179 protein-coding genes, 6 pseudogenes and 1 riboswitch (1 of these 186 cut by a window edge) are annotated in these 230,686 nt (G+C 71.2%); of the genes and pseudogenes, 71 read left to right on the forward strand and 114 right to left on the reverse strand.

The genetic code is table 11. The features are described from left to right. The first annotated feature begins 396 nt into the window (after positions 1-396). Positions 397-1,131: a 4'-phosphopantetheinyl transferase family protein gene (locus ACIBK6_RS19520; RefSeq protein ID WP_399052517.1), complete on the forward strand. Its 735-nt coding sequence runs from the start codon at positions 397-399 to the stop codon at positions 1,129-1,131. Positions 1,132-1,228: 97 nt separating this feature from the next. Here ACIBK6_RS19520 and ACIBK6_RS19525 read toward each other — a convergent pair whose 3' ends face one another. The 6 genes from ACIBK6_RS19525 to ACIBK6_RS19550 form a co-directional block, all read right to left on the reverse strand. Further along, positions 1,229-1,672 carry a GNAT family N-acetyltransferase gene (locus ACIBK6_RS19525; RefSeq protein ID WP_399052767.1) on the reverse strand — a complete coding sequence of 148 codons (444 nt, stop codon included), beginning with the start codon at positions 1,670-1,672 and terminating at the stop codon, positions 1,229-1,231. Positions 1,673-1,916: 244 nt separating this feature from the next. Continuing rightward, a complete protein-coding gene (locus tag ACIBK6_RS19530) occupies positions 1,917-5,243 on the reverse strand; it encodes a DEAD/DEAH box helicase (RefSeq protein ID WP_399052518.1) in 3,327 nt (1,108 codons plus the stop codon). Between the two features lie 202 nt (positions 5,244-5,445). After that, entirely contained in the window at positions 5,446-5,853 is a 408-nt protein-coding gene (msrB, locus tag ACIBK6_RS19535; RefSeq protein WP_399052519.1) for a peptide-methionine (R)-S-oxide reductase MsrB, read from the reverse strand. A gap of 26 nt (positions 5,854-5,879) precedes the next feature. Next, positions 5,880-7,274, reverse strand: coding sequence for a UDP-N-acetylmuramate--L-alanine ligase (murC, locus tag ACIBK6_RS19540; protein ID WP_399052520.1), 1,395 nt, complete (start codon positions 7,272-7,274; stop codon positions 5,880-5,882). A gap of 203 nt (positions 7,275-7,477) precedes the next feature. Continuing rightward, entirely contained in the window at positions 7,478-7,945 is a 468-nt protein-coding gene (locus ACIBK6_RS19545; protein WP_399052521.1) for an indole-3-glycerol phosphate synthase, read from the reverse strand. A 155-nt stretch (positions 7,946-8,100) separates the two neighbouring features. Continuing rightward, on the reverse strand, positions 8,101-8,874 hold the full coding sequence (locus ACIBK6_RS19550; RefSeq protein ID WP_399052522.1) for a pyrimidine reductase family protein: 774 nt from the start codon (positions 8,872-8,874) through the stop codon (positions 8,101-8,103). On the opposite strand from ACIBK6_RS19550, the gene zapE reads away from it, so the two are divergent. Together zapE and ACIBK6_RS19560 are read left to right on the forward strand one after the other, a co-directional pair. Further along, complete coding sequence (zapE, locus tag ACIBK6_RS19555; protein ID WP_399052523.1) at positions 8,873-9,979, forward strand: cell division protein ZapE; 1,107 nt, start codon at positions 8,873-8,875, stop codon at positions 9,977-9,979. The two genes, ACIBK6_RS19550 and zapE, sit on opposite strands and share 2 nt — an antisense overlap. A 63-nt stretch (positions 9,980-10,042) precedes the next feature. Continuing rightward, entirely contained in the window at positions 10,043-10,468 is a 426-nt protein-coding gene (locus ACIBK6_RS19560; RefSeq protein WP_399052524.1) for an OsmC family protein, read from the forward strand. A 116-nt stretch (positions 10,469-10,584) separates the two neighbouring features. On the opposite strand, the gene ACIBK6_RS19565 is transcribed toward ACIBK6_RS19560, so the two are convergent. Next, entirely contained in the window at positions 10,585-11,346 is a 762-nt protein-coding gene (locus ACIBK6_RS19565; protein WP_399052525.1) for a hypothetical protein, read from the reverse strand. A 257-nt stretch (positions 11,347-11,603) separates the two neighbouring features. Here ACIBK6_RS19565 and ACIBK6_RS19570 point away from each other — a divergent pair, with 257 nt between their 5' ends. Further along, positions 11,604-12,521, forward strand: coding sequence for a polysaccharide deacetylase family protein (locus ACIBK6_RS19570; protein ID WP_399052526.1), 918 nt, complete (start codon positions 11,604-11,606; stop codon positions 12,519-12,521). Between the two features lie 18 nt (positions 12,522-12,539). Here the strand turns inward: ACIBK6_RS19570 and ACIBK6_RS19575 are convergent. The 4 genes and pseudogenes from ACIBK6_RS19575 to ACIBK6_RS19590 form a co-directional block, all read right to left on the reverse strand. Then, positions 12,540-12,722, reverse strand: a pseudogene (locus ACIBK6_RS19575) (hypothetical protein); the annotation flags it as partial. A 185-nt stretch (positions 12,723-12,907) separates the two neighbouring features. After that, positions 12,908-13,585 carry an ABC transporter gene (locus ACIBK6_RS19580; protein ID WP_399052527.1) on the reverse strand — a complete coding sequence of 226 codons (678 nt, stop codon included), beginning with the start codon at positions 13,583-13,585 and terminating at the stop codon, positions 12,908-12,910. Further along, complete coding sequence (locus ACIBK6_RS19585) at positions 13,582-14,469, reverse strand: ATP-binding cassette domain-containing protein (protein WP_399052768.1); 888 nt, start codon at positions 14,467-14,469, stop codon at positions 13,582-13,584. The genes ACIBK6_RS19580 and ACIBK6_RS19585 overlap by 4 nt, the downstream gene beginning before the upstream one ends. Further along, positions 14,466-15,143, reverse strand: coding sequence for an AIM24 family protein (locus ACIBK6_RS19590; RefSeq protein WP_399052528.1), 678 nt, complete (start codon positions 15,141-15,143; stop codon positions 14,466-14,468). Before ACIBK6_RS19590 ends, ACIBK6_RS19585 begins: the two co-directional genes overlap by 4 nt. 70 nt (positions 15,144-15,213) lie before the next feature. On the opposite strand from ACIBK6_RS19590, the gene ACIBK6_RS19595 reads away from it, so the two are divergent. Then, complete coding sequence (locus tag ACIBK6_RS19595) at positions 15,214-15,942, forward strand: peptidyl-tRNA hydrolase (protein WP_399052529.1); 729 nt, start codon at positions 15,214-15,216, stop codon at positions 15,940-15,942. 290 nt (positions 15,943-16,232) lie between these two features. Here ACIBK6_RS19595 and ACIBK6_RS19600 read toward each other — a convergent pair whose 3' ends face one another. Then, on the reverse strand, positions 16,233-17,015 hold the full coding sequence (locus ACIBK6_RS19600) for a phosphotransferase (RefSeq protein ID WP_399052530.1): 783 nt from the start codon (positions 17,013-17,015) through the stop codon (positions 16,233-16,235). 167 nt (positions 17,016-17,182) lie between these two features. Continuing rightward, a pseudogene (locus tag ACIBK6_RS19605) lies at positions 17,183-17,487 on the reverse strand (transcriptional regulator); the annotation flags it as partial. Here ACIBK6_RS19605 and ACIBK6_RS19610 point away from each other — a divergent pair. The 5 genes from ACIBK6_RS19610 to ACIBK6_RS19630 all read left to right on the forward strand — a co-directional run bounded on the left by ACIBK6_RS19610 (position 17,392) and on the right by ACIBK6_RS19630 (position 22,724). After that, positions 17,392-17,763 (forward strand): hypothetical protein, encoded by a 372-nt coding sequence (locus tag ACIBK6_RS19610; RefSeq protein WP_399052778.1) that lies wholly within the window; start codon positions 17,392-17,394, stop codon positions 17,761-17,763. The pseudogene ACIBK6_RS19605 and the gene ACIBK6_RS19610 sit on opposite strands and share 96 nt — an antisense overlap. 97 nt (positions 17,764-17,860) lie before the next feature. Next, a complete protein-coding gene (locus tag ACIBK6_RS19615; RefSeq protein ID WP_399052531.1) occupies positions 17,861-19,198 on the forward strand; it encodes a DUF692 domain-containing protein in 1,338 nt (445 codons plus the stop codon). Between the two features lie 155 nt (positions 19,199-19,353). Further along, the gene (locus tag ACIBK6_RS19620) at positions 19,354-20,187 is read left to right on the forward strand and encodes a DUF4142 domain-containing protein (protein ID WP_399052532.1); all 834 of its coding nucleotides are present in this window, start codon (positions 19,354-19,356) and stop codon (positions 20,185-20,187) included. Between the two features lie 74 nt (positions 20,188-20,261). After that, positions 20,262-21,020: a TIGR04222 domain-containing membrane protein gene (locus tag ACIBK6_RS19625; protein WP_399052533.1), complete on the forward strand. Its 759-nt coding sequence runs from the start codon at positions 20,262-20,264 to the stop codon at positions 21,018-21,020. A gap of 105 nt (positions 21,021-21,125) precedes the next feature. Beyond that, complete coding sequence (locus ACIBK6_RS19630; RefSeq protein WP_399052534.1) at positions 21,126-22,724, forward strand: alpha/beta hydrolase; 1,599 nt, start codon at positions 21,126-21,128, stop codon at positions 22,722-22,724. A gap of 64 nt (positions 22,725-22,788) precedes the next feature. Here the strand turns inward: ACIBK6_RS19630 and hemQ are convergent, their stop codons facing one another. Continuing rightward, a complete protein-coding gene (gene hemQ / locus ACIBK6_RS19635; protein WP_399052535.1) occupies positions 22,789-23,505 on the reverse strand; it encodes a hydrogen peroxide-dependent heme synthase in 717 nt (238 codons plus the stop codon). A gap of 4 nt (positions 23,506-23,509) precedes the next feature. Further along, complete coding sequence (hemG, locus tag ACIBK6_RS19640) at positions 23,510-24,940, reverse strand: protoporphyrinogen oxidase (RefSeq protein ID WP_399052536.1); 1,431 nt, start codon at positions 24,938-24,940, stop codon at positions 23,510-23,512. Positions 24,941-25,091: 151 nt separating this feature from the next. Here hemG and ACIBK6_RS19645 point away from each other — a divergent pair, with 151 nt between their 5' ends. Next, positions 25,092-26,462 (forward strand): FAD-dependent oxidoreductase, encoded by a 1,371-nt coding sequence (locus ACIBK6_RS19645; protein ID WP_399052537.1) that lies wholly within the window; start codon positions 25,092-25,094, stop codon positions 26,460-26,462. A gap of 19 nt (positions 26,463-26,481) precedes the next feature. Here the strand turns inward: ACIBK6_RS19645 and hemE are convergent, their stop codons facing one another. After that, positions 26,482-27,549 carry a uroporphyrinogen decarboxylase gene (gene hemE, locus ACIBK6_RS19650; protein WP_399052538.1) on the reverse strand — a complete coding sequence of 356 codons (1,068 nt, stop codon included), beginning with the start codon at positions 27,547-27,549 and terminating at the stop codon, positions 26,482-26,484. Positions 27,550-27,640: 91 nt separating this feature from the next. Here hemE and ACIBK6_RS19655 point away from each other — a divergent pair, with 91 nt between their 5' ends. The 6 genes from ACIBK6_RS19655 (at position 27,641) to ACIBK6_RS19680 (ending at position 37,889) form a co-directional block, all read left to right on the forward strand. Then, positions 27,641-28,294 (forward strand): DUF3000 domain-containing protein, encoded by a 654-nt coding sequence (locus ACIBK6_RS19655; protein WP_399052539.1) that lies wholly within the window; start codon positions 27,641-27,643, stop codon positions 28,292-28,294. Between the two features lie 270 nt (positions 28,295-28,564). Then, positions 28,565-29,227 (forward strand): response regulator transcription factor, encoded by a 663-nt coding sequence (locus ACIBK6_RS19660; protein ID WP_329462527.1) that lies wholly within the window; start codon positions 28,565-28,567, stop codon positions 29,225-29,227. A 78-nt stretch (positions 29,228-29,305) separates the two neighbouring features. Further along, on the forward strand, positions 29,306-30,589 hold the full coding sequence (locus tag ACIBK6_RS19665; protein ID WP_399052540.1) for an HRDC domain-containing protein: 1,284 nt from the start codon (positions 29,306-29,308) through the stop codon (positions 30,587-30,589). 149 nt (positions 30,590-30,738) lie between these two features. Continuing rightward, on the forward strand, positions 30,739-34,350 hold the full coding sequence (locus ACIBK6_RS19670) for a beta-galactosidase (RefSeq protein WP_399052541.1): 3,612 nt from the start codon (positions 30,739-30,741) through the stop codon (positions 34,348-34,350). Positions 34,351-34,524: 174 nt separating this feature from the next. Then, positions 34,525-35,751: a thiolase family protein gene (locus tag ACIBK6_RS19675; protein WP_399052542.1), complete on the forward strand. Its 1,227-nt coding sequence runs from the start codon at positions 34,525-34,527 to the stop codon at positions 35,749-35,751. After that, positions 35,748-37,889, forward strand: a complete 2,142-nt coding sequence (locus ACIBK6_RS19680; RefSeq protein WP_399052543.1) for a 3-hydroxyacyl-CoA dehydrogenase NAD-binding domain-containing protein — start codon at positions 35,748-35,750, stop codon at positions 37,887-37,889. The genes ACIBK6_RS19675 and ACIBK6_RS19680 overlap by 4 nt, the downstream gene beginning before the upstream one ends. Before the next feature lie 174 nt (positions 37,890-38,063). On the opposite strand, the gene ACIBK6_RS19685 is transcribed toward ACIBK6_RS19680, so the two are convergent. From ACIBK6_RS19685 to ngcE, 11 genes are all read right to left on the reverse strand, one after another. Then, positions 38,064-39,215 carry a hypothetical protein gene (locus ACIBK6_RS19685; RefSeq protein ID WP_399052544.1) on the reverse strand — a complete coding sequence of 384 codons (1,152 nt, stop codon included), beginning with the start codon at positions 39,213-39,215 and terminating at the stop codon, positions 38,064-38,066. Positions 39,216-39,413: 198 nt separating this feature from the next. Then, complete coding sequence (locus tag ACIBK6_RS19690) at positions 39,414-40,910, reverse strand: glycosyltransferase family 39 protein (protein WP_399052545.1); 1,497 nt, start codon at positions 40,908-40,910, stop codon at positions 39,414-39,416. A 74-nt stretch (positions 40,911-40,984) separates the two neighbouring features. After that, positions 40,985-42,478, reverse strand: coding sequence for an amino acid permease (locus ACIBK6_RS19695; protein WP_399052546.1), 1,494 nt, complete (start codon positions 42,476-42,478; stop codon positions 40,985-40,987). A 150-nt stretch (positions 42,479-42,628) separates the two neighbouring features. Continuing rightward, positions 42,629-44,554 carry a 1-deoxy-D-xylulose-5-phosphate synthase gene (gene dxs / locus ACIBK6_RS19700; RefSeq protein WP_399052547.1) on the reverse strand — a complete coding sequence of 642 codons (1,926 nt, stop codon included), beginning with the start codon at positions 44,552-44,554 and terminating at the stop codon, positions 42,629-42,631. Positions 44,555-44,731: 177 nt separating this feature from the next. Further along, on the reverse strand, positions 44,732-46,036 hold the full coding sequence (locus tag ACIBK6_RS19705) for a sugar ABC transporter permease (protein ID WP_399052548.1): 1,305 nt from the start codon (positions 46,034-46,036) through the stop codon (positions 44,732-44,734). Continuing rightward, positions 46,033-46,821 (reverse strand): ATP-binding cassette domain-containing protein, encoded by a 789-nt coding sequence (locus tag ACIBK6_RS19710; protein WP_399052549.1) that lies wholly within the window; start codon positions 46,819-46,821, stop codon positions 46,033-46,035. Before ACIBK6_RS19710 ends, ACIBK6_RS19705 begins: the two co-directional genes overlap by 4 nt. Before the next feature lie 257 nt (positions 46,822-47,078). Next, positions 47,079-48,188, reverse strand: coding sequence for a sugar ABC transporter substrate-binding protein (locus ACIBK6_RS19715; protein ID WP_399052769.1), 1,110 nt, complete (start codon positions 48,186-48,188; stop codon positions 47,079-47,081). A 133-nt stretch (positions 48,189-48,321) separates the two neighbouring features. After that, positions 48,322-49,521 (reverse strand): ROK family transcriptional regulator, encoded by a 1,200-nt coding sequence (locus tag ACIBK6_RS19720; protein ID WP_399052550.1) that lies wholly within the window; start codon positions 49,519-49,521, stop codon positions 48,322-48,324. Positions 49,522-49,781: 260 nt separating this feature from the next. Further along, positions 49,782-50,693 (reverse strand): carbohydrate ABC transporter permease, encoded by a 912-nt coding sequence (locus ACIBK6_RS19725; RefSeq protein WP_399052551.1) that lies wholly within the window; start codon positions 50,691-50,693, stop codon positions 49,782-49,784. A 10-nt stretch (positions 50,694-50,703) separates the two neighbouring features. Beyond that, the gene (locus ACIBK6_RS19730) at positions 50,704-51,630 is read right to left on the reverse strand and encodes a carbohydrate ABC transporter permease (RefSeq protein WP_399052552.1); all 927 of its coding nucleotides are present in this window, start codon (positions 51,628-51,630) and stop codon (positions 50,704-50,706) included. 45 nt (positions 51,631-51,675) lie between these two features. Continuing rightward, positions 51,676-53,100, reverse strand: coding sequence for an N-acetylglucosamine/diacetylchitobiose ABC transporter substrate-binding protein (gene ngcE, locus ACIBK6_RS19735; protein WP_399052553.1), 1,425 nt, complete (start codon positions 53,098-53,100; stop codon positions 51,676-51,678). Positions 53,101-53,587: 487 nt separating this feature from the next. On the opposite strand from ngcE, the gene ACIBK6_RS19740 reads away from it, so the two are divergent. After that, complete coding sequence (locus tag ACIBK6_RS19740; protein WP_399052554.1) at positions 53,588-57,415, forward strand: GH92 family glycosyl hydrolase; 3,828 nt, start codon at positions 53,588-53,590, stop codon at positions 57,413-57,415. A 213-nt stretch (positions 57,416-57,628) separates the two neighbouring features. Beyond that, positions 57,629-58,576: an FG-GAP repeat domain-containing protein gene (locus ACIBK6_RS19745; protein WP_399052555.1), complete on the forward strand. Its 948-nt coding sequence runs from the start codon at positions 57,629-57,631 to the stop codon at positions 58,574-58,576. 73 nt (positions 58,577-58,649) lie between these two features. Here the strand turns inward: ACIBK6_RS19745 and acnA are convergent, their stop codons facing one another. Next, a complete protein-coding gene (acnA, locus tag ACIBK6_RS19750) occupies positions 58,650-61,364 on the reverse strand; it encodes an aconitate hydratase AcnA (protein ID WP_399052556.1) in 2,715 nt (904 codons plus the stop codon). A gap of 367 nt (positions 61,365-61,731) precedes the next feature. Here acnA and ACIBK6_RS19755 point away from each other — a divergent pair, with 367 nt between their 5' ends. Then, positions 61,732-62,592, forward strand: a complete 861-nt coding sequence (locus ACIBK6_RS19755; RefSeq protein WP_399052557.1) for a helix-turn-helix domain-containing protein — start codon at positions 61,732-61,734, stop codon at positions 62,590-62,592. Continuing rightward, positions 62,579-63,439, forward strand: coding sequence for an oxidoreductase (locus tag ACIBK6_RS19760; protein ID WP_399052558.1), 861 nt, complete (start codon positions 62,579-62,581; stop codon positions 63,437-63,439). Before ACIBK6_RS19755 ends, ACIBK6_RS19760 begins: the two co-directional genes overlap by 14 nt. A gap of 58 nt (positions 63,440-63,497) precedes the next feature. On the opposite strand, the gene ACIBK6_RS19765 is transcribed toward ACIBK6_RS19760, so the two are convergent. Next, complete coding sequence (locus ACIBK6_RS19765; protein ID WP_399052770.1) at positions 63,498-64,157, reverse strand: SDR family oxidoreductase; 660 nt, start codon at positions 64,155-64,157, stop codon at positions 63,498-63,500. Here ACIBK6_RS19765 and ACIBK6_RS19770 point away from each other — a divergent pair. Beyond that, positions 64,041-64,562 (forward strand): zinc-binding dehydrogenase, encoded by a 522-nt coding sequence (locus tag ACIBK6_RS19770; RefSeq protein WP_399052559.1) that lies wholly within the window; start codon positions 64,041-64,043, stop codon positions 64,560-64,562. The genes ACIBK6_RS19765 and ACIBK6_RS19770 overlap by 117 nt on opposite strands. A gap of 188 nt (positions 64,563-64,750) precedes the next feature. Next, positions 64,751-66,277, forward strand: a complete 1,527-nt coding sequence (locus ACIBK6_RS19775; protein ID WP_399052560.1) for a helix-turn-helix domain-containing protein — start codon at positions 64,751-64,753, stop codon at positions 66,275-66,277. Positions 66,278-66,382: 105 nt separating this feature from the next. Here ACIBK6_RS19775 and ACIBK6_RS19780 read toward each other — a convergent pair whose 3' ends face one another. The 4 genes from ACIBK6_RS19780 to ACIBK6_RS19795 form a co-directional block, all read right to left on the reverse strand. Then, on the reverse strand, positions 66,383-67,000 hold the full coding sequence (locus ACIBK6_RS19780) for a TOPRIM nucleotidyl transferase/hydrolase domain-containing protein (RefSeq protein WP_399052561.1): 618 nt from the start codon (positions 66,998-67,000) through the stop codon (positions 66,383-66,385). 88 nt (positions 67,001-67,088) lie between these two features. Continuing rightward, positions 67,089-67,802 (reverse strand): GntR family transcriptional regulator, encoded by a 714-nt coding sequence (locus ACIBK6_RS19785; protein ID WP_399052562.1) that lies wholly within the window; start codon positions 67,800-67,802, stop codon positions 67,089-67,091. Positions 67,803-67,830: 28 nt separating this feature from the next. After that, positions 67,831-68,808 carry an ornithine cyclodeaminase family protein gene (locus tag ACIBK6_RS19790; RefSeq protein WP_399052563.1) on the reverse strand — a complete coding sequence of 326 codons (978 nt, stop codon included), beginning with the start codon at positions 68,806-68,808 and terminating at the stop codon, positions 67,831-67,833. Between the two features lie 316 nt (positions 68,809-69,124). After that, positions 69,125-70,156 (reverse strand): proline racemase family protein, encoded by a 1,032-nt coding sequence (locus ACIBK6_RS19795; RefSeq protein ID WP_399052564.1) that lies wholly within the window; start codon positions 70,154-70,156, stop codon positions 69,125-69,127. A 179-nt stretch (positions 70,157-70,335) separates the two neighbouring features. Between ACIBK6_RS19795 and ACIBK6_RS19800 the strand changes: the two genes are divergently transcribed. Next, a complete protein-coding gene (locus tag ACIBK6_RS19800; RefSeq protein ID WP_399052565.1) occupies positions 70,336-71,496 on the forward strand; it encodes an RNA-guided endonuclease InsQ/TnpB family protein in 1,161 nt (386 codons plus the stop codon). A 76-nt stretch (positions 71,497-71,572) separates the two neighbouring features. Here ACIBK6_RS19800 and ACIBK6_RS19805 read toward each other — a convergent pair whose 3' ends face one another. Both ACIBK6_RS19805 and ACIBK6_RS19810 read right to left on the reverse strand, forming a co-directional pair. After that, complete coding sequence (locus tag ACIBK6_RS19805; RefSeq protein WP_399052566.1) at positions 71,573-72,574, reverse strand: proline racemase family protein; 1,002 nt, start codon at positions 72,572-72,574, stop codon at positions 71,573-71,575. 19 nt (positions 72,575-72,593) lie between these two features. Then, a complete protein-coding gene (locus ACIBK6_RS19810) occupies positions 72,594-73,502 on the reverse strand; it encodes a dihydrodipicolinate synthase family protein (RefSeq protein ID WP_399052567.1) in 909 nt (302 codons plus the stop codon). Between the two features lie 273 nt (positions 73,503-73,775). Between ACIBK6_RS19810 and ACIBK6_RS19815 the strand changes: the two genes are divergently transcribed. Next, positions 73,776-75,146: an aminopeptidase P family protein gene (locus tag ACIBK6_RS19815; RefSeq protein ID WP_399052568.1), complete on the forward strand. Its 1,371-nt coding sequence runs from the start codon at positions 73,776-73,778 to the stop codon at positions 75,144-75,146. A gap of 131 nt (positions 75,147-75,277) precedes the next feature. Here ACIBK6_RS19815 and ACIBK6_RS19820 read toward each other — a convergent pair whose 3' ends face one another. Further along, complete coding sequence (locus ACIBK6_RS19820) at positions 75,278-75,676, reverse strand: RidA family protein (RefSeq protein ID WP_399052569.1); 399 nt, start codon at positions 75,674-75,676, stop codon at positions 75,278-75,280. Next, a complete protein-coding gene (locus tag ACIBK6_RS19825; protein WP_399052570.1) occupies positions 75,673-76,782 on the reverse strand; it encodes an acyl-CoA dehydrogenase family protein in 1,110 nt (369 codons plus the stop codon). The genes ACIBK6_RS19820 and ACIBK6_RS19825 overlap by 4 nt, the downstream gene beginning before the upstream one ends. Positions 76,783-76,893: 111 nt before the next feature. Here ACIBK6_RS19825 and ACIBK6_RS19830 point away from each other — a divergent pair, with 111 nt between their 5' ends. After that, positions 76,894-78,510 carry an AMP-binding protein gene (locus tag ACIBK6_RS19830; RefSeq protein WP_399052571.1) on the forward strand — a complete coding sequence of 539 codons (1,617 nt, stop codon included), beginning with the start codon at positions 76,894-76,896 and terminating at the stop codon, positions 78,508-78,510. 4 nt (positions 78,511-78,514) lie between these two features. Then, positions 78,515-79,348 (forward strand): PaaX family transcriptional regulator C-terminal domain-containing protein, encoded by an 834-nt coding sequence (locus tag ACIBK6_RS19835; RefSeq protein ID WP_399052572.1) that lies wholly within the window; start codon positions 78,515-78,517, stop codon positions 79,346-79,348. Between the two features lie 141 nt (positions 79,349-79,489). Here ACIBK6_RS19835 and ACIBK6_RS19840 read toward each other — a convergent pair whose 3' ends face one another. Beyond that, positions 79,490-81,808, reverse strand: a complete 2,319-nt coding sequence (locus tag ACIBK6_RS19840; RefSeq protein WP_399052573.1) for a bifunctional salicylyl-CoA 5-hydroxylase/oxidoreductase — start codon at positions 81,806-81,808, stop codon at positions 79,490-79,492. Between the two features lie 2 nt (positions 81,809-81,810). After that, a complete protein-coding gene (locus ACIBK6_RS19845) occupies positions 81,811-82,638 on the reverse strand; it encodes an enoyl-CoA hydratase family protein (RefSeq protein WP_399052574.1) in 828 nt (275 codons plus the stop codon). 284 nt (positions 82,639-82,922) lie between these two features. On the opposite strand from ACIBK6_RS19845, the gene ACIBK6_RS19850 reads away from it, so the two are divergent. After that, entirely contained in the window at positions 82,923-83,366 is a 444-nt protein-coding gene (locus ACIBK6_RS19850; protein WP_399052575.1) for an ATP-binding protein, read from the forward strand. A gap of 33 nt (positions 83,367-83,399) precedes the next feature. On the opposite strand, the gene argF is transcribed toward ACIBK6_RS19850, so the two are convergent. From argF to ACIBK6_RS19870, 4 genes are all read right to left on the reverse strand, one after another. Next, entirely contained in the window at positions 83,400-84,410 is a 1,011-nt protein-coding gene (gene argF / locus ACIBK6_RS19855) for an ornithine carbamoyltransferase (protein ID WP_399052576.1), read from the reverse strand. A 72-nt stretch (positions 84,411-84,482) separates the two neighbouring features. Continuing rightward, positions 84,483-85,715 carry an arginine deiminase gene (locus ACIBK6_RS19860; RefSeq protein WP_399052577.1) on the reverse strand — a complete coding sequence of 411 codons (1,233 nt, stop codon included), beginning with the start codon at positions 85,713-85,715 and terminating at the stop codon, positions 84,483-84,485. Positions 85,716-85,816: 101 nt separating this feature from the next. After that, the gene (gene mmuM, locus ACIBK6_RS19865) at positions 85,817-86,803 is read right to left on the reverse strand and encodes a homocysteine S-methyltransferase (RefSeq protein WP_399052579.1); all 987 of its coding nucleotides are present in this window, start codon (positions 86,801-86,803) and stop codon (positions 85,817-85,819) included. A gap of 2 nt (positions 86,804-86,805) precedes the next feature. After that, on the reverse strand, positions 86,806-87,735 hold the full coding sequence (locus ACIBK6_RS19870; RefSeq protein WP_399052580.1) for an LLM class F420-dependent oxidoreductase: 930 nt from the start codon (positions 87,733-87,735) through the stop codon (positions 86,806-86,808). Between the two features lie 249 nt (positions 87,736-87,984). Here ACIBK6_RS19870 and ACIBK6_RS19875 point away from each other — a divergent pair, with 249 nt between their 5' ends. Continuing rightward, a complete protein-coding gene (locus ACIBK6_RS19875) occupies positions 87,985-88,197 on the forward strand; it encodes a hypothetical protein (protein ID WP_399052581.1) in 213 nt (70 codons plus the stop codon). An 83-nt stretch (positions 88,198-88,280) separates the two neighbouring features. After that, entirely contained in the window at positions 88,281-88,925 is a 645-nt protein-coding gene (locus ACIBK6_RS19880) for a dihydrofolate reductase family protein (protein WP_399052582.1), read from the forward strand. An 86-nt stretch (positions 88,926-89,011) separates the two neighbouring features. Here ACIBK6_RS19880 and ACIBK6_RS19885 read toward each other — a convergent pair whose 3' ends face one another. The 5 genes and pseudogenes from ACIBK6_RS19885 to ACIBK6_RS19905 all read right to left on the reverse strand — a co-directional run. Then, a complete protein-coding gene (locus tag ACIBK6_RS19885) occupies positions 89,012-89,479 on the reverse strand; it encodes a DUF6099 family protein (RefSeq protein WP_399052583.1) in 468 nt (155 codons plus the stop codon). A gap of 126 nt (positions 89,480-89,605) precedes the next feature. After that, entirely contained in the window at positions 89,606-89,986 is a 381-nt protein-coding gene (locus tag ACIBK6_RS19890) for a nucleotide pyrophosphohydrolase (protein ID WP_399052584.1), read from the reverse strand. Further along, complete coding sequence (locus ACIBK6_RS19895) at positions 89,983-91,140, reverse strand: AAA family ATPase (protein WP_399052585.1); 1,158 nt, start codon at positions 91,138-91,140, stop codon at positions 89,983-89,985. Before ACIBK6_RS19895 ends, ACIBK6_RS19890 begins: the two co-directional genes overlap by 4 nt. 134 nt (positions 91,141-91,274) lie before the next feature. After that, a complete protein-coding gene (locus ACIBK6_RS19900) occupies positions 91,275-91,664 on the reverse strand; it encodes a cell division protein SepF (protein WP_399052586.1) in 390 nt (129 codons plus the stop codon). Between the two features lie 107 nt (positions 91,665-91,771). Further along, positions 91,772-91,960: pseudogene (locus ACIBK6_RS19905) on the reverse strand (cysteine hydrolase); the annotation flags it as partial. A gap of 187 nt (positions 91,961-92,147) precedes the next feature. On the opposite strand from ACIBK6_RS19905, the gene ACIBK6_RS19910 reads away from it, so the two are divergent. Then, entirely contained in the window at positions 92,148-93,140 is a 993-nt protein-coding gene (locus ACIBK6_RS19910) for a GlxA family transcriptional regulator (protein WP_399052587.1), read from the forward strand. Positions 93,141-93,147: 7 nt separating this feature from the next. On the opposite strand, the gene ACIBK6_RS19915 is transcribed toward ACIBK6_RS19910, so the two are convergent. The 16 genes and pseudogenes from ACIBK6_RS19915 to ACIBK6_RS19990 form a co-directional block, all read right to left on the reverse strand. Next, positions 93,148-93,828, reverse strand: coding sequence for a response regulator (locus ACIBK6_RS19915; RefSeq protein ID WP_399052588.1), 681 nt, complete (start codon positions 93,826-93,828; stop codon positions 93,148-93,150). A gap of 156 nt (positions 93,829-93,984) precedes the next feature. Then, a complete protein-coding gene (locus tag ACIBK6_RS19920) occupies positions 93,985-95,970 on the reverse strand; it encodes an FtsX-like permease family protein (protein ID WP_399052589.1) in 1,986 nt (661 codons plus the stop codon). Continuing rightward, on the reverse strand, positions 95,970-96,716 hold the full coding sequence (locus ACIBK6_RS19925) for an ABC transporter ATP-binding protein (RefSeq protein ID WP_399052590.1): 747 nt from the start codon (positions 96,714-96,716) through the stop codon (positions 95,970-95,972). The genes ACIBK6_RS19920 and ACIBK6_RS19925 overlap by 1 nt, the downstream gene beginning before the upstream one ends. Positions 96,717-96,877: 161 nt before the next feature. Further along, positions 96,878-98,050 carry a glycosyltransferase family 4 protein gene (locus ACIBK6_RS19930; RefSeq protein WP_399052591.1) on the reverse strand — a complete coding sequence of 391 codons (1,173 nt, stop codon included), beginning with the start codon at positions 98,048-98,050 and terminating at the stop codon, positions 96,878-96,880. Between the two features lie 166 nt (positions 98,051-98,216). Next, positions 98,217-98,999, reverse strand: coding sequence for an FkbM family methyltransferase (locus ACIBK6_RS19935; RefSeq protein ID WP_399052592.1), 783 nt, complete (start codon positions 98,997-98,999; stop codon positions 98,217-98,219). After that, the gene (locus tag ACIBK6_RS19940) at positions 98,996-100,339 is read right to left on the reverse strand and encodes a glycosyltransferase 87 family protein (RefSeq protein WP_399052593.1); all 1,344 of its coding nucleotides are present in this window, start codon (positions 100,337-100,339) and stop codon (positions 98,996-98,998) included. Before ACIBK6_RS19940 ends, ACIBK6_RS19935 begins: the two co-directional genes overlap by 4 nt. A gap of 130 nt (positions 100,340-100,469) precedes the next feature. Then, entirely contained in the window at positions 100,470-101,234 is a 765-nt protein-coding gene (locus ACIBK6_RS19945) for a thioesterase II family protein (RefSeq protein WP_399052594.1), read from the reverse strand. Positions 101,235-101,326: 92 nt separating this feature from the next. Next, complete coding sequence (locus ACIBK6_RS19950) at positions 101,327-102,142, reverse strand: ArsR/SmtB family transcription factor (RefSeq protein ID WP_399052595.1); 816 nt, start codon at positions 102,140-102,142, stop codon at positions 101,327-101,329. A 46-nt stretch (positions 102,143-102,188) separates the two neighbouring features. After that, on the reverse strand, positions 102,189-103,361 hold the full coding sequence (locus ACIBK6_RS19955) for a cytochrome P450 (RefSeq protein WP_399052596.1): 1,173 nt from the start codon (positions 103,359-103,361) through the stop codon (positions 102,189-102,191). Positions 103,362-103,406: 45 nt separating this feature from the next. Continuing rightward, positions 103,407-104,666: an MFS transporter gene (locus tag ACIBK6_RS19960; RefSeq protein WP_399052597.1), complete on the reverse strand. Its 1,260-nt coding sequence runs from the start codon at positions 104,664-104,666 to the stop codon at positions 103,407-103,409. Between the two features lie 57 nt (positions 104,667-104,723). After that, positions 104,724-105,704 carry a TauD/TfdA family dioxygenase gene (locus ACIBK6_RS19965; protein WP_399052598.1) on the reverse strand — a complete coding sequence of 327 codons (981 nt, stop codon included), beginning with the start codon at positions 105,702-105,704 and terminating at the stop codon, positions 104,724-104,726. Between the two features lie 95 nt (positions 105,705-105,799). After that, positions 105,800-118,138 carry an amino acid adenylation domain-containing protein gene (locus ACIBK6_RS19970; RefSeq protein ID WP_399052599.1) on the reverse strand — a complete coding sequence of 4,113 codons (12,339 nt, stop codon included), beginning with the start codon at positions 118,136-118,138 and terminating at the stop codon, positions 105,800-105,802. Between the two features lie 161 nt (positions 118,139-118,299). After that, the gene (locus tag ACIBK6_RS19975) at positions 118,300-118,500 is read right to left on the reverse strand and encodes an MbtH family protein (protein WP_399052600.1); all 201 of its coding nucleotides are present in this window, start codon (positions 118,498-118,500) and stop codon (positions 118,300-118,302) included. An 81-nt stretch (positions 118,501-118,581) separates the two neighbouring features. Next, positions 118,582-126,540 carry an amino acid adenylation domain-containing protein gene (locus ACIBK6_RS19980; RefSeq protein ID WP_399052601.1) on the reverse strand — a complete coding sequence of 2,653 codons (7,959 nt, stop codon included), beginning with the start codon at positions 126,538-126,540 and terminating at the stop codon, positions 118,582-118,584. Between the two features lie 325 nt (positions 126,541-126,865). After that, positions 126,866-129,139: pseudogene (locus ACIBK6_RS19985) on the reverse strand (amino acid adenylation domain-containing protein); the annotation flags it as partial. Further along, positions 129,111-130,460, reverse strand: a complete 1,350-nt coding sequence (locus ACIBK6_RS19990; protein ID WP_399052602.1) for a serine hydrolase domain-containing protein — start codon at positions 130,458-130,460, stop codon at positions 129,111-129,113. The pseudogene ACIBK6_RS19985 and the gene ACIBK6_RS19990, both read right to left, overlap by 29 nt. A 210-nt stretch (positions 130,461-130,670) precedes the next feature. On the opposite strand from ACIBK6_RS19990, the gene pheA reads away from it, so the two are divergent. Beyond that, complete coding sequence (gene pheA / locus ACIBK6_RS19995) at positions 130,671-131,606, forward strand: prephenate dehydratase (RefSeq protein WP_399052603.1); 936 nt, start codon at positions 130,671-130,673, stop codon at positions 131,604-131,606. Positions 131,607-131,715: 109 nt separating this feature from the next. Here pheA and ACIBK6_RS20000 read toward each other — a convergent pair whose 3' ends face one another. Together ACIBK6_RS20000 and ACIBK6_RS20005 are read right to left on the reverse strand one after the other, a co-directional pair. After that, positions 131,716-132,378, reverse strand: coding sequence for a LuxR C-terminal-related transcriptional regulator (locus ACIBK6_RS20000; RefSeq protein WP_399052604.1), 663 nt, complete (start codon positions 132,376-132,378; stop codon positions 131,716-131,718). Continuing rightward, entirely contained in the window at positions 132,366-133,619 is a 1,254-nt protein-coding gene (locus ACIBK6_RS20005) for a sensor histidine kinase (protein ID WP_399052605.1), read from the reverse strand. The genes ACIBK6_RS20000 and ACIBK6_RS20005 overlap by 13 nt, the downstream gene beginning before the upstream one ends. Before the next feature lie 491 nt (positions 133,620-134,110). Between ACIBK6_RS20005 and ACIBK6_RS20010 the strand changes: the two genes are divergently transcribed. From ACIBK6_RS20010 to ACIBK6_RS20030, 5 genes are all read left to right on the forward strand, one after another. After that, positions 134,111-135,541: a sensor histidine kinase gene (locus tag ACIBK6_RS20010; protein WP_399052606.1), complete on the forward strand. Its 1,431-nt coding sequence runs from the start codon at positions 134,111-134,113 to the stop codon at positions 135,539-135,541. 229 nt (positions 135,542-135,770) lie between these two features. Next, positions 135,771-137,039, forward strand: a complete 1,269-nt coding sequence (locus ACIBK6_RS20015) for a LeuA family protein (RefSeq protein WP_399052607.1) — start codon at positions 135,771-135,773, stop codon at positions 137,037-137,039. 52 nt (positions 137,040-137,091) lie between these two features. Then, the gene (locus ACIBK6_RS20020) at positions 137,092-139,038 is read left to right on the forward strand and encodes an aconitase family protein (protein ID WP_399052608.1); all 1,947 of its coding nucleotides are present in this window, start codon (positions 137,092-137,094) and stop codon (positions 139,036-139,038) included. Continuing rightward, entirely contained in the window at positions 139,035-140,069 is a 1,035-nt protein-coding gene (locus tag ACIBK6_RS20025) for an isocitrate/isopropylmalate dehydrogenase family protein (protein WP_399052609.1), read from the forward strand. The genes ACIBK6_RS20020 and ACIBK6_RS20025 overlap by 4 nt, the downstream gene beginning before the upstream one ends. Continuing rightward, positions 140,066-141,253, forward strand: coding sequence for a PLP-dependent aminotransferase family protein (locus tag ACIBK6_RS20030; RefSeq protein WP_399052610.1), 1,188 nt, complete (start codon positions 140,066-140,068; stop codon positions 141,251-141,253). The genes ACIBK6_RS20025 and ACIBK6_RS20030 overlap by 4 nt, the downstream gene beginning before the upstream one ends. Positions 141,254-141,260: 7 nt before the next feature. Here ACIBK6_RS20030 and ACIBK6_RS20035 read toward each other — a convergent pair whose 3' ends face one another. Both ACIBK6_RS20035 and ACIBK6_RS20040 read right to left on the reverse strand, forming a co-directional pair. Continuing rightward, complete coding sequence (locus ACIBK6_RS20035; protein ID WP_399052611.1) at positions 141,261-142,586, reverse strand: erythromycin esterase family protein; 1,326 nt, start codon at positions 142,584-142,586, stop codon at positions 141,261-141,263. Between the two features lie 145 nt (positions 142,587-142,731). Then, on the reverse strand, positions 142,732-143,142 hold the full coding sequence (locus ACIBK6_RS20040) for a Fur family transcriptional regulator (protein ID WP_399052612.1): 411 nt from the start codon (positions 143,140-143,142) through the stop codon (positions 142,732-142,734). 553 nt (positions 143,143-143,695) lie between these two features. Between ACIBK6_RS20040 and katG the strand changes: the two genes are divergently transcribed. From katG to ACIBK6_RS20055, 3 genes are all read left to right on the forward strand, one after another. Next, complete coding sequence (gene katG / locus ACIBK6_RS20045; protein WP_399052613.1) at positions 143,696-145,927, forward strand: catalase/peroxidase HPI; 2,232 nt, start codon at positions 143,696-143,698, stop codon at positions 145,925-145,927. Positions 145,928-146,119: 192 nt separating this feature from the next. Then, positions 146,120-147,991: a DNA/RNA helicase domain-containing protein gene (locus tag ACIBK6_RS20050; protein ID WP_399052614.1), complete on the forward strand. Its 1,872-nt coding sequence runs from the start codon at positions 146,120-146,122 to the stop codon at positions 147,989-147,991. Between the two features lie 264 nt (positions 147,992-148,255). Then, complete coding sequence (locus ACIBK6_RS20055; RefSeq protein WP_399052615.1) at positions 148,256-148,384, forward strand: DUF6408 family protein; 129 nt, start codon at positions 148,256-148,258, stop codon at positions 148,382-148,384. Between the two features lie 56 nt (positions 148,385-148,440). On the opposite strand, the gene ACIBK6_RS20060 is transcribed toward ACIBK6_RS20055, so the two are convergent. Next, positions 148,441-150,414 (reverse strand): DNA/RNA helicase domain-containing protein, encoded by a 1,974-nt coding sequence (locus ACIBK6_RS20060; protein WP_399052616.1) that lies wholly within the window; start codon positions 150,412-150,414, stop codon positions 148,441-148,443. 476 nt (positions 150,415-150,890) lie between these two features. On the opposite strand from ACIBK6_RS20060, the gene ACIBK6_RS20065 reads away from it, so the two are divergent. The 5 genes and pseudogenes from ACIBK6_RS20065 to ACIBK6_RS20085 form a co-directional block, all read left to right on the forward strand. Further along, on the forward strand, positions 150,891-152,021 hold the full coding sequence (locus ACIBK6_RS20065; protein WP_399052617.1) for a sensor histidine kinase: 1,131 nt from the start codon (positions 150,891-150,893) through the stop codon (positions 152,019-152,021). A 102-nt stretch (positions 152,022-152,123) separates the two neighbouring features. Next, a complete protein-coding gene (locus tag ACIBK6_RS20070) occupies positions 152,124-153,026 on the forward strand; it encodes an ABC transporter ATP-binding protein (protein WP_399052618.1) in 903 nt (300 codons plus the stop codon). Next, entirely contained in the window at positions 153,019-153,771 is a 753-nt protein-coding gene (locus ACIBK6_RS20075) for an ABC transporter permease (RefSeq protein ID WP_399052619.1), read from the forward strand. Before ACIBK6_RS20070 ends, ACIBK6_RS20075 begins: the two co-directional genes overlap by 8 nt. A gap of 167 nt (positions 153,772-153,938) precedes the next feature. After that, on the forward strand, positions 153,939-154,613 hold the full coding sequence (locus tag ACIBK6_RS20080) for a response regulator (RefSeq protein WP_399052620.1): 675 nt from the start codon (positions 153,939-153,941) through the stop codon (positions 154,611-154,613). A gap of 126 nt (positions 154,614-154,739) precedes the next feature. Continuing rightward, positions 154,740-155,171, forward strand: a pseudogene (locus ACIBK6_RS20085) (short-chain fatty acyl-CoA regulator family protein); the annotation flags it as partial. A gap of 19 nt (positions 155,172-155,190) precedes the next feature. On the opposite strand, the gene ACIBK6_RS20090 reads toward ACIBK6_RS20085, so the two are convergent. Genes ACIBK6_RS20090 through ACIBK6_RS20105 form a run of 4 tightly spaced genes read right to left on the reverse strand, consistent with a single transcriptional unit; the run spans position 155,191 to position 160,107 of the window. After that, positions 155,191-156,708 (reverse strand): ABC transporter ATP-binding protein, encoded by a 1,518-nt coding sequence (locus tag ACIBK6_RS20090; RefSeq protein ID WP_399052621.1) that lies wholly within the window; start codon positions 156,706-156,708, stop codon positions 155,191-155,193. After that, positions 156,705-157,553 carry an ABC transporter permease gene (locus tag ACIBK6_RS20095; protein WP_399052622.1) on the reverse strand — a complete coding sequence of 283 codons (849 nt, stop codon included), beginning with the start codon at positions 157,551-157,553 and terminating at the stop codon, positions 156,705-156,707. The genes ACIBK6_RS20090 and ACIBK6_RS20095 overlap by 4 nt, the downstream gene beginning before the upstream one ends. After that, the gene (locus tag ACIBK6_RS20100) at positions 157,550-158,536 is read right to left on the reverse strand and encodes an ABC transporter permease (RefSeq protein ID WP_399052623.1); all 987 of its coding nucleotides are present in this window, start codon (positions 158,534-158,536) and stop codon (positions 157,550-157,552) included. The genes ACIBK6_RS20095 and ACIBK6_RS20100 overlap by 4 nt, the downstream gene beginning before the upstream one ends. 20 nt (positions 158,537-158,556) lie before the next feature. Beyond that, a complete protein-coding gene (locus ACIBK6_RS20105) occupies positions 158,557-160,107 on the reverse strand; it encodes an ABC transporter substrate-binding protein (protein WP_399052624.1) in 1,551 nt (516 codons plus the stop codon). Positions 160,108-160,441: 334 nt separating this feature from the next. Here ACIBK6_RS20105 and ACIBK6_RS20110 point away from each other — a divergent pair, with 334 nt between their 5' ends. The 5 genes from ACIBK6_RS20110 to ACIBK6_RS20130 are packed head-to-tail and all read left to right on the forward strand — an operon-like array spanning position 160,442 to position 166,330. After that, positions 160,442-161,437: a TauD/TfdA family dioxygenase gene (locus tag ACIBK6_RS20110; protein ID WP_399052625.1), complete on the forward strand. Its 996-nt coding sequence runs from the start codon at positions 160,442-160,444 to the stop codon at positions 161,435-161,437. 29 nt (positions 161,438-161,466) lie between these two features. Continuing rightward, the gene (locus ACIBK6_RS20115; RefSeq protein WP_399052626.1) at positions 161,467-162,492 is read left to right on the forward strand and encodes an ornithine cyclodeaminase family protein; all 1,026 of its coding nucleotides are present in this window, start codon (positions 161,467-161,469) and stop codon (positions 162,490-162,492) included. Then, complete coding sequence (locus tag ACIBK6_RS20120) at positions 162,489-163,865, forward strand: Y4yA family PLP-dependent enzyme (RefSeq protein WP_399052627.1); 1,377 nt, start codon at positions 162,489-162,491, stop codon at positions 163,863-163,865. Before ACIBK6_RS20115 ends, ACIBK6_RS20120 begins: the two co-directional genes overlap by 4 nt. Before the next feature lie 29 nt (positions 163,866-163,894). After that, complete coding sequence (locus tag ACIBK6_RS20125) at positions 163,895-164,923, forward strand: cysteine synthase family protein (RefSeq protein ID WP_399052628.1); 1,029 nt, start codon at positions 163,895-163,897, stop codon at positions 164,921-164,923. A 3-nt stretch (positions 164,924-164,926) separates the two neighbouring features. Then, positions 164,927-166,330: an MATE family efflux transporter gene (locus ACIBK6_RS20130; RefSeq protein WP_399052629.1), complete on the forward strand. Its 1,404-nt coding sequence runs from the start codon at positions 164,927-164,929 to the stop codon at positions 166,328-166,330. A 92-nt stretch (positions 166,331-166,422) separates the two neighbouring features. Here the strand turns inward: ACIBK6_RS20130 and ACIBK6_RS20135 are convergent, their stop codons facing one another. From ACIBK6_RS20135 to ACIBK6_RS20155, 5 genes are all read right to left on the reverse strand, one after another. Beyond that, complete coding sequence (locus ACIBK6_RS20135) at positions 166,423-167,085, reverse strand: hypothetical protein (RefSeq protein WP_399052630.1); 663 nt, start codon at positions 167,083-167,085, stop codon at positions 166,423-166,425. Then, on the reverse strand, positions 167,082-167,576 hold the full coding sequence (locus tag ACIBK6_RS20140) for a sigma-70 family RNA polymerase sigma factor (protein ID WP_399052631.1): 495 nt from the start codon (positions 167,574-167,576) through the stop codon (positions 167,082-167,084). Before ACIBK6_RS20140 ends, ACIBK6_RS20135 begins: the two co-directional genes overlap by 4 nt. Positions 167,577-167,785: 209 nt before the next feature. Continuing rightward, positions 167,786-168,922, reverse strand: coding sequence for a bile acid:sodium symporter family protein (locus ACIBK6_RS20145; RefSeq protein WP_399052632.1), 1,137 nt, complete (start codon positions 168,920-168,922; stop codon positions 167,786-167,788). A 132-nt stretch (positions 168,923-169,054) separates the two neighbouring features. Continuing rightward, positions 169,055-169,267 carry a hypothetical protein gene (locus tag ACIBK6_RS20150; RefSeq protein ID WP_399052633.1) on the reverse strand — a complete coding sequence of 71 codons (213 nt, stop codon included), beginning with the start codon at positions 169,265-169,267 and terminating at the stop codon, positions 169,055-169,057. 294 nt (positions 169,268-169,561) lie between these two features. Beyond that, positions 169,562-170,797, reverse strand: coding sequence for an alpha/beta hydrolase family protein (locus tag ACIBK6_RS20155; protein WP_399052634.1), 1,236 nt, complete (start codon positions 170,795-170,797; stop codon positions 169,562-169,564). Here ACIBK6_RS20155 and ACIBK6_RS20160 point away from each other — a divergent pair. Then, a complete protein-coding gene (locus ACIBK6_RS20160) occupies positions 170,774-171,037 on the forward strand; it encodes a hypothetical protein (RefSeq protein WP_399052635.1) in 264 nt (87 codons plus the stop codon). The genes ACIBK6_RS20155 and ACIBK6_RS20160 overlap by 24 nt on opposite strands. A gap of 219 nt (positions 171,038-171,256) precedes the next feature. On the opposite strand, the pseudogene ACIBK6_RS20165 reads toward ACIBK6_RS20160, so the two are convergent. Further along, positions 171,257-171,705, reverse strand: a pseudogene (locus ACIBK6_RS20165) (hypothetical protein). After that, positions 171,612-172,073 (reverse strand): helix-turn-helix domain-containing protein, encoded by a 462-nt coding sequence (locus tag ACIBK6_RS20170; RefSeq protein ID WP_399052636.1) that lies wholly within the window; start codon positions 172,071-172,073, stop codon positions 171,612-171,614. Before ACIBK6_RS20170 ends, ACIBK6_RS20165 begins: the two are co-directional and overlap by 94 nt. Positions 172,074-172,361: 288 nt before the next feature. On the opposite strand from ACIBK6_RS20170, the gene aac(6') reads away from it, so the two are divergent. Next, positions 172,362-172,835 carry an aminoglycoside 6'-N-acetyltransferase gene (aac(6'), locus tag ACIBK6_RS20175; protein ID WP_399052637.1) on the forward strand — a complete coding sequence of 158 codons (474 nt, stop codon included), beginning with the start codon at positions 172,362-172,364 and terminating at the stop codon, positions 172,833-172,835. A 209-nt stretch (positions 172,836-173,044) separates the two neighbouring features. Here aac(6') and ACIBK6_RS20180 read toward each other — a convergent pair whose 3' ends face one another. Further along, positions 173,045-173,899, reverse strand: a complete 855-nt coding sequence (locus ACIBK6_RS20180) for an NAD-dependent epimerase/dehydratase family protein (protein ID WP_399052638.1) — start codon at positions 173,897-173,899, stop codon at positions 173,045-173,047. Between the two features lie 138 nt (positions 173,900-174,037). Between ACIBK6_RS20180 and ACIBK6_RS20185 the strand changes: the two genes are divergently transcribed. Further along, the gene (locus ACIBK6_RS20185) at positions 174,038-174,868 is read left to right on the forward strand and encodes a helix-turn-helix transcriptional regulator (protein WP_399052639.1); all 831 of its coding nucleotides are present in this window, start codon (positions 174,038-174,040) and stop codon (positions 174,866-174,868) included. Between the two features lie 104 nt (positions 174,869-174,972). Here the strand turns inward: ACIBK6_RS20185 and ACIBK6_RS20190 are convergent, their stop codons facing one another. Genes ACIBK6_RS20190 through ACIBK6_RS20210 form a run of 5 tightly spaced genes read right to left on the reverse strand, consistent with a single transcriptional unit; the run spans position 174,973 to position 180,454 of the window. Then, entirely contained in the window at positions 174,973-175,710 is a 738-nt protein-coding gene (locus ACIBK6_RS20190) for a response regulator transcription factor (protein WP_399052640.1), read from the reverse strand. A gap of 38 nt (positions 175,711-175,748) precedes the next feature. Beyond that, a complete protein-coding gene (locus ACIBK6_RS20195) occupies positions 175,749-178,394 on the reverse strand; it encodes an FtsX-like permease family protein (RefSeq protein ID WP_399052641.1) in 2,646 nt (881 codons plus the stop codon). Continuing rightward, complete coding sequence (locus ACIBK6_RS20200; protein WP_399052642.1) at positions 178,391-179,092, reverse strand: ABC transporter ATP-binding protein; 702 nt, start codon at positions 179,090-179,092, stop codon at positions 178,391-178,393. Before ACIBK6_RS20200 ends, ACIBK6_RS20195 begins: the two co-directional genes overlap by 4 nt. After that, on the reverse strand, positions 179,079-179,819 hold the full coding sequence (locus tag ACIBK6_RS20205; protein WP_399052643.1) for an ABC transporter ATP-binding protein: 741 nt from the start codon (positions 179,817-179,819) through the stop codon (positions 179,079-179,081). Before ACIBK6_RS20205 ends, ACIBK6_RS20200 begins: the two co-directional genes overlap by 14 nt. Positions 179,820-179,824: 5 nt before the next feature. After that, on the reverse strand, positions 179,825-180,454 hold the full coding sequence (locus ACIBK6_RS20210; protein WP_399052644.1) for a hypothetical protein: 630 nt from the start codon (positions 180,452-180,454) through the stop codon (positions 179,825-179,827). Between the two features lie 154 nt (positions 180,455-180,608). Between ACIBK6_RS20210 and ACIBK6_RS20215 the strand changes: the two genes are divergently transcribed. Together ACIBK6_RS20215 and ACIBK6_RS20220 are read left to right on the forward strand one after the other, a co-directional pair. Further along, the gene (locus ACIBK6_RS20215; protein WP_399052645.1) at positions 180,609-181,934 is read left to right on the forward strand and encodes a histidine kinase dimerization/phospho-acceptor domain-containing protein; all 1,326 of its coding nucleotides are present in this window, start codon (positions 180,609-180,611) and stop codon (positions 181,932-181,934) included. A gap of 214 nt (positions 181,935-182,148) precedes the next feature. Next, complete coding sequence (locus ACIBK6_RS20220; protein WP_399052646.1) at positions 182,149-182,829, forward strand: class I SAM-dependent methyltransferase; 681 nt, start codon at positions 182,149-182,151, stop codon at positions 182,827-182,829. A gap of 35 nt (positions 182,830-182,864) precedes the next feature. Here the strand turns inward: ACIBK6_RS20220 and ACIBK6_RS20225 are convergent, their stop codons facing one another. Further along, entirely contained in the window at positions 182,865-184,286 is a 1,422-nt protein-coding gene (locus ACIBK6_RS20225; protein ID WP_399052771.1) for an MFS transporter, read from the reverse strand. 89 nt (positions 184,287-184,375) lie between these two features. Here ACIBK6_RS20225 and ACIBK6_RS20230 point away from each other — a divergent pair, with 89 nt between their 5' ends. Continuing rightward, positions 184,376-184,846 carry a winged helix-turn-helix transcriptional regulator gene (locus tag ACIBK6_RS20230; RefSeq protein ID WP_399052647.1) on the forward strand — a complete coding sequence of 157 codons (471 nt, stop codon included), beginning with the start codon at positions 184,376-184,378 and terminating at the stop codon, positions 184,844-184,846. A gap of 121 nt (positions 184,847-184,967) precedes the next feature. On the opposite strand, the gene ACIBK6_RS20235 is transcribed toward ACIBK6_RS20230, so the two are convergent. Beyond that, positions 184,968-185,669: an NAD(P)-dependent oxidoreductase gene (locus tag ACIBK6_RS20235; RefSeq protein WP_399052648.1), complete on the reverse strand. Its 702-nt coding sequence runs from the start codon at positions 185,667-185,669 to the stop codon at positions 184,968-184,970. A gap of 111 nt (positions 185,670-185,780) precedes the next feature. Between ACIBK6_RS20235 and ACIBK6_RS20240 the strand changes: the two genes are divergently transcribed. From ACIBK6_RS20240 to ACIBK6_RS20250, 3 genes are all read left to right on the forward strand, one after another. Then, positions 185,781-186,494 (forward strand): TetR/AcrR family transcriptional regulator, encoded by a 714-nt coding sequence (locus ACIBK6_RS20240; protein WP_399052649.1) that lies wholly within the window; start codon positions 185,781-185,783, stop codon positions 186,492-186,494. A gap of 264 nt (positions 186,495-186,758) precedes the next feature. Then, positions 186,759-187,466 carry a M24 family metallopeptidase gene (locus ACIBK6_RS20245; RefSeq protein WP_399052650.1) on the forward strand — a complete coding sequence of 236 codons (708 nt, stop codon included), beginning with the start codon at positions 186,759-186,761 and terminating at the stop codon, positions 187,464-187,466. Positions 187,467-187,598: 132 nt separating this feature from the next. After that, the gene (locus ACIBK6_RS20250) at positions 187,599-187,997 is read left to right on the forward strand and encodes a molybdopterin-binding protein (protein ID WP_399052651.1); all 399 of its coding nucleotides are present in this window, start codon (positions 187,599-187,601) and stop codon (positions 187,995-187,997) included. A gap of 25 nt (positions 187,998-188,022) precedes the next feature. Here ACIBK6_RS20250 and ACIBK6_RS20255 read toward each other — a convergent pair whose 3' ends face one another. Further along, positions 188,023-189,540 carry a PucR family transcriptional regulator gene (locus ACIBK6_RS20255; RefSeq protein ID WP_399052652.1) on the reverse strand — a complete coding sequence of 506 codons (1,518 nt, stop codon included), beginning with the start codon at positions 189,538-189,540 and terminating at the stop codon, positions 188,023-188,025. Between the two features lie 230 nt (positions 189,541-189,770). On the opposite strand from ACIBK6_RS20255, the gene ACIBK6_RS20260 reads away from it, so the two are divergent. Both ACIBK6_RS20260 and ACIBK6_RS20265 read left to right on the forward strand, forming a co-directional pair. Continuing rightward, a complete protein-coding gene (locus ACIBK6_RS20260) occupies positions 189,771-190,595 on the forward strand; it encodes an FAD binding domain-containing protein (protein ID WP_399052653.1) in 825 nt (274 codons plus the stop codon). Continuing rightward, positions 190,592-193,384 (forward strand): molybdopterin-dependent oxidoreductase, encoded by a 2,793-nt coding sequence (locus tag ACIBK6_RS20265; protein WP_399052654.1) that lies wholly within the window; start codon positions 190,592-190,594, stop codon positions 193,382-193,384. The genes ACIBK6_RS20260 and ACIBK6_RS20265 overlap by 4 nt, the downstream gene beginning before the upstream one ends. Positions 193,385-193,555: 171 nt before the next feature. On the opposite strand, the gene ACIBK6_RS20270 is transcribed toward ACIBK6_RS20265, so the two are convergent. Continuing rightward, positions 193,556-194,896: a class I SAM-dependent RNA methyltransferase gene (locus ACIBK6_RS20270; RefSeq protein WP_399052655.1), complete on the reverse strand. Its 1,341-nt coding sequence runs from the start codon at positions 194,894-194,896 to the stop codon at positions 193,556-193,558. A 147-nt stretch (positions 194,897-195,043) separates the two neighbouring features. Further along, positions 195,044-197,089 (reverse strand): APC family permease, encoded by a 2,046-nt coding sequence (locus tag ACIBK6_RS20275; RefSeq protein ID WP_399052656.1) that lies wholly within the window; start codon positions 197,087-197,089, stop codon positions 195,044-195,046. A 228-nt stretch (positions 197,090-197,317) separates the two neighbouring features. Between ACIBK6_RS20275 and ACIBK6_RS20280 the strand changes: the two genes are divergently transcribed. Continuing rightward, on the forward strand, positions 197,318-197,986 hold the full coding sequence (locus ACIBK6_RS20280) for a potassium channel family protein (protein ID WP_399052657.1): 669 nt from the start codon (positions 197,318-197,320) through the stop codon (positions 197,984-197,986). After that, positions 197,986-198,654 carry a potassium channel family protein gene (locus tag ACIBK6_RS20285; protein WP_399052658.1) on the forward strand — a complete coding sequence of 223 codons (669 nt, stop codon included), beginning with the start codon at positions 197,986-197,988 and terminating at the stop codon, positions 198,652-198,654. Before ACIBK6_RS20280 ends, ACIBK6_RS20285 begins: the two co-directional genes overlap by 1 nt. Before the next feature lie 62 nt (positions 198,655-198,716). On the opposite strand, the gene ACIBK6_RS20290 is transcribed toward ACIBK6_RS20285, so the two are convergent. The 7 genes from ACIBK6_RS20290 to ACIBK6_RS20320 form a co-directional block, all read right to left on the reverse strand. Continuing rightward, positions 198,717-199,457, reverse strand: a complete 741-nt coding sequence (locus ACIBK6_RS20290; protein WP_399052659.1) for a DUF3159 domain-containing protein — start codon at positions 199,455-199,457, stop codon at positions 198,717-198,719. A gap of 3 nt (positions 199,458-199,460) precedes the next feature. Then, positions 199,461-199,859, reverse strand: coding sequence for an OB-fold nucleic acid binding domain-containing protein (locus ACIBK6_RS20295; protein WP_078966308.1), 399 nt, complete (start codon positions 199,857-199,859; stop codon positions 199,461-199,463). A gap of 85 nt (positions 199,860-199,944) precedes the next feature. After that, positions 199,945-200,637, reverse strand: a complete 693-nt coding sequence (locus tag ACIBK6_RS20300) for a response regulator (RefSeq protein ID WP_399052660.1) — start codon at positions 200,635-200,637, stop codon at positions 199,945-199,947. A gap of 43 nt (positions 200,638-200,680) precedes the next feature. Further along, the gene (locus tag ACIBK6_RS20305) at positions 200,681-203,224 is read right to left on the reverse strand and encodes an ATP-binding protein (RefSeq protein WP_399052661.1); all 2,544 of its coding nucleotides are present in this window, start codon (positions 203,222-203,224) and stop codon (positions 200,681-200,683) included. A 250-nt stretch (positions 203,225-203,474) separates the two neighbouring features. Beyond that, a complete protein-coding gene (locus ACIBK6_RS20310) occupies positions 203,475-204,248 on the reverse strand; it encodes a DUF3710 domain-containing protein (protein ID WP_399052662.1) in 774 nt (257 codons plus the stop codon). A gap of 1 nt (position 204,249) precedes the next feature. Further along, positions 204,250-204,783, reverse strand: a complete 534-nt coding sequence (dut, locus tag ACIBK6_RS20315; protein ID WP_399052663.1) for a dUTP diphosphatase — start codon at positions 204,781-204,783, stop codon at positions 204,250-204,252. Next, a complete protein-coding gene (locus ACIBK6_RS20320) occupies positions 204,780-205,364 on the reverse strand; it encodes a PaaI family thioesterase (RefSeq protein WP_399052664.1) in 585 nt (194 codons plus the stop codon). Before ACIBK6_RS20320 ends, dut begins: the two co-directional genes overlap by 4 nt. Positions 205,365-205,422: 58 nt before the next feature. Between ACIBK6_RS20320 and ACIBK6_RS20325 the strand changes: the two genes are divergently transcribed. After that, positions 205,423-205,881, forward strand: coding sequence for a DUF3093 domain-containing protein (locus tag ACIBK6_RS20325; protein ID WP_399052665.1), 459 nt, complete (start codon positions 205,423-205,425; stop codon positions 205,879-205,881). Positions 205,882-205,908: 27 nt separating this feature from the next. On the opposite strand, the gene ACIBK6_RS20330 is transcribed toward ACIBK6_RS20325, so the two are convergent. The 4 genes from ACIBK6_RS20330 to ACIBK6_RS20345 all read right to left on the reverse strand — a co-directional run bounded on the left by ACIBK6_RS20330 (position 205,909) and on the right by ACIBK6_RS20345 (position 209,520). Then, positions 205,909-206,922: a hypothetical protein gene (locus ACIBK6_RS20330; RefSeq protein ID WP_399052666.1), complete on the reverse strand. Its 1,014-nt coding sequence runs from the start codon at positions 206,920-206,922 to the stop codon at positions 205,909-205,911. 10 nt (positions 206,923-206,932) lie between these two features. Continuing rightward, a complete protein-coding gene (locus tag ACIBK6_RS20335) occupies positions 206,933-207,229 on the reverse strand; it encodes a DUF4193 domain-containing protein (RefSeq protein ID WP_053725482.1) in 297 nt (98 codons plus the stop codon). A 393-nt stretch (positions 207,230-207,622) separates the two neighbouring features. After that, positions 207,623-208,861 carry a sensor histidine kinase gene (locus tag ACIBK6_RS20340; protein ID WP_399052667.1) on the reverse strand — a complete coding sequence of 413 codons (1,239 nt, stop codon included), beginning with the start codon at positions 208,859-208,861 and terminating at the stop codon, positions 207,623-207,625. A 5-nt stretch (positions 208,862-208,866) separates the two neighbouring features. Further along, a complete protein-coding gene (locus tag ACIBK6_RS20345; protein ID WP_399052669.1) occupies positions 208,867-209,520 on the reverse strand; it encodes a response regulator transcription factor in 654 nt (217 codons plus the stop codon). Between the two features lie 346 nt (positions 209,521-209,866). Between ACIBK6_RS20345 and ACIBK6_RS20350 the strand changes: the two genes are divergently transcribed. Beyond that, positions 209,867-210,040: a hypothetical protein gene (locus ACIBK6_RS20350; protein WP_399052670.1), complete on the forward strand. Its 174-nt coding sequence runs from the start codon at positions 209,867-209,869 to the stop codon at positions 210,038-210,040. A 71-nt stretch (positions 210,041-210,111) separates the two neighbouring features. Here the strand turns inward: ACIBK6_RS20350 and ACIBK6_RS20355 are convergent, their stop codons facing one another. Further along, positions 210,112-210,912 carry an inositol monophosphatase family protein gene (locus tag ACIBK6_RS20355; protein WP_399052671.1) on the reverse strand — a complete coding sequence of 267 codons (801 nt, stop codon included), beginning with the start codon at positions 210,910-210,912 and terminating at the stop codon, positions 210,112-210,114. A 30-nt stretch (positions 210,913-210,942) separates the two neighbouring features. Further along, entirely contained in the window at positions 210,943-212,100 is a 1,158-nt protein-coding gene (locus ACIBK6_RS20360) for a ferrochelatase (protein WP_399052672.1), read from the reverse strand. A 168-nt stretch (positions 212,101-212,268) separates the two neighbouring features. Between ACIBK6_RS20360 and ACIBK6_RS20365 the strand changes: the two genes are divergently transcribed. After that, positions 212,269-213,510: an MFS transporter gene (locus ACIBK6_RS20365; protein ID WP_399052673.1), complete on the forward strand. Its 1,242-nt coding sequence runs from the start codon at positions 212,269-212,271 to the stop codon at positions 213,508-213,510. Next, the gene (locus ACIBK6_RS20370) at positions 213,476-214,789 is read left to right on the forward strand and encodes a D-arabinono-1,4-lactone oxidase (RefSeq protein ID WP_399052674.1); all 1,314 of its coding nucleotides are present in this window, start codon (positions 213,476-213,478) and stop codon (positions 214,787-214,789) included. Before ACIBK6_RS20365 ends, ACIBK6_RS20370 begins: the two co-directional genes overlap by 35 nt. A gap of 10 nt (positions 214,790-214,799) precedes the next feature. Here ACIBK6_RS20370 and ACIBK6_RS20375 read toward each other — a convergent pair whose 3' ends face one another. Further along, positions 214,800-215,768: a hypothetical protein gene (locus tag ACIBK6_RS20375; protein ID WP_399052675.1), complete on the reverse strand. Its 969-nt coding sequence runs from the start codon at positions 215,766-215,768 to the stop codon at positions 214,800-214,802. A gap of 498 nt (positions 215,769-216,266) precedes the next feature. Between ACIBK6_RS20375 and sepH the strand changes: the two genes are divergently transcribed. Beyond that, entirely contained in the window at positions 216,267-217,310 is a 1,044-nt protein-coding gene (gene sepH, locus ACIBK6_RS20380; RefSeq protein ID WP_399052676.1) for a septation protein SepH, read from the forward strand. A gap of 61 nt (positions 217,311-217,371) precedes the next feature. On the opposite strand, the gene ACIBK6_RS20385 is transcribed toward sepH, so the two are convergent. Beyond that, positions 217,372-218,220, reverse strand: coding sequence for a sulfurtransferase (locus ACIBK6_RS20385; RefSeq protein WP_399052677.1), 849 nt, complete (start codon positions 218,218-218,220; stop codon positions 217,372-217,374). A gap of 214 nt (positions 218,221-218,434) precedes the next feature. Here ACIBK6_RS20385 and ACIBK6_RS20390 point away from each other — a divergent pair, with 214 nt between their 5' ends. Beyond that, on the forward strand, positions 218,435-219,208 hold the full coding sequence (locus ACIBK6_RS20390; RefSeq protein WP_399052678.1) for a VOC family protein: 774 nt from the start codon (positions 218,435-218,437) through the stop codon (positions 219,206-219,208). A 50-nt stretch (positions 219,209-219,258) separates the two neighbouring features. On the opposite strand, the gene ACIBK6_RS20395 is transcribed toward ACIBK6_RS20390, so the two are convergent. The 4 genes from ACIBK6_RS20395 to ACIBK6_RS20410 form a co-directional block, all read right to left on the reverse strand. After that, positions 219,259-219,921 (reverse strand): thymidine kinase, encoded by a 663-nt coding sequence (locus ACIBK6_RS20395; RefSeq protein ID WP_399052679.1) that lies wholly within the window; start codon positions 219,919-219,921, stop codon positions 219,259-219,261. A 40-nt stretch (positions 219,922-219,961) separates the two neighbouring features. Beyond that, positions 219,962-221,149 carry an alkaline phosphatase family protein gene (locus ACIBK6_RS20400; RefSeq protein ID WP_399052680.1) on the reverse strand — a complete coding sequence of 396 codons (1,188 nt, stop codon included), beginning with the start codon at positions 221,147-221,149 and terminating at the stop codon, positions 219,962-219,964. Further along, complete coding sequence (locus tag ACIBK6_RS20405; RefSeq protein ID WP_399052681.1) at positions 221,149-221,736, reverse strand: DUF5998 family protein; 588 nt, start codon at positions 221,734-221,736, stop codon at positions 221,149-221,151. Before ACIBK6_RS20405 ends, ACIBK6_RS20400 begins: the two co-directional genes overlap by 1 nt. 203 nt (positions 221,737-221,939) lie before the next feature. After that, positions 221,940-224,873 (reverse strand): GNAT family N-acetyltransferase, encoded by a 2,934-nt coding sequence (locus ACIBK6_RS20410; protein WP_399052682.1) that lies wholly within the window; start codon positions 224,871-224,873, stop codon positions 221,940-221,942. A gap of 152 nt (positions 224,874-225,025) precedes the next feature. On the opposite strand from ACIBK6_RS20410, the gene ACIBK6_RS20415 reads away from it, so the two are divergent. After that, positions 225,026-225,307 carry an HPr family phosphocarrier protein gene (locus tag ACIBK6_RS20415; protein WP_399052683.1) on the forward strand — a complete coding sequence of 94 codons (282 nt, stop codon included), beginning with the start codon at positions 225,026-225,028 and terminating at the stop codon, positions 225,305-225,307. 221 nt (positions 225,308-225,528) lie between these two features. Here the strand turns inward: ACIBK6_RS20415 and ACIBK6_RS20420 are convergent, their stop codons facing one another. From ACIBK6_RS20420 to ACIBK6_RS20435, 4 genes are all read right to left on the reverse strand, one after another. Beyond that, a complete protein-coding gene (locus tag ACIBK6_RS20420; protein WP_399052684.1) occupies positions 225,529-226,206 on the reverse strand; it encodes a GntR family transcriptional regulator in 678 nt (225 codons plus the stop codon). A gap of 205 nt (positions 226,207-226,411) precedes the next feature. Then, positions 226,412-227,173, reverse strand: a complete 762-nt coding sequence (locus ACIBK6_RS20425; protein WP_399052685.1) for a M23 family metallopeptidase — start codon at positions 227,171-227,173, stop codon at positions 226,412-226,414. Between the two features lie 13 nt (positions 227,174-227,186). Beyond that, positions 227,187-227,347, reverse strand: a riboswitch (cyclic di-AMP (ydaO/yuaA leader). 214 nt (positions 227,348-227,561) lie between these two features. Beyond that, positions 227,562-228,926, reverse strand: coding sequence for a M16 family metallopeptidase (locus ACIBK6_RS20430; protein ID WP_399052772.1), 1,365 nt, complete (start codon positions 228,924-228,926; stop codon positions 227,562-227,564). A 17-nt stretch (positions 228,927-228,943) separates the two neighbouring features. Continuing rightward, on the reverse strand, positions 228,944-230,284 hold the full coding sequence (locus tag ACIBK6_RS20435) for a M16 family metallopeptidase (protein ID WP_399052686.1): 1,341 nt from the start codon (positions 230,282-230,284) through the stop codon (positions 228,944-228,946). A 206-nt stretch (positions 230,285-230,490) separates the two neighbouring features. On the opposite strand from ACIBK6_RS20435, the gene ACIBK6_RS20440 reads away from it, so the two are divergent. Next, on the forward strand, positions 230,491-230,686 hold the 5' end (the start) of the coding sequence (locus ACIBK6_RS20440; protein WP_399052687.1) for a DNA topoisomerase (ATP-hydrolyzing) subunit A. The gene runs 2,267 nt beyond the window's last position; 196 of the gene's 2,463 nt are visible here — the first part of the coding sequence; it begins with the start codon at positions 230,491-230,493; the stop codon falls past the right edge of the window.

The following is a 230,686-nucleotide window of genomic DNA, read 5'->3' on the forward strand; positions in this document are numbered from 1 at the left end:
GACGCTTCCTTCGTACTCACCCTCTCGGGCTTTCCTCCGGGCGCTTCCCTTCGGTATTTCGTGTTCCCGACTCTATCAGACTCTTTCGTGTCCGATTCCCCGTCGGAAGGGGGTTTGTCTTCCCGGCCGTTGAGCCGTTCCGACGTCCCAAACTCTAGCGGATTTTCCCGGCCGATTCATAATCGAGTCTTCCGGTCCGACCGGAAAAGGAATTCGGCATGCCAAATTCGTCCCCGGGCGGGAGATCGTGCTGAGTTGGGTGCCGCAGAACCTGCGGCGGGCGGCTGTCGCAGAACCGTTCCGGCTCCGTGACAGCTCGAAGGACCTTACGGGCCCGCTCATCTCACGTCAACTTGGGCGTCAACTCCCTGCCGTGCGGGGCTGTAGCGTTCCCCCGTGACCTTGATCCTCGAACCCGACACCGCAGTTGCGCACGCCTGGTGGTGGCGTACTGGAGACGGCCCGATAGATCCGGCCGACCTGGCCCTGCTCAGCAAGGAGGAGCGCGACCGGACCGAAAGGTTCGTGCATATGGGGGCGGCGGTCGGTTACGTCGCCGGACGTGCCGCGAGCCGGCGGATCCTCTCGGAGCTCCTCGATGTGCCGCCTGCGGAGATAGGCCTCGGGCGCAGGCCCTGCCCGGGGTGCGGTGATCCGCTGCACGGGCCGCCCGCCGTGCTGCACCCCGACTCTCCCCTCTACATCAGCATTTCGCACACCGACGGCTGCGGCATGCTCGCGGTGGCCCGCGTTCCGGTGGGGGTGGACGTCGAGGTCGTACGGGAGTTCCCCATTGACGAGCTCGCGCCGACCGCCCTGACCGAATCAGAGCGCCGGGTCGTGCTCGGCACGGCCGAGGGAGATCCCCGCACCCGGGCGTTTCTTCGCTGCTGGACGCGTAAGGAAGCCGTGCTGAAGGCGGTCGGCGTCGGCATCACCACCGACCTCTCCGCTGTCGAGACCCGGCCAGAGCTTTCCGGCCCGGCCGTCGTGGCCGCCGGGGTGCCCGGCACGCCCGCGTCCTGGACCGTGACGGACCTCGCCGTGCCCGGCACCTGGGCCGCCGCCATCTCCGTACCCGCCGACACCGACGGCAGCCGGCCCGAGGTCCGCCTCCACGAGTACGTATAAGAAGCCGTGGCAGGCGGCCCTCCGTCCGCCCTTCGTGCTGGTGAGCTCCTGGCGTCAGCAGGTGTTACGCGCCCGGATCGCCTGCCCGCTGTCCTCTTCACGTTCCGCTAGAGCCCGCACCCGGCAGTCGCACCATGTAGATGTCGATCGGGTCCTGAGCCTCCACGGTGAACCCGTGGCGCTCGTACAGCCGCCGGGCCGCGCTGCCCTGCAGGGCGATCAGGCGGACGGGCACTCCGTGGGCATCCGTCCGGTCCAGCAGGGTTCGCAGAACAGCCGAACCGAGCCCTCGGCCCTGGTGGCCCGGGGCGAGATAGAAGTGTTCCAGCCACTGCCCGTCCTCGGTCGGACGCAAAGTGACAGAGCCCGCGAAGGCGCCATCGGCCACAATGACCGACGTGTGCCGCGGGGAGAAGACATCCCGCAGCCGCTGCCGGACCCGATGTTCGTCGAACCGGCCCAACCGCTCCAGATCCGGGCGCATCACCACGGCCCGCAGCTCCGCGATCGCCTCGACATCTGCCGACTCCGCGGGGCGCATGCCCCATTCCACGGGCCGGTCCGAAGGATGGCCGGGCACCGCCTGGCCTGCCCGTATCCCGTCCGCCCGTATCTCGTCCGCCTGTGTCCTCGCATCCACGGCTGGAGTATGTCAGCGGGCCCCTGAGGCGACGTGCGCGGCCGCATCGGTCACCGGCCCGGCGGTCCATCGCCGCCGCTGACAGACCAGCCGGCCGGCTCGCGGCTCTGTCCGGAGTCTCGCTGTCGTCGCCCCGGGCTCACTCTCACCGGGCGAAGCGCGGAAGTTGGCGGGCGAGGACGGAGAAGTGACGCTGTCCGCACCATGATTCGTGATTGCCGATCACGATCAGGCGCCGCTTGGCTCGGCTGACGGCGACGTTGAGGAGGTTGGGCTTGGCCGCGGCCCAGCGTCGGGACCCGGCCGCGTCGGGGTGGGTCCCCAGGACGATGATCACCACGTCCGCCTCCTTGCCCTGCGCGGTGTGGACCGTGCCGACCCGGTTGTGCGGTACCAGGTCGCGGAGGCTCTCCGCGGCGCGCGCCGCGACATCTCGGAAGGGGCTGATGACGTACAGCTTTTCCTGCGCCAGCCCCTTGCTGAACAGCCGGTTCACCGCGTCGACGAGCGCCTGCCCTTCGGCCGGTACCCACTTCCCGGTCGCCTCCTGGGACCGCACGTCCCACCAGAAGCTGCTGTCCGGGGGGCCGAAGGGGCCGCGATCCCCCACTCCATGCACCATCAGCCCGTCGTAGGCGATCTCGTTGCTGACGGTGAACATCGGGTCGTCGCAGCGCCGGTGGACGCGCAGCGGCGAACCGACCCACACCTGCGTGGAACCGTCGGGCAGCGCCGCGGGCAGTGTTGTACCCCAGCGGCCCAGCCGGTCCGCCACCTGCTGGGCGGATGTCCATGAGGGCGCCCACTCCTGTGCCACGTGATGGTGTTCGCGCAGCCGCTGCTGGGCCGTCCAGGGCAACACGACCACGGGTTCGAGCTGCAGCGGATCACCGACGAGCAGCGCACGGCGGCTGCGCCACAGTGCCCCCACCGGCATCTGCGGGGCGGCCTGGCCCGCCTCGTCGACGAACAGCCAGCCGAGGTCCTCCCGGCCGAGACCGGCGAACAGCCGGTCGTAGGAAGCGAAGGTGGTGGAGACGACAGGCACGGCGAGGAACAGGTTCTGCCAGGCGGCGCGTACGGCCGCGGGTTCGAGATCCTTCGGTGCGTCGCCGCCGACGACCTCCATGGCCGCGGAGAGGCTCTTGAGCATGGCGTCCCCCGCAGCCCCCAGGAAGGCCCGGTGCAGACGGAGCGCTTCAAGGAACAGCCGGGTCCGGGCGGCCGCGAACTCCTCGTCGGCCCAGGGGGCGGACTGCTCCCGACGCTCGACGGTCTCCCGGTCGGCGTCGGGGGTGAAGTCCGCGGGATCGGGAACATGCGTGCCCCAGCGTTCGCGTGCCTCCCGCACCGCCTGTTCCAGCAGGTCCACCAGGCTCTGCCGAGCCTGCACCGTCTCGATCAGGCGCTGGGCCGCCGCCACCTCTCTGCCCACCGCCTCCATCTGGGCGCGGGCCGCCGCGGCCGCCGCGGCGGCCTGATCGACGAGGACGGTGAGGCGTTCGTACTCGTCCTGCCAGGTGCGATTCGTGCGGCCCCCGGTGAACAGGCTTTGCAACATGCCCGGTTGGGTGGCCTGGTGGTCGTAACGGCGTTCGCGATGCCCACGCTCGGCCTCTTCCAGCCGTCCGAGCTCGCTCATGGCGGTGGCGGCTCGCTGCCGCAGGGCGGGCAGCGTGTCTGCGACCGACGCTGCACGCCGGACAGCTTCGGCCAGGTCCCGTTGCGCCCCGCCGAGGTCGTTGAGTGCCTGCGCCGCCTGCTGGCGTTCGTCCCGCATGCGCTCCACCAGTTGCCGCGCGGCCTTGAACCGACGCACGGCAGCCGCCCAGTCGACCGGCTCGGCGGGTGGCTCACTCCTGCCGCTGAGAACATGCCACAGGCCCTGGTCCGTGCGGGTGCGCCGGGTTCCCCCTCGTGCTGTCTTCTCCCGCAGGTTGCCCCACCAGAAGCTCTCGGTGAACTCTCCCCGGTTCTTGCGGTTGCCGAGCCGGGCCGCGACAGCGCCCCACGCCTCCGCTCCGTTCAGCATCAGGCTCGCCTGCTCGGGCAGGTACGCGGCCTCGTCCCGCCATTGCTCCGCGATGGCGCCGAGCGAGGGGATCTCGTCGGTGATGTTCTGGACCGCTCCGTTGTTGGCCGAGGCCACCACCATTTCGTAGCCCGCCAGTTGCGGCTTGAGTTCCCGTACGGTCCGGGAGTACTGCTCACTGCGCCAGCTGTGGCTCTTGCCGAACGCCTGCTGGGGACTGCTCAGTTCGGCGAGGGCGCAGGCGCGCTGGGTGACCAGTGCGGCGATCACGTCGCGCAGCATGGTCGTCTTGCCGGTGCCCGGCGGCCCGTTCACGGAGAAGACGCCCTGGCCGCCGCCGAGGTCGGCGAGCAGATTGTTCACCGCGAACTGCTGGCTGAGCACCAGCGACCGATCGGTGGCCGACGGCCATCTGCCGAGCGGGGTGCGCTGCGGGGCGACGGCCTCCAGTACCTTCCCGGGCTGCTCGCGTACGTCCTGACGACGTCCGGTGTCGATGCGGGCCGTATCGGTCAGATACGTCTCCAGGGCGCTCCCGGCCCGGCCCTCCGTCAGCTCGTCCGCGACCCGTTCGAGGTCGTCCGCGATGAAGCTGTTGAGGAAGTCCTGGCCCGTGGCCTCGTCATCCCGGTCCTCACGCACCTGAACGCTCTTCACTCGGGCGGCATCGGGTATCAGGTCCGCGGTCACCCCGAACCGCTCGGCGAGCCACGCCGTGAAGGCGGCGACGCCCTCGAAGGTCACGGGCTGGGTGCCGATGTTGTCCGGCAGACGCCCCTCGGGCTCCGCCGCACCGTCGGCACCCGTGCCGTCGAGTCCACTGCGGGCGGCGTCGATCGCGCCCTGCGTCAGAGCCTCCGTGGCCTTGCCGGCCGCCGTCTGCGCAGCCTTGCCGACGACGCCGTGAACGGCCTCGCCCACCACGCCGCGCACGAGCTCACCGAGGCCGGAGACCATCCCACCGGTCGCCGCGTCGACGACCAGACTCCCCGCCACCGCGAGCAGCCCGCCGGGACCCGAGCGGCCACCCTGCACACTGAGCTTTCCGTCGGCCAAGTCGAGCATCAGCTGCTCGCACGCCTCGGCCTCTTCGGCGAATCCGTTCAGCCAGTGCGCGTCGGACGGTCCCGGGGACCGGGTTCGCCCGACCGCCCACGCACAGGCCGAGAAGAAGACCGAATCCTTCAGGAGGAGACCGTCCTGGTTGACGGTGAAGGACATGAGGGCGCTGTCGCCGCCGATCCGCCCGTCGCGGTCCTCGTCCGCCGAGTCGGGAAAGACCTCGGCGAGCACGTCCCGTACGCGCTCGATCGCGAACACCCCGCAGTAGACCGTGTGCTGCCAGGTGTGCTTGGGCCGAAGCTGCGGCAGCCGCGTCCCGTCCTCCCACGGCAGCGGTCTGCCGGATGCCACGGCGAACACCTGCTCAGCCGGTCTCACCGCAGGTACCTTCTGCGGGCTGAACAGCTCCACCGCTCGCCAGAACCGCACCACGTCGGCCCTGCGCCGCCGATCACCGGACTTCGCCGCCACCAGGATCATCCCCCGTCCGCCGCCACCACCCCGAAGTGATCAGCGTAGCCACGGTCGGGCGGCGCCCACCGCCAGAACAACCAGTTCCGGCATCGGGAGGCGGAACGGCTCAGCCCTCGTCCGGCACCAGCCGCAGCGAGATCGAGTTGATGCAGTACCGCTGATCCGTCGGCGTCGGATATCCCTCGCCCGCGAAGACGTGGCCGAGGTGCGAACCGCAGCGGGCGCAGCGCACCTCGGTGCGGAGCATGCCGTGCGAGCGGTCCTCGATGAGTTCGACCGCGTCGCTGTCCTTCGGGTCGAAGAAGCTCGGCCAGCCGCAGTGTGACGCGAACTTCTCGGTGGAGGTGAAGAGTTCGGCTCCGCAGGCGCGGCAGGAGTACACGCCTTCCGTCTTGGTGTCGGTGTACTCACCGACGAAGGCGGGCTCGGTGCCGGCCTGGCGGAGCACCGCGTACTCGGCGGGCGTCAGTTCGGCGCGCCACTGCTCGTCGGGCTTTTCGACGTCGTACGACATGGGGTGCTCCTCGCTGCGGGACCGGTTTAGTTCGACAGGCGGGCCAGGATGGCTGGGCCGAGGTCCGTCACGTCGCCCGCGCCCATGGTGAGAACGAGATCGCCGGGGGCTGCCATTCCCGCGATGACGTCCGGGACGGAATCCTTGTCGTGCACCGCCGTCACGGTGGCGCCCGCCGCCTTCGCCGCGTCGATGATCAGCGCGCTGGTGACACCGGGCAACGGGTCCTCGCGGGCCGGGTAGATGTCCAGGACGACGGAGGAGTCGGCCAGTGCCAGGGCCTCGCCCATCTCCTTGCCCAGTTCCTGGGTGCGGGAGAAGAGGTGGGGCTGGAAGACCACGAGGAGGCGGGCGTCGCTGGCGGCGCCCCGCATCGCTTCGAGGTCCGCGGTCATCTCGGTGGGGTGGTGCGCGTAGGAGTCGATGACCTGGACGCCCTTCGCCTCGCCCTTGAGCTGGAGGCGGCGCTTGACGCCGGTGTACTTGCCGAGCGCTGAAGCCAGGTTGTGCGCCGGGATGCCGAGCGCGACACCGGCCGCGAGGGCGGCGACGGCGTTGTGGGCGTAGTGGCGGCCGGGGACCGAGACCGTGAAGGTCAGGAACTTGCCGTTGAGGAGGACTGTCACCTCGGAGGTGAGACCGCGCGGGGTCACCTTGTGGACGCGTACGTCCGCCGTCTCGGACTCCCCGTACGTCACGACCTTCAGCGACGACAGGTCGCGGACCCGCTTGGTCAGTTCGACCGCGCCGGGCTGGTCGGCGGCGATCACCAGGGTGCCGCCCGGGACGACCTTGCCGACGAAGGTCTCGAAGGAGTCGTAGATCTCGTCCATCGAGGCGTAGTTGGCGTGGTGGTCGAGCTCGACGTTGAGGACGATGGCGACCTCGGGGTCGTACTTCTGGAAGCTGCGGTCGCTCTCGTCGGCCTCGGCCACGAAGATGTCGCCCTCGCCGTGCCGGGCGTTGGTGCCAGGGCCTTCGAGGTCGCCGCCGATCGCGTACGAGGGGTCCAGGCCCAGCTCGGTCAGGGCGACGGCCAGCATCGAGGTGGTGGTCGTCTTGCCGTGGGTGCCCGCCACCGCGATCGCGCGCAGGCCGCCCATGAGCGAGGCGAGTGCGTCGGAGCGGTGCACGACGGGCACGGACAGCTCGGCGGCGCGGGCCAGTTCGGGGTTGTCGGCGCGGATCGCGCTGGAGACGACCACGCAGCTGGCGTCGTCGGCGAGGTGGCCGGCGGCGTGGCCGATGTGCACGGTGGCGCCGAGCGCCCGCAGCGACTCGACGGTGGCGGACTCCTTCGCGTCGCTGCCCGCGACCTTCGCCCCGCGCTGGGCCAGGATCTTCGCGATGCCCGACATGCCGGCACCGCCGATGCCGATGAAGTGCGGCCGTTCCATGGCGGTGGGAATGGCGGATGCCATGCGGTTCTCTCCCGGGGTGCGACGTACAGAAGGAGCCCCCAGCCTAAGCGCTCCGCGGTAAGTGGCGTTCCGTTCGTCGGCTCCGGGCCGATGGGGGTCCCCGCGCCCTTTCAGGGCGCGGTACCGCACCGGACTTCCACAAGACCGCTTGGTTCCTGCGGGGGCTCCGACCGTTACCCGGCTCCCGGCGGAGCCTGCTGCGGCTACTCGCTGTGCGCGAACAGCTTCAGGACGGGTACGCCGACCTTGTGGCGGGCCCGCGAGGCCCAGTCGCGGTGGAAGAACTCCTCCACGTAGTGCGGGGCGGTCAGGACGATCACCTCGTCGGCGTTCACCTCGTCCACCACGCTCTTCAGATGGTCCAGGGGGTGGTCGTCGACGATCTGGCCCACGGCGGCGCTGCCCGCGTCCCGCAGCGAGCGGAGCGAGTGCTCAAGGGCAAGCTCGGCGGGGCCCTGCGCGGCCGAGCCCTCCGGCTCCTCGCGCTCGTGGACGGCTTCTTCCAGTTCACCCAGTGCCACGTCGTCGATCGCACGGAGCAGCCGGTCCTGGTCGCCTCTGGGCTGCATGAGCACGAGGAAGGAGACCGGCTCTTCCCCGTGCAGGGTGGTGACGAATTCCACGTCGACGGAGGTCAGGGGCTTCTCGATCATCAATACGCTCGTGAACACGACAGGCGCCCTTCTCTTCTCTCCATGGCCGCCGCCACCGCGAGGTGACGGATTGTGGCCCCTGCGGAAACCATCCTTCCCCGTGCCCGCACGGGGTCTGCGTGAGTTAAGTGTGCCCAGCGGGAAGTAACCGGAACGGCAAATTCCGCCGATTGTCAGATCCGACGGTAACGCGTGTAGAGGAACCCGGCTTCTTCGAGCAGCGCCGTCAGCGCGAACCGCTGGGGCACCTGCACCGAGGGCCCCCCGGCGATCCGCTGCGCATCGCCCGCCGTCAGCGTCGGGGAGACCGTCAGGCAGAGCTCGTCCAGGACCCCGGCGGCCACGAACTGGCCGAGCAGCCGCGGCCCGCCCTCCGTAAGGAGGCGCCGCAGACCGCGGTCGGCCAGCGCCCGCACCGCCCGCTCGGGCTCGACGCCGGGGCCGTCGCCCGCGACCACCACCTCGGCGCCCGCCCGCTCGGCCGCTCGGATCCGGTCCGGGTCCGCGGCGGCGCCGGTCAGGATCAGGGTGGGAACGAGCGGCGAGGTGAACAGGGGCAGCGAGAAGTCGAGGTCCAGACTGGCCGAGACGACGGCGATCGCGGCGGCGGGGCCCTGCCCGGCCGCCGCCCGGCGCGCCGCGAACTCGGCCCGCGCCCTGGCTGGCCGGTAGCCCTCCAGGCGTACCGTTTCCGCGCCCACCACGACCACATCGGCGAGCGCCCGCAGGGTGCCGAAGACCCGCATGTCCGTCGGCGAGGACAGCGGCTGCGAGCGGCCTTCGTGCTGGCCGGCCCCGTCGAGCGAGGACACCATGTTGGCCCGCAGCCAGCTGCCGTCCGTCCGGGGATAGGCGTAGGCGTCGGCCAGCTCGTCGAGCGACCACTCCGTGTCCTTCGCGGCCTCGGCGTCCGGTGTCTGGTCGGTCACAGGGAACAGTTGTCGCATGCCGTGCAGTCTGGCACGCCCCTTACAGTGGAGAACTGTGTCGACCAGCCCCATAACCGAAGCGGCCCCCGTGTCGCTCTGCGCCCGCGCGCCGCATGTCCCCGCCGACCGTCTGGTCGCCGAGATGGTGCCGCCGCCGCGGTTCGACTCGGTCCGCTTCGAGACGTACGTACCGGATCCGAACCAGCCGAGCCAGACCGAGGCGGTCACCGTCCTCTCCTCGTTCGCGGCGGGGCTCGGCGGGGCGCACGCCGTCGGCGGGAAGCGCCGGTGGTTCGCGAAGAAGCCGGCCGCGGTCAGCGGGCCGCGCGGGGTGTACCTCGACGGCGGTTACGGCGTCGGCAAGACCCATCTGCTCGCCTCGCTGTGGCACGCCACCCCGGCCGAGCCCGCGCTGAAGGCCTTCGGCACGTTCGTGGAGCTGACGAACCTGGTCGGCGCGCTCGGCTTCCAGCAGACCGTGCAGACCCTGAGCGGCCACCGGCTGCTCTGCATCGACGAGTTCGAGCTGGACGACCCGGGCGACACCGTGCTCGTGTCCTCGCTGCTCGCCCGGCTGGTCGAGCAGGGCGTGGCGCTCGCCGCGACCTCCAACACGCTGCCCGGCAAGCTCGGCGAGGGCCGGTTCGCGGCCGTCGACTTCCTGCGCGAGATCCAGGGCCTGTCGGCACACTTCCGCCCGCTCAGGATCGACGGCGAGGACTACCGCCACCGGGGTCTGCCCGAGGCCCCGGCCCCGTACTCCGACGAGCAGGTCACCAAGGCGGCGTACGCCACCGAGGGCGCGGCCCTGGACGACTTCCCGCAGCTGCTCGACCACCTCTCGCGCGTCCACCCCAGCCGGTACGGGGCACTGACGGACGGGCTCCGCGCGGTCTGCCTGACCGATGTGCGTCCGGTGCCGGACCAGTCCACGGCGCTGCGCCTGGTGGTGCTCGCCGACCGGCTGTACGACCGCGAGGTGCCGGTGCTCGCCTCGGGCGTGCCCTTCGACCGGCTGTTCAGTGACGAGATGCTGAACGGCGGATACCGCAAGAAGTACTTCCGGGCGATCTCCCGGCTGACCGCGCTGGCCCGGGACGCGAAGGGGCTTGTGGCGCAGTAGGTTTGGGGCCCGAGGGGGCTGTAGCCGTACCCGTACCCCCTCTGCCTCCAGAAGGGAAACATCATGGCCACCACGCGCACGGCGCACACGGTCTGGGAAGGCGAGCTCCTCAAGGGCTCCGGCACCGTCACGTTCGACTCCTCGGGCATCGCGTCCCAGGCGGTCTCCTGGCCGTCCCGCGCCGAGCAGGCCAACGGCAAGACCAGCCCGGAGGAGCTCATCGCGGGCGCCCACTCCAGCTGCTTCTCGATGGCCCTCTCGCACGGTCTGACGGGCGCGGGCACCCCGCCCACCCGCCTGGAGACCAAGGCCGACGTCACCTTCCAGCCCGGCGAGGGCATCACCGGCATCCACCTCACCGTGCGCGGCGAGGTCCCCGGCCTCGACGCGGACGGCTTCCAGGCGGCCGCCGAGGACGCCAAGAAGAACTGCCCGGTGAGCCAGGCCCTTTCGGGGACCACGATCACGCTCACCGCCGAGCTCGCCTGACCCTGGTGCCGGAGTCGTTCCTTCGCCCGATCGAGGGAACGTATCCGTAGGCCGCCGGCGCCATCCCCGCCTCCCTGGCACGGACGCCCCTGAACGAGGCCTGACCGTATGCAGGTTCAGGCGGGGCGGCTGACCAAGCCCGAGATGTCCACCGACTGGTCGGCGGCGGGGGTGGCGGTGGGCACCGGCTGGTCGAAGCCGTCGAAGCGCACGGTCGCGTCGGGGGCCGCGCCGCCCGTGGCGGCCGTGATCCGTACCGGGTAGGGCTTGCCGGTCGCCGCGACGTCGAGCGTGAGGGTGCGGCCCTGCTGGGTGGCGGTGACCGGGATGACGGCGGTTCCGTCGACCGTGGCCGGCTTGCCCTTGGTGAGCCCGGTGGAGGGCAGCTTGGCCGCGCTGTCGAAGTACTTCTGGAGGCTGTCGAGGTCGCACACCCCGGCCGTGCCGCGCAGCACCGGGTCGTTGGTGGTGCCCTTCAGATACCGGTTGCCGACGAGCGAGGCCAGCCCGCTGCCGCCGCCCGGCACCTGGTTCTTCCAGAACGCCGCGTCCGGTTTCATCCAGACGTCGGCACCCCGCTTCACGATTTCGACGGACCCCTGCGGCCCGAGGCTCACCGAACCCCGGCAGTTCCCGGACCGGTCGAGCGTCAGGTCGAAGGAGGTCGGGGCGCCGGGCGCGGCCAGATCGCCCTTGGCGGTCACATGCAGGGAGCTCGCGCCGTGCAGGGCGTCGTGCGAGCGCTGGGCGATCTGCTCGGCGGTGAGCGAGCCGGTGTCGTCCGCGTGAGCGGTGGCCGCACCCGCGAGGGCGAGTACGGCGGCTGCCGAGCAGACCGCGGAGACCGCCGAACACACAGCCGTACGGGATCCGGACACATCGCCTCCCTGGGGCCTTGAACCCCGCCCGGCCCGCGAAGGGGCTGGTGCGGGCGGGTGCTCCCCATGCAACGAGCCTAGACCGCGAGGGCCGATCGGGCGCGTTGCGGCCCGGACGCCCAGGCGGCGCGGGGGTCCGGGCGGCGCGGGCGTCCAAGTGACGCGCACGTACGAGACCCGGGCTGTCGAGACCCGGGCTGTGCGGCATTGGCCGGAATCTCCCGAGGCCCGGGAGTGCCGCAAACAGCTGTCCGCAGATGATCGGATACGTTCCGTTCGTGACCACTTCTGCACGAAAACTGCTCGCAGTTGCCGTACTCGGGGTCCTCGGGGTGACCCTCGCGGGCTGCGGCTCCGACCCCGCCCCGGCCCCGCCCAAGTCGGCGGACAAGCCCGCTCCGTCCGCGTCGGCGCCCCCGTCGGGTGCGGCCGCCCCGTCGCCGGCGGACTCGGCCAAGAACGCCCCGACGATGCCGCCAGGTCCCGGCGGAATCACCCCGGTCTTCGAGCGTGCCCCCAAGAACCCCAAGGGCGAGAAGGTCGTCGCGCTCACCTTCGACGCCGACATGACGGCCGACCAGGGGCCGCGCGCGGCGGGCGGCGAGCACTTCGACAACCCCGCGCTCATCGCCGATCTGCGGCGGCTGAAGGTGCCGGCCACGGTCTTCATGACCGGGCGCTGGGCCGAGGAGTACCCGGCCGAGGCCCGCTCCATCGGGACCGACCCCAACTTCGAGATCGGCAACCACTCCTACAGCCACTACGCGTTCAAGTCCCCCTGCTACGGGCTGCCCGTGGTCGACAAGGACGAGATGCGGGCCGACGTGGAGAAGGCGACGGCCATGTTCACCAAGGCCGGGGTGCGCAACGCCGTACCGTACTTCCGCTTCCCCGGCGGCTGCTACAACAATGAGGTGCTGCGCGCGCTGGCCCCGTTGAAGATGACCGCCGTGCAGTGGGACGTGGTGAGCGGGGACGCCTTCGCCAAGGACGCGAACGCGGTCGCCGAACAGGTCCTGACGGGGGTGCGGCCGGGTTCGCTGGTGGTCATGCACTGCACGCGCAGCGCTGCGCCGGTCACCGACACCGTGATCCAGCGCATCGTGCCCGAGCTGCGCAAGCGCGGCTACCGCTTCGTGAAGGTCTCCGACCTGATCCGCAGCGCGCAGCACTGAGCGGCGACGGCCCTTTGGTCAGCCGGAGCAGGCCGTGCGCTGGGCCTCCTGCCACTCGCAGACCGGGCAGAGCGTGCTGCCCTTGGTCGACTCGGGGTACTCGGTGGGCTTGCGGCACAGCACGCACTCGGCGAAGGGGCCGTCCGCCGGGGCCGGCGCGGCGGCCGGAGCGGCGGGCGCGCTCGCGCAGTACGCCGTGTCTTCGACAGCCGTGTCCTGGCCCGCCGGGTCGTCGCGTGTCTCGTCGCAGTGCGACGCGTGCCCGTACGTCGTGTGCTCGCGCGACGCGCCCTCGTACGACGCGTGCTCGAACGTCGTGTCCTCGCGCCTCGCGTGCTCGTGCTTCTCGTCCATGCGGACGAGCCTAATCGGGTACGGGGACCCGCTCAGCGGCGTCGCGAGCTGAGCGCGCAGACCGCGGCCGCCGCGGCCCCCGCGAGCACCGCCGCGACGACGAGCGGCACCACCGCCACGTGCACGGTTCCGCTCCGTGAGCCGGTGACCAGGCCGTGGACGGCGTACTGCGCGGGTGACGGCGCCAGCACCAGGGTGAGCAGCGCGGCCAGTGCGGTGAGCGCGAGGGACCAGCCGCGGCCGTGCAGCACCGGACGGCTGCCCAGCGCGCCGACCGCCGCGCCGATCAGCACGCAGACCCCGGCGGCCACCAGTCCCGCCACGGTCGCGGAACCCAGCGGCACCGCGACCTTGTGGTCCCCGCTCGCGGGATCGCTGACGGCGGCCACGTACGCCGTACCCGCGAGGCCGAGCACGCCCGCGCCGCCCGTCGCGGCCAGCAGCGACGCGAGGTGCACCCGGGCCGGGCCCGCCGCCGCGGCGGCGCAGGTGCGGGCGGCGGCCGGTTCCTGGGTGACGCAGATGCGGACGAGCCAGGCCGCGACCGGGAGCAGGCCCGCCGCCGCGTACCCCATCGAGTCGAGCACCGGCTCCCCCGCCTGCACCCCGATGCCCAGGAAGGCGACGTACCCCAGGACGGGAGCCAGCCAGCGCTGGGAGCGCAGCAGCAGCGCGCTCTGGTAGCGGACCAGCGCGACGAGAGGGGTCATGGGCGCCGCACTCCTCGGATGTGCCAGGGCGGACGGGCGGTGAGCAGGGCGCGCAGCAGGTCGTCGGAGTGGGCGGCCGCCACGGTCAGCGTGTGCGATCCGGCCGGGCCGGACCGGAGTTCGGGGGCGCCGGGCAGTCCGGCGGGGAGAAGGGCGGTGCCGGCGACGTCGATGTGGACGAGTTCGCCGCGCGGGCGCCCGCCGTCGGTGCCGAGTGGCTCCTCGGTGCCGAACGGCTTCTCGGTGCCGAGCGGCTTCTCGGTGCCGAGCGGCTTCAGGGATCCGCCGTGCAGCGCGTACCGGGCGTCCTCGCTCCCCGCGAGCCGCTTCGGGTCGTGGTCGACGAAGACGACCGTTCCGCCCCCTGCCACCCGCTCCCGCACCGCGCCGTCCAGTTCGGCGCGGGCCGCGCTGTCGAGCCCGGTCCACGCCTCGTCCAGGACGAGGAGTTCGGGGTCGGCGAGTAGCGCCTGGGCCACGGCGACCTTCTGGCTGGTGCCTTTGGAGAGTTCGGCGAGCGGGGTACCGGCGTGCCCGGTCGCGCCGAACCGATCGAGCAACTCCCCCGCCCGTTCCTTCGCCGTCCGGCGCGGCAGGCCGTGGATGCGGCCGAGCTGCACCAGATAGCCCGCCGCGGTGAACGGCAGCGCGGCCGGGAAGCGTTCCGGGACGTATGCGGTGCGCGGGCGGCCGGTGACGCGGCCCTCGCTCGGCGCGTCGATCCCGGCGAGCAGCCCCAACAGGGTTGATTTTCCTGTGCCGTTGGAGCCTTCGATCCGGACCAGGGTGCCGGTGGGAAGCTCCAGGTCGATGCCGCGCAGGATCCACGGGCCGCCGATGGTGTAGCGGCGGCCCGCTCCCCACAGTGCGCGTGCGGTACTCAGTGCTGCTGCACCTTCTGCGGCGTCGCCTCGCTGGGCCGGACGATGACGTACCCCTCGCCCTGGAGCATCAGCTGGACGGCCTCGCCGGAGCCGCCGCGCAGCATCGAGCCGATGGACTGCGAGCGGTGCAGGGAGGTGTTGAGGTTCGCGGTCCAGCCGACCACCGCGTCGGTGTCGACGTACACCGGCAGTTGCGGGGAGACCGGGATGACCAGCGGGTTGCCCTCGCAGACCAGGCCGAGTCGGCCGTGGCCGGTGAAGACGCTGTTGAAGAGGCCGCCACCGGCGATGCCGGAGCCCTTCACGGTCTTGATCTCGTACGACAGCGAGGAGTCGAAGCAGAGCACGTTGCGGCCGTTGATCGTGAGGGCGTCGCCCTGCTCGATGTCGACGATGAAGCAGTTCTGCGCCTCGTGCGCGAACCAGGCCTCGCCCTGGCCGCTGACCGACATCAGGGGCAGGCCCTCGCCGGTCACCGCCCGCTTGAGCATGCCTCCTATGCCCTGGCCGCGCCGCTCGAACTGCAGGGTCCCGCGGTAGGCGATCATCGCCCCCTGGCGCGCGAGCATCTCGCCGTTGACGGCGTACTTGATCGACTTGGGGTTCTGCAGGGTCATTCCGGCGGCGTCGGCCGACCGCGCCATGTTCTCGGTGGCAAAAAGGTCGCTCTTCATGGGCGCATCCTGTCCCGGAAGGATTCATTCCGCCAAGAATCACTCCTTCGGCGGCTGGCAGACTGGTGGGGTGAGCACTCAGGACACCTCTTCCGACAGCCCGTTCCACCACGAATCCCCGCGCGACGAGGCACCGCAGTACGTACTGCCGCTCGTCGTACGCATCGAGAAGGCCGAACCCCCGGCCCGTACCGACGCGCTGGAGACGGCGGCCCGTGCGGTGCTCGTGATGCTGTCCGACGAGCGTTCGCTCGGCGAGGGAGCGGACGCGGGCGAGTGGGCGCGGGCCATGCGCGACTGGCAGGACGCGCGGATCCGCAAGGTGGTGCGGCGGGCCCGCGGCGCGGAGTGGCGCAAGGCCTCGGCGCTGCCCGGCATCACGGTGACCGGGAAGTCCGCCGAGGTACGCGTCTTCCCGCCGGTCCCCCTGGACGGCTGGCCCAAGGAACTGGCCAAGCTCCAGGTGTCGGGGACGGATCTGGACGACCCGGCGGATCCGGGCGCCCCCGATCCGCTCACGCCGGTGCTCTGGCTCAGCCCGGAGCTCGACATGTCGGCGGGCAAGGCCATGGCGCAGGCCGGGCACGGCGCCCAACTCGCCTGGTGGGAGCTGTCGGACGCGGACCGCAAGGCCTGGCGCGAGGCGGACTTCCCCCTCTCGGTACGCACCGCGGACCCGGCCGCATGGCGCGAACTGACGCTCAGCGGCCTCCCGTTGGTCCGCGACGCGGGCTTCACCGAGATCCGGCCGGGTTCGACGACGGTCGTGGCGGACCATCCCGCTCTTCGCGCACGGTGACCGGCAACGCCCACCACCTGAGTGCATGAGTCTTCCCCAGCTTCACCGAGATCGCCCCCGGCTCCTGCACGGTCGTAGCCGACCACCCGGCGCTGCGCGGCTGAGGGGGGCTCTTCTGCCCTCTCCGGCGCGAACGAAGGCCGTGACCCTCTGCCCCACCAGCCGGACACGGTCGCGCAGCCCTTTGCTCTCAGGGGTCACCGCCACACCCTGTCGCGGTGCGCGGGTGAAGGCGATCGCCGTCGGTGCCGAGATCGAGCGTGGTGAGTCCTGCCGAGGTGTTCGATCGCCTAGTCGCCGACCGGCCTGCGCCAGAAGCCTGTGGGCAGGTCTTCGACTTCGACGGCTGCCTGGCGAAGATCAGCGGCGACCGGCAGCAAGGCGGCGTAGACCGGGTCGCCACCGGCGGCCATACGGTCGATGACCTGGGCATTGGTTCGGGCCCGCTGGGCGACGACGGCCCCGAACGCGGCCCGGTCGCCGTCGTACCCATAGGCATCGAGCAGCAGGTGCAGGCGCCGGGACCGGTCCTCGAATGCCGTGAATCCGGTCCTCTCGGCGAACCGGCGGGCGTGCAACGGCACCCAGGTCAACGCCATGAAGGCCAGGTCGAACTCGCGCGACGAAGGCCCGACGGTGTCCCAGTCGAAGAACCCCGTCAAACCACCGTCATGCCACACCGCATTCCACGGGGCCGCGTCATGGTGACCAATGATCAGACCGGGCCGCCAGGTCTGCCCGGCGAGCCATCGCACGCCCTCCGGTGGGACGAACTCCGCTGTCGCGTCGTGCAATCGTCGGGCCCACCGGCCGACGCTTTCCAACGCGGTGTCCGAGTACACCCACGCAGGCCAGGGCAGGTCCTCTCCGGCCGTCTCACCCACAAGATGGGTCAAGATCTCGCGCTGCTGGTCGTCCACCCCCAGCACTCGGGGCGCACCGTCAAACCGCACGGCTTCCAGGTGGCGCAGCACCGCGTGCACGCCGGGCGTCCACGGCTGCAGGGGCCGGTGCACCGCATCGCCGATCCGCACTGCGCCCACAGTCCTACCGCCCGGCAGTCGCTGCTCCATGCGCCGGTTGTATCGCATTCCGACCGGCTGCACATCTCCATTTCCCGGCCGCGAACCACCGGACCCGATGCACTTGAACCGGCTGAGGGGCCGGACCACGCGCTCCTCTGGCCGTCCGTGTGGAAGATCGCCATGACCTCGAAGGAGAGGCACATCGAGCCGACCTCCGGGTGCTGGAAGTGCTTCTGGCCGCCGCCTCGCGCCCGTACGTCGTACCGCTCCCACGTCGGGCGAACTCCGGGCTCTTCACGACGAGTTCGCCGACGAGCTGGGCCAGCTCCGGCATGTCCGGGTCGGCGCCCGCCATCGCCCGCAGATGGGCCGCGCTGTGCGCCGCCATCTTCTCCCAGTCCCGGTACAGGCTGCGGCCCATGGGGTGCAGGAACATGTAGCGGGTGACGTTGCGGCGCTCTGGCGGCCAGTCCGTGATTCCGGGGAAGAGGCGCAGGCCGGGCCGGTTGGCGGCGAGCAAGTCGTTGGCGCGGGTGACGACGTACGCCGGCGAGGGGCGCAGCGTCTCCAGCGGGATGCGAGCGTCGCCGCCGAGCGGGCCGGCACGGCAGCGGCACTTCTCAACACCAGCCGCCAGACAGCCGGAGCGCTCAGCATCGCCGTGTTCGGCGCGCTCCTCGCAGGGGACTTCGCGCCAGGCATGCGGGAGAGCCTGCTGCTCGCCGCCTGCCTCCTGGCGGCCACGGCGCTGGGCGCGGCGGCACTGCTGCCTCGACACCCGGCGCCGCACGGCTGAGGGGGCCGGCCGGCCGGCGCGGCACGGCAACCTCAAATCGAGCTCTGAACGTGCCCCGCGGGGGTTCGGCGCCAAGGCCCCGGGCCATGACCTGTCCATGAAGAATTTGGGCATCGGCATCGGCTGGCGGCCTGAGATCGCGGACGCGGTGGAGGGGCTGCCCGGCATCGACTGGGTCGAGGCGGTCGCGGAGAATCTCTGCCCCGGTCACCTCCCCGACTCGCTGGTACGCCTGCGCGAGCGCGACGTCACCGTCGTACCGCACGGCGTCTCGCTGGGTCTCGGCGGCGCCGACCGCCCGGACGCTGGGCGCCTCGCCGACCTCGCGGCCCGCGTCGAGGCGCTGGGCGCCCCGCTCGTCACGGAGCACATCGCGTTCGTGCGGGCGGGCGGCCCGCTGACCGCGTCCCCGCGCCTCGAAGCGGGCCACCTCCTGCCGGTACCGCGTACCCGGGACGCCCTGCGGATCCTGTGCGAGAACGTCCGCATCGCCCAGGACGCGCTGCCGGTACCGCTCGCCCTGGAGAACATCGCCGCCCTGATCAACTGGCCCGACGAAGAGTTGACGGAGGGTCAGTTCCTGGCCGAGCTGGTCGAGCGTACGGGGGTGCGGCTGCTCATCGACGTGGCCAATCTGCACACGAACCGGGTCAACCGGGGTGAGGATCCCGCGAAAGCCCTCGGCGAGCTGCCTCTTGAGGCGATCGCGTACGTCCATGTCGCGGGCGGGGTCGAGCGGGACGGGGTGTGGCACGACACGCATGCGCATCCCGTGCCGGGGGTGGTGCTCGACATCCTGGCCGATCTGGTGTCGCGGGTGTCGCCACCCGGGGTGCTTCTGGAGCGGGACGACGCGTTTCCGCCTGCGGCGGAGCTGGCCGGTGAGCTCGGCGCCATTCGAGCCACGCTGGGGGCTGCAAAGTTCCCCACCCCGCCCCTTCCCGCCGCGTGGGGGGCCCTGCCCCCAGACCCCCGCTCCTCAAGCGCCGGAGGGGCTGGTTTTGGCCGCCCGGAGCCCGAAGGCGCCCAGACCGAAGGCGCCCGCACTCGCCTCGCCCTCTCTCAGGCCGCTCTGCTCTCCTCCCTCACCGCCGGTACGCCTGTGCCTGCCGGGTTCGACGGGCGGCGGGTGCGGGTGCAGGCCCGGATGCTCGCCGGGAAGCGGGCCGATGTGGTGGCCAAGGTGGCGCCAGAGTTGCCGCGGATTCTCGGGGGCGGTTATCGGGAGGCATTCCTCGCGTACGCCAAGTCCCGTCCCATGCACGGCGGTTACCGCCAGGACGCGCTCGACTTCGCGCGGTTCCTGCTCGACGCCGGACGGATCGAGGATGCCGACGCTGGCCGTCGGCTGGGCCGCTGGTGGAAGGAGCGGGCCGGCGCCAGGCCGCCGGGCCGGGCCGCGCGGCTCCTTCGCACCCTGGTCCGGGCGGCCTGAGCCCAACCGGTCAACGTACCGTCTGCGCAAGTAGGTTGAGCGGCACTCCGCCATCACGTGACGACTCCCACACCACCCCGTCACCCATTTCACGGAACCGCCTTCGGGATCAGCGGCATCCGCACTACCGTGCGGCACCGCACCAGGAGGCATCCATGCGTCACTTGTTGTCCGGTACGGGACTGGTCGTCACCGCGTTGGCGGCGACCTTCGCCGCGCTGCTCTTTCCGGTCTGGTCGTACGCCGACCGCTCCGGCACCCCGCTCGCCGATCTCAACGCCGGTACCGTGGCGACCCGTTGGGGGCCGCTCTCCGCTGCCGACCGGGACTTCGTGGTCCGGGTGCGACTCGCGGGTCTCTGGGAGGGACCGGCGGGACAGCAGGCCGTCGAACGGGATCCCAGCGCGGCGGTCAGGGCGGCGGGGCAGCACCTCGTGGACGGGCACGCCTTCCTCGACGCCCGGGTCCGCGAGGTCGCGGCCCAGCTCGGGATGGAGCTGCCCGACCAGCCCAACGCCCAGCAGCAGTCCTGGCTGCGCACGCTGACGGCCGGGCGCGGCATCGCGTACGAGCGGGACTTCGCGAACATCCTGCGGTCCGCGCACGGGAAGGTGTTCGCACTCGTCGCGCAGATCCGGGCGGGCACCCGCAACTCGCTGGTGCGGGGGCTCGCCGACGATGCGAACACGACCGTTCTGGACCACATCAAGATGCTGGAGGCGACCGGTCTTGTCGACTTCGACGCGCTCGCGCGCGACGGCGCCGCGACGGCGACGGCGAGCCCGACGGGACCGCCGCCGCCCACCCCGGGAGCCACCGTGGCGAGCCCGGCCCCGGTCACGCCGCAGCCGGACGACAGCCCTTCGCCGTCCACCCCGGTCACACCCGGGCCGGACGACAGCCCTTCGACGTCGTTCCCGCTGCCGCCGGCCGCGTCCCGCCCGAAGTCCGAGGCGTCGCCCGCCCCGGACGACACCCACACTCCGTAAGGAATAGATAACCCGAGGTCCAAATTGTGGACAGGTCATGGCGGCGAAGCATCAACTTCGCATAGAAATCGGCCATGTTCTGGGTCCTCTTCCTTCTGCCTGCGATCGTCGCGGCCGGTCTCTCCTGCGGCCGCCTGTGCCTCGCTGCCGTCGCCGCGGCGCGGCCCGCACCGTTGGCGGACCGGGAGCGGGGCCTGTCCTGCTACGAGGCCGCGTTCCTGGCCGGCGGCCCCGACCGGGTCACCGACCTCACCCTCGTCTCCATGCACCGCGCCCGCCGGCTGCTGCTCGCGCACACCGGCTGGGCCACCGTCGTCGACCCCGAGGGCCGCGACGACCTGGAGCGGTCCGTCCTGACGGCGATCGGCCCCGGCGGCCAGCAGCGGATAGCGGCGATACGGTCCGCCGCGGCCGCCGCCGACGCGGTGCACGCGCTGGCCGAACGGCTCGCCGCGGCCGGACTCGCCGTCCCCGACGCCGTGCGGTCCGGGGTCGGCACCTCGGTACGGGTGGTCCGCGCGGCCACCCTGTTCATCGCCGCGCTCGCCGTCACCGCACTGCTCATGCCGGGCGAGACCGGCACCGGGCGGGGCGCGATCGCCGCCTGGTTCGCCCTCCCCCTCGTCCTCACCCTGGGCTGCCTGGCCATCGCCCGGGTGGAGATCCATCCGTACACCCGCTGGGCCTCGCCCGACGGACAGCGGCTGCTCGGCGGGCTCGACCCGGCGGGCGATCCGCTCACCGCGGTGGCCGTGCGCGGGATCAGGGCGGTGGACGATCCCCAGCTGCGCACCGCCCTGACAAGGGGCCGCTTCGCTCATCGGGGTCAATGACCGCGCCGTCGCGGCCCCGCTGCTTTACTTCACCCCTTTTCGAAGTTTCCCTTTTGATCTGTATGTACTTCTGTAGTACCGCAGCACGAAAGGGATGTACCGGCGATGAGAGCAGTAGCGCTGTACGGAACCCTCGGTTCCCTCGTCCTGACCGCCCTCACCGCCGCCCCCGCTGGCGGCGCGGATCCGCCGACCGCAGAGGCCAGGGGCGTGACGGTCGCCGCCGAACGCGCCGCCGCCGTCCCGATCGCCTTCGGGCGCTGCCCCCAGGCGGAGATGCTGCCCGCGACGGTCCGGTGCGGCACCGTCGAGGTGCCGCTCGACTACGCCCAGCCCACCGGCCGCCAGATCTCCCTCACCGTCAGCCGGACCAAGGCGCACGGCAAGCACGCCGAGCGGCAGGGCGCCCTGGTGTTCAACCCGGGCGGCCCCGGCGCCTCCAGCATGTACTTCCCGATGGTCGCCGGGCTCCCCGACTGGAAGCGGATCGCGGGGGCGTACGACCTCGTCGGCTACGCCCCGCGCGGAGTGGCCCGCTCGGCGCCGCTCTCCTGCCAGGACCCGCGCGACTTCGCCAAGGCCCCCACCCAGTCACCCCCGGACCCCTCACCCGCGTACAAGAAGGAGCGGATCGCGCAGGCGCAGGCGTACGCCGAGGGCTGTGCGCGCAACGCGGGGGACGCGCTGCGGCACTACACCAGCATCAACAACGCCCGTGACCTGGATGTGCTGCGGGCCGCGCTCGGTGAGGAGAAGCTGACCTTCATGGGCGCCTCGTACGGCACCTACTTCGGGGCGGTGTACGCGACGCTGTTCCCCTCGCACATCCGCCGGATGGTCTTCGACTCGGTGGTCGACCCGGACCCGGGCCAGATCTGGTACCGCAACAACCTCGACCAGTCGCTGGCCTTCGAGAGCCGCTGGAAGGACTTCCGCACCTGGGTCGCCAAGCACGACGACGTGTACCACCTGGGCCACACGGCCGATGAGGTGCTGCAGAGCTACGAGAAGGTGCGGGCCAAACTGACCCGCGAACCGGCCGGCGGCACGGTGGGCCCCGCCCAGTTGCAGGCCGCGTTCCTCAAGGCCGGGTACTACGACGACTACTGGACGAGCCGGGCCAGCGCGCTGTCCGAGTACCTGAAGGGCAATGAGCGGCCGCTGGTCCAACAGGCCGCGCCCAAGGCGGAGTCGGCGCGGGGCGACGAGAACGGCAATGCCGTGTACACGGCGGTCGAGTGCAATGACGCAGCCTGGCCACGGGACTTCACGACGTGGGACCGCGACAACAGCGCGCTCGCGAAGGTCGCGCCGTTCGAGACGTGGGACAACGCGTGGATGAACCTGCCGTGCGCCTACTGGCCGGCCCCGCAGCAGAAGCCGGTGGACGTACGGGCCGCGGAAGGGGCGCTGCCGCCGACGCTGATCCTGGCGGCCGAGCGGGACGCGGCGACGCCATACCCGGGGGCGCTGGAACTCCAGCGGCGGCTGCCGGGCTCCGTGGTCATCACGGAGAAGGACGCCGGTACGCACGGCATCGCGGGCGGCGCCAACAAATGCGTCAACGGCTATCTGGAGGACTACCTGTTGAACGGTCGGACGCCGGTGCGGCGCGCTGCGTGCGCGCCGCACCCGGAGCCGAACCCGGTGTCGCTGGACGAGCGGACGGCCGACAGGCCGGGGCGTGTGCCGCGCGCTCTCTGATCTTCCGGGTCAGGGGTGACCGGGGTTCCGCTCGCGTGGCGCGGACCCCGGTCACCTGGTCTTTCTAAGCCAGTCCCGCGACGAGGTCGGCGACGCTCTTGCGGCGGCCCGTGTAGAACGGGACCTCCTCGCGGACGTGCATACGGGCCTCGGAGGCGCGCAGATGGCGCATGAGGTCGACGATGCGGTGCAGTTCGTCGGCCTCGAAGGCGAGCAGCCACTCGTAGTCGCCGAGCGAGAACGAGGCGACCGTGTTGGCCCGCACGTCTGGGTAGCCGCGGGCCATCTTGCCGTGGTCGGCGAGCATCCGGCGGCGGTCCTCGTCCGGCAGCAGGTACCAGTCGTAGGAGCGCACGAACGGGTACACCGACACGTAGTCGCGCGGGTTCTCATCCGCGAGGAACGCCGGGATGTGCGCCTTGTTGAACTCGGCGGGCCGGTGCAGCGCCATGTTCGACCAGACCGGTTCGAGCGCGCGGCCCAGCTTGGTGCGGCGGAACAGGTTGTAGGCGGTCTGGAGCTCGTCGGAGGTCTCCGCGTGCCACCAGATCATAATGTCGGCGTCGGCGCGCAGACCCGACAGGTCGTAGGTGCCGCGGACGGTGATGTCCTTGGCGGCGAGCTGGTCGAACAGCTCCTGGACCTCGTCGGCGTAACCGGCGCGGTCCTCAGGGAGTACGTCGCGCAGCTTGAAGACAGACCACAGGGTGTAGCGGATGACCTCGTTGAGGTCCTTCGCCTTCTTCCCCGCGTTGGGAATCTTTTCCGGAGCAGCACTCATGTGGCTATTGTCCCGCGTCACTCCGGGTGTTCTGCGCCAGGGTCGACGTGGCGATGATCTCGTCCGCGGCTCGCTGGGCGCTCGCGATGCACGCGGGGATGCCCACACCGTCGTACGCCGCGCCGCAGACCCGCAGTCCAGGGAGCTTGGCGACCTCCGCGCGGACCCGGGCGACCTTGGCCGGATGGCCCACCGGATACTGCGGAAGTCCGCCGATCCAGCGGGTCACTTCGGTCGCGACGGGCTTCGCCGACAGGCCGACGGCCTCGCCGAGGTCACCCAGCGACACATCCACGAGGTCGGCGTCGTCCCAGCCGAGGTGCTCCTCCTCGCCGTAGCGGCCGATCGAGGTGCGCAGCACGAAGAGGTCCGAGGCGCGGTCGGTGACCCACTTCCACTTGTACGAGGAGAACGTGGAGGCCTTGATGGTGCGGCCGTCGACCGGCGGCACCAGGAACCCGGACCGCTCGTCGAGCCCGGCCAGATCACCGCGCCGGAAGGCGAGGGTGACCAGCGCCATCGAGGCGTACTCGACCGCGGACAGCTCGGCGGCGGCGACCGGCGACTCGGCGGCGAGCAGCGCGGAGGCGGCCCAGGCGGGGGTGGACAGGATCACGCCGTCGGCCGCGATCAGCTCGGTGTCGGTACGGATCTGCCAGCCATCGGCGGTGCATGTCAGGTCCAGCACCGGGGTGTCCATGCGGATCTCGCCGCCCGCGGCCCGTACGGCGTCGGCGACCGCGCCGGGCAGGGTGCCGATGCCGCCGTCGAGGCCCGCGAAGACCGGCCCGGTCAGCTGCTTGGCGGCGGCCTTCGCCTGGATGTCCTGGACGCCGTCGAGGAGCGAGCCGTGGCTGCGGGCCGCCTCGAAGAGCTGGGGGACGGCGGCCCGCATCGAGATCTTGTAGGCGTCGCCCGCGTACACGCCGCCGAGCAGCGGCTCGACCAGGCGGTCGACGACCTCGCGGCCGACCCGCTTGGCGACGAACTCGCCGACGCCGATGTCCTCGCCGACCTCGGTAGGGGCGAGTTCGCGGTCCCGCGCGATGCGGGCCAGGCCCTCGGCGGACAGGATGCCGTGCAGCGCCTCGGGGTGTGCCGGGACGCCCATCACATGGCCCTTGGGCATCGGGCGCAGCGCGCCCCGGGTCCAGATGGCGGCGGTGGCGGTCGCGGGCGCCTGGAGCCGGTCGCCGAGGCCGACGGCGCGGGCCAGTGCCACGCCCTCGGGGCGGCGGGCCAGCATCGACTCGGCGCCGAGGTCGACGGGCGCGCCCGCGATCTGTCCGGCGAGCAGCTTGCCGCCGAGCGTCGTAGTGGCTTCGAGCAGGGTCACGCGGGCGCCGGCCCCGAGCAGCCGGTGGGCGGCGGCGAGTCCCGAGATCCCGCCTCCGACGACGACGATGTGCGGGGCGCTGGTGACGGCGTTGTCCATGCCCCCACTGTCTCAGACCCCCCTCGACGCGCCGGTCCGCCCCCACCCCCAGGTGTCCGCACGGGAATTCCCCGCTCCTCCGGTACGTATCTTCCCCAGAGAAGGCGGAACCCGGGCAGCACTCAGCGGACTTCAGAAATGGAGGCACCCCATGGCGGCGGAGCGACTGGTGGTCATCGGCGGAGATGCGGCGGGCATGTCCGCCGCATCGCAGGCCCGCAGGCTCAAGGGCCCCGAGGAACTGGAGATCGTCGCCTTCGAGCGCTCCTGCTTCACCTCCTACTCGGCCTGCGGAATCCCGTACTGGGTGGGCGGCGACGTACCGGAACACGAGGACCTGATCGCCCGCACCCCCGAGGAGCACCGGGCGCGCGGGATCGATCTGCGGATGCGTACGGAGGTGACGGAGCTGGATGTCGCGGGCCGCCGGGTGCGGGCCCGCGATCTCGAATCCGGTGCCGACGCGTGGACTTCGTACGACAAGCTCGTCATCACGACCGGGGCGCGTCCGGTGCGGCCCGCGCTGCCGGGGATCGACGCGCCGGGCGTGCACGGGGTGCACACCATCGACGACGGCGGGGCGCTGCTCGACAGTCTGGCGGCCGCCGGGGGCCGCAGCGCGGTGGTGGTGGGCGGCGGCTACATCGGCATCGAGATGGCGGAGGCGCTGCTGAGCCTGAACTTCGAGGTGACGCTGCTGACCCGCGGCGCCGAGCCCATGCACTCGCTCGACCCGGACATGGGCCGCCTGGTCACGCGGGCGATGCAGGAGTCCGGGATCCGGGTGGTCACCGGCGCCGAGGTCACCAAGGTGCTCACCGCGGAGTCGGGCCGGGTGCGGGCGGTGGCAACGGATTCCGCCGAGTACCCGGCCGACGTGGTGGTGCTCGGTCTGGGCGTGGCCCCCAACACCGAACTCGCCCGCGCGGCCGGACTGCCGCTCGGGGAGTCGGGCGGTCTGCTCACGGACACCTCGATGCGGGTGCGCGGCCACCAGGACATCTGGGCGGGCGGCGACTGCGTGGAGGTCCTCGACCTGGTGTCGGGCCGCAGGCGCCACATCGCGCTCGGTACGCACGCGAACAAGCACGGCCAGGTCATCGGCTCCAACGCGGGTGGCGGCTATGCCACGTTCCCGGGCGCCGTCGGCACGGCGGTCACCAAGGTCTGCGAGACGGAGATCGCACGCACCGGGCTCCTGGAGCGGGAGGCGCGCGAGGAGGGCCTCCAGTACGTCACGGCGACCATCGAGTCGACCAACACCGCCGGCTACTACCCGGGGGCGGCCTCGATGACGGTGAAGATGCTGGCCGAGCGGCGCAGCGGGCGGCTGCTCGGCGTGCAGATCGTGGGCCGCGAGGGCGCGGCGAAGCGCATCGACGTGGCGGCGGTGGCGCTGACGGCCCGTATGACGGTGGACCAGCTCGTCGCCCTGGACCTCGGGTACGCCCCGCCCTTCTCGCCGGTGTGGGACCCGATCCTGGTGGCGGCGCGCAGGGCGGTGGCGGCGGTGCGGGGTTAGGGCCCGCACCGCCCGGGGGTCAGCGGGCGGTCTGCTCGTGGACGTACGCGACGAGCCGGGTCAGCGCGTCCGGGTCCATCGACGGCAGCACCCCGTGGCCCAGGTTGAAGATGTGGCCTTCGAGGCCGGCGGCCGCGTCCAGCACCTCGCGGGTCTTCGCCTCGACGGCGGCGGTCGGGGCGAACAGGACCGCCGGGTCGAGGTTGCCCTGGAGCGCCTTGCCGGGGCCGACCCGGCGGGCCGCCTCGTCCAGCGGGACGCGCCAGTCGACGCCGACCACGTCCGCGCCGGCCTCGCCCATCAGGCCGAGCAGTTCGCCGGTGCCGACGCCGAAGTGGATGCGCGGCACGTTGTAGGAGGCGACCGCGTCGAAGACCTTCGCCGAGGCGGGCAGCACCGAGCGCCGGTAGTCGGCGGGGGCGAGCGCGCCCACCCAGGAGTCGAAGAGCTGGACGGCCGAGGCGCCGGCCTCGATCTGGACCTTGAGGAAGGCGGCGGTGATCTCGGCGAGGCGGTCGAGCAGGTCGGCCCAGAGCTCGGGGTCGCCGTACATCATGGCCTTGGTGTTCTCGTGGTTGCGGGACGGGCCGCCCTCCACGAGGTAGCTCGCGAGCGTGAACGGCGCGCCCGCGAAGCCGATCAGCGGCGTGGCGCCGAGCTCGCCGGTCAGCATGCCGATCGCCTCGGTGACGTAGTGGACGTCCTCGGGGGTCAGATCGCGCAGCCGCGCCAGGTCCGCCCGGGTGCGGATCGGGTCGGCGACGACCGGGCCGACGCCCGGCTTGATGTCCAGGTCGAGGCCGATCGCCTTGAGCGGGACCACGATGTCGCTGAAGTAGATGGCCGCGTCGACCTTGTGGCGGCGCACCGGCTGGAGCGTGATCTCCGTGACGAGCTCCGGCCGCATGCACGATTCCAGCATCGGGATGCCTTCGCGCACCTTCAGGTACTCCGGCAGCGAACGCCCGGCCTGGCGCATGAACCAGACCGGCGTGTGCGGGACGGCTTCCCGCCTGCACGCCTTGAGGAACGCGGAATCGTGCGTCGTGCTGTTCGGCTGGCCCACAGGGCGGTCGTTGGCGCTCACGCCCAGAATCTTCGCATGTACCGGCAAGCGGCCGCCCCGGGCCGGGTGTCCCTACCGGCGCCGGGCGCCCGTTCCGCCTAGTCTTCCCCGCATGGCTGCCGCTCAGGGACGAACTACGGATGGCGCTGACGGCAGGGACGCCGCGGACGGGACCACCGTTCCGTACGCCTTCCGTCAGGCCGTCGACGCACTGCGGACGGCGCGGCTGCGCCCCGAGATCGAGGTGGACGAGACACGTCCGCCGCAGCGCCTGGCTCCGCACGCGTACGCGGTGGAGGCGGCGGTGGTCGAGGGCGAGGAGGACCTGGCCGACGGCCGGCTCGTGCTGCTGCACGACCCCGCCGGGCACGACGCCTGGCAGGGCACCTTCCGCCTGGTGACGCTCGTACGGGCCGAGCTGGAGCCGGAGATGGCGGCCGATCCACTGCTGCCCGAGGTCTGCTGGTCGTGGCTGACCGGCGCCTTGGAGGCACGCGGCCTTTCGTACGGGGAGGCGAGCGGCACGGTCACCCGGGCCGGCTCGCACTACTTCGGCGGGCTCGCGGAACGCCGTCCGGCCACCCAGATCGAGATCCGGGCGTCCTGGACGCCGCGCGAGGGTCTGGGCGGGGTGCCGGACACCGCGGGCCACCTCGCGGCCTGGTGCGATCTGCTGTGCCAGATCGCCGGTCTGCCCCCGGCTTCGGGGCCGACCGAGGCGGGCAGCGGTGTGGTCACGCTGCCGCAGCGCCGCGACCCCCGCTGACGGTCCGTCCGTCCCCTTCTGGCCGGTCCGCGCCCCGCCTGTGGTGGGGCGCGGACCGTTTCCACGGGCCCGCGCACGGCTCCGGGCGCCCCGCCGGGCACTCGACCATCGATCACTAGTCCGATTTGCCCTAAATGTTTCTCACCAAATCGTGATCATTCTCTAAAGGCCGAGGGGTTTGATGCCGAAGAGGTTTGTGACCCTAACTGCACGGTTCGCCCCGGCTTCATCCCCGAGCCGGCTCCGTCCCGCACCTTCCCAGGAGGCCTGGTGTCCGTTCTTCTTGAGCAGCCCGCAAGCCTGGTCGCCTACCGCCCGAACAAGCCGACGGCCATGGTCGTCGTTGCCGACCCCCGAGTCCGCTCCACCGTGACCCGTCACCTGTGGGCACTCGGAGTACGTGACGTCATCGAGGCGTCGTCCATCGCGGAGGCCCGTCCCCGCGTCGGCAATCCGCGCGACATCTGCGTTGCCGACGTCCACCTGCCCGACGGTTCCGGGCTGACCCTGCTGTCCGAGACCCGCGCGGCGGGCTGGCCCAACGGCCTGGCCCTGTCCGCGGCCGATGACATCGGCGCCGTGCGCAACGCCCTGGCGGGCGGCGTGAAGGGCTACGTCGTCACCGGTACCCGCACCAACGTCGGGCACCCCAGCCGCCCCGGCGCCGCCCCCATCGGCGCCGCGGCCGCCCGTATGCACCGCCGCCCCCCGGGTGCCCCGAGCCACCCGGGCGGCTACCGCGAGCTCTCCGGCCGCGAGGTCGAGGTGCTCCGACTGGTTGCGGAGGGCCAGTCGAACAAGGCCATCGGCGTCTCGATGGGCCTGTCCGCACTGACCGTCAAGTCCCATCTCGCCCGGATCGCACGCAAGCTCGGCACGGGTGACCGCGCCGGGATGGTGGCCGTGGCGCTGCGTACCGGAATCATCCACTGACTGGTTTACGACCCTCGTGCGCCCGTCGACGGAACGTTCCGTCGACGGGCGCCGTGCATACACAGATACCCTTGACCGGTGACCGACGCCCATAAGACCGCAGCAGAGACAGCACTGCGAACCACCGGGGGCGCTCCCCCGGACGACGTCGACAAGGCGCCGATTCCCTTGCTGGAGCCCCGAGAGGGCATTCCCCCTGTCGTTGCCACCGACGAAGCGCTGGCCGAAGTGGTCGCCGCCTTCGCGGCCGGCACCGGCCCCGTCGCCGTCGACGCCGAGCGCGCGTCCGGCTACCGCTACGGGCAGCGCGCGTATCTGGTGCAGCTGCGCCGCGAGGGCGCGGGCAGCGCGCTCATCGACCCGGTCGGCTGTCCTGATCTCTCCGCTCTGGGGGAGGCGCTTTCGGACACCGAGTGGATCCTGCACGCCGCGACCCAGGACCTTCCCTGCCTGCGCGAAATAGGCATGGTTCCCTCCCGGCTCTTCGACACCGAGCTCGCCGGGCGGCTCGCGGGCTTCCCGCGCGTCGGCCTCGGCGCGATGGTCGAGAGCGTGCTCGGGTACGCGCTGGAGAAGGGCCACTCCGCGGTCGACTGGTCGACCCGGCCGCTCCCCGAGCCCTGGCTGCGCTATGCGGCCCTCGACGTGGAGCTCCTGGTCGATCTGCGCGACGCGCTGGAGAAGGAGCTCGACAGGCAGGGCAAGCTGGAGTGGGCCCGCGAGGAGTTCGACGCGATCGCCGCCGCGCCGCCCGCGCCGCCCCGCAAGGACCCCTGGCGCCGCACCTCCGGCATGCACAAGGTGCGCAGGCGCCGCCAGATGGCCGCCGTACGGGAACTGTGGACGGCCCGGGACCGGATCGCGCAGCGGCGTGACGTCTCGCCGGGCAAGGTGCTGAGCGACTCCGCGATCATCGAGGCCTCGCTCGCGCTGCCGGTCACCGTGAACGCGCTGACGGCTCTGCCCGGCTTCGGGCACCGGATGGGCCGGCGTCAGCTGGAGCAGTGGCAGGCGGCCATCGACCGGGCGAGGGCGCTGTCGGACGCCGAACTGCCGCAGCCCGGCCAGCCGTTGCAGGGCCCGCCGCCGCCGCGTTCCTGGGCGGACAAGGACCCGGCCGCCGCGGCCCGGCTCTCGGCGGCCCGCGCCGCGGTCTCCGAGCTCGCCGAGCGGCTGAACATGCCGCAGGAGAACCTGATCACCCCGGACACCGTGCGCCGGGTCTGCTGGGAGCCGCCCGGCGACCGCTCGGAGGCCGCCGTGGCCGGGGCCCTCGCCTCGCACGGGGCCAGGGCCTGGCAGATCGAGCAGGTGACGCCGCTCCTTGCGGCGGCGCTCACGGACGCCCCGGCGAAGTCCTGACCGGCTGAGCGGGTCGGGCCCGCGGCACACGATTTACCGCCGCGGGCCCGAATTCCCCAAGACCGGACCATATCCAACAGCCTCAAACAGCTTTAGGCTGTGCGCCGCATCAGATTCTTTCAGTGCCTCCGCACCACGGAAGGAATGACATGCGCACGCCATTCAGACGCGCGGCTCTCGCGGCGGTCACCACCGCGCTCGCCCTGGGCGCCGCCGGCCTCACCGCCGCCGCGCCCGCCGCACAGGCCCGCCCGCACCCTCCGGCCGCGTCCCACACCGTCGGCCACGACGACCACGCCTTCACCATCGACGGCAAGCCGCTGTCCATCTGGTCGGGCGAGTTCCACTACTGGCGGCTGCCCAGCCCCGACGCCTGGCGGGACGTCCTGCAGAAGATGAAGGCGGGCGGCTTCAACGCGGCCTCCGTCTACTTCGACTGGGACTTCCACTCCCCCAAGCCGGGCGTGTACGACTTCACCGGCATCCGTGACGTCGACCGGCTGCTCGACATCGCGCAGGAGGTGGGGATCTACGTCATCGCCCGCCCCGGCCCGTACATCAACGCCGAGACCGACGGCGGCGGCTTCCCCGGCTGGCTGGTCACCCAGCAGGGCAAGGCCCGCACCACCGCGCCCGACTATCTGGCGGCCGCCGACGAATGGCTCTCGAAGATCGACCCCATCCTCGCCCGCCACCAGCTCACCAACGGCACGGGCACGGTCATCGCCTACCAGGTCGAGAACGAGTACTACCAGGACACCGCCGACGGCCACGCCTACATCAAGCACCTGGTCGACAAGGCGCACGCCGACGGCATCACGGTCCCGCTGACCGGCAACCACGACGGCGTGTTCGCCAAGGAACTCGACATCGACGGGAGCGACTCCTACCCGCAGGGCTTCAACTGCTCAAGCCCCGACGCCTGGCACGGGCTGCCCGATCTGTCCGGTGCGAAGAAGTCCGGCCAACCGCTGTTTCTGGCCGAATTCCAGGGCGGCTCCTTCGACCCGTGGGGCGGCCCCGGCTTCGACAAGTGCCGGCAGCTCACGAACGGCGACTTCGAGAAGGCCGCGTACGAGAACAACATCGCCTCGGGCGCCACCATGCAGAACTTCTACATGGCCTACGGCGGCACCTCCTGGGGCTGGCTGCCCTCGCCCGGCGCGGTCTACAGCTCCTACGACTACGGCGCCCCGATCCGCGAGGACCGGCAGCTCAGCGAGAAGTACCTGGTCGACAAGCGGCTCGGCTACCTCGTGCAGTCGGTGGCGCCGCTGACGAAGACCGAGAGCGTGCCGCAGGGCGCGCCCGACAACGCGGCCGTACAGCGCCGCGACCGGCGCAATCCCGACGACGGCACCGGGATCACGGTCGTCCGGCACAAGGACGTCAACAACAAGGCGAAGGACACCACGCACCTCGCGCTCGACGGGTATCCGTCGGTGCCGCAGGAGCCCGGCACGGCGCTGACGGTCGACGGCCGCGACTCTAAGCTGCTGGTCTCCAACTATGCGATGGACCACCAGCAGTTGAGGTATTCGACGTCCGAGATCATGACGCACGGCACGTTCGGGGCGCGGGACGTGGCGCTGCTGTACGGGCGGCACGGGCAGGACGGCGAGACCGTGCTGCGGTACGGCGCCCGGCCGGGCGTGCGGGTGCTGAGCGGGCAGGTGAAGCAGACCTGGGACGCGGCGAGCGGCGACCTGCGGCTCAACTACCGCCACGACGGCCTGGCCCAGGTCCTCGTCACCCCGGCGGACGGCTCAACTCCCGTACTTCTACTGCTTGCTGACGATGCGACAGCCGATACGTACTGGCGGCTCGACACCCCGCAGGGGCCGGTCCTGGCGAGCGGTCCCGAGCTGCTGCGGACGGCCTCGTACGACAAGGGCGTGCTGAAGCTCACCGGCGACACCGACAAGGCGGCCTCGCTGCACGTCCTGACCGGCGCGCCCGCGACCTCCGTGAGCTGGAACGGGCGGCCCGCGCCGGGCGCGCTCGACACGACGGGCAGCGCACTCGACGGGCCGAAGGCGGTCTCCCTTCCCACGCTGGGCAGTTGGAAGGTCCAGCGGGAGACTCCGGAGGCGGCGGCCGGGTTCGACGACGCCGCGTGGCGGTCCGCCGACAAGCCGGTGCTCTCGGCGGACGACTACGGCTTCCACGCCGGGTCGGTCTGGTACCGGGGCCACTTCGCGGCCGCCGGGTCGGAGTCCGGGGTCCAGGTCAACGCCAGTACGGGGCGCGGCGGTTCGTATCTGGTGTGGCTGAACGGCACGTATCTGGGCAGCTCCGGGGATGCGACGCACCTGTTCGCGGTGCCGGGCGGGGTGCTGAAGGCCGGCCGGGACAACGTCCTCGCGGTGCTCGCGGCCGACATGGCGCACGAGCAGGACTGGTCGGCGAACGACAGCCACAAGCAGCCGCGCGGTCTGACCGCGGTGCGGCTCGTGGGCTCGGCGAAGCAGATCGGCTGGCGCATCCAGGGCGCGCTCGGCGGGGAGGACCTCGCCGACCCGGTGCGCGGACCGCTCAACACCGGTGGCCTGTACGGGGAACGGCAGGGCATGCACCTGCCGGGCTACCCGGACGCCGGCTGGTCCGCCACCTCGCTGCCGGACACCCGCACGGGCGCCGCCGGGGTCTCCTGGTACCGCACCGGCTTCGACCTCTACCTGCCGCAAGGCCAGGACGTACCGCTCGGGCTGACGTTCTCGGACGACAGGGCGAAGCACTACCGGGCGCTGGTGTACGTCAACGGCTGGATGACCGGCCTTTACGTGAACGGCCTGGGTCCGCAGAAGTCCTTCCCCGTGCAGCCCGGCATGCTGCGCACCCACGGCCACAACACCGTGGCCGTCGCCGTGATCGGCGAGGACGCGGCCGGGGACGGGCTCGGCAGGGTCACGCTCGACGCGTACGGGAACCACACCACGCCGCTGCGGTACGGGGACGTCGCCTCGCCGGGCTGGTCCGCGGCGGACCACGACCCGCGGGCGGGCGCCGATGTGCGGATCGCGGCACCGGACGCGATCGCGCGCGGCGGCACGGGCGAGGTGACGGCGTCCTTCGCGTCGCGCCGGTCGACGGCCCGGGACGCCTCGCTCACGCTGCGGCTGCCGCAGGGGTGGACGGCCACGCCCTCGGCCGCGCAGCCGCTCGGGGACGTGCCGGCCGGGCACACCGTGACGCGTACCTGGAAGGTGACGGCGGCGGGCGGGGCTCAGCCGTGGTCGGCGGTGCTGTCGGCGGCCGCGCGGTACCGGGGCGGTTCGGCGTCCGCCGCGGTGGGCGTGGCCTCGCCGCCACCGGCGCCGGGGGCCGGACCGCACGACCTCGCCGATCTCGACTTCACCGCGACGAACGGATGGGGTCCGGTGGAGCGCAACACGTCCAACGGGGAGGACGCGGCCGGTGACGGACGTCCGATGTCGATCGCGGGCGTCCGGTACGCGAAGGGGCTCGGCGTGCATGCCGACGGTGACGTGACGGTGTTCCTGGGCGGGGCGTGCTCGCGCTTCACGGCGTCGGTGGGCGTGGACGACGAGACCGGCGGCGGCGGTTCGGTCGTCTTCTCGGTCCTGGCGGACGGCAGACAGGTCGCGACGACGCCGGTGCTGCGGGGCGGGCAGTCCGCCGTAGCGCTGGCGGCGGATGTGACCGGCGCGCAGGTCGTCGACCTGGTGGTGGGCGACGGCGGCGACGGCAACGCGCTGGACCACGGGGACTGGGCGGGTGCACAGCTGACCTGCGGCTAGTAGTCCCCGCCCCGTCCGGAGCCGCGGGAGGGCGCTGCGAGTGTGACGTTCGCCGCTCCCGCCCAGGGGGCTGGGCAGTTTGGTTACCCGTAAGTAGCATGGGCGGAGTGAGCGCGCGCTCAGTCGCGTGCGCCAAGCGCAGCAGTGCCATCCCGCACCTGGAGGAGAGCCATCGTGCCTCGTACCGTCAGGGACGTCGTCTTCGTCGACGGCGTCCGCACCCCGTTCGGCAAGGCGGGCCCGAAGGGCATCTACCACGAGACCCGGGCCGACGATCTGGTCGTCAAGGCGATCCGGGAGCTGCTGCGCCGCAACCCGGCCCTCGACCCCGCGAAGATCGACGAGGTGGCCATCGCCGCCACCACGCAGATCGGTGACCAGGGTCTGACTCTGGGGCGGACCGCCGGGATCCTCGCCGGGCTGCCGCAGTCCGTGCCGGGCTACTCCATCGACCGCATGTGCGCGGGCGCGCTCACGGCCGTCACCACCGCCGCGGGCTCCGTCGCCTTCGGCGCGTACGACGCCGTGATCGCCGGTGGCGTCGAGCACATGGGCCGCCACCCGATGGGCGAGGGCGTCGACCCGAACCCGCGGTTCGTCAGCGAGAAGCTGGTCGACGAGTCGGCCCTGTTCATGGGCATGACCGCGGAGAACCTGCACGACCGCTACCCGCACATCACCAAGCAGCGCACCGACGAGTACGCCGTGCGCTCGCAGGAGAAGGCCGCCAAGGCGTACGCCGACGGCAAGATCCAGCAGGACCTGGTGCCGATCTCGGTGCGCAACACCAACGCCGAGGTGGGCGAGACCGGTTGGGGTCTGGTCACCGCCGACGAGCCGATGCGCCCGGGCACCACCCTGGAGAACCTGGCCGGTCTGAAGACCCCGTTCCGCGTGCACGGCAACGTGACCGCGGGCAACGCGGCCGGTCTCAACGACGGTGCCACCGCGTCGATCATCGCGTCCGAGGACTTCGCGCGCGAGAACGGCCTGCCGGTCAAGATGCGCCTCGTGTCGTACGCCTTCGTGGGCGTCGAGCCGGAGGTCATGGGCTACGGCCCGATCCCCGCGACCGAGAAGGCCCTCGCCAAGGCGGGCCTGACCATCGAGGACATCAACCTCTTCGAGATCAACGAGGCGTTCGCCGTCCAGGTCCTCGCGTTCCTGGACCACTACGGCATCGCCGACGACGACGCGCGCGTCAACCAGTACGGCGGCGCCATCGCCTTCGGCCACCCGCTCGCCTCCTCCGGCGTACGTCTGATGACGCAGCTGGCGCGGCAGTTCGAGGAGCAGCCGGAGGTCCGCTACGGCCTCACCACCATGTGCGTCGGCTTCGGCATGGGCGCCACGGTCATCTGGGAGAACCCGCACCACAAGGACGCCGGAGGCAGCAAGTGAGCACCACCACCGCTGAGCTTCTCAAGGGCGCGGCCGAGCTGTTCCCCGACGAGGTCGTGACGTCGGCGCACGTCCGTCACCTCGATCTGCCGTACGGCGCGGGCACGTTCGCCCTGATCACTCTCGACAACGGCTTCGACCACACCAAGCCGACCACCTTCGGCCCCGGTTCGCTCGCGAACCTCAACGCCGCCATCGACCAGGTGGAGAAGGAGGCGGCCGAGGGCGCGATCGTCGGCGTCGGTGTCACCGGCAAGCCGTTCATCTTCGCGGTCGGCGCCGACCTCAAGGGCGTCGAGATCCTCAAGAAGCACGAGGACGCGCTCGCCATCGGCAAGAGCGGCCACGAGGTCTTCAAGCGCCTCGCGGGCCTCGCGGTCCCGACGTTCGCCTACTACAACGGCGCGGCCATGGGCGGCGGTGTCGAGGTCGGTCTGCACTGCACCTACCGCACCGTCTCCAAGGCGTTGCCCGCCTTCTCGCTGCCCGAGGTCTTCCTCGGTCTGGTCCCGGGCTGGGGCGGCTGCACGCTGCTCCCCAACCTGATCGGCGCCGACAAGGCCGTCGCGGTCATCATCGAGAACTCGCTGAACCAGAACCGCCAGCTCAAGGGCAAGCAGGTCTTCGAACTCGGCATCGCCGACGCCCTCTTCGAGGGTGCCGACTTCCTGGAGCAGTCCCTCATCTGGACCGCGAACGTCCTGAAGGGCGACGTCACCGTCGAGCGCCCCGAGGTCGACCGCGGCGAGGCCTGGGACCAGGCCGTCGCCAAGGGCCGCTTCATCGCGGACTCCAAGGTGCACGGCGCCGCCCCGGCCGCCTACCGCGCGCTCGACATCATCGCAGCGTCGAAGAACGGCGACCTCCAGGCCGGTTTCGACGCCGAGGACAGCGCGCTCGCCGACCTCATCATGGGTGGCGAACTGCGGTCCGGCATCTACGCGTTCAACCTGGTCCAGAAGCGCGCCAAGCGCCCGGCCGGCGCGCCGGACAAGAACCTGGCCCGCCCGGTGACGAAGGTGGGTGTCGTCGGCGCCGGCCTCATGGCCTCGCAGCTGGCGCTCCTGTTCCTGCGCCGCCTCGAAGTGCCGGTCGTCCTGACCGACATCGACCAGGAGCGCGTCGACAAGGGTGTGGGCTACGTCCACGCCGAGATCGACAAGCTGCTCTCGAAGTCCCGGATCAACCAGGACAAGGCCAACCGTCTCAAGGGCCTGGTCTCCGGTGTCCTGGACAAGGCCGAGGGCTTCTCGGACGCCGACTTCATCATCGAGGCCGTCTTCGAGGAGATCGGCGTCAAGCAGCAGGTGTTCGCGGAGGTCGAGGCGGTCGCCCCGGCACACGCGATCCTCGCCACCAACACCTCCTCGCTGTCGGTCACCGAGATGGCGTCGAAGCTGAAGCACCCCGAGCGGGTCGTCGGCTTCCACTTCTTCAACCCGGTCGCGATCCTGCCGCTCCTGGAGATCGTCCGGGGCGAGCAGACCGACGACGCCTCGCTGGCCACCGCCTTCGGCGTCGCGCGCAAGCTGAAGAAGACCGCGGTCCTGGTGAAGGACGCCCCGGCGTTCGTCGTCAACCGCATCCTGACCCGCTTCATGGGCGAGATCCAGAACGTCATCGACGAGGGCACCCCGGTCGCCGTCGCCGAGAAGGCCGTCGAGCCGCTCGGTCTGCCGATGTCCCCGCTGGTCCTCCTGGAGCTGGTCGGCCCGGCCATCGGCCTGCACGTCTCCGAGACCCTCAACCGCGCCTTCCCGGAGCGGTTCACGGTCTCCGAGAACCTCGCGGCCGTCGTCAAGGCGGGCAAGCGCGGCTTCTACGTGTACTCCGCCGAGAACGGCTTCAAGCCGGAGCTGGACCCGGAGGTCGCGGCCCTCCTCAAGCAGGGCGATGTCGTCCTGACCGAGGAGCAGACCCGCGACCGCGTCCTGGACGCGGTGGCGCAGGAGATCGGTCTGATGCTGGACGAGGGCGTCGTCGCCGAGGCCCAGGACATCGACCTCTGCCTGATCACGGGCGCCGGCTGGCCCTTCCACCTGGGCGGCATCACGCCGTACCTGGACCGCGAAGGCGTCTCGGAGCGCGTGAACGGAAGGAAGTTCCTGGCGCAGGGCGTCGCGAGCGTCCCGGCGTAACGCCGTTCGGAGTTGCCTGAGCGAGGGCCCCCGCACTTCGGTGCGGGGGCCCTCGTCTTGCCCCAAGTCGCGCTGCCAGCAGGGCTGTTGACGGTGCGTCATATGTGCAACGGAGGCCCGGGACCGATGGTGCGGTCCCGGGCCTCCGCGTACGGTGCGGTGCTGTGCGGTGCGTCAGACCTGCTGCCAGGCTTCCAGGGCGAGGCCCGGCTCGTCGGTGCGCTGGCGGGTGATCCGCAGGCCGCCGTCGGCGGTGAACACGCCGAGCACGATGCGTCCGTCGGCGTCCAGCGTCAACGCCGGGGCGCCCGCGCAGACTTCGCCGGTGGGGGTCCAGGTGACCCCGGCCTCCTCCTGCTCGGTCGGGTAGGCGGCTATCGCCGGGCGGCCGTCGCGGTCGCGCTGGGCCAGCACCGTGCAGTCGACGCCGTCGATCTCCGTGCGCAGCAGCGCGACCGGGCCCGATCCCGCGCCGCCGAGCGGCTCGGTGGGGCCGTCGCCGCGCCAGGCGCGCAGCTCGCCGGACTTGGCGTCGCGCAGGAAGAAGGTGATCCGGCCGCCCTCGCCGGTCTGCAGGCCGCCGATGGTGGCGGACTCCGGGTCGGCCGCGAGCTTGTCGAGCCGCTCGAAGGTGCCGCCCGCCGCGGCCCGCTCGAAGCGCATGATGCCGGTGTCGGACGGGGCGTGGATGACCATCCGGCCGCCCTCGGCCGCGACGACGGATATGGAGCGGTCGGCGCCGTTGCCGTTGAGGTCGGCCCACCCGGCCCACTTGCCGGAGGGCTCCTGGCCGCGCGCGGAGACCCCGCCGAAGGCGTTGCGCACCACGATCTGAGCGTTGCCCGCCGAGTCCACCCCGGCCGAGGGATGGCCCATCCTGAGGCCGAGCTTCCAGTCCTTGCGGGGGTAGGGGGAGCCGACCACGGCCCAGTTCTTGACCGGTCGGCCCGACTGGTACTGGATGGCGTGCACGAGCTCGGTCCAGGTGCCGCCGTCGTCCATCGGGGTGTGCCGCAGCGCCGCCATGTGCACATAGCCGTCGGCGCCCTGCGCGATCGAGAGGTGCGACTGGAGTCCGGTGCCCGGGGCGACCAGCTCGGGGCCGGTCCACGCGCCGCCCGGCCGCGTCTCGGTCCAGCGGGCGACGCCGCCCTGCGCGGGTGCGTACGCCGAGAGCCGACCGTCCTTGCCGAGCCGCAGCCAGCCGGTGACCGTGGGGCGGCCGTCCTCGGTCGCCACGACCGGGGTGGCGGGGGACGGTGCGGTGACGACGCCTCCGGTCCGGGCGGGCTCCCGCTGCGATGCCTGTCGAGACCTCAGTGCCATGGTCCACGACCACCTTTCCCCACCGGATCCGCGTGGCGCGGCCGGGTCCAGCAAACCAGCGACTTTCTGTGACCATAACACTGGTCACCGCCCCTGATTTCCCCGGGAATTCCGTCCCGGCGTGCGGCCTTTCGTCACCCGGCGCAGGCGCGCGGGGCGCCCGGCCGACGACCGGCGTACGGCCGTGCGGGTGAGCGGTCAGTCCGCGCGCACGTAGAACACGGCCCCGTCCACGACCGCGCTCCTCTCGTACTGCGACGCGAGGAGCCGGCGCAGGGTGGGGAGGCGGTCGGGGGCGTAGGGCCGGCCCTGGGAGTCGTCCACGATCAGCTCCGGGGGGCGGTCGGCGAGCTCGGCGCGGAAGACCGGCCAGGACCCGTCGACGCCGTACTTCTCCCCCACCTGGGGGCCGTCCCGGCCGCCGCTGTAGTTGGTGAGCAGCCCCGCGGTCAGATAGCGGCTGGCGGGGGCGCGCCGGGCCAGCCAGTACGTCTCGGGGTGTATGCCCCAGACCAGGACCCGGTCGGCGGGTCCGGTGCGGGCGGTGACGGCGGTGGCGAGCCGCTCGGTGTGGACGAGGTCGGGGCGCGGTGCGAGCAGGCCCCACAGCAGGAAAAGGGCGCAGCTGCAGGCGGAGGTGAGCAGCGCGCTGGTGAGCCGGTACGGCGGCAGGATCTGCAGCGCGCCGGTGGCGAGCAGCACCAGGGGCGGGATGAGCTGGAGGTAGTAGTGGCCGAAGAAGTGGCAGCCGAGCAGGACCGCGCCCGCCGACGCGATGAGCCAGAGCCACAGGTCGGCGGCGCCGGTCCTGGCGCTGCGCAGGACCCGTACGACCGGCGGGAGGAGCCCGGCGCAGCCCGCGGCGAGGATGGCGGTGTTGGCCAACGCCCGGGTGAGGACGTGGAGTTCGGACCCGGCGAAGGTGGCGTACGCCCCCGATCCGGTGACCGTCCAGAACAGGAAGCGGGACGGCCCGGCGAGCAGGGCCACCAGGGCGATGGGGGTGATGACGCCAACTGCCGTACGGAGCAAGGAGGTTCGCCGGGATCCCGGGTGCTGCCACAGCAGCCACAGGACGGGGACGAGGGCGGCGCCGCCGGTCTGCTTGGTGAGGCAGGCACCGGCGACCGCGAGACCGGCGCGGGTCCAGTTGCCGCGGTCGGCGCACCGGACGGCGGCCGCCGTGAAGGGCAGCATGAAGACTTCGAAGGTGGCGGCCTGCGCGTCCTCCGGGTTGAGCCCGATGGAGACCAGCAGATACAGGACGCCGGCGGCGCGGCCCGCGCGGTCGCCCCAGCGGTGGCGGGCGGTCGAGGCGAGCGCGAGCGCGGTGAGCAGCTGGGCCGCTACCGCGGCGAGCCGGAGCGGGCCGAGCGAGCCGTCGCCGCACAGCGCGAATGCGGCTTCGTAGAGCCAGGGCAGCAGGGGCGGCTTGCGGTCGACGACCGTGGTGTACAGCGTGCCGCCGCTCGCCAGGAGCCGTGCCTGGACGGCGAGATAGCCCTCGTCGGGGTTCCACAGCGGATGCCGGAAGGAGGGGAGGCGGGTGAGGAGGGCCAGTACGGCGAGCACCAGGAGCAGCCGCCGCCAGTAGCGCTCAGGGGTGCCGACGGGCGGGTCCGCGGGGCGGCGGCGCTGGCCCGGCAGCGCACTCGTGGTCACGGATCGTAGCGAGGGCGGCGGCTCGGCGAGCATGCGGGCCACCCTATGCGGCCCCGTACGCCCTGCTGAGGAGGGACATACGGGGCCGCGGCGAAATAGGGCTTCGATTACCGGGAGTTGTGACCGGGGTGGGGCACGACGCGGCTGTGCCGGCGGCCGTAGCCGAAGTAGACGACCACGCCGATCACCATCCAGACGCCGAACCGGATCCAGGTCTCGGCGGGCAGGTTGAGCATCAGCCACAGCGAGGCGGCCACCGCGCCCGCGGGCACCCACGGCACCAGCGGGGTGCGGAAGGAGCGTGGCAGGTCGGGGCGCGTGCGGCGGAGGATGACGACGCTCACCGCGACGACGACGAACGCGAACAGGGTGCCGATGTTGACCAGTTCGGCGAGCTGGCTGAGGCTGGTGAAGCCCGCGACGATCGCGATCAGCACGCCGAGCAGGATGGTCGGCCGGTGCGGGGTGCGGAAGCGCGGGTGGACGTGCGAGAAGAACCGGGGCAGCAGCCCGTCCCGGCTCATCGCGAAGAAGACCCGGGTCTGGCCGAGCAGCAGGATCATGCAGACCGTGGTCAGACCGACCGCGGCGCCGAAGCTGATGACGCCCGCGAAGAAGGGGTGGCCGGTGGACTTGAAGGCATCCGCGAGCGGTGCGTCCACCGTGAGCTGGGTGTAGGGCTCCATGCCGGTGACGACGATGGAGACGGCCACGTAGAGGATGGTGCAGATGAGCAGCGAGCCGAGGATGCCGCGCGGCATGTCCCGCTGCGGGTTCTTGGTCTCCTCGGCGGCGGTCGCCACGATGTCGAAGCCGATGAAGGCGAAGAAGACGACGGAGGCGGCGGTGAAGATGCCCATCACGCCGAAGTTGGTGGGGGCGTAGCCGAACATCAGCTCGATGAGCGGGGCCTTGAGGCTGCCGCCCGCGGTCTGCGCCTGCGCCTTGGGGATGAACGGCGAGTAGTTGGCGGACTTGATGAAGAACGCGCCCGCGATGATCACGATCAGCACGACCGTCACCTTCACGGCGACGACGACCGAGGTGACCCGGGCCGACAGCTTCATGCCGAGGACGAGGATGCCGGTGAGCACCAGGACCAGGGCGGCCGCCAGGATGTCGAAGCCGAACCCGTGGGCGCCGTCGCGGCCGCTGAGCGACTCCGGCAGGTGCCAGCCCGCGTTGTCGAGCAGCGAGCGGACGTAGCCGGACCAGCCGACCGCCACCACGGCGGTGCCCAGGGCGAATTCGAGCACCAGGTCCCAGCCGATGATCCAGGCGGGCAGCTCGCCGAGCGAGGCGTAGGAGAAGGTGTACGCCGATCCCGCGACCGGGACCGTGGAGGCGAACTCCGCGTAGCAGAGCGCGGCCAGCGCGCAGACGACACCCGCCACCACGAACGCCAGGGAGACCGCGGGCCCGGCGTTCTCCTTGGCGACCTTGCCGGTGAGAACGAAGATCCCGGTGCCGATGATGACTCCGACCCCGAAAACGGTGAGGTCGAGAGCTGACAGGGACCTTTTGAGTGCGTGTTCTGGCTCCTCTGTGTCTTGGATTGACTGCTCGATCGATTTAGTCCGGAACAGACCGGTACTGGCCACCCGTGCACCTCCGCTAGCTCAACGTCCTCGCCATGATCGGGAGGAGTGGCGGTACGGGTACCGGGCCGGGCGCGTTATTCACGCGAACGGGCCGGACCGATCACCCGTACAGGGAGATCGGTCCGGCCCGTTGACCCGGCGGTCACATGATCAGTCGCGAGCGGGTTCCACCGCCGCGCTGCTCTCCTCGAACCGGCCGTCGAGCTTGGACACCAGACCGGTGACCTGGCGCGCGATGTCCGGCGCGGTCAGCCCGATCTCCGCCATGACCTCGCCGCGCGAGGCGTGGTCGAGGAAGCGCGGCGGAATGCCGAAGTCGCGCAGCGGCACATCGACGCCCGCGTCGCGCAGCGCCTGGCTGACGGCCGAACCGACGCCGCCGACCCGGCTGTTGTCCTCCACGGTGACGACGACGCGGTGCTGCTCGGCGAGCGGCGCCATGGCCTCGTCGACCGGCTTGACCCAGCGCGGGTCGACCACGGTCGTCGAGATGCCCTGGGCGTCGAGCAGATCGGCGATCTCCAGGCACATCGGCGCCAGCGCGCCGACGGACACCAGGAGTACGTCCGGGCGGACGGTCGCCGCGGACGGCTCGCGCAGGACGTCCATGCCGCCGATGCGGCCGACGGCCTTGACGGCCGGACCGACCGCGCCCTTCGAGAAGCGCACCACGGTCGGGGCGTCCTCGACGGCGACGGCCTCGCGGAGCTGGGCGCGCACCTGGTCGGCGTCGCGCGGGGCCGCGATCCTGAGGCCGGGCACGACCTGGAGGATCGACATGTCCCACATGCCGTTGTGCGAGGCGCCGTCGGTGCCGGTGACGCCGGCCCGGTCGAGCACGAAGGTCACCCCGCACTTGTGCAGCGCGACATCCATCAGCACCTGGTCGAAGGCGCGGTTGAGGAACGTGGCGTACACCGCGAAGACGGGGTGCAGCCCGCCGGTGGCGAGGCCCGCCGCGGAGACCGCGGCGTGCTGCTCGGCGATGCCGACGTCGTAGACCCGCTCCGGGAAGGCCTTGGCGAACTTGTCGAGGCCGACCGGCTGGAGCATGGCCGCGGTGATCGCGACGACGTCCGCGCGCTCCTTGCCGAGCCTGACCATCTCCTCGCCGAAGACCGAGGTCCAGTCCAGGCCGGAGGTCGAGACGGGCAGCCCGGTGTCCGGGTGGATCTTGCCGACGGCGTGGAAGCGGTCGGCCTCGTCCGCCAGGGCCGGCTGGTAGCCGCGGCCCTTCTCGGTGAGGCAGTGCACGATGACCGGGCCGCCGAAGCGCTTGGCGCGCGTCAGGGCCGACTCCAGGGCCTCGATGTCGTGGCCGTCGATGGGGCCGACGTACTTCAGGCCCAGGTCCTCGAACATGCCCTGCGGGGCGATGAAGTCCTTGAGGCCCTTCTTGGCGCCGTGCAGGGTCTCGTACAGCGGCTTCCCGACGACCGGGGTGCGCTCCAGGAGGTCCTTGCCCTTGGCCAGGAAGCGCTCGTAGCCGTCGGTGGTGCGCAGGGTGGCGAGGTGGTTGGCGAGGCCGCCGATGGTCGGCGCGTAGGAGCGCTCGTTGTCGTTCACCACGATCACCAGGGGGCGGTCCTTGGCGGCGGCGATGTTGTTCAGCGCCTCCCAGGCCATGCCGCCGGTGAGCGCGCCGTCGCCGATGACGGCCACCACGTGGTCGTCCTTCCTGAGCACCTCGTTGGCCTTGGCGAGGCCGTCGGCCCAGCCGAGGACGGTGGAGGCGTGGCTGTTCTCGATGACGTCGTGCTCGGACTCGGCCCGGGCCGGGTAGCCGGACAGGCCGCCCTTCATCTTCAGCTTGCCGAAGTCCTGCCGCCCGGTGAGCAGCTTGTGGACGTAACTCTGGTGTCCGGTGTCCCAGAGGACCTTGTCCTTGGGAGATTCGAAAACGCGGTGCAGAGCGATGGTCAGCTCCACCACACCGAGGTTCGGACCGAGGTGGCCGCCGGTCTTGGAGACCGCGTCGACCAGGAAGGTCCGGATCTCTGCCGCCAGCTGTTCGAGCTGCTCCGGGCTGAGCCGGTCAAGATCGCGCGGTCCCCTGATACGGGTAAGCAGCGGCACCCGTGCCTCCTTGCATCCGTGCTGGTCGAGCATGCCGATCCGTTGAGTCTAATGTTCCGCCCGCGGGCGCGATCGCGGGGCGGTGCCTTCGGCGTCACCCGTACGGGTCAACCGCGCCGCCGCGCACGGACGTGCCCGGCGCCGTGGGGGCACCGGGCACGTCGGGAAGTGCGGAGGTCAGGCGCGGCCCGCCGACTTCTGGGTCTTACGGGTGACGGCGTCGATGATCACGGTGATCAGAAGCACACCGCCGGTGATCATCTGCTGGATCGCGGCGGCGACGCCCTCCAGGGCGAGGCCGTACTGGATCGAGGTGATGACCAGGACACCGAGGAGCGCGTTCCAGGTCCGGCCGCGGCCGCCGAAGAGGCTGGTGCCGCCGATGACGGCCGCCGCGATGGCGTTCATCAGGAGGTCGCCGCTGCCGGCGCCCTGGTTGGCCGCGCTGATCTTGGAGGCCAGGAAGAGGCCGCCGACCGCCGCGAAGGTACCGGAGATCGCGTAGACCGAGGTGCGGACCATGACGATGTTGATACCGGCCCGGCGGGAGGCCTCGACGCTGCCGCCGAGCGCGAAGATCATGCGGCCGTACGAGGTGCGGCGCAGCACGAAGTCCGTGAGGATCAGCACCGCGAGGAAGATCACCACGGCCAGCGGCAGGCCCTTGTTCTGGTTGAACATGAACGCGGCCGCGAAGGCCACCACCGCGATCAGCGCCGTGCGCAGCACGATCTCGTTGAGCGGACGCGAGGGGATGCCCGCGGCCTCACGACGGCGGCTGTCGAAGAACGCCGACAGGAAGAACGCGGCGACGGCCACCGCCGCGGCGCCGTAGGCCACCGCGATGTCGCTGAAGAAGTAGTTGGACAGGTCGTAGAAGGCGCCCGAGTCGCTCGTGTTGATCGTGCCGTTGTCGCCGAGGATCTTCAGCATGAATCCGCTCCAGAAGAGCAGACCGGCCAGCGTGACGGCGAAGGCGGGGACACCGATCTTCGCGAAGATGTAGCCGTGGATGGCGCCCGCGACCGTACCCGTGAGGACGGAGAGGACCAGGGCCAGCCACTCGTTCATGCCGTGGGTGACGCTCAGCACCGCGAAGGAGGCGCCCGCGACACCGCTGACCGAGCCGACCGACAGGTCGATCTCGCCGAGCAGCAGCACGAAGACGATACCGACGGCGATCATGCCCGTGCCCACCATGGCGACGGAGATGTCCGACAGGTTGCCCGCGGTGAGGAAGTTCGAGTTCAGGCTCTGGAAGACGATGCAGATGATGATCAGGCCGACGATGACGGGCAGGGCGCCCAGGTCACCGGCGCGGAGCTTCCGCCTGAACTCGCCGACGTAGCCCGCGAAGCCCTGTTCGCGCACGAGCAGCCGGGGGTCGACGGCGGTGACCGCCGCCTCCGCCGCGGGCGGGGCGTCGACGGGGGCCGCGTGCGGCTTGCCGAGCTCGGTCGGGGAGGTCTTGTCGGTGCTCACTTCTGAACCTCCGCGTTGCGCGCCGCACGGCGGGTCACGGCGTTGTCCGTGGCCCCGGTGATGGCGGAGATGATCTCTTCCTGCGAGGTGCTCTTCACATCGAAGACACCATTGTTCCGGCCGAGCCGGAGCACCGCGACCCTGTCGGCGACGGCCTTCACATCGGCCATGTTGTGGCTGATGAGGATGACCGCGTGGCCGCGCTCGCGCAGCCGCTCCACGAGGTCGAGGACCTGCGCGGTCTGCTCGACGCCGAGGGCCGCGGTCGGCTCGTCGAGGATGACGAGCTTGGGCTCGCCGAGCATCGAGCGGGCGATGGCGACGGTCTGGCGCTGGCCGCCGGAGAGCGAGGCGATCGGGATGCGGACGCTCGGGATGCGGATCGACAGCGTGGTCAGCAGCTCGCGCGAGCGGCGCTCCATCTCGACCTCGTCGAGGATGCCCCGCTTCTTCAGCTCACGGCCGAGGTAGAGGTTGCCGACGACGTCGATGTTGTCGCACAGCGCGAGGTCCTGGTAGACGGTCGCGATGCCCAGGTTCTGGGCGTCGTGCGGCTTGCCGATCTGGACGGCCTTGCCTTCCCACTCGATGACTCCGTCATCGATGGGGTGCACGCCGGCGATCGTCTTGACCAGCGTGGACTTTCCGGCGCCGTTGTCGCCCACCAGGGCGACCACTTCACCGGCGTGGACCTCAAGCTCTACGTCGGTGAGCGCCTGAACGGCACCGAACCGCTTGGAGACCCCGCGCAACGCCAACACGGGCGTAGCGGACACGTGAACCATCTCCTTCGCCGCCTGACCGGCGGGGATGCCGCGCCCTATGGGGTGGGGGCGCGGAGGTCGAGCAGAAGAGAACAGAGAAACCGAGAGAGGCCGAGAGAATCGGGAAAGGGGGAAACGTTCCGTCCGGTGCCCGCGCCCCGGCGGGGGCCGAATGTGCGGGCGCGGGCTCCGGATGAGCTTTCCGGGTGCTCAAGTCCCTTTTACTGAAAAGGACTTGGCGCTTTCAGCGAGCGGGACCCAGCCGGTCGGCCGGGGAACTACTTGAGGCCGAGCGTGTCGCAGGCGGCCTTGTAGTTGGCCGTGCAGATGTCGGCGATCGTGTAGATCTTGTCCTTGATGACGGTGTCCTTGATGTTGTCCTTGGTCAGCGAGACCACCGGGACGATCGTGGACGGGACGCCCTTGGTGGTCGGCGAGTCGACCTTCTTGGCGTCGAGCGAGCCGAGGTCCTGGCCCTTGGCGAGCTTGACCGCCATCTCGGCGGCGATGGCGTCCTCCTGCGGGTAGGACTTGTAGACGCTCATGTACTGCTCGCCCGTGATGATCCGCTGCACACCCGCGAGCTCGGCGTCCTGGCCGGTGACCGGCGGGAGCTTGGAGAGGCCGGCCGCCTTGAGGGCGGTGATGATGCCGCCGGCCATGCCGTCGTTGGCGGAGTAGACGCCGATGACCTTGTCCTTGCCCAGGGCGGAGAGCGCGCCCTCCATGTTGGCGTTGGCGTTCTCGGGCTTCCACTCCTTGGTGTCGTACTCCTTCCCGATGTTCACCTTGCCGTCGAGCTCGGCGTGGGCGCCCTTCTTGAAGAAGGCTGCGTTCGGGTCGGTGACGGCGCCGTTCATCATGACGATGTCGCCGGACTTGGCCTTGTCGCCCAGGGCCTGGAGGAGGGCCTTGCCCTGCACGTGGCCGACTTCCTCGTTGTCGAAGGACACGTAGGAGTCGATGGGGCCCTCGGCGAGGCGGTCGAAGGCGACGACCGGGATGCCCGCGTCCTTGGCCTTCTTGACCGAGCCCGCGATGGCCTTGGAGTCGACCGAGTCCACGATGAGCGCGTCCACCTTGTTGGTGATCATCGTGTCGGCCTGCTGGTTCTGGGTGGTCGCGTCCTGCTTGGCGTTCGCGTAGACGATCTGGCCCTTGCCGTTGGTCAGCTCCTTGACCTTGGCCTCGATCAGCGGCTTGTCGAACTTCTCGTAGCGAGCGGTCTGGTTCTCCGGCAGCAGCAGGCCGATCTTGAGGTCGTCGCCCTTCTTGGCACTGCTGCCGCTCGACGCCTTGGTACCGCCGCCGGACTGCTTGGCACTGCCACAGGCGGCGAGCGAGACGGCCATCGCGGTGGCGGCAACGGCTACAGCGGCACGACGCATGTTCGTGTTCACTTCAGAAACCTCCCTGACGAGGCCGCGACGTTGCGGCCGAGGTGGCTGGAAGTCAACTCGGCGTTAAGCCCACCGTCAAGGAGTAAATCCTTAACGAGATGACAACGGTGCCATCCGTTATCTAAGTGAAGGCAGGCGCCGAGCCGGGCAGAGCACTCTCCAAGAGGGTGGAATCCCCCATTTCGCTGAGTACGAGAGCGAGCGCGCCCAGCACTTCCGCGCGGCCGCCGAGCGCCCCCGGAAGAACCGTCAACTGCCGTGCGGCGCTGGGGATCGCGTACCGCGACACGGAGTCCCGGATGGGCCCGAGGACCAGCTCGCCGGCCTCCGCGAGGTCGCCGCCGAGGACCACCCGGCTGGGGTTCAGGAGGTTGCACAGGTTGGCCACGCCGCTGCCGATGTGGCGCCCGACATCCGCGACGACACGGCGGCAGCCGGGGTCGCCCTCGCGGGCCAACTGGACCACTCGCTCCATGGTCAGATCGGCTCCGTGGCTGGATTGCAGCAGCGGGAGCACATAGCGGGCCGCGGTGAAGGTCTCCAGACAGCCGCGGTTGCCGCAGCGGCAGACCGGGCCCGACTCGTCCAGCGTGATGTGCCCGATCTCGCCCGCGGTGCCGCCGGGCCCCCGGTAGATCTGCCCGTCTATCACCAGGCCCGCGCCGACACCGCTCGCGACCTTGATGTACGCCAGGTCCCGGACCCCGCGCCCGCTGCCCCAGACCAGCTCGCCGAGCGCGCCCAGATTGGCGTCGTTGTCGACGTACACGGGCACGCCCAGGCGGCCGGAGAGCTCCTCCCTGGGGTTGATGCCCGTCCAGCCCGGCAGGATCGAGGTGGAGCCGAGCGTGCCGGACTCCACGTCGATGGGGCCGGGCACGCCGAGGCCCACCCCGATGACCTTGTCCGGGCCGATGCCAGTGGCTGCGATCAGCCGCTTGACCAGCTCTTCCGCCCGGCCGAAGCCCTGCGCGGAGGAGGCGTCGACGTCCAGCGGCTCGGACTCCTCGGCGAGCACCTGGTGGGCCAGGTTGCCGACGGCCACCCTCAGGTGCGTATGGCCGAAATCGACTCCGATGACGATGCCGGCCGAGCCGCTGAGCGAGACGCTGCGGGCCCGGCGGCCGCCCGCCGAGGTGGGGGTGACCTCGACGGTCCCGCCGTCCTTCAGCTCGCGGACGATGTTGGAGACCGTGGCCGCGGAGAGGCCCGTCGTCCTGGCGATCTCGGCCTGGGTGAGCGAGCCCGCCATGCGCACGGCGCGTACGACCCGCTCAAGGTTGGCCCGGTGCAGTGACGTCTGCGACCCCGGAGTCTCCATCGACTCATCCACTCCCGCCGTAGGCGGACGGCACGACGGCCGCCCCCGCACGGAGCCGCAGCATTGAGGCCCCGTCTTTTCTCCAACATGTGAACCCTAAGCTCAGCCTTCTGGGTGGTCTCCCGTCAAGACCTGAGCTGATGCGGAGCGGATCGGGGAACGCGCGACCGCCCGCGGGCACGGGGCCCGCGGGCGGTCGGGGAGAGGGTCGGGGACCGGGCCGGCAGCTGCTCGGGGGCGCCCGCCGTCCGGCCCGGCGGCTACTTGAGGGCACCTGCCGTCAGGCCCGCCTGGACCTGCTTCTGGAAGACGATGTAGACGGCGAGCACCGGCAGCATCGCGATCGACAGGCCGGCGAACAGCGCCCCCCAGTCGCCCTGGTAGCCCTGCTGCACGGCGAGGTCCGCGAGTCCCTGGGTGAGCACCCAGTTCTTGGTGTCGCCCTGGTTGAGCACCAGGGGCAGCAGGTACTGGTTCCACTGGCCGAGCACGTTGAAGATGCCGATGCTGATGATGCCGGGCTTGGCCATCGGCAGCATGATCTGGAAGAAGGTCCGGGTGTGCGAGGCCCCGTCGATCAGCGCGGCCTCGGCGACCGTGGTCGGCAGCGTGCGGAAGAAGGCCGTCATGAAGAAGACCGTGAACGGCAGCGAGTACGCGATGTAGATGAGGATCAGCCCGGGCAGCGTGTTCAGGATGCCCAGGTTCTTGGTGACGAAGAAGAGCGGCACGAGCACCATCACCACGGGGAAGGCCATGCCGCCGACGAACAGGAAGTAGATGAACCGGTTGCCGGGGAACTCGAACCGGGCCAGCACATAGGCCGCCATCGACCCGAGCAGCATCGTGCCGGCGGTCGAAGCACCCACCACGAACGCGGTGTTGAGGAAGTACTGCCCGATGTTGGCCTTGCTCCAGGCCCGCGCCCAGTTGTCGAACTGGAAATGGGTGGGCAGCGACCAGGGGTGGGTGAGGATGTCGCCGGAGGTCTTGAACGAGCTCCACAGCGCCCACAGCAGGGGCACGCCCACCATGAGCGCCCAGACGAAGAGGAACACGTGCGAGAAGGCATTGAGCACGCCTCCCTCACTGCTGCGCCACTTCCAGCGGGCGGCGCTGGCGGCGGGTGCGGACGACTGCTCGCCGTCCACGTCCATCGTTTCGGTAGTCATCGCGCCACCCCTAGAATTCGATGCGCTCGCGGCGCGACAGCCGCATGCTGAGAATGGCGAACACCAGGGTCACGATGAGCATCGCGACACCCATGGCGGCGGCCATTCCGTACTGGCTGTTGTCCCGGAACGCCGTTTTGTAGAGGAGCAGCGGGACCACGTCGGTGGATTCGTCGGGGCCGCCGAGATTGACGGACATCAGCTGCACGTAGATGAAGGCGTCCATGGCGATGATGCCCATGTAGACCCAGGCGGTGGCCACCGTGTCCCGCAGCAGCGGCAAGGTGATCCGGAAGAACGTCTTGACCCGGGACGCGCCGTCCAGGAGCGCCGCCTCGTAGATCTCCCCCGGAATGGAGGCCATTCCGGCGGAGAACAGGACGACGTAGAAGCCGACGTTCGCCCAGACCATCACGACCATGATGCAGATCAGCGCGATGCTGGAATCGCCGAGCCAGGACTGCTGGAGGGAACTCAGACCAACGCTCGCCAAAAGGGAGTTGAGCATCCCGTTCTTGGTGTCGGGGTTGTAGATCTGCTGCCAGAGGATCGCGATGATCGTGATGGAGAGGACCTGCGGGAAGAAGAAGATCACCTTGTAGAGGCCGGAGCCCCGTACGCCGGCGACCCCCGCAGCACCCCTGCGGCGGCCGCCGACATTCAGCATGAAGGCGAAGAAGAGACCGAAAGCCAGCGTGACCACCGGCACGCACAGGAGCAGAAGGACGTTGTGCCACAACGCCTTCCAGAACAGGTCGTTGTGGATCAGCTTCTGGTAGTTGTCCAGCCCGATGAAGTTCTTCTCGGGCGTCAGTCCGCTCCAGCTCGTCATCGAAATCTGGAAGTCCTGGATGAACGGCGAGATCACGAGGACCCCGTACAGCGCCAGGGGAATTGCCAGGAATCCGATGATGAACCGGTACTTGCCGTGTCGCATGTCGCCGGTCGCTCTCGTCTCAGCCAGTAGTGGTAAGCGGCCTCGTCAGAGGTGCTTGAACTTCGGGACGGAGGAGTCCTTCTTGGTGTCGTCCGACGCCTTCTGGGCCTTGTCGATCCACTCGGCCGCCTTGATCTTGCCGCTGAGCAGGTCGAGCGTCGCGTTGCCGATCGTCTCGTTGTTCAGCTTCTTGTACCAGTCCTGCAGACGGGAGTTGAGGACGTTCTGCCCGGCCGCCTTCAGGGCGGCGTTGGCGGAGGTCAGGCCCGGCGTCAGGGTCAGTCCGTCGGCGGCGCCCGCGACGCAGGTCAGCGACTTGATGGCGTTGGTGAAGTTGGTGGTCTGCTTCTTGCTGAGCATGATGCGCAGCAGTTCCATGCCGCCGGTGGGGTTCTTGCCGTCCTTGGCGACGATGAAGGGCTCGCCGGCCGCCGCGTACAGGGCGCCGAAGGGCAGCTTGTCGCTCGGGCCGCTGCCGATGAGGGAGCCGACCGCGAGGTCGAAGTCCTTCGGCATGGTCGGCGCGGCCTCGTTCTCCACCCAGGAGCCGTCGGCGACCATCGCGGCCCGGCCCTGCGTCCAGGCGGTCTGCATCTGGATGTGGGTCATGCCCTCGGAGCCCTGAAGGAAGTAGCCCTGGCCCGCTAGCTCCTCGTAGTACGTGACGACTTCCTTGACGGCGTCGGTCTTGAAGGCACCGTCGTCGAGGTTGTCGATCGCGTTGAGGGCTTCCTTGCCGCCGACCTTGCCGATCTGGTGCAGCAGGTCGAAGTGCACGTAGTACGGGTACTTGCCCGGGTACGTGAACGGCGCGATGCCCGCGGCCTTGATCTTCTTGCAGAGCGCCAGCATGTCGGAGAAGGTCTGCGGGTACGTCCAGCCCTTCTCCTTGAACAGCTTGTTGGAGTAGAAGGTTCCGTAGACGGTGAACGCGTAGTTGAACGCGTACATCTCCGGGGAGCCGAACTGGCCCTGCTCGACGGTTCCGGCGATCAGGACGTCCCGGACCTTCTTCGAGGGGTCGTCGATGGTCGGCGCGTCGAGGAGGGACGTCAGGTCCTGGAGCTTGCCGGTCTTGGCGAGGGCGGCGGTGTCGAGGTTGTCGGCCCCGGAGTTGTCCATGAAGTCCGGCGGGGTGCTGCTCGCGAAGCGCGGCTGGAGCTTCGGGCCGATCGCCTGGGTGCCGGTGTGCTTGACCGTGATGCCGTACTTGGTGTTGTAGTCGGCCTCGGCGGACTTGATGTAGTCGTCGCCGAAGCCGCCCTTGAAGACGAACGCCTCCAGCGCGGCGCCCTTGTTGACCCCGAGCGGATTGTCCGCCGACTTGGTGCCCTGGGAACTCGGCTTCTTGGTGCTGTCACTGCTGCCGGAACTGGCACACGCGCTCAGCAGTGACGTCGCCGGCACAGCCAGCAGGCCGATCGCCATGGCCCGCTTGAGTGCGTCACGGCGGTTGATCTCGGATCCCATGCTCAAGTCCTCGCCTTCTCCAGGACTCATGCGGTGCAGCGGAATCCGCCGACGCCCGCGAACAGTTGAAGCGTGAGTGGTGCCGTACATCCATCGCGGAGAGCTGCCCGGTGCACGGGCCGAACCTGCCCGACGCACTCCCCCGCCCGCGTTCAGCGGGTTGCCCGGACGCCGACAGGTATAGTCCACTTCCCGTCAACTGAGCAAGATCGAAAGCAGGGTTGGCCGACAGTCTTTCCCGAGTTGAGACCTCGCGGATATATCCGTTGGTACGTACCAACGTGGACGAGGCTGCTCCTTTTGACGCGCATTACACACCTTGACGCCCGCATTGCCGCCCAGGAATCAGGCCATCCATTCCGGCCCGACACCCTTGACACCGGCCGCCACTTGCCGCGCTACTGGATCCTGCGTTTCCGCTCTGACAACGTTGTCCACTTCGCACCTGCCGACTGAAACCGGCTTTGCGCCGAAGGAAAGGGCTCGCATGCTGCCCAGATCCCGGTACCGACGAGGACCGGGGGCCGCCTTGGTGGCGGCCTCGTTCCTGCTCGTAGTGACGGCCCAGTCGGCCGTCGGGGCGCCGTCGGCGACCGCCCAACCACCCGAGGACGGCGGGCGGTTCAGCACCTCGTTCGAAACAGGCCAACCCCAGCCGGACTGGATCAATACCGTCGATACGGACCGTGCGGGCAACAAGCGGTCCGCGGGCGTCGACGGCGGCTTCACCAGCGGCATACCGGGCAATGTGACCGACAAGATCACGGACGTCCGGGCCAGCGCCGAGAACACCGACGGCGGCGAGGTGAAGGAGAACCTCGTCGACGGGCAGCCCAGCACGAAATGGCTCGCCTTCCAGCCCGCCGCTTGGCTCGAATTCGACTTCTCCGAACCGGTGAAGACGGTCACCTACGCGTTGACTTCGGCGAACGACGCCCCCGAACGCGACCCCAAGGACTGGACGCTGAAGGGCTCGGCGGACGGCAAGGACTGGAAGACCCTCGACAGCCGCAGCGGCGAGAACTTCAAGGACCGCTTCCAGACCAAGGCGTACGACTTCGCCAACACCACCTCCTACGCGCACTACCGCCTGGAGATCACCGCCAACAACGGCGCCCCGATCACCCAGCTCGCCGACATCCAGTTCTCCAACGGCGACACCAGCACCCCCGTCCCCCCGGACATGCGCACCGCCCCGGACCGCGGCCCCGGCGGCTCCCCCACCGCCAAGGCGAACGCGGGCTTCACCGGGAAGCGGGCGCTGCGGTACGCGGGCACCCACAAGGGCGACGGCCGGGCGTACTCGTACAACAAGGTCTTCGCCGTCAACACCCCGGTCGGCCGGGACACCGTGCTCGACTACAAGATCTTCCCGTCGATGACGGAGACCGACCTCAACTACCCCGCCACGAACGTGTCCGTGGACCTCGCCTTCACCGACGGCACCTATCTGAGTGACCTGAAGGCCCTGGACTCGCACGGCGGGCTGCTCAGCCCGCCGGGCCAGGGCGCCGCCAAGACGCTCTACGTCAACCAGTGGAACCAGGTCTCCTCCCGGATCGGCACGGTGGCCGCGGGCAAGACGGTGGACCGGATCCTGGTGGCGTACGACTCGCCCAAGGGGCCCGCCAAGTTCCAGGGCTGGATCGACGACCTGTCGATCGCGCCGAAGAAGCCCGAGAAGCCGCTCGCGCACCTCTCGGACTACGCGCTCACCACCCGCGGCACCAATTCCAGCGGCTCGTTCTCGCGCGGCAACAACTTCCCGGCGACCGCGGTGCCGGGCGGTTTCAACTTCTGGACGCCGGTCACCAACGCCGGTTCGCAGGACTGGCTGTACGACTACGCGCGGCGCAACAACGCCGACAACCTGCCGACGCTCCAGGCGTTCAGCGCCAGCCACGAGCCGAGCCCGTGGATGGGCGACCGGCAGACCTTCCAGGTGATGCCGTCGGCGGCGGCCGGCACCCCCGACGCCTCGCGGACCGCCCGCGCGCTCCCCTTCCGGCACGAGAACGAGACCGCGAAGCCCTACTACTACGGCGTCACCTTCGAGAACGGGCTCAGGACGGAGATCGCGCCGACCGACCACGCGGCGATGATGCGGTTCACCTATCCCGGTGACGACGCGAGCCTGATCCTCGACAACGTCACCAATCAAGGCGGCCTCACCCTGGACCCGGCGACGTCCTCGTTCACCGGCTACTCGGACGTGAAGAGCGGCCTGTCGGCGGGCGCCGGACGGCTCTTCGTGTACGGCGTCTTCGACACACCCGTGACCGCGAGCGGCAAGCTGCCGGGCGGCGGAGGCGCCGATGTCACCGGCTACGCGCGGTTCAGGCCCGGCAAGAACCGCACGGTGACCCTGCGGCTCGCCACGTCACTCATCAGTGTGGACCAGGCCAAGGCGAACCTCGCCGCCGAGATCCCCGCGAGGACCGGCTTCGACCGGGTCAAGGACCAGGCGCGCAAGGCCTGGGACCAGATCCTGGGCCGCATCGAGGTCGAGGGCGCCTCGCACGACCAGCTGACCACCCTCTACTCCTCGCTCTACCGGCTCTACCTGTACCCCAACTCCGGCTTCGAGAAGGTCGGTTCGAAGAACCAGTACGCCAGCCCGTTCTCCCCGAAGACCGGCGAGGACACCCCGACGCACACCGGGGCGAAGGTCGTCGACGGCACGATGTACGTCAACAACGGGTTCTGGGACACCTACCGGACGACCTGGCCCGCGTACTCGCTGCTCACCCCCAAGAAGGCCGGCGAGATGGTCGACGGCTTCGTGCAGCAGTACAAGGACGGCGGCTGGATCTCGCGCTGGTCCTCGCCCGGCTACGCGGACCTGATGACCGGCACCAGTTCGGACGTGGCCTTCGCCGACGCCTATGTGAAGGGCGTGAAGTTCGACGCCGAGGCGGCGTACGAGGCTGCCCTGAAGAACGCCACGGTCGCCCCGCCGTCCTCGGGGGTCGGCCGCAAGGGCATGGACACCTCCCCCTTCCTCGGCTACACCCCGACCTCGACCCCGGAGGGCCTGTCCTGGTCGATGGAGGGCTACGTCAACGACTACGGCCTCGCGAAGATGGGCCAGGCGCTGTACGAGAAGACGAAGAAGCCCCGCTACCAGGAGGAGTCGGCGTACTTCATGGGCCGCGCCCAGAACTACGTCAAGCTCTTCGACGCCAAGGCGGGCTTCTTCCAGGGCAAGGACGCCAGCGGCAGACCGCGGGTGCCGAGCGACCAGTACGACCCGCGGATCTGGGGCTACGACTACACCGAGACCAACGGCTGGGGCGCCGCCTTCTCGGCTCCGCAGGACTCCCGCGGCCTCGCCAACCTGTACGGCGGGCAGGCCGGCCTCGCCAAGAAGCTCGACGCCTACTTCTCGACCCCGGAGACCGCTTCACCCGAGTTCGCCGGTTCGTACGGCAGCGTCATCCACGAGATGACCGAGGCGCGCGACGTACGGATGGGCATGTACGGGCACTCCAACCAGCCCGCCCACCACGTCACGTACATGTATGACGCGGCCGGTCAGCCCTGGAAGGCACAGGAGAAGATCCGCGAGGTGATGCGGCGGCTCTACAACGGCAGTGAGATCGGGCAGGGCTACCTCGGCGACGAGGACAACGGCGAGCAGTCGGCCTGGTACGTGTTCTCGGCGCTCGGCTTCTACCCGCTGGTGATGGGCAGCGGGGAGTACGCGATCGGCTCACCCCTGTTCACCAAGGCGACCGTCCACCTGGAGAACGGCCGCGATCTGGTCGTGAAGGCGCCCGGGAACAGCGCGGGCAACGTGTATGTGCAGTCCCTGAAGGTCGACGGGAAGGCGTGGAACTCGACGGCGCTTCCGCACGATGTGCTCGCGCGGGGCGGCACGCTCGACTTCACCATGGGCGCGCACCCCTCGTCGTGGGGCACCGGAAAGAACGCGGGGCCTGTCTCCATCACGAAGGACGACAAGGTGCCCGCCCCGGCGAGCGACGCGATCACCGGTTCGGGGCCGCTGTTCGACAACTCCTCGGCGACGTCCGGGACGTTCACCTCGGTGGAGCTGCCGGTGTCCGGGGCGACCCGGGCCGTCCAGTACACGCTGACCTCGGCGGACCGCGCCAAGGCTCCGACGTCCTGGACCGTACAGGCCTCCGCGGACGGCAGGACGTGGCAGGACATCGACCGGCGGGCGGGCGAAACGTTCACCTGGGACCGGCAGACCCGCGTCTTCTCGGTCCGCTCCCCCGGCTCGTACGCCCACTACCGGCTGGTGAGCGGGGGCGGTGAGGCGACGCTGGCGGAGATCGAACTGCTCTCCTGACGCCCTCGCACGGCATACGGCCGGATACTTCACAGGAAACGGCCCGAATTCATCTGGACATAGGGCGATTTGGCCACTCTGGTGCCCAGCTCCCTCACAGGTCAAAGTAGTTGACTTGTGAAGAAGCCGTGGAACGATCGCCGTGGGACGCCGCAGGCCTCACGAGGTGCGGCGTCCCACTCATGATCGCTTCAGATGACTCAGGAGCACTACGTGGCCAAACTCAATGGCCGTATGAACGGCAGGGCGCTCTCCCGCCTCGCCGTGGTGGCGGTAGCCGCCGCGCTGGTCGGCACGAGCGCCGCTGCGGCCTCGGCCGACGGCGTCTCGCCCGCCCACGGGCGGCTGAAGGCCTCGGCGAGCACCCCGAAGGCCAAGAACTTCGCCGCCGCGCGCGACGCCGCGGCCGAGCCCGGCAGCGCCGCGGACCCGGTCTTCCCGATGTTCGCCGTGGACAACTCGGGCGGCGGCTGGGCCTACGCTCCCAACGGTTCGGGCGGTCTCACCTCCCGTGCGGGCCAGCCCGACAACTACGCGTACCTGGCGAACGACGCGCTGGTCGACAACAACGGCGACGGCTTCGCCGACGGCGAATGGCAGTGGGACAAGAGCGGGACACTGCACTACTTCACCGACGCCAACTCCGCCGACAAGGTCATCGGCGGCGGCTGGAACATCTACGACAAGGTGCTCTCGCCGGGCAACCTCGGCGGCGGCCAGGGGTACGACATCATCGCGCGCGACAGGGCGGGCGTGCTGTGGCTGTACCTCGGTTACGGCGACGGCACCCTGACCAGCCGCATCAGGGTCGGCGCTGGCTGGGACGCGTACACCGAGATCGCCGGCAAGGGCGATCTGACCGGTGACGGCAAGCCCGACATCGTCGCGCGCGACAAGGCGGGTGTGCTGTGGCTCTACAAGGGCACCGGCAACTACCGGGCCCCGTTCGCGCCCCGCACCAGGATCGGCGCCGGGTGGAACGCGTACAACAAGCTCGTCTCCACCGGTGACCTGAACCTGGACGGCAGGACCGACCTGATCGCCCGGGACACCAGCGGCGGGCTGTGGCTGTACAAGGGCACCGGCAACGCCGCCGCCCCGTACCAGCCGCGCGTGAAGATCGGCTGGGGCTACAACATCTACCGGCTGATGACGTCCTGACGCACCCGGCACAAAGGCGGCAGGGCCGCACCCCCCTTCCGGGGAGTGCGGCCCTGCCGTCGTTCCTGGCCGCCTACTTGCGGATCAGGTTGCGCAGCACGTACTGCATGATGCCGCCGTTGCGGTAGTAGTCCGCCTCACCGGGGGTGTCGATACGGACGACCGCGTCGAAGTCGACACCGGTGTCGGTGGTGACCTTGACGGTGCGCGGGGTGCTGCCGTCGTTCAGGACGGTCACGCCGGTGAAGGAGAAGGTCTCCTCGCCGGTCAGGCCGAGCGAGGCGGCCGTGGCGCCCTGCGGGAACTGGAGCGGCAGGACGCCCATGCCGATGAGGTTCGAGCGGTGGATGCGCTCGTACGACTCGGCGATGACGGCCTTGACGCCGAGCAGCGCGGTGCCCTTGGCGGCCCAGTCGCGGGACGAGCCCGAGCCGTACTCCTTGCCCGCCAGGATGACCAGCGGGATGCCGGCGGCCTGGTAGTTCTGCGAGGCGTCGTAGATGAAGGAGACCGGGGCGCCCTCGACGGTGAAGTCGCGGGTGAAGCCGCCCTCCGTGCCCGGCGCGATCTGGTTGCGCAGGCGGATGTTGGCGAAGGTGCCGCGGATCATGACCTCGTGGTTGCCACGGCGCGAGCCGTAGGAGTTGAAGTCACGGCGCTCGACGCCGTGCTCCGTGAGGTACTTGCCGGCCGGGGTGTCGGCCTTGATCGCACCGGCCGGGGAGATGTGGTCGGTGGTGACCGAGTCGCCCAGCTTCGCGAGGACCCGGGCACCGGCGATGTCGGAGACCGGGGTGGTCTCCATCGTCATGCCCTCGAAGTAGGGGGGCTTGCGCACGTAGGTGGACTGCGGGTCCCACTCGAAGGTGTTGCCGGTCGGGATCGGCAGCGACTGCCACTGCGCGTCACCCGCGAAGACGTCCTGGTAGGACTTGTTGAACATGTCCTCGCCGATGGCGTTCGCCACGACGTCGTTGACCTCGGCCTCGGTGGGCCAGATGTCCTTCAGGAAGACCGGGTTGCCGTCGGTGTCGGTGCCGATGGCCTCGGTCGTGATGTCGACCTTCATCGAACCGGCGATGGCGTACGCGACGACCAGCGGCGGCGACGCCAGGTAGTTCATCTTGACGTCGGGGTTGATCCGGCCCTCGAAGTTGCGGTTGCCGGAGAGCACCGAGGTGACCGCGAGGTCGTGCTCGTTGATCGCCTTCGAGATCTCCTCGTCCAGCGGACCGGAGTTGCCGATGCAGGTGGTGCAGCCGTACCCGACGAGGTTGAAGCCCATCTTGTCGAGGTACGGGGTGAGGCCGGCCTTGTCGAAGTAGTCGGTGACGACCTTCGAGCCCGGGGCGAGCGTGGTCTTGACCCACGGCTTGCGGCTCAGGCCCTTGTCCACGGCCTTCTTCGCGACGAGCGCGGCGGCGACCATGACGTACGGGTTCGAGGTGTTGGTGCAGGAGGTGATCGCGGCGACGGTGACGGCGCCGTGGTCGATCTCGAAGGACGAGCCGTCGGCCAGGGTGACCAGCGTCGGGCGGCTCGGCACGCCGTTGGCGGAGGCCGGGGAGTCGGAGGCCGGGAAGGACTCCTTGCCCGCCTCGTCGTCCTCGTCGACGTAGTTGCGCACGTCCAGCGCGAACTGCTGCGCGGCGTTGGCGAGGATGATGCGGTCCTGCGGACGCTTGGGACCGGCGATCGACGGAACGACCGTGGAGAGGTCCAGCTCCAGCTTCTCGGAGAAGTCGGGCTCGGCGGCCGGGTCCAGCCAGAGGCCCTGCTCCTTGGCGTACGCCTCGACCAGCGCGACCTGCTGCTCGGAACGGCCGGTCAGCTTCAGGTACTTCAGCGTCTCGCCGTCGATCGGGAAGATCGCGGCGGTGGAGCCGAACTCCGGCGACATGTTGCCGATGGTGGCGCGGTTGGCGAGGCTGGTGGCCGCGACGCCCTCGCCGTAGAACTCCACGAACTTGCCGACGACGCCGTGCTTGCGCAGCATCTCGGTGATCGTGAGGACCAGGTCGGTGGCGGTGGTGCCCGGGTTCAGCTCGCCGGTCAGCTTGAAGCCGACGACGCGCGGGATGAGCATGGAGACCGGCTGGCCGAGCATCGCGGCCTCGGCCTCGATGCCGCCGACGCCCCAGCCGAGCACACCGAGGCCGTTGACCATGGTGGTGTGCGAGTCGGTGCCGACGAGGGTGTCGGGGTAGGCCTGGCCGCCCCGGACCATCACCGTACGAGCGAGGTGCTCGATGTTGACCTGGTGGACGATGCCGGTGCCCGGCGGGACGACCTTGAACTCGTCGAACGCGGTCTGGCCCCAGCGCAGGAACTGGTAGCGCTCCTTGTTGCGGCCGTACTCCAGCTCCACGTTCTGCGCGAACGCGTCCTTGGTGCCGAACTTGTCGGCGATGACGGAGTGGTCGATGACCAGCTCGGCCGGTGCGAGGGGGTTGATCTTCGCCGGGTCGCCGCCGAGCTCCTTGACGGCCTCACGCATGGTGGCGAGGTCCACGACACAGGGCACACCGGTGAAGTCCTGCATGATCACGCGGGCCGGGGTGAACTGGATCTCCTGGCTCGGCTGAGCCTGCGAGTCCCAGCCGCCGAGCGCACGGATGTGGTCGGCGGTGATGTTCGCGCCGTCCTCGGTGCGGAGCAGGTTCTCCAGCAGAACCTTCAGGCTGTAGGGGAGGCGCGCGGAGCCCTCGACCTTGTCCAGCTTGAAGATCTCGTACGACTCGTCGCCCACGCGCAGCGTGCTGCGGGCGTCGAAGCTGTTCGCCGACACGACAGTCTCCTTCATATATGTGCGCGTTCCACCACAATCCTGCCGCCACGACTTCTCGTCGATACACTAAGGTAAGGCTAAGTTAGGTAACCCTTACCGAGCGTCGGCTGCGGTGCGCCTCGTAGATATCTCGATGTCGAGATAACTCTAGTACATGGCCGCGCCCTGGTCATGCACGGGCGGGGCTGTCCTCTGTCATCAAACCGAGTCGTTTGACAGCGAACCCAGCCGTTTGGGCTTCCTTGCCATCGAATCCAGTCGTGTGAGGCAGTCGCGCCGGGGCCTTACGAACAACGGTTACCCCTCTCGTCCGGGTGGGTGTGGCAGGGCCACCCGGTTGGTGGTGTCGGCCTCTACGTTGGCAGGCATGGACAAGAACCGGCTGAGCGAGTTCCTGCGGGCCCGGCGCGCGCTGGTGCGCCCCGAGGACCACGGGATGCCCGCGGGGACACGCCGCACCCCTGGTCTGCGCCGCGAGGAGGTAGCCGTCCTCGCCGGGTTGAGCACCGACTACTACGTGCGGTTGGAACAGGGACGCGAACGCAATCCCTCACCCCAGGTCCAAAGGGCATTGGCGGCCGCACTCCTGCTGGAGGACGAGGAAGCCGCCTACCTGCGCGCAATCATCGATCCGCCACAGCACGGGCGGCCCCCGGCCGCCGCCCGGGAGTACGCCGGCCCGCAACTGGTGTCCTTGCTGGACACCTGGGCGGACACACCGGCTCTGGTCTACGGCCGCTACCTCGACTTGCTGGCCGTCAACTCCCTGGGCGAGGCGATGTTCTCCTGGCTCGGCAGCGAGACGAGCCTGATCACAGCGATGTTCCTCAACCCCGCCGCTCAGGACTTCTACCGCGACTGGGCCGTCGTGGCGCAGGGGTGCGTGGCCGCACTGCGGGCCGCCAATCCTGCCCCGGACGATCAGCGGCTGCAGAGGCTGGTGGGTGAACTTTCCGTACGCAACCACGACTTCGCACGCATGTGGGCACGCCACGAGGTGCGGGCCAAAACGGCCTCGGCCAAACGTTTTCGCCACGCATTGGTCGGCGACCTGACTCTGGACTTCGAGACCTTCTCCGTCAACAGCGCGCCCGGCCAGCACCTGGTGGTCTACCGAGCCGAACCCGGCAGTGCCGCCGAACAGTCGCTGGCCCTGCTGGGCAGTCTCACCCTCACCGAACTCCCAGATACTCAAGACGAAGGACACATCCCGCATGACCTCCACTGATTCCCCCGTCTGGTTCATCACCGGCTGCTCCTCCGGCCTGGGCCGGGCGCTGGCCCGCACCGTGCTGGAACACGGATGGCGGGCGGTCGTCACGGCCCGGGATCCCGGCAAGGCCGCCGACGTGATCGCCGGGCACGAGGAACGCGCCATCGTCCTGACGCTGGACGTCACCGACGCCGAACAGATCGCCAACGCGGTCGCCCAGGCACAGGCCGCCTTCGGACAGATCGACGTACTGGTCAACAACGCGGGCTACGGCTACCTCGCCGCCGTCGAGGAGGGCGAGGACGACGAGGTTCGCGCCTTGTTCGACACCAACGTCTTCGGCCTGGTGGACACCACCAGGGCCGTCCTGCCCGGCATGCGAGCCCGTCGTGCCGGCCACATCGTGAACATCTCCTCCCTCGGCGGCCTGGTCGGCTTCGGAGCCACCGGCTACTACCACGCCAGCAAGTTCGCCGTGGAAGGTCTCTCCGAGTCCCTCGCCGCCGAGGTCGCCCCACTCGGCATCAAGGTCACGATCGTCGAACCCGCCGCGTTCCGCACCAACTGGTCCGGGCCCTCCATGCGCCAGTCCGCCACCGCCATCGCCGACTACGCCGCCACCGCGGGCACACGACGCGCGAGCACCCTGGCCACCTACGGCCACCAGCCCGGGGATCCGGCACGTGCCGCCCAGGCCGTCATCGACGCGGTCACGGCCGAAGAACCCCCGCTGCGCCTGCTGCTGGGCAAGGCCGCATACGACATCGCCACCGCCAAGCTCGACTCCCTCAGGACCGCCTTCGACGGCTGGCGTGAGGTGACCCTCAGCGCCGACTTCCCCACCGGGCAAACGGCACGCTGACGTGCGTGCAACCAATTCAGGCGTTTGCTCAGCGAACCCAGTCCTTCGGTCTGCTGTCTCAGTGAACCTGGCCGTGAGCCTGATCGCACCGAGAGTGCGGGTGGCTGCGCCCGGCTGGGGTGGATCTTGCAGGCCCGTACATCGAGCTGTCGTACGTGGACGCCGTACGGGAGCGTCGGCGACGTCCGCCGCTGGAGTGTGTGGCGGCTCGGTTCGAGGATGTCGCCCGGGTACGGCCGTTTCGGTGGTCGAGGAACGCCCTACCCCAGGAAGCCATCGTGTCCGGGGAGATACCCATCCTGCTGTACGCGGGGGTGTTGATCAGGCCGGGACTTACCGCGTTGACCCGGATGCGGCGGGGAGCGAGTTCGAGGGCCAGGGAGCGCACGAGAGGCAGCAGAGCTCCCTTGGCGGCGGTCATGGCCGCACCGAGGCCCTCGCCGGCGCCGACAGTGAACACCACGGACGCGCCTTCGTTCAGCAGGGGGAGCGCCTTTTGAAGTGTGAAGAAGTTGCCCTTGACGTTGATGTCGAACAGGGCGTCGAAAGCGGCCTCGTCGGTGGACTCGATCGGGCCGGGACGAGAGATGCCCGCGTTGAGATGGAGCAGGTCGAGGGAGCCCAGATGCTCGCGCGCCTGGTGACCGGAGCCACCGGGGCGGTCGGCGGCTTCGCCCTCGAACTGGCCGCACGGCGCGGCCTGCGCGTCGTCGCCCAGGCCGGCGCCGACGACGAGGAGCTCGCTCGAAGCCTCGGCGCCGAATGGATCGTCGACCGTGACACCTCCGACCTGGCGGCCGGCGTCCGCCGCCTGGTACCGGGCGGCATCGACGGCGCGCTCGACACGGCAGGACTCGGAATCCGCGCCCTGGCCGCCGTCCGCAGCCAAGGCGCCTACGTCACGGTGGTCGGCGGTTCGGCCCCGGTCCCGTTGCGCGGCATCCGGGTCCACCAGGAGTGGATCAGTGCCGACGGGGCCGCCCTGGCCGAGCTCGCCGCCATGGATCTGACGCTGCGGGTTGCCGACATCCTCCCGCTCAAGCGCGCGGCCGAGGCGCACGATCGGCTCGCGGCGGGCGGGATACGCGGCCGACTGGTGCTGGTTTCCTCCGAAGAGTCCTGATTCGACCCGGCCGCGATCGCCCGCCCCGGCCCGGCGAATGCGACGTGATCGCCCCGGGGCGCCCACCCGGACGAACGCCTCCCGTTTGCCGCCCGCGCGCCCGACCCGCACCATCGAATTGACGGTGCCTCACCCTGCTGGCCCAGCCCAGCGCGAGCGTCATCTCATATCTGAGATAACCTGCCCCTATGGCAGACGACTACCTCGTACGCATCGGCAAGCTCATCCGTGACGCCCGGCAGCATCGGGGCTGGACACAGGCGCAGTTGGCCGAGGCTCTGGGCACCAGCCAGAGCGCCGTGAACCGCATCGAGCGCGGGAACCAGAACATCAGCCTTGAGATGATCGCGCGCATCGGGGAAGCGCTCGACAGTGAAATCGTCTCGCTCGGGTACGCGGGCCCCATGCATCTGCGCGTGGTGGGCGGCCGCCGCCTCTCGGGTTCGATCGACGTCAAGACGAGCAAGAACGCGTGTGTCGCGCTGCTCTGCGGCTCGCTGCTCAACAAGGGCCGCACCGTACTGCGCCGGGTGGCCCGCATCGAAGAGGTCTACCGGCTCCTCGAAGTCCTCAACTCCATTGGTGTACGCACCCGTTGGATCAACGAGGGCGTCGACCTGGAGATCGTACCGCCGGCCGAGCTCGACCTCGACGCCATGGACGCGGAGGCCGCCCGCCGCACCCGCTCCATCATCATGTTCCTCGGCCCGCTGCTGCACCGCATGGACCAGTTCCGGCTGCCGTACGCCGGCGGCTGCGACCTCGGCACCCGCACCATCGAGCCGCACATGATCGCGCTGCGCCGGTTCGGCCTGGACATCACGGCCACCGAGGGGATCTACCACGCCGAGGTGGCGCGCACCGCGCCCGACCGCCCGATCGTGCTGACCGAACGCGGCGACACCGTCACCGAGAACGCGCTGCTCGCCGCCGCCCGCAACGACGGCGTCACGGTCATCCGCAACGCCTCCTCCAACTACATGGTCCAGGACCTGTGCTTCTTCCTGGAGGCGCTCGGCGTACGGGTCGACGGCATCGGCACCACCACCCTGACCGTGCACGGCATGGCCGACATCGACGTGGACGTCGACTACTCGCCCTCCGAGGACCCGGTCGAGGCGATGAGCCTGCTCGCCGCGGCCGTCGTCACCGAGTCCGAGCTGACGATCCGTCGAGTGCCGGTGGAGTTCCTGGAGATCGAGCTCGCGGTCCTCGAAGAGATGGGCCTGGACCACGACCGCACGGCCGAGTACGCCGCCGACAACGGGCGTACCCGGCTGATCGACCTCACCGTGCGGCCCTCCAAACTGGAGGCGCCCATCGACAAGATCCACCCGATGCCGTTCCCCGGCCTCAACATCGACAACGTGCCGTTCTTCGCGGCGATCGCGGCGGTGGCCCAGGGCAAGACCCTCATCCACGACTGGGTGTACGACAACCGCGCGATCTACCTCACGGACCTCAACCGCCTCGGCGGCCGCCTCCAACTCCTCGACCCGCACCGGGTCCTGGTGGAGGGCCCCACCCGCTGGCGCGCCGCCGAAATGATGTGCCCCCCGGCGCTGCGCCCGGCCGTGGTGGTCCTGCTCGCCATGATGGCCGCCGAGGGCACGTCCGTCCTGCGCAACGTGTACGTCATCAACCGCGGCTACGAGGACCTGGCCGAGCGGCTCAACTCGGTGGGCGCGCAGATCGAGATCTTCCGCGACATCTGACCAGCCCCCCAAAGAATGAAAAACGGTGTCCCCTTCTGGCCCGCGCTGATACCGGCCCGGAAGGGGGGGCGCCCGTCGCTGTCCATGCCGGGCGGCGCCCAGCGGTCAGAGGCTGGTGAGCAGGGCGTCGAGCGGGGCGGGTACGCGGTCGGGGTCGAGGGCCTCGACCAGGGCGCGGCCGTAGTGGATCTTGCGCCCCTTCTTCGTGCCGAAAAAGCGCCGCAACTGCTGCTGTGCGGTGCGGCCCCGCTGGGCGGGCTGGCGCAGGAAGGTCTCCAGGGGGCGCAGGTCGCCCTCCGCCCGGACGAGCTCCGCCACCCGCCGCACGCCCAGCGCGCGGATGAGCTCGTCCTCCAGATCCGCCGCGCAGACGAAGAACCCTTCCTGTGCCGCACCGGCCCGCTCCAGGCCACGGGCGTAGAAGCCGCGCTCACCCTCGTCGCACAGCCCCGTGAGGCGAAGACCCAGGCCGGGTGGCCCGAGGAGGCCGGCGAAGCGCCCGATGCTCATCGCACCGCCCATCGCCAGGACGCAGACTCCTTCGTCCGCCAGGTTGCGGCCGCGGCCGGCGGCCAGCGCGCCGACCGCCGCGACATCGCTCGGCCCTTCGAGCAGGACGGCCGCCCGGACGGACAGCCGCGCGGCCAGTTCGCGCGCGGGGTCGCCGGGACCTCCGGCCGCCCACGCGGTGACCGCATCCCGGAACGCCCCCATGTCAGCCATGCGAGGAGTCTGTGCCTTTTCCGGCCACTGCGGTAGCCAATTTCCACCGCCCGCGGATCGGCCGTGCGCGGTCGGGCCCGGGGATCCGCTACCGGCCGCCGCCCAGGGTCCGCTTCGGGCGGGGCTCCACCGATTCGTCGCGGGCCTTGGCCCACAGGGAGCGGATGTGGCCCAAGTGGCGGGCCATGCACGCCTCGGCGGCCGGCCGGTCGCCGGACCGCATCAGGTCCAGGAGCTCGATGTGCTCCTGGGCGGACGAGATCAGCTCGCCGCGTTCATCGAGCCTGGTGAGCCCGTACAGGCGGGAGCGCTTGCGCAGTTCGCCGACCGTCTCGACCAGACGCTCGTTGCCCGCCAGGCCGAGGAGCTGGAGGTGGAAGCGGCGGTCGGCGTCCAGGTAGCCGATCAGATCGTGCTCGCGGGCCCGGCCCACTATCTCCTGGGCCATGGGCCGCAGCGCCTCCAACTGCTCGGCGGTCGCGCTGTCGGTGACCTTCCCGACGGTCGGCACCTCGATCAGCGCGCGCAGTTCCGTGTACTGGTCCAGATCGCGCTCGCTGACCTCGGTGATCCGGAAGCCCTTGTTGCGTACCGGCTCGACCAGGCCTTCGCGGGCCAGATCGAGCATCGCCTCGCGCACCGGCGTCGCGGAGATCCCGAAGTCGGCGGCGAGGCCGGGGGCGGAGTAGACGGTGCCGGGGCGGAGTTCGCCCGCGACCAGTGCGGCGCGCAGGGCGTGGGCGACCTGGTCGCGCAGCCGTTCCTGGGCAACGATGAGATTGCGCTGTTTCAGGTCGCCCATGGCATTTCCTCCGTGAATCCGCGGAGGCTCAGCGTACAATCCTCCCCCTTACCGAAGGGCGGTCCGACTCAACTGCCGCCGCCCGTACGGCACTCGACGCCCGGTACAGGGCTGCCGCGACGGCCAGATCCTCCCAGGCCATGCCCACGCTCTTGAACAACCGCGGCCGGTCCCTTGGCGGCCGGGCCGCGCCCCGCACCAGCTCGGCCAGGGTGCCCACGATGTGGTCCGCTCCGATGGCGCCCTCGGCCAGCGGGACCAGCAGATCGCCGGCCTCGCGCAGGGCGGCCGTCCGCGCCTCCACCCACACCGAGGAGCGCCGCACCAGCTCCGAGTCGGTCTCCCGTACGGCCGGTTGATGGGAGCCGACCGCGACCACGGTGGCGTGGCCTGGGACGAGCCGCCCGTCGAAGAGCGGCTCGTGCGCGGTGGTGCAGCAGATGACGAGATCGGCGCCGGACACGTCCGACGGCGTACCCGTCCGGGCTTCCAGGCCCAGCTTCCGTGCGTACGCCATCAGGCGTTCGGACGGCTCGGGTGTGCGCGAGACGACTGTCAGGCGGGTCAACTCCCTTGTGTGCAGCGCCGCTTCGAGGTGGGCGTACGCCTGCGGGCCGGCGCCGAAGACGACCAGCCGCGCCGCGTCCGGTGCGGCGAGCGCGTCGATCGCCAGGGCCGATACGGCCGCGGTGCGCACGGCGGTCAGCGCGGCGCCGTCCAGGAGGGCGACGGGCAGCAGCGTAGGGCCGTCCAGGAGGAGGAAGCTGCCGGTGATGCGGGGCAGTCCGCGGCCCGGGTTGGCGGGTGCCACCCCGGCGATCTTCACTCCGGCGTACGTCGCGGACGCGGCCGGCATGATGAGCAACTCCCCCGCCGGAACAGGGATGTTGGAGCGGGCCGGGCACCGCTCGGGGTCGAAGCCGTCGCGCAGGACCGCCGCCATGGCTTCGGCGGCGGCGGCCGGGGTCAGCAGAGCGGCGATGTCGTCCGCGCCGAGCTGGATCACCGGGTTCCTCCGAGGATGCCTCGGCCTTCAGGCCGGGGAGGAATCGGACTCCTGCGGAGCAGGACAGGAAGCGGGAGTTCGCCCCCAGGGCGAAACACCGTCCACCTGATCGGGTAAACTGCGCACCGTGCGTTGCGCGAACCAAGCGCGTACACCGTGCTGATCGAGAGCCAGGACAGCACATGCACTCCAAGCTTTGCCGTATCAGACCCGGGCTGGTTTCAACCCGGCTGGTGTTGATCGTGGAAGACCTGTTGGGTCGCTGACCCGCAGGCAACGTGAGCCAGGAATCCCCCTGTTTCAGCTGGGGGAGGATTCAAAGCAGGAATCCCGTCGCCAGGTCGTCGTAGGGGTCGAGGACGAACGTGTGCTCGCCGGTGCGGTGGGCGGAGCCGGTGACCTCGGTCACCGTGCCGCGCGCCGAACGGGACACGACGCGGCCGGTGAAGACCGTGCCGGTCACCGACTCGTGGCGCAGTTCGTCGCCGGGGCCGATGGCGCCGTCGTCGGCGAGCAGGGCCAGCCGGGCCGAGGTGCCCGAGCCGCACGGGGAGCGGTCGATCTGGCCGTCGGCGAACACGGTCACACTGCGCTGGTTCGGTCCGGCCGGGGTGTCCGCCAGGTCCTCGTGGAAGATCACCCCGTACACCCCCGCGGGGAGCGGGTTCACCGGGTCCACGGTGGCCGGGTGGCCGGTCAGCGCGCCGCGGATCTCCCGTGCCGCAGCGGTGAGTTGGGGCAGCGCGGCACGATCGACGGCGAGGTCCAGGTCCGCCGCCCGCACCGATACGTAGCAGGCTCCGGCGTGCGCCACGGACACCTCGGCCGTACCTCGCGAGGTGGCCACGGGGATCTTGCGGGCGGTGACCCGGGCCGGGACGCCCCGGAAGGCGACCTCGGTGGTGCGGCCCCCGGCGCGGTGCACCCGGGCGGCGACCCGGCCGGACGGCACGTCGATCCTGACCTCGGCGGTGCCGTCGTCCGGCGCGGGGACCCGGCCGCTCGCCACCGCCCAGGCGCCGAGTGCGATGGTGCCGTGGCCGCAGGCGGTCGAGTAGCCGTCCTTGTGCCAGAACAGCACGCCGAAGTGGGCGCCGTCGTCGTCGGCCGGGACGATGAAACCGCCGTACATGCCGGCGTGGCCGCGGGGTTCCTGGACGAGCAGCCGCCGGATGTCGTCCAGAGGGCCCGGCCTCGGCGCATTGGGGGCGCCGCCCGCGCCGATCACGGTGGCCCAGCGTTCGGCGACCGTGTCCCCGGGGGCGGGCGGCAGTCCGTCCGCGACGATACGGAACGGCTCGCCCGCGGTGTGGAAGTCGACGGTGCGCACCACCACGGGCGGCTTCACCCGATTCTCCCGAGGATGCCCCGGCCTTCAGGCCGGGAAGGAATCGAACTCCCGCGCAGCAGGGCGGGGAAAGGGGAATCGCCGCCAGGGCGATTCATCGTCCACTCCCCACCGTGGTGGTCAGCCCACAAAAGATCAGTGCTCCTCAACTGTCGTACCTCCCAGGTAGGTTGTTGGGTATGACGACGCGAGCCGAGACGGAAGTCGCCGGGCACGCCCGGTACACCTATCGTCTGCGGCTGTCGTCGTCGGCCCGCGCCGCCCTTGAGGCGGAGTGGGCGCGGTGCCGTTGGGTGTGGAACGAGTGCGTGGCCCGCTCGAAGAAGGCCCACGCCGAACAGGTTGCCTGCGGTCCGGCAGCGCTGGACAAGATGCTGACCCAAGCCCGCTCTGTGAACGGCTGGCTGCGTCAAGGCAGCAGCGTTCCTCAGCAGCAGCTCATCCGGGACTTCGGAAAGTCCCGCGCCAAACCCCTGGGGGACATCAAGGCCCGGCTGCCTGTGCGGCAGCGGGCCGGGATGCCCCGCTACAAGAAGAAGCACGCCTCCGACCCGTCGCTCAACTACACGCAGCGCGGGTTCCGGATCAAGGACGGCCGCCTGCGCCTCGCCGGTGGTGTCACCGCGGTCGTGGTGTGGTCGCGGAATCTTCCCAAGCCTCCGTCGAGCGTGCGGATCTACCGGGACGGTCTCGGGCATTGGTACGCCTCCTTCGTCGTAGCCACCACCACCGAATCCTTGCCCGCCACCGGGCGGGACATCGGCATCGACTGGGGCGTGAGGGAGACCGCGACCACCACGTCCGACGCGCACGACCTGCACCACGCTCAGCACGGCACGTCGGCCTCGCAGAAACTCGCGCGCTATCAGCGGACGATGTCCCGTCGTAAGCCGAAGCGCGGTCAGGCCGGGTCGAAGGGCTACCGGGAAGCGAAGCGACAGACGGCCAAGCTCCACAAGAAGGTCGCCCGCCAGCGCGAGGACACCGGCCGCAAGTGGGCCAAGCGCGTGGTTCGCGACCACGACCGGTTGGCGGTCGAAGACTTCCGCCCGAGGTTTCTCGCCAAGTCGACCATGGCACGCAAAGCGGCGGATGCCGCGATTGGCGCGACGAAACACGCCCTGATCCACATGGCCGTCAAGCACGGTCGTGAGCTGTATCTCGTACACCCCGCGCACACCACCATGGACTGCGCACAGTGCGGAGCAAGAGCCAAGCACGCACTACCTCTTTCCGAGCGAACGTATACGTGCACCGCGTGCGGAGCCATGTCCCCACGGGACAAGAGCTCTGCTCGCGTGATGCTCGTCCGGGCTGGTCTCGTACCCGGCTGGCGTTGACCTCGTAAGACCTGCGCGCCCGCCGGGCCGGAGGCGAAGTGAGCCAGGAATCCCCCTCCTTCGGGAAGGGGAGGAGTCAAAGCAGGAAGCCTTCCGGGAACGGGTCGGACGGGTCCAGGAAGTACTGGGCGGTTCCGGTGATCCAGGCCCGTCCGGTGACGGTGGGCACGACCGCGGGGAGTCCGCCGACCGTGGTCTCGCCGACGAGCCGGCCGGTGAACTCGGTGCCGATGAAGGACTCGTTGGTGAAGTCGCGGTGCAGGGGGAGCTCGCCGCGGGCGTGCAGCTGGGCCATCCGCGCGGAGGTCCCGGTGCCGCACGGGGAGCGGTCGAACCAGCCCGGGTGGATCGCCATGGCGTGCCGCGAGCGCGTCGCGTCGGAGCCGGGAGCGGCGAGGTAGACGTGTTTCACCCCGCCGATCTCCGGGTGCTCGGGGTGCACCGGACGGTCGGTCGCGTTGATGGCGTCCATGATGGCGAGCCCGGCGGCGAGGAGGTCGTCCTTGCGGTCCCGGTCGAAGGGCAGGCCGAGTGCGCCGAGGTCGACGAAGGCGTAGAAGTTGCCTCCGTAGGCGAGGTCGTAGGTGACCGTGCCGAAGCCCGGAACCGCCACCTTCCGGTCGAGTGCGAGGCAGAACGCGGGCACGTTGGTCAGCGTGACGGACTTCGCCTCGCCGTCCTCGACCCGTACGTCCACGCTGACCAGACCGGCCGGGGTGTCAAGCCGTACGGTGGTCACGGGCTCGCTGACCTGCACCATTCCGGTCTCGACCAGCACGGTGGCCACCCCGATGGTGCCGTGGCCGCACATCGGCAGGAGCCCGGAGACCTCGATGTAGAGGACGCCGTAGTCCGCGTCGGGCCGGGTCGGTGGCTGGAGGAGCGCGCCGCTCATCGCGGCGTGGCCGCGCGGCTCGTACATCAGGAGCGTACGGATGTGGTCGAGGTGCTCGATGAAGTGCAACCGCCGCTCGGCCATGGTGGCGCCGGGCACGACGCCGAAGCCCCCGGTGATGACGCGGGTCGGCATGCCTTCGGTGTGCGAGTCGACCGCGTGGTAGATGTGTCGGGTCCGCATGATTCGCCTCCCTGGCGGGCTACTTGTGGCCTTCGGCGAGCGCCTTCTCGGTGGCGGCGCGCACCACGGCTTCCTGTTCGGCGGTGAGCGGGTGCCGGGGCGGCCGGGTGGGTCCGCCGGGCCGGCCCGCCAGGTCCATGGAGAGCTTGATCGCCTGGACGAACTCGGTCTTCGAGTCCCAGCGCAGCAGCGGATGGAGCGCCCGGTAGAGGGGACGGGCCGCGGCGAGGTCGCCGTCGACCGCCGCGCGGTAGAGCTGGGCGCAGGAGGCGGGCAGCGCGTTGGGGTATCCGGCGATCCAGCCGACCGCGCCGGCCAGCGCCAGTTCGAGCAGTACGTCGTCGGCGCCGACCAACAGGTCCAGTTCCGGGGCGAGTTCGGCCATCTCGTACGCGCGGCGCACATCGCCGCTGAATTCCTTCACGGCGACGATGCTGCCATCCGCGTACAGCTGGGCGAGCAGCGCGGGCGTGAGGTCGACCTTGGTGTCGTACGGGTTGTTGTAGGCGACGACGGGCAGGCCCGCCTTGGCGACCTCGGCGTAGTGGGCCCGTACGGCCCGGTCGTCGGCGCGGTAGGCGTTCGGCGGCAACAGCAGTACGGAGCCCGCGCCGGCGTCGCGTGCCTGCTCGGCCCAGCGGCGGGATTCGGCGCTGCCATAGGCGGCGACCCCTGCCATGACGCGGGCGCCGTCGCCGGCCGCCTCGACCGCCGTGTGCACGACGCGGGCCCGCTCCTCGTCGGTGAGCGTCTGGTACTCGCCGAGCGAACCGTTCGGGACGACGCCGTCGCTGCCGTTGTCGATCAGCCAGCGGACGTGCCGGGCGTAGGCGGGGAAGTCGACGGACAGGTCGGCGTACAGGGGAAGTGCGGTCGCGACGAGGATTCCGTGCCAGGGCCGGAGGCGCTGAGGTGTTGCAGACGTCATGGTCGGCTCTCCCTAGGGTGGTGTGTGACATTTTACTGACCGCCACGGGGTGCCCACAAGAGCCGGACACGAGAGAGATCGCGCGCACCCGAAGGGGGCCGGGGAGTGGGAACTCTCCGGTAACTCCCTGGCAACTCCCCGACCCCAGGAGAAACTTGGGACCCCGACGGACCGCTTCGCGAGCCGTGCCATAGTAATGTGAAATTGCACTGACTTTCCCCTGTACGCCCCCGCACACCCGCCCGTTACCCGTCCCCACCCCTGGGAGCCCTGATGGCCGAGCGCCCCGCCCGCCCCAACACCGGCAGCCACGACCTTCCCGTCGGCCTCGAACTCGCCGCGTTCATGACCTCGGACTGGGCTCCCAGCCCGCTGCCCGGGGACACCCGGGTGCAGGGGCACGAGGTCACGCCGGGCCGCCGGGCGCGGCTCTCCGCCCGCTTCCCCGGGGAGCGGCTCATCGTGCCCGCCGGGGAGTTGACGGTCCGCAGCAACGACTGCGACAACCGCTTCCGCCCGCACAGCGCGTACGCCTGGCTGACCGGTCTCACCGGTGAGGACCAGCCCGGCCATGTGCTCGTGCTCGAACCGTCCGGTTCCGGGCACGAGGCGGTGCTGTACGTGCGGCCGCGCTCGCCGCGCGCCGACGGCGGCGACGAGTTCTACCGCGACCGCAGGTACGGGGAGTTCTGGGTGGGGCGCCGCCCCGACCTCGCGGAGGCGGAGCGCCTGACCGGGATCCGCTGCGTCCACGTGGCCGACCTGGGCACCCTGCCGCCCGGCCGCAACGCGGCTACCGACTCCGAACTGGCGGAGGTCCTCTCCGAGTTGAGGCTGGTGAAGGACGCCTGGGAGGTGGCCCAGCTCCAGCTGGCCGTCGACCAGACCACCGCGGGTTTCGAGGACGTCGTGCGCTCCCTGCCGCGCGCCCTCACCCATCCGCGCGGCGAGCGCGTACTCGAAGGCGCCTTCGGGCTGCGCGCCCGCGCGGAGGGCAACGGCACGGGGTACGAGACGATCGCCGCGTCCGGCGCGCACGCCTGTGTGCTGCACTGGATCCGCAACGACGGGCGGCTCGACCCGCGGGAGCTGCTGCTGCTCGACGCGGGCGTGGAGACCGACACCCTCTACACGGCCGACATCACCCGCACCTTCCCGCTGTCGGGCCGCTTCTCCCCCGTCCAGCGCCAGGTGTACGAACTCGTCCTGGCCGCACAGGAAGCGGGCATCGCGGCGCTGCGGCCGGGCGCCGACTTCCGCGACTTCCACCGGGCCGCGATGGCGGTCGTCGCGGAGGGCCTGACGGAGTGGGGCGTCCTCAAGAGCGCCTCGGGCGAACTGCACCGCCGCTACACGCTGTGCGGCAGCGGGCACATGCTGGGCCTGGACGTCCACGACTGTGCGAAGGCGCGCGCCGAGACATACCTGGAGGGCGTCCTTGAGCCCGGCCAGGTCCTCACGGTCGAGCCGGGCCTGTACCTCCAGCCGGACGACGAGACCCTGCCGCCCGAACTGCGCGGCATAGGTGTCCGCATCGAGGACGACCTGGTCATCACGGAGACCGGCGCCCAGTTGCTGTCGGGTGCGCTGCCGAGGTCGGTGGCGGGGATCGAGGAGTGGATGGGGGAACTGCTTGAGGGGTGAGTTCCGCTCGGGGCGGGACTAAGCGGTCTTGTGGACGTCCGGTGCGCCACCGCGCCCTGAAGGGGCGCGGGGAACTGCGCGACCAGCCACGAACTACCCGCAGCCGACGAACGCCACTTCCCGCGGAGCGCTTAGTCCAGGACCGCGAAGCCGTCCAGTTCGATCTGGGCCTGGGTGTCCCACAGGCGGGTCGTGCCGATCACCGCCATCGCCGGATAGTCGCGTCCCGCCAACTCGCGCCAGATCGAGCCGAGTTCGCGGGCCCGGGCCCGGTACTCCGCGACATCCGTGGCGTACACGGTGACCCGTGCGAGATCGCCCGGCGCGCCCCCCGCCGCGGCCAGTGCCGCGAGGAGGTTGGTCAGCGCGGTGCGGAACTGCTCGGGCAGCGTCTCGCCCACGACCTTGCCGTCCCCGTCCAGCGCGGTCTGCCCCGCGAGGAAGACGAGCCGGCTGCCGCTGGCGACCACCGCGTGGCTGAACCCCGTCGCCGGGGACAGTCCGGCCGGGTTCAACCGCTCCAGGCTCATCGGTACAGCTCCTTCGCGATGATCGTGCGCTGCACTTCGCTCGCGCCCTCGTAGATGCGGGGCGCGCGCACCTCACGGTAGAGGTGTTCGAGCAGGTGCCCGCGTTGCAGCGCGCGGGCGCCGTGGAGCTGGACCGCGGTGTCGACGACGTACTGCGCCGTCTCGGTGGCGAGCAGTTTCGCCATCGCCGAACCCCGGGCGATGCCCGCGGCGCCCCGGTCGTAGGCGGCTGCCGCCGCGTACACCAGGAGCCGCGCCGCCTCGGTGCGGGTCGCCATGTCGGCGACCTGGTGGGACACCGCCTGGAGATCCTTCAACCGGCCACCGAACGCGGCCCGTCGGGCGGTGTGCTCGACCGTCGCGTCCAGCGCCGCCTGCGCCATGCCGACGGCGAACGCCCCGACGCTCGGCCGGAACAGGTTGAGGGTGTTCATCGCGACGCCGAAACCCCGGTCCACGTCGCCGAGGACGTCGGCGGCGGTCACGGGCACACCGTCGAAGGCGAGGCTGCCGATGGCGTGCGGCGACAGCATGTCGAGTGCGGCGCCGGTCAGTCCCGGCCGGTCGGCGGGGACGAGGAAGGCCGTCACTCCGCGCGCGCCCGCGTCCGGTGCCGTCCGGGCGAAGACGGTGTAGAAGTCGGCCTCGGGGGCGTTGGAGATCCAGCACTTCTCCCCCGTCAGGCGCCAACCACCGCTGTGTTCAACGGCGTTGAGGCTGAGAGCGGCGGCGTCCGAGCCCGCGTCCGGCTCGCTGAGCGCGAAGGCCGCCACCGCGCGGCCCGCCGTCACCTCGGGCATCCACCGCTCGCGCTGCGCGGCCGATCCATAGGCTGCGACCGGATGCGCGCCGAGGCCCTGGAGGGCGAGCGCGGTCTCCGCCTCGGTACACGCGTACGCCAGCGATTCACGCATCAGGCACAGGTCGAGCGCACCCGAGTCGAAGAGCCGGGCCAGCAGACCGTGCTCGCCGAGCGCCTCGACAAGTGGCCGGTTGACGCGTCCTGGCTCACCCTTGTCCGCAAGGGGGCGCAGCCGCGCCCCGGCGAGCACCCGCAGTTCCCCGCACCACTCCAGCTGGTCCGGCTCCAGCGCGAATCCGGGCATGGCCACCCCTTTCCACTCGGGCTCCGACAACGGCACAGCCGCTCTATCGCGAACTGTTGACTGTCGTCATGCAAACGATACGCTCCAGATGCGACAAGGGGGCGATCCCGTATGGAGCTGAAGACCTCAGCGCACGCCGACACCTTTCCCCGCGACCATCTGCCGCCGCGCGAGCAGTGGCCCGAGCTGATCCTCGACCTGCCCGGCCCCGACCGCCCCGAGCGGCTCAACTGCGGCGCCGAACTCCTCGACACCACCATCGAGCGCTTCGGCCCGGACCGCCCCGCCTTCCGCACCGGCGACGGGGAGGTCTGGACGTACGCGGAACTGCGCGACCGGGTCGACCGGATCGCCCGAGTCCTGACGGGCGAGCTCGGCGTGGTACCCGGCAACCGGGTGCTGCTGCGCGGGCCGACCACGCCGTGGCTGGCCGCGTGCTGGCTGGCGGTGATGAAGGCGGGCGCGGTCGCCGTGACGGTCCTGGCCCAGCAGCGCGCCCACGAGCTGGCCGTCATGTGCGACATCGCGCGGATCGGGCACGCGCTGTGCGACGCCCGCGCGCTCGCGGATCTGGAGAAGGCCGAGGTGCCCGGCCTGCGCATCACGGCGTACGGCGGCGAGGCTCCCGGCGATCTGCTGGACCTGGTCGAGCAGACTCCTTCCGGGCGGTTTCCCGCCGTGGACACGTCGGCGGACGATGTCGCCCTGATCGCGTTCACCTCGGGCACGACGGGACGCCCCAAGGGCTGTATGCACTTCCACCGGGATGTGCTCGCCATCGCCGACACCTTCGCGCGCCATGTGCTGAAGCCGACGCCCGACGACGTCTTCGCGGGCAGCCCGCCGCTCGGCTTCACCTTCGGGCTCGGCGGCCTCGTCATCTTTCCGCTGCGGGCCGGCGCCTCCTCACTGCTGCTCGAACAGGCGGGCCCCAAGCAGCTGCTCCCCGCGCTCGCCGAGCACCGGGTGTCGGTCCTGTTCACCGCGCCGACCGCGTACCGGGCGATGCTGGACGAGCTCGACGCGTACGACCTGAGCGCGCTGCGGCGCTGTGTGTCGGCCGGCGAGAACCTTCCGGCGGCGACCTGGCGGGCCTGGCGGCAGCGGACCGGGCTGCGCATCATCAACGGCATCGGGGCCACCGAACTGCTGCACATCTTCATCTCGGCGGCGGACGGCGACATCCGGCCCGGCACCACCGGCCGGGCCGTGCCCGGCTGGCAGGCGCGCATCGTCGACACCGAAGGACGGCCCGTCGCGGACGGCGAACCCGGGCTGCTCGCGGTGCGCGGCCCGGTCGGCTGCCGCTACCTCGCGGACGAGCGGCAGCGGGAGTACGTGCGCGACGGCTGGAACGTCACGGGCGACACCTATGTGCGTGAGAGCGACGGCTGGTTCCGGTACGTGGCCCGCGCCGACGACATGATCATTTCGAGTGGCTTCAACATCGCGGGCCCCGAGGTCGAGGACGCGCTCCTGCGCCACCCCGATGTCACCGAGGCGGCGGTGGTGGGCCGCCCCGATGCGACCCGGGGCCATGTCGTGGTCGCCTACTGCGTGTTGCGGCCGGGCGTGCCGCGCGGGGAGGGCACGGTGGCGCTGCTGCGCGACTTCGTGAAGTCGGAGCTCGTCCCGTACAAGTGCCCGCGCGAGATCGTCTTCCTGGACGCGCTCCCCCGCACGCCCACCGGCAAGCTCCAGCGCTTCCGGCTGCGGGAACTAGAGTGATCACGTGGCCGAGCTGCACACCCCCCGATCCCTGATCGTCACCCTTTACGGCGCCTACGGGCGCGAAACCTCCGGCTCGCTGGCGGTGGCCGAACTCATCCGGCTGCTCGCGGCGGTCGGCGTGGACGCGCCTTCCGTACGCTCGTCGGTGTCCCGGCTCAAACGGCGCGGGCTGCTCGTGGCGCAGCCCACCGCACAGGGCGCGGCCGGCTACGCGCTGTCGGCCGACGCCCGCCAGCTCCTGGAGGACGGCGACCGGCGGATCTACGCCCACCCCTCGCCGCGGGCCGCCGACGGCTGGGTGCTCGCGGTGTTCTCCGTCCCCGAGCCGGAACGCAGCAAGCGGCACGTCCTGCGCTCGCGCCTGGCCGGACTCGGCTTCGGGACGGCGGCGCCCGGCGTGTGGCTCGCCCCGGCGCGGCTCTACGACGAGACCCGGCACACCCTGGAACGGCTCCAACTCGCCCCGTACGTCGAGCTGTTCCGGGGTGAGCACCTCGGCTTCGCGCCCACCGTGGAGGCGGTCACCCGCTGGTGGGACCTGCCGGCCATCGCCAAGCAGCACGAGGACTTCCTCGACCGGCACGAACCGGTGCTGCGGCACTGGCAGGCGCGGGTCGGCGCGGGCCCCGGCGCACCGAACGACGCCGAGTCCGCCTACCGCGACTACCTCCTCGCCCTGGACTCCTGGCGCCGGCTGCCGTACGCCGACCCGGGGCTGCCCGCCGAACTCCTGCCCCGGGACTGGCCGGGCGGCCGCTCCGCCGAGGTCTTCGGCCGGCTGCACGGGCTGCTGCGGGAGGCGGGCACGGCGTTCGTACGGGGCGTGCTGGCCTGACGGTCCCGGGCCTGCGGTGCGCCGGGCCTGCGGTGCGCCACGGGCGCGCGGGCCGGTCTGTGCCCAAGGCGCTGTCATCGCCGCCATGAACCGGTGCGCCGCGAGCGCGCGGGCCGGTTCCCGGTGGCTCCCGGCGGCGACTCAGTTCAGGCTGAGGCGCGGTCGCGGCGCGTCCGTGCGGCCCGTCGGCGGTGTGCGGCTGCCCGCACGGTAGGGCAGCGGCCAGGTCGCACCCGGTCCGGCGTAGCCCTGCTCGGCCGCGGCGTGCAGCGTCCAGTGGGGGTCGTACAGGTGGGGGCGGGCGAGCGCGCACAAGTCGGCGCGGCCCGCGAGCAGCAGGGAGTTGACGTCGTCCCAGGACGAGATGGCGCCGACCGCCACGACGGGGATGCCCAGCTCGTTGCGGATCCGGTCGGCGAACGGGGTCTGGTACGAGCGCCCGTATTCGGGGAGTTCGTCGGGGACGACCTGACCGGTGGAGACGTCGATGGCGTCGGCGCCGTGCGCGGCGAAGGCCCGCGCGATCTCGACGGCGTCCTCGGCGGTGGTGCCGCCGTCGGCCCAGTCGGTGGCGGAGATGCGGACCGTCATGGGGCGTTCGTCGGGCCAGATGCCGCGTACCGCGTCGAAGACTTCGAGGGGGAAGCGGAGGCGGCCCGCGAGGGAACCGCCGTAGCCGTCCGTCCGTTGGTTGGTGAGAGGGGAGAGGAATCCGGAGAGCAAGTAGCCGTGGGCGCAGTGCAGTTCGAGGAGGTCGAATCCGCAGTTGGCCGCCCGCCAGGCGGCGGCCGCGAACTGTTCGCGGATGTCGGTGAGCCCCGCGCGGTCCAGCGCGTGCGGGACTTGGTTGACACCCGGCCGGTACGGGAGCGGGGAGGCGGCGGCGACGGGCCAGTTGCCGGTGTCGAGCGGCTGGTCGATGCCGTCCCACATCAGCTTGGTCGATCCCTTGCGCCCGGAGTGGCCGAGCTGGATGCCGAAGGCGGTGCCGGGTGCCTGCCGGTGCACGAAGTCGGCGATCCGCCGCCAGGCATGGGCCTGTTCGGGGGTGTAGAGGCCCGCGCAGCCGGGGGTGATCCGGCCCTCGGGGCTGACGCACACCATCTCGGTCATGACCAGGCCCGCGCCGCCGAGCGCCCGGGCGCCGAGGTGGACGAGGTGGAAGTCGCCGGGGACGCCGTCCACGGCGGAGTACATGTCCATGGGCGAGACGACCACGCGGTTCTTCAGTTCGAGGCCGCGCAGCCGGAAGGGGGTGAACATGGGCGGGGTGCCCGGCGGGCAGCCGAATTCCCGCTCGACGGTGTCGGTGAAACCGGGGTCGCGCAGCCGCAGGTTGCCGTGGGTGACCCGGCGGCTGCGGGTGAGAAGGTTGAAGGCGAACTGCCGGGCGGGCTGGTCGAGATGGCGCTCCAGCTCCTCGAACCAGCGCAGGCTGGCGGCGGCCGCACGCTGCGTCGACTCGACCACGGGCCGGCGTTCGCTCTCGTACGCGCTGAGGGCGGTGGGCAGATCGGGCTGCTCCTCGATGCAGGCGGCGAGCGCGAGGGCGTCCTCGACGGCGAGCTTGGTGCCGGAGCCGATGGAGAAGTGGGCGGTGTGCGCCGCGTCACCGAGCAGCACCGTATTGCCGTACGACCAGCGGTCGTTGACGACGGTGCGGAAGGCGGTCCAGGAGGACTTGTTGCCGCGCAGGGGCCGTCCGCCGAGGGCATCGGTGAAGATCTTCGCGCACTGGTCGGCGGAGGCGTCCGCGTCCAGCTCGTCGAATCCGGCCGCCGCCCACACCTCTTCCCGCATTTCGACGATGACCGTGGAGGAGTCGGCGGAGTAGGGATATCCGTGCAGCTGCATCACGCCGTGTTCGGTCTCGGCGATCTCGAACCGGAAGGCGTCGAAGGCGAAGTCCGCGGCGAGCCAGATGTAGCGGCAGCGGTGGTTGGTGATGCGGGGCGCGAAGTGGTCGGCGTGCGCCTCGCGGGTGAGGCTGTGCACCCCGTCCGCGGCGACCACCAGGTCGTATGCGGCGGCGAGTTCGGCCGCCGGCGGCGCCTCGGTGCGGAACCGGAGGCCGACGCCGAGCGAGCGGCAGCGTTCGTGCAGGATTTCCAGCAGCCTGCGCCGTCCGAGCGCGGCGAAGCCGTGCCCGCCGGAGGTGAGCGTGCGCCCCCGGTGCACGATGTCGATGTCGTCCCACCGTACGAACTCGGCACGCAGCGCCCGGTAGACGGCCGGGTCGGCGTGCTCGATTCCGCCGAGGGTCTCGTCGGACAGGACGACACCGAAGCCGAAGGTGTCGTCGGGGGCGTTCCGCTCCCAGACCGTGATGTCCCGTCCGGGGTCGAGCCGTTTGAGCAGGGCCGCGGCGTAGAGCCCGCCGGGTCCTCCGCCGATGACGGCGATCCGCAGGGGGGTGCCCTCGGGAGGCTGTGGAGCGGCGTCGGCTCGTGGGCCCGGCATCGCTAGCGCCCCTGCCATTTCGGGGGGCGCTTCTCGGTGAAGGCCGCGTGGAATTCGGCGTAGTCCGCGCCGGTCATCAGCAGGGCCTGGGTGGCCGCGTCCAGTTCGACGGAGGCGGCGAGCGGCATGTCGAGTTCGGCGGTGAGCAGCGCCTTGGTCTGGGCGTACGCGAGGGCGGGCCCTTCGGCGAGGCGACGGGCCAGCTCGGCGGCGCGTACGTCCGCGCGGCCCTCCTCCGTCAACTCGCTGAGCAGGCCGATCCGTTCGGCCTCGGGAGCGCGCACCGGTTCGCCGAGCATGAGCAGGCGGGTCGCGTGGCCGAGGCCGACGACCCTCGGCAGCAGATAGGCGGCGCCCATGTCGCCGCCCGACAGGCCGACCTTGGTGAAGAGGAAGGCGAACCGGGCGGTGGGGTCCGCGATGCGGAAGTCGGCGGCCAGCGCGAGGACGGCGCCCGCGCCGGCCGCGACGCCGTGGACCGCGGCGATCACGGGGAAGGGGCATTCGCGGATCGCCCGGACGACCTGCCCGGTCATCCGGTTGAAGTCGAGGATCTCGGCGGTGTTCATGGACAGGGTGGCGCCGATGATGTCGTCCACGTCGCCGCCGGAGCAGAAACCACGCCCCTCCCCCGCCAGGACCAGGGCGCGCACGGTGCGCTCCCTGGACAGTTCGGCGAGCAGGTCGCGCAGGTCGGCGTAGGCGCCGAAGGTCAGGGCGTTGAGTTTCTCCGGCCGGGCGAGGGTGACCGTCGCGACCCCGTCGGCCATCGAGAGCCGCAGATGGCGCCAGTTCTCGGTGGGGGACGCGGAGCTGGGAAAGGGGCTCATCTCAGTGCGGCCTCCTTCGGCGGGGCGGCAGGTGCCGCCGCTGCTTCTGCTGCCTGCCCGACGAAGGTATCACTCATACGTGACTGTCGTCACGAGTACGCGATAACCCTGTCCCGGCGCACGGTCGCCCGCGTGCGGCGGGACAGAGCCCAAAGTCCCGGCCCCCCGGTGCCGCACGGCCCCGGGAGCTCCGGCCGGGGTCCCCTGTTCCCGGCGCGGGCCGACTTCGTAAGGTTGAAAGCAGGACGAGCCCCCCCCCGCAACCCGAACGGAAACCCCCCGCCGTGCCCCCCGAGCCTTCCGGCCCCGCCGCCCATCAAGGCGACGCACCGTCCGCCTGGCGCATCCCACTCCCCCACACCACAGCCGCCGTGCCCATCGCGCGGGCCCTCATCCGCACCGCGCTCGCGGACATCGACGCGCCCGCCGACAGCGACACCGCCGAACTGCTCACGGCGGAACTCGTCGCCAACGCCGTCGAGCACACCGTGGGCGAGGCCCCGATCGAGCTGGTGGTGGAGCTGCTCGCGTCCGGCTGCCAGGTCGAGGTGCACGACGGTTCGCCGCTGCCGCCCGGCGATCTCACCACCACGGGTGCGGAGCCGGACCCCTGGCAGGAGCACGGCCGCGGCCTGCTCCTCATCCGCACCCTGAGCTCGGCCTGCGGCCACCGCCCCACCGCACACGGCAAGGCGGTCTGGTTCACGCTGCGGGGGCATCGGGCCTGACGCGGGGCGCGGTCCCGATTCCCCGCGACACGCTCAGCGCGGGTGGTTCCCGAGGGTGGCGACCATGACCGCCTTGATGGTGTGCATCCGGTTCTCGGCCTCGTCGAAGACGACCGAGTGCGCCGACTCGAAGACCTCGTCGGTCACTTCGAGCTCGCTCAGCCCGTACTGCTCGTGGATCTCGCGGCCGACCTGGGTGCCGAGGTCGTGGAAGGCGGGCAGGCAGTGCAGGAACTTGACGTCCGGGTTGCCGGTGGCGCGCAGCACGTCCATGGTCACCGCGTACGGCGCGAGGGCCTTGATCCGCTCGGCCCAGATCTCCTTCGGCTCGCCCATCGAGACCCAGACGTCGGTGGCCACGAAGTCCGCTCCGGCGACGCCCTCTTCGACGGACTCGGTCAGGGTGATCCGGGCGCCGCTCGCCCCGGCCGCCTCGCGCGCCCGCGCGACGATCTCCTCGGCCGGCCAGTAGGCCTTGGGGGCCACGATCCGTACGTCCATGCCGAGCAGGGCGCCGGTGACCAGATAGGAATTGCCCATGTTGAAGCGGGCATCACCCAGATAGGCGAAAGCGACCTCGCTCAGCGGCTTGTCCGTGTACTCGGTGACGGTGAGGACGTCGGCGAGCATCTGGGTGGGGTGCCAGTCGTCGGTCAGCCCGTTGTAGACCGGGACGCCGGCGTGTTCGGCGAGGGCCTCGACGGTCCGCTGGGCATCGCCCCGGAACTCGATCGCGTCGAACATCCGGCCAAGAACCCGGGCGGTGTCGCGCGAGGACTCCTTCTTGCCGATGTGCGAGCCCACCGGGTCGATGTACGTCGTCGACGCGCCCTGGTCGGCGGCGGCCACCTCGAAGGAGCAGCGGGTGCGGGTCGAGGCCTTCTCGAAGATCAGCGCGACGTTCTTGCCGCGCAGCCGCTGGACCTCCGCGCCCGCCTTCTTGGCCGCTTTGAGTTCGGCGGCGAGCGCGACGAGCCCGAGGAACTCCTCGGCCGTGAAGTCCAGCTCCTTGAGGAAGTGGCGGCCTGCGAGATCTATCGCCATGGTGGCTGCTCCTGGGGACGGATAGGGGACGACGAACGGAAACACTGGAACTATATACGGTTGAATGCATCACTATACGGCATCGCGCTCGACCGGACAGCTCATGCAGCGCGGACCGCCCCTCCCCCGCCCCAGCTCGCTGCCCCGAATCTCGATCACCTCGATGCCCTCCTTGCGCAGATGCGTATTGGTCGTCACGTTGCGCTCGTACGCGACGACCACACCCGGTTCGACGGCGAGCACGTTGCAGCCGTCGTCCCACTGCTCGCGCTCCGCCGAGTGCACGTCCTGGGTCGCGGTCAGCACCCTGATCCGGTCCAGGCCGAGCGCCGCCGCGATCGCCCGGTGCATGTGCTCCGGCGGATGGTCGGTGACCTTGAGATCCTGCTCTCCCGCGCCCGGCTCGATCGTGTACGAGCGGAGCATGCCCAGGCCCGCGTACTGGGTGAAGGTTTCTCCGTCCACCATCGTCATCACCGTGTCGAGATGCATGAACGCCCGCCGCTTCGGCATGTCGAGCGCCACGATGGTCTGCGCCGAGCCCGCCGCGAACAAGCCGCGGGCCAGCATCTCCACGGCCTGCGGGGTGGTCCGCTCGCTCATCCCGATCAGCACCGCCCCGTTCCCGATCACCAGGACGTCGCCGCCCTCGATGGTCGACGGATAGTCGCTCTGCCCCCGCGACCAGATGTTGAACGGACCCGCCTCGGGCCCCTTGAACAGCGGATGATGCCGGTAGATCGCCTCGAAGTGGACGGTCTCGCGCTGCCGGGCCGGCCAGCGCATCGCGTTGATGGACACCCCGTCGTAGATCCAGGCGGAGGTGTCGCGGGTGAAGATGTGGTTAGGCAGCGGGCCGAGCAGGAAGTCGTCCAGATCCATCGCGTGGAACCGCACCGACGTCGGCTCGGGATGCCTCTCCAGGAACTCCCGCTTGGTCATCCCGCCGACCAGCGCCTCCGCGAGATCGGCGGCCGGCAGCTCCTCGAAGGCCGCCCGCAGATGCCCGGTGGCCAGCGGCCCGTACTCCTTCTCGTCGAAGACCCGGTCCAGTACGAGCGCCCGCGCCTGCGGGATCGTCAGCGACTCGCGCAGCAGATCACCAAAGAGATGCACCTCCACCCCGCGGTCGCGGAGCACGTCCGCGAAACCGTCGTGCTCCTGTCTGGCCCGGCGCACCCACAGCACGTCGTCGAAGAGCAGCGCGTCCTTGTTGCTGGGCGTGAGCCGCTTCAGCTCCAGATCCGGCCGGTGGAGTATCACGCGGCGCAGCCGCCCAGTCTCGGAATCGACATGGAATCCCATGCCTCCATCCTGTCCCGCGACGGCCCCGCTCACCCGGCGAACACAGCCGCTGCCGGACGCCGGCCCGGGCCGGTGACCGCTCGCGGCAGGCTCTGGGCGCGCTACTGCCGCTGCGCCGCGAGCCGGGCGATCTCCGCCGGTCCCACCCGGCAGCACCCGCCGACCAGCCTGGCCCCTGCCGAGCGCCAGTCCCGCAGCCGGCCGGGATCGAACGTTCCGGCGCCCACCCAGCCCCGCCGCGCCGCATCCCACCGCTCGCCGCTGTTCGGGTAGACCACCACCGGCTTGCCCGTGACCGACGCCGCGAGCGGCACCGCCCGGTCGGCGTCGGCGGGGGCGCAGCAGTTCACACCGACCGCGATCACCTGGTCGTGGCCGGCCGCGAGCCCGAACGCCGCAGCCAGCTCCTGACCGGCCCGGGTACGCCCGCCCGCGATGCTGTACGAGAGCCACACCGGCACCCCGCACCCCTCCACCGCCCGCAGCAGCGCCTCCGCCTCATCGACATCCGGCACCGTCTCCAGCGCGAGCACATCGGGCCCGGCCGCCGCCAGCGCCTCGATGCGCGGCCGGTGGAACCGCTCCAGCTCACGGACGCTCAGCCCGTACCGCCCCCGGTACTCACTGCCGTCGGCCAGGAAGGCGCCGTAGGGGCCGATGGAGGCCGCGACCCAGATTTCGCGGAGTGGGTCCGGCGACACGGCGGGGCTTTGGAGGGCTCCCCCCGGCCCCTCGCCCAGGCCCTGCGGTCCGACGCCCGCGCGCACCTCCTCCGCCAAGTCCCCTGCCACACGGGCCAGTTCGACGCTTCTGGCCAGCAGGACTTCCGCCTCGCCGTGGCTCAGCCCTCGGCGGGCGAATCCTTCGAAGGTGGCCTGATAGCTGGCCGTGGTCAGGACCTGGGCGCCCGCCCGTACGTATGCCGCGTGCGCGGCCCGGATCTGCTGCGGGTCGTCCGCGAGCAGCCGGGCCGACCACAGTGCGTCGCTCAAGTCGCAGCCCTGGGCCTCCAGTTGGTTGGAGAGCCCGCCGTCGAGGACGACGATGCCCTGCGCGAGGGCCGCGGCGAGGGTCCGGGCGGGGCGCACGGTCAGGCTCCGCTCAGCTGCGGCAGCACCTGCGAGGAGATCAGCTCCAGCTGGTCGAGATCGTCCAGGTCGAGCAGCTGGAGGTAGATCCGGGAGGATCCGATGGCCTCGTACTTGCCGATCTTCTCCACGACTTCGGCGGGCGAACCCGCGAGTCCGTTGGCCTTGAGCTCCTCCACCTCGCGTCCGATGGCGGCGGCCCGGCGGGCCACCTGGGCGTCGTCCTTGCCGACGCAGACCACCAGCGCGTTGGAGTACACGAGGTCGTCGGCGCCGCGTCCGGCGGCTTCGGCGGCCGTCCTCACCCGGGTGAACTGCCGCTCGCTGTCCTCGATGGAGGCGAACGGGATGTTGAATTCGTCGGCGTACCGCGCGGCCAGCCTCGGCGTGCGGGTCGCCCCGTGTCCGCCGATCAGGACGGGCACGTTGGCCTGGGCCGGCTTGGGCAGCGCGGGCGAGTCACTGAGCTGGTAGTAGGTGCCCTGGTGGGTGAACGTCTGGCCCACCTCGGTGGCCCAGAGGCCGGTGATGATGGCCAGCTGCTCCTCCAGCCTGGCGAATTTCTCCTTGGGGAAGGGGATGCCGTACGCCTTGTGCTCGTCTTCGAACCAGCCTGCGCCCAGGCCGAGTTCGACCCGGCCGCCCGACATCTGGTCGACCTGGGCGACCTGGATGGCGAGCACGCCCGGCAGCCGGAAGGTGCCGGCCGTCATCAGGGTGCCGAGCCGGATCCGCTTGGTCTCGCGGGCGAGTCCGGCGAGGGTGATCCAGGCGTCGGTGGGGCCGGGAAGCCCGTCGGCGGATCCCATGCTCAGATAGTGGTCGGAGCGGAAGAAGGCGTCGAAGCCGAGGTCTTCGGTGGCCTTGGCGACGGTCAGGAGGGTGTCGTAGCCGGCGCCCTGCTGGGGCTCGGTGAAGATTCGAAGATCCATGCCTCCATCCTGCACCGTCGGACCACCGTCAACCCCCTCTCCACCACTCCTCCCAAGGCTGCCCGGTCGGGTGAACATTCGCCGGTCCGGCGGGGCGCGGCCGCCCTGACCGGTGACGTTCACGACGAGTGGTCGTTGGCTCGGGGGGAGCCGGACCGCCCGGCCCGCGCCTCGGCGGCCCTGCCCGGCGCGTCGATCGATTTTCCGCCCGGCCCGCCCTGCGGGAGGGCTTGGGCCGAGGAGGCCGCGATGTCCCAGGAAGCCGTGCCGGAGCGGACTGCGCCGCAGCAGTCGGCGGCGCAGTCCGCGCCCGAGCAGAAGGGTGCGCCGAGGGGGCTGTTGCAGCAGATGGAAGAGCTGATGGCGGCGCTGAACGCCGATCTGACGCAGCTCGACGCGGATCTGCAGTCCACCGCCGACCGCGCACCGAACAGCGCCGAGCGGGCCGAGCGGGCCGACTGAGCTGCCGTTGCTGCCAGTTGGCGATGAGTTTTCCCGGCCCGGACAGTCTCACCGTCGTCGACAAGCAACGCAGGAGGAAACACGTGGATCAGCTGCTGAGAGTCCAGAACTTCACTGTCTCGCGTGACGGATTCGGTGCCGGCGAGGACCAGAGCCTTGAGAGACCGTTCGGCCACGCCAATCCCGGGGAGCTGTTCGCCTGGGCCGGAGCCACGGCGAGCTGGCCCATGCGCACCGACCCCGGGGGGAGCCGAGGCCTTGACGACTACCTCACGCGAGACTTCGCACGCAATATCGGCGCCGAGATCATGGGCCGCAACAAGTTCGGGCCCCAGCGCGGGCCCTGGCAGGACCATGACTGGCGCGGCTGGTGGGGTGCCGAGCCCCCGTTCCACACCCCGGTGTTCGTCATGACCCACCACAAGCGTCCCTCGTTCACGCTCTCCGACACCACATTCCACTTCGTGGACGGCGACCCGGCCACGGTCCTCGAACTGGCACGGGAAGCCGCCCAGGGCAAGGACGTCCGGCTCGGCGGCGGCGCCACCACCATCCGGGAGTTCCTCGACGCCGACCTCGTGGACACCATGCATGTGGCCGTCTCGCCGGTGAAGCTCGGGTCCGGGGTACGACTCTGGGAGTCACCCGACGAACTGCTCGACCGCTTCCACCTCGACATCGTGCCCAGCGCGAGCGGCGTGACGCACCACCTGTTCTGGCGGAAGTAACCAGGGTCCGCCACGGCCCTGCTACGGCGGCGCATCCCGCCGCGCGGCGCCGTTCATGGCGGGCCGGCCGTCGAGTCGCGGAGTGCTCAGGCCGATCTCTCCTGTCTTTCCTGCTCCCGTATGGTGAGCCGGCGCAGCATTCCGCGTACCCGGTCGCTCGACTCGTCGGCGGCGTCGATCGCCTCCATGCACTGCCAGTACAGTCCCTCCTCGTCCGTGGCGCAGGCCACGGAGACGAGGGCCATGGCGACGTCGCCGAGGAGTCCGCCCAGTGCGGTCAACGCGCCTGCGGGGTCGGCCACTTCGGACAGCTGGGCGGCCCGGATACCGCCGATCCGCATCCCGGGGTGGTCGAGGACGGCGCAGCCCCGGCCGCCGGCTTCGCCGAGGCCGCGTGCTTCTCCTCTCAGTTCTGGCGGGCCGGTGGCCGCGAGGTGGCCGCCGATCGCCTGCGCGAGGGCCTGTGCCTGCCAGGCCTCGGCCACGATGTCGGGCGCTGACCGGCTCTGGGCCAGCGCGTGTTGGCCGACTTTCACGAGCCGTACTGCATCCATCCGATGTCCCCGTTCCTGCGATGGACCACGGCCGTCGCATCCACTACCTAGCGTGAGCTTGAGTAGCCCGGAAAGCCAGAGGAAATCGGAATTCTGTGCACAGCAAGCTGTTTGTGAATATCTCGGTCACTCAGATGAGTGACTCTCCGTGTCCGTCGGGTGGTTGTGGGGGGTCTTCGGCGGTTCCGGGACGGGGAAACGGAGTTCATTGCGGTCGATCTTGGCGGCGAGGGCCGCGAGCGCGTCGATGCCGAGTACTTCGCAGAGTTGGAGCAGATAGGCGAGGACGTCGGCGACCTCGTCGGTGACGCGGTGGGCCTTGTCGGGGTCGGTCATCACGCGGTCCGACTGCTCGGGGGTGAGCCACTGGAAGATTTCGAGCAGTTCGGACGCCTCGACGCTGAGCGCGGCGGCGAGGTTCTTCGGGGTGTGGTACGGCTCCCAGTTGCGGGCGGCGGCGAAGGCGGCGAGTCTGCGCTGCAGGGCCGGTACGTCGAGTTCGGTCACGGCCCCAGGTCTACCACCGTCGCCCCCTGGGCTTCGCGGGCGCCCGCCGGGTGCCCGACGGCGGCCAGCAGCCGGATGTGGCCGCGGGCGCACATCGACCCGGCGAGGGTGAGGAGTTCGCGGGTCTGGCGTGGGTCGAGGCCGCGGTCGAGGCCGTCGGCGAGGACGGCGAGGGTCTGCATGGCCGGGGGCACTTCGGCGACGGTGTCGACGGCGAGGACGCCGGGTCCGGTGAGCAGGACGAGGGCCAGGGCGAGGTAGCGCAGTTCGCCTTCGCCGAGCCTGCCGACGGGGGTGCCGTGCCGGCTGCCGCCGCGGGCGAGGACGGCTCGTAACGTACCGTCGGCGAGCTCTTCGGCCGCCAGGCCGGTGACGGGTCCGACGCAGCCGGCGCGGGCGGCGGTGACCAGCAGGCCGTGCCGGATGCCGCATTCGGCGCGGGTGCGGAGCAGGACTTCGGCGAGGTTGTCGCAGCCGCGCCGGAGCCGGCCGTCGCTGTTTCCCTGGGCGGGGACGACATGTTCGCGCATGCGCTGCGGCTGGGGGTCGCAGGCGAACACGGAGCGCAGGGCGACGACGACCTGTTCGGCGGCGGCCAGGACGCGCAGTTGCCCTTCCGTCTTGCCGGCGACGCGCAGCGGCAGCAGCGCGGTGCCGAGCCGGTCGTCGGGGAGCGGGGCGCGGGTGACCGGGACCGCGCCGGCGGTGTGCCAGGCGGCCTGGACGGTGGAGCGGCCGGGGTCGCGCAGCGCCGTGCTGAGGAGCGTCTGCCCCTCGCTGGTCAAACGTTCGCCGACGACGCGGAGTTCCGGTTCGGCCTGGACGGCGAGGTCGAGGCGGACGGGGCCCGCGGGTCCGTCGACGGTGCAGCCGATGCGGAATCCGCGTCTCCCCTGGGCGTCGGCCCCGGCCCCTTCGGGCACGCAGCCCACCGGGTCGCGGAACACGGATCCGAGAGAGGCGCCGGAGCCGAGTCGGGCGAGGGCTTCGAATGCTTCCAGGATGCTCGTCTTGCCGCTGCCGCTGGACCCGGTGACCAGGGTCAGGGGGCCGAGCGGGACGGTGGCGCCGCGGTGTTTCCTGAAGGCGGACAGCCGGAGTTCGGTGACGGTGGGTCGGTCGGGCCGGCCGGTTCGGTCACTGATGGTGGTCATGGCAGGGACCGTACGCAGCCCGAAAACTGACGAACCGTTCCGCCGCCCTGACCTTCCTACGAACGAGGGACGGCACAGCGCTGCGGGACGGTTCTGGGCGAGGCGGTGGATCGGTGGGCGCGTGGGGCGCCGGTTCAGGGTTGCGGGACGGCCGCCGCGGCGATGCCTTCCACTTCGGTGCCGACCGGGGCCAGCAGGAAGACGTTGCGGTCGACGCGGTGCATCCCGCTGCCGAGCCCGAAGACGACACCGGTACTGAAGTCCAGGATCCGCTTGGCGACTTCGGGGTCGGCGCCGGTCAGGTCGAGGAGGACCGGGATCTGCGCCATGAGGTATTCGGCCACTTCGCGGGCGTCGGCGAAGATCTGGACCCGCAGGACGACGAAGCGCCGCTGTTCGACGGTCGCGTAGTCGCCGGGGATGGTGTTGTGGTCGACCCTGGAGGGCCATTCGTTGCGGCTGCGCAGCGGAACGACCTGGGCGAGCCCCTCCCACTGTTCGTCGGTGACGTCGTACCTGCTCACCGGACCACCTCACCCATGTGCTGTATCTGCATCCGGCCATGATGACGCCGCTCACCCGTTCAGCCCAACTTCAACACGGCTGTCCGGGTGTCGGCTATGACTCATCCTCAGATCAGGGACCTCTGCGACGGTACGACGACCCCGTACAGGTCGGCGATCGTCGCGAGCGCGCCGTGGTGGATCTGCGCGGCGGCGAGCTCGGTGCCCGCCGACCGCAAGGGGCGCGTCGCGCAGGCGTCGGCGACCACCGTGGGCCGGTTTCCGCGCAGGAACGCGCCCTCCGCCGTGAACGTCACGGGGTCGTCGTAGGCATGGAAGTACCACCGCAGGTCGCTGGTCGCGTGCGGGGTTTCGCGGCTCACCCGCGTCGGGGGCCGCGCTTCGAAGCTACGGCGCGCCGGACAGTGTCGGCAATGTCATCTAACCTGCAGATTCAGACATCTCTGTCGCCCGACCAGGCACCGGCCACCGCGTGGGAGACCCATGAGCACGCTCGAACGACTCGTCGTGATCGTCCTCTTCGAGGGGGTCGACCTGCTCGACGTCACGGGGCCGCCCGAGGTGTTCTCCCTGCTGCGGCGCGAGACGGACGACGCGTCGGGCTACCGCGTCGTCCTGGCCGCCGAGACCATGGACCCCGTCACCACATCGGCCGGCGTACGCATCCTCCCCGACACCACCTTCCGCGAGGCGCACACGAGAAGCATCGACACGCTCCTGGTGCCCGGGGCGGTGGAGGTCGACGACCAGCGCCGCGTACACGCCCTCACCGACCCCGCTGTGGTCGGCTGGGTGAGGACACTCGCCGGTGGGGCACGACGGGTCACGTCCGTATGCGTCGGGGCCCACATCCTCGCCGCCGCGGGACTGCTCGACGGCAAGCGCGCCACCACCCACTGGTCGACCGCGCACCAACTGGCCGCCGACCACCCCCCGATCGAGGTCGACGCCGACCCGATCTTCATCCGCTCGGGCGACGTGTGGACCGGCGCGGGGATCAGCGCCTGCCTCGACCTGTCACTCGCCCTGGTCGCCGAGGACTTCGGCGAGCTGGTCGCCCTGCGCGTCGCCCGGCAACTCGTGATGTATCTGAAACGGCCGAGCGGGCAGAGCCAGTTCAGCGTTCCCCTCGAACCCGTCTCCACGACACGGCGCGTCGAGGACCTCCGTCACCACATCCTGCGCAGCATCGGCGACCAGCTAACCGTCGCGGATCTCGCCGCGTACGCCCACGTCAGCGAGCGCCAGCTCACCCGGATCTTCAAGGCCGAACTCGGCATGCCCCCGAGCGCCTACATCGAGTCGGTCCGCGTCGAAAGGGCGCGCCACCAACTCGAATCCACCGATGCCACCCTCGAACGCATCGTGTCCATCTGCGGGTTCGGCACGACCGACACCCTGCTCCGGGCATTCCGCCGGAGACTCGGCACGACGCCCGCGGAGTACCGCCGCCGCTTCCGGTCCGGGGCCGGGTGACGCGTTTCTAGTGGGTGGGCGCCTCGGCTCCGCGGTCTCGTTCCATGCCGCGCAGGTAGTCGAGTACGGCCAGTACGCGACGGTGGTTCTCCCCCGACGCGGGGATCTGCAACTTGCCCAGGATGGAGGTGACGTGCTTCTCCACGGCGCGTTCGGAGATGCCCAGGCGGTTGACGATGCCGCTGTTGGTCAGGCCGGTCGCGACGAGTTCGAGGACCTGGCGTTCGCGGCAGGTGAGGAGGTCGGTGGCGCGGCGCTCTCGGGAGTTTCCGACGAACTGCTTGAATATCTCGGAGTCCAGTACGGTTTCGCCCTTGGCCACCCGCTTGAGGGCACAGAGGAACTCGTCGAAGTCGCCGACCCGCTGTTTCAGCAGGTAGCCGGAGCCGGCGGGCGCGTTGCGCAGGAGCTCTTCCGCGTAGGTGTGCTCGATGTACTGGGACAGCACCAGCACCGCCGTGTCCGGACAGGACTCCTGGACCGCGCGGGCCGCTCGGATGCCCTCGTCGGTATAGGTGGGGGGCATCCGGACGTCCATGATCGCCACATCGGGGGCCAGTTCGCGGACCACCTGGAGGATGTTCTCGGCGTCGCCCAGTGAGGCGACCACCTCGATCCCCTCGTCCGCCAGCAACCGCGCCATCCCCACCCTCAACAGGGCGGAATCTTCGGCCAATGCCACGCGCATGGCGACTCCTGAGTACTGAAGTCGGCCCAGCGGAGGGACTGAACCGGACGAACGACGGCTGGGGGGCAAGGGTTCAGCACGTAGTGTTCGGGCTGGTGGGGTGTGCAGGTGATCAGCATAGGCGAGCGTGGTCCGTATACCACCCCAACCTCGGCTTCATTGCCTTTCGTTGAGCATCGCGATCGCGCCCCGGCCCGCCAGGCGCCGGGTCGCCGAGACGGCGACGGCGACGGCGACCGCCAGACACGCGGCGACCAGACCGGCGAGAACGGTCCACGGGACACTGATGTCGACCGTTCCGTACGCCGCCTTCAGCGCGCCCCGGTACGCCCACAGGCCGAGGGTGATCACGACGGCGGCGAGGCCCGCTCCGAGCACGGTGGTGGTCACGGTCTCCCACAGGGCCATCCGGCGCAGTTGCCGCTCGCTGACGCCGACCATGCGCATCCCGGCGATCTCCCGGCCCCGCCTGCTGTAGGACATGACCAGGGTGCCGGCCACCGCGATCAGCGCGTACACCGAGGCGGGTCCGATCAGTACGAGCACCACGAGTTTGTTGAGCCGGTCCTGGTCACTGGTGGAGTGGCCGAACCAGTCCGCGGTGGGGGTCACCTTGGCGCCGGCGTCCCGCAGTTCGCCGTTCAGCTGGGCCGCCGTCGCGCCGATGGCACCGGCCCGCGCCGCGTCGAGCAGGACCGTGGCCCGCTCGGGCGCCGCCGCTCCGCTCGTGCCGGGCGGCAGGACCAGGTGCGGCACCGCCGAGCCGCCGTCCAGCACGGCCGTCACCTCGGCGGTGACCGGATCGCCGCCGAAGCGCCCGTAGGTGAGGCGGTCGCCCGCGTGGACGGCGTACCAGTCGGAGAACTCCTTGGAGACCGCGACCGTGCCCGGGGCGAGCGCCCGGACGCTGCCTTGCGGCGCGCTGATCCGGTGGGTACGGGCCAGGTCCGGCACATCGGCGACGGCGGCGTCGTCCTGCCATGCCGAGTACGGCCCGGCCACCGCGACGTCCAGCGCGGCGGGCGCCGATACGGCACGCACACCGGGCTGTTCGCGCAGTTTGGTCAGTACGCTCTGGCTCAGGCCCTCGCCCGGCGAGAGTGGCTCCACCACCAACTGGCCCACGGTGCGCTGCCGGTCGTCGGCGGTGGTGGTGGCGCCGGTGCTGGCGAGCACCGAGGTGAAGGTGCCGACGATGGCCACGATGACGAGGACCGGGCCGACCAGTGAGGCGGTCCGGCGCCTGGATGTGATCACCGCTTCCACCGCCAGGAGGCCGGCGACCGACTGCGTCCGCTTCACCCCGGCCGTCAACAGCCTGATCAGCGCCGGGAGATACAGCGGGCCGAGCAGCGCCGCCGCCAGGGTGAGACCCATCGGGCCGAAGAGCGCCAGCGGGGTGGCCGCCTCCGCGCCCGCGTTCGGAGCCAGCACGAGCATCACGGCGCCGCCGGCGAGCAGCAGGAAGCCCGCCGTCCCGCGTCCGGCGGTCATCGCCCGGGCGTCCAGATCGGCCTCGCGCAGTGCCTCGGCGGGACCGGTGCGCGCGGCCTGCCGGGAGGCGGCCGTCGCGCCGAGTACGGCGATGAGGAAACCGCAGGCGGCGGCGATCAGCAGCGGGCCGCCGAGAGACCCGGTCCGCATGTCGACGGGCGACAGACCGGTGCCGTTGAGCCCGCTCACCGCCGAAGGTGTGGCGAGGGCCGCCACCGCGCAGCCGACCAGGGTGGCCGGTACCGCCACCGCCACCGACTCGCCGATCACCATGCGCCGTACCTGCCGCCCGCCCGCGCCGACCAGCCGCAGCAGTCCCATGTCCCGGCGGCGCAGGGCGACGCTGAACGCGCCGGTTCCGGCGATGACGAAGATCGTGACGAAGGCGGAGATGACGGCGGCCAGCACCAGGACGGTCTGGATCCCGCCCATGTCGGGGGCGCCGGTGATCAGGGTGTGGCTCGCGCCCTCACCGTCCTTGAGGGTGATGGAGGAGCCGGCCGAGCCCGCGGGCCGCGGCACGTTCCAGGTCGCGGTGAGCGCGGCGGCCGACACCCCGATGAGCGCGACCCCGAGGGCCAGCGCGATGAAGGTGCCCGCGAACAGCGCCCAGTAGTGCCGTACCGAGCGTACGGAAAGCCGCCACATCAGGACTCCCACTGACCGAGACGGGCCGCGACCTGCTCGGCCGTCGGGTTGTCGATCTTGTCCACGGTCTGGCCGTCGTACAGGAAGACCACCCGGTCCGCCCATGCCGCCGCCACCGGGTCGTGGGTCACCATCACCACAGTCCGGCCGGCCCGGTCCACCACGTCCCGCAGCAGCGCCATGATCTGCCGGCCGGTCTGCCGGTCGAGCGATCCGGTCGGTTCGTCGGCGTAGACGATCTCGGGCTGGGCCACCAGGGTCCTGGCGATAGCCACCCGCTGCTGCTGGCCGCCGGAGAGCTGCGCGGGGCGCCGCCCCGCCTTGTCCTCCAGACCCACCTGCCGCAGTGCCTCCAGGACGACCGCGCGCTGCGGCCGGACGCCGTTCAGCCGCAGCGGCAACGCGACGTTCTCGTACGCCGTCAGCATGGGCAGCAGGTTGAACTGCTGGAAGACGAAGCCGATGCGGCTGCGCCGGATCAGCGTCAGCTGCTGCTCGTCGCAGCCGCCCAGGTCGGTCTCGCCCAGGAGCACCTGTCCGCTGGTGGGGCGGTCAAGGCCGGCGGCGCAGTGCAGCAGGGTCGTCTTGCCCGCGCCGGACGGGCCCATGATCGCGGTCATCGACCTCGCCGGGAACCCCACCGTGACCTCCCGCAGCACCGGCACCGGCCCCGCCGCGCCGGGGTAGCTCTTGGAGACGGAGACCATCTGGGTCGCCGGTAGCTGGATGTCGGTGAGCAGTGGCATCGGTGGATCCTCGGTGGGGTCGAAGGTGATACGTCCAGTCCAGCACGGGCGAAGCCGCAGGACAGTGGGCCTGTGAGGAGTCTTCGCGGGAGGGTTTTCCCTACCATCGGCCGAACCGGAGGGGCGTGAAGACCGTCGGAGGCGGGGCCCGTACGCCCGCGTCAGCGCAGGCGTACGTCCGGCTCGGGCAGCCGGTCGAGGTCGAGGTCGGGGTCGAGCAGCTGCGTCAGGCGGCGGGCCGAGACGTCCCAGGACCACTGCCGTTCGACCCATTCGCGTCCGGCGGCGCCCATCGCGGACCGGTCCGGCGACAGCAGGGTCAGCGCGATGGACCGGGCGACGGCCGCGACGTCGGTGCCGTCGACCACGTGCCCGGTCCGCCCTTCGAGCACGGTGTCGGGCGCGCCGCCGGAGTCGCCGACGATCACCGGCAGTCCGCTGGCCGCGGCCTCCAGGAAGACGATGCCCAGGCCCTCCGCCTCCAGTCCGGCGCGCCGGGTGCGGCACGGCATGGCGAAGACGTCCGCCGCGGCGTAGAAGGCGGGCATTTCGGTGTGGTCCTTGCCGCCCGCGAAGACGACGGAGCCCGCCGCGGTGTGTTTGCGGGCCAGCGCGCGCAGCCGCCGCTCGTGCGAGCCCTGGCCGACGATCACCAACACCGCCCCCGGTACGGCTCGTTGGATGAGCGGCAGCGCGCGGATGAGGGTGTCCTGCCCCTTGCGCGGCACCAGGCGCGAGGCGCACAGGATGACCTTCCTGCCGCTGAGGCCGTACTGGTCGCGGAGCTCCTGGACGCGCCGCGCGGGGAGGTCGGGCCGGAAGTCCGCGGGGTCGACTCCCGGTACGAGCCGGCTCAGCCGGGCCCGCGGTCCGAGGGCGGGCGCGATCCGGGACCGGGTGTACTGCCCGAGGTAGGTCACCACGTCCACGCTGTCGCCCATGCGCCGCATGACCTGGCGCGCCCCGGGGGTGCGCGCCCACCAGATCTCGTGGCCGTGGGTGGTGGCGACGGTCCTGCGGATACCGGCCCGGCGCAGGTCGGTGGCCATGTGGGCGAGCGGCGCCGCCGCGCCGAACCAGACCCGGTCGCAGCCGTGTTCGCGGGCGATCGCGATCGCTCTGCGGGTGATGCGGCGGGTCGGCAGCAGGGTGCGGGTGGACTCCCGGATCACGGGGAACGGCAGGGTGGCGTCGTACTCGGCGGCCCCCGGCTCGTTCGAGGTGTAGACCACCACGTCGTTGCCGGGTATGCGGCTGGCCAGCGCGTGGACGAAGGTCTCGATGCCGCCCTGGCGGGGCGGGAAGTCGTTGGTGATGACGAGAGTGGTGCTCATGGGTGCCGTCGCTGCCTTCGGTGGCTTCGGTGTGGATGGTCTTGACTGCCGGGTACGGGGCCGGTCGGACAGGGGGTCGCCGGACATGGGGCCTGCCGACATCGGCCGGTCGGACAGGGGGCCTGCCCGCATGGCGCCTGCCGGCACAGGTCCGCCGGACATGGGCCTACGAGACGAACAGGTAGTTGCGGCAGTCGTCCGTGATGCGGGTGGTTTCGGCCCAGCGCCCTCGGTGCCGGCGGTGCAGGCCGTATCCGAAGCCCTGGAGATGGCTGACGATGTCGGCGGGCCGCGCGCCGTACTTGTCCAGGTGCCTGCTCTCGATCTCCAGGAGCAGCGTCGGCCGGCAGCGGCGCAGTACCTCCTGCGCTCCGGTCAGGACGGCGAGTTCGGCGCCCTCGACGTCGGCCTTCACGAAGCGGAGCTTCTCGATGCCCTCCCGGCGCACCAGTTGGTCCAGCGTCTGGACCGGGGTGCGGACCGGCCGGGAGGTGCGGAACTCAGTGTTGGGGCCGGGCCCGGAGGCGCCCTGGGTCAGAAAGGCGCGGCCGTGCACCGGCAGTCCCCGGCGCCGCGGCAGGCTCAGGGTGCCGTGCCCGGGGCGGGCCCCGAGGGCGGTGCGGTGGACGGTGACGTTGCCGCAGCCCAGGAGGCGGGCGCCGGTGCGCAGTAGGCGGGCCGGACCGGGCAGGGGTTCGACGCTGTGCACCCGCCCCGAGGGCCCGGCCAGGGCGGCCAGCGTCCAGGTGTAGAGCCCGTATTCGGCGCCGACGTCCAGGCAGACGTCTCCGGACGCGACGAACTCGCCGAGGCCGGCGACCTCTTCCTCCACGAAGGAGCAGCGGGGAGCCGCCCAGCGCAGGGCGGCGGCCACACCCGTGGCGCGCCTGCCGGTCCGGCCGGGGATCCGGCCCGGGTGGCGCGGCCGGGACGGGGACGGGTCGGTCATCGCATTCCTCCTGTACCGGCGGGGGCGTACGGGCCTCGGGACGGGACCACGAGGGCGGTGCGGTCGGGCCGGGCGCCGCGTACCGGCAGGCTGGGAACCGGTTCGCTCGGGTCGGCCGTCCGGGCCCACGCCATGAGCACGATGGGCAGGGTGAGATAGCCGAAGCGTCCGGCGGGCGCCAGGGCGAAGGCCACAAGCAGGCCGATCGCCAGCCGGTCGGCCGCGGCCCGCAGCCGAGCGGGCGGGCGCCGTACGAGGGATACGGCGACGGCGAGCCCCCCGCAGAGCAGCAGCCCGACCGCCGCGTACCACCCGGCCGGACCCAGATCGGCAAGCAGCCGGCCGGGCAGCGGGCTGGCGGCCGGGGTCGGCAGATCGCCGCGTCCGGTCGGGAAGGCCAGCACCTGCTCGACCATTGCGGCGGGTGAGAGCAGTGCGCCCGGCGCGATCAGCAGGGTCGCACCGGCCGCCGCGGTGGCCGCGCACCGCAGGGCCGCCCGGCCGCCCGCCACCCGGCCGAGCAGCACCAGGACCACCGCGATCGCGGGCCAGGCCGTCCACTTGAGGGAGCACACCACGGCGAGCGCCAGGCCCGCCGCCGCCGGACGGCCGCGGGCCGCCGACGCGAGCGCGAGGCAGCACAGGCCTGTCAGCGGGAGGTCCACTCCGCTGACGCACAGCGGCAGGGCGACCACGGGAGAGGCGATCAGCACCGCCACGGCGGTTCCGTACGGTATTCGTTCGGGCCGAGACGTACGGCGGACCGGCCCGCCGGTCTGCCGGAGCGTCAGGCGTGCGGCGTGCAGGCACAGGACGAACGCCGCCGCGCACCAGATCCGGGCGTCGCCGAGCAGCCTCGCCGCCCAACTGTGCTCGCCCATCAGCGCCTTGGGGATGCCGAGCAGTGCCATGGCGGGGAGGTACGGCGTGTAGTCCGTGACCTTGTCCGGGTACGGAAGGTAGGGGGTGCCCTGCTCAAGGAGCAGTTGCCCGGAGCGCTCGATCACGTCGACCTCGCTCTGGGCCCCTCCCGTAAGGACCAGGAAGAGTAGGGGCGCCGCCACCGCACCCGCCAGCGCGACGGTCACCGCCGCGCGCCGGGCGCGCGGGCCGGGCAGCCCGTAGGAGACGGCCGCCGCGGCCGTGTATCCGAGCGCGGCGCTGGTTCCCCAGAGCCGGTGCGTGTCGAGCGAGGAGACCACGGGGAAGGCGGCGGCCCACCCGGCGGCGAGCAGCCACCCCGCGGCCCACGTCTCCCGACGGTTCCACCAGGGGACGGGAGGGGCCGCGGATCCGGTGGCCGCGGCGGTGGCCGGGTATTCGAGTCGACGCAATCTCACCGTGCCATTGCAGCCGCCGGGCCCGCCAAGGTCATCAGAGCTAGGTCGAGACTTCCTGGTCGGGTTTCCCCTACCACCGCCCGCCCGCGGACAGCGGTGCCGCACCAACCGGGTTCGCCGGACGGGCAGTTCAGGCAGGGAAGGCGGGAAGCGGATCGCCTCGCCGCGCGGTCGCCACGTCCAGCAGGCTCCTGACATGGGAGGTCAGATAGAAGTGACCGCCTGGGAACACGCGCAGGGAGAACGGGCCGGTGGTGACCGACTGCCACGCCCCGACCCGGGCCACATCGACCTGGGGGTCCTGGTCCCCGGTCAGCGCGACGACCTCCGCGCTCACCGGGGCGGCCTCCGGGTCCGGCCGGTAGGTGTCGATGAGGTGGTAGTCGTTGCGGATGATGTCAAGGACCATGGCCCGCAGGTCCGGATCGTCGAGGACCGCCGACCGGGTACCGCCGAGGTCCGCCATCGTCGTCATCAGATCGTCGTCGCCGCGCGGGCCGGCGTCGACCGGCTCGGGGAAGCCCGACAACTCCCGCCCGGACACGCACAGGCGGGTGACCCGGGCCGTTCCGGCAGACTCCAGCAGCCGGAGGGTCTCGTAGGCGACCGCGGCGCCCATGCTGTGGCCGAACAGGATGGTCTCGCGCCCCGGATCGGCACTGATCGCCTCGGCCGCGCCGGCCGCCAGTTCCCGCATCGAGGCCGTCAGCGGTTCCGCCAGCCGGTTCTCCCGGCCGGGGTACTGGACCGCCTGCAACTCGACGTCGGGGCCGAGGTGTTGGGCCCAGGGCCGGAAGAAGCTCGCGCTGCCGCCGGCATGCGGAAAGCAGACGATACGCCGGTCCGCCGACGGGTTCCGCCGGTGTGTCACGAGCCATGAGGATGTTGTGGACATGGATGTATCTCCCCGTACTTGCAGACGTACGTGTAGGCGTACTTGCTGACGTACTTGCAGACCGAGAACCGGCTGCGCGCCAGAACCGGTTCTCAGCCGAGAACCGCTTCGCCCAGCAGAGTCAGCCGGTGGACGACGGAATTGTTCTTCCGCTCCGTCGTCACAAATCCGGACCGCCGCAGAACGCCTACGTGCTTGCTTGCCGATGGATTCGATATATGAAGGCGGCGTGATATCTCACCGGTGGAACTGGGGACCCGTACGCTCTCCAGAACGCTCGCCCGGGTGTGCCCGAGGAGTTCGCTCAAGGCGGACCCGCCCTCCGCGCCCTGCCAGAGCGCGGCGGCGGTATCGGCGTCCGGTATGACGTTGTACACGAGCGTCGGCGTCCCCTGCCATCCCGATCTCGAATCCAGCATCAGGGGATTCGCCGCGAACAGCGACGGGGCCAGCACGAGCCCCTTGCCGGTGAGTGCGATTTCCCGGTCGTGCGGTCCGTGATTCACCCGCAGCACCGGGGCGTCCCAACTGATCGCGGGATGAAGGTTGTTGAGCACGCTCTCCACGCCGCCCGACACAATGGTCCGCCCGCATACCTCGCGAGCCAGCTCCAGGTAATTTTTTATCTGCCCCCAGAAGGGCTCCACCGCGGTCGTGTAGAAACCCTTGTCGCCCCCTGCCGGGGACGGGGTCAGAGGTCTCGGCTTGATGCGGGAAGTAACCGCTGAGGCATCGGCGGGACTCACGCCGCGCAACCGCCGCTTCACCTTCCGCCGCCACTCGACGAAGGCGTCCTGCTGCGGCTCGGCGAAACGGGCCTCGGCGAAACGGGTTTCGAAGTCGGCGCCTAAAGTACCGATAAAGCGGATCCTGGACAGATCCTCAACAGTGAGACGTAGCGCGACCATTATGGAATTTCCCCCTCAATCAATCCCACCACCGCATGACGCCCCATCAGCGCCAGTCGACCGACACACCGAGTCCGCTGTAGCCCTGGATCAGGTTCGACCGCATCCACTTCGGGTCACTCGCCGGACGTACGGAACGCGCTTGGTCGGCCAACTGGACTAGCAGGCTGCGCAGTTCGATGCGGGCGAGGGCGGCTCCCAGGCAGTGGTGCGGCCCGGTGCCGAAGCCGAGATGGCGGTTGGGCTTGCGATCCAGCCGGAATGCGTGCGGATCCGCGAAGACCCGCTCGTCGCGATTGGCCGCGGACAGCCAGGCAACCACCGGTTCCCCCTTGCTGATTCGCTGATCCCCGACGACGCAGTCTTCGGTGGCCACGCGAAGTACGTGCATAGCCGGTGATGTCCACCGGACGACCTCCTCGACAGCAAGATCGATTATATCCGGGTCGTCGTGGATCCTGTCCAGGACGTCGGGGAAGGACTGGAGTATGTGGAAGACACCGGTGATCGAGTGCCGGGTGGTCTCGTTGCCGCCGATAAGGACGTTGTCGCAGTTGATGACCACGTCGTCGACGTCAAGCCGGCCGTCGGCGAGCAGCGCGCTGACCAGATCGTCACCCGGCTTCTCCTCGCGCTCCATCACCAACTCGTGGAAGTAGAAGAGGATTTCCGCGTGGGCCTGCGCGGGCGACATCTTGTCGAAAGAGCTCTCCTCGCCCCCGAAGGCGTGGTTGGTCAGCTCGATCAGGTTCTCCCGGTCGCTGAGCGGCACTCCGATGACCTCGCACACAATGGCCGCCGGAAGCCGGGGCCCGACCTCCAGCGCGACATCGGTGGTCTCCTGGGACTTCATCCTGTTGATGATTTCCTTGACCTCGCGCTCCAGGACCGCGTTCAACTCCGGTGCCCGCAGCCGGGAAAGGAACGGTCCGATCAGCCGCTTCAACGCCGAATGCCAGGCTCCGTCGGAGACCACGAGCATACGGCCGCCCGAGTTGTCCGAGTTCTCGGCGTCGAAGCCGATCATCATGCCGTGCTCGGAGGTGAAGGGCGCCTTGGGGGAAAGGACGGCGCTGCAGTCCTGGTGCGAGAAGACGGACCAGAAGCCGTTCGGGGAGATTCCCGGTTCGCTCCAAATCCTCGCGTTCTTCGACATGTGCTCCCGCCACATCTCGAAGCGCGCCTCAGTGGTGTAGAGATCCGGGTTTGCCAAGTCCATGGTGGCCTGTCTTCTTTCTTCGGCGGTCGGTCGGTGGGGGCCCGTTCAGGCGGCGGCGTTCCCCACCGGGTCCGGCTGCTCGTTCTGGTCGGGCTGCTCGTCGTGCGGCGACGGGGGGTTGCGCATCAGCGGGCTCAGTACGGCGCACAGCGCGACCACCCCGAGGACGGCCCCGCAGATCAGCAGGCTGACGAGCCGGCCGCACAGGTCGTAGACGACACCGCCCGCCAGCGGGGCGATCGCGCCGCCGCCCGAGCTGCAGATGTTCGCCACGCTCATCACCCGGCCGCGGTGGGTGTCCGGGGTGAGCAGCAGCTGGTACGTCGTGAAGTACGCGCTGGCCGTCGGCGCCGTGAAGGCCGTGATGCCGAGCAGGATGCCCGGTGTGTAGCTGCCGGGCAGCAGCGCGATCGCGACGGTGAGCACGGCGAAGAGCCACAGCACGAGGAAGATCGGGCGCGATCCGGTCAGTACGCGCTGGAGCTTCGGCGCGGCCAGGGCGCCGAGCAGTCCGCCGACCCCCAGCAGAGCCGCCATGACACCGATGAGACCGGAGCTCATTCCGCTGGTCTTCGCCGAAGCGATGACGATGAAGTAGACGGTTCCGTAGAAGAAGTTCGTCGCCGTCGCGAAGCCGAGGCCGAGCCGCAGGAACGGCTGCGTCCTGATCCAGGTGATGCCGTCCAGCAGGTCGCCGGACGACCACCCCTTGGTCTCGGGGCGCGGGGCGGCCGGCTGGCGCTTGATGAACAGCAGCAGGACGAAGCCGAGGAGGTGGGCCACGGCTCCGGCCAGGAACGGGAAGGCGTTCTTGGCCGCCTGGAGGAAGCCGCCCGCGGAGGTCCCGGCGAGCTGACCGGCGTAGGTGCGCGCCGAGTTCATCGCGACGGCGTCCGACACCTTCTCCCGGGCGACAAGGGTCGGGATCATCGCCTCGCCGGTGGCCAGCATGACCGCCGTGGCGGCGCCGTTGACCAGGGCCAGGACCAGCAGCGCGAGCAGCGACGCGGCCCCGGCCCACAGCATCACCGCCATGGCCCCGAAGATCAACACCAGTACGGCCTCGCACCACAGCAGGACCGCTCTGCGGTCGTAGCGGTCGGCGATGGCACCGGCCGGCAGGCCGGCCGCCAGGATGGCCACGGCATCGGCGAACCCGACCAGGCCGGCCTCGCTGGGCGAGCCGGTGATCGTGAGGACAAGGAGCGGCAGGACGATCAGGGAGGTGCTGTAGGCGAACTCGCTGAACGCCTGGCTCGCCCACAAGAGGGTGAAGTCCCGTTTACCGGGGTGCGGTTGAGTCACGGCTGCTCCTTCGTCGGTGGTCCATGGCGGCGGCCCTGCCGGGCGGAATGGGGCAGCTCAGCCCAGGACGCGGGAGCGCGACCGGGTGTGCACATAGGTGCGGCGCAGATCGCGGACCATGCTGGTGCGCTTGAGCCAGCGGTCCGTACCGTCGTAGCGCGGCGTGAAGACGTCCCTGCCGTGCACGACCCGGTAGTTGTCCAGGAAGCCCGCCTCGCCCGGCTCCAGGACGACGCGCTCGGCGGAGGCCCGCAGCAGCTCGGCGCACTCCACGAGGGCCGCCCCTGCCTCGGTGTCCCCGGTCAGCGGGCTGGTGAAGTCCGCGTCCATGCGCAGGTACGGGGCCTCCCAGGGGCCGAAGAGCACCGACGCCACCTCGTGTTCGCGGTCGTCCAGGCCGGCCCGCTCCCCCGAGGCCGTCGCCGGCTCGGGGACGTGCGAGTCGTCCGGGTAGAACCGGAAGCGGTCCTGCTCCAGCACCTCGCGCAGGGACTGCGGCAGGGTCACGGCGTCCAGGCTCGCCACGGTGGTGCCCACCCCGTCGGGGTTGCGCAGGCACATGAGCGCCACGTAGTCGCCGCGGCAGGTGTGGAAGACGTCTTCGGTGTGCAGGGTCAGCTGGGTTTCGCTGCTCGCGCTGGTCAGTGACGCCTCATGGCCCTTGGAAGGGCAGACGTCGTGGACGAGCCGGCCGTTCTGCTGGTTCTGCCAGGCGAACGGGTCGCCGAGCAGCGAGGCGATCAGGAGCAGGACCAGTTCCTCGCGGACGGCGGCGCCCTCCTTCTCGGCGACCTGCCAACTCGGCGGCGTCGGGGCGAGGTTGTCGCTCAGGGGGAGGTTGGCCACCCGGATGACGGCTTCCTCGGCGGCCCGGGAGGCCGCGAGGAACTGCCGTATGCCCAGGGGAAGTTTCTCCGCCTCGGCCCTGATCTGCTCGGCCTGGTTCAGCGGCTCCCAGGTGGGGTGGCTCGCCAGGAATCGATCGGCGATGTCCGCTGTCGCCAGCGTTTCGTCATGGTGGAGGACGTACCGGGCCACGAGAGGAACCTTTCAGTGGTGGGCGGGGCCCCGCGCCGGGGGCGCGGGGCACTCGCAAGGGATGGGGGGCGGCTTGCCCCAGGGGTCGACGGCCGCTACTCGGCGATCTGCCGCAGTCCTTCGAGGAATTGGCGGGCGAGGCGCTCGACGGTGGCGGAGTGATGGATGGCCTCGCAGTGGATCCATTCGATCCGCAGCTCGCCGTCGATGACGGCCGCCACGATGTCGATCAGATGCGGTCGGGGCTGCTCGGGCGCCTGGTCCTGGCCGAGCCCGTCCAGCTGTCCGCGGATCAGGCCGTCCTGGTCGGCGGTGAGGTCCCACTGACCCATGTAGTTGAAGCTGACGTGCGGCTGTTCCTGGTCGGCCAGTGCGCTGCCCGCCCGGCCGTCCTGGGACAGATAGCGCAGGGCGCCGTATCCCAGGCCCCGGCCGGGCAGTTGGCGCAGGCCGCGCTTGACCGCCTTCAGGGCGCGCCCCCAGTCGCCGTCGGGGACGTCGAGGGTGACCGGGTAGATGGTGGTGAACCAGCCGACCGTGCGGGAGAGGTCCACGTCGTCGAAGAGTTCCTCGCGTCCGTGGCCCTCCAGCGCGATCGTGACCGGCGTGCCCGCCCACTGTCCGAGCACCCGGCCGAGGACCGCGAGCAGGACGTCGTTGATCTGGGTGCGGAAGATGCCGGGCACCCGCGTCAGCAGGGACTCGGTGGCCTCGCGGCCCAGTCGGACGGTCGTCGTCACGGTGTCGCCGTAGGTGTTGGCGGCCGCTCCGTCGCACGGGATCGCCCGCGAACCGCCCGCGCCCGCCCAGTACTCCGCCTCGTCGTCCAGACCGCCGGAGCGGACGTGGTCGGTCAGCCGCCGGGCCCACCGCTGGTAGCTGGTGGTCCGGCCGCCCAGATCGGCGGGCCGCCCCTCGGCGAGTCGGCCGTACGCCGTGGCCAGGTCTTCCAGTACGACGCGCCATGACACGCCGTCCATCACCAGGTGGTGCACGACCAGGAACAGCCGGGGCAGCCGCCCCTGGCCGAGCTGGAAGAAGACTCCTCGCAGCAGGGTGTCGGCGGACAGGTCGAGCGACCGCTGAGCGCTCAGCGCGGCCTCTTCGAGGGACCGCTCGCGCTCGGCGTCGTCCGCCGCGGACAGGTCGCGCACCAGCAGCGGCGCCTCGACGGCGTCGCCATACCGCTGGGTCCACCCGTCGTCGCCGCGGTCGTAGCGCATCCGTAGCGCGTCGTGCTGGGCGACCACGGCGGACAGTGCCCGGCCGAGCAGGGCTGGGTCGGTTTCGGGGGCCAGTTCGACGTGCACCGACATCGCGTACTGGTCGGGGTTGACCGTGTGCTCGGCGAAGAACCACCGCTGGATCGGGGTGAGTTCGACCTCGCCCGAGACCGTGCCCGCGTCGTCGCGATCGGTGGCCGTCCGCTCGACGAGGCCGGACAGCGCGGCGATGGTCTGATGGAGGAAGAGCAGCTTGGAGGTCAGCTGCAGGCCCTCCTGCCGGGCCCGGGAGGTGACCTGGATGGAGAGGATCGAGTCCCCGCCGAGGTGGAAGAAGTTGTCGTGGATGCCGACGCGTTCGACGCCCAGGACCTCGGCCCAGATCGCGGCGAGGATCTCCTCGGTCTCGTCGCGCGGTGCGACGTGGTCCGCCGCCAGCTGGCCGGTGTCCACCGTGGGTGCGGGCAGGGCGCGCCGGTCGACCTTGCCGCTCGGCGTCAGCGGCAGGGCGTCCAGCGTGACGAACACCGCCGGAACCATGTAGTCGGGCAGGGAGGTGGCCAGGTGCTCGCGCAGCTCCGGGGTGGACAGGTCGTGGCCGCTGACGAGGTAGGCGACCAGCCTGCGGTGTCCGCCCTCCTCCTGGTGGGCCACCACCACGGCCTCGCGCACCTCTTCGTGGCGGACCAACGCCGTCTCGATCTCGCCCAGTTCGATGCGGAAGCCGCGGATCTTGACCTGGTCGTCGGCGCGGCCGAGGTGTTCCAGCGTGCCGTCGGCCCGCCAGCGGGCGATGTCGCCGGAGCGGTACATCCGCTCCCCCGGCTCGCCGTACGGGTTGGCGGGGAAGCGTTCGGCGGTCAGCTCGGGCCGGTTCAGATAGCCGCGCGCCAGTCCGGCGCCGCCCACGTGGATCTCGCCCGGGACGCCGATGGGGACGGGCGCGCCCGTCTCGTCGAGCAGCAGGACCCGGTAGCTCGGCAGCGGCCGGCCCGCCGGGATGCGGCCGCCTGCCGCCACGTGCTCGGCCAGCACCTCCTGGTACGTGACGTGCACGGTCGTCTCGGTGATGCCGTACATGTTGACCAGCCGGGCCGGGCCGCCGCCGAAGCGGTCGAACCAGGTCATCAGGTGCTTGGGCTCCAGCGCCTCGCCACCGAAGATCACCCAGCGCAGCTCGGGCAGCGTCCCGGCGTCGCGTTCGGCGGCGCTCTCCACGAGTTCGCGGAACATCGACGGTGTCTGGTTGAGCACCGTCACGCCCGCCTCGCGCAGCAGCGTCCACATCGCCTCGGGGCCGCGGGCCACGTCCTGCGGCACGATCACCGCGTGGCCGCCCGTGCTCAGGCAGCCCCACAGCTCCCACACCGAGAAGTCGAACGCGTAGGAGTGGAAGACGGTCCACACGTCCCGTTCGCTGAAGCCGTAGGCCGGTTGGCAGTTCGCCAGCAGGTTGAGCACCGTGTGGTGTTCGACGGCCACGCCCTTGGGGCGCCCGGTGGAGCCGGAGGTGTAGATGACGTACGCCAGGTCCGCGCCGGTCACCCGCGTCCTGGGGGCGGTGACCGCGAGCCCGCCGATCGTGGCCGCGTCGCGGTCCAGGTCGACCACCACCGCGTCGGCCGCCGGGAGCCGTTCGTGCAGGCCGCGGTGGGTCACCAGGAGCCCGGCTCCGGCGTCGCGCAGCATGTACTCAAGCCGGTCGGCGGGGTAGGCCGGGTCCAGCGGTACATAGGCCGCACCGGACTTGAGGATGCCCAGCAGGCCGATCGCCATCTGCGTGCCGCGCTCGACCGACAGGCCGACGAGTACGTCGGGTCCGGCGCCCAGCGCGATCAGGTGGTGGGCGAGCTGGTTGGCCCGCTCGTCCAGCTCCCGGTAGGTCAGGGTCTCCGGGCCGCAGGAGACGGCGGTGGCGTCCGGGGTGGCGGCGGCCCGCGCGGCGACCCGCTCGTGGATCGCACCGGCCGGGGCCGGCTCGGCGTCCGTCGGGTTCCACTCGCGCACCACGCGCTCCAGCTCGGCGTCCGTGACCAACTGGACTTCCCGGACCGGGGACTTGGGCTCGGCGGCCACGCCGTCCAGGAGGACCCCGACGTGTTCGGCGAACCGGGCGATCGTCGCCTCGTCGAACAGCTCGGTGCTGTACTCGACCAGGACCGAAAGGCCCGCCGCGTGCTCCTCGAACTCGATGGTGAGGTCGTACAGGGCGCTGTCCCGCTCCATCGTGAAGTCGCCGACCCGGACGCCGGGCAGCTCCGGGTTCATCCCCGGGGCGTTCTGCATGACGACCATGACCTGGAACAGCGGCGTACGGCTGGTGTCCCGCTCCAGTTGCACCGCCTCCACCACCCGCTCGAAGGGCACCTCCTCGTGGGCGAAGGCGTCCAGGACCGTCTCGCGGACCTGCCCCACCAACTCGCCGAACGACAGCTCCGGATCGACGTGCGAACGCAGGACGACGGTGTTGACCAGGAACCCGACCAGCTGCTCAAGGCCCGCGTGCCCGCGGCCCGCCGAGACGGTGCCGAGCGCGATGTCCCGCTGCCCCGAATACCGGGCGAAGATCACCTTCAGGGCCGCGGTCAGCGCCATGAACAGGGTCGCGCCCTGCTCGCGGGCCACCTTCCTGACCCCGTCGACGGTCGCCGAGGGCACCTCGAAGCCGAAGGCCGCGCCGGTCGCGGAGCGCACCGCGGGCCGCGGCCGGTCGGTGGGCAGCTCCAGCGGAGCCATGCCCGCGAGCCGCTCGCGCCACCAGCCGAGCTGGGTGTCAAGGAGGCCCTCGCCCTCCAGTCGCCCGCGCTGCCAGACGGCGAAGTCGGGGTACTGCACCGGGACGTGCGGCAGTCGCGCCTCGGCGCCCCGCACCCGGGCCGCGTACAGCTCGCCGAGCTCCTGGGCGACGATGCCCACCGACCAGCCGTCGGTGACGATGTGGTGCATGCCGATGACGAAGATGTGCTCTTCGGCGGCCGTGCGCACCAGCAGGACCCGCAGCAGCGGTCCGTTCTTGAGGTCGTACGGCCGCGCCAGCTCGCTCCGTACGAGCTCCCGAAGGCGCTCCTCGCGCTCGTCGGCGGGGGTGGCCGACAGGTCGGCGGTGGTCCAGCGCGGCTCCAGGGCGGGGTGGACGCGCTGCACGCCCCGGCCGCCGGCCATGTCGAACGTGGTGCGCAGTGACTCGTGCCGGCCGGTCAGGTCGACGGTGGCGGCGCGCAGCGCGGCCGTGTCGAGGTCGCCGGTGAGCCGCAGGCCCGCCGTCGAGTGGTACTCGGTGCTCTCCTCGTTGAAGTCCTGGAGGAACCACAGGCGTTGCTGACCGAAGGACATCGGCAGCGGGCCCGTGCGGTCGGCCACCGGGATCGCGGTGTCGGCGGACGCCTGGTCCGGTGCGAGCGACGCAGCCATCGAGGCGACCGTCGGGGCGTCGAACAGGAGGCGGGGCGAGAGCTGGACGCCCAGCGCCCGGTGGACCCGGGAGACCACCAGGATGGCGACGATGGAGTTGCCGCCCAGGTCGAAGAAGTTGTCGTGGACGCCGACCCGTTCGGCGCCCAGGACCTCGGCCCAGATCCCGGCGAGGGTCTCCTCGGCCGCGTCGCGCGGAGCGACGTACGCCGAGCCCCGCCGGTCGCCCTGGATCTCGGGCCGCGGCAGCGCCTTCGTGTCGATCTTGCCGTTCGGCGTCACCGGCATGGTGTCCAGGGCGACGAACGCGGCCGGCACCATGTGTTCCGGCAGCGATCCGGCCAGGGTCGCGCGAAGCTGACCACCCGTCAGCTCCCGGTCCGCGGTGAAGTAGGCGACCAGCCGCCGGTCGCCGGGGTTGTCCTCCCGCGCGACCACGGCGACCAGGCCGATTCCCTCCTGCGCCGCCAGCGCGGACTCGATCTCGCCGAGCTCGATGCGGAAGCCGCGGATCTTCACCTGGCCGTCGGCGCGGCCGATGAACTCCAGGCGGCCGTCACCGCGCCAGCGCACCACGTCGCCGGTCCGGTACATCCGCTCGCCCGGGGCGCCGAAGGGGCAGGCCACGAACCGCTCCGCGGTCAGCCCCGGCCGGTTGAGGTAGCCGCGGGCCAGCACGGGGCCGGCCGCGTACAGTTCGCCGGCCACGCCCGCCGGCACCGGGCGCAGGTCCGCGTCGAGCACGAGCAGCGCGGCGTTCGCGATGGGTCCGCCGATCGGGACGCTCTCGCCGGTGCCCGCCCCGCGGTATTCGTGCGCGGTGATCTGGATGGTGGTCTCGGTGGGCCCGTAGAGGTTGACCAGCGGCACCTGCCACGCCGCACACAGTTCGTCCGCGAGGCCCTTGGGCAGCGGCTCCCCGCCGATGAATATCCGCTTCAGCGCCCTGGGCCTGCGCTCCAGCGGGATCGCGCCGAGCAGGGAGGGCACGAACTCGGCGATGGTGATGTTGCGTCGGTCCATGAAGTCGGCCAGCTGGAACGGGTCCTTGGACACCTCTGCGGAGGCGATGTGGCCCGTCGCGCCGGAGAGCACCGACAGCATCAGCTCCCACACCGACACGTCGAAGCTGATGGAGGTCCGCATCAGGACCTGGTCACTCGGGTCGACCGGGAAGGACTCGCCGAGCCATGCGAGGTGGTTGGCCAGGTTGGCGTGGGGTACGCCGACGCCCTTGGGCTTTCCGGTGGAGCCGGAGGTGTAGATCACATACGCCAAGTGCGCGCCGTTCAGGGCGACTTCGGGCGCCGATGCGGGGCGTTCGCGGAGCGCCGGCGCGTCGGCGTCCAGGTCCACGACCGCGGCCTCGGTGTCCGGCAGCCCGTCGCGTACGCCCTGGTGGGTCACCAGCAGCCGGGCGCCGCTGTCGTGCAGCATGTACGCCAGGCGCTCGGCCGGGTAGGCCGGGTCCAACGGCACGTACGCGGCACCGGACTTGAGGATGCCGAGCTGGCCGACCGTCATGTGCAGGCCGCGTTCGACGGCCAGGCCCACCAGCCGGTCGGGTCCGGCGCCCAGCGCGATCAGCTGGTGGGCGAGCTGGTTGGCCCGTTCGTCCAGCTCCCGGTAGGTGAGCGAGGCGTCGCCGCAGGACAGCGCCACGGCGTCCGGTGCCGTAGCCACCCACTCGGCGAACCGGTCGAGGACCGAGCCTTCCGCGGCCGCCACCGCGCTCGTCGCGTTCCACTCGCGCACGACCTGGTCGAACTCGCCGTCCGAGAGCATCGGGACCGCCGACACCGCCCGCCGGGGTTCGGCGACCATGGCGGTGAGGAGCGTCTCGAAGTGCCGTGCCAGGCGCGCGATGGTGGCGGCGTCGAACAACTCGGCGTCGTAGGACAGGGAGTACGCGAACTCCTCGCCCGCGTAGGCGATCAGGTTCAGCGGGAAGTTGGTCGCCTCCACGCCCTCCAGGCCCCGAAGGCGCAGGCCCTGGTCGGCGGCGGTCCGGTCGTTCATCGGGTAGTTCTCGAAGACGACCAGGCTCTCGAAGAGGTTGGTGCCGCGCCCGACGCCGCTCCAGCTCTGGATCTGCCCCAGCGGTACGTACTCGTAGCCGCGTGCCTCGACCTGCGCCCGCTGCACCTCGCCCAGCCACTCGGCGACGGGTGTGGCCGCGCCGGTCGTGATCCGTACGGGCAGCGTGTTGATCATCATGCCGACGATCGAGTCGATACCGGGCAGGTCGGCCGGGCGGCCGGAGACCGTCGCGCCGAAGACCACGTCCGGCCGGCCGGCGTAGCGGGCGAGGAGCAGCGCCCAGGCGCCCTGCACCACGGCGTTCACCGTCAGCCGGTGCTGCCGCGCGAAGGCGAACAGCTCCTGGGACGCCTGCGGCGAGAACCGCTCGACCAGGCTGTCGGTGGACCGCGACTGGTGGCCGGCGGCCGGGCGGCGGTCGTACGGCAGCGGCGTCGGCTCCTCGAAGCCCGCGAGGAGACCGCGCCAGTACCCCTCGGCCTGCGCCAGGTCCTGCTCCGCCAGCCACTGCACATACGCGCTGAACGGACGCCGGGCCGGCAGCGCCGGTGTCTCGCAGACCGCCAACGCCTGGTAGGCGGTGGACAGTTCGGAGAGCATCTGGAAGGTGCTCCAGCCGTCCAGGAGGACGTGGTGGGAGGTGCGTACGACGCGGACGCTGGTGTCGGAGGTGCGCAGCAGGGCCAGCCGGGCCAGCGGCGCGGCGGACAGGTCCAGGCCCTGGGCGCGGTCCTCGGCCAGGAAGCGCTCCAGCGCCTCCTCCTGGTCCGCCTCCGCCATCCCCCGCCAGTCCAGGTGCCGGACGGGCAGCTCCGCCTGCCGGTTGATCACCATCAGCGGCCGGTCCACGTCGTCCCACACCAGCGAGCCGCGCAGGATCTCCAGGTGGTCGGTGACCGTCTGCCAGGCGCGGGCGAGCAGGTCCACGTCACTGACACCGTCGAAGACGAAGGCCATCTGCTCGAAGTAGGTCGGCGCGTCCGGGTCGGCCAGCGTGTGGAAGAGCATGCCGGCCTGCATCGGCGTCAGCGGATAGATGTCCGCGACAGAGCGTCCGTCACCGGCGATCCGGTCGACCCCGGCCTGGTCGAGGCCGGCCAGCGGGAAGTCGGACGGCGTGGCGCCGCCGCTGCCCTCCTCCAGGCAGTGCCCGATGATCTCGCGCAACGCCGTCCGGAACTCCCCGGCCACCCGCTCGATGGTGGCCGGGTCGAAGACCTGGTCGGAGAAGGTCCAGCCGACGCCGAGCCGGCCGTCCTCGACCATGCCGATGACGTCGAGGAGGTAGGGGCGGGGCTCGTCCGGCTCGTGGTCGAGGCCGAGGGCCGGCAGCCGGTCGCGGATCAGGCCGTCCTGGCTGGTCGTGCCGTGCCACTGGCCGAGGTAGTTGAAGCTGATCTGCGGCAGCCGGTCCGCGTACAGCGCGTGGCCCGGGGTGCCGGGCCGGGACAGGAAGCGCAGCGCGTCGTAGCCGAGGCCCCGGCCGGGGATCGCGCGCAGCTGCTCCTTGACCGACTTGACGGTCTCGCCCCAGGGGCGGTCGCCGGGCACGGTGAGCGCCACGGGGAAGTGGGAGGTGAACCAGCCGACGGTACGGGACAGATCGAGGTCGTCGAACAGCTCCTCGCGCCCGTGGCCCTCCAGGCCGATGACCACCCGGTCCTGGCCGAGCCAGCCGGTCATGGCCCGGCCGAGGGCGCTGACCAGCACGTCGTTGATCTGGGTGCGGTAGACGGACGGCACCTGGTGGAGCAGGGCGTCGGTCTCCTGACGGCTCAGCCGCACCTCGACGGTCCGCTCGCGCGCGGTGATGTTCGCGCCGCTGTGATCGGTGGGCAGGGGCGGGGCGTTGTTCGGGTCCACGCCCGCCCAGTGCTCGATCTCGTGGTCGAGGCCGCCGGAGCGGACATGGTCGGCCAGCCGCCGCGACCACTGCTGGTAGCTGCTGGTCCGGCCGCCCAGGTCGGCCGGCCGGCCCTCGGCGAGTTGGCTGTACGCCGTGGCCAGGTCCGCCAGGAGCACCCGCCACGACACGCCGTCCATGACCACGTGGTGCACCGCGAGGAACAGCCGGGGGGCCAGGCCCTCGCCCAGCCGGAGGAAGACGCCCTTCACCAGGGCGCCCGCGGCCAGGTCGTGCGAGCGCTGGGCGGCGAGCGCCGCGTCCTCCAGAGCGCGGTCGCGTTCGGTGGCGTCCAGCGCGGTGAGGTCGCGCTCGTCGAGCACGGTCTGGGCCGCTCGGCCGTACTCCTGGGTCCATCGCTCGCCGGCCCGGGTGTAGCGCATCCGCAGGGCGTCGTGGTGTGCGACCACGGCGTCCAGGGCGCGGCCCAGGACGGTGGCGTCGGTGCCGGGGGCCAGTTCGACGTGCACCGACATCGTGTAGTGGTCGGGGTTGACGGTGTGCGTGGTGAAGAACCACTCCTGGATCGGGGTGAGTTCGACGCGTCCGGACACCGCGCCCGCATCGGCCACCGCGGTGACGGCGGCCTTCGCCACGACGGTGGCCAGCGCCGCGACGCTCTGGTGGGTGAAGAGCAGCTTGGAGGTGAGGGCCAGACCCGCCTGGCGGGCCCGGGAGACGACCTGGATGGACAGGATCGAATCGCCGCCCAGGTCGAAGAAGTTGTCGTGGATGCCGACGCGTTCGACGCCCAGGACCGCCGCCCACGCGGCGGCCAGGAGTTCCTCGGTCTCGTCGCGCGGCGCCACGTACTGCGCGTCCAGCGGACCGGCGCCCGCGTCGGGCTCGGGCAGCGCGCGCCGGTCCACCTTGCCGTTCGGGGTCAGCGGCAGTTCGGCGAGGGTCACGAAGGCGGCCGGGACCATGTAGTCCGGCAGCCGGCCGGTGAGGTGGCCGCGCAGGTCGGAGGGGTGCAGTTCGCGGGCGGTGACGAGGTAGGCCACCAGGCGCCGGCGCCCGGATTCCTCCTGGCGGGCCAGCACCACGGCGTCCTCGACGTCCGGGTGCGACAGGACGGCGCTCTCGACCTCGCCGAGCTCGATGCGGAAGCCGCGGATCTTGACCTGGTCGTCCGCCCGGCCGAGGAACTCCAGGTCGCCGCCGGGCAGCAGCCGGGCCCGGTCGCCCGTGCGGTAGAGCCGGTCCGCGCTGTCGAAGGGGCTCGGCACGAAGCGCTCGGCGGTCAGGTCGTCGCGGTTGTGGTAGCCGCGGCCCACCCCGTCGCCGCCGATGTAGATCTCACCGGGCACGCCCACCGGGACGGGCCGCAGCGCGGCGTCCAGGACGTGCACCCGGGTGCGGGGCAGCGGCCGGCCGATGGGGACGAACGCGCTGTCGCGCAGCGCCTCGTGGGAGGGGACGAAGACGGTGGAGTCGACGGTGGCCTCGGTGCCGCCGTACGCGTTGACGATGATGGCGTCGTGCCGGACCTGGCGCAGCAGCGCGCGGCAGTCCTCGACCCGCCAGCCCTCGGAGCCGACCGAGATCAGCCGCAGCGGCGGGAATCCGTCGCCGCGCCGCTCGACCTCCTGCAGGACGGCGTTCAGCAGGGAGGGGACGATCTCGATGCCGGTGGCGCCGGTGCGCGCGATCAGGTCGAGGAGCGCGGCGGGCTCGGTGGTGACGTCCTTGGACGCGATGATCAGCGCGCCGCCGAAGGGGAGCGAGCGGATGAGGTCCGCGAAGAAGAGGTCCACGGAGAGGCTGGAGACGGACAGGAAGCGCAGCTTGAGCCCGGCCAGGTCGTACCGCTCGTCCCAGGCGGCGCAGATGTGGCGCACGTTGCGGTGCTCGATGGCGACGCCCTTGGGGTTGCCGGTGGAGCCCGAGGTGTAGATGACGTAGGCCAGGTCGGTGGCGGTCACGGCGGTGCCGGGCGCCGTGCCGGGGTGCTGCTCGATCGCGGTGCGGTCGGCCTCCAGGTCCACCAGGACGGCGTCGGTCCGCGGCAGGCTGTCGCGGGCCGCGCCCTGCGTGACGATCAGTGAGGCGCCGGATTCCTGGAGCATGTACGCGAGCCGCTCTGCCGGGAAGGCCGGGTCCAACGGCACATACCCGGCACCGGACTTGAGGATGCCGAGCAGGCCGACGGCCATCGTGCTGCCGCGCTCGACGCACAGGCCGACCAGGGAGCCCGGGCCCGCGCCGTGTTCGCGCAGGTGGTGGGCGATCTGGTTGGCGCGCTCGTCCAGTTCGCGGTGGGTGAGGGTGTCGCCCTCGCTGATGACGGCCACCGCGTCCGGGGTCCGGGCGGCCTGTTCGGCGATCCGCTCGTGGATGAGCGCGGCGGATCCTTCGGCGGAGTCCGTCGCGTTCCAGTCCTCGACGATCTGCCGGTACTCGTCGTCGGTCAGCATCGAAAGGTCCGACACCGCCTGCTCGGGGTCGGCGACCGCCGCGGCGAGAAGGGTGTTGAGGTGGCCGGTGAGCCGGGTGATCGTCGTCGCGTCGAAGAGTTCGGTGCTGTACTCGACCAGGCCGAGCAGCCGGCCGTCGCGCTCCTCGAACTCCAGGGTGAGGTCGAGCAGGGACGCGTCCCGGTCCAGCGGGTATTCGCCGGCCTGGACGCCGGGGAACACCACGGAGTCGGTGGGGGCGTTCTGCAGCACGACGCTCGCCTGGATCAGCGGCGTACGGCTGGTGTCGCGCTCCGGCTGCAGCGCCTCCACCAGCCGGTCGAACGGCACGTCCTCGTGGGCGAACGCGTCGAGGACGGTCTCCTTGACCTGGTCGAGGAGGTCGCCGAAGGACAGGTCGGACTCGACCCGGGAGCGCAGTACGACGGTGTTGACCAGGAAGCCGACCAGCTGCTCCAGCTCCGGCCGGGCCCGGCCGGAGGACGAGGTGCCGATCGCGATGTCCCGCTGCCCCGAGTAGCGGGCGAGCAGCACGTCGACCGCCGCCGTCAGGGCCATGAACAGCGTGGCGCCCCGCCCGCGTGCCAGCTCCTTGATCCCGGCGAGCGTCGTGGCGGGCACCTCGAAGAGCTGGGCGGCGCCGGCCGAGGAGCGTACGGCGGGCCGGGGGCGGTCGGTGGGCAGCTCCAGCGGGGCGAGGTGGGCCAGCCGCTCGCGCCACCAGGCCAGCTGCTCGTCCAGCAGGCGGCCGTTCTCCAGACGGTCGCGCTGCCAGGCGGCGAAGTCCGGGTACTGGACGGCCACTTGGGGCAGTTCGGGCTCGCGCCGCTGCACCCGGGCCGCGTACAGCTCGCTCCACTCGCGCGCCGCGATCCCCATCGACCAGCCGTCGGTCACGATGTGGTGCATCCCCAGGACGCAGATGTGCTCGGTGGCCGACAGCCGCACCAGCAGTACGCGTACCAGCGGGCCCTTCTCCAGGTCGTACGGGCGGCTCATCTCGGCCCGCACCAGCTCACGGGCCCGCTCCTCGCGTCCGGCCGCGGCGACGTCCGACACGTCGGCGGCCGTCCACTGGGGCGCGGCGTCGGCGCGCGGTACCTGGATGCCGCGGCCGTCGACCATCTCGAAGACGGTGTGCAGCGACTCGTGCCGGGCCACCAGCTCATCCGCCGCCGCGCGCAGGGCCGCCGCGTCCACCGGGCCGGTCAGCCGCAGGGCCAGCGCCAGATGGTAGTCGGCGCTGCCCGGCGCGAAGTCCTCCATGAACCACAGGCGCTGCTGCCCGTAGGACATGGGCAGTGCCTCCGCGCGCGAGACCACCGGGATCGTGGGCCCGGTGCCGGTGCCGGACCGGCCGGCCAGGCGCTTCGCGAGCGCGTCCCGCAGATGCGCGGGAAGCGCGGCGATCCTGTCCTCGCGAGAAGACGGCGTGTTCATAAGGACTCCCAGGAGACATGGACGCCCGTTGCTGAGGCGAACCACAGAAGGCGGACCACGGAATGTGTGCGCGCCGGGGGCGGCGGGCCGGCGCGAGGCCGCCACGCCGCCACCCCCCGGCAACGGGTGGTGCGGTGGTGCTGCGGATTGAGGTGCGGAGGTCAGCCGTTGGCGAGGCTCTTGGGCCGCATGTCGGTCCAGTTGGTCTCCACGTACGTGAGGCATTCCTCGCGCGGCCGGTCCGCCAGGACGACGCTCCAGCCGGCCGGCACCTCGTTGGTGGCGGGCCACAGCGAGTGCTGTCCCTCGTCGTTCACCAGCACGCTGTAGGAACGGTCGGACTGCTCAAAGGGGTTGGACATGGTCTTCGGCCTCTCGGTGTGGGGTGGGTGCGGTGGCCCGTGCGGGGCCGCCGCGAGGGGAATCCGCGGCGCGCGGCCGGGTCACGGGGTGGCGGTGCTCCGCTCCAGCTCGGCGAGGATCCGCTCCTCGACCTCGATGGCCGTCCCGGCGATCGTGGGCCGGTCGAAGAGGGTGCGGGGCGAGATGTCGGTGCCGAAGGCCGCGTTGATCCGCGATGCCAGCCGCACCGCGAGCAGTGAATCGCCGCCCGCCTCGAAGAAGTTGTCGTGCACGCCGACGCGTTCGACGCCGAGGAGTTCCTGCCAGATGTCGGCCAGGGCCTCCTCGGTGACGGTGGCCGGCGGCTCGTAGGCGGTGCCGGTCGCCACCTGCTGCGGCGGCTCGGGCAGCGCCCGCCGGTCGACCTTGCCGCTGGGGGTCAGCGGCAGCGCGTCAAGGCCGAGGAAGACGGCCGGCACCATGTACTCCGGCAGCGTCGTCAGCAGGTGCTCGCGCAGTTCGGCGGTGTGCGGCTCGCTCCAGTCCGGCGCCACCACATGGCCGACGAGGACGGTGCGGTCGGCGTCCGTGTGGGCCACGACCGCCGCGTCCGCGATCCGCGGGTGGGTGACGAGCGCCGCCTCGATCTCCCCGGTCTCGATCCGGAAGCCGCGGATCTTGACCTGGCCGTCGGCCCGCCCGAGGTACTCCACCGTGCCGTCCGTACGCCACCGCGCCAGGTCGCCCGAGCGGTACATGCGCTCCCCCGGCTCGCCGAACGGGTCGCGCACGAAGCGCTCCTCGGTCAGCTCCGGCCGGTTCAGGTAGCCCCGGGCCAGTCCGGCGCCCGCCACATGGAGTTCACCGGTGACCCCGGCCGGGACCGGCGCGCCGGTCTCGTCCAGGAGCAGCACCCGGTAGCCGGGCAGCGGACGCCCGATGGGCATGGGGCCGCCCGCGTGGACGTGCTCCGCCGTGATCTCCTGGTGGGTCACGTACACGGTGGCCTCGGTCGGCCCGTACATGTTGACCAGCCGCGCCGCCCCGGTGCCGTACCGCTCGAACCAGGCCGTCAGGTGCTTGGGCTCCAGCGCCTCACCGGCCAGGACGACCCAGCGCAGGTCCGGCAGTGCCGGTCCGTCGGAGGCGGCCGCGCTCTCTACCAGGGCGCGGAACATCGACGGCGTCTGGCTCAGAACGGTGACGCCCTCGGCACGCAGCATCGCCCAGGTCGCAGCCGGATTCTGCGCCCAGTCCTGCGGGACGACGACCACCCGGCCGCCGGAGGTCAGGCAGCCCCACATCTCCCATACGGAGACGTCGAACGCGTACGAGTGGAAGACCGTCCACACATCATCCGTGCCGAAGCCGAACCGCGGCCGCGTGTTCTCCAGCAGGTTCAGCACCGTGCGGTGCTCGATCGCCACGCCCTTGGGGCGGCCGGTGGAACCCGATGTGTAGATCACGTACGCCAGGTCCTCGCCGGTCACCGCCACCGGGGGCGCCGACACGGGCAGTCGGGAGATGGCCGGCCGGTCGGCGTCGAGGTCCACGACCCGCAGCCCGTCGACGTCCAGCCGATCCTGGGTGCCGTGGTGCGTCACAAGGACCGTGGCGCCCGAGTCGCGCAGCATGTACTCCAGGCGGTCGGTCGGGTAGGCGGAGTCCAGCGGCACATAGGCGGCGCCCGACTTCATGATGCCGAGCAGTCCGACGAGCAGCTGTACGCCGCGCTCGGCGGCGAGAGCCACCAGTTGACCGGGTCCGGCTCCCAACGTGGCCAGGTGGTGGGCCAGTTGGTTGGCCCGCTCGTCCAACTCCCGGTAGCTCAACGACTCTTGGCCGAATGTCACCGCCGTGGTGTCCGGTGTGGCGGCCGCCTGCTCGGCGACCCGCTCGTGCACGCCGCCGGCCGTGGCCGACGCCCCACCAGTGGCGTTCCACTCGTGCACCACCCGGTCGAACTCGCCGTCCGACAGCATGGGCACCGCCGCCACGGTCCGCTCCGGGTCCGCGACGATCCCCGCAAGCAGCGCGTTGAAGTGTCCCGCCATCCGCTCGATGGTCCGCGCGTCGAACAGGTCGGCGTCGTAGGCCAGCGTGTAGGAGAACTCCTCCTCTGCGTAGGCGAGCAGGTTCAGCGGGAAGTTGGTGACGTCCATGCCCCGCAGGTCCCGCATCCGCAGGCCCTGGGCCGCCGTCGCCTGCTCGTCCATCGGGTAGTTCTCGAAGACGACCAGGCTCTCGAAGAGGTTGGTGCCGCGCTCGACGCCGCTCCAGCCCTGGACCTGTCCCAGCGGTACGAACTCGTAGTCGCGGGCCTCGACCTGGTCGCTCTGCAGCCTGCTCAGCCACTGTGCCACCGGGGCCCCGCCGTCGACCTCGACGCGGGCCGGCAGCGTGTTGATCAGCATGCCCGCGATGGAGTCGGCCTCGGCCAGCTCCGTCGGACGGCCGGAGACCGTGGCGCCGAAGACCACGTCGCGCTCGCCGGCGTAGCGGGAGAGCAGCAGCGCCCAGGCGCCCTGCGCCAGGGTGTTGACCGTCAGCCGGTGCCTGCGGGCGAAGTCGAACAGCTCCCGCGACTCCTGCCGGGTCAGCCCGCCGGTCAGCCGGCTGGTGGACCGGGTGGTGTGGCTCGCCCGCGGACGCCGGTCGTACGGCAGCGCCGTCGCCTCGGTGAACCCGGACAGCAGCCCCCGCCAGTACTTCTCGGCCTGTTCGAGGTCCTGCTCCGCCAGCCACTCCACGTACGCCCGCAGCGGCCGGCGCACCGGCAGCGCGGGTGCCTCGCCCGCGGCCAGCGCCGCGTAGGCGCTGATGACCTCGGTGAGCACGCTGAAGGTGCTCCAGCCGTCGAGCAGCAGGTGGTGGAAGGAGCCGGCCAGCCGTACGGCGGTGTCGGAGACGCGGATCAGGGCCAGCCGCAGCAGCGGCGGGGCCGACAGGTCCAGGCCTTCGGCACGGGCCGCGGCCAGATGCTGCTCCAGCGCCCGCTCCTGTTCCGGCTCGGACAGGTGTCGCCAGTCGAGCCGGGTGATCGGGAGTTCGGTGTGGCGGTGGATCACCATCAGGGGGCGCTCCACCTGCTCCCAGACCACCGAGCCGCGCAGCACCTCCAGGTGGTCGGCCACCGTCTGCCAGGCGCGGGCCAGCAGGTCCACGTCCGACACCCCGTCGAACACGCAGGTCAGCTGCTCGAAGTAGGTCGGTGACTCGGGGTTGGCCAGCGTGTGGAAGAGCATGCCGGCCTGCATCGGCGTCAGCGGGAAGACGTCCTCCACCGCGCGCCCGTCGCCCACGATCCGGTCGACCGCTGCCTGGTCGAGACCGGCCAGCGGGAAGTCGGAGGGCGTGGCGCCGCCGCTGCCCTCGTCCAGGCAGTGCCCGATGAGCTCGCGCAGCGCCGTCAGGAACTCCCCGGCGAGCCGCTCGACCGTGGCGGAGCTGTGGTTGCCGGGCGAGTGGATCCAGTCGATCCGCAACTCGCCGTCGTTGACGGCGGCCACGATGTCCATCAGGTGCGGGCGGTCGAGATCGGGCGCCTGGTCCCGGCCGAGCCCGGCCAGCCGCCTGCGCACCAGGCCGTCCTGGCTGGTCGAACCGTCCCACTGGCCAAGGTAGTTGAAGCTGATCTGCGGTCCCGTGCCGTCGGCCGGCAGCCGGCTCGGGCCGTCCGCGCCGGGCAGGTGACGCAGCGCGCCGTGGCCCAGGCCCCGGCCCGGGACGGCCCGGAGCCGCTCCTTGACCGACTTCAGCGCCGGGCCCCAGTCGTCGGCCGGTACGTCCAGGGAGACCGGGTAGACGGTGGTGAACCAGCCGAGCGTGCGGGACAGGTCGATGTCCTCGAACAGGTCCTCGCGGCCGTGCCCTTCGAGCGCGATGGTGACCGGCGAGCCGGCCCACTGGCGCAGGACCCGGCCCAGCGCCGTGAGCAGCACGTCGTTGATCTGGGTGCGGTAGACCGACGGCACCCGCTGGAGCAGTGCCCTGGTCTGCGCCCGGTCCAGGTGTACGGACGCCACCGCCGAGCTGCCGAACGTGTTGGGAGCCTCGCCGTCGCGGGGTATCGCGTGGTGCTGTTCGACGCTCTGCCAGTACGGCAGTTCGTGGTCGAAGCCGCCGGAGCGCGCATGGTCCGCGAGCCGGGCCGCCCACTGCTTGTAACTGCTGGACTTGGCCCCGAGGTCGGCGCCACGGCCCTCGGCGAGCTGGGCGTACGCGGTCGCCAGGTCTTCCAGGAGCACCCGCCAGGAGACGCCGTCCATGACGAGGTGGTGCGCGGTCAGGAAGAGGCGGGGCAGCCGGCCCGCGCCCAGGCGGAAGAAGACGCCCTTGAGCAGGGCGGCGGACTCCAGGTCCAGCGAGCGCTGGGCGGCGAGGGCCGCCTCGTCCAGAGCGCGGGTCTGCTCGCTCTCGCCGAGGGCGGAGATGTCCCGTACCGCAAGGAGCAGGTCCGGGGTCTCGTCGCTGTACTCCTGGGTCCAGCCGTCCCGGTCGTGGACGTAGCGCATCCGCAGGGCGTCGTGGTGGGCGGTGACCGCGGCGAGCGCCCGTTCCAGGACGGCGGTGTCGGTGTCGGGGGCCAGTTCGGCCTGGACGGACATGGCGTACTGGTCCGGGGCCTCGGGGTGGTCCGCGAAGAACCGGGCCTGGATGGGGGTGAGTTCGACGCTGCCGGTGACCGCGGCGGGTGTCACCGGGGCGTCGGCGAGGGGGGTGACGGCGGGGGCGAGGGCGGCAAGGCTCTGGTGGACGAAGAGCAGCTTGGAGGTGAGCTGGAGGCCGGCCTGGCGGGCCCGTGAGACGACCTGGATGGACAGGATGGAGTCGCCGCCGAGGTCGAAGAAGTTGTCGTGGATGCCGACGCGTTCGACGCCCAGCACCTCTGCCCACACCTCGGCGAGCGCCGCTTCGACGGCGTTGCGCGGGGCGGTGTAGTCCGAGCCGGGCCGGCCGGCCCGGATCTCGGGCTCCGGCAGCGCGCGCCGGTCCACCTTGCCGTTCGAGGTGAGCGGCAGTTTCTCCAGCGGTACGAAGACGGCGGGGGTCATGTAGTCGGGCAGCGACAGGGCGAGGTGGGCGCGGAGTTCGCCGGTGGTCACCTCGCGGTCGCCGACCACATAGGCCACCAGGCGGCGGTGGCCCCGGTCGCCCTGATGGGCCACCACCACGGCGTCCGTGAGGTCCGGGTGGGTCTTGAGCGCGCTCTCGACCTCGCCGAGTTCGATGCGGAAGCCGCGGATCTTGACCTGTCCGTCGGTGCGGCCGAGGAACTCCAGGACGCCGTCGGACCGCCGGCGGGCCAGGTCGCCCGAGCGGTACATCCGGGTGCCACTCTCGCCGTAGGGGTCCGCGACGAAGTGCGCGGCCGTCAGGCCCGGCCGGTTGAGGTAGCCGCGGGCCAGTCCGGGCCCGGCGATGTAGAGCTCGCCCGGCACGCCGACCGGCGCGGGCTCCAGGGTCTCGGTGAGCACATAGACCCGGGTGTTGCCGATCGGGGTGCCCAGCGGCACCGGGGCCGCTGGGTCGAGGCCCGGGCCCAGTGCGTGGGTGGTGGTCAGCGAGGTGGCCTCGGTCGGCCCGTAGCCGTTGCTCAGCTCCAGCGCCGGGTGCACCGCGAGCAGCCGGGCGCAGTGCTCGGGCGAGACCTTGTCGCCGCCGGCGACGAGCTGGCGCAGACCGCTCAGCGCGGTGGGGTCGTCGTCCACGACCTGGTGGAACAGGCCCGCGGTGATGGCCAGATGCGTGACTTCGTGGTCCTTGAGGAAGCTGCCGAGCTCGCTGCCGGTGGGCGCGGACGGCGGGTGGACGGCCAGCCGCGCGCCGTTGAGCAGCGCCGACCACACCTCCAGGGTGGAGGCGTCGAAGGACACGGACGCGAACTGGGCGACCACGTCACCGGGCCGTACGTCGACCACTCCGGACTCGTGGATCAGGCGCACCACGGCACGGTGCGAGGTCATCACGCCCTTGGGGGCGCCGGTGGAGCCGGAGGTGTAGATGACGTACGCGAGGTGGTCCGGGCGCACGGCGGCCTCGGGGGCGGTGGCCGGGTGGTGCGCCGACTCCTCGCCGTCCGGAGTCACGTCGACGAGGCGGGCCTCGGTCTCGGGCAGCCGGTCGTGCAGGTGCCGCTGGGTGACAAGGAGCCGGACACCGGCGTCCTTGAGCATGTAGGCGAGCCGGTCGGCCGGGTACTCCGGGTCGAGCGGCACGTAGGCGGCGCCCGCCTTGAGGACGGCGAGCAGCGCCACCACGCTCTGGGCGCCGCGCTCCATGCACAGGCCGACGAGCACGTCGGGGCCCGCGCCCTGCTCCGCCAGGTGGTGGGCGAGCCGGTTGGCGCGCTGGTCGAGCTCGCGGTAGGTCAGCTTCTCCGCGCCGTACGAGAGAGCCACGGCGTCGGGGTGGCGGGCCACCTCGGCGGCGAACAGCTCGGGCAGCGCCGCGTCCGGCAGCTCGTGGGCGGTGTCGTTCCAGGTGTGCAGGACCTCCTGGGACTCGGCGTCGCCGAGCATCGGCAGCGCCGCGACGGCCCGTTCGGGCGCGGTGGCCGCGGCGCCGAGCAGCACGTTGAGGTGTCCGGCGAGGCGGGCGACGGTGGCCTCGTCGAACAGCGCGGTGCTGTAGATGATCCGGCCGGTGAGGTCCGCGCCCGACTCGGCGAACTCGATGGTCAGGTCGAAGGGGGCCGCCACCCGGTGCACGGGGTGGTCGCGGACCTCGATGCCGGGCAGCACCACCGCGTCGTTCGAGGCGTTCTGGAGTACGACCATGGTCTGGATCAGCGGCGTGCGGCTGGTGTCCCGCTCCGTCTGCGCCATCTCGACCAGCCGCTCGAACGGCACGTCCTCGTGGGCGAACGCCTCCAGGACGGTCTCCTTGACCTGGTCGAGGAAGGCCCCGAAGGACTGCTGCGGGTCGACCTCGGAGCGCAGGACCACGGTGTTGACCAGGAACCCGATGAGCTGTTCCAGGTCGCGGTGGCCACGGCCCGAGGAGGCGGTGCCGACCGCGATGTCGCGCTGCCCGGAGTAGCGGGCGAAGACCGCCTTGACCGCGGCGGTCAGCACCATGAACAGCGTGGCACCGCGGGCCCCGGCCAGTTCCTTGACCCGGGCGAGGGTCGCGGCCGGCACCTCGAAGGCGTACTCGGCGCCCGCGGTGGAGCGCACCACCGGGCGGGGCCGGTCGGTCGGCAGTTCCAGCGGGGTGATGCCCGCCAACCGCTCGCGCCACCAGTCCAGTTGGCGGCCAAGGAGGCCGCCGCCCTCCAGGCGCCCGCGCTGCCAGGCGGCGAAGTCCGCGTACTGCACGGGGACTCCGGCCAGGGTGGCGGGGCGCCCGAGCGCCCGGGCCGCGTACAGCTCGCCGAGTTCCCTGGCGACCACGCCCATCGACCAGCCGTCGGTCACGATGTGGTGCATCCCCAGGACGCAGACGTACTCGTCGGCGGAGAGCGCGACCAGGAAGACGCGGACCAGCGGGCCGCCCTGGAGGTCGTAGGGCCGGGTCACCTCGGCGCGCACCAGCTCGCGCAGCCGCTCCTCGCGCAGGTCGGCGGCGACGGTGGTGAGGTCGGCGGTCCGCCACTGCGGTTCCAGGGCCGGGTGGATCACCTGGACGCCCCGGCCGCCGACCACGCCGAAGGTGGTGCGCAGTGATTCGTGGCGCTCCACCAGGTCGCGCACGGCGCCGAGCAGGGCCTCGGGGTTCAGTTCGCCGGTCAGCCGCAGCCCCAGGGCGGTGTGGTACTCGGCGCTCCCCGGGTCGAAGTCCTCCAGGAACCACAGGCGTTGCTGCCCGTAGGACATCGGCAGTTCGTCCTCGCGGGAGACCACCGGGATCGGGGCGTCGCCCGCCTGCTCGGCCGTGGCGACCGAGGCGGCCAGCGAGGCGACGGTCGGGGTGTCGAACAGGACGCGCGGCGAGAGCTTGATGCCCAGCGCCTTGCGCATCCGGGAGACCGCGCGTACGGAGAGGATCGAGTTGCCGCCCAGGGCGAAGAAGTCGTCGTCCACGCCGAAGCTGTCGACGCCCAGCACGTCGGCCCACACGCCGGCGATGGCCTCCTCGACGGCGTTGCGCGGCGGGGGGGGGGGGGGGGGGGGGGGGGGGCCGCCCCGGCGGGCGGGGGCGGGGGGGGGGGGGCGGGGGGGGGGGCGGGGGGGGGGGGGGGGGGGGGGGGGGGGGGGGGGGGGGGGGGGGTACGCCCCCCCCCCCGGCGCGCCCCCGCGCGGGGGGGGCGGGGGCCGCCCCCCCCCCCCCCCCCCCCCCCCCCCCCCCCCCCCCGGCCGGGTCGGGCAGCGCCCTGCGGTCGACCTTGCCGTTGGGGGTGAGCGGCAGGGTGTCGAGCACCACGATCGCGGAAGGCACCATGTAGTCGGGCAGGCTCGCGGCGAGGTGGGTCCTGATGTCCTCCGCCGTGGGGCGCGCGGCGCCGAGCGGGGAGACGTAGGCGAGCAGGTTGGTGTTGTGGGTGACGACCACGGCCTGCGCGAGGTCCGGGTGCTGGACCAACGCGCTCTCGATCTCGCCGAGTTCGATGCGGAAGCCGCGGACCTTGACCTGGTCGTCCGCGCGGCCCAGGTACTCCAGCGTGCCGTCGGCCCGCCAGCGGGCCACGTCTCCGGTGCGGTACATCCGGCGGCCCGGCTCGCCGAACGGGTTGGCGACGAACCGCTCCGCGGTCAGGGCGGCCCGGCCGTGGTAGCCGCGGGCAAGACCGGCGCCGGCGATGTAGAGCTCGCCCCGGACTCCGGCGGGCACCGGGCGCAGGGCGTCGTCCAGGACGTAGACCTGCGTGTTGGCGATCGGCGCGCCGATCGGCGGCACCGCGCCGCCGCTGAGCGGCGCGCTCATGGTCGCGCACACGGTGGTCTCGGTCGGGCCGTACGCGTTGACCATGCGGCGCCCGGCGGACCAGCGCGCCACCAGGTCACCGGTGCTCGCCTCACCGGCGACCACCAGGGTGACACCGGCGGGCAGGCCGCGGCCCTCCGGCAGGACGGCGACGGTAGCCGGGGTCAGCGTGGCGTGGGTGACGCCGTGCCGGGCGGCGTACGCGGCCAGCGGCTCGCCGGGCAGCATGGCGTCCTTGGCGCCCATGACCAGCGCGGCGCCGGTGACCAGGCCCATGCAGATCTCCCAGAACGCAGCGTCGAAGCTGGCGGAGGCGAACTGCAGGATCCGGCTGTCCGGTGTGACGTCGAAGTGCGCGGTCTGGACGGCCGCGAGGTTGCCGATTCCGGCGTGCGAGACGAGCACGCCCTTGGGCCTGCCGGTGGAGCCGGAGGTGTAGATGACGTACGCGAGGTCCTGCGGGGACAGCTCGATGTCGGGTGCGGTGGACGGGTAGCGGTCCTCGTCGCCGGGCTGCGGGTCCGGGGTGACCAGGACGGCGTCGGTGCGCGGCAGCCGGTCGCCGAGGCCCTGGTGCGTCACGACAAGACGCGCGCCGGAGTCCTGGAGCATGTAGGCGAGCCGGCCCGCCGGATAGTCGGCGTCGAGCGGCAGATAGGCGGCGCCCGCCTTCATGATGCCGAGCAGTCCCACCGCCATCGGGGCACCGCGCTCCACGCACAGGCCGATCAGGACGTCCCGGCCGGCGCCGAGCGCGCGCAGCCGGTGCGCGAGGCGGTTGGCTCGCTCGTCCAGCTCCCGGTAGGTCGTCGGGCCGTGCTCGTCGATGACGGCGACGGCGTCCGGGCGGGCCGCGGCATGGGCGGCGAACAGCTCGGGGAAGGTAGCGGTGGGGACCTCGCGGCCGGTGGCGTTCCACTCCCGTACGACCTGGTCGAACTCGCCGTCGGTGAGCATCGGCAGCGCCGAGACGGCGCGCCCGGGGTCGGCGGCGGCGCCCGCCAGCAGAACGCCGAGATGGCCGGCGAGCCGGGCGATGGTGGCCCGGTCGAAGAGGGCGGTGCTGAAGTGGATGCGCGCCGTCGGCCGTGCCGAGTCGGTGAACTCCAGCGCGAGGTCCAGCGGATCGAACGGCGCCGGGGTCCCGTCGCTGTCCTCCCGCACCACGACCATGGCCTGGACGAACGGGGTGACGCTGGTGTCCTGCTGCGGAGCCAGCGCGTCGACCAGCCGCGCGAGCGGGACGCCGTCATGGCCGAAGGCGGCCCGCACCGTCTCCTTGGCCCGGGCGACCAGTTCGCCGAACGAGGCCGCCGCCTCGACCCGGCCGCGCAGCACGACGGTGTGCCCGCTGCGCGGGGAGAGCGTGCCGACGGCGATGTCGTCCTGGCCCGAGTAGCGGGTGAACAGCGCCTGCACGGCGGCCACGAGGACCTCGTGTCCGGTGGCCTCGAAGCGCCCGGCCAGTTCGCGTACGGCGGTGGCCAGGGCGGGCTGGACATCGATGTCGTACGTCGCCGTTTCGGCCGACCGCACGACGGGGCGCTGACGGTCCGTCGGCAGTTCGAGGGGAGCGATCCCCGCCAACCGCTGCCGCCAGAATTCAACGTGCTGGGAGAGCTCCCAGCCGGCCGACGCTGCAGCGCGAGTCACGCTGTACCTCCAGGAATTGACGGACTCCGGCGCGAAGCGCCCCCCTGCCTGCGGCCGGGTCGGGCTGCCGAGAAGTCGGAAGAAAGTGGTCAGAACGCGCGGCGGGAAGCCGTCAGGCCGCGGCGTGGATGCGCTTGGCACAGCGCCCGGCGAGCTGCAGGAGCGCGATCGCGCCCGTACCGCCGTCCCGGACGAAGCGTCCGGTGTACGGCGCGGCGTCGGTGTCGATGCGCCGGGCGGTGAAGTTCAGGCTGTCCTGGACGGTGACGTCGGCGACCAGGCCGGTGCGGTCGCTGAGCCGGATGCCGTCGTGGTGGCGCCGGATGGAGAAGACGGTGTCGCCGTTGCCGTAGTCGCCCACGAGCGGTTCGAGGTCACGGGGGTCGGCCGCGGAGGCGGCGGGGTGCGGGGCGGGGACGCCGGGCTCGTAGTCGCCGACGTGGATGCCGAGGGTGCGCAGTTCCCCGACCACGGCGGGCCAGAGGCTGGACCCGGTGGTGGCGTTGGTGGTCAGGGCGACGGCAACGCCCGATTCCGGGTGGAAGCGCAAGTGGGCCGTGCCGCCGTCCACCGTGCCGTCGTGGCCCAGCCAGCGGTTGTCCGCACTGCCGTAGTGGCCGAGGCCCAGGGCCCAGGCGTCGGCCATGCCGAAGGCGTCGGCGCCGGCCACGGCGGTGCGCATCTCGGCGCGCTGCTCGTCCTCCAGGAGGGCGGCGGTCCTCGGGTCGGTGCCCAGGTGCAGCCGCGCGAGCGAGATCAGCTCCTCGGCGCTGCCGTTGAGGCCGCCGGCCGGTGTCCAGGTGGGCGGCAGGAACTGCTCGACGGGGCGCGCCGCCCGCTGTCCGGGCCGGACCGCGTGCCCCTTGGCCAGGGGCCGGGCGGGGCGCTCGGGGCTGTGGTCGATGTACGGGTCGACGCCCAGCGGGCGCAGCAGGAAGTCCTGCAGCGCGTCGCGCCACTTCAGGGCGGTGACCTCCTCGACCAGCCGGCCCAGGATGTTGTAGCCGGTGTTGGAGTACGAGAAGGAGTTCCCGGGGCGGTCGAGCAGCGGGAGCCGGGCGACGCTTGTCGCGTACCGGAGCAGGGACCGCTCGTCGGGGTCGTCCAGTTCGTGGTCGGCCACCAGGCCGCTGGTGTGGCTGAGGAGCTGGCGGGGGGTGATCGAAGCGAGCCGGGCGTCCGCCGGGTCGCGGAATTCCGCCAGGACTTCGCAGACCGGCTCGTCCAGCTCCAAGTCGCCGTCGGAGACGAGCTGGAGGACCAGCGTCGCGGCGAAGACCTTGCTCACGGAGCCGTAGGCGAATGGCGTACGGGGGTCCACCGCACGGGGTTCGCCATAGCATTCGAATCCGGCGACCGCACTCACGGTTTCGGCACCGGTGTACACGGCGAGCTGCGCCCCGGGGACGGCATGGGTGTCCGCCAGTTCCCCTAATAGGCTCGCAAGGTGCCGTGCTTCCATGACTTCCCCCATCAGTTGACCGATCGGCGATACCTCCGCCAGTACGGCTACCCGCACCATCAGGGGTGCGGGTAGCCGTACCTCTCAATCCTTGATCGTCGTCCCAGCCCAGGGCAAGCCGTTTCCCTGGGAGGAAAAAGCCCAGGTCAAAGGCCATCTGAAGGGCGCGGAAGCAGATGAGGCGACATGTTGGCCCTTTAGGGTGACGGCATGTCAGCCACCCGTTACGCCTACCTCGGTCCGGAGGGCACCTTCACCGAGGCCGCGCTCCGTACGCTTCCGGAAGCGGCCACCCGCGAACTCGTCCCCATGGTGTCGGTCAGCGCCGCGCTCGACGCCGTACGCGGCGGCGAGGCCGCGGCCGCCCTCGTGCCGATCGAGAACTCGGTGGAGGGCGGCATCACCACCACGCTCGACGAACTCGCCGACGGCGAACCGCTGATGATCTACCGCGAGGTGCTGCTCCCCATCACCTACGCGCTGCTGGTACGCCCCGGTACCCGCCTGTCCGACATCAAGACGGTGACGGGCCACCCGGTCGCCCAGCCCCAGGTGCGCGACTGGCTCGCCGCGAAGCTGCCGGACGCCCGGTGGGCGTCGGCGCCCTCCAACGGGGACGGGGCGCGGCTGGTGCGGGAGGGGCGCCACGACGCCGCGTTCGCGGGCGAGTTCGCCGCGCCGGCGTACGGACTGGAGGCGCTGGTCACCCAGATCCACGACGCGGCGAACGCCGAGACCCGCTTCGTCCTGGTGGGCCGCTCGGCGCGACCGTCGCCGCCGACCGGCGCCGACCGCACCTCGCTGATCGTGTGGCTGGACGACGACCGTTCGGGCGCCCTGCTCGAACTGCTCCAGGAACTCGCGGTGCGCGGGGTGAACCTGATGCTGATCCAGTCCCGGCCGACGGGCGCGGGGATCGGCAACTACTGGTTCGCCGTGGACGCCGAGGGCCACATCAGCGAACCCCGGGTCACCGAGGCCCTGATGGGGCTGCGGCGCTGGGTCCCCAAGCTGCGCTTCCTCGGCTCCTATCCGCGGGCGGGGGTGACTCCGGTGGACGTACCCGCACTGCGGCCCGGCACGAGTGACCGCGAGTTCGTGGCGGCGGCGGACTGGCTGGCGCGCATCCAGGACGGCCGGCCCTGAGGCGAGTCGCCAGGGCCTGTGTCAAGCCCCGCCCGGACCAGGCCGCGGGCCGGATCCGCCGCCCCTGATCACGGCCGGACCGCCCTGATCCGGGCGGGCCGTCCCGGCCTCAGGCCGGCTCGCCCCGCAGATGGGCGAGCACGGCGAGCACCCGCCGGTTGCCGTCGCTGGGCCCGAGGTTGAGCTTCATGAAGATGTTGCTGGAGTGCTTGACCACGGAGGCCTCGGTCACACTCAACCGCCGGGCGATCAGCTGGTTGTTGAGGCCCTCCGCCATCAGCGCGAGGACCTCGCGCTCGCGCGGGGTGAGCTGGCGCAGCGGCCGGCTCGCCGTCTGCTGGGCGAGCAGCACGCGCACCACCTCGGGGTCGATGACGGTCTGGCCGTCCGCGACCCGTTGCAGGGCGTCCAGGAACTCGGAGACCTCCCCCACCCGGTCCTTGAGCAGATACCCGAGGCCGGCCGCCTCCCGGCCGTCACCGCTGAGCAGTTGGGTGGCGTACGCGGTCGCGACGTACTGGGAGAGCACCAGGACCGGCAGCCGGTCGTGGCGGGCCCGCAGCTCCAGCGCGGCCTTGAGCCCCTCGTCCCGGAATCCGGGCGGCATCCGGACGTCGGTGATGACGATGTCCGGAGGCCGCTCGTCGACAGCGCGGGCCAGCGCCTCGGCGTCGCCGACCGCGGCGATCACCTCATGGCCGCCGCGGGTGAGGAGTTCGACCAGTCCGGCGCGCAGCAGCACGGCGTCCTCGGCCAGCACTACCCGGAGCACGGCACCTCCACTCGAAGCTGGGTGGGACCGCCCTTGGGGCTGGACACCACCAGCCGACCCTTGAGAATCGCCATACGGTCCGCCAATCCCGACAGCCCGGTTCCCCCGGCGGGGTCCGCGCCACCGTGTCCGTCATCGGTGATCAGCAGGATAAGCCGGTCGTTCACATACCTGCCGACGACCGCGACCTGGGAAGCGCCGCTGTGCTTGGCCGCGTTGGTCAGTGCTTCCGTCACGGTGAAGTACGCCGTGCTCTCCACCATGCCGGGCAGCCGGTGCGGCAGGTCGATGTCGACCGTGACGGGCAGCGGGTGGCCCATCGCGACCTCCGCCACCGCGGCGGCGAGCCCGTGGTCGGTCAGCACCTGCGGGTGGATGCCGCGGACGAGCCTGCGCAGCTCGTCCAGCGCCTGTCGGGCCTCGCGGCGGGCCCGGGTGACGAGCTCGGCGGCCGCGGAGTCGCTCTCCCCCATCTCCATCCGGGCCAGCCCCAAGGTCATGGTGAGCGCGACCAGTTGCTGCTGGGCGCCGTCGTGCAGATCGCGTTCGATCCGGCGCCGCTCGGCCTCGAAGGCGTCGGCAAGCCGGATGCGGGAGCGGGTGAGTTCGATGACCCGGCTCCGGGACGGCTCGTCGCGCGGGGACAGCAGGAACCAGGCCGTCTTGACCTGCGCGGCCGCGAGCAGGCCCGCCACGTACGCGCACAGCACCAGGCCGAGCAGCCCCAGGCCGCAGAACGGCAGGGCGGCCACCGGGCCGTCGATCGCCTGCCCCGGAATGATCATTACGGCCTCGGGGGCGAGCGCCCAGACGACGACCGGGGTCGCCACCAGCATGCCCGACAGCCCGAGCAGCACCACGAAACCGGCATTCGCTCCGGTGAAGAAGACCGCGAGGATGACGGCATAGCCCAGTTCACGCCATGTTGCGCGTTCTCTCAGCCGTGTTTGCAGCCAGGTTCGCGCACCGGCTCCCGCCAGCGAGCGGTGCGGGTCCGGCGGCGGCACCGGCTCCACCAGCCGCAGGCGCCGGCGCTCCAGGTTGGCGACGGGCAGACCGAACACCATGGTGACCGCCAGGATCACCAGGCCCACCCCGACGACCGAGAGCAGCACCCCGAAGCAGAGCAGCAGGGCAAGGCTCACCAGTACGGCCAGGCCGAGCAGGAAGCCGCCGAACAGAAAGGCCCAGCAGCGCACGGGCCAGCTGGAGGTGAGGAAGCGCAGCGGGTGCCGCTTCATCGCCTCCCACACCGCGGTGCTCGGGGGGTCCTGCTCGGCTGCCCCAAAGGGCTCCGGGGTCTGCCCCGCGGGCGCCCGCTGAGTCCCGCCCGGCCGCCCTGACACGTGTGTAGCCTCCTGCTGAGCCCCGCATGCATGATCTGGGACAACTGTAGTGCGGTGCCCTCGAACGCGTCGGCGGAGCCGGTCGGACCCGGCCCCCGAGGCGCGTTCTCGACGGCCGTCAAGAACAGTTGCGCGGGACGGCGTTGTGAGGGACGCTCACCACCGCGGCTGTCACCGGGGGGTAGCGCAGCGTCGCGTCTCGTCGGCTGCCCGAAGGGGCCCGCGTCACGGCACTCCCGCTCATCAGCGCAGGTCCGCCGACCGGCCGCGCGGTGGGCCGGTCACCAGCCCCGCATCCGTGGGCACCGCACCGGCCGACAGCAGAATGTCCCCACCATCGGAATGGCGCACAGTGAAATCGAGTGAATTGCGACGGTTTTGGAGTCATGACGTACCGTCAAGCGCCGGTAAATGATGCGGAAAGACCCGGCCAGGAGAGCCCGCCCGGCCGGTCCCGGGTCGCCGCGGGGGTCATCTATCTGTCCGTCGGCAGCCTGGTCGGCATCCTCCTGGTTCCGCTGACCATCGCGGAGATGGTGCTGAGAGTGCTCTCCGCGCTCCTCAACGCGCTTCCCCTGCTGGCGACGCTGCTCGTACAGGTCCTCACCAACCTGGTGCGCGGCGTCATGGTGCTGCTCGTCCCGGGGGCCGAGCCGCTGCCGGAGCGGGAGCGGCGGCTGGGCCCGACCCTGGGCAAACTGCGGCAGCGGCTGGGCGGCATGAGCCCGGGGCTGCTCTCCGGACTGCCGCTGCTGCGCGCGGTCGCCGACCTGGAACTGCTCCTCGCGGCCTCGGTGACGCAGGATCCCGCCTCCGCGAGGGGACTTGAATACGCCGTCCCCGAGGAGGGCGAGCCGCGGCACAACGCCTCCGGCTGGGGGGAGTCCGGCTATCTGTGCCTGCTCCTGCTGGGCCTGCTCTGGCTGCTGCCGGTCTTCGCGATGACCCTGCCCGCGGTCGCCTTCATCGCGAGCCTCCCCTTCGGCAGGACCGAGCAACTGGCCTTCGGCGAGGGCACGACGGTCGTCGTCCAGGGCGGTGTCACGCGCCTGTGTGTGGCGGTGGGCGCCGTCGCGCTCTTCGCCGCGCTGGTGATGCTGCTGTTCTGGCTCGGGAAGCTGCGGGCCCGGCTGGTCCGAAGACTGCTCGGCCACATGAACGAGGACGAGCGGCGCCGCCGCGAGGAACTGGCCGAGCGGCAGCGCACCGCGGCCCTGCGCGTCAACGACGCCGACTACCGGCGCATAGAGCGCGATCTGCACGACGGGGCGCAGGCCAGGCTGGCCGTACTGCTGATGCGGATTTCCCATGCCACGCGCCGAAAGGACCGCAGCGCCGAGGATTTGCACGAGCTCCTGGAGGAGACCCACCAGGAGATCGGCAGGGCTCTTGACGAAATCCGCGACCTGGTCCGCGGAATTCAGCCACCGATCCTCAGCGACCGCGGTCTGAACGCCGCCGTCACCGCGCTGACCGAGACCTTCCACGTCCCGGTCCACGTGTCCTCGACACTGGAGCGCCGACCGGCCACCCAGGTGGAATCCACGGCGTATTACATCATCGCGGAGTCCCTCGCGAATGCCGTCAAACACTCCTCGGCCACCTGTATTCACGTGTCCCTGGAGCGGGCCGACAACTGCCTGGTGGTCGTGGTGACCGACAACGGGGTCGGCGGCGCCACGCTGGACGCGGGGACCGGGCTGCGCGGGCTCGTGGACCGCACCGCCGCCCTGCGGGGCAGGCTCGTCCTCACCAGCCCGATCGGTGGCCCCACCACCGCCCGCGCCATCCTCCCCTGGTCGCCAGACGCCCTCTGACCTGGCCTTTTGCCTCCCAGGGAAACAGCTTGCCCTCGGCCGGGTGGACGATCAAGGATTGAGAGGTACGGCTACCCGCACCCCCCTTGGTGCGGGTAGCCGTACTGGCGAAGACGCCGCCGTCCGCCTTTTCATTCTTGCCGTGCCCCGGCGCAGTTCCGCGAGTTCCCGGACCACGCGGCCGCCGCTGGTGCGGGGGACCCGCATTTCAAGAAACGCGGAGATCGCAGTGAACGGAAGAACTGCCGACAGCTCCAGTCCGAGCCCCGATGTCTGGTTCAACTGGAACGCCATGAGGGTGGCGACACCGCAACCGGTGCCGGAGCCCCCCTATTCGGGGATCTTTTTCGATGAGACCCTGCGCGACGGGCTCCAGGCTCCGAACATCCGCAATCCCTCGCTGGAGCAGAAGCTGAGGCTGGTGGACCACATGGCCCGCTCCGGCGTCACCTCCGCGGACCTGGGATTCCCCGGCTCGGACCCGGCCGCGTTACAGAACTGCGTGGAGATCGCCCGGCACATCGTGCGCAGCGGCTACTCGCTCTCCCAGGGGTACGCGGGCCGGACCCACCCCTCGGACATCAACGCGATCTGCGAGATAGCCCAGCGGGTGGGGGTGGCCGTGGACGCGTACATCTTCATCGGCGTCAGCCCCATCCGGCAGTACGTGGAGAACTGGGACGTCCAGCTGATCCAGCGTCACATCCGCGAGTCGGTGGTCGAATGCCGGCGCGGCGGGGCGGAGTTCGTCCTGGTCCTTGAGGACGCGGTGCGGTGCACGCCGGAAGTCCTCGGCCAGGTGTACGACGTCGCCATCGAGACGGGCGTGCGGCGGGTGACCCTGTGCGACACGGTCGGCGCGGCGCTGCCCAGCGGCGTCGAATCGCTCCTGCAGTGGTCCGACCAGTACTTCCGCGAGCGCGGCCACCAGGTCGGCTTCGAGTGGCACGGACACAACGACCGCGGCCTGGCGCTGGCCAATTCCCTGGCCGCCCTCGCCCACGGCTGCCAGCGCGTGCACGGCACGATCCTGGGCATCGGGGAGCGGGCCGGAAACGCCTCCCTCGACCAGCTCATGATCAACAGTCACCTGGACGAGCACGGCCGCTACGACCTGAAGGCGCTGCGCGAGTACTCCGAGTACGCCGCGTCCGTGCTGGGCGTCGAGGTCCCGCAGAACTACCCGGCGCTGGGCCGGGACGTCTTCAAGACCAGTGCCGGAGTGCACGCCTCCGCCATCCTCAAGGCCCATGAGAAGGGCAACGTGCTGGTGAAGGACGCGGTCTACTCCAGCGTCCCGGCCAGCTATCTGGGCCGTGAGCAGGAAGTGCTCATCGACGAGGCCTCCGGTGCGAACAACGTCAAGTACTGGCTGACGGTGCACGGTTACGACAGCGACAACGCCACCTTCATCAAGAACGTGCTGGCGAAGGCGAAGTCGGGCCGTGGTCCCCTGACCGACGAACAGATAAGGCAGATCATTGCGAACGCCGAGTGAACCGACCAGCGGCAGCCGCCCCCGCACCATCAGTCTCCGCGGCAGCGTTCTGGTGATCACGCAGGACACCGATCTGCTCGCCGCGCAGCTGGACGGCACCGGCACCGCGACTCCGGCGGAGCTGCTGCGCGCCCCGCTGATGAACAACATCTCGACCGACGAGATCATCCCCGGCTGGTGCTGCTACTGGTACGACGAGAAGCTGGGCGAGTACGCGTACCTGGGCCTGCGGGACAAGAAGTTCGGCCAGGGCGCGGTGCAGGCGTTCGCCCCGCAGATCATCGTCAGCGGCGAGGCGAAAGGCTGCGGATCGTCGCGCGAACACGCCGTGTACGCCGAGAAGTACGCCGGCGTCGAGATCGTCTTCGCCCGGTCCTTCGAGCGGATCTACCAGCAGAACTGCCGCAACGTCGGCATCATCACCTGCGACGACTTCACCGTCCTGGACGCCCTGCTGGCAGGCGAGGAACTGCCGCTGAACGCCTTCACGCGCCGGGCGAACGACATCGAGCGCGCCGTCATCGACTCGGGCGGCCTGTTCGGGTTCAACCGCGAGACCCGCGAGGGCAGCCAGTCTCCCATCAAGCCCGACTTCGCTGCGGCGCGCCCGCTGAACGCCGTCGAGAAGATCATCCAGAGCCGCCTCTCGTCGCGCAACGAGTGCCCGCGGGACGCCTCCGTACAGATCGGGGAGTCGTACTTCGTGGCGGCGGACGTCAGGTTCTCGCACGAGTACGTGACGCCGATGGCCGCCGGCATGTTCGGCAAGGAGTTCGGCGCGGACGCCGCCCTGGCCGACCCCGGCTCCTGCTACTTCTTCCAGGACCACCTCTCGCTGGCGGAGCCGGTTCTCAAGCGGCGCGCCAACGGCCTGGAGCTGATCGACCGGGTGGAGAACCTCGGCAAGCGGCAGGAGGAGTTCGCGACGCTGAGCGGCGGGAACTTCATCGGTCCCGCGGACACCGGGGGCAGCCGCGCGATCTGCCACAACTACATCGTCGAGAACGTCGCCCGGCCCGGTGACGTGATCATCGGTACCGATAGCCACACCTGCACGGCCGGCGCCGTGGGTGCCTTCGCCTTCGGCGTGGGCGCCACCGACATCGCCAACTCCTGGTACAACCGCGAGATCCTGGTGAAGGTCCCGGCGGTCATCCAGGTCAACCTGCTGGGCGAACTGGCACCGGGCGCGTGCGCCAAGGACCTCATGCTGACGCTCCTTGCACACCCGATGATCCAGGGCAGCCAGACGCTCGGCAAGGTCATCCTCTTCAGCGGTCCCGGGTGCGCCTCGATGAACCTGGACGAGCGCGCCACGCTGTGCAACATGGCGGTGGAGGCGGGCGGCATGACCGCCCTGTTCGAGCCGGACGAGGTGACCCACGCGCACTTGGCGCTGCGCGGCCCGTCGGCGTCCGCCGGCACCGACGTCCTCTCCGACGAGGGCGCGACGTACTCGGCGGTGGTGGACATCGAGCTGGCCGGCGTCGAGCCGATGGTGGCCCTGCCCGGAGACCCGCGAAACTCCGTTCCGCTGGCCTCCGTCGACACGGAGGTCAAGGTCGACAAGGTGTACGGCGGGTCCTGCACCGGCGGCAAGGCGTACGACATGGACATGTACGCGAGCGTCTTCGAGCAGGCTCGCGCGCGGGGAGTGACCGTACCCGACGGCGTGCAGGCGTACATCCAGGTCGGCAGCGAGGCCGTCATGCGCTACGCGGTCGACCGCGGCTACATCGACCTCTTCGGGGAGGTCGGCGTCGAAGTGCTGCCGCCTTCCTGCGGCGCCTGCATCAACGCCGGGCCGGGCGTCTCGGAGAGCCCGGACGAGGTCACGGTGAGCGCGCAGAACCGGAACTTCCCCGGCCGTTCGGGGCCCGGCCAGGTGTATCTGGCCTCCCCCTACGTCGTGGCCGCCACCGCCATCGCGGGCCGCCTCAGCTCTGTTGAAGACATGTTCCACACGTTCGACACACCCAAGGCACGGACGCAGTCATGAAGATCGCAGTGGTTCCCGGTGACGGAATCGGCAAGGAAGTGGTTCCGGCGGTCCTGCCGGCCCTGGAGTACCTGAACGAGGCGTACCAACTCGGCCTGGAATACGAGGTCTTCCCCTGGGGAGCCGACGAGTGGCTCGCCACCGGCATCGGTCTGCCCGCCGGGGCGATCGACCTGCTGAGGAGCGAGTACGCGTCCGTCTTCCTGGGCGCGCTCGGCGACCCGCGAATCCCGGACATGGCGCACGGCCGGGACATCCTGCTGGGGATGCGCACGGGTCTCGACCTGTACGTCAACTACCGCCCCCTCACCCTGCCGAGCGGGGTCATCGACCTCTACCGCGAGAACACCCAGGGCCTCTACGTCGGCATCGGCGGCACGGTCGCCCCCGCGGGCCGCGTCACCGTGGCGATCGACGAGTGCGTCTACACCCGGGACACGGTCGAGAAGTTCGTCCGCTTCTGCCTCGGCCAACTCCGGGACAAGGGACGGCGGAAGGTGACCCTGGTCCACAAGTCCAACGCCGTACCGAACACCGGCCGCCTCTGGCAGGACGTGTTCCGCCGCGAGCTGCTGGACTTCCCTGAGCTGACGGGTTCCGAGGAGTACGTCGACTCGTTCTGCTACAACCTGGTGCGCGACGCGACGCCGTACGAAGGCATCCTGGCCTCGAATCTCTTCGGAGACATCGTCAGCGACATCGGTGCGGCCCTGATGGGCGGCCTCGGCCTCGCGTCGAGTGCGAGCATCTGCCCCGAGACGGGACTCGCGCTGTTCGAGCCGGTGCACGGCAGCGCCCCCGACATCGCGGGCAAGGGCATCGCGAACCCCCACGCCGCGGCGATGTCGCTGGCGATGATGCTCGACCACCTGGGGCACGGCCGGGCCGCCGGACTGCTCCGCGGCTGTGTGATCGAGGTGTCGCGGAGCGATGCTGCCACCCCCGACCTCGGTGGGCGGGGAACCACCGAGCGGTTCATGGAGCAGGTGGTGGCGCTGCTCAAGCGCGGGACGGACGACCGGACGTCATGAACACCCGCACCGCTCCCCCGCCCTTCGCCGCCCGGACCTCCGCGGCCGGAGGCTCTGTCATCCGCGAGGCCCTCGCCCTGACGGCCCGGCCCGAGGTGATCTCCTTCGCCGGCGGCCTGCCCGCCTCGGAACTGCTCGACGCCGAGGGCATCCGCGCGGCATACGACCACGTGCTGAGCGAAGCCCCGTACCGCGTCCTGCAGTACTCGACCACCGAAGGCGACCCCCGGCTGCGCGAGGCCGTCGCGGCCCGGCTGTCCGCCCGGCAACTGCCCTCCCGCGCGGACGACCTGCTGGTGACGACCGGGTCGCAGCAGGCGCTGGCGCTCCTTGCGACCGTGCTCCTCGAACCCGGTGACACGGTGCTGGTCGAGGACCCGACGTATCTGGCGGCGCTCCAGTGCTTCGCCTACGCGGGCGCACGCGTCGTTCCGGTGCCGACCGACGACCAGGGGATCGACGTCGGGGCACTCGCGCGGATCGTCGCCGAGGAACGTCCCAGACTGCTGTACCTGGTCCCCACCTTCCAGAACCCCACCGGCCACACGCTTCCCCTGGAGCGCCGCCGCGCGGTGGCGCGCATCGCGGCCGAACAGGGGCTGTGGATCGCCGAGGACGACCCGTACGGCGAACTGCGGTTCCGCGGCGAGCAGGTGCCGTGGATCGCCTCGCTGGACGACGCCGCGGACCGCACCGTGCTCCTGGGCAGCCTGTCCAAGATCCTCTCGCCTGGCATGCGCCTTGGCTGGCTGCGCGCCCCGGCGGCGCTGCGCGGCGCGTGCACGCTGGCCAAGCAGGCCCTCGATCTGCACACGTCCACGGTCGACCAGGCGGCCGCCGCGCACTACCTGCGGGAGCACGACCTCGACGCGCGACTGGCGCTGACCTCGTCCGCGTACCGGGAACGCTGCGACGTGATGCTCGGCGCGCTCGCGCACGCGCTGCCGCCCGGCAGCACGTGGAGCAGGCCCGACGGCGGGATGTTCATCTGGGTCCGGCTGCCCGCGAGGTATGACGCGATTGCCCTGCTGCCGACGGCCGTTGCCCATGACGTCGCCTATGTGCCGGGCGCTCCGTTCTTCGCGGGCCGGGGCGACCCGGCCACGCTGCGGATGTCCTTCGCCGGGCACGGTCCGGAACAGATCGAGCAGGGCGTGCGGAGGCTCGCCCGGATCTTCCGGTAACGCGCCGCTACGGAACCGCCAGCAGCCGGGCGGGACGCACGCGATGCAGGTGGATGAGGATGTCGTGCGACCGCGCCGGCGCCATGCGGAGCACCGGTTCCGGATAGGAGGTGCCGATGCTCCGCGTGGGGCGGGCGGTGTCCAGCCATGCGCGGGCCGGCTTCGCAAGCGTCCGCATGTCCATGACGTAGTCGCGGGGGCTCACCTGGTCGAGGAGGCGCTCGGTGCCCCCGGGAGCGGCGGGCCCGAGCGCGTGGACACCCGTTTTCCCGTCGGGGCCGGTCGCGTTGAAGGCGCCCCGGCCGAAGGTCGTGCCGACACTCACGTAGTCCTTGCCGAACTTCTCGCGCAGAAAGGCGCCCTGCACCTTGGGATAGCTCGGATCTGACGACTCGTAGGAGACGTGGGTGTTGTGGGCCGACACCAGGATCTTCTGCCCGGTGTGCGCGTGCCACCAGACGATGTTCTCCGCCATGAGCCGGTCGCGGTAACGCATGGCCGCCCTGGCCTGCCGCTGGTCCCGGAAGTCGAAGGCGTAGCCCCGGGCGGTCTGGGCGATGGCGGTCGCGTGCTGCACGGCCCAGGCGTAACTTCCGCTCTGCGCCTGCGAGTTGACCGGTTGGCGTTTGAGCAGGGCCAGCGCGCTCTCGGCCCTGCTCGCCATGGACCGGCGTTCGGCCGGCGGGCGGGTGAGGTACTGCTTCATGTACGCGCCGGATGTGGTGCTCGGCCGCAGCCCCCGGTACAGCTCGGTGAAGCGGGGCAGCAGCGCCGGGTGGGTCCGGGCCACGTAGGAGAGCACCTTGTCGTAGAGGTCCGGCCCGGCATAGGCGAAGTCGTCGCCCATGAAGTGCACCTGGTCATGGGGGTGGCGGATGTTGTACGCGCGCATCCACTCGATCAGCGCCAGATACTCCCCGGTGTTCCACCACGCGTAGGTGTCCTGGAACTCCTCCCGCATGATCTGCCTCGGATCGCCCTCGCCGGTGCGCAGATACGCGTCGATGCGCAGACCGCTGCTCCAGCTCGTCTCCAGCGCGAAGGCCCGGAATCCCTTGTTCTCCACCAGATAGCGCAGGACTCGGTGCTTCATCGCGAAGAACTCGTGCGAGCTGTGTGTCGCCTCCCCCAGGCCCACCACCTGTGCGCCGCCCACCATGCGGCCGAAGGGCCGCAGGTCGTCCAGGCCGCCGGTCGGCTCGGTCGTGCGCAGCGGGCGGGCGGCGCCCTCCATCGCCGCGAGCGCGCGCTGCCCGGGCGGTGGGAACGCGGCGGCGACCAGGGCTGTCGCGCAGAGCAGAGTTGCGAGGGTGAGTGACGTCCGACGTGTCATGCAGCAAGGCTCCGCCAAGTGCGGCGCCCTGCCCATCCGACGCACCCCCCACCGCACGGCGGGAGGACCCCACCACCGCCCTTCCACCAAACCGGAAGGGCGCACTGCCCGGAGGGTGTCCGGCGGGGTCATGGCCGGGCACTGCTCAGGCGCAGGACGGGCAGAGCCCCCGGTAGGTGATCTCGACGCCGGACAGCGTGAAGCCGAACCGCTCCCCGGCCGGGAGGGCGGCCAGCGGATCGCCGGCCGGGTGGACGTCGCGGATGGTGCCGCAGCGGGAGCACACCAGGTGCTGGTGCGGGTGGTGTGCGTTGGGGTCGTAGCGCTTGGCGCGGCCTTCGGTGGAGACCTCGATGACCTCGCCGAGGGAGACCAGCTCACCCAGGGTGTTGTAGACGGTCGCCCGGGAGATCTCGGGCAGCCGCCGCGCCGCGCGGACGTGCACCTCGTCGGCCGTGAGATGCACGTGGTCGCCGTCCAGGACCTCCGCGACCACCCGCCGCTGGGAGGTCATCCGCCAGCCACGCCCGCGCAGCCGCTCCAGCAGGTCACTCATATCGGTTCACCTGTTCAGGTCCGGTGGGATACGCGAAGTGGTCCGGCGCGCCCTCGCTCCGATGAGATATGGGTTTGGCGTACTTCTTGACTTGGACTGCGTCCATCATAGGATCGATGCCGCCGAGAGCCCAGGGCGTGTCCGCCCCTGACCCACCGGACACCCCCTGGGAACGAGAAGACTCCAACACACCAGGGGACAGAGAGGTGATGGCGGATCGCCGTCGCGAAGGTGCGCGGTGTCGGGCCGCAGCTGGGCGCCGCCCGCGCCGGGCTGCGGCAGCTGGGCGCCGCCCGCGCACACTGCTGGAGACCGCCCGGGGCGGCGACCGCCCCGGTATCGCCGCGATCGCTTCCCGGGTGCGTGATCGCGTGAGCCGTAAGCTCGTTTTAGGTGGTGCGCGCGGCCCTCTGCTTCCCCGCCCCCGTCCCCGTTCCCCGGCCACGACCTCGCGATCGACGAGGCCGAGTCCCTCCATCGGGGCCCGTGCCCCGGCTGTTCCACCGCCCGCAGTTCCTGAGCACTGTGATCCACCGAGTCAAGAAGGATTGCCATGTCCGAGAACCCCGATGCAATCGTCACAGATCCCAAGACGGAGGGCGCGGGTGGCTGCCCGGTCGCGCACGAGCGCGCCCCGCACCCGACGCAGGGCGGCGGAAACCGCCAGTGGTGGCCGGATCGGCTCAATCTGAAGATCCTCGCCAAGAACCCCGCCGTGGCCAACCCGCTCGGCGAGGAGTTCGACTACGCCGCGGCGTTCGAGACCCTCGACCTCCCGACCGTGAAGCGGGACATCGCGGAGCTCCTCACGACCTCGCAGGACTGGTGGCCCGCCGACTTCGGCACCTACGGCCCGTTGATGATCCGGATGGCGTGGCACAGCGCGGGCACCTATCGGATCAGCGACGGCCGCGGCGGCGCCGGGGCCGGCCAGCAGCGCTTCGCTCCCCTCAACAGCTGGCCGGACAACGCGAGCCTCGACAAGGCCCGCCGACTGCTGTGGCCGGTCAAGAAGAAGTACGGCAAGAGCCTTTCGTGGGCCGACCTCATGATCCTCACCGGCAACGTGGCGCTGGAGTCGATGGGCTTCGAGACCTTCGGCTTCGGCGGTGGACGTCCGGACGTCTGGGAGCCCGACGAGGACGTCTACTGGGGTCCCGAGACCACCTGGCTGGACGACGAGCGCTACACCGGCGACCGCGAGCTGGAGAACCCCCTCGGCGCGGTCCAGATGGGCCTCATCTACGTCAACCCGGAGGGCCCGAACGGCACCCCGGACCCCGTCGCCGCGGCCCGCGACATCCGCGAGACGTTCCACCGGATGGCGATGAACGACGAGGAGACCGTCGCCCTGATCGCGGGCGGCCACACCTTCGGCAAGACGCACGGCGCGGGCCCCGCCGACGCCGTGGGCCCCGACCCCGAGGCCGCCCCGCTCGAACAGCAGGGCCTGGGCTGGAAGAGCACCCACGGCACCGGCAAGGGCGGCGACGCGATCACCAGCGGCCTGGAGGGCATCTGGACGAACACCCCGACCACCTGGGACAACAGCTTCTTCGAGATCCTGTTCGGCTACGAGTGGGAACTGTTCAAGAGCCCCGCGGGCGCGCACCAGTGGCGGCCGAAGAACAACGCGGGGGCGGGCACCGTGCCGGACGCCCACGACGCGTCGAAGAGCCACGCTCCGACCATGCTGACGACCGACCTCTCGCTCCGGCTCGACCCGGCCTACGAGCGGATCTCGCGGCGGTTCAAGGACAACCCCGCAGAGTTCGCGGACGCCTTCGCCCGCGCGTGGTTCAAGCTGACCCACCGCGACATGGGCCCGGTCGCGCGCTACCTCGGCCCGGAGGTCCCGGCCGAGGAACTGCTCTGGCAGGACCCGCTGCCGAAGCGGACGTACGAGCTCATCGACGCCGGGGACATCGCCTCCCTCAAGGAGCGGATCCTGGCCTCGGGCCTGTCGGTGTCCCAGCTCGTATCCACCGCGTGGGCGTCCGCCTCGTCCTTCCGCGGCAGCGACAAGCGCGGCGGCGCCAACGGCGCGCGCATCCGCCTCCAGCCGCAGAGCGCCTGGGAGGTCAACGAGCCCGACGAGCTGGCGACGGTGCTGCGCACCCTGGAGGGCGTCCGGACGGCGTTCAACTCCGCCGGGACCGGCGGCAAGCAGGTCTCGCTCGCCGATCTGATCGTGCTGGCCGGTGCGGCGGGTGTCGAGAAGGCCGCCAAGGACGCCGGCATCAGCGTCGAGGTCCCCTTCGCGCCGGGCCGCGTGGACGCCTCGCAGGAGCAGACGGACGTGGAGTCGTTCTCGGCGCTCGAACCGACGGCCGACGGGTTCCGCAACTACCTCGGCAAGGGCAACCGGCTCCCGGCGGAGTACCTGCTGCTCGACAGGGCGAACCTGCTGACCCTGAGCGCCCCCGAGCTGACGGTCCTCGTCGGTGGCCTGCGCGTCCTGGGCGCGAACCACCAGCAGTCGCCGCACGGCGTCCTCACCACGAACCCGGGCACGTTGACCAACGACTTCTTCGTCAACCTGCTCGACCTGGGTACGACGTGGAAGGCGACGTCCGCGGACGAGACCACGTTCGAGGGCCGCGACGCGGCGAGCGGCGAACTCAAATGGACCGGCACCCGCGCCGACCTGGTCTTCGGCTCCAACTCCGAACTGCGCGCCCTCGCGGAGGTCTACGCGAGCGACGACGCGAAGGAGAAGTTCGTGACGGACTTCGTCGCGGCCTGGACCAAGGTAATGAACCTGGACCGCTTCGACCTGGCCTGACCGGAAACCCCGGGCCGGCCCTCGGGGGTCGGCCCGGGGGGGCCGCCCCAGCTCCGGGTGCCTGGTCCGTGTCCTGTTCTAGGATGCCTATGACCATCTCAGCGGCCCGACGGGCTTCCGCTCCACGTCTGTGGAAGTGAAGGACATGCCCCCACCCGCACGAGCTACTTCGTGCTGCCTGGGGGCACTTCCTTGCTGTTCCGTGAGTCCGCGGCGTCGTTGGCCACCCGCACACACGTCGAAGGGCGGCTGGCGCAGCTCCTCACCGAGAACTTCCTGCACAAACACCGTCACCAGCCCCAGCCGGCAGAGGTGCGCGCTTGGGAGCGCAGTATCCCCGCCCTGACCAACGCTCTGATCGAAGCCGGGCTCGGTGAAGTCGAGATGCTGCTGGAGTACGGGCTGCCCCTGACCAGCAAGCGCGCGGACGTCATATTGGCCGGCGTTCATCCGAGCACCGGCGAGCCCTCGTACGTGGTGGTCGAGCTGAAGCAGTGGAGCGAGGCCTACCCGGAGGAGGACGATCCGCTGCGGTGCCGCATCGCCGCCTACCCGGATCCGGTCCTCAACCCGATCGAGCAGGTACGCGGCTACTGCGACTACCTGCTCTCGTTCAACGGGGCGCTGGAGCGGATCCCGGATTCGGTCGCGGGGGTCGCCTACTTGCACAACGCGACCGAGTTCGGGGTGGCGGGTCTCCGCGCCGTCACGGAGGACGATCGGGGCCGGATGTTCACCGGCGAGCAGCGCGGCGCCTTCCTCGGCTACCTGCGTTCGAGGCTGGCGGCGAAGCCGGGTGCCGAGGCGGCCGATGCCCTGCTGCAGGGCAAGGTCCGGCCATCGAGGCAGCTGATGGCCGTCGCCGCCGAAGAGGTGCGCGACCGGGAACAGTTCGTGCTGCTGGACGAACAGCGGCTCGCCTATGAAACGGTGATGTCGGCGGTCCGACAGGCCCGGCGGTCACACCGCAAGCAGGTCGTCGTCGTGACCGGTGGCCCGGGCTCCGGCAAGAGCGTCATCGCCCTGTCCCTGCTGGGTGATCTCTACCGGCGCGGGGTGCCCACCGTGCACGCCACCGGTTCGCAGTCCTTCACCAAGACGATGCGCAAGGTCGCCGGCGCCCGCAAACCCGAGGTCCAGCGGCTCTTCCGCTATTTCAACAGCTTCATGGAGGCCGAGCCCAACGACCTCGACGTGCTGGTCTGCGACGAGGCGCACCGGCTCCGCAAGACCTCCGCCAACCGCTACACCAAGGCCGCCCTGCGTACCGGCCGTCCTCAGGTGGCAGAGCTGATGGACGCCGCTCGGGTTCCGGTGTTCCTGCTCGACCAGCACCAGGTGGTGCGTCCGGGCGAGATGGGAACCGTGGAACAGATCCGGGCAGCCGCGGCCGAACTGGACCTGGGCTGCACGGTGGTGGAGCTGGACAGCCAGTTCCGGTGCGGTGGCAGCGACGCCTACCTGCGATGGGTGGTCGACCTGTTGGGGCTCGAAGGGAACGCGCCCACCGCGTGGGAGCCGGACGACAAGGTACGGCTTCTGACTGCCGACAGCCCGCAGGAGCTGGAGAACCTCCTGGCCGCTCGACGGGCTCAGGGCTATGGCGCCCGCATGTCCGCGGGCTATTGCTGGAAGTGGACGACGAAGATCACTTCGAGTATGCACACCCTGCCCACCGACGTGGTCATCGGCGACTGGGCTAGGCCGTGGAACCTCTACGGCGACCGTGCCCTGCTCGGCGCGCCGCCGGCACCCCTCTGGGCAACCGACCCCGCCGGGTTCAGCCAGATCGGGTGCGTGTACACCGCACAGGGCTTCGAGTACGACTGGTCCGGCGTGATCATGGGACCGGACCTCGTCTGGCGGACAGACCGCTGGGTGGTGGACCGCACCGCGTCCAAGGACCCCTCATTCACCAGGGCGACTCCCGACGAGGACGTCGACCGCCTCGTCCGCAACACCTACAGGGTGCTGCTGACCCGGGGCATGATCGGCACGATCGTCTACTCGACGGACCCGGAAACCCGCGACAAGCTCCGCTCTCTGATCCCCGAAACGCTCTAGCCGCCACGGACGTTCGGACAACATCGGTGATCGCGCCACTTCGCGCATCACCATGAAAATCCACAACGCGCAGAGCAGACCCACGAGATAGCATGAGCGCGCTGCGCACCTTCCCGGAGGGTACGCGGCTGCGGTTCCTGAGTTCGCCCCAACGAGCTGCGGGGGACGAATGGTTGTGCCCGTCGTGTGGTGACATGCGACGCGAGCGTGGATGCCCGGTAGGGCGTCCCCCTGCCATTCCATCTCACAGCTTTTGGAGTGGCCATGACCTCGGTCGAGTACAACCCTGCGCGTCGTGAACGGATCCGCGAGATCCTGATCGAGATCGCTGTCACGGTCGTCTCCAACCTTTTGGTGACGACCCTCGTAGCGGTTGCAGGTCTGCTCTTCTAGCGCAGGCCGGTGGCGGGCCCGGCGAGCCCGCCACCTCACTCACTCAACAGCGCCTTTCAGAACAGCCGCAGATCAGGTGCCTGCGGCCCCGCACCCTTGCGACGCTTTCCCTTGCTTCGCCCTCTGCCCGGCCGGGGCAGATGCGGCTTACGCGCCTCCACCGGCAAGTTCTCCCAAGTGGGACGCAGTCCGTGGATCTCGACGTTGCCGACGAGCTTCTTGAGATAGTCCCGGGTCTCCTTGTCCGTGGAATAGAGCACCGTGGCACGGCTGGCCCGGGTCATCAGCACGTGGTAGGCATGGCGGACGAGACGGGCGAATTCCGGGCCGTCGACGCTCCCGGCCTTCACCTTCGGATCGAACGAACCGGGCTCGGCGACCCGCTTGATGCCCGGCTCCGACGTCTTGCGTTCCTTGCCCCGCCGGAACACCCACTGGTCACCGCGGCGCACCATGTCCTCACCCATGATCACCCCGCACCAGTCCCATTCCAGCCCCTGCGCCGTGTACACACAGCCGATCTGACCGAGGCCGTTCTCGTGCACGGACCAGATCCTCGACGGTGGCGCCTCGTGCTCGCAGAAGCTTTCGCTGTCCGCGTTCCACGGTCGATGCCAGTCGCCGATACGAACGTCGGCCTCCAGGCGCCTCTCCTTGCCGAGTGGCTTCGTCCATGGCCAGCAGTAGCCCGCGACCATGCGCGCCGAAGCACCGGCGAGTGCTTCCGTACGAATGATCTGTTCGAGTTCCTCCGGGGTGTCCGCCACTTCGATGTGCATCAGTCCGTCCGGTCGCCAACGGTCGGGCGCCCCGTCCGTCACCCCGAGCAACGCCCGTACCCAGCGGACGTACGCATCGCTGCCACCGCATCGGAACTGCTCCCGCAGCTTGTACCGAAGGAGTAGGGCGCCGTGCCGTTGGGCCACGTCCTTGATCAGATCGACGGTACCGACTTCGTTCGGTCGCACGGACTGGCCCTCGTCCAGGAAGAACACGGTCAGTCGGGACGCTGCCAGAAGCTCGTCCACCTGGGGGCCCGTGCCCCAGTCCTCGGGTTTCCAGAATCGGCTGGTCGACCGGTCCCGGAGACGATGCGCCTCGTCGCAGATCAGCACGTCCAGGAGTGGGTCGGGTGGGGTGACGAAGTTGCTGAAGTAGGTGAACGTCTCCCTGAACTGCCGGTCTCCGTAGCCGACGTGTTCTTGAAGGGCGCCGTTGAAGGCTCTGCTTCCACTGGCGTAGTTGACCGTACGGCCTTGGGCCTCCAGCTCCGCCTTGATCTGCAGGCCGATCGCGCTCTTCCCCGTTCCCGCGCCACCGGTCACGAGGAAGATCACCCGCCGCTCGTCCGGCACCAGAGCCGGACGTTCGGGGTCCGGCAAGACCTTGGAAGCCGTCTCCATCACGTGGTCGGCGACCTCCTTCTGCCGCCCTCGCAGGGTGAAGACGGTATCCGCTCCCCGGGACCAGATCATGGCGTCGAGCAGCGGGGTGTTGCGCAGACCCATGTTCTGCAGCATCCTCTCCGCCGCGGAGGCCGCGCCTTCATCGGCGAAGTTCTTCCTGAGGTCGGACAGCAACTGCTCGCGCCGATCGCTCGTGTATATGCGCGCGTACGAGCCTGTCGGTGCGTCCACGTCGATCAGAGTCCGTACGGAGTCGTCAGTGGCGTTGTGCAGGTAGGCGAAGCCGCCACATTCGAAGTCGGCACCCTGAAAAGGGCCCCGATCGCCCGTGAACGCTTCGTAATAGACGGCCAATTGCAGCGCCGGGTGCTTCTTCTCGTCTTTGATGCCCGGCACGTGCAACAGATCCGCGGTCGCCCGTTCCGCCCGGCTCACCGTCGACCAACGCTTCAATTCGACCAACTGCACGGAGGGAACGTGACGCTCTGGATGACGGCCCACCAGAACGACGTCGATGAGGCGGGGGTCACCGGGGCAGACCGCCTCATCGAGCGTGACCGCGCACTCGACGATCATCTCCACGTTCCCGCGTCCCGCCGCGACCAGGTCGTTCGCGAGGCTCACCAGACTTTCCGCCCATGCGGAACGCTCCGACTCCGAGGCATCCCCTCCCCGGAAGTACCGCCACCGGGCAGCAAGGTGCGGCACCATCCGATCACGCGAATCGAGAGTGAGCAGATCCCGCGCCGACAGTTTCAGCAGGAGCATGGACACGAGGTGGTTCCCCCAGGGCACGAGTGACTCGTGCGGGTGGGGGCATGTCCTGTTCAGGAAGCCCGTCGGGCCGCAATTCGGTTGTGGCGATCTTAGATAGGGCTCGGCTCGCCGAAAACGTCACCCCCGCTGTCGGTCAGAACCGCGTCGGTCGTGGCTGGATCACGCGGTACCGGTCACGGGGCACGACCTGTGACCGATATCGGTTGCTCTGTCGAGCGAGTCCCGGGAAGACCGAGAGGAACGCGGGCAAGCCCCTGTCGGTCGGCTCCCTCCATCTGGCCCGGCAGGGGACGAACTCCGCGCCGAACGAATACGTTCGACGAATGGCAGATATCCCGCGCCGGCGCCTCATCCTGCTCGACGTCCCGGCCGCGCTCGGGTTCGTACTGCTCTCGCAGCTCGCGCCGCTGCGGCCGGTATTGAGCGGTGGGGTGAGCGATGCCACGGTGTGGCTGCTGTCGCTGAGCACTGGGCTGCCCCTTGTCGTACGGCGGCTGTGGCCCGTGCCGGTGTTCGTGTTCGTACTGATCGGGGCCTGTGTGGCGGTGCCGTTCGGGTTCGGGCAGACCTCCCTCCTCGCCGCCGCTTACGCCCTGTACCTGGTGGCAGTGACGCGCAGGCAACGGCTGGGGCTGTCCGCGGTCTGCGTCGGCGGGGTCTGCGTGGCGGGCGCCGTCCTGCTGGCGATGACGGGAGGGCAGCACTACGCGGGCGGTACCCGGACCGTGCAGGCCGTGTTCGGTGCGCTGGTCCTCGGCGTCACCTGGGCGGCCGGGTCGGCCGTCAGGGAGCGGCGGGAGACCGTGCGGCAGGTCATCGAGCAGACGGCCGAGCGGGCGAAGGTCGAGGAGCGGCTGCGGATCGCCCGTGACATCCACGACGTCGTCACGCACAGCGTGGGCCTGATCGCCGTCAAGGCCGGTATCGCCAACCACGTGATCGCCAGCCACCCACAGGAGGCGCGGGAAGCACTGGCAGTGATCGAGGACATCAGCCGCACGGCGCTGCGCGACATGCGGGCCACGCTCAAGGTGCTGCGCCGCGAGGAGGACGGGGGGCAGGATCTGCACCCGGTTCCCGGGCTCTCGGACCTGCCCGGCCTGGTGCGCGGTGCCGAGGCCGCAGGCGTCTGCGTCGACCTGCGGACCAGCTGCGCGGACCAGCCTCCCGACGGTGTGGCCATGGCCGCGTTCCGGATCGTGCAGGAGGCTCTCACCAACGTCATCCGGCACGCCGCGCCGACCCGCTGCCGGGTTCAACTGACCTCGGAGGACGGCGTGTTGACGATCGACGTCGCCGATGACGGTCCCGGATCCGTACGCCGCCCCACGGCACCCGGTGGCGGCCTCGGCCTCGTTGGCATGCGGGAGCGGGCCGCGGCACACGGTGGCTCCGTCACCGCGGCGCCGGAGCCGGGCGGTGGCTTCCGGGTCACGGCGACGCTGCCGTACTGAGCCGGACTCATTCGCAGGTATGGGTTCTGCCTCTGGAGGGCGGCCCGAATTCCCGCCCCGGGACCGATGTGGCCGCAGCGTGCGCCCGGTGAGACTGACCCGGTGATTGACGTCCTGAACTTGACCAAGCGGTACGGGGAGAACACCGTCGTCGACGGTCTCACCTTCACGGTGCACCCGGGTGCCGTTACAGGGTTCCTGGGCCCCAACGGCGCCGGGAAGTCCACCACGCTGCGGATGATCCTCGGCCTGACCCGCCCGGACGCGGGCTCCGCCCGGATCAGCGGGCGCGCCTACACCGAACTCCGCTGCCCGGCCCGGCACGTCGGTGCCCTCCTTGAGACGTCGGCACCGCACCGCAGCCTCACCGCCGCCGACCACCTGCGGTGGCTCGCGCAGAGCAACCGGATCGGACACGGCCGGGTCGGCGAAGTCCTGGAGGCGGTCGGTCTGGCGGCCGTGGCACGGCGGCGGGTCGGCACGTTCTCCCTCGGCATGGGCCAGCGGCTCGGCCTGGCGGCGGCACTGCTCGGCGATCCGCCCGTCCTGATGCTCGACGAACCGGTCAACGGCCTTGACGCGGAAGGCATCCGGTGGTTACGCGAGCTGTTGCGTGCGAAGGCCGACGAAGGCCGCACCGTTCTCGTCTCCAGCCATCTGATGACCGAGATGTCCATGGTCGCCGACCATCTGGTCGTCATCGACCACGGGCAGCTCCTCGCGGACGCCGCCATGGCGGACTTCATCCAGCGCCACGGGCAGACGTACGTACGCGTGCGAACGCCGGAACCTGGGTGGCTCGGCCGGGAGTTGGAACGCACGGGAGCGACGGTGACCCTCGCGTCGGACGGCAGCCTGGAGGCCGTCGGCCTGCCGGCGGCCGAGATCGGCCGGCTGGCTGCGGTCCACGGCGTTGCGCTCGATGAGCTGAGTACGCACGCGGGATCCCTTGAGGACACGTTCCTCGGACTCGTCGGCAGGAATAGCGGGAACGCCCGTGTCTGAGACGCTCGCGGCCGTCCGCGCCGAGTTCACCAAAGTGCGGTGCGTGCGCGGCACGTTCCTCGCACTGCTGCTGTTCGTCCCTCTCAGCATCCTGATCGCCGCTCTGGACGGCTGGTCCGCGAAGTCGGCACTCGATTCCGACAGCCCGATGCTGCGGGACGGCTTCACCGCCCAGCAGGCGGGCCTCGACGGCATCCTCTACGGGCAGCTCGCGTTGATCGTGTTCGCTGTGCTCGTCGTCAGCAGCGAATACGGCTCGGGCATGATGCGGGTCTCTCTGCTCGTGGTGCCCCGGCGCGGTCGGCTCTACGCGGCGAAGATGGCCGTCACCGCTGTCACCGCCCTACTGGTCGCCGTCCCGGTCACCGTCGTCGGCTATCTGGTCACCCAGTCCGCCCTTGGCCCGCACGGCGTCTCGATCGGCACGGCCGGAGTGCCCAGAGCCCTGGGCGGCGCGGTGCTCTACCTGACACTGATGAGCCTGTTCGCGGCCGGCGTGGCCGCGGCGGCCCGCAGCTCCGTGCTCCCGCTGGCCGTGCTGCTCCCGATGGTGCTCGCCGGGTCCCAGATCCTGTCCGTCATCGGGGCGACCAAGGAGGTCGCGCGGTACTTCCCCGACCGGGCAGGCGCCAAGATGCTCACCGTCGGCTCGCACGACGCGTACACGGGATGTGCGATGCTGCTCGGGTGGACCGTGGCGGCACTCGTCCTCGGCTACGTACGGCATCGGCGCTGGGACGCGTGACGGGACGGCGTGGCGCAGCTGCCCCACGCCGGATGGAATACGTAGAGCTAATCCGGGCTGCCCCATCAACTGGCCCACGTTCACTGGGGCGTTGAGAGGGGCGTTGAAAGCAGCGCTGAAGCCTCGCCGAAACGGGGGCCCGACGAACAGCAGGCGAGGAACGTGGGATGGCCGAGGCGATCCAGGTGCTCGTCGCAGACGATCAGGCGCTGCTGCGCGGGAGCTTCCGTTTCCTCATCGATTCGACACCGGGAATGGAAGCGGTCGGCGAGGCCGGTGACGGAGCCGCTGCGGTCGAACTCGCCCGGGAACTCAAACCGGACGTCGTGCTGATGGATCTGCGCATGCCCGTCATGGACGGCATCGCGGCCACGCGGCAGATCTGCTCCGACGCGACCTTGTCCGGCGTGCGGGTGCTCGCCCTCACGATGTTCGACATGGACGAGTACGTGTACCCGGCCCTTCAGGCGGGTGCCAGCGGGTTCATGCTGAAGGACGCCTCACCGTCCGAGCTGATCGCCGGCATCCGCGTCATCGCCACGGGCGAGGGTGTCCTGGCACCCACGGTCACGCGCCGCCTCATCGCGAACTTCTCCAGCCGCGACGAAGCGCACCGCCCTGCGCCGAGGCTCGTCGGGCTCACCAAGCGGGAGCACGAGGTGCTCGTGCTGATCGCGAACGGACTGTCGAACGCCGAGATCTCCGAGCACCTGGTGATCAGCCTGCCGACGACGAAGACACACGTGGGCAGCCTCCTCGCCAAGCTGAACGCCCGCGACCGCGCACAACTCGTCATCATCGCCTACGAGAGCGGCCTCGCGGAGCGAGGAATGCCAACCTGACCTGCCCCAGACCGCACACTGCAGCGTGTGGGGTCCGGCTGGGCACGGCAGGGTGCGGAGCAGCCCCTCAAGGGTCCTGCCCCGGCGAGGTCGTCCGTGCCCTGTCCGCACACCTCACCGGGGGGCGACCGGGCGGGCAGCATGTCCAAGCGGCAGTCGGCCACCGGCTTGCACTTCTCCCGCCCGGGCAGCACCTGCCCGCTCTGGAACGTGTACGAGGCGTTCGCCGCACTCGGCCGCATTCACGTCCAGGTCGCCGCCATGCCGGACGGGCAGCGCTACCTGTGGACCGGCCGCGCCGTCACCCGCCAGCGGGGCGGCTGGGGCGGGCCCGGCAAGACCTTCGCGATCGGCCTCGGTTGCGAGCTCCGCCACGCCTCCCGGCTGGTCAACTCCGAGGGCCTCGACCTCGACAACACGGCCACGCCCATCGGGATGGGCTGCCGGATCTGCGAACGCCTGGACTGCCCACGGCCCGCGGTGCCGCCCCTCGGCAAGGAGCTGGCCGTCGGCGAGCGGAGCAGCACCTTCGTGCCGTACCCGGTCACGGACATCCCCCGGCCGCGCGCCGGGTCGGTCAGCCCGGCACGTGTGCCGCGGTGGGGCCGTGTGCGGCGAGCCGTCCGGCTTCCAGGACGTGCACGGTGTCGGTGTAGGCGGCGACCAGGTGCGTCTCGTGGCTGACGAGGGCGATGGCCATGTTGTGTGCTGCGCGCAGGCGTTGCAGGAGCTCCATGATGGAGATGGCCGTGTCGGGATCGAGCGCGGAGGTGATCTCGTCGCAGAGCAGGAAGTCGGGGCCGGCGGTGAGGGCGCGGGCGATGGAGACGCGCTGGCGTTGCCCGCCGGAGAGTTCCCGCGGGTAGCGGTGGCTGAAGTCGGCGGGCAGGCCGACCTGATCGAGCAGCTCGGTGATCCGGTCCGCGGCCTGGGCCCTGGTCAGCTCGGTGTGCCGGCGCAGGGGCCGGGCCAGGGCGGCGCCTATGGTGCGGGACGGATTGAGTGCGGCCAGCGGGTTCTGCGGGACGAGCTGGATGCGTTGGTGGTGTTCGCGCCGACGCTTGCGGGCCGCGTGGGCGAGCGGGTGCCCGTCGAGGGTGAGGGATCCGGTGTCGGGCCGTTGCAGGCCGGCGAGGACGCGGAGCAGGGTGGTCTTGCCGGAGCCGGAGGGCCCGACGATCGCGGTCGCCGAGCCGGAGCGTACGGTGAAGTCGACGTCTTCCAGGGCCAGTTGGGTCGCGCCTCGGCCGCGGAACATCACGCTGACGGACCGCGCCGTGATCCCGTCGGCGGGAGTGTCCGCGGATTCCCCCTTCTTCTGCTGCGGCAGCGGGATGCGTCGCTGGGGCCGACGCGCCGGGTGGGTGGTCAGTGGTACGACGTGGTCGGCGCAGGCGGCGACGAGCTGGGGGTCGTGGCAGGCCATGACGATGGCCAGACCGCGCGAGGTGGCCAGGTGGCGCAGCAGGGCGGCGATCTCGTCGCGCAGGGCTTCGTCGAGTCCCGCGGTCGGTTCGTCCAGGAGCAGCAGGTCGGGGGTGCGGGCGAGGGCGCGGGCGAGCGCGACGCGGCGCTGCTGGCCGCCGGAGATGGCGGTGGGCCTGCGGTCGGGGAACCCGCCGTCCGTGGGCAGCTTGCATTCGCGCAGCAGGTCGAGGACGGCCTGGTCGCTCGCAGTGGTGGCCGTCTCCGCGATCAGGTGGCGGATCTTCATCCGGGGGTTGAGTGCTGAGCCGGGGTCCTGGCCGACGTACGCGACCTGGGTGCGGCGCAGGGTCCGCAGAGCCGTCGCGTCCAGGCCGGGAACGCGGTGGCCCAGGACGTCGAACTCGGCGCAGTCCAGGGCGGCTTGAGCGGGCAGGTGGCCGATCAGGGCGCGCAGCAGGGTGGTCTTGCCGGAGCCGGAGGCCCCGGTGAGGGCGGTGATCTCGCCGGGCCGGACGGTCAGGCTGGTGGGCTGGAGCAGGACGGGTCCGTCGGCGATCCGGATGCCGAGATCGGTCACCGTCGCGACGGGCACGGCCGCGCGGCCGTCGTCGGCTGACACGGCGCCGGATGTCTCGTCGGCGGTGGACGACGGCAGGGGGTTGTTCACGGGGTGGTCACCGCCTTGCGTGCGGAGCGGGGTGCGAGGGAGGTGGCGGCGAGGTTGACGCTGATGGCGAGCGCGGCGATGGCCAGGCTGGGAGCCATGACCGCCCACGGGTTGAGGAGGATGCCCGAGGAGTTCTCGCGGATCATCAGCGCCCAGTCCGCGGCGGGCGGCTGGGGGCCGATCTGGAGGAATCCGGCCATGGAGATGACGTACACCGCCTCGACGAAGCGCAGGCCGAACAGCGCGAGGACGGTGGCGCGCAGGTTCGGCAGGAGTTCCCGGGTGGCGGTGTAGGCGAGGGATTCGCCGCCGGCCAGGGCGGCTTCGACGTATCCGGCGCCGGCGAGGGGAGCGGCCGCGCTCGCGACGACGCGCACCGCGTAGGGGGTGCCCAGGGCGATGGCGGCGCTGATGACGGCCCACCGTCCGCCGCCGGGCCAGGCGAGTGCGATGAGCATGATGCCGAGGACCGGCGGGAGCAGGATGAAGACGTCGGCGGTGCGTTCCACGGCCCGCCCCACGGCCGGGTGCAGGACGGCGAAGCAGCCCGCCAGCGCGGCGAGCGCGGTGACGACGACGGCGACCAGGAGGGCGCTGCCGATCAGGGCGGTGCCGCCGTGCAGGAGCCGGCTCAGGACGTCCCGGCCGAGCTGGTCGCCGCCCAGTGGTGCGCCGTCACCGGCGGCGGCGAAGGGCGCGGTGACCGGCTTGTCGAGCGGGTGCGCCGCGAGCAACGGGCCGGTGAGGGCGAGGAGAACAAGGAGGAGTCCGGGGACCAGACGGCGTACGAGCCGTCCGCGAGCGGCGGACCGCGGCCGGAGTCGGGTGGTGGCGAGGGTGCTCATGCGTGGTTCCCCAGTACTCGGGCCCGGACGAGGTCGGCGGCGAGCAGGACGAGGCTGATGGCGGCACCGGAACAGACCACGACGCCGGCGATGAGCGGGGTGTCCCGGGTGGCGACGGCGCTGGCCAGCACGCTGCCGATACCGGGGTAGTTGAAGAGGGTCTCCACGACGACGGTGCCGCCCAGGAGCATGCCGGTGGAGGTGGCGAGCCCGGTGGCGATGGCCGGTACGGCGCCGGGCAGGGCGTGGCGCCGGATGACGCGGTGCACCGGCAGACCGTCCAGGTGGGCGGCCTCGACGTGGGGGGTGGCGGCCTGGTCGGCGAGCGCGCCGCGCACGATGGTGGTGTTCCATCCGGTCTGCGGGATGACGAGGGCGAGGACCGGCATGATCAGCATGGTCCAGGTGGCGGGCCTGCCGTCGGCCCCGGCGACGGTGACGGCGGGCAGCCAGCCCGTCCACAGCGAGAGCAGCATCAACAGGCCGACGGATACGACGAATTCGGGGACGGCGAACGCCGAGGTGGCGGCGTGGCCGATGACCCGGTCGGTCAGCCGGCCGGGGCGGGCGGCGGCCCAGCAGCCCAGGGCCAGAGAGGCTGCCGCCGTCAGCACGAAGGCGACGGCCGCAAGCAGCAGCGTGTTGGGGAACGGGTCGGCCAGCAGGTGCGTGACCTTCTCGCCATGGGCGCTGACGCCGAGGTCCCCGGTGAACAGTCCCGTCATCCAGTCCCAGAAGCGTTCCCACACGGGCCGGTCCAGGCCCAGCAGGTGACGGCGGGCCGCGAGGTCGGCGGCGCTCTCCCCCCGTTCGGAGGTCGCGGTGGCCGCGTCGCCCGGCAGCAGTTCGACGGCGGCGAACACCAGGGCGAGCAGGACGGCCAGCATGAGGACCCGGCGCCCCACGACCGCGGCGATGCGGCCGAGCAGCGGGAGCGGGCGGCGGCGCGCGGTGGCCGCCCCTGTGCCGGCAGGGGCGGCCACCGCGCTGTCCTGGGGTGTGCTCAACTCAGCCACACGCTTTCGAGCTGGACGCGCCCGTAGCCGGGCAGCTTCGGCAGGCCCTGGACCTTCGCGGCGGCGAGGTCGACGCCGTCGGCCATGCCCCACAGCAGGTAGCCGGAGCGGTCGTACTCGATCTGCTGCAACTCGTGCAGGGCCTTGGCACGGGCCTGCTTGTCCGTGGTGCCGATGACCTTGCGGTACGTGTCGTTGAACTCCTTGTCGTCGAAGCCCGACTCGTTCTGGCCGGCGCCGCCGAGCAGGGTCTTGGACGCGAAGAAGACCACCGAGTCGTTGGTGCCCCAGTAGTTGGTGTAGAGGTCGCCCTTGAGCCAGGTCTTCTCGTAGAACGCTCCGGACTCCTGCTTGACCACCTTGATCTTGATCCCGGCCTCACGCGCCTGCGAGGCGAACAGGGTCGCGGAGTCGGCGATGCCGGAGACGTCCTCGGTGGTGTACAGCTCGTAGGTCTTGGACAGGTCGAACTTGGCGTCCGCCAGGAGCTGCTTGGCCTTGGCCAGGTCGCGCCCCCGCTGCGGGATGTCCTTGGCGTAGTCGGGGTCGCCGGTGCCCATGATGTCGTTGGCGACGTTCCCGTATCCGGACAGGGCCTGCTTGACCATCGCTTCGCGGTCCACCACCAGGCGCATCGCCTCCCGCACCCGGGGGTCGGCGAAGGGGCCGTCGGCGGTGCGCATGACGATGGGCATCGACATGTCGTCGGGGCGCCGGACGACCTGGATCTCCTTGCGGGACTCCGCGGTGCGCGCGGCGACCGGGCCGGCGTTGGAGGCGACGTCGATCTGACCGGCGAACAGGGCGTTGGCCATGGCCTGCGGCGTCTCGAACATGGTCACCTCGATCGCGTCGAGGTGGACGGTGCCGCCGTACCACGTGTCGTTGCGCACCAGACGGGCGTTGCCGCCCCGGTACCAGTCCAGTTTGAACGGGCCGGTTCCGGGCGCCTTGGCCACGTCCTTGTCCGGGGTGTCCTTCTTCATGACGAACGTAGCGAACCGGGTCATGAGCGGCAGTTCGGCGTTGGCGTATTCGGAGGCCACGACCACGGTGTCGGTGCCTTCCGCCGTGATGCTGGCGGCGTCCTTGACCCCGGGCAGCCGGGCCGCGCCGGCCGGGGTGTTGCGCAGTCGGCGCAGCGACCAGACCACGTCGGCGGCGGTGACTGGGGTGCCGTCATGGAAGGCGGCTCCCTTGGCCACCTTGAAGCGCCACGTCTTCAGGTCCGCCGAGGGTTCCCACGAGGCCAGCCGGGGCACGGTGTTGGACGTGGCGCCCGGCACGGCAAGCGTGTCGAAGGTGAGCGCGAGGATGAGGTAGTCGCTCTCATTGGCCTGGGTGCCGTGCGGGTCGCGGGTGATGGCGCCGGCCCGGCCGAGCGCGCCGATGCGCAGGGTGCCGCCCTTCTTGGGCTTGCCGCCCTTGCCGGCAGAACCGGCCGCGGTGCTTGCGCCGCCCGAGGAACACGCCGCAAGGAGTGCGGCCGTCCCCATCGCCCCGCCGGCCAACAGCACCTGACGCCTGTTGATGTTCACGTACGTCCTCGCTCCATGTTCTGGACAACCCAAGCCGTATTAGGTTTGCCTACCCTAATGACAACCATCCCCGCAAGAGGTTGCGGGGTGGCCCGCACTCGCAAGCGGGGCGCGTTCGCCGATTACCGCCCCCTTGGCAGGTTCCGTTCATCATAGGTCATGAGTAAGGTTTGCCTTACCTAAGTTTGATGCTAGCGTTCGAGCGCCGCCGGACGTTGATCCACCCGCAGCGAATGGGTCAACTCCCCCTGCATTGCGACCAGTTGGCGCATCGCCGCCTGCTGCGCACCGGTGGCGCCACCTGCCATCCCCACACGGAACGGACTCCTTCGCCATGAGCACGGCAGCCGCACCCGTCCGCCAGCTCGCCCCCGACACCGTGGGTGAACTCCGCACGGCAGCGGAACGGATACTCGAAGAATTCGGCACCTCGGCGACATCCCCCGCGCTCCTGGAGCGCGTCGCCAAGACCGCGAACGGTTTCAGCGACGCCCTGCGGCACGGCTGCAGGCCCGTCGACACCGCGGACGGTCTGTTCGTGCTGCGGGGCCTGGACGTCGACGACGCCTCCATCGGCGCCACACCGGACAGTTGGGCCACCGCGGGCGACAGCGGCGCCCTCTACGACATCGCGCTCCTGCTGCTGGCCAGCGTGATGGGCAATCCGATCGCCTGGGAAGGCCAGCAGGACGGCCGGTTCGTCCACAACATCGTCCCCTCGCCCGGCCACGAGAGCGAGCAGACCGGCGCCAGCAGCAGCGTGCTGCTCAGCCCGCACACCGAGGACGCCTTCCACCCCGGCCGCGCCCACCTGCTGATGCTCGGCTGCATGCGCAACCACGACAACATCGCCACCACCGCGGCCAGCATCCGCAGGACGGCTCTGTCGGACGCCGATGTGGAAGCCCTGTCGCGGCCGGTGGTGCCGATCCTGCCGGACGACGCCTATGCCGAGGCCCAGGGCTACACGGACGCGGAACCCCCCGCGGTGCCCGCCCTGTTCGCGGGCGAGGGCGGCACGACGCTGCGCTTCGACCCCGCCTACACACCCCTCGACCGGGCCGATGCCCCCTACCGCGAAGCCTACGGACGGCTGGGGGACGAACTGGCCCGGGTCTCCGTCGCGGTCAGCCTCACCCCCGGTGAGGTCCTCGTCGTCGACAACGACATCGTCGTCCACGGCCGCGTCCCCTTCCAGGCCCGCTACGACGGCACCGACCGCTGGCTCAAGCGCGCCTCGGTCCGCGTCCCCGGGCGCCGCACCCGCCCGTCGGCCGAGGCCGCGGAACACGGCTACGGCCAGGCCGCGATCGAAGCCCACGCAGGCTGAACCAGCCACGTCACTGGAGGATTTGACCCATGACCGACACCCAGACCGGCGCGGCCGGTGACGCGATGTCCGGCGACGACAAGCGCCTGCGGATCCTGTCCAAGAGCGATCTGGCCGGCATCGACATCACCCTGGCCGACGTGGTCGCCACCGTGGAAGGCGCCTACCGCACCTTGCACGCCGGGCGGTCCGACAACCCCCGCAAGCTCACCGTCAAGCCGCGGGACGAGCACTCGGTCGCGTACGCGATGCTCGGCCGCGACGGCTCCCGCGATGTCGTCGCCATCAAGACCTCGTACAAGCACGGTCTCGACGTCGGGCGCGCGGAGCAGCACTACTACACCACCCTCACCCTCTACGACGACGCCACCGGACTGCCGGTGGCGATGATGGACTGCTCCCGCATCGGGTCCCTGCGCACCCCGGCCGTCTCCGCCCTGCTGGCCCGCGAGTGCGCCGCACCGGGTGCGCGCAGCGCCCTGGTCATCGGCACCGGTACCCAGGGGCGACTGGCACTGCCGTTCCTGCTGACGACGCTGCCCGGCCTGGACCGGCTGATGGTCTTCGGCACGCACGCCGACGGCATCGCCGCCGTGCGCGAAGAGCTGCGGGCGCACTTCCCCGACCGGGACGTGGAGATCGTCACGGATGTACGTTCCGCCGCCGCCGACGCCGATGTCATCGTGGCCACCGCCGGCGGCCACACCCCGGCCGCCGTCGAATCGGGCTGGCTCAAGCCGGGCGCCCTGTCGATCCTGGTCGGCCACGGGCTGGCCCCCTCGACCCTGCACCAGGCGGACCGGGTGATCGCGACCAGCGAGGCCCAGATGAACGTCACGGGCACCGACCTGGCCGACGCCGACGGCAAACTCCCCGCGGTGGACGCCGAGTTGCCGACCGTCATCGCCGGGATCACCGCGGGCCGCTGCTCCGCCGAGGAGCGGGTCTTCGCGTACAACAGCGGTCTCGTCGTCACCGACATCGCGCTCGGCCACCGCTTCGCGCAGCTCGCCCTCGCGCAGGGCCTGGGCACCGAGGTGCCGCTGTGGCAGTGAGCGCCGTACGGACGACGAACGTGCCGACCCTGCCCGCCCACCCGGATCCGGACACCGACCGGGTACTGGACAGCGGACTGCTCCACGAGCTGTCGTACGCCTTCGGCGGCCCCTTCCACTTCCTGCTGCCGCACCGCTTCGACGCCAACCTCGCCGCCTTCCGCACCGCGCTCGGCGACGCCGGGGTGGAGGGGCGGGTGTACTACGCGAAGAAGGCGAACAAGGCGGCCGTATGGATGGAGCGTTGCGCCGCGCACCAGGCCGGCGTCGACGTGGCCAGCACGGGTGAACTGCGGGAAGCTCTCGGCCACGGGGTACGCGGCGAGAACATCGTGGTCACCGGGCCCGCCAAGAGCGCCGAACTGCTGCGGCTGGCCCTGCTGCAGGGCTGTCTGGTCGCCGTCGACGCGCTGGACGAGCTGGACATGCTCATCACGCTGGCGCTGACCGGCACCGTACGACCGGCCCGACTGCTGCTGCGCCGGCTGCCTCCCACCCAGCCCCACAGCCGCTTCGGCCTGAACAACGGCGAGTTGGAGACGGCCCTGGACCGGTGCGTGCGAGCGGGCGACGCCGTACGGATGGAGGGCTTCAGCTTCCACCTGTCCGGCTACGCCACGCAGCCGCGTGCCGACCTCGCGGCGGAACTGGTCGAGTGGTGCCTCAAGGCCCGGGTCCTGGGGCTGCAGGCCGACCGGATCAGCATCGGCGGAGGCTTCGCCGTCGACTACAGCCCGGCCGAGCGGTGGCACAGCTTCCTCGCCGAGCAGCGTCCCGAGCACTACCACGCGCGCAAGTCGTTCCAGAGCGGCGACTTCTACCCGTACCACTCCCCCGTCGCGGGCGCGGACGCCCTGCGCGCCATCCTGGCGTCCGTCCCCGAGGGCGGGCGGACCAGCCTGGCCGAGCGGTTGAAGGAGACGGGGACGCTGCTGCTGATGGAGCCCGGCCGGGCCTTGCTGGCGGGCGCGGGTTCGACGGTCTTCTGCGTCCAGGGTCTCAAGGAGCGCGACGGTTACCGGATCGCCACCGTCGACGGCACCAGTCTGAGCCTGTCCGAGCAGTGGTTCAGCAGCGAATACCTGCCCGACCCGGAGCTGGTGACCCCCACGGGCCGCTCCCGCGCCACCGGCATCCGTCCCACGTGCGTCGGTGGAGCCTCATGTCTGGAGTCGGACATGGTCACGTGGCGCAAGGTTCCGCTGCCCGCCGCTGCCCGGGTGGGCGACCTCCTCGTGTACCCGAACACGGCCGGCTACCAGATGGACTCCAACGAGTCGCCCTTCCACGACCTGCCGCTGCCCCCGAAGGTCGTCCTCGACCGGCTGGGCGACCGCCCGCGCTGGCGCCTGGACCGCCGCACCGCCAGCTGACGTCCCCCCACTCACCCAGGAGCTCTTCCATGAACGCGGCCCTCGCCCGCCCAGCCGTGGTCTCCCAGATGTCCGAACTCATCGGCTGCACCCCGCTGCTGGAGCTCGCCACCACGGAGACCGGCAGCCGCCTGCTGCTGAAGCTGGAGATGTTCAACCCCACCGGCACCGCGAAGATACGCATGGCCCGCGCGATGATCGATGCCGCGGAGCAGTCCGGCGCGTTGCGGCCCGGCGGGCGGATCATCGAATCCACCTCCGGCAACACCGGACTCGGCCTCGCCGTGATCGCCGCCGAGCGCGGCTACACCTTCACCGCGGTGGTCGACCACCACGCCGCCGCCGACAAACTCCGCGCCATGAAGGCGCTGGGCACCGAGCTGGTCTATGTCGTGGACGACGGCACCGAGGAACTGGCCACCGCCGCCCGTGAGGAACTCGCCGAGGAGATGGCCCGCGGCCAGGACAACACCATCTTCACCGAGCAGCACAACAACCCCGCCAACGGTGTCGGCTACTTCCCCGTCGCCCACGAACTGAACGCGGCCCTCGACGGGAAGCTCGACATCCTCGTCGGCGCCGTCGGCACCGGCGGCGGACTGTGCGGCACCGCCCGCGAACTGCGCACCCTCATACCGCAGTTCTCCACCGTCGGGGTCGAGCCCAAGGGGTCGATCGCCTTCGGCGGTCCGGCCCACGACTACTACCAGTCCGGCACCGGCACCCCCGAGGGCGCCGAGCTCGGCGCCCTGGTGGACTTCGACCTGATAGACGAGGGTGTGAAGGTCGGCGACGTCGAGGCGTTCGCGACCTGCCGGGCCGTTGCCCGGACCGGACTGCTCATCGGAGGCTCCGCCGGTGGCGTGGTCCATGAGGCGCTGACCCGCCTGCCTTCGCTGCCGCCGGGGACGACTATGGTCGCCCTGATCAACGACGGCGGGGAGAAGTACATGGACACCGTGTTCAGCGACGACTGGATGCGGGCCCGCGGTCTCCTCGACCCCGACGCGGAACGGGAAGTCGACGAACTCCTCACCAAGCTCCGCAGGAACCGATAACCGATGCTCACCACCCTCCTCCGCGACAGCCGGGCCCTCGCCACCCTCGCGGTCCCGCTGATCCTCACCCAGCTCGCCCAGGTCGCCCTGACCACCACCGACACCGTCATGATGGGCTTCCTCGGCACGGCGGAACTGGCGGCCGGCGGCCTCGCCATCGTCATCTTCAACCAGCTGCGCACCATGGGTGTCGGCCTGGTCACTTCCGTCGGCAACCAGATAGCCGCCGCCGGAGCCCGCGCGGAGCAGGAGGCCGCCCAGGACGACGAGGGCACCGAGCAGGGCCGGGAGGAGGTGCGCGGCATCGTCCGCGCCAGCATGGCGCTCGCCACCCTCGCGGGCATCGCCGGCGCCGTCCTCATGATCCTCATCGGGCAGGCGCTGCCCTGGCTGGGCCAGGACACAGACGTAGCCGACCGGGCCCAGACCATGATCCTCGCGTTGGCGCCCGGCCTGCTGCCCTGTCTCTGGTTCCAGGTGATCCGCCAGTTCACCGTCGGCATGCGGCGCCCCCAGGCCCTGCTCCGGATCACCATCGCCTCCGTCGCGGTCAACGCCGGACTCAACTGGCTTCTCATCCACGGCACTTGGGGCCTGCCCCGCATGGGCCTGACCGGTATCGGCATCGCCACCTCCAGTGTGTACCTCCTGACCTTCATCGCCCTCCACCTGTCGGCGAAGAAGGACAAGACGCTGGCCCCGCTGCTGTCCCTGGGCCTTCTGAAGGCCGATCCGGCTGTACTCAAGCGGCTGCTGGGCCTGGGGATCCCGATCGCCGCCACGTACGGTTCCGAAGCGGGATTCTTCTCCATCACCGCTCTGATGGCAGGCTCCTTCGGGCCTGCCGCGCTGGCCGCGCACACAGCCGTCAACCAACTCGTCTACATCGTCTTCCAGGTCGCCGTCGGCCTCTCCCACGCCGCCTCGATCAACGTCAGCCGCGAACTGGCACTGGGCCGCTACGACGACGCCCGACGCATCAAGAACACCGCGCTCGCCTGCGCCGGTGCCGTCATGGCCGTCGTCGGCATCCTCTATCTCACCCTGCCCAAGCTCGTGTTGGCCCCCTTCCTGGAGTCCGGCTCCGGCAAGGCCCTCACGATCGCGAGCCATCTGCTGATCGTGACGGCGTTCCTGCAGTTCTTCGACTGCGCCCAGAACATCGGAGTCGGCCTGCTGCGCGGACTGGACGACACCAGGAGCGGCTTCCGCATCACCCTCATCGGATACTGGGCCGTCGGCCTCCCCGCGGCCTGGCTCCTCGCCTACGCCCTGCGTCTCGAAGCCGTGGGCATCTGGCTCGGCCTCCTCACCGGGCTCGCCACCACCGCCGTCCTGCTGCTGCGCCGCTACTCCGCATCCCTCTCCGCGCGAGCCGACGCCCGGACAGCCGTCGTGGCGGCCTGAGCCGTACACGTCGTGCGGCCCGAGCCGTACGAAGGGGCGGTCGCCGAAGCGGCCGCCCCTCGCCTCTGCTCCCCCTCCAGAGGCTTACCGCCCTACCGGTACAGGTGCTCCGGCGGCGCGATCGTGTCGCATGTCAGCTTCGCGTTCGTGGGTACGAGCCGCTCCACGGACCCGGGGTTGCCGTGCACGGCGGCCAGTTGGGCCGGGTCGAGGTAGCCGATGAACAGCTGGGTGTCCGGCGGCATGTTCTCCGGCTTGAAGACGAACGTGACCCGCCCGTCGTCTTCCCGTACGCCCTCCCGCACGCGGTCCACCCCGGCGCCCTCGCCCGACGGAGTCAGCTTCCCGTCGTCGTTCGGCCCCTTGCAGAAGACGCCGGTCTTGATGAGGACGGGGAACCCGGCCTTGCGCAGGGCGGCCTCCAGGCCCGCGTGGTCGGTGAAGTACCGCCGCTTGTCGAAGGTGGCGTGGATCGTGCCGTCCTGCTGGGTGTCCACGGTGTACGCGACCGTGTGGATGTGCACACCCACGCCGGACGTCGCCTCCGCCGGTGGCGCGGTCGACGGGTTGGCGAGGGTCGAGGCCCCGACCGCCAGGCCCGCGGAGAGGGCGACCGCGGCCACCCCCGCGGCCCTGCGCCGCCGCCTGCGCGCGCGCCCCGCGGCGACGATCTCCTCGACGGGGGTGGCGAGATGCACGTCGTCCAGCGAGTCCCTGAGGGTGTCGAGTAGCCGGGTGGTTTCCGTATCGCTCATGACCGGTCCTCCTGCTCTGGTACGGATACGAGTTCGCCGCGCAATGCCGCAACAGCCCGCGCCAGATGGGCGGTTACGGTCCCCGGTGCGATCCCGAGGCCCTTGGCGGTGGCCGCCGTGTCCAGGTCGAGGAAGACCCGGAAGGCGACCACCTCCCGCTGTCGCCGCGGCAGTCGGCGCAGCGCGTTCAGCAGCGCGGGGTCAAGGGCGGCATCGGTGGCCGCGGGCCCGCAGACCTCGTGGTCAGCGGCCAGCGCCACCTCCCGCCGCCGGCGCCGCCACCAGCTGACGCAGGTGTTGAGCGCGGTCCGTACGACCCACGCCCGCGGTGCCGGATGCCGGCTCACCTTCGCCCACCCCGTCCACGCGCGGGTGAAGGCTTCGGCCACCAGATCCTCGGCCAGCTGCCGGTCACCCACGCTCGCCAGGACGGCCCGCAGGCACACATCCCGGTCGGCTCGGTAGAACTCCTTGAAATCCAGCTGCTTCACACCCCTCATACGCTTCGGGGCCGCGATCCGCTTACCCGCCGACCGCCCCGCCGGTCACCGCACCCGGCAAGCTCCGCCGGATGCGTACCCCCAGCGAACTACCGACCCCCGTCCGGGCCCAGCCGTCCTGAGCTCCGGGGAGGCCGCTGCGGTGGGCGCGGATGACCATCTCCCGGCCGGCGGCGGCTCCTTCTTCGCGCTGCCGGGCATCAGGTACTCCTCCGACCGGCTGGGCCGAGGATGCTCGCCGCCTGACCGGCCCCGGCCAGTGCGGCGCGAGCCGTCGGACCGGACCGAGGGCCGGAGTCCGCCTTCCGGCCGGACCGGCTGCCCACCGCCCCGGCCATGGCCTTCTGCAGCAGGCTGTACGCCAGGATCGGCAGCAGCACTTCGGGGCGGTGCGAGAACCAGGCCGCGGCCAGCACGGCCGCCGCACTGCTGTTGTTCATCCCGGTGGCGAAGGTGAGCGAGATCCGGTCCGGAACGTCACACCGCGTCCAGCGCGACATCCACCGGCCGAGCAGGAAGGAGGCGCAGCACACCATGCCCGACACCCCGAGCACCAGGGCGAGGAGGTCCGGGTCCGGGTGGGCCAGCGCCTGGCCGAGCGCACCGGCCGCGTTGACGTAGCACAGCAGCAGGACGTTCGCCGCGTTGACCGCCTTGACCACCGGCAGGACGCGGCTGATCCGGCGGTCGCCGAGCAGGGCCCGCGCCGCGATCCCCACCAGGCACGGCAGCACCACCGAAGCCAGCGCGAACGGTCCCGCACCGGTTCCGGCCAGGCCGTCCAGCCGGGTCGTGTCGTCCAGCCCGCCGGTCCCGCCGGGGCCGACGAGATACCCCGCCAGCCGCAGTCCCAAGGGAACGGTGAGCGGGCTGAGCAGGGTTGAGCCGAGCACCATCGCGACCGCCAGCGGGACATTGCCGCCCGCGTTCTGCCCCCAGGACGCGGCGCCCCCCGCGATCGGCATCGCAAGGACCAGCACCAGCCCCACCAGCAGGCTCTCCACTTCGCCGGCATCGGGCCAGGACCCCAGACACAACCCGACCACGGGCAGCACGACGACCGGCAGCAGCGCGTTCACGGCGATGCCCAGCACCAGCCGCTGCGGCCGCCGCAGCACGCCGCTCAGCTCGGCGACCCGCACCCCGAGGCCGGCGTTGAAGAGCATCACGGCCAGCAGCACCATCGGCAGGCTCAGCACAACTCCCCCGACGGGGAGCCGCAGTGTCAGCCCGCGCAGAGCCTCCCCCGGCCCGGGGAACACCCCGGCCACCAGATAGCAGCCCAGCATCAGCCCCAGCAGCCACCGCTGCACAGCCGCCACCACACCAACCAGCACGGAGGCCACCCTAGACGGTCAAGTCCGAAGTGTCCGGTGTATCCGGTCGCATGTGGGCCGACGTATCCGGTCGTATGTGGGCCGGCTGAACGGTGGGCGTCCCGTCACCGGCGGGGCGGGCCCGCGGTCAGTTCAAGCGACTCCCGGTGTGGGGCGCGCCGGGGCTGTGGCGCCCTCGTGCGGGTCGGGGCGGCGGCCGGTCACGGTCACGGTCACGGTCAGCAGGATGTCCTTGACGGGGAGCTCCACGACATTGCCCGTACCCAGGCTGAACTCCGCGTCGGTCGCACGCAGTTCGACACCTGTGAGGTCGACGCGGAAGTAGGCGAGGGCGCGCGGTCGCAAGTGCGCGAGGACGGAACGGCATGGTGAGCGTCGACCACACCACTGCGGGACACCGCAACCAGCCGACGGCGCCCGGCTCCCCTTGCCTGCGATTCGGCCGTGAAGCCCCGGTTCGCGGAGCACCGTACGGGATGCGGCCGAGTCGTATCCGGCACCCGGATGGACGGTGATCGCGTCGGGTGGTGGACGGGCCTGGGGTCTGCGGGCGCGCTCACCCGCAGGAACAGCCGCGGGCTCCCACTCGGCGTTCCTGGGATCACCATGTTCGTCCCGTCCCGCCGCGCCCGTCCGCCCCTACCGCCGCGCCAGCCAGGTAGCGATCTCGTCTACCACCGCCGGCTCGACGTGCCCCGGTCGTGCGTACTCGGCCGGAGTGGCGCGGCCGCTGCCGGGGATGAAGAGGTGGTTGGCGTCCTGGTGGATCCGGATGGCCACCTCGGGCCGGTCTGCCAGGGCGGCCTGCCAGCGCGTCAGGTCGTCGGCGACGGTTACCTGGTAGTCCCGGCCGCCCTGCAGGATCAGCATCGGGCAGGCGAGTCCGGCGGCCGTGGCCACCGGGTCGTACGCGCGCAGGTCGAGCCAGTAGGCGGCGGAGAACCCGTACGGCAGCAGTTCCGACGGTGTGTCAGGCGTGAGTTCGGAGCCAGCCACCAGCGCGGCCTGCCGGGTCAGCGCCGCCACCGCCTCGTCCGTGGCCGGGCCGGGGGCGAGCGCCGCGAGGTAGCGGGCCACCCGGACGGCTGCCTCGTGCATCGGCTGGGCGTCCGCGGCGAGCAGCACCAGCCCCGCGATCGACGGGTCGGCGGCAGCGATTCGGGGCGCCATCTTGCCCCCCATGCTGTGGCCGAGCAGGTGGATCCGGTCCGGAGCCACCTCGGGCTGTTGCCGCAGCAGTTGGACGGCGGCGAGCGCATGCGGCAGGTACTCGTCGGCCATGGTGAAGTCCGATGGGAGCCGGTCCGGGTGCGCGAAGGTCGCCTTGTCGAAGCGCAGTACGGCCACCTGTCGGGTGGCGAGCCCCCAGGCGAGGTCCTTGAGCGGCTTGTTGGGGCCGCTGCTCTCGTCCCGGTCGAACGCGCCGCCGCCGCTGAGCAGTACGGCGGCGGGCCACGGTCCGGTTCCGGCGGGCAGGCTCAGCGTGCCGGACACCGCGAGCGGGCCGGTGCCGAGCAGGACTTCCCGCTCGGTGAACCGGGCCGGGTTCGCATACTGCGGGGGCTGCCACTCGGCGTCGCCTTCCGGGGCGAAGCGCAGGCCGTGCAGCAGGCCGTCACCGCCAACCGACGTGACCACGGTGAAGCTGCCGGTCGCGCAGGCCACCGGGATGCGAACGCGCACCGGGTCGGCCTCGCCTGGCTCGCCCACCGGCTCCCCGATCGCGCTGACCCCGCCCCGCCCTGCGGCCTCGGTCGCCCACGCGAGCCGCAGCGCATCGGCGGATACCGCGGCGCGCAGGGGTGGCGAGGCGCGGTGGAGCGGCACTACCGACTGCGCCAGGACCGAGCCGTGATCGGCTCCGAGGCGGTCCACTCACTCACCCCCGAGGACCATCGGCGGGCGTTCGCCACCGCAATGACCGCCCTGCTGGCCGAGTTCAACGCCTACCTCGACCGCGAGCAGGCCGACCCGGTGGCCGACCAAGTGGGCTACCGGCAGCACGCGCTCTGGCTCAGCCCGGCGGAGCTGGACGAGCTGATCGGCGAGCTGCGCGCGGCCATCGTGCCCAGGCTGGCCAACCGGCCGAGCCCGAGCGGGCGCAGTACCTGCTGAGTCCGATCCATTTCCCAGTGGAAGCCCCGCCGCGGTAAACCGAGCAGCCGGCGGCCGGAGTCGATCACGTGACGGTCAATGACTGGCCGGACAGCCCCCGGCCACCGAATCCACATCCCCGTGTGAGTGGTCAGAACATACGGGGCTGACCATTGGAGGCGCTGAGCCCGCCGTCGACGGGAAAGCCCTGGATGAGCCGGGATCTGCATCCGGCCCGGGTCAGGGGCTGATCGTGTCGAGGAGGCGGAGGCGATCCGCCGAGTCGGTTCCGGGTATGGCGCTCTGGAAGATGATCCGCTGGCCGGGGTCGCCGGACACTCTCAGGCTCTTTTCCTGGAGCTCCAGGGGCCCGACCAGGGGGTGGTGGTATCGGCGGGTGGAGTGCCCGCATTCGGCGACGGGCTGGCTGGCCCAGATGCGGGCGAACTCGGGGCTCTGGTGAGTTCGCCGAAGAGGTCGGTGAGCGCGGGGTCGTCGGGCATGTCGCCGGTGGCCATGCGCAGGTAGGCGGCCGTGTGGACCGCCTCGATGTGCCAGTCCGGGAACAGGTCGAGCATGGCCGGGGCGAGGAACATCATCTGCGCCAGGTTGGGCCGTTGACCGGGCGCCAGCCCGTAGAGCGCGTAGCCGAGCCGGTTCGCACCCAGCAGGTCGAAGTAGCGGCCCACGACGATCGCCGCCTGGTCGACGGCGTTCTCCACCAGCGCGAGGACGGACGCAACTGCTCCGGGCCGTAGGGGCGGCGCGTCTGCCGCGCCTGGACGGGACGGGCGAGGCGGAGCAGGTGGGCCCGCTCGTCCACGGTCAACTGGAGTGCGCCGCCCAGGGATTGGAGTACGGAGTCCGACATCTGGTGGCTCTCGCCCTGCTCCAGGCGCGTGTAGTAGTTCACGCTGATCCCGGCCAGGTGAGCCACCTCGTCGCGACGCAGGCCCGGTACTCGACGCGGAGTTGCGTAGGTCGGCACACCGCTGTCCGCGGGGGTCAGCGCGGCGCGGCGGGCCCGCAAGAACTCGCCCAACTCCTCAGCAGTCATGGGCCCATTGTCGTGCCGAGCCCCACCGCGCTGCCGCCCCCTGGCGTGGGTACCCAGCGCCGGGGCACGCACGTCGGAGCCGGCGGTGCCAGCGTGGAGGCATGAGCGAACACAAGATCATTGCAGTGGCGGGCGCGATGAGTGCGCGGGGCGTGGATCCCCGCGGCCATCGGGCCTTGGTGGACTCGCGGCCTGCAGGGAGGCTTTGGGTACGAAGGTGAAGAGGTCGTCTGCCGTCCCTGGAACCTGGTTCTGAAGGTGTCTTCACGGCTCAGGGAGAATGAGGGCATGGAACTGCGTGGGGACAAGGTCGTGTTGCGGGCGGCGACAGATGGCGATTCTGGGGTCCTCGACAGGATCGTAAGAGAGCCGGAAGTCGCGGCGTGGTGGTCGCCCCCGGACGGCTATGAGGGCATGCTGGCCGTCGTTTTCGGGGGTGAAGTCATCGGAGCTGTCCAGTTCGACGAAGAGACCGACCCCGAGTTCCGCCATGCCGGCATCGACATCTTCCTGACGGCGAGTCATCACGGGAAGGGGCTCGGCGCCGACACCGTGCGCACGCTGGCCCGGTGGCTGGTGCGGGAACGCGGTCATCACCGGCTGACCATCGATCCCGCCGCGGCCAACACCGCGGCAATCCGCAGTTACAGCAAGGTCGGGTTCAAACCCGTAGGGATCATGCGAGCGTACTGGCGCGACCACCGGACCGGCGCTTGGCAGGACGGGTTGCTGATGGACCTGCTCGCAGATGAGCTGACCTGATGCGGTCAGCTGCCGAACGCCTCGGGGCGTGAGGTGACAAGAGCCGCACGGGTTCTTCGGGTGTCATGACGAAGTGGGCCCGTGCGGCCCTGTCCCAGCCCGCCTTCTGCGGTGTCCCCCGCACATCTCGGCGGATTGATCGAGGAGTTGGCCTCGCCGTGGCAGGCTCGGCGGAGGTCGGCTCTGTGCGGGCGCCGGCCGCGGGCCGGTTACAGCACCCCCGCGTCCCGCGCTGTCCACAGCGAGGGGATCAGCGGGCGGTAGCCGAGTTCGTGACGGATGCGGGTCGTCGACATCACGCTGTGCCAAGGGTCGGGGGCGTCCTTCTCGTACGCATCCTGAGGCACCGGCAGGCCATGGAACTGGAAGAGGTCGACCGTGGTGACCGGGGCGTCGTCGGCGATGTTGTAGACGCCGTGCGCACCAGGCGCGTACAGCAGCCGCTTGAGGCCCTGCGCCACATCCAGGTGGTGGCCCATGTGCAGGCGCTGCATGGCGGGCCAGTCCGGCGCCCACTCCATCGCGTCGGCCAGATGCGGGTCCCCGTCGCCGTACACGAACGGCAGCCGTCCGATGCGGAGGTCGTCGAGGCCGTCCAACGCCCCGAGCGCGCGCTCCGCCTCCCACTTGGACTCGGGGTAGGCACCCCAGAAGTGACCGCCCGGCACCGTCTCGTCGCCCTCGACCAGCGCTCTGCCCCGCCCCGCCCCGTACACGAGTCCGGTGCTGACCTGCACGAACCGCCGCACGCCGGAGGCCACCGCGGCCCGGCCGAGCTCGACGGCCGCGTCCCGGTTGACCGCCCGCGCCTCCTCGTCCGCCACCCCGCGGAACGCGGCGGCGACGTTCACCACCGCGTCCACGCCGGCCGTCGCCTTGCCCAGCACCTCCGCGTCGCGCAGATCGCCCACCAGCACCTGGGCGCCGAGCCCGGCGAACCGTTCACCGCGCGCCGCGTCCCGCACCAGGACCCGCACCTCGTCGCCGGGCGCCGCGCCCCGCAGCAGTCGCGGCACGAACCGCCGTCCGACCTGGCCCGTCGCTCCTGTCACCAATGTCAGCATGGCCGCCTCCTCGTCGTCGTAGCCATGTCCGAAGCGTGCGGGAGCGGCGGTCGCGGCGGGAGAGACGCGGTTATCCAGGGACCGGCGCTCCCTGGATACGGACTGGATGCGCGTGCAGGTCCGGGGGATCCTGACACCGTGGACCGAACCGAACTCGCCGACTTCCTGCGCCGCGCCCGCACCCGCCTGGTCCCCTCGGACGTGGGCCTGAGCGCGGGTGCGCGGCGCCGCACCCCGGGCCTGCGCCGCGAGGAGGTGGCGCAGCTCACCGGGATGTCGACGGACTACTACACGCGCCTGGAACAGCGCCGCGGCTCCCACCCGTCGCGGCAGATGCTCACCGCCCTCGCCCGCGCCCTGCGGCTCACGGACGTGGAGCGTGACCACCTGTTCCACCTAGCGGGCGAGGAGCCGCCGCGGTCCGGCGGTTCCTCGGACCATGTCCGTCCGGGGCTGCTGCTGATCCTGGACCGGCTGCACGACCTCCCGGCGTCGGTGCTGAGCGACTGGGGCGAGGTGCTCGCGCAGAACGCGATGTCGGTGGCCCTGACCGGCGACCACACGGGGACGAATGTGATCCGCCGCTCGTTCACGGTGCCCAACGCACGGGCTCTGTTTCCGCCCGAGAACCACGAGCAGCACGCCCGCGCCCAGGTGGCGAGCCTGCGGGCAGTCACCGCGGCCCGCCCCGACGACCCGGGACCGGACGCCCTCGTGGCCGAACTCCGCGCAGTGTCAAGGGAGTTCGAGGAGCTCTGGGAGTCCCACGACGTCGTGGTGCGACGCCCGTCGCCGAAGCGCTTCCTGCACCCCGTGGTCGGCGTCCTCGACCTCGACTGCGAGGTACTGCTCAGCGACGGCCACAGCCAGCAGCTCGTCGTGCACTCGGCGCAGCCGGGCACGGACACGTACCAGCGGCTCGAACTGCTGCGGGTCGTCGGCCTCCAGGACCTCACCCCCAGCCCGTAGGAGCGCCCACGAGATCCTCGAAGCCGCACCCGGCGAGGCTGCGGCTGCCAGGCTGGATCGCTGCCTGCCCCTGCCCCGCGAGGGGCCGTGCTGCTGACCGCGAGTCACCCGGGCTCCCGCTCCAGCCGGTAGCCGTGGCCCCGCAGCGTGGTGATCTGCGGCAGGTGTGCGGGGCGGGGTGACGAGTTCGACGCGGCGGTGAGGCGGCGGCGCAGGCAGGCCATCGTGACGTCGAGGGTCTTGGTGGAGCCGAACCAGTTCTCGTCCCACACCTCCGCCATGAGGGTCTCGCGGGAGACGGCCTCGCCGGCGTGCCGGCCGAGCAGGGCGAGGAGTTCGAACTCCTTGGGGCGCAGGGCGACGTCGGCGCCGTGCAGGGTGCAGCGACGGGCTGCCACGTCCAGGACGAGGTCGCCGAGCGCGACCGGTTCCGGCGGCGGGGAGGCCACGGTCCGGCGGCGCAGATGGGCGCGGAGCCTGGCCAGCAGCACGGTCAGGCTGAAGGGTTTGACGAGGTAGTCGTCGGCTCCGGCGTCCAGGCCGGCGATGACGTCGATGTCGTCGGTGCGGGCGGTGAGGATGATGATCAGGAGGTCGGGAAGGCGGGCGCGCAGTGTGCGGGCGACGTCGAGGCCGTCCATGTCGGGCAGGCCGAGGTCCAGGAGCAGTACGTCGTACGAGGCCCGCCCCGCCTCGGTGAGTGCTCCCGCGCCGGTGCGGCTCCAGGTGGGCGCGTAGCCGTTGCTGCGCAGTCCGGTTTCGAGGTGGCGTCCGATGGTGTCGTCGTCCTCGACGACGAGGACGCCGAAACGGCCCCGGTCCGGTGCTGCGGGCGTGCGCATGGCCGGCAGCATACGGGCCGAGGGGCCGTTCGGTGTGTTCACAGGTCGCGCAGTTCCTCGACGGCGGGGCGCCTGGCCCGGCGCACGCCGTTGAGGGCGGCGGCGAGGACGGCGGCCACGGCGGCGGCCGCGGTGAGCGTCAGATAGCCGCCCGGGACTGCGAGCGCGGCCGGGGGCGGGTCGAAGACGCCGGTGAGGACCTTGACCAGCATCTCGGACAGCGCCCAGCCGATGAGCGCGCCGCCCGCCAGGCCGCCGGCCGTGAGCACGATCGCCTCGGTGAGGACCATGCCGCGCAGCTGGCGCCGGGTGGCGCCGAGCACGGTGGTGATCGCGAAGGTGCGGCGGCGCTCGGCGAGTCCGAGGGCGAGGACCAGACCTCCGGCCCCGGCGGCGAGCAGGACCGCGAAGGCAAGCTCGATGCGGGTCAGTCCGGCCAGGTCGACCGAGGTCAGGCTGGTGCCGACGGTGCCCCGGGCCTGGGTGAGGTCGGTGACGGTGGCCGTTGTGCCCAGCTTCCCCCGCAGCCGTGCGGCCACCGCCTTCTGGTTGCTGCCACCGGTGTCGACCAGGAACGCGCCCGCCGCGTCGCTGCCGGTCGCCCTCGCCACGTAGGAGGCGTTGGCGACGAAGAAGCTGTCCTTCGGCGCGGTCGGGAACTCCTTGACGATTCCGGCGTAGTGGAACGGCACCGTGCGCAGGGCTTTCGTCTTCGCGTCCTGGATGCGCAGGTTGACGGTGTCGCCGGGGGAGAGCTGGAAGTCGTTCACGGTCTCGGCGCTGACCAGGAGGTTGTCGGGACGCTGGGCGAGCCGCTGCATGAGCTGCTTCGCGGTGGCGCCGGAGAAGTACGCGTCCTGCAGCGAGGTCGCGGAGGCGATCGTGTCCGGGCGTATGCCGTAGAGGTCCTGGAGGTCGGAGCCGACGTAGGCGAATCGGTGCTGGAGCGGCTCGACGTTGCGGACGCCGGAGACCTTCAGCGCACCGGCCGCACCCGGCGGGGTCTGGGCTCCCGGTGGCTCGGTGACCGTCACGTCGGCGCCGTTGGTCAGGCGCGCGTCGGCCTCCGCCTGCTGCTTGTAGGTCGAGTTGAAGACCGATGTGGAGATGGCGAACGACACCGCCAGCGCCAGCAGCACGATCGAGCGGGCCAGGGTGCGGCGGCGCCGGGCGAGGACGGCCGCCGTCGTCCCCGCCAGCGTCGACGTCAGCGGACGCGCGAGACGGGCCAGGACGGGGCGGCCACGGGTGAGTGCGAGGAGCGTGAGCCGCCACAGCAGCAGGGCGGCCCCGATCCACAGCAGAGCGGGACCCAGGAATGCCCAGTACGACACGGAGATGCTGGGTACGCCTTCGGGGGCGAGGACGAGGGCGTACTGGTTGCCGGACGAGGCGCGGAAGACCAGCCACGAGCCGATCAGCAGCATGAAGTCCAGGCCGGTCCGCATCCACCAGGGCGAACCGGTGCGCCGCTCGGTCCTGCGCGTGTCGGCGACGGTGACCGTGCGCAGGTCGCGTACGGCCGGGACCAGCACCGCGCCCGCGGCGACCACGATGCCCAGGACGAACGCGACGGCGTACCAGAGGATCCAGGTGCCGGCGCTCGCACCGAACGAGGCGGCCCCGAAGGCGAGTCGGCCCATCAGGGCCGCGATGCCGAGGCCGGCGAGCCCGCCGCCGACGCCGACGAGTGCCGCCTCCAGGCCCGCCAGGGACACGATCCGCCGGGGCCCGAGGCCGCGCAGCCGCAGCAACGCCTGTTCCTGGCGGCGCCGTTCACCGCCGGCGCCCGCGACGGCGGCGGTCAGCGAGGCGGCGAGCACCGCGCCGGGCACGCCGAGGAAGAGGAAGAGGATCTGTGCGTACAGGGCGTCCTGGCGGGCCGAGTCGAGCGCGGCGCCCAGGTTGTCGCCGACGACCACCGAACCCGCGCCCTTGGCTTCGAGGTTGTGGGCGGCGCGGGTCACCGAGGTGAACGCGGCGGCGGGGTCGTGGGGCAGGGCCGCGTCGCGGGCGACGTGGATCTGTGTGGTGACGGCCGTGGCACCGCGGGTCAGGGAGGCGAACTGCGCGGCGGGCAGGAGCACCACGTTGTCGGGCGGCGCGGTGGGCTGGGACTGGGGAGGTGCGCCGACCTTCTGGAACAGCGAGTCGGCCTGCGGGAGGTCGACGACCCCGTCCACCTGGACCTGGTGGATGCCCGTCGTGCCCGGCAGCCGGATGCCGACGGTGGTGCCGGGGGTCGCGTGCAGGTTGGATGCGGTCTGCTGGGCCAGGAGTACGCCGGTGGGACGGCCGGTCAGGGAGCGGATCTCGCCGGGGAACAGGTTGCGGTAGCCGTCGGGGAGGCCGAGGACCATGCCGGGGCCGGTGGTCTGGGTGCTGCCCTGTGCGGTGGCGGTGAAGCCGCTGGTGTGCGCGAAGCCGACCGGGACGGCCGACCGTACGCCGGGAGCGTTGCGCACCAGCGTCAGCGCCGCGTTCGGGTCGGCGGCGGGCTGCACCTCGACCTGCCAGTCCATGGCGACCGAGCGCACCGCGCGCTGCGTCATGGTCGCCTTGGACGCGGTCAGGAAGGAGCCGAGCGCGGCTACCAGCGCCACGGCGAGTGCGATCCCGGTCATGGCAGCGATGAGCCGGCCGGTGCGGTGGCGGGCGAGGCCGCTCGCCCATGAGCTGATCACGAGGGGTCTCCCAGACTGTGGGCGGGGTCCGTGTCCCCGCGGTCGGTGTCCTTGGATGTCAGCCGCCCGTCGCGCATGGTGCACCGCACGGTGAGACGGGCGGCGATCGCCGGGTCGTGGGTGGTGACGACGAGGGCCGCGCCCGTCTCGGCGGCTGCGGTCAGCAGCGCGTCCAGGACGCGGCCGCCGGTGGCGTGGTCCAGGCGGCCGGTGGGCTCGTCGGCCAGGATCACCCGTGGTGTCTGCGTCAACACCCGGGCGCAGGCGACCCGTTGGGCCTGGCCGCCGGAGATCTCCTCGGGCAGCCGGTCGGCCAGATCGGCCGCACCGACCAGGGCGAGTGCGGCCAGGGCCGCCTCGCGTGCCCGGTCGTCGGGCGTCCCGGTGAGCACCAGAGGCAGCGCGGTGTTCTCTGCGACGTCGAGCGCCGGGATGAGGCTGTCGCCCTGGAAGACCAGCCCGATGTCCCACGGCCCGGCCAGCCCGGGCCAGGTCACCGTGCCGCTGGTGGGCTGTTCCAGACCGGCGAGCAGGTGCAGCAGCGAGGACTTGCCCGACCCCGAGGGCCCGACGATCGCGAGCCGGTCCCCGGCCCGGATCCGCAATCCGGCACCGTGCACGGCCACCACCGCGTTCGGGCCCCGGCCGAAGGTGAGCGCGGCCTCCTGGCAGTCGATCAGTACGTCAGCCGGAGACATGGCGCACCTCCACAACGTCCGGGCCGGAGAGCCCGGCTCCGGTCTCGGTGGCCTCTGTCGCCCGCCCGTCGTCCAGCCTGATCACCCGGTCGGCGATCCGTACCGCCTCCGTGCTGTGCGTGACGATCAGGACCGCGCAGCCGTCCTCCGTTCGGTCCCGCAGCATCTGCAGGACCAGCCGCTCGGTGCCGCCGTCGAGTTCGCCGGTCGGCTCGTCCGCGAGCAGCACGGCCGGGGAGTTGGCCAGCGCGACGGCCAGCCCGGCGCGTGCCGTCTCCCCGCCGGACAGCTGCCGGGGCAGCGCGTGCCTGCGTTCCCCGAGTCCCACCTGGTCCAGCAGGGCCTCCGCGGAGGCGGCGGGCCGGCCGCGGACGGCGCTCTGGGCGAGGCGCACGTTGTCGCGCACGCTCAGATGGGGCAGCAGATTGCGGGTCTGCAGCAGCACGCCGATGTGCCGGGCCCGCAAGCGGGCGCGTTCGGTCTCGGGCTGGTGGCTGATGCGGACGCCGTCCACGTGCACGTCGCCGCCCGACGGTTCGTCGAGCCCGGCCAGACAGGACAACAGCGTGGACTTGCCGGACCCGGACGGGCCGACCACGGCGACCGTCTCGCCGCGCGCCACCCGCAGTGACACCCCGCGCAGCGCGAGCGTCTCCTCCTCGCCGGCCCGGAAGAAGCGGTACAGCTCACGGGCGGTGAGGCCGTCGTCGTACGACCGTGGTGTCATCCCGCTCACCGCCACGCGAAGGAGTCGCTGACGATGCGCCACGGGTCCACGTTGTCGGCGTTCACCGGACCGGACAGCGTGAGGTCCACCTCGTGGCCCTGCTGGTAGAAGGCGTACCGTTCGAACGCGTCCCGTACGACCTTGCCGGTGACCGGGTCCGGGGCGGAGTCGCCCTGGTAGGTCAGCAGCACGGTGCTGCCCGCCTTGCGCTGGACCGTGGTCACCTTGGGGTTCGCGAACTGTGGTACCTGGGTGCGCAGTTGGGGCACGGCCGTGTTGGTCACCGAACCGACGGTGGGCTCTGCCGGGGCGGACACGGTGGAGATCTGGACGCGGTTGAGCTTGTCCGCGAATGCCGTCGTGGTGCCGTTCGCCGTACGGGCCCAGCCCTCGGGCACCTTGACGGTGAAGCCGGTGAAGCCGCCGGTCGGCTGGTAGGCCACGTACGCCTGGTTGTCGGGGATGTCGCCGGGCGGATTGGTCTCCGTGGGAGCCCCGCCGCCGGGCGCCGAACTGTTCGCGTGCGTCGTCGATGACGTGCTCGGCGCGGAATGCGATGCGCCGCCGGAACACCCGGCGGTCACCGCCGCGACAAGCACCACCCCGACGACGGCGGACGTCCGAACATGTGTCATGGCCACTGCCCTCCCGTGCATGCCTGGGACCGGACGGTCACGTTCCAGACGCTAGGAGGGAGCCGGTTAACGGCCCGCACGCCGACGGTTAGACGACGGCAAAAGCCCGTGCCGGGTCCCGTACGGCCCGGTGGGCGGCCCGCATGATGGGGGCATGAGACAGCGTGTGGTGCGGGTGGCCCTGACCGCCGTCCTGGTCGCCCTCGTCCTCCTCGCCGTGCCCCTGGCCCTGGCCATCAGGTCCTCCCTGTACGCCGACCAGCGGGACACGCTGGAACGGGCGGCGCTGGCCGCCGCCGTCCGGGTGAACCCGGACTACGCGACCGGAGATCCCGCGGAGCTTCCGGCGGCCGCGTCCGGGCAGCGCCTCGGGCTGTACGACCCGCGGCTGCGGCTGCACACCGGCACCGGGCCCGGCACCGGCGACGACGCGGTCCGGCGGGCCCTGTCCGGCACGGTGACCCGGTCCTCGTCGGGCGGTGAGCTGGTCGCCGCCGTGCCCGTCTCGCACGCCGAGAAGGTCATCGCCGTGGTCCGCGCCTCCTCCCCCATCGGTGATGTACGCGGCCGGGTGCTGGCCGGCTGGGCCGTCCTGGCCGGCGTGGCCGTGGTCGCGCTCACCGTCGCCGTCCTTGTCGCCCGTCGGCAGGCGCGGCTGCTCGCGGCGCCTTTGGAGGCTCTCTCACGCCGCTGCCGGGCGGTCGCCGAGGGAGACCTGACCGCGCGGGCCGGGCCCAGCACCATCGCCGAGATCGACCAGGTCGCCCGCACCCACAACGACATGCTGCACAGCCTGTCCGAACTCCTGCGCCACGAGCGGAACTTCACCGCCAACGCCTCCCACCAGCTGCGCACTCCGCTGACCGGGCTCCAGCTCACGCTGGAGGCGGGACTCGCCCAGGAGGACGCTCGGCCGGCGCTTCAGGAGGCCCTCGAAGCCACCCGCAGACTGCATGAGACCGTGGAGGAGGTGCTCCGGCTGTCGCGTTCCGTCGGCCCGCCCCGGCCCGCCGCGCCGGAGCGGCCGGTGGGTGAGCTGCTGGCACGGGCCGAGGAGCGGTGGCACGCACTCCTCGCCCGCGACGGCAGACGGGTGGAGTTCGCCGTCCAAGACGTGGCGGACGACGTAGGTGTCCCGGGCGGTCCGGTCACCGAGATCCTCGGTGTGCTGCTGGACAACGCGCGCGTCCACGGACGCGGCACCGTGCGCGTCACCGTCCGGGACCTCGACGACGCCCTCGCCTTCGACATCGCCGACGAGGGCGCCGTGGACGGCGACGGCGCACGGCTGTTCCAGCGCGGCCACTTCGGCGGCGGACCGGGCGCGGGCATCGGCCTGGCCCTCGCCCGCGACCTCGCCGTCTCCCTCGGCGGACGCCTGTTCCTGGCGCGTGGTGCGCCCACCGTGTTCACCCTGCTGATTCCCGTACACAGGGGGAACTCCGGCCCTCAGGAGGACACCGGGCAGGGCGGTCGCTGAGGACGCGCCGCCCGCACGACCCGGTCCGCGGCCGTCTTCCGCGGCAGCCCGTACGCCAGTCAACGCCCCCCGAGCGGGCGATGGGCCATCGTGGTCTCCGACTCCTCCGACGTCCACGCGACGACGGCCGGCTGTTCCTCGACCCTGGGGGCGCCGTTTGCCGGACCGGCAACAGGAGTGGCGTGACCGGGACACGAGGCGCGACGGTGGGCCCATGACCGACAACATCGCAGCGGGACCACCCGCGACCGGCACCCCTTCGCCTGGCGGCGGATACCTCGGAGATCCCGCGGTGCGGGCGGAGTGGGACAACCGGTACGCCGACCGGCAGCAGCTGTGGAGCGGCCGCCCCAACGGCGCACTGGTGGCCGAGGTCGCCGGGCTCGCCCCCGGGCGGGTGCTCGACGTCGGCTGCGGCGAGGGCGCCGACGCCGTCTGGCTCGCGCGCGGCGGCTGGGACGTGACCGCGCTCGAAGTCTCCGGCGTGGCACTGGAACGGGCAGCCGGGCACGCACGGGACGCCGGCGTCGCCATCCACTGGGTACACGCCGCGCTGACCGAGGCGCAGTTCGCGCCGGCCTCCTTCGACCTGGTCTCCGCGCAGTACCCGGCCCTGCTGCGCACCCCCGACGCCGCGGCCGAGCGAGCGCTGCTCGCGGCCGTCGCGCCCGGCGGTGTGCTGCTGCTCGTACACCACGCCGGGATGAACACCCAGCAGCCGAACGAAACCGGCTTCGACCCGGCCGACTACGTCTGGCCCTCGATGGTCGCCGCCCTGCTCAACGACGACTGGGAGGTGGAGGTGGACGAACAGCGACCACGCACAGCACCCGACGGCGGCGCCGGCGCCCACCACACCGACGACCTGGTGCTCCGCGCCCGACGACTGCGCTGAACCCCCCCTCCACTCGCAGCAGGCACTCGACAGCCTCAGCCGCGACCGGCCGGAGCTCCGCTCCGGGGCCCGGGTGCGCTGACGGCGACGGGCTCCGTGCGCCACCGGGCACGGAGCCCGAAGGAGGTGACGAGCGCGCCGAGCACCACCATCACGACGGGCACGGCCAACGCGGCGCGATACGCGGCGAGTTGGCCCGCTCCCCCGGCGGACGCCAGGCCGTAGACCGCGGTCACCGAGGAGACGCCGACGGCCGAGCCGAACTGCGTCGCCGTGTGCAACAGACCGCCCGCCAGGCCCTGTTCGGCCTCGTCGACCCCGTCGGTCGCGGCGATCGTCAGCGGACCGTAGGCCAGCGCGAAGGCCGTGCCGGTGAGGATCAGGGTGGGGAACATCGCGGCGTACGACCAGTCGTCACCGACCGGCAGGAACAGGGCGTACGACACGGTGGCCACCACGAACCCGCCGAAGATCACCCGGGCGTTGCCGAACCGGTCGACCAGGCGCGGGGTGAGCGTCGGCGCGAGGACCGCATCGCAGCCCATCACCACCAGGGCGAGCGCGGTCTCCATCGACGACCAGCCACGCAGTTCCTGGAGGTAGAGCGTGACGATGAACTGGAAGCCGAAGAAGGAGCCGACGAACAGCAGCGCACCCAGATCCGCCCGCACCACCGACGCCTTGTGCAGGATCCCGAGCCGGACGAGCGGGGCCGCCGAGCGGCGCTCGACCGCAGCGAAGACCCGGGCGAGGACCAGCCCGGCGACGAACGCGGCAAGCGTCAACGGCCAGCCCTCCAGACCGTGTTCGAGTCGCACGATTGCGAAGGCGAGCAGCAGCATCGTGCCGGCCGCGACGGCCGCACCCAGCAGGTCGAAGCCGCCGGTGCGCACCGGCGGCCGCTCGGCGGGCACCAGGCGCACCGCCGCGAGCAGGATCGCCCCGGCGAGCAGTACGGGCGCGAAGAACACCCAGCGCCAGCCGAACGAGGTGAGCGCGCCGCCGATGACCAGGCCGAGCGAGAAGCCGCCCGCGGCGGTCCCGGCGAAGACGAGCAGGGCCCTGTTGCGCTGCGGGCCCTCCGCATACGAAGTCGTGATGATCGACATCGCGGCGGGAGTCATGAAGGCCGCCGCTACGCCGGTCACCAGGCGGGCCACGATCAGCATCCACCCCTCGGTGGCGAAGCCGCCGAGCCCGGAGAAGAGCAGGAAGACGGTGAGCGCGCCGAGGAACATCCGGCGCCGGCCGAGCAGATCGGCGGCCCGCCCGCCGAGCAGGGTGAACCCCGCGTAGCCGAGAACGTACGCGCTCATCACCCAGGCGGCCACGTCCGTCGGCAGTTCCAGATCGGATCTGATGGAGGGGACGGCCACCGCGAGCATGGCCACGTCGATGCCCTCCAGGAAGATCGTTCCGCAGAGGACGAACAGCAGCGCCCAGGCTCGACGGGACATCGTTTCGGGTGTGGCAGGGGGCATGGTGACTCCTCGTGCGGTCAGTTCCTTCTTGTAACCACAGGAATCGTGCGGCACGCTAACTGCCCATGGAAGACGGCACTTTGAAGTCACCCAGTCACTGCGAAGTAACCGACGCCGAGCCGTACGGCGACACCGACCCTTTCCAGTGGGACACCCGCGAGGGCTGCGAGGTACGCCAGATCCTCGACCGGGTCGCCGACAAGTGGTCGCTTCTCGTCATCGCCCTGCTTGACTGCCGCACCCTGCGCTTCACCGAGCTGCGCCGCGAGATCGACGGCATCAGCCAGCGGATGCTGACCGTCACGCTGCGCCAGTTGGAGCGCGACGGCCTGGTCAGCAGGACCGTGCACCCCGTCGTGCCGCCCCGCGTCGACTACGCGCTCACCCCCCTCGGCCGCACCCTGCACACCACGATCCGGTCCCTGGTGACCTGGACCGGGGAACACCGCGCGGAAATCGCCAGGGCCCGCGCGACGTACGACGAACAGAACGCTACGGCCAAGCCGCCGGATGCGTACGCCCCCCGAAGATCGTGACAACGCCCTTCCACGTCGTGGTGCCCATGCCCCCGCTCACGCCGACCGGCTGCTGGAGGCCGTAGGCGCTGGAAGGCCGCCTGGGCGTCCGACAGTTGCGCGGTGGGACGCCGGTGTGCGCTCAGTAGCCGATGGTGAAGCGGCGTTGGACGAAGCGGGGCAGTTCGGCCTCGTCGACGAGGGCGACGGCCGCGTCCTCCACGGAGATGCGGCTGCGCCCGGCTGCGTCGAGGACCGGCTGATCGCCACCGGTCCGGAACCGGCCGGTTCGCTCGCCCGGGGCGATGTCCTCCGCGGGACTGAAATAGGTCCACAGTCTGTTGGACGTGCGCAGGACGTTCAGGGCGTCACGATGGCCGCGCACTGCGGCGGCGTACTCCCTCGGCAGGCCCAGTGCGTCGAGGCTCTCGTGCAGGAGTTCGTCGGAGTCCGCCCGTACGAGTCCGGGCTCGATCTCCAGGCTGCCGGCGCCACCGATGACGATCAGCCGGGTCCGGGGGTGGCTCTCCAGCGCCTTCAGCAGTGCTCGCGCGGCAGTGGCGTACACGGTGGGATCCGCGATCGAGCGGGCCACTGTGTCGGCGATGTCCCTGGCGCCATTTCCGGGCTGGAATCCACTGATCAGCACGTCAATGCCGGGTATGCCTGCGGCGATGCTGCCGGCGTCGAGGACATCGATGCTCCGCCAGACAATGTTCCCGCGATCCTCCTCGATCTGCGTGACGTCACGGCTGAAGGCCGTGACGCGGTGCCCCCGGTCGAGGGCTTCGGTGACGACTCGACCGCCAATGCTGCCGGTGGCTCCGATGACTCCGATGTGCATGGCTCTCCCCTGAAGCTGCTCACGCCGCGAACCCTTCACGGCATGGCGTAACTATACGGCGTGAAGTAAAGATACGGCACTCCAAATTAGGACGCTGTAGAGTCAGTGAGCGTGGGAACGACAACCAGAGGGCGCCGTGAGCGACTGCGGGCCGAGACAACCGCCGAGATCAAGAAGGTCGCGCTGGAGTTGATGGCTTCGGGCGGGCCCGACGCGATCACGCTGCGGGCCATCGCCCGCGAGATGGGCATGACCGCCAACGCCATCTACGGCTACTTCGCCACCCGCGACGACCTGGTCACCACGCTGATCAACAACGTCTACACCTCGCTGGCCGACACCGTCGACGCCGCCTGGGACACGGCCCCCGCACAAGACCCGGCTGCCCGGATCCAGGCATGGGCATGCGCCTTCCGGAACTGGGCCCTGGCCAACCGCGAGGGCTTCCGCCTGATCTACGGCGACCCCGTCCCCGGCTACCGGCCCCCCGAAGGCGGCGCCGCCCCGGACGCCGCCCTCCGCGTCTGCACCGGCATCACCGCACTGGCGGCCGCCGCCTGGCCGTACGCCGAACGCCACTACGCGGACAGCGACTTCGCATGGTCCGACTTCGACGCCGGCCTCCTCGACAAGGTCCGCCCGGCCTTTCCCGACCTGCCCCCCAGCGCCGTGGCCCTCGCCCTGCGCATCTGGAGTCACCTGCACGGCCTGGTGTCACTGGAGATCTACGGCCATCTACAAGCCCAGGCCCTCAGCCCGGACAAGCTCTTCCGCGAAGAACTGGCCCAGCTCCTCCGGTCCTTGAGTATCACCCCGCAGAAGTGACAGCCCTCCGGCGCCTGACCACCTGGGTCCGGGCAGCGGACCGGGCCCGCGTCCGACAGCCCTAGACCGGCACTGGGCGTCGAGACAGGTTCTGCTGCCGTGCCAGCAGGCCGTCGCTGCCCCAGCCCCAGTCGCCGACCGCGGCACGGAAGACGCCCTCGACAGGGCGCGGATGCGCGGCTGAAGGGTCTATTAGGGTGGTAGTTGCGGAGTGTGCCCGCCTCGCTGCGGGCCACAGCGCTACAGGGGAATGGGGGGCTTGGCATGACGGTCGCAGCAACGGGTCCGGAGGAGGCCCTGCGCGTCGCGGGTCTGGTGGCGGCGCAGGAGAAGGCGGTCGCGCTGTTCGCCGAGGTGGCGGCGCGCGGGCTGGTCGCGCCCGGTGTCGGGGAGCGGGAGGCGAGCGACCGTATCCGGGACCTGGCGAACGACATGTTCGGCACCACCAAGCACTGGCACAAGCGGATCATCCGCTCCGGGCCCAACACCCTGGTCCCGTACCGGGACAACCCGCCGGACCGGATCATCGGCGAGGACGACATCGCCTTCGCCGACTTCGGCCCGATCTTCGAGGAGTACGAGGCGGACTTCGGCCGCACCTACGTCTTCGGCGACGACCCGCACAAGCACCGGCTCCTCGCAGACCTGCCGCGCCTCTTCGCCGCCGGACGCGCCGCGTTCGCCGCCGATCCGGACATCACCGGCAAGCAACTCCACGCCGAGGTCGAGCGCCTGGCCGCCGAGGCGGGCTGGGGCATCGGCATCTGGCACGCCGGTCACCTCGTCGGGGAGTTCCCGCACGAGACCAACGAGGGGGCGAAGGCCGAGTCCTTCATCACCCCGGACAACGACAGCCCGTTGCGTCGCACCGACCGCGCGGGCCGGGTCTGCCACTGGATCCTGGAGCTCCACCTCGTGGACGAGCGGCGCGGATTCGGCGGATTCTACGAGCAGTTGCTGGACCTGGCATAACCGCCGCTGCGCAGGACTGGCGATGGGCAGGCAGCGCAGACCGGCCATGACGGAAGTCGGCGCCGGGGCCCGGCGTAGCTGTCTGCCGCGACCCCGGCCGTGATCCGCCGGACACCCCCTAGAGTGCGGTTCGTGTCGTCGTACAGCATTGGGCAGGCAGCGAGGCTGCTGGGCGTGAGTTCGGAGACCGTCCGGAGGTGGGCCGACTCCGGACGGCTGCGCATGGTCCGGGAAGGGCCGGGGAACCGGGCGATCGACCGGGTGAGTCTGGCGGCGTTCGCGAAGGAGCGGGCGCAAGGGATGCATCCGCTGCCGGAAGGCGCCGTGGCCACGTCCGTACGGAACGCGTTCCCCGGCATCGTGACCCGGGTGACGCTCGACGACGTCGCCGCGCAGGTCGAGGTCCAGTCGGGACCGCACCGGATTGTCTCGCTGGTGACGCGGGAGTCCGTCGAGGAGCTCGGCATCGAGGTCGGTGTCACCGTCACCGCACGCGTGAAGTCGACCAATGTGCACATCGACACTCCCTGAACCCGACCCCGCACCGGCGAACACCTCAGCGGCACAGGAGCGCGGCGCGCAGGTCGAGCTTGTGGTCGAGGCGGGAGAGATCCCGTCCGGTGAGGAGCTGGACGCGTTCGATGCGGTAGTGGACGGTGTTGACGTGCAGGTGCAGTGCTTCGGCGGTGCGGGCCCAGGAGCAGTTGTGGGCGAGGAAGACCTCCAGGGTCTCAAGGAGCATGTGGTGCGAGGCCGGTCCGCCGTGAGCGAGGGCACCGAGTGTCCTGGCGCTGAAGATGGTTCGTACGTCGGCGGGAATGCCGGCCAGGAGTGAGTCCAGGGAGGAGAGTTCCTCGACCGCGGTCACGTGGCCGGTCGTCGGGGAGCCGTGCCGCGCCGCCGCGAGGGCGTAGCGGGCCTGGGTGAGGGCGGCGTGGAGTCCGGCGGGCTCCGCGGTGAGCGCACTGACGCCGGCGTACAGCGGAGTCCCGGGCCGGCAGTCGTGCAGCAGGGACCAGGGCTCGCGGAGCGAGACGGTGCCCTCGCCGCCGCTTCGTACGACGGCGACGGCGTGCGCGTCCAGGGTGGTGCCGACCGCGAAGTCCGCCGAGGGCAGGTGCCGAAGGGCCTCCGTGAGCGCCTCCTTGGCACCGCTGTCCGCGGGTCGCCCGGCGGTGGCCGTGACCACGACCTGCCAGGGTCCCTCGGCCAGCGGCCCGCAGGACGTGAGGGCGTTCGTCAGGGCTCCGGTGGCGGCGCCGCCCGTGTCGATGAGGGCGACCAGCTCCTGCCCGGTCCGGCGCCGGGCCGCGTGCTGTTGATCGTGATGGTGTCGGTACTGGCCGATGACCTCGGCGATCTCGTGCAGGGCCCGGGGAGGTGCTCCGTCGGCCTGTGGCAGGTGGAGGTACCAGGTGTCGTACGGCGTGGCCTCGGCCTGGACCCGCAGCGTTTCACCGGCGAGGTCGCGCAGGTTCTCGGCGGCCCGCGCGGGCGGCAGTTCGGGGGCCGACGCGGTGCGGGCGATCGTGCGCCCGCTGCTGGTGAGCACGTAACACGACGGTGTGCCGAACGGAGCCAGCGCGCACTCAAGCAGTTCGCCGGCGGCGGCCCCGTGATCGACCAGTCGGCCGAGTTCGCCCCGTACGTTCTCGGGCAGGGCGAAGTGGGTTGCGGGGCGGCGGCTGAGGTCACCCCACTGGCGCCGGTACACGGCTTCGGTGATCGCCCGGAAGTTGGTGTGCGCCGGTACGGCAAGGAGCGCGATGCCGTGTTCGCGGCACGAGTCGACCACATCGGCGGGGACCGTGCCGTGGGTCTCCTCGCCGGCGAGGAGCGCCGTGGCTCCGGACTCCGCGAGGGCGGAGACGAAGCGCTCGGTCCTGGCCTCGCGGTCCGCTTCGTTCCACCACACCAGACCGCTGAGCACGATCTCTCCGCGCTGGAGAAACCGGGCGGGGTCCTCCAGGTCGGTGGCGGTCACTCCGCTGATCGCCTGGCTGAGCAGATTCTCGCCACCCCAGACGAGGGTGAGATCGAGGCCCTCGATCTGGAGGAGGTCTCCGACGTGCATGCGCTGACTCCTTGTGCGGCCACCGGGTCCTTGCCCCGGCTTCTCACATCCGCAAGGCGTATGCGAGTCGCATCATCGTAGATGCAAGGCCCTGGAAGCAGAATTCCTCTTGGTTGATTCACCAGGACACGGCCGGTGCGGCTGGAGATTTTCCGTTCCGCGCACCAGTCGTTTTCAGCCGTCGGCCCGGCTTCACTGACAGGGCAACAGCGGCTGAAGACGGTGGGGACATGGATCTGAACACGGTTCTCGACGTGCGTGACGCACGCCGTCACGAGCCCTGGCGTCCGGGCGACGCCTGGCTCGGCGGCGGAACGTACCTCTTCTCCGAGCCCCAGCCGCAGCTGCGGCGGCTGGTGGATCTGAGCCGGATGGGCTGGGAGCCGGTCCGCCCGCTGCCCGACGGATCGGTGGAGATCGCGGCCACCTGCACGATCGCTCAACTGTCAAGGTATGGACGCCAGTTGGCCGCACCTGCCGCAGGACTCTTCGAGCAGTGCTGCCGGGCCTTCCTCGCCTCGTTCAAGATCTGGAACATGGCGACGGTGGGCGGGAACCTCTGCAACGCCCTGCCGGCCGGCCCGATGATCTCCCTCACCGCGGCCCTCGACGGCGAGTGCCTGCTCCAGGCCCAGGACGGCTCGGTTCGGCGGGTGAAGGCGGCCGCCTTCGTCACCGGAGCAGGCCGTAAGGACCTTGCCGAGGGCGAGCTGCTGCGCTCGGTGACGATCCCCGCCCGCTCGCTGAGGTGTCGTACTGCCTTCCGGCAGGCGTCGCTGTACGGCCTCGGGCGCTCGGGCGCCCTCGTCATCGGGACGCTGGATCCGTTGGACGGTTCACTGGCCGTGACCATCACGGCCGCTACCCGACGGCCCTTCCGTCTCTGGTTCGCCCTGCCGCCGGACCGGGCCGAGCTGCGCGGGGCGATCGGGTCGGCCGTGGGCGACCGCGACTGGTTCGACGACATCCACGGACTGCCCGAGTGGCGGCGGCACATGGCCTTCCACCTCGCCGAGCAGGTCCGTCAGGAACTCACCCGGGACGGTGTGCGATGAGCTTCCGCATCCAGGTCAATGACCAGCCCTTCGACTCCGAGCCCCGGGCCGGCCAGTGTCTGCGCACGTATCTGCGCGAGCGCGGCTGGTTCGGGGTGAAGAAGGGCTGCGACGCCGGGGACTGCGGGGCCTGCACGGTCCATGTGGACGGCGAACCGGTGCACAGCTGCCTGTACCCGGCCGTACGGGCCGAGGGCCGGTCGGTCACCACGGTGGAGGGCCTGGCCGCGAAGGACGGCGAACTCCACCCCGTACAGCAGAAGTTCCTGGACGCCCAGGGCTTCCAGTGCGGGTTCTGCACCGCGGGGTTCCTCATGACCACGGCCGCCCTCGAACAGGAGAAGGGCGGTGCCCATGACGACGGCAAGCTGGACGACCTCCCGCGCGCCTTCAAGGGCAACATCTGCCGCTGCACGGGATACCGCGCCATCGAGGACGCCGTCCGCGGCGTGAAGCACACCGAACGCCCCTGCGCAGGAAAGGCGGTGGGCAGGAGTCTCGGCGCCCCGGCCGGCCCCCAGGTCGTGACGGGCAGCGCCCGGTACACGTTCGACGTCGAGGTCCCCGGGCTCCTCCACATGAAGCTGCTGCGCTCCCCGCACCCGCACGCCCGCATCCTCGCCATCGACACCTCCGCGGCCCTGCGGGTCTCCGGCGTCCACGCCGTCCTCACGCACGAGGACGCCCCCGCCACGCTGTACTCCAGCGCCCGGCACGAGCACCCCACCGAGGACCCCGACGACACCCGCGTCCTGGACGACACCGTCCGCTACGTCGGCCAGCGCGTCGCGGCCGTCGTCGCGATAAGCGAGCAGGCGGCCGAGGAGGGCTGCCGCCGGATCGAGGTGACGTACGAGCAACTCCCTTACGTCACCGACCCGGAGGAGGCCATGTGCACCGGCGCGCCCGTCATCCACGCCGGCAAGGGGCCGGAGGTTCGGATCGCCCGCGTCGAGAACAACGTCGCCGGCGAGGTGCACGGCGAGATCGGCTGCGTCGCCGACGGATTCGCCGAAGCCGCCGTCGTCTACGAGGAGACCTTCCGCACCCAGCGCGTCCAGCACGCGAGTCTCGAAACCCACGGCTGCGTCGCCTACTTCGAGCCGAAGGAGGACGCCACCGGCGAGCGGCTCACCGTGCGCTCCAGCACCCAGACCCCGTTCCTGACCCGCCGCGCACTGTGCGCCCTCTACGGCCTTCCGGAGGACGAGGTCCGGGTGGTCGCGGGCCGGGTGGGCGGCGGCTTCGGCGGCAAACAGGAGATGCTGACCGAGGACATCGTCGTCCTCGCCGCGCTCAAGCTGCGCCGCCCGGTCAAGCTCGAATACACCCGTGCCGAGCAGTTCTACGGCGCCACCACCCGCCATCCGTTCACGATCCGGATCAAGCTGGGCGCCCGAACCGACGGCACTCTCACCGCCATTCAGATGCGGGTCGTCTCCAACACCGGCGCCTACGGCAACCACGGCCCCGCCGTGATGTTCCACAGCGTCGGCGAGTCCTTCGCCGTCTACCGGGCCCCGCACAAGAAGGTCGACGCCTACTCCGTCTACACCAACGCCGTCCCGGCGGGTGCCTTCCGCGGCTACGGCCTGGGCCAGGTCACCTTCGCCGTCGAATCCGCCATGGACGAGCTGGCCCGCCGCCTGGGCATGGACCCACTCGCCTTCCGGGAGAGGAACATCATCGGCCCCGGCGACCACATGGCAAGTCCCATCGGCGAGGAGGAGGACCTGCACATCGCCTCGTACGGCCTGGCCCAGTGCCTCTCGATCGTCCGCAAGGCCATCGCGGAGGACCGGAGCGACAAGGACGTGCCCAAGGGATGGCTGACCGGCCAGGGCACGGCCATGGCGATGATCGCCACCGGCCCGCCCGGCGGCCACTACGCGGATGCGACCGTCAGTCTCCTCACCGACGGGACGTACGACATCGCGGTGGGCACGGCGGAGTTCGGCAACGGCACCACCACCGTCCACAAGCAGATCACCGCGGGGGCCCTCAACACCACCGTGGACCGGATCGCGATCCGCCAGTCCGACACCGACGTCGTCCGCCACGACACGGGCGCCTTCGGTTCGGCCGGTACGGTCGTGGCCGGCAAGGCGGTCCTGCTCGCCGCGGAATCCCTGGCCGGACGCCTGAAGACCTTCGCGGCCAGGTACACCGGAGTGGCCCGCCACCTGTGCACGCTCGGCGCGGAGGCGTTGGACTGCGCGGGCCGGATCGTGACCCTGAAGGAGCTGCACGAGGCAGCTCAACTACTGGGCGCGCAGGACGAGTTGGCGGCGGACGGCCACTGGGGCGGCAGCCCGCGCTCGGTGGCCTTCAACGCCCAGTGGTTCCGGATCGCCGTCGACCCGGACACCGGCGAGATGAAGATCCTGCGCAGCGTCCACGCCGCCGACGCCGGCAAGGTCATGAACCCGCTCCAGTGCCGCGGCCAGGTCGAGGGCGGAGTCGCCCAGGCGCTCGGCGCCACACTCTTCGAGACCGTACGGCTCGACGAGCGCGGCGAAGTGACCACGGCGGCCTTCCGGCGCTACCGCCTGCCGCAGTACGCCGACATACCGCGTACCGAGGTCCACTTCATGGAGACGACCGACGCGATCGGTCCGCTCGGAGCCAAGTCGATGAGCGAAAGCCCCTTCAACCCGGTGGGCCCCGCCTTCACCAACGCACTGCGCGACGCCACAGGCATCCGCTTCACCGAGATGCCGGTGACCCGCGACCGGGTCTGGCTGACGATGGACCAGCATGCGGCGAGGCGGGCCGACCCGGCGACGTAGCGAGGGCCTCGCCCCGGGTCCGGGTGTGAGGCCCTCGCGAAGCGGAACCCATTCCTCCACAGGCTCCTTGACCTGCCCGCCAGGCGATGTGACGACCCATCAGAACGAGCGTCGCTTCAGCGTCAAGATACCGCCCACACCGCACATGATGCGTGGGCGTAAACCCGCAGGTCAGGCGTCCTCGCGCACCGGCTCAAGGATCGCCACGCACTCCACATGGTGCGTCATCGGAAACAAGTCAAACGCCCGCAGCGTCCGCGGCCTGTAGCCACCCTCGCTGAAATAGGCCAAGTCCCGTGCCAGCGCCGCCGGGTCGCAGGCCACGTAGGCGATGCGGCGGGCGCCCAGGCCCGTCAGGTAGCGGACCGTCTGCTTGCCGGCGCCCGCTCGGGGCGGGTCCAGGACGATCAGGTCGGCTTCGGTGATCTTGGTGCGGGGCAGGACCTGTTCGACCTTGCCCTGTTCCACCCGGACGCGCGGCAGGTCCGCCAGGTTGTGGCGGGCGTCCTCCACCGCGCGCTTGGACGACTCGATGCCCAGCACCGCGCCCGTCTCGCCCACCCGCTCCGCGATCGCGCCGGCGAACAGGCCGACGCCGCAGTACAGGTCGAGCGCCATCTCGCCCTTGCGCGGCATCAGGCCCTGCATCACGGCCTTCACCAGGGTGTCGGGGGCCTGCGGGTGGACCTGCCAGAAGCCGCCCATGCCGACGCGGTAGGTGCGGCCGTCGGCCCGCTCGCGGACGAAGGCGCGGCCGTGGACGCGGTGCACCCCGCCGTCCTTCTCCTCCACGCGCAGCACCGACACCGGCTTGTCCAGTTCGACCAGCGGCAGGCGGCCGCCCGGCTTCGGGGTCAGGATTACCTGGCGGTCGTGCGAACCCGACGCCGCGATCGCCTCGACCGACTCCAGCTGTGGCCATTCGCGCTTCTCGATGCCCAGTTCCGAGACGCCCGGCGAAGCGATCATGCAGTGGTCGACCGGCTCGATGTCGTGCGAGCGGTGCTTGCGCAGGCCCGCGCGGCCCTCGTCGTCAATGGCGTACTGGACGCGGGTACGCCACGCCGGGACCTGGCCCGCGGGCAGCTTGTCGCCCTCGGCGGGCATGACCGTGCCGTCCCAGCCCGCCTCCTCGGGGGTGAGCCCCGCGAGCCGCTGGAGCTGCTCGGCGATGACCTCGCCCTTGAGGCGGCGCTGGGCGCCGGGCTTGGCATGCTGCCAGTCGCAGCCGCCGCACATGCCGGGACCCGCGTACTTGCACGGCGCCTCGACGCGGTCCTTCGACGGCTCCAGGATCTGCACCGCGTCCGCGCGCAGGAAGCGGGAGTCGGTCTCGCCCTCGGTGACGCGGGCGACGATCTTCTCGCCCGGCAGGGTGTGACGTACGAAGAGGACGCGGCCCTCGGCGGTGCGGGCGATGCAGTGGCCGCCGTGCGCGACGGGGCCGACCTCGACCTCGTACTCCTCCCCGACCAGCGACGACAGCGACGACTCGGATGCGTTCTGCTGCATGGGTGGGTGACTCCAGGGATGAGGGGGGAAACGGCGGGGCGGCCGGGCGAACAGCCCACCAGTCTACGTGGGTGTCGCCCCGCCGCCCGCCACAGGCACCGCCCAGCTCAACGCGGGTGTCCCCCGCCGCCCGATGCTGGCAAAGCCTCAGCTCTTGTTGCTGGGCTCCTTGGGCCGGGGCACCGGGCCTCGGCGCACCGAACCCGGCGCGTCCCAGTCCGCCCGCCTGCGGGCCCGCTTCTTCGCGGCCTCGGAGGACTCCAGCTGGTAGGGGACCGAGGTCACCATCACGCCAGGGGTGAAGAGCAGGCGGCCCTTGAGCCGCAGGGCGCTCTGGTTGTGCAGCAGGTGCTCGTACCAGTGGCCGACGACGTACTCGGGGATGAACACGCTGACCGCGTCGCGCGGGCTCTCGCGGCGCAGGCCCTTGACGTACTCGATGATCGGCCGGGTGATCTCGCGGTACGGGGAGTCGAGGATCTTCAGCGGTACGTTGATGCCGCGCCGCTCCCACTCCTCCTTCAGCGCCCTCGTCTCGGCCGGGTCGACCGAGATCGACAGGGCTTCCAGCTGGTCCGAGCGCATCAGCTTGGCGTAGGCCAGGGCGCGCAGTGTGGGGCGGTGGACCTTGGAGACCAGGACGATCGAGTGGACCCGGGAGGGCCGCAGACTGTCGTCGGAGGGCTCGTCCGGAGCGGCGATCTCCTCGGAGACCCGGTCGTAGTGCTTGCGGATCGCGGTCATCGTTCCGTAGAAGATCACCATGCCGAGCAGCGCGACCCAGGCGCCGTGGGTGAACTTGGTGGCGAGCACGACGACCAGGACGAGCCCGGTGAAGAACGCGCCGAACGCGTTGATCGCGCGGGAGCGGATCATCCGGCGGCGCTTGGCCGGGTCGTTCTCGGTGGCCAGGTGGCGGTTCCAGTGGCGGACCATGCCGGTCTGGCTGAGCGTGAAGGAGACGAAGACGCCGACGATGTACAGCTGGATCAGCCGGGTCGAGTCCGCGCCGTAGATCACGACGAGCAGCACCGCGGCGCCGGCCAGCAGCACGATTCCGTTGGAGAACGCCAGGCGGTCGCCGCGGGTGTGCAGCTGGCGGGGCAGGTAGCGGTCCTGGGCGAGGATCGAGCCGAGCAGCGGGAAGCCGTTGTACGCGGTGTTGGCGGCCAGGAACAGGACCAGCGCGGTGGCCGCGGCGAGCACGATGAACAGGAAGCTGCCGTTGCCGAAGACGGCCTCGGCGACCTGCGAGATCACCGGGTTCTGGACGTATCCGGAGCCGACCGGGGCGCCATTGTGCAGCAGGTCCTCGGTGGGCTTCTCGGCCATCCGTACGTTCGTGGCCATGGCCAGCGCGATGATGCCGCAGAACATGGTGACGGCGAGGCCGCCCATGAGGGCCAGGGTGCCGGCGGCGTTCTTGGACTTCGGCTTGCGGAAGGCGGGGACGCCGTTGCTGATGGCCTCGACGCCGGTGAGCGCCGCGCAGCCGGAGGAGAAGGCGCGCAGGAGGAGGAAGACGAGGGCGAACCCCGCCAGGCCCTGGTGCTCGGCCTTGATCGTGTAGTCGGCGGTGGGGGCCTTCATGGTGTCGCCCATGACGAGGCCCCGGTAGGCACCCCACGCGATCATGATGAAGACCCCGGCGACGAAGACGTACGTCGGGATCGCGAAGAGCTTGCCCGACTCCTTCACTCCGCGCAGGTTCATCAGGGTGAGCAGCACTATCACCGCGACGGCGCACAGCACCTTGTGCTCGACCACGAAGGGGATCGCGGAGCCGAGGTTCTCGATGCCGGAGGCGATGGAGACGGCCACGGTCAGCACGTAGTCGACGAGCAGGGCGCTCGCGACGGTGAGTCCGGCCTTCGGTCCGAGGTTGGTGGTGGCGACCTCGTAGTCACCGCCGCCGCTCGGGTAGGCGTGCACGTTCTGCCGGTAGGAGGCGACCACGGTGAACATCAGCACCACGACCGCGACCGCGATCCAGGGGCTGAAGTGGTACGCCGACACACCCGCCACGGAGAGCACCAGGAGTACTTCTCCGGGTGCGTACGCAACGGACGAGAGCGGGTCGGAGGCAAAGACGGGGAGTGCGATGCGCTTGGGGAGGAGGGTTTCTCCCAGCTTGTCGCTGCGCAGCGCCCGGCCGATCAGGATCCGTTTGGGCACGTCGGTCAGTTTGGACACGCAGAGGATCGTAAGCGTTGCGTATGGATTGGGCCCACCCGCCTCCCATTGACGTCCTCATGGGATATCGGCACTGATGAGTGCATCGGGCGGCGGGCCGCATAAGCTCGTCAGGCGGCAACGTGGATTTCCGTTGCCACGCTGTTGCCCGGCTAGCCGAGAAGGAAGTAGTGAGCAGGGTGTTTGCGCAGGTCATCGGGGCGACCAGGAGTGCGGGGTAAAGGGCACGTGCACATCGTCATCATGGGCTGCGGGCGAGTGGGAGCCGCTCTCGCGCAGACTCTGGAACAGCAGGGGCACACGGTCGCGGTGATCGACCAGGACCCCACGGCCTTCCGCCGGCTCGGTTCGGGCTTCGGCGGGCGCCGGGTCACCGGGGTCGGCTTCGACCAGGACACCCTGCGCGAGGCGGGGATCGAGGAGGCCGGCGCGTTCGCCGCCGTCTCCAGCGGTGACAACTCCAACATCATCGCGGCCCGGGTGGCCCGTGAGATGTTCGGCATCGAGAACGTGGCGGCGCGGATCTACGACCCGCGCCGGGCCGAGGTGTACCAGCGCCTGGGCATTCCGACGGTCGCCACGGTCAGCTGGACCGCCGACCAGATGCTGCGGCGGCTGCTGCCGTCCGGCGCGGAGCCGCTGTGGCGCGACCCGAGCGGTGGCGTGCAGCTGGCGGAGGTGCACACCTCGGCGGCCTGGATCGGCCACAAGATCAGCAAGCTGCAGGAGGAGACCGGCGTGCGCGTCGCGTTCCTCACCCGGCTGGGCGAAGCGGTTCTGCCGACGTCCCAGACGGTGTTGCAGGAGGGCGACCTGGTGCACGTGATGATGCGTACCGACGAGGTCGAAAAGGTCGAGGCGGCGTTCGCCCAGGGTCCCGAGGAGGGCGGTCACTGATGCGTGTGGCGATTGCCGGGGCCGGCGCGGTGGGTCGTTCCATCGCGGGCGAGCTCCTGGAGAACGGGCACGAGGTGCTCCTGGTCGACAAGGCGCCCACCGCCATTTCGGTGGAGCGGGTGCCGCTCGCCGAGTGGCTGCTCGCGGACGCCTGCGAGATCACCTCGCTGGACGAGGCGGCGCTCCAGCGCTGCAACGTGGTCATCGCGGCCACCGGCGACGACAAGGTGAACCTGGTCGTCTCGCTGCTCGCGAAGACCGAGTACGGGGTGCCGCGGGTGGTGGCCCGGGTCAACAACCCGAAGAACGAGTGGCTGTTCAACGAGTCGTGGGGCGTGGACGTCGCCGTCTCGACGCCGCGGCTGATGTCGGCGCTCGTCGAGGAGGCGGTGAGCGTCGGTGATCTCGTACGCCTGCTGCGCTTCAGCCACGGCGACGCGAACCTGGTCGAGCTGACGCTGCCGCCGGAGTCGGCGCTCGCGGGCACGCAGGTCGGCGATGTGGCCTGGCCGGAGGACACCTCCCTGGTCACGATCATCCGCGGCACGCGGGTGCTCACGCCCACCCAGGAGGAGACCCTGGAGGCCGGTGACGAGCTGCTGTTCGTGGCCGCGCAGGCGCGCGAGGAGCAGCTGGAGGACCTCCTTTCGGTCCGCCGCGAGAGCTGACGCCGCACATACGGAAGGGCCCGGAACCAGGTGGTTCCGGGCCCTTACCGCGTTCTCGGCGATCAGCTCGCGCCGGGGGCTTGCGCCGCGGCCTTACGGGCCTTCTCGGCCGCTTCCTCCGCCTCCATCTCGGCGAAGACGTCGATCGGCGCCGGGGCCTTCGCGAGGAAGACCCAGGTGAGCCAGACCGCGAGGAGGAACGGCGGGATCTTCAGGGCGATCAGCACCCAGCCGAGCTGGGAGGTGTTGGCCCACCAGTACAGCGGGAAGAGGATCGCGCACTTGGCGAACAGGATGAGCCCCCAGGCCCAACTCGCCTTCGCGTACGCCTTCTTGCGGCCCGGGTTGCGGGTGCGCCAGGACAGGTTCTCCTTGAAGACCGGGCCGAGGATCAGCCCGATCAGGGGCACTCCGAAGACCGTGGTGACGATGTACGCCAGGGCCAGGCCCAGGGTGTACAGCATGCCCGGCAGGTAGAAGTCCTTGGCGTTGCCCGTCATCATCGCGAAGACCACACCGAAGGCCACGCCGAAGACGCCGCTGAAGGCGTGCTTCATGGTGTCCTTGCGGACCAGGCGGACCGCGACGAGCAGCAGCGAGACCACGAGGGCGGCGATCGCCGAGGTGTGCAGGTCCTTGTTGACCGTGAAGATCGTGACGAAGAGCAGCCCCGGCAGGACCGTCTCCACCATGCCGCGCACCCCGCCGAACGCCTCGAAGAGCGCGGCCTCGGTCACGGCTTTCGCGTCGGCGTCGGACGGGGTGGATGTGGGGGTGGTGGTCGGCTTGTCGACTGACGTCACCGGCTACTCCTGTCCGAGCGGTCGGAGTTCGTATTTGGGGTTGAACAGCACCCGTCGGCCGTGGCTCATGGAGATCCGGCCCGAAGCGATCAGCTTGCGGCCCGGCTCGATGCCCACGATCGAGCGCCGTCCCAGCCACACCACGTCCAGCGGGGCGGTGCCGTCGAAGAGCTCGGCCTCCAGCGCCGGCACACCCGCCCGCGGACGCAGGGTGACGGTCCGCAAGGTACCAGTCACTTTGACTATCTGGCGGTCGCTGCACTCGGAGATGCGGGTGCACCCCGTGGCCTGCGTGTCCTCCTGCAGCTCCGCGGAGTGCAGATCCTCCTGCGAGGTGGACAGCCGGTCGAGCATCCGGCGGAAGCGCCCCGCGGGCTTCTCGGTACGAAGGTCAGCACTCATACAGAAAGCGTACCGGGGGACACCCCCAACCGATCAAAGCGTGTGGTCAGCACCCATCACGGGGTTGAGACCCGGGCTCTCGGGCTCAGCGTTCGAAGCGGTAGCCCATGCCCGGCTCGGTGATGAAGTGGCGCGGGTGCGAGGGGTCGAGCTCCAGTTTGCGGCGCAGCTGGGCCATGTAGACCCGCAGGTAGTTGGTCTCGGTGCCGTAGGAGGGCCCCCAGACCTCCTGGAGCAGCTGCTTCTGGCTGACCAGGCGGCCGGTGTTGCGGACCAGGACTTCGAGCAGATGCCATTCGGTCGGCGTGAGGCGTACGTCGCGGTCGTCCCGGTTGACCTTCTTGGCGGCGAGGTCGACGGTGAAGCCCTCGGTCTCGACGATCACCACGTCGTCGGCGCCGTCCGCGCCGCCGACCGGCTCGGCCCTGCGTACGGCGGCGCGCAGCCGGGCGAGCAGCTCGTCCATGCCGAACGGCTTGGTGACGTAGTCGTCGGCGCCGGCGTCCAGCGCCTCGACCTTCTCGTCGGAGGTGTGGCGGGCGGAGAGCACCAGGATCGGGACCCGGGTCCAGCCGCGCAGCCCCTTGATGACCTCGACGCCGTCCATGTCGGGCAGGCCGAGGTCGAGCACGACCACGTCGGGGTGGCGGGCGGCGGCGAGCTGGAGGGCGGTCGCGCCGTCGGGGGCCGCGTCCACCTCGTACTTCCGTGCCTTGAGGTTGATCACGAGCGCGCGCACGATCTGCGGCTCGTCCTCGACCACGAGCACCCGGGTCATCTGGAATACCTGCCTTCTACATTCTCTGGCGGAACGGTTCGGTTCATGAGGTGACCTGGGCGGAGAGGCCGGCGGGGGCCCGGTCCGGGCCGGGGGCGGCGCGGACGGTGAGGACCATCGTGAGGCCGCCGCCGGGGGTGTCCTCGGCGGCGAGGGTGCCGCCCATGGCTTCGGCGAAGCCCCGGGCGACGGCGAGACCGAGGCCGACTCCGGCGCCGCGCGGGGCGTCGCCGTAGCGCTGGAAGGGCGCGAAGATGCGGTCCTTGGCGGCGTCGGGGACACCGGGGCCGCGGTCGGTGACCCGTATCTCGACGCGCTCGGCCATGCCGCTGGCGGCGACGGTGACGGGGCTGTCGGGCGGGCTGTACTTGACGGCGTTCTCCACGATGTTCGCGACGGCCCGCTCAAGCAGGCCCGGGTCGACCTCGACCATGGGCAGCGTCTCGGGGATGTCGAGGACGACGCTGTCCTCGGGGACACCGCCGAGCGCCATGGGAACGACCTCGTCGAGGTCGATCTCGCGGATGAGCGGGGTGACGGTGCCGGTCTGGAGGCGGGACATGTCCAGGAGGTTGCCGACCAGGTGGTCGAGGCGGTCGGCGCCGCCCTCGATGCCTTCGAGGAGCTCGGCGCGGTCCTGCTCGGACCATTCCACGTCGTCGGAGCGGAGCGAGGTGACGGCGGCCTTGATGGAGGCGAGCGGGGTGCGCAGGTCGTGGCTGACGGCGGCGAGCAGCGCGGTGCGGATGCGGTTGCCCTCGGCGAGCTTGCGGGCTTCCTCGGCCTCCCCCACCAGGCGCTGGCGGTCGAGCACGACGGCGGCCTGGGCGGCGAAGGCGCCGAGCACGCGGCGGTCCTCGGCGGGCAGTACGCGCCCGGACAGGGCCAGCGCCATGTGGTCTCCGACCGGCATGTCGACGTCCGCGTCCTCGGGCCGCCCGACCGGGCGCGGTCCGACGCTGCCCGCGCGGCTCCAGGGCGACACGTCGCTCTCGCGTTCCAGCAGGGCGACGGACTCCATGGCGAAGGTCTCGCGGACCCGCTCCAGCAGTGCGTCCAGGCTGGTCTCGCCGCGCAGCACGCTGCCCGCGAGGAAGGAGAGGATCTCGGATTCGGCGCGCAGCCGGGCGGCCTGGTGGGTTCGGCGGGCCGCGACGTCCACGACGGAGGCCACCGACACGGCCACAAGCACGAAGATGACGATGGCGACGATGTTCTTGGGATCGGCGATCGTGATCTTGTGGATGGGCGGGGTGAAGTAGTAGTTCAGGAGGAACGAGCCGACCGCGGCCGAGGCGAGCGCCGGTGCCAGACCGCCGAGCAGGGCCGCGGCCACGGTCAGGGTCAGGAACAGCAGCATGTCGTTGGCGAGCCCGAGGTCCGCGTCGACATTGGTGAGCAGCACGGTCATCAGGGCGGGTCCGATGACGCCGGCCGCCCAGCCCCACACGATGCGGGCCCGCCCGAGCCGGGCCCCGCGTGCCACCGGCAGTCCGCGGCCCTTGGCGACTTCCTCGTGGGTGACGATGTGGACGTCGAGGTCGGGCCCGGAGTCGCGGGCCACGGTCTGCCCGACGCCGGGACCGAAGATGTACTGCCAGGCCTTGCGGCGGCTGGAGCCGAGCACGATCTGGGTGGCGTTGACGCCCCGCGCGAAGGCGAGCAGCGAGGTGGGGATGTCGTCGCCTATGACGTGGTGGAAGGTGCCGCCGAGGTCCTCGACCAGGGTGCGCTGGACGGCGAGTTCCTTGGGCGAGGCGGAGGTGAGGCCGTCGCTCCTGGCCACGTACACCGCGAGGATCTCGCTGCCGGAGCCCTTGGCGGCCATCCGGGCGGCCCGGCGGATGAGGGTGCGGCCCTCGGGTCCGCCGGTCAGGCCGACGACGATCCGCTCGCGGGCCTGCCAGGTGGACTGGATGTCGTGCTCGCCGCGGTACTGCTGGAGGTATTCGTCCACCCGGTCGGCGACCCACAGGAGCGCCAGCTCGCGCAGCGCGGTGAGGTTGCCGGGCCGGAAGTAGTTCGACAGGGCCGCGTCGACCTTCTCGGACTTGTAGATGTTGCCGTGCGCCATGCGGCGGCGCAGCGCCTGGGGCGACATGTCGACCAGCTCGATCTGGTCGGCCCGCCGCACCACCTCGTCGGGCACGGTCTCGCGCTGGCGTACGCCGGTGATCGACTCGACCACGTCGCCGAGGGATTCCAGGTGCTGGATGTTGACGGTGGACACGACGTCGATCCCGGCCGCGAGCAGTTCCTCGACGTCCTGCCAGCGCTTGGTGTTGCGGGCGCCGGGGACATTGGTGTGCGCGAGTTCGTCCACCAGGGCGACGGCGGGGCGCCGCTCCAGGACCGCGTCCACGTCCATCTCGGTGAAGGCGGTCCCCCGGTATTCGATCTCGCACCGCTGGATCTGCTCCAGGCCGTGCAGCATCACCTCGGTGCGCGGCCGCCCGTGGTGCTCCACGAACGCGACGACGCAGTCGGTGCCGCGCTCCACCCGGCGGTGAGCCTCGGACAGCATCGCGTACGTCTTGCCGACGCCCGGTGCCGCGCCGAGGTAGATCCGAAGCTTGCCGCGTGCCATGGCCCCATTGTCTTTCAGAATTCAGCTGCGTACGCAGCGTCGACCTTACGGCCAACAATTACGGCAAATGGGGTGGGGGCGGGGCGGAGGTCCCGAATTGACGCGATTCTGATGCTCCGGCGCAGGTGGTGCGGGGCGGAGCGCCCGAAAGGCCGGACGCAATGCGACAGCCCGCGGCAGTTGGATTTCGAGGACCAACAGCCGCGGGCCGTAAGCGAATTGCCCGCCGCTTGCGGGGCACCGGTCGAGGTCAGCGGATCTCGCTGATTTCCGGGCCGCGCTGGAGCTGGCCCATGCCGCCGGAGAAGCGGGAACCCTCCTGGTCGTCCTGCTGGACGCCCTCGGGGACCATCTGCGCGTCGTTGGGCAGCTTCAGGACGATCGGGTCGCGGGGCGCCATGGGGCCCTCGCCGCGGACCACCACCGTGTCCCGGAAGATCGTCTCAAGCAGCCCGGCGGCCTGCGGCTGCACCGCGCCCTGGCCGGAGATGACACCGCGCAGGAACCAGCGCGGGCCGTCCACGCCCACGAAGCGGACCAGCTGGACGCCGCCCGTGCCGTCCGGCAGCTGTACCGGGACCTGCGCGCGCAGCTCCCAGCCCAGCGGGCCCTCGACCTCGTCGATGATGCCGCCCTGCTGGGTGATGCCGGAGGCGATCTCCTCGCGGACCTCGCCCCAGATGCCTTCCTTCCTCGGTGCCGCGAAGGCCTGCAGCTGGACCGCGCTGTCGTTCAGCACCACCGTGGCCGCGACGATCGCGTCGCCCGCGACCTCGACCCGCAGCTCCATGCCCTCGACCCCGGGGACGAAGAGTCCGCCGAGGTCCACCCGGCCCTCGCCGGGCTCGGTGACCTCGGAGAGGTCCCAGGGGCCGTCCGGGCGCGGCGCCGGCGGCAGGTTCACCCTGCGCACCTCGCGCTTGTCCCCGGCCTCGATGTCATCGGCCCCGGTGCCGTCGACGACCTGCTCGGCCTCGCCCGCCGCGTCATCGGCAGTCCCGCTCTTCTTGCGACGTCCGAACACGTCACTGTCCTTCCCGGTCGGATACGACCGAAGCGTATCGATTCCCACCCGTTGTGCCGCCACTGGCGGCCGAACCGTCCACGGCGGCATGACCGCCGGTGGACCCGAAGCCCCCCTCGGCCCGCGCCGAGCCGGGAAGCTCCGCCACCTCGTGGAAGCGCACCTTCTCGACCTGCTGGACGACCAGTTGGGCAATGCGGTCGAAACGCTCGAACCGCACGCTCTCGCGCGGGTCGAGGTTGACCACGATCACCTTGATCTCTCCACGGTACCCGGCATCCACCGTCCCCGGGGCATTCACCAGGGCGACACCGCACCGGGCGGCGAGGCCCGAACGGGGGTGCACGAAGGCCGCGTACCCGTCGGGCAGCGCGATGGAGACGCCGGTCGCCAGGACGGCCCGCTCGCCCGGGGCGAGCTCGGCGGCCTCGGTGGTGACTAGATCGGCTCCGGCGTCGCCGGGATGGCCGTACGCCGGAATCGGCACCTCCGGGTCGACACGGCGGATGAGGACGTCTACGGGTTCACGCGTCACGGGTTCACCTCGAAGGCGCGAGCGCGCCTGAGCTGGTCGGGGTCGGACATGGCGGCCTGGATCTCGGCCGGGCGTCCGTTGTCGATGAAGTGGTCCACCTTCACCTCGATGAAGAGGGCCTGGGCCCGGACCGCCACGGGCCCCTCGGGGCCGCCGATGCGGCCGGTGGCCCGGGAGTAGATCTTGCGGCCGGCCACCGCGGTGACCTCGGCCGCCAGATGCAGCACCGTTCCGACCGGGACCGGGCGGGCAAAATCTGTCTCAAGCCGGCCGGTCACCGCGATCACCCTCAGCAGCCAGTTCAGCGAGCCGAGCGTCTCGTCGAGCGCGGTTGCCAGCACCCCGCCGTGCGCGAGACCCGGGGCGCCCTGGTGCGCCTCCCGCACGGTGAACTCGGCGGTTACGGTGACGCCCTGGCCGGCCCGCGCCGCCAGGTGCAGGCCGTGGGGCTGTCCGTCGCCGCAGCCGAAGCAGTGCCCGTAGTGCGCACCGAGCAGCTCGCCGGGCGCCGGCGCCTCGGGGTGCCGCACCGGCGCCAGGGCGTCGGGCGGGGGCGTCAGGGACGCAGATGTAGCAGTCACAGCCGCAGACCTTACCCGCGGTCCAAGCCGCAGGTCGCGCCGTGCCAAGCTAGGTTTCATGCAGCCCAACGCCCCGCAGTACGCAGAACGCCTCACCGCACCCCGCTCCTGGTGGTTCATCTCCGGGCTGGTCGGCGTCGCCTGCGCGCTGATGCTGCTGCCGGTGGGCACGCTGCCGATGCTGGCCGGTCTGGTGGGCGGCACTGCGGTGTCCTGGGTGGTGGTGAGTTCGTACGGTTCGGTACGGATCCGGGTGCTCGCGGACACCCTGGTCGCCGGGGAGGCCCGGATTCCGGTGCGGGCGCTGGGCGAGCCCGAGGTCCTGGACGCCGAGGAGGCGCGGGCCTGGCGGCTGCACAAGGCCGATCCGCGCGCGTTCATGCTGCTGCGGGCGTACATCCCGACGGCGGTGAAGGTGCAGATCACGGACCCGGCGGACCCGACTCCGTACGTCTACCTCTCGACCCGCGACCCCGAGGCGCTGAAGACGGCGCTCAACGCGGTCCGTACCGCCTGAGCCTTCCGCCCGTGCGGGGCCCGGCCTTCAGCGGCCGAGTTCCCTGGGGTCCTTCCCCGGCGGCAGCGGGTTGTCCGGCTGCTCCAGGGCGGGGAGCTCGGGCAGCGCGTCCCAGGGCACCTGGTGGTTGCGCAGGTCCTTCCTGATGTGCGCGGCGAGCTTCTTGGTGTCGCGGCGGTTCATCACGGCGCCGACGGCCGCGCCGACCATGAACGGCGTCAGGTTCGGCAGGTTGCGGAACGTGCGCTTCATGATCTGCTGGCGCAGCTCGCGCTTCAGCTGGCCGCCGAGCGCGAAGTTGAGCGTCGTCGGCTTGGTGACGTCGATGCCGCGCTCCTCGGTCCACGAGGTCAGATACGCCATCGAGCGCTGTTTGAGGGTGCCGGGCGGCCGCATTCCGTAGACCTCGTGCAGCTCGGCGATGAGCTTCAGCTCGATCACGGCGACCCCGGTGACCTCTGCGGCCAGCTCCGCGGGCATCGCGGGCGGAACGGGCAGCATGGCGGCCGCGCCGATGCCCGCGCCGACCGTGGATGTGCCGTTGGCCGCGCCCGCGATCAGCTTGTCGGCGATCTCCTCCGGGCCGAGGCCCGGGAAGTGCGCGCGCAGCGTCGCCAGGTCCCGCACGGGAATGCGGGGGGCGACATCGATGATCCGGTCGGCAAGGTGGCCGAGCGAGGCCTTGATGCCCTCGCCGCCCTTGCGTACGCCCTTCTTGAGCACCGGAACGCTCTTCTTCAGGGCGGGTACGCCCTTGTCGAGAGCGCCCTTGCGCAGGGCGTCCAGGCGTCGGGCCCCGGCCGCGGGCCCCGCCTCTTCTTCCCCCGTACCGGCTGCCGTGACGGCTGCTTCGAGCGAGGCCTGTTGGCCCCGCCCGGCGTCACGTGCACCGTCGGCAGCGCTCACCGCAGGGAGGCCGGCCGGCTCGGCGGGGGCTTCAACGCCTTCTGCCGGGCCTGTGCCGCCCTGTGGTGCCTCGGTGGAACCCGGGGCACCCTTCGTCCGGAACGGTCGCTTCCGGGGCGGTTTCGCGCCTGCCACGCCGGCCTGCTCAGTCGCAGTCGCGGCAGATCGGCTGACCGTTCTTCTCCCGGGCCAGCTGGCTGCGGTGGTGCACGAGGAAGCAGCTCATGCAGGTGAACTCGTCGGCCTGCTTGGGCAGGACGCGAACGGCGAGCTCTTCGTTGGAGAGGTCCGCGCCGGGCAGTTCCATGCCTTCGGCGGCCTCGTACTCGTCGACGTCGACAGTCGAGGTGGACTTGTCGTTACGCCGGGCCTTCAGCTCTTCAAGGCTGTCGGAATCGACGTCGTCGTCGGTCTTGCGTGGGGTGTCGTAGTCCGTTGCCATGTCGCTCTCCCCCTCTGGGTGGTTGCGGTGTCTCAGCGCACGTAACGCGTGAGAGGCCGGACTTGTGCCCGACCTGAGGCGGAGATTTTGCCTCACATCAAGGTCTGTTACTCAATCGACACCCAACCGCACTCCTCAAGAGTGATCGTCTTGGATGGCGATCGGGACCGTACACGGTCCTCATGTCGCACTTCACGAGTGCCACCCCGTGTACTTCCCGTGATCTCACCCCCCGGAAACCCGGACTTTTACCGGGATTCCAGGGGATTCACCGATCACGGAGAGTAGGTGGCCGGAAGTTTGCCTTTGTGACTGATCACACACGAAACTCCTGGGAACGGGTCCCGAAAATTCCGCGCAAAGCGAACTGCCGAAACAGCTTCGAGCAGCGTCTCAGACCGGCAGGGTGACACGCATCACGAGGCCGCCGCCTTCGCGGGGCTCCGCGATGATACGGCCTCCGTGAGCCCGCGCGACCGACCGGGCGATGGAAAGGCCGAGGCCGACCCCCTTGTCGCTGCCGGTGCGCTCGGTGCGCAGCCGCCGGAACGGCTCGAAGATGTTGTCGATCTCGTACGCGGGAACCACTGGCCCCGTGTTCGACACCAGCAGCGTCGCATGGCCGTCCCTGAGCTCGGTGACCACTTCGACCCAGCCGCCCTCGGGGACGTTGTAGCGGACCGCGTTCTGGACCAGGTTCAGCGCGATGCGCTCCAGCAGGACGCCGTTGCCCTGGACGACCGCGGGTGCCCGCTCCCCCTTGATCTCCACGCCCTTGGTCTCGGCCTCGCTCCTGGCCTGGTCGATGGCGCGGGAGGCGACCTCGGCGAGGTCGACCGGCTTGCGGTCGATGATCTCGTTGTCGCTGCGGGCGAGCAGCAGCAGGCCCTCGACGAGCTGCTCGCTGCGCTCGTTGGTGGCGAGCAGCGTCTTGCCTAGCTGCTGGAGCTCCACCGGGGCGCCGGGGTCGGAGAGGTGTACTTCGAGCAGCGTGCGGTTGATCGCCAGCGGGGTGCGCAGCTCGTGCGAGGCGTTGGCGACGAACCGCTGCTGGGCGGTGAAGGACCGCTCCAGGCGGTCCAGCATCTCGTCGAAGGTGTCGGAGAGCTCCTTGAGCTCGTCGTCGGGGCCGTCCAGCTCGATCCTTCGGCTCAGGTCCGTACCGGCCACCCGGCGGGCGGTGCGGGTGATCCGGCCGAGCGGCGAGAGCACCCGGCCGGCCATCGCGTACCCGAAGGCGAAGGCGATGACGCTGAGGCCGACGAGCGCGAGCAGGGAGCGGCTCAGGAGGTTGTCCAGGGCCTGCTGACGCTGGTGGGCCATGCAGGCGCTGATCGCGTCGTTGAAGTCCTGCGAGGTGCCGCGAGCCGGGAGCTGGCAGCCGCTGCTGGACAGCGTGACGTTGTCACCCGCCACGATCTTGAAGGGGGCGCTGCCCGCGTGCAGGGCCTGCGCGGCCAGCAGGTAGATGATCGACAGGAGCAGTATCCCCGCGATCATGAACATGCCGCCGTAGAGCAGCGTGAGGCGTATCCGGATGGTCGGGCGCAGCCAGGGGAAGGGCGGTTCGGCGCTCTTGGGGGCCCAGGTCGGCTTGGGCGGCGCCGCCGGCGGGGCGGGAGTGGCGGCCATCGCCGTCAGATCCGGTAGCCGGAGCCCGGCACGGTGACGATCACCGGGGGCTCGCCGAGCTTGCGCCGCAGCGTCATGACGGTCACGCGCACCACGTTGGTGAACGGGTCGGTGTTCTCGTCCCAGGCCTTCTCCAGGAGCTGCTCGGCCGAGACGACGGCGCCTTCGCTGCGCATGAGGACCTCCAGGACCGCGAACTCCTTCGGCGCGAGCTGGATCTCCTTGCCCTCGCGGAAGACCTCCCGGCGGTTGGGGTCGAGCTTGATGCCGGCCCGCTCCAGGATGGGCGGCAGCGGGACGGTGGTGCGCCGGCCGAGCGCGCGGACCCGGGCGGTCAGCTCGGTGAAGGCGAAGGGCTTGGGCAGATAGTCGTCCGCGCCGATCTCCAGGCCCTCGACGCGGTCGCTGACGTCTCCGGCGGCGGTCAGCATCAGGACCCGGGTGGGCATGCCCAGCTCGACGATCTTGCGGCAGACGTCGTCGCCGTGGACCAGCGGGAGGTCCCGGTCGAGCACCACGACGTCGTAGTCGTTCACGCCGATCCGCTCCAGGGCCGCCGCGCCGTCGTACACGACGTCGACGGCCATCGCCTCCCGGCGCAGTCCGGTGGCCACCGCATCGGCGAGCAGCTGCTCGTCCTCGACGACGAGTACGCGCACGGCGCATTTCCTTCCCTAGGGACCCGCGTCGTCCGCGGGCAGATCTCGGCACTGAACCAGTGACTGTGAGCTTCCATCCTGCCCCTTACGCCCATAAACCGGCGGTAAGACGATGCCGGACCCAGGGGCGGCACCCCACCTGCGGTTTCCGGCTACGAACGGCGGCCGGAGCGGGAATAGGCGGGATTGCCGCGGCAGTTGAGGTTTCTTTGAGAGTGGGTGTGGGGAGGACGACTGCACACCCCGCGATCACGCCCTGTATGTGGCATGCCACATCTTCACGTCGTGATCGCAACCCACCGTCGGCACACCCCCGTGCCACCGACCCACGACGAGGGGGCGCACCATGGACGCTTTCACCGCAGGGCTGCTGCAGCGCATAAGGACCACGGAAACCGACCTCACACGGGCGCGCGAGAGCGGCGACGACTTCCTCGCCGACGTCGAGCAGGCAGAGCTGGACGATCTCCATCGTCTGGCCGCCGAGCACGGTGTCGAGGTAGCCGTAGCGCACTGCTGACCCCACCCACCAGGAAACCCCGGCGCCACGGGACGGCGCCGGGGTTTCGTCATGCCCGGGGGCCGCGCAGCTCAGTCGTGCCAGGCACCGTACTGCTCCAGGAGCGACTGGAGCGGGCCGAAGAGCTCCGGGGACGCGGCGATCGTCAGCTCCCCGGAGGCGGGCGTGCCGGGGCGGCCGCCGGTGAGCGCCCCGGCCTCGCGGGCGATGAGGTCGCCGGCCGCCAGGTCCCAGGGGTTGAGGCCGCGCTCGTAGTACGCGTCGAGCCGGCCGGCGGCCACGTCGCACAGGTCGATGGCCGCCGAGCCGCCGCGGCGGATGTCGCGGAACCGCGGGATCAACCGCTGGGCCACGTCCGCCTGGTGGGCGCGTACGGACTGGACGTAGCCGAATCCGGTCGCCACCAGGGACTGGGACAGCGGGGCCGGCGGGCGGCAGCGCAGCGGGCGCTCGCCCAGGAAGGCGCCGCCGCCGAGGACGGCGTGGTACGTCTCGCCGCGCATCGGGGCCGCGACCACGCCCGCCACCCGCTCGCCGTCCTGTTCGGCGGCGATGGAGACGGCCCAAGTGGGCAGCCCGTAAAGGTAGTTGACGGTTCCGTCGAGCGGGTCGATGACCCAGCGCACGCCGCTGGTGCCCTCGCTGGACGCGCCCTCCTCGCCGAGGAAGCCGTCGTGCGGACGGTGCTCGGCGAGGTAGCCGGTGATCAGCTTCTCGGCGGCGATGTCCATCTCGGTCACCACGTCGATGGGGCTCGACTTGGTGGCCGCGACGCCGAGGTCGGCCGGGCGGCCGTCGCGCAGCAGCTCGCCGGCCCGCCGCGCGGCCTCCAGGGCGAGGCCGAGCAGTTCGCGGTGGAGAGGGTCGGTCATGGTCGCTCCCTTGTGCGTGCGCGCTGTCGGCTATGCGTACGGGCTGTCGGCGCCCGCTGCCGCGGGCTTGGTGCCGCCGCGGGCGGCCGGGCAGCAGCCGACGGCGCACAGGTCGTGCGAGGGGCCGAGCGCGCCCAGGGCGCACCGCTCGGCGGGCAGTCCGCGCTCGGTCGCGGCCCGCTCCAGGACGAGGTCGCGCACGGCCGCCGCGAAGCGCGGGTCGGCGCCGACGGTGGCGGAGCGGGCCACCGGCAGACCGAGCTCGGCGGCCTTGGCGGTGGCCTCCGTGTCGAGGTCGTACAGGACTTCCATGTGGTCGGACACGAAGCCGATGGGGACCATGACGACGGCTTGGGCGCCCTCGCCGTGCAGCGTCTCCAGGTGCTCGCAGATGTCGGGTTCCAGCCAGGGGATGTGCGGGGCGCCGGAGCGGGACTGGTAGACGAGCCGCCAGGGCCGCTCGACGCCGGTCCGCTCGCGCACCGCGTCGGCGACGACCCGCGCCACGTCGAGGTGTTCGCGTACGTAGGCGCCGCCGTCGCCGTGCTCTTCGACGGGCCCCGAGGTGTCGGCCGCCGCCTCCGGGATGGAGTGCGTGGTGAAGGCGAGGTGGGCGCCCGCGCGGACGTCCTCGGGCAGAGCGGCGAGCGACTCCAGGACGCCGTCGATCATGGGGCGGACGAAACCGGGGTGGTTGAAGTAGTGCCGCAGCTTGTCGACCCTGGGCAGTTCGAGCCCTTCGGCCGCCAGCGTCGCGAGCGCGTCCGCCAGGTTCTCGCGGTACTGCCGGCAGCCCGAGTACGAGGCGTACGCGCTGGTGGCGAGGACCGCGATGCGGCGGCGGCCGTCGGCGACCATCTCGCGCAGGGTGTCGGTCAGGTAGGGCGCCCAGTTCCGGTTGCCCCAGTAGACCGGCAGGTCCAGGCTGTGCTCGGCGAAGTCCTTGCGGAGCGCGTCGAGCAGCGCGCGGTTCTGCTCGTTGATGGGGCTCACCCCGCCGAACAGGAAGTAGTGCTGCCCCACCTCCTTGAGCCGCTCCTTCGGAATGCCGCGGCCGCGCGTCACGTTTTCCAGGAACGGGACCACGTCGTCGGGGCCTTCGGGGCCGCCGAAGGAGAGCAGCAGCAGGGCGTCGTACGGAGCGGCGGCCTCGGCTGCTCCGGAAGCTGGATCGCGCAGTTCGGACATGGTTCCGATCCTGCCATCAGGCACTGACAAGCGGTGCACCGAGCCGGTGGACCGGGCCGGGGGAAGGAGCCCGGGAACGGGGCACGAAAAGGCGGTGCGCCAGCCGACTTCAGCATCGTACGCTTTAGGAATTAATTACACGCGTCACGCCGGATCCCGGAGTCCCTGTTGCCCAGTCCCTATCGCGCGATCTTCGCCGCCCCCGGCACCAAGGGGTTCTCCGCCGCCGGCCTCTTCGGGCGGATGCCGCTGTCGATGATGGGCATCGGCATCGTGACCATGGTCTCCCAGCTCACCGGCCGCTACGGCCTGGCCGGCGCGCTCTCCGCGACGCTCGCGATGTCGGCCGCCGTGCTCGGCCCCCAGATATCCCGGCTCGTGGACCGGCACGGCCAGCGCCGGGTGCTGCGCCCGGCCACCCTGGTCGCGGTCGCGGCCGTCGCGGGACTCCTCGTCTGCGCCCAGCAGGGCGCCCCCGACTGGACCTTGTTCGTCTTCGCTGCGGGCGCCGGCTGCGTGCCGAGCGTCGGCTCGATGGTCCGGGCCCGCTGGGCCGAGATCTACCGGGGCGACACCCAGAACCTGCACACGGCGTACTCGTGGGAGTCGATCGTCGACGAGCTGTGCTTCATCTTTGGGCCGATCCTCTCCATCGGGCTCTCCACCGCCTGGTTCGCCGAGGCGGGGCCCCTGATCGCGGCCTGCTTCCTGGTGGCCGGCGTCTTCTGGCTGACCGCCCAGCGCGCCACCGAACCCGTACCGCACCCGCGCGAGCACCACACCGGCCGCTCCGCGCTGAGCTCCCGCGGACTCCAGGTCCTGGTCGCCACCTTCGTCGCCACCGGCGCCATCTTCGGCTCGGTCGACGTGGTCACCGTGGCCTTCGCCGACGAGCGCGGCCACAAGGCGATGGCCAGCCTGGTGCTCGCCGTCTACGCGCTGGGCTCCTGCATAGCAGGAGCGGTGTTCGGGCTGCTGCGCCTCAAGGGGGCGGCGTCGAGCAGGTGGCTGGTGGGTGTCTGTGCGATGGCGGTGAGTATGATCCCGCTCCAACTGGCCGGGAACCTGCCGTTCCTTGCCGTGGCGCTCTTTGTCGCGGGCCTGTCCATAGCACCGACGATGGTGACGACGATGGCCCTCGTCGAACAGCACGTACCGCGCAGCAAGCTCACCGAGGGCATGACCTGGACCAGCACTGGGCTCGCGGTCGGTGTGGCGCTCGGTTCCTCCGCCGCCGGCTGGGTGGTGGACGCCTCCGGCGCCGAGGCGGGGTACCTGGTGTCCGTCGTGGCGGGAACGCTCGCGGCCGCGGTGGCGTTCCTGGGGTACCGCCGGCTTCGCAGGCCGGTGCCGCATCGGGAGGGGCTCGAAGCAGATGAGCGGAGCGAACGGCAGCAGCACCTGGCGTAACTGGGCGGGGAACGTCACCGCGCGCCCGATAAGGGAAGTCTCCCCGGCCTCCGCGGCCGAACTCGCGGACGCCGTGCGCCGGGCCGCCGAGGACGGGCTGAAGGTGAAGGCGGTCGGCACCGGCCACTCCTTCACCGCGGCCGCCGCCACCGACGGCGTGCTCATACGCCCCGACCTGCTGACCGGTATCCGCGCCATCGACCGCGCGGCGCTGACCGTCACCGTGGAGGCCGGTACGCCGCTGAAGCGGCTGAACGCGGTGCTGGCCAGGGAGGGCCTGTCGCTCACGAACATGGGCGACATCATGGAGCAGACGGTGGCGGGTGCGACAAGCACCGGGACGCACGGCACCGGCCGCGATTCGGCCTCGATCGCCGCCCAGATCAAGGCACTTGAGCTGGTGACGGCCGACGGCTCGCTGCTCAGCTGCTCCGAGAAGGAGAATCCCGACGTCTTCGCGGCGGCCCGGATCGGGCTCGGCGCGCTCGGCGTGGTCACCGCGATCACCTTCGCCGTCGAGCCGATCTTCCTGCTCAGGGCCCGCGAGGAGCCGATGACCTTCGACAGGGTCACCTCGGAGTTCGGGGAACTTTTCGCGGAGAACGAGCATTTCGAGTTCTACTGGTTCCCGCACACCGGCAACTGCAACACCAAGCGCAACAACCGCAGCACGGGACCCGCCGCTCCACCCGGGAAGCTGAGCGGGTGGATCGAGGACGAGTTCATGTCCAACGGGCTCTTCCAGGTGGTGTGTTCGCTGGGCCGGGCGGTGCCCGCCACGATCCCCTCGGTCGCGAAGATCTCCAGCCGGGCGCTCTCCGCCCGCACGTACACCGACATTCCGTACAAGGTCTTCACAAGCCCGCGCCGGGTGCGGTTCATGGAGATGGAGTACGCGCTGCCCCGCGAGGCCGTCGTGGGGGCGCTGCGCGAGGTGAAGGCGCTGGTGGAGCGCTCGCCACTGCGGGTGAGCTTCCCGGTGGAGGTGCGCACCGCGCCCGCCGACGACATCGCGCTCTCCACCGCCTCGGGCCGCGAAACCGCGTACATAGCCGTGCACATGTACAAGGGCACGCCGTACCAGGCGTACTTCACCGCGGTCGAGCGGATCATGACCGCACACGCGGGACGGCCGCACTGGGGCAAGGTGCATACGCGCGAGGCCGGTTACTTCGCGGAGGTCTATCCGCGCTTCGCCGAGTTCACCGCGCTGCGCGACCGGCTCGACCCGGAGCGGCGGTTCGGGAACGACTATCTGCGGCGGGTGCTGGGCGACTGAGGGTCCGGTCCTACGGAGTGGGCGTTCCCCCGGTCCGCGCGTCCGGGCTGCTCTGCCCGCCGGGGCCGCTCCCGGAATCGGTACCGGAACTGGAGCCTGTCGAATGGGACGGCGTGGGCGTCGGGGTCGGTGTCGTACCGCCCGAGCCGGAACCGGAACCGGAAGTCGAACCCGAGCCCGTGTCATGGGACTTCGAGGGGGACGGCGACGGCGAGGAACCGGTCCCGGAGGAGCCGCCTCCGGTCGCCCCCTTGCTCGGGTCCGGCCCCGGCGACGCGTCGCTGCCGGGCGACGGCCGGTGCCGGTCGCCGGTGTCCGAGGGCGCGTTGTCCGGCGGCGTCCGCTTCTCGCCGCCGCCGGTGAGCACGGACTGGAAAGTGGTGCCGTTGCCGTTGCCGCCGACCGCGCCGCCCGAGATCAGCTCGTACGCCGTGATGCCGCCCATCGACACCCCGAAGACGACGGCGGCCGCGAGCACCGGCCGCTTCCACCCGCGGTGCCGGGTGCCGTGCACGGTCGCCTCGTTGAACTCCCGGGCGGGGCGGGCTCCGGACCGCAGCAGCTGGGTCTCGTCGACGGACGTGAGCAGCTGAGTGCGGTCCGCCGCTTTGAGCAACTGGGTACGGTCCGCGGCCTTGAGCAACTGAGTGGGATCCGCGTCGGCCTGCGGCAGCACGGTGGTCTCGTCCCGCGCCCCCTTATAGGGGGAGACCACGGGCACTTGGCGGGAGCCGACCTTGGCCTGCACGGTCGCCTCGCGCAACTGCTCGCCGGTCCGCTTGAAGAAGTGCTGGAAGACGGTGCCGCCGCAGGTGGCGACCACGCTCACCACGCCGGCGCCGAGGAATGTGCCGTACACGCCCAGCTTGGAGGCGAGCACCGCGGCGGTGACCGCGGCGAGCGCGCTGCCCGCCACCTGCGGCACGCTCAGATCGATGCGCTTCTTCTCTTCCGTCCCGGTGTCCGGCTTGTCACCCATCCCCAGCCTCTGTTCGCCCTTCTCGTCCGTCTTGCACAGAGAAGGGACATTTGAGCGAAGCGAATAGTTCCGCTTCCGCGGATTGTGTGAAGCAGGACACGTACCGGGCAGGCATGGACGCGTCAGGGAGGGTCCAACTCCCGTACCCCGCGAGAACTTCGGCGGCGCGCCGGTCCACCCAGGTGGCCCGAATGGAGTACTGTGGCGAGCCCTGGGCCCCGGGTCCCACACGGGTATCCGGGACTGCGGGAGGGGGCCGAAAGCGGCACTCGAACCGGCGGCGCCGCGGCACCGCACGGGCGCCTGCTGCACAGAGTGACCAGCCCGGTCACTCTGCGTTGCGAAAAGGTAACCGTGCCATAACGGCGTTCCAGGGCCCATGCCCGACACGCCGGGCAACTCGGCAATGTTGTGGCAGGCTGCACCCGGGCAGGCCACACTCGACTAGCGGAAGCAGCGACGCACGTGACGTCGGCAGGCACCACCCGGGAGGTCCCCATGCCCGAACTGCGTGTCGTGGCCGTCTCCAACGACGGCACACGACTGGTGCTCAAGGCTGCGGACAGCACGGAGTACACGCTTCCGATCGACGAGCGGCTCCGGGCCGCTGTGCGCAACGACCGGGCCCGCCTCGGACAGATCGAGATCGAGGTGGAGAGCCACCTCCGGCCGCGCGACATCCAGGCGCGGATACGAGCCGGTGCCTCCGCCGAGGAGGTCGCCCAGTTCGCCGGCATTCCGGTCGACCGCGTACGCCGCTTCGAAGGCCCCGTCCTCGCGGAGCGCGCCTTCATGGCGGAGCGGGCGCGGAAGACCCCCGTGCGGCGTCCGGGCGAGAACACCGGCCCCCAGCTCGGCGAGGCGGTGCAGGAGCGGCTGCTGCTGCGCGGCGCCGACAAGGAGAGCGTCCAGTGGGACTCCTGGCGCCGCGACGACGGCACCTGGGAAGTCCTGCTCGTGTACCTGGTCGCGGGCGAGCCGCACTCCGCGAGCTGGACCTACGACCCGCCGCGCCGACTCGTGCAGGCCGTCGACGACGAGGCCCGCTCGCTGATCGGCGAGTCCGACGACACCATCACCGCCGTTCCCGAACCGAGCTTCCCGTTCGTGCCGAGGATCGCCCGGCTGCCCCGGGACCGGCCGCTGGACCGCGCCCTGGACCGGCAGTTGGAGCGGCCCGCGCCGCCGCCCGAGCCGGTCGCGGACGAGAGCGACTCGCTGACCAGCCTGCTCGAAGCCGTACCGAGCTTCCGCGGCGACATGGTCGTACCGGAGCGTCCCTCGAACCCGCCCGAGCCGCCGGCGACCCAACCGGCCGCCGAGCCGGAGGTCGAGGAGCCGCCCGCGCCGGCCGCTTCGGCGGGAGCGGGTTCGGCGTACGCGGACGTGCTGATGCCGCGCACCGTGGCCGGTCACCGCGACCGGCTCACCGGCACCACCGACCGCCAGGCCGAAGCGGACGGGGTCCGTCCGGGACGCCGTGCCGCGGTGCCGAGCTGGGACGAGATCGTGTTCGGCACCCGAAGGAAGAAGCAGGACTAGCGACTTCGGCATCGAGCCGGGGCCCGCACGCGGCGCGCGTGCGGGCCCCGTCGCGTCCCCGCTACTGCGGATCGGGGCCCGTGGCCACCGGCCGGGACTCGTCCGACGACCACTCGGACCAGGAACCGGCGTACAGCGCGGCCGGGATCCCCGCGACGGCGAGGGCCAGCACCTCGTGGGCGCCGGAGACGCCTGAGCCGCAGTACACGCCGACCTCGCTGCCCGAGGCGCCAATGGCCTTGAAGCGGGCGGCCAGTTCATCGGCGGGCAGGAAGCGGCCGTCCGGGCCCACGTTCTCGGTGGTCGGCGCGGAGACCGCGCCCGGGATGTGCCCGCCGACCCGGTCGATCGGCTCCACGTCACCCCGGTACCGCTCCCCCGCGCGGGCGTCGAGCAGCAGCCCGGAGCGGGCCAGGGCGGCCGCCGCGTCCGCGTCGAGGAGCTTGACGGCGCCCGGCGCGGGCCGGAAGTCGCCCGCCGCGGGCGCGGGGATCTCGGTGGACAGCTCACCCGTCCAGGCGGCGAGCCCGCCGTCGAGGACCCGCACGTCCGGGTGGCCCGTCCAGCGCAGCAGCCACCAGGCGCGGGCGGCGGCCCAGCCCTGGCCGCCGTCGTACACGACGACGGGCGTGTCGGCCGACACGCCCGACCGCCGCATGACCGCACCGAATTCGGCCACGTCCGGCAGCGGGTGGCGGCCGCCGGCCCCGGGCGGTCCGGCCAGTTCCGCGTCGAGGTCCACGAACACGGCGCCGGGGAGGTGTCCGGCCGCGTACTCGGCGCGGCCGTCGAACGGCGCGGCCCCGGCCGCCTTGGCCAGGCTCAGCTGCCAGCGGATGTCGAGCAGGACCGGAGGCCGCGGCCCCGCCGCCTCGGCGGCGAGTGCGGATGCGGTGATGATGGCGTTCATGGGGGTCATCCTTGCGCAGAGTCCGCCCATAACGTAACGGCCGCGAAAAGGATGACGAGCCCCAAAACGGGCATCCTCCTGCGGGAACGCGCCAAAAGCGGCGCGGCCGGGGCGCGGTGGGGCCCCGGTGGTGGAAGCATCGGCCCGGGTGCGCGCGGTTCGCCGAACGGCGCCCCCGAGCAGCACGATGGCGACGGCCGAGGAGAGAGTGACGATGATCCAGTCGGAGACCCGGCGCACACCTGGCACGCCCTGCTGGGTGAGTCTCATGGTGCACGGCCTGGCCGCGACCCAGGAGTTCTACGGAGCGCTGTTCGGCTGGGAGTTCCGGCCGGGACCGCAGCAGCTCGGCCCGTACGTCCGCGCGCTGCTCGACGGCAAGGAGATCGCCGGCATCGGTCAGTTGCCGCCCGACCGGCATCTGCCGATCGCCTGGACCACCTATCTGGCGACCGACGACGCGGACGAGACGGCCGAGACGATCCGCCACTGCGGCGGCACCGTCGGGGTGGGGCCGCTGGACGCCGGCGAGGCGGGCCGGCTCGCGATCGCCTCGGATCCGGCGGGCGCGGTCTTCGGGATCTGGCAGGCCGGCGCGCACGTGGGCACCGCGATCGCGGGCGCGCCCGGCACCCCCACCTGGAACGAACTGGTCACGCGCGAGACGGCGTCGGTCGGCAAGTTCTACCAGGCGGTGTTCGGCTACGACCTGGAGGGGGTCGTCTCGGCCGACTTCGACTATGTGACGCTGCATCTGACGGGCCGACCGGTGGCCTCGCTGCACGGCGTGGGCCATGCCCTGGCGCGCGACAAGGGCGCGCACTGGATGACGTACTTCGAGGCCGCGGACGTGGACGAGGCCGTGCTGCGGGTCGCCGACCTCGGCGGGCAGGTGCTCCAGCAGCCGCGTGAGGGCGCGAGCGGGCGGGTGGCGACGGTGGCGGATCCGGATGGGGCCGTCTTCACCCTCGTACGGTCGTCCGGCTGAGAAGCCCTCGGAGCCTGCGTCCGAACTCCGCCCGGGACCCGTACAGGCCCTCAGACGCGAGCGGCCTCGGCGTCTACCGGGAGGACGTCCGGGGAGAGGGCGGCGGCGCGGGACGCGGCGGCCGTCATCCGGCGGCGGTGGTGGCGCCGGCACAGCACCTCGTAGCCGATCTCGTCATCGGAGCGGTTGACGTCGCCGACCACGACCTGGGCTCCCTCGACCACCATCTCGCCCCCTATGGTGCGGGCGTTGTGGGTGGCGCGGGCGCCGCACCAGCAGAGCGCCTCGACCTGCAACACCTCGACCCGGTCGGCGAGTTCGACCAGGCGCTGCGAGCCGGGGAACAGCTTGGAGCGGAAGTCGGTGGTGATCCCGAAGGCGAACACGTCGAGTTCGAGGTCGTCCACGACCCGGGCGAGCTGGTCGATCTGCTCGGGCCCGAGGAACTGGGCCTCGTCGGCGATGACGTAGTCGCAGCGGCCGCCCTTGGAGAGGTGGGCGACCAGGTAGCCGTAGAAGTCGAAGCCGTCGGCGGCCTCGACCGCGTCGGTGACCAGACCGAGCCGGGAGGACAGCTTGCCCTGGCCCGCCCGGTCGTCCCGGGTGAAGATCATGCCCTGCAGACCGCGCGCGGAGCGGTTGTGCTCGATCTGAAGAGCGAGGGTGCTCTTTCCGCAGTCCATCGTTCCGGAGAAGAACACCAGCTCGGGCATGGGAAGTTGACGGCCTTTCAGATGCGTGGAGAAGGGGGTGCTACGAGCGTACTTCGAGGAGCGGTACGAGCTGCTCCACCGGTGTCATCGAGCCGTGCATGCCGACCATGGCGGACTCGTGGGGCTCGCGGTGCGAGGCGGTGATGACCACGTCGTCGCGGGCGGCGGCGACCACGTCACCGATCCGGCCGTGCACGCGCTCGTCGACGCTCGGGCCGAACCAGCCCGCCGCGATCGCCTCCTCACGGCTCGCGACCCAGAACTGCTCGCCGAGCACCTCGCGCCAGCAGGTCAGCACATCGGCCTGGGCGCCCGGCACCGCGTAGACGTGCCGGGCCCGGCCCTCGCCGCCGAGCAGGGCGACCCCGGCCCGCAGCTCCCAGTCCTCGTCGAAGTCGATGCGGGACTGCTCGTCGAAGGGGATGTCGATCATGCCGTGGTCGGCGGTGATGTACAGGGCCGCGCGCGGCGGGAGCTGTTCGGCGAGGCGCTGGGCGAGCCGGTCGACGTACATCAGCTGGCCGCGCCAGGCGTCGGAGTCGACGCCGAAGCGGTGGCCCTTGCCGTCGACGTCGGAGTAGTACGTGTAGACCAACGACCGGTCACCGGCAGCGAGTTGGGCGGCCGCGAGGTCCATGCGGTCCTCGCCGGAGAGCCTGCCGCGGAAGCTGCCGCCACTCAGGGCGACCTTGGTCAGCGGGGTGTGCTCGAAGGTCGGCGACGACACCTGGGCGGTGTGCACGCCGTCCTGGTCGGCGAGCTGGAAGACCGTCGGGTACGGCTGCCAGGCGTGCGGGTCGGTCCAGGGCTTCCAGCGGAGCTGGTTCATCAGCTCGCCGGTCTCCGGGTTGCGCGCGGTGTAGCCGGGCAGGCCGTGCTCGCCGGGGGCGAGCCCGGTGCCGACGGAGGCCAGCGAGGTCGCGGTGGTGGCGGGGAAACCGGCGGTTATCGGACGGCCGGTGTTGCCGCGGGAGGTGCCGAGCAAGGAGTGCAGATAGGGGGCCTCGTCCGGGTGCGCCTTGATCTGCTCCCAGCCGAGGCCGTCGATCAGGAAGACGCAGTTGCGGTCGGCGGGGGCGAGCCCGGCGATGCGCTGCTCGAAACCGGGTACGCCCTGGCCCGCCACGAGGGTGGGCAGCAGATCGGCGAGCGATCCGGTGCCGTACTCGGGGACGGGTGCGGTGTCGAGGGCGAGGGGTTCGGGATCCTGCCAGGCGGGCTGAGCCATCACCGGCCGGTCGCCGCGGTCGCCTCGGACAGCGCCTGGGCGAAGGCCAGGGTCTGGCGGACCGTGTCCGGGCCGTCGCCGGCCTCGCTGACCCTCAGGCTCAGGTCGTCGGCGGTGGAGTTGCCGGTGTAGCCGTGGTCGGCGTCGCAGTTGGGGTCGCCGCAGGCGGCGGGCTCCAGGTCGATCCGCGAGACCGCGCCCCAGCCGATGGTCAGCACGACCTCGCGGGGCGGGGTGCCGGGCGTGTACGACTCGGGGTTGGCGACGACGCGGCTCACCACGACCGACGAGATCCGGCCGAGCTTCACGGACTCCGTGGAGGTGGTGGCGTACGGCGTCGGGGAGCTGGTGTCCGCGTTCTGCTCGTCGGTGTGGCTGACGATGAACCGGTTGTCCGTGAGCACCAGGACCGTCACATGGCGGCGCACTTCGTTCGCGTCGAAGGTGGTCTCCTGGTGGACCAGGTACGACGCGATGGGCTCACCGCCGACGGCGGCCTCCACCGCCTCGGCCACAAGGGCCGGGTAGTAGCCGCTGCGCTCGATCGCCGCGCGGAGCCCCTGGGTCGTCGTACCGGTCTTCGCCATGGGGTCCATCTTAAGCTGCCGCAGGCGGCCCACGGCCCTCAGAGCCTGTGTGTAAACCCCGCCCGGGTCCCCGGCGTCTGGCACGCACGCTCGCCGCGTTGGCCGAAAGCCCTAGTAGCTCCGCTACGAGGACTTCCAGCCGCCTTGCGATCGCACGCACCAGACGCCGCGGCCTGATCCGGGCGGGGTTTACACACAGGCCCTCAGTAGCTGGGCAGCCGCCGTGGGCCGAGGTCGTTGCGGGCGGGGGGCGGGGCGAGGCGGACGTGTGCGCCGAGCACCGACAGGCCCCGCTGGGCGACGATCACGGGCTCCAGGCCGACGGCGACCACCTCGGGATGGTCGTCGACCAGCCGCGACACCCTCAGGAGCAGCTCTTCGAGGGCCGCGGTGTCGACGGGCGCGGAGCCCCGCCAGCCGAACAGGAGCGGCGCGGTCCGGATGGATCTGAGCAGTTCGGCGGCGTCGCGGTCGGTGGCCGGGATCAGCCGGTGCGCGGTGTCGCCGAGCAGTTCGGACGCGGCACCGGCGAGCCCGAAGGAGAGCACCGCGCCGACCGCGGAGTCGATCGAAGCGCGCACGACGGTGTCCACTCCGCGCGGAACCATCGCCTGCACCACGGGCTTCAGCTCCCCGGGCTTGCCGAGGCTCGCCGTCAATTCGGCATATGCACGGGCGAGTTGGTGCTCGTCCGCGAGATCCAGGCGTACGCCGCCGAGGTCGGGGCGGTGGCGCAGGTGCGGGGCGGTGGTCTTGAGGGCGACGGGGTAGCCGAGGCGGCGGGCGGCCTCGACGGCCTGGGCGGCGTCGGGGGCGGGCAGGGCCGGGCGCACCGGGATTCCGTAACGGCCGAGCAGTTCCTCGGCGTCCGCCGCGGTCAGGGTCGTGCCGCGGGGGTCGGGGGCGGGGCCGAGCAGGCGCTCGATGAGCGCGGCGGTGCCGGGTTCGTCGATGTCGTCGTACTCCCCCACCCTGCCGGGGTCGGCGGCCTGTCTGCGCCACTGGCCGTAGCGGACGGCCTCGGCGAGGGCGCGGACGGCCCGCTCCGCGGCGGGGTAGGCGGGAATGCGGGTGGCCTCGCGGGGTGGGTGGTTTTTCGGCTGCCCGCCGGTGGGTGGGCTGGGGGCGCGGCCCCCGGACCCCCGCTCCTCAAACTCCCCCAAGGCCTTGCGGGCCAGGGAGGGACCCCCACGAGGGGCTTGATTGATGCCGGACAGGGCTGGATCCTGGGGATTGGTCCCGGCCAGGGCCGGATCCTGGCGGCTGGGTCTCTTCACCGTGCGGGCCGCTGCCGACAGGGCCTCTGCCAGGCCGCCGATCTCTACGTGGACCACCGCGACCGGCTTCGCCGGGGACGCTGCCGCGGCCGCGCGCAGGGCTTCGGCCAGCACCTGGCCGTCGCCGGATTCCACGGCTCCGTTCTCGCCGACCCAGGGGATGGCCGTCACCACCACCGCGTCGCACTCCTCGTCCGCCAGGGCCGCCGCGAGGGCCGCCCGGAAGTCCGCCGGGGTCGCGCCCGTCGTCAGGTCGAGGGGCTTGAGCGGGCGCAGGCCCTCGCTCAGGCAGGCGTCGTACGTCAGGAGGCCGAGGGATTCCGAGTTGCCGAGGATCGCCACCCGGGGCCCCGCGGGCAGTGGCTGTCCGGCGAGCAGCAGGCCCGCGTCGACGAGTTCGGTGACCGTGCCGACCAGGATGACGCCCGCCTGACGCAGCAGCGCGGAGACCGTCGCGTCCGGTACCCGGGTGACCGGGACCGCGTGGCCGGGCGGCGTCGAACCGCTGTGCCGGGCGCCCTTCACCACCACGACGGGCTTCGCGGCGGCCGTACGGCGGGCGAGCCGGGTGAACTTCCGCGGGTTGCCGATCGATTCGAGGTAGAGCAGGACCACATCGGTGTCGGGGTCCTCGTACCAGTACTGGAGGAAGTCGTTGCCGGAGACGTCGGCGCGGTTGCCGGAGGAGATGAACGTCGACAGGCCCGCGCCGCGCCGGTACAGGCCCGACAGGAGGGCGATGCCGATCGCGCCGGACTGGGTGAACAGGCCGATCCGGCCCGCGGGCGGCGGCTCGGGCGCCAGCGATGCGTTCAGCCGCACATCCGCCGCGGTGTTGATGATCCCGAACGCGTTCGGGCCGATCAGCCGCATCCCGTACGAGCGGGCCTGGCGCACCAGTTCGCGCTGGCGCTCCCTGCCGTGCGGGCCGCTCTCCGCGTAGTCGGCCGACAGGACGACGAGGCCCTGCACGCCGTGTTCGCCGCAGTCGGCGACGGCTTCTGGTACCCGCTCGGCGGGCACCGCGATGATCGCCAGGTCCACGGGTTCGCCGATCGCGCCGACGGAGGAGAAGGCGGGCACCCCGTCGAGCTCCCCCGGCCCGTCGCCGAGCGCCCGGTTCACCGCGTACGCGCGCCCGGTGAACCCGGCGTCCAGGAGGTTGCGCAGGACCGTGCGGCCGACCCCGCCGGGGGCGCGGCCGGTGCCGATGACCGCGACCGAGCCGGGCGCGAGCAGGCGCTGCACCGATCTCGCCTCGGCGCGGTGTTCCCGGGCGCGCTGCACGGCGAGGGACTCGGCGGTGGGTTCCAGATCGAGGGTGAGGTGGACAGAGCCGTCCTCGAAGGACCGCTTCTGCTGGTACCCGGCGTCGGTGAACACTTTGATCATCTTGCTGTTGGCGGGCAGCACTTCGGCCGCGAACCGCCTGATCCCGCGTTCGCGGGCGACCGCCGCGATGTGTTCGAGCAGGGTGGAGGCGACGCCCCGGCCCTGGTGGGCGTCCTGGACCAGGAAGGCGACCTCGGCCTCGTCGGCGGGGGCGGAGGCCGGCCGGCCCTGGGCGTTGATGCGGTCGAAGCGGACGGTCGCGATGAACTCGCCGCCGACGGTGGCCGCGAGTCCGACCCGGTCCACGTAGTCGTGGTGGGTGAAGCGGTGGACGTCCTTGGCGGAGAGCCGGGGGTAGGGCGCGAAGAAGCGGTAGTACTTCGACTCGTCCGACACCTGCTCGTAGAAGGAAACGAGCCGCTCGGCGTCCTCGGTGGTGATGGGCCTGATGCGCGCGGTGCCGCCGTCGCGGAGCACCACGTCGGCCTCCCAGTGAGCGGGGTACGCGGGGTCGGACGCCGTCGTCATACCGAAAGCGTACGGGGCGCGGGGCCATCCGGGGCGGGGCACGGTGGGGAGGGCCGAACGGCGGCGGAAGCGGGCCTAAGGTCGGTAGGAGCACTGCGCACCACATGAGAGACTGGTCTAGACAACCGTCAGAGATTTCGAAGGGCAACACCATGGCTGAGCGCCGCGTCAACGTCGGCTGGGCCGAGGGCCTGCACGCCCGCCCCGCGTCCATCTTCGTCCGTGCCGCCACGGCTGCCGGAGTCCCCATGACGATCGCCAAGACCGACGGCAACCCGGTCAACGCCGCTTCCATGCTCGCGGTGCTCGGCCTGGGTGCGCAGGGCGGCGAGGAGATCGTGCTGGCCTCCGACGCCGAGGGCGCGGACGTCGCGCTCGACCGGCTGGCCAAGCTGGTCGCCGAGGGTCTCGAGGAGCTCCCCGAGACCGTCTGATCCGGTCGGCTGCACAGCGAAGGGCCGCTGATCCCGCATTCGGGACCGGCGGCTCTTTCGTTTTCCCGGCCGACGTACCCCGCACATGTACCCTGCGCACGCATTTCGATGACGGAATTCCCGCGTCCGCATTTCCGGGCCAGCATTTCGCGGTCCGCATTTCATTTCGAGCAGCCGAAATACAGTCCCGCACCGCGCTTTCTTTGTATACGGCCCGGCTGTTAAGTGCGGGCGCTCGCCGTGTGTACGGCAGGTTGCGAAGTGCTCACCGCGGCGGGGCGCCGCAGCCGATGGGCGGAAAAAGAGCGCTCGGCGTGCAGGGCGGTGAGCGAGCGGGCGCGTTCGGCATCGCCGCGGGCCACCGCGTCGGTGATCGCGCCGAGTTCGGCCCAGGACTCGGTCGGCCGGGCCGGCTGCTCGACCGCGTACATCCAGGCCACCTTGTGCCTCAACTGCGTGAGCAGCGCGATCAGTCCGGGGCTGAGGGAGGCCTGGGCCAGCGTCTCGTGGAACCAGCCGCCCAGCGAGCGCAGATCCTCGCCCTGGCCGCGCCGGGCCCGTTCCTGACCCAGCCTCACCAGGCCGCGCAGCACTTTGAGATGCGCCTCGGAGCGGCGCGACGCGGCCCGTGCGGCGGCCAACGGCTCAAGCAGCACGCGCAGTTCGAGGAGGTCGGCGGCCTCCAGATCGGTGGGCTCTGCCACCCAGGCGCCGGCATGTCTGCGGGTGGTCACGAAGCCCTCGGACTCCAGAGTGCGCAGGGCTTCGCGGACCGGGACGCGGGAGACCCCGTAACGGCGGGCGAGTACGTCCTCGATGAGCCGGCTGCCGCGCTCCAGGGCACCCGAGACGATGTCGTCGCGGATCGCCGTGCATACCGAGTGCGCCGGAATGCGCATGGGCCGAACCTCCGCCTTTATCCCCGCGAAACGCGGTCGAACGACGCCAGTCGGCGCCTCTCGGTGTGTCTATCGATGTCTGTTCCGCGACTCTATTCCAGGCTTTGTTAATTCCCGGTGACGGGCCGGAACCAATGGATATTTTTTGGCCAACGGCGAAGACCCCCGGCGGCGTGCCGGGGGTCTTCGGTGTGCGCGGGGCGGGTCAGACCGAGACGCCGTGCGAGCGGAGGTAGGCGACCGGGTCGATGTCCGAGCCGTAGGTCGGGGCGGTGCGGGCCTCGAAGTGGAGGTGCGGGCCCGTGGTGTTGCCGGTGTTGCCCGACAGCGCGATCTGCCGGCCCGGCTCGACGGACTGGCCGACGGAGACCTGGATGTCCGAGAGGTGGCCGTACTGGGTGTACGTGCCGTCGTTCATCCTGATGACGATGTTGTTCCCGTACGCACCGCCCCAGCCGGCCTCCACGACGGTGCCCAGACCCACCGCGTGCACCGAAGTGCCGCTCTCCGCATGGAAGTCGATGCCGGTGTGGGCGCCGGAGGACCACAGGGATCCGCCGGTCTTGTAGCCGGTGGACACATAGCTGTCCGATATGGGGGCGACGAAGGTGTTGAGGCGCTTGCGCTCGGCCTCGCGCGCCGCGCGCTCCTTGGCCTCGCGGTCCGCCTTGACCCGCTCCTGCGCCTTGCGCTGCGCGGCCGCCTCGGCCTCCGCCTTCGCCTTGGCCTTCACGGCCGCCTGCTTCTGGGCCTCGGCCTGGGCACCGAGCTGGTCGGCGAGGCTGTCACCGATGACGATGGCCTGGGTGAGGCCGGTGTCGGCGACGCTCGGGGCGGCGGTGGCCGGGGAGGCGAGGGTGCCTACGACTCCGGCGGTGGCGAGGGTGGCGATGCCCGCGATGTTCGCGCTGCGGCGCGTCATGCGGCTGGGCGCGCGGTGCTTCCCGGTGGCACGGGTGAACGCCATGAAGTGGCGGTGTCCTTTCCTTCCATCTCGCCTACCGGGTTAGCTGACGGGTTCGGAGCAGGAAGGTCTCCTACGGGCTCCTCCGCGGGCGGAGGCGTCCGATTCACCCCAGGGACTGAGTGGGTCCCCGGCTCCCCTGGCTCGCGCCGTACGGGGACTCGGCGATCACTGTCCGGTGCCGCGGGTGCGACGGGTGGTGACGGACAGCGGGACCGACGCTAGACGGCTGATCTTTCAATCACCAAACAGACACCGGCTTTTGTAGCGCACGCCACATGACAGACAGGTAACCTCCCCAATAAACCGGACATATGCCCCCAATAGGGGAGGACCCCGGCGGCGCATCCGCCACCGGGGTCCCCATGTGTCCAGTTGTCCAGGGCCTCAATCAGCCCGCGACGACGGTCACTTCACCGATTCCGAGCGCCCTGACCGGCTCCTCGATCTGCGCCGCGTCACCGACGAGGACGGTGACCAGCCGGTCGGCCGGGAAGGCGTTGACGACGGCCGCCGTCGCCTCCACGGTGCCGGTCTCCGCCAGGAGCGCGTACAACTGCGCCTGGTAGTCGTCCGGGAGGAACTGCTCGACCTGGTCGGCCAGCGTCCCGGCGACGGCCGCCGCGGTCTCGTACTTGAGCGGGGCGACGCCCACCAGGTTCTGCACGGCGGTCTCGCGCTCGGCGTCCGTGAGACCCTCCGCGGCCAGCGTGCGCAGCACCTTCCACAGGTCCTCCAGCGCGGGGCCGGTGTGCGGGGTGTCGACCGAGCCGCTGATGGCGAGCATCGCGGCACCGCCGTCGGGGCCCGAGCGCAGCACCTGGCCGAAGGCACGCACGCCGTAGGTGTAACCCTTCTCCTCGCGCAGCACGCGGTCGAGCCGGGAGGTGAGGGTGCCGCCCAGGCAGTACGTGCCGAGCACCTGGGCCGCCCAGACCCGGTCGTGGCGGTCGGCGCCGATGCGGCCGATGAGCAGCTGGGTCTGGACCGCGCCGGGGCGGTCCACGATGACGACCCGGCCGGTGTCGTCTGCGGTGATCGGCGGGATGGGGCGCGGCTCGGCGGTGTCACCGGTCCAGTCGCCCAGGCTGTCCGCGAGGACCGCGTCGAGGTCGGTGCCCGACAGATCGCCGACGATGACGGTGACGGCCGTCGAGGGGCGCACGTACGCCTCGTAGAAGGAGCGCACCGCCGCCGCGTCGATCGCGGCGACCGTCTCCTCGGTGCCCTGGCGGGGGCGCGACATGCGCGCGGCGGCCGGGAACAGCTCCTTGGAGAGCTGCTTGGCGGCCCGCCGGGACGGGTTGGCCTGCTCGTGCGGGATCTCGTCCAGGCGGTTGCGCACGAGCCGGTCGACCTCGGAGTCGGCGAACGCGGGGGCCCGCAGCGCCTCGGCGAGCAGCGAGAGCGCCTTGGGCAGGCGGGAGACCGGCACTTCGAGGGAGACCCGGATGCCGGGGTGGTCGGCATGCGCGTCGATGGTGGCGCCGCACCGCTCCAGTTCGGCGGCGAACTCCTCCGCCGAGTGCTTGTCGGTGCCCTCGGTCAGCGCCCGCGCCATGATCGTGGCAACGCCGTCGAGGCCCTCGGGCTCGGCGTCCAGCGGGGCCGCGAGGAAGATCTCCACGGCGACGACCTGCTGGCCGGGGCGGTGGCAGCGCAGCACCGTGAGGCCGTTGGCGAGGGTGCCGCGCTCGGGGGCCGGGAAGGCCCACGGCTTGGCGGTGCCGGCGGCCGGCTGCGGGTGGAACTCCATGGTCACGACAGCGTCCGTCACTGGCCGGCCTCTTCTTCCTCTTCGTTGCTTGCCTCGGGCGCCGCGACGGGCTCGTACACCAGGACGGCCCGGTTGTCGGGGCGCAGTTTCGCGGCGGCGACCGCCTTCACTTCCTCGGCGGTGATGTCGAGGACCCGGTCGACCGCGGTCAGGGCGAGCTGCGGGTCGCCGAACAGCACGGCGTACCGGCACAGTTCGTCGGCGCGGCCGGCGACCGTGCCGAGCCGGTCGAGCCACTCGCGCTCCAACTGGGCCTGGGCGCGCTCCATCTCCTCCTCGGTCGGCCCCTCGGCGGCGAACCGGGCGAGCTCGTCGTCCACCGCGGCCTCGATGTCGGGGACCTCGACACCGCCGGAGGTCTTGACGTCGAGCCAGCCGAGCGAGGGGGCGCCGGCGAGGCGCAGCAGGCCGAAGCCGGCGGCGACGGCGCTCTGGTCGTGGCGGACCAGGCGGTTGTGCAGCCGGGAGGACTCGCCGCCGCCGAGGACGGTCAGCGCCAGGTCGGCGGCGTCGGCCTCGCGGGTGCCATCGTGCGGCAGCCGGTAGGCGGCCATCAGGGCGCGGGCCGGGACGTCCTCCTCCACGACCTCGCGCAGCTGCCCGCCGATGGTGTCGGGCAGCACGCCGTCGCGCGGCGGCTGCTTGCCGTCGTGAATGGGGATGGAGCCGAAGTACTTCTCCACCCACGCCAGGGTCTGCTCGGGGTCGATGTCGCCGACCACCGCGAGCACGGCGTTGTTGGGCGCGTAGTACGTACGGAAGAAGTTCCGGGCGTCTTCGAGGGTCGCCGCGTCCAGGTCGGCCATCGAGCCGATCGGCGTGTGGTGGTAGGGGTGGCCCTCGGGGTAGGCGAGCGCGGTCAGCTTCTCGAAGGCGGTGCCGTAGGGCACGTTGTCGTAACGCTGGCGGCGCTCGTTCTTGACGACGTCGCGCTGGTTCTCCATCGACTCCTCGTCGAGCGCGGCGAGGAGCGAGCCCATGCGGTCGGCCTCCAGCCAGAGCGCGAGCTCCACCTGGTGGGCGGGCATGGTCTCGAAGTAGTTGGTGCGCTCGAAGCTGGTGGTGCCGTTCAGCGAGCCGCCGGCCCCCTGCACCAGCTCGAAGTGGCCGTTGCCGGGCACCTGGTGGGAGCCCTGGAACATGAGGTGCTCGAAGAGGTGGGCGAGGCCGGTGCGGCCCTTGACCTCGTGGCGCGAGCCGACGTCGTACCAGAGGCACACCGCGGCGACCGGGGTCAGGTGGTCCTCGGAGAGCACCACGCGCAGGCCGTTGGCCAGTCGGTGCTCAGTCGCTGTCAGACCGCCGGAGCCGGCCTGCGCTGTGGCCGTGTGACCCATGGGCATGTACGTCCCTTCGTTCGCGATGTGCAGTACTGCGAGGTGAAGTACTGGCGGGGGAAGTCCTGGGTTGAGAAGTCCTGCCACTGTATGCAAGCGCGCGGGGACCTGGCGAAGTTCCCGGGTCGCGGTCGGCGTTGTCAGTGGGACGGTCCACAATGGTCGGCATCAGTTCCGATCCGGTACGTGAAGGAGCAGCAGCCGCGATGGCCCGCCGCAGCACGAAGACCCCGCCGCCGCCCGACGACTTCGAGGAGCGGATCCTCGACATCGACGTCGTCGACGAGATGCAGGGCTCCTTCCTTGAGTACGCGTACTCCGTGATCTACTCGCGGGCCCTGCCGGACGCCCGTGACGGAATGAAGCCCGTCCAGCGCCGCATCGTCTACCAGATGAACGAGA

The sequence above is a fragment of the Streptomyces sp. NPDC050485 genome, from assembly GCF_044458185.1.
GTDB lineage: Bacteria > Actinomycetota > Actinomycetes > Streptomycetales > Streptomycetaceae > Streptomyces.

What these genes read in the sequence shown, in the direction of transcription:
- ACIBK6_RS19655 (WP_399052539.1), top strand. Translation starts at nt 27,641, where the DNA reads ATGGCTGCCGCTCAGGGACGAACTACGGATGGCGCTGACGGCAGGGAC.
- ACIBK6_RS20180 (WP_399052638.1), bottom strand. Translation starts at nt 173,899, where the DNA reads ATGCTGACATTGGTGACAGGAGCGACGGGCCAGGTCGGACGGCGGTTC.
- ACIBK6_RS20370 (WP_399052674.1), top strand. Translation starts at nt 213,476, where the DNA reads ATGAGCGGAGCGAACGGCAGCAGCACCTGGCGTAACTGGGCGGGGAAC.
- argF (WP_399052576.1), bottom strand. Translation starts at nt 84,410, where the DNA reads ATGGCGATAGATCTCGCAGGCCGCCACTTCCTCAAGGAGCTGGACTTC.
- ACIBK6_RS20135 (WP_399052630.1), bottom strand. Translation starts at nt 167,085, where the DNA reads ATGAGCGATACGGAAACCACCCGGCTACTCGACACCCTCAGGGACTCG.
- ACIBK6_RS20340 (WP_399052667.1), bottom strand. Translation starts at nt 208,861, where the DNA reads ATGGCCGCCACTCCCGCCCCGCCGGCGGCGCCGCCCAAGCCGACCTGG.
- ACIBK6_RS19785 (WP_399052562.1), bottom strand. Translation starts at nt 67,802, where the DNA reads ATGGGCGACCTGAAACAGCGCAATCTCATCGTTGCCCAGGAACGGCTG.
- hemQ (WP_399052535.1), bottom strand. Translation starts at nt 23,505, where the DNA reads ATGAGTGCTGCTCCGGAAAAGATTCCCAACGCGGGGAAGAAGGCGAAG.
- ACIBK6_RS20040 (WP_399052612.1), bottom strand. Translation starts at nt 143,142, where the DNA reads ATGAGTGACCTGCTGGAGCGGCTGCGCGGGCGTGGCTGGCGGATGACC.
- ACIBK6_RS19910 (WP_399052587.1), top strand. Translation starts at nt 92,148, where the DNA reads ATGAGCACGCTCGAACGACTCGTCGTGATCGTCCTCTTCGAGGGGGTC.
- ACIBK6_RS20420 (WP_399052684.1), bottom strand. Translation starts at nt 226,206, where the DNA reads ATGCGCATTCCGGCGCACTCGGTATGCACGGCGATCCGCGACGACATC.
- ACIBK6_RS19815 (WP_399052568.1), top strand. Translation starts at nt 73,776, where the DNA reads ATGGCCGAGCGCCCCGCCCGCCCCAACACCGGCAGCCACGACCTTCCC.
- ACIBK6_RS20235 (WP_399052648.1), bottom strand. Translation starts at nt 185,669, where the DNA reads ATGCACATCGGAGTCATCGGAGCCACCGGCAGCATTGGCGGTCGAGTC.
- msrB (WP_399052519.1), bottom strand. Translation starts at nt 5,853, where the DNA reads ATGTCGTACGACGTCGAAAAGCCCGACGAGCAGTGGCGCGCCGAACTG.
- ACIBK6_RS19875 (WP_399052581.1), top strand. Translation starts at nt 87,985, where the DNA reads ATGTCCCAGGAAGCCGTGCCGGAGCGGACTGCGCCGCAGCAGTCGGCG.
- ACIBK6_RS20260 (WP_399052653.1), top strand. Translation starts at nt 189,771, where the DNA reads ATGGATCTGAACACGGTTCTCGACGTGCGTGACGCACGCCGTCACGAG.
- ACIBK6_RS20325 (WP_399052665.1), top strand. Translation starts at nt 205,423, where the DNA reads ATGCAGCCCAACGCCCCGCAGTACGCAGAACGCCTCACCGCACCCCGC.
- ACIBK6_RS19840 (WP_399052573.1), bottom strand. Translation starts at nt 81,808, where the DNA reads ATGCCGGGCCCACGAGCCGACGCCGCTCCACAGCCTCCCGAGGGCACC.
- ACIBK6_RS20270 (WP_399052655.1), bottom strand. Translation starts at nt 194,896, where the DNA reads ATGCAGCAGAACGCATCCGAGTCGTCGCTGTCGTCGCTGGTCGGGGAG.
- ACIBK6_RS20210 (WP_399052644.1), bottom strand. Translation starts at nt 180,454, where the DNA reads ATGACACATGTTCGGACGTCCGCCGTCGTCGGGGTGGTGCTTGTCGCG.
- ACIBK6_RS19550 (WP_399052522.1), bottom strand. Translation starts at nt 8,874, where the DNA reads ATGCGACAACTGTTCCCTGTGACCGACCAGACACCGGACGCCGAGGCC.
- sepH (WP_399052676.1), top strand. Translation starts at nt 216,267, where the DNA reads ATGCCCGAACTGCGTGTCGTGGCCGTCTCCAACGACGGCACACGACTG.
- ACIBK6_RS20205 (WP_399052643.1), bottom strand. Translation starts at nt 179,819, where the DNA reads ATGACACCACGGTCGTACGACGACGGCCTCACCGCCCGTGAGCTGTAC.
- murC (WP_399052520.1), bottom strand. Translation starts at nt 7,274, where the DNA reads ATGGCATCCGCCATTCCCACCGCCATGGAACGGCCGCACTTCATCGGC.
- ACIBK6_RS19730 (WP_399052552.1), bottom strand. Translation starts at nt 51,630, where the DNA reads ATGCGACACGGCAAGTACCGGTTCATCATCGGATTCCTGGCAATTCCC.
- ACIBK6_RS19895 (WP_399052585.1), bottom strand. Translation starts at nt 91,140, where the DNA reads ATGACCACCATCAGTGACCGAACCGGCCGGCCCGACCGACCCACCGTC.
- ACIBK6_RS20285 (WP_399052658.1), top strand. Translation starts at nt 197,986, where the DNA reads ATGCGTGTGGCGATTGCCGGGGCCGGCGCGGTGGGTCGTTCCATCGCG.
- ACIBK6_RS19915 (WP_399052588.1), bottom strand. Translation starts at nt 93,828, where the DNA reads ATGCGCGTGGCATTGGCCGAAGATTCCGCCCTGTTGAGGGTGGGGATG.
- ACIBK6_RS19710 (WP_399052549.1), bottom strand. Translation starts at nt 46,821, where the DNA reads ATGGTTCACGTGTCCGCTACGCCCGTGTTGGCGTTGCGCGGGGTCTCC.
- ACIBK6_RS20080 (WP_399052620.1), top strand. Translation starts at nt 153,939, where the DNA reads ATGGCCGAGGCGATCCAGGTGCTCGTCGCAGACGATCAGGCGCTGCTG.
- ACIBK6_RS20375 (WP_399052675.1), bottom strand. Translation starts at nt 215,768, where the DNA reads ATGGGTGACAAGCCGGACACCGGGACGGAAGAGAAGAAGCGCATCGAT.
- katG (WP_399052613.1), top strand. Translation starts at nt 143,696, where the DNA reads ATGTCCGAGAACCCCGATGCAATCGTCACAGATCCCAAGACGGAGGGC.
- ACIBK6_RS20095 (WP_399052622.1), bottom strand. Translation starts at nt 157,553, where the DNA reads ATGAGCACCCTCGCCACCACCCGACTCCGGCCGCGGTCCGCCGCTCGC.
- ACIBK6_RS19830 (WP_399052571.1), top strand. Translation starts at nt 76,894, where the DNA reads ATGGAGCTGAAGACCTCAGCGCACGCCGACACCTTTCCCCGCGACCAT.
- ACIBK6_RS19625 (WP_399052533.1), top strand. Translation starts at nt 20,262, where the DNA reads ATGTTCTGGGTCCTCTTCCTTCTGCCTGCGATCGTCGCGGCCGGTCTC.
- ACIBK6_RS19805 (WP_399052566.1), bottom strand. Translation starts at nt 72,574, where the DNA reads ATGCGGACCCGACACATCTACCACGCGGTCGACTCGCACACCGAAGGC.
- ACIBK6_RS19720 (WP_399052550.1), bottom strand. Translation starts at nt 49,521, where the DNA reads ATGGAGACTCCGGGGTCGCAGACGTCACTGCACCGGGCCAACCTTGAG.
- ACIBK6_RS19885 (WP_399052583.1), bottom strand. Translation starts at nt 89,479, where the DNA reads ATGGATGCAGTACGGCTCGTGAAAGTCGGCCAACACGCGCTGGCCCAG.
- ACIBK6_RS20405 (WP_399052681.1), bottom strand. Translation starts at nt 221,736, where the DNA reads ATGGCGAAGACCGGTACGACGACCCAGGGGCTCCGCGCGGCGATCGAG.
- ACIBK6_RS19570 (WP_399052526.1), top strand. Translation starts at nt 11,604, where the DNA reads ATGATCGGATACGTTCCGTTCGTGACCACTTCTGCACGAAAACTGCTC.
- ACIBK6_RS20025 (WP_399052609.1), top strand. Translation starts at nt 139,035, where the DNA reads ATGAAGATCGCAGTGGTTCCCGGTGACGGAATCGGCAAGGAAGTGGTT.
- ACIBK6_RS19810 (WP_399052567.1), bottom strand. Translation starts at nt 73,502, where the DNA reads ATGACGTCTGCAACACCTCAGCGCCTCCGGCCCTGGCACGGAATCCTC.
- ACIBK6_RS20215 (WP_399052645.1), top strand. Translation starts at nt 180,609, where the DNA reads ATGAGACAGCGTGTGGTGCGGGTGGCCCTGACCGCCGTCCTGGTCGCC.
- ACIBK6_RS19970 (WP_399052599.1), bottom strand. Translation starts at nt 118,138, where the DNA reads ATGAACACGCCGTCTTCTCGCGAGGACAGGATCGCCGCGCTTCCCGCG.
- ACIBK6_RS19775 (WP_399052560.1), top strand. Translation starts at nt 64,751, where the DNA reads ATGGCAGACGACTACCTCGTACGCATCGGCAAGCTCATCCGTGACGCC.
- ACIBK6_RS19600 (WP_399052530.1), bottom strand. Translation starts at nt 17,015, where the DNA reads ATGGAGCAGCGACTGCCGGGCGGTAGGACTGTGGGCGCAGTGCGGATC.
- ACIBK6_RS19780 (WP_399052561.1), bottom strand. Translation starts at nt 67,000, where the DNA reads ATGGCTGACATGGGGGCGTTCCGGGATGCGGTCACCGCGTGGGCGGCC.
- ACIBK6_RS20350 (WP_399052670.1), top strand. Translation starts at nt 209,867, where the DNA reads ATGGACGCTTTCACCGCAGGGCTGCTGCAGCGCATAAGGACCACGGAA.
- ACIBK6_RS19935 (WP_399052592.1), bottom strand. Translation starts at nt 98,999, where the DNA reads ATGACCGACCCGTCCCCGTCCCGGCCGCGCCACCCGGGCCGGATCCCC.
- ACIBK6_RS20115 (WP_399052626.1), top strand. Translation starts at nt 161,467, where the DNA reads ATGACCGACACCCAGACCGGCGCGGCCGGTGACGCGATGTCCGGCGAC.
- ACIBK6_RS20410 (WP_399052682.1), bottom strand. Translation starts at nt 224,873, where the DNA reads ATGACGACGGCGTCCGACCCCGCGTACCCCGCTCACTGGGAGGCCGAC.
- ACIBK6_RS20010 (WP_399052606.1), top strand. Translation starts at nt 134,111, where the DNA reads ATGACGTACCGTCAAGCGCCGGTAAATGATGCGGAAAGACCCGGCCAG.
- ACIBK6_RS19930 (WP_399052591.1), bottom strand. Translation starts at nt 98,050, where the DNA reads ATGAGCACCACTCTCGTCATCACCAACGACTTCCCGCCCCGCCAGGGC.
- ACIBK6_RS20110 (WP_399052625.1), top strand. Translation starts at nt 160,442, where the DNA reads ATGAGCACGGCAGCCGCACCCGTCCGCCAGCTCGCCCCCGACACCGTG.
- ACIBK6_RS20355 (WP_399052671.1), bottom strand. Translation starts at nt 210,912, where the DNA reads ATGACCGACCCTCTCCACCGCGAACTGCTCGGCCTCGCCCTGGAGGCC.
- ACIBK6_RS19760 (WP_399052558.1), top strand. Translation starts at nt 62,579, where the DNA reads ATGACCTCCACTGATTCCCCCGTCTGGTTCATCACCGGCTGCTCCTCC.
- ACIBK6_RS20425 (WP_399052685.1), bottom strand. Translation starts at nt 227,173, where the DNA reads ATGGCGTTCACCCGTGCCACCGGGAAGCACCGCGCGCCCAGCCGCATG.
- ACIBK6_RS20245 (WP_399052650.1), top strand. Translation starts at nt 186,759, where the DNA reads ATGACGGTCGCAGCAACGGGTCCGGAGGAGGCCCTGCGCGTCGCGGGT.
- ACIBK6_RS20055 (WP_399052615.1), top strand. Translation starts at nt 148,256, where the DNA reads ATGACCTCGGTCGAGTACAACCCTGCGCGTCGTGAACGGATCCGCGAG.
- ACIBK6_RS19770 (WP_399052559.1), top strand. Translation starts at nt 64,041, where the DNA reads ATGGAGCAGGTCGAGGGAGCCCAGATGCTCGCGCGCCTGGTGACCGGA.
- ACIBK6_RS19560 (WP_399052524.1), top strand. Translation starts at nt 10,043, where the DNA reads ATGGCCACCACGCGCACGGCGCACACGGTCTGGGAAGGCGAGCTCCTC.
- ACIBK6_RS19615 (WP_399052531.1), top strand. Translation starts at nt 17,861, where the DNA reads ATGAAGAATTTGGGCATCGGCATCGGCTGGCGGCCTGAGATCGCGGAC.
- ACIBK6_RS20220 (WP_399052646.1), top strand. Translation starts at nt 182,149, where the DNA reads ATGACCGACAACATCGCAGCGGGACCACCCGCGACCGGCACCCCTTCG.
- ACIBK6_RS19690 (WP_399052545.1), bottom strand. Translation starts at nt 40,910, where the DNA reads ATGCTCGCCGAGCCGCCGCCCTCGCTACGATCCGTGACCACGAGTGCG.
- ACIBK6_RS19580 (WP_399052527.1), bottom strand. Translation starts at nt 13,585, where the DNA reads ATGACCCCTCTCGTCGCGCTGGTCCGCTACCAGAGCGCGCTGCTGCTG.
- ACIBK6_RS20200 (WP_399052642.1), bottom strand. Translation starts at nt 179,092, where the DNA reads ATGTCTCCGGCTGACGTACTGATCGACTGCCAGGAGGCCGCGCTCACC.
- ACIBK6_RS19630 (WP_399052534.1), top strand. Translation starts at nt 21,126, where the DNA reads ATGAGAGCAGTAGCGCTGTACGGAACCCTCGGTTCCCTCGTCCTGACC.
- ACIBK6_RS20005 (WP_399052605.1), bottom strand. Translation starts at nt 133,619, where the DNA reads ATGAAGCGGCACCCGCTGCGCTTCCTCACCTCCAGCTGGCCCGTGCGC.
- ACIBK6_RS19920 (WP_399052589.1), bottom strand. Translation starts at nt 95,970, where the DNA reads ATGTGGCGGCTTTCCGTACGCTCGGTACGGCACTACTGGGCGCTGTTC.
- ACIBK6_RS19525 (WP_399052767.1), bottom strand. Translation starts at nt 1,672, where the DNA reads ATGCGCCCCGCGGAGTCGGCAGATGTCGAGGCGATCGCGGAGCTGCGG.
- ACIBK6_RS20390 (WP_399052678.1), top strand. Translation starts at nt 218,435, where the DNA reads ATGATCCAGTCGGAGACCCGGCGCACACCTGGCACGCCCTGCTGGGTG.
- ACIBK6_RS19645 (WP_399052537.1), top strand. Translation starts at nt 25,092, where the DNA reads ATGGCGGCGGAGCGACTGGTGGTCATCGGCGGAGATGCGGCGGGCATG.
- ACIBK6_RS20430 (WP_399052772.1), bottom strand. Translation starts at nt 228,926, where the DNA reads ATGGAGTTCCACCCGCAGCCGGCCGCCGGCACCGCCAAGCCGTGGGCC.
- ngcE (WP_399052553.1), bottom strand. Translation starts at nt 53,100, where the DNA reads ATGGGATCCGAGATCAACCGCCGTGACGCACTCAAGCGGGCCATGGCG.
- ACIBK6_RS19755 (WP_399052557.1), top strand. Translation starts at nt 61,732, where the DNA reads ATGGACAAGAACCGGCTGAGCGAGTTCCTGCGGGCCCGGCGCGCGCTG.
- zapE (WP_399052523.1), top strand. Translation starts at nt 8,873, where the DNA reads ATGCCGTGCAGTCTGGCACGCCCCTTACAGTGGAGAACTGTGTCGACC.
- ACIBK6_RS19845 (WP_399052574.1), bottom strand. Translation starts at nt 82,638, where the DNA reads ATGAGCCCCTTTCCCAGCTCCGCGTCCCCCACCGAGAACTGGCGCCAT.
- ACIBK6_RS20295 (WP_078966308.1), bottom strand. Translation starts at nt 199,859, where the DNA reads ATGAGTGCTGACCTTCGTACCGAGAAGCCCGCGGGGCGCTTCCGCCGG.
- pheA (WP_399052603.1), top strand. Translation starts at nt 130,671, where the DNA reads ATGTCAGCCACCCGTTACGCCTACCTCGGTCCGGAGGGCACCTTCACC.
- ACIBK6_RS20035 (WP_399052611.1), bottom strand. Translation starts at nt 142,586, where the DNA reads ATGACACGTCGGACGTCACTCACCCTCGCAACTCTGCTCTGCGCGACA.
- ACIBK6_RS19870 (WP_399052580.1), bottom strand. Translation starts at nt 87,735, where the DNA reads ATGGATCTTCGAATCTTCACCGAGCCCCAGCAGGGCGCCGGCTACGAC.
- ACIBK6_RS19740 (WP_399052554.1), top strand. Translation starts at nt 53,588, where the DNA reads ATGCTGCCCAGATCCCGGTACCGACGAGGACCGGGGGCCGCCTTGGTG.
- ACIBK6_RS20065 (WP_399052617.1), top strand. Translation starts at nt 150,891, where the DNA reads ATGGCAGATATCCCGCGCCGGCGCCTCATCCTGCTCGACGTCCCGGCC.
- ACIBK6_RS20335 (WP_053725482.1), bottom strand. Translation starts at nt 207,229, where the DNA reads ATGGCAACGGACTACGACACCCCACGCAAGACCGACGACGACGTCGAT.
- ACIBK6_RS20130 (WP_399052629.1), top strand. Translation starts at nt 164,927, where the DNA reads ATGCTCACCACCCTCCTCCGCGACAGCCGGGCCCTCGCCACCCTCGCG.
- ACIBK6_RS19825 (WP_399052570.1), bottom strand. Translation starts at nt 76,782, where the DNA reads ATGCCCGGATTCGCGCTGGAGCCGGACCAGCTGGAGTGGTGCGGGGAA.
- ACIBK6_RS20170 (WP_399052636.1), bottom strand. Translation starts at nt 172,073, where the DNA reads ATGACTGCTGAGGAGTTGGGCGAGTTCTTGCGGGCCCGCCGCGCCGCG.
- ACIBK6_RS19975 (WP_399052600.1), bottom strand. Translation starts at nt 118,500, where the DNA reads ATGTCCAACCCCTTTGAGCAGTCCGACCGTTCCTACAGCGTGCTGGTG.
- hemG (WP_399052536.1), bottom strand. Translation starts at nt 24,940, where the DNA reads ATGGACAACGCCGTCACCAGCGCCCCGCACATCGTCGTCGTCGGAGGC.
- ACIBK6_RS20230 (WP_399052647.1), top strand. Translation starts at nt 184,376, where the DNA reads ATGGAAGACGGCACTTTGAAGTCACCCAGTCACTGCGAAGTAACCGAC.
- ACIBK6_RS19950 (WP_399052595.1), bottom strand. Translation starts at nt 102,142, where the DNA reads ATGGTCGCGCTACGTCTCACTGTTGAGGATCTGTCCAGGATCCGCTTT.
- ACIBK6_RS19820 (WP_399052569.1), bottom strand. Translation starts at nt 75,676, where the DNA reads ATGAGCCTGGAGCGGTTGAACCCGGCCGGACTGTCCCCGGCGACGGGG.
- ACIBK6_RS19620 (WP_399052532.1), top strand. Translation starts at nt 19,354, where the DNA reads ATGCGTCACTTGTTGTCCGGTACGGGACTGGTCGTCACCGCGTTGGCG.
- ACIBK6_RS19945 (WP_399052594.1), bottom strand. Translation starts at nt 101,234, where the DNA reads ATGTCCACAACATCCTCATGGCTCGTGACACACCGGCGGAACCCGTCG.
- ACIBK6_RS20300 (WP_399052660.1), bottom strand. Translation starts at nt 200,637, where the DNA reads ATGACCCGGGTGCTCGTGGTCGAGGACGAGCCGCAGATCGTGCGCGCG.
- ACIBK6_RS19725 (WP_399052551.1), bottom strand. Translation starts at nt 50,693, where the DNA reads ATGACTACCGAAACGATGGACGTGGACGGCGAGCAGTCGTCCGCACCC.
- ACIBK6_RS20400 (WP_399052680.1), bottom strand. Translation starts at nt 221,149, where the DNA reads ATGGCTCAGCCCGCCTGGCAGGATCCCGAACCCCTCGCCCTCGACACC.
- ACIBK6_RS20415 (WP_399052683.1), top strand. Translation starts at nt 225,026, where the DNA reads ATGGCTGAGCGCCGCGTCAACGTCGGCTGGGCCGAGGGCCTGCACGCC.
- ACIBK6_RS20125 (WP_399052628.1), top strand. Translation starts at nt 163,895, where the DNA reads ATGAACGCGGCCCTCGCCCGCCCAGCCGTGGTCTCCCAGATGTCCGAA.
- ACIBK6_RS20030 (WP_399052610.1), top strand. Translation starts at nt 140,066, where the DNA reads ATGAACACCCGCACCGCTCCCCCGCCCTTCGCCGCCCGGACCTCCGCG.
- ACIBK6_RS20395 (WP_399052679.1), bottom strand. Translation starts at nt 219,921, where the DNA reads ATGCCCGAGCTGGTGTTCTTCTCCGGAACGATGGACTGCGGAAAGAGC.
- ACIBK6_RS19685 (WP_399052544.1), bottom strand. Translation starts at nt 39,215, where the DNA reads ATGGCACTGAGGTCTCGACAGGCATCGCAGCGGGAGCCCGCCCGGACC.
- ACIBK6_RS19925 (WP_399052590.1), bottom strand. Translation starts at nt 96,716, where the DNA reads ATGCCACTGCTCACCGACATCCAGCTACCGGCGACCCAGATGGTCTCC.
- ACIBK6_RS20225 (WP_399052771.1), bottom strand. Translation starts at nt 184,286, where the DNA reads ATGTCCCGTCGAGCCTGGGCGCTGCTGTTCGTCCTCTGCGGAACGATC.
- ACIBK6_RS19715 (WP_399052769.1), bottom strand. Translation starts at nt 48,188, where the DNA reads ATGCGTCGTGCCGCTGTAGCCGTTGCCGCCACCGCGATGGCCGTCTCG.
- ACIBK6_RS19590 (WP_399052528.1), bottom strand. Translation starts at nt 15,143, where the DNA reads ATGAAGAGCGACCTTTTTGCCACCGAGAACATGGCGCGGTCGGCCGAC.
- ACIBK6_RS19955 (WP_399052596.1), bottom strand. Translation starts at nt 103,361, where the DNA reads ATGGACTTGGCAAACCCGGATCTCTACACCACTGAGGCGCGCTTCGAG.
- ACIBK6_RS19990 (WP_399052602.1), bottom strand. Translation starts at nt 130,460, where the DNA reads ATGGAAGCACGGCACCTTGCGAGCCTATTAGGGGAACTGGCGGACACC.
- ACIBK6_RS20190 (WP_399052640.1), bottom strand. Translation starts at nt 175,710, where the DNA reads ATGCGCACGCCCGCAGCACCGGACCGGGGCCGTTTCGGCGTCCTCGTC.
- ACIBK6_RS20305 (WP_399052661.1), bottom strand. Translation starts at nt 203,224, where the DNA reads ATGGCACGCGGCAAGCTTCGGATCTACCTCGGCGCGGCACCGGGCGTC.
- ACIBK6_RS19860 (WP_399052577.1), bottom strand. Translation starts at nt 85,715, where the DNA reads ATGGGATTCCATGTCGATTCCGAGACTGGGCGGCTGCGCCGCGTGATA.
- ACIBK6_RS19670 (WP_399052541.1), top strand. Translation starts at nt 30,739, where the DNA reads ATGCGCACGCCATTCAGACGCGCGGCTCTCGCGGCGGTCACCACCGCG.
- ACIBK6_RS20255 (WP_399052652.1), bottom strand. Translation starts at nt 189,540, where the DNA reads ATGCACGTCGGAGACCTCCTCCAGATCGAGGGCCTCGATCTCACCCTC.
- ACIBK6_RS20435 (WP_399052686.1), bottom strand. Translation starts at nt 230,284, where the DNA reads ATGGGTCACACGGCCACAGCGCAGGCCGGCTCCGGCGGTCTGACAGCG.
- ACIBK6_RS20385 (WP_399052677.1), bottom strand. Translation starts at nt 218,220, where the DNA reads ATGAACGCCATCATCACCGCATCCGCACTCGCCGCCGAGGCGGCGGGG.
- ACIBK6_RS19800 (WP_399052565.1), top strand. Translation starts at nt 70,336, where the DNA reads ATGACGACGCGAGCCGAGACGGAAGTCGCCGGGCACGCCCGGTACACC.
- ACIBK6_RS20360 (WP_399052672.1), bottom strand. Translation starts at nt 212,100, where the DNA reads ATGTCCGAACTGCGCGATCCAGCTTCCGGAGCAGCCGAGGCCGCCGCT.
- ACIBK6_RS20265 (WP_399052654.1), top strand. Translation starts at nt 190,592, where the DNA reads ATGAGCTTCCGCATCCAGGTCAATGACCAGCCCTTCGACTCCGAGCCC.